General features: G+C 72.8%; 204 protein-coding genes and 3 pseudogenes (1 of these 207 only partly in view). 101 read left to right on the top strand and 106 right to left on the bottom strand.

Annotated features, from left to right (window positions below; translation table 11 throughout):
* Positions 1–710, bottom strand: partial view of a diguanylate cyclase gene (locus ACYQ77_RS17120; protein ID WP_459712373.1) — the start only. 1,390 nt of this gene lie to the left of the window's left edge; 710 of the gene's 2,100 nt are visible here — the first part of the coding sequence; its start codon is at positions 708–710; its stop codon lies beyond the left edge, outside the window.
* 224 nt (positions 711–934) lie between these two features.
* Here ACYQ77_RS17120 and ACYQ77_RS17115 point away from each other — a divergent pair, with 224 nt between their 5' ends.
* Positions 935–1,318: a type II toxin-antitoxin system PemK/MazF family toxin gene (locus tag ACYQ77_RS17115; protein WP_459712370.1), complete on the top strand. Its 384-nt coding sequence runs from the start codon at positions 935–937 to the stop codon at positions 1,316–1,318.
* On the opposite strand, the gene ACYQ77_RS17110 is transcribed toward ACYQ77_RS17115, so the two are convergent.
* Together ACYQ77_RS17110 and ACYQ77_RS17105 are read right to left on the bottom strand one after the other, a co-directional pair.
* On the bottom strand, positions 1,319–1,903 hold the full coding sequence (locus ACYQ77_RS17110; protein ID WP_459712368.1) for a DUF4386 domain-containing protein: 585 nt from the start codon (positions 1,901–1,903) through the stop codon (positions 1,319–1,321).
* Positions 1,900–2,433: a DUF4386 family protein gene (locus tag ACYQ77_RS17105; protein WP_459712366.1), complete on the bottom strand. Its 534-nt coding sequence runs from the start codon at positions 2,431–2,433 to the stop codon at positions 1,900–1,902. The genes ACYQ77_RS17110 and ACYQ77_RS17105 overlap by 4 nt, the downstream gene beginning before the upstream one ends.
* A gap of 86 nt (positions 2,434–2,519) precedes the next feature.
* Here ACYQ77_RS17105 and ACYQ77_RS17100 point away from each other — a divergent pair, with 86 nt between their 5' ends.
* Positions 2,520–3,164, top strand: coding sequence for a TetR/AcrR family transcriptional regulator C-terminal domain-containing protein (locus ACYQ77_RS17100; protein ID WP_459712364.1), 645 nt, complete (start codon positions 2,520–2,522; stop codon positions 3,162–3,164).
* Here ACYQ77_RS17100 and ACYQ77_RS17095 read toward each other — a convergent pair.
* On the bottom strand, positions 3,157–4,062 hold the full coding sequence (locus tag ACYQ77_RS17095) for a MerR family transcriptional regulator (protein ID WP_459712362.1): 906 nt from the start codon (positions 4,060–4,062) through the stop codon (positions 3,157–3,159). The genes ACYQ77_RS17100 and ACYQ77_RS17095 overlap by 8 nt on opposite strands.
* A gap of 44 nt (positions 4,063–4,106) precedes the next feature.
* Between ACYQ77_RS17095 and ACYQ77_RS17090 the strand changes: the two genes are divergently transcribed.
* Genes ACYQ77_RS17090 through ACYQ77_RS17080 form a run of 3 tightly spaced genes read left to right on the top strand, consistent with a single transcriptional unit; the run spans position 4,107 to position 6,426 of the window.
* Positions 4,107–4,844 (top strand): maleylpyruvate isomerase family mycothiol-dependent enzyme, encoded by a 738-nt coding sequence (locus ACYQ77_RS17090; protein WP_459712360.1) that lies wholly within the window; start codon positions 4,107–4,109, stop codon positions 4,842–4,844.
* A gap of 9 nt (positions 4,845–4,853) precedes the next feature.
* Complete coding sequence (locus ACYQ77_RS17085) at positions 4,854–5,444, top strand: phosphatase PAP2 family protein (RefSeq protein ID WP_459712358.1); 591 nt, start codon at positions 4,854–4,856, stop codon at positions 5,442–5,444.
* A complete protein-coding gene (locus ACYQ77_RS17080; protein ID WP_459712356.1) occupies positions 5,437–6,426 on the top strand; it encodes a methyltransferase in 990 nt (329 codons plus the stop codon). Before ACYQ77_RS17085 ends, ACYQ77_RS17080 begins: the two co-directional genes overlap by 8 nt.
* Before the next feature lie 914 nt (positions 6,427–7,340).
* On the opposite strand, the gene ACYQ77_RS17075 is transcribed toward ACYQ77_RS17080, so the two are convergent.
* Complete coding sequence (locus ACYQ77_RS17075; RefSeq protein WP_459712355.1) at positions 7,341–8,216, bottom strand: oxidoreductase; 876 nt, start codon at positions 8,214–8,216, stop codon at positions 7,341–7,343.
* Between the two features lie 103 nt (positions 8,217–8,319).
* Here ACYQ77_RS17075 and ACYQ77_RS17070 point away from each other — a divergent pair, with 103 nt between their 5' ends.
* Entirely contained in the window at positions 8,320–9,174 is an 855-nt protein-coding gene (locus ACYQ77_RS17070) for a helix-turn-helix domain-containing protein (RefSeq protein ID WP_459712353.1), read from the top strand.
* A 181-nt stretch (positions 9,175–9,355) separates the two neighbouring features.
* On the opposite strand, the gene ACYQ77_RS17065 is transcribed toward ACYQ77_RS17070, so the two are convergent.
* Positions 9,356–10,057, bottom strand: a complete 702-nt coding sequence (locus ACYQ77_RS17065; RefSeq protein ID WP_459712351.1) for a DUF6802 family protein — start codon at positions 10,055–10,057, stop codon at positions 9,356–9,358.
* Positions 10,058–10,147: 90 nt separating this feature from the next.
* Positions 10,148–13,387 carry a tetratricopeptide repeat protein gene (locus ACYQ77_RS17060; RefSeq protein ID WP_459712350.1) on the bottom strand — a complete coding sequence of 1,080 codons (3,240 nt, stop codon included), beginning with the start codon at positions 13,385–13,387 and terminating at the stop codon, positions 10,148–10,150.
* A gap of 80 nt (positions 13,388–13,467) precedes the next feature.
* Here ACYQ77_RS17060 and ACYQ77_RS17055 point away from each other — a divergent pair, with 80 nt between their 5' ends.
* Positions 13,468–13,641: a hypothetical protein gene (locus ACYQ77_RS17055; protein ID WP_459712348.1), complete on the top strand. Its 174-nt coding sequence runs from the start codon at positions 13,468–13,470 to the stop codon at positions 13,639–13,641.
* Positions 13,642–13,689: 48 nt separating this feature from the next.
* Here ACYQ77_RS17055 and ACYQ77_RS17050 read toward each other — a convergent pair whose 3' ends face one another.
* Complete coding sequence (locus ACYQ77_RS17050) at positions 13,690–17,967, bottom strand: S8 family serine peptidase (protein ID WP_459712345.1); 4,278 nt, start codon at positions 17,965–17,967, stop codon at positions 13,690–13,692.
* A 429-nt stretch (positions 17,968–18,396) separates the two neighbouring features.
* Positions 18,397–18,987 (bottom strand): hypothetical protein, encoded by a 591-nt coding sequence (locus ACYQ77_RS17045; RefSeq protein WP_459712344.1) that lies wholly within the window; start codon positions 18,985–18,987, stop codon positions 18,397–18,399.
* Positions 18,988–19,149: 162 nt separating this feature from the next.
* Here ACYQ77_RS17045 and ACYQ77_RS17040 point away from each other — a divergent pair, with 162 nt between their 5' ends.
* Positions 19,150–20,220, top strand: coding sequence for a DUF3103 family protein (locus tag ACYQ77_RS17040; RefSeq protein WP_459712342.1), 1,071 nt, complete (start codon positions 19,150–19,152; stop codon positions 20,218–20,220).
* Here ACYQ77_RS17040 and ACYQ77_RS17035 read toward each other — a convergent pair.
* From ACYQ77_RS17035 to ACYQ77_RS17020, 4 genes are all read right to left on the bottom strand, one after another.
* Complete coding sequence (locus ACYQ77_RS17035) at positions 20,217–20,894, bottom strand: DNA alkylation repair protein (protein ID WP_459712340.1); 678 nt, start codon at positions 20,892–20,894, stop codon at positions 20,217–20,219. The two genes, ACYQ77_RS17040 and ACYQ77_RS17035, sit on opposite strands and share 4 nt — an antisense overlap.
* A gap of 35 nt (positions 20,895–20,929) precedes the next feature.
* Positions 20,930–21,421 carry a GNAT family N-acetyltransferase gene (locus tag ACYQ77_RS17030; RefSeq protein WP_459712338.1) on the bottom strand — a complete coding sequence of 164 codons (492 nt, stop codon included), beginning with the start codon at positions 21,419–21,421 and terminating at the stop codon, positions 20,930–20,932.
* A gap of 99 nt (positions 21,422–21,520) precedes the next feature.
* Positions 21,521–22,639: a TIR domain-containing protein gene (locus tag ACYQ77_RS17025; RefSeq protein ID WP_459712336.1), complete on the bottom strand. Its 1,119-nt coding sequence runs from the start codon at positions 22,637–22,639 to the stop codon at positions 21,521–21,523.
* A 652-nt stretch (positions 22,640–23,291) separates the two neighbouring features.
* Positions 23,292–23,660 (bottom strand): hypothetical protein, encoded by a 369-nt coding sequence (locus tag ACYQ77_RS17020; protein WP_459712334.1) that lies wholly within the window; start codon positions 23,658–23,660, stop codon positions 23,292–23,294.
* Positions 23,661–23,816: 156 nt separating this feature from the next.
* Here ACYQ77_RS17020 and ACYQ77_RS17015 point away from each other — a divergent pair, with 156 nt between their 5' ends.
* Both ACYQ77_RS17015 and ACYQ77_RS17010 read left to right on the top strand, forming a co-directional pair.
* Positions 23,817–24,161 (top strand): peptidoglycan-binding domain-containing protein, encoded by a 345-nt coding sequence (locus ACYQ77_RS17015; protein ID WP_459712332.1) that lies wholly within the window; start codon positions 23,817–23,819, stop codon positions 24,159–24,161.
* Positions 24,162–24,170: 9 nt separating this feature from the next.
* On the top strand, positions 24,171–24,584 hold the full coding sequence (locus ACYQ77_RS17010; RefSeq protein ID WP_459712330.1) for a hypothetical protein: 414 nt from the start codon (positions 24,171–24,173) through the stop codon (positions 24,582–24,584).
* A gap of 43 nt (positions 24,585–24,627) precedes the next feature.
* Here ACYQ77_RS17010 and ACYQ77_RS17005 read toward each other — a convergent pair whose 3' ends face one another.
* The 4 genes from ACYQ77_RS17005 to ACYQ77_RS16990 all read right to left on the bottom strand — a co-directional run bounded on the left by ACYQ77_RS17005 (position 24,628) and on the right by ACYQ77_RS16990 (position 29,035).
* Positions 24,628–26,025, bottom strand: coding sequence for an FAD-binding oxidoreductase (locus ACYQ77_RS17005; protein ID WP_459712328.1), 1,398 nt, complete (start codon positions 26,023–26,025; stop codon positions 24,628–24,630).
* Between the two features lie 110 nt (positions 26,026–26,135).
* Positions 26,136–26,882, bottom strand: coding sequence for a class I SAM-dependent methyltransferase (locus ACYQ77_RS17000; RefSeq protein ID WP_459712327.1), 747 nt, complete (start codon positions 26,880–26,882; stop codon positions 26,136–26,138).
* Positions 26,883–26,933: 51 nt separating this feature from the next.
* Entirely contained in the window at positions 26,934–28,112 is a 1,179-nt protein-coding gene (locus tag ACYQ77_RS16995) for an LLM class flavin-dependent oxidoreductase (protein ID WP_459712325.1), read from the bottom strand.
* Positions 28,113–28,393: 281 nt separating this feature from the next.
* A complete protein-coding gene (locus ACYQ77_RS16990; protein ID WP_459712323.1) occupies positions 28,394–29,035 on the bottom strand; it encodes a methyltransferase family protein in 642 nt (213 codons plus the stop codon).
* Between the two features lie 119 nt (positions 29,036–29,154).
* On the opposite strand from ACYQ77_RS16990, the gene ACYQ77_RS16985 reads away from it, so the two are divergent.
* The gene (locus ACYQ77_RS16985; protein WP_459712321.1) at positions 29,155–30,672 is read left to right on the top strand and encodes an amidohydrolase family protein; all 1,518 of its coding nucleotides are present in this window, start codon (positions 29,155–29,157) and stop codon (positions 30,670–30,672) included.
* Positions 30,673–30,717: 45 nt separating this feature from the next.
* Here ACYQ77_RS16985 and ACYQ77_RS16980 read toward each other — a convergent pair whose 3' ends face one another.
* Complete coding sequence (locus ACYQ77_RS16980) at positions 30,718–31,866, bottom strand: epoxide hydrolase family protein (RefSeq protein WP_459712319.1); 1,149 nt, start codon at positions 31,864–31,866, stop codon at positions 30,718–30,720.
* Positions 31,867–32,046: 180 nt separating this feature from the next.
* Positions 32,047–32,466, bottom strand: a complete 420-nt coding sequence (locus ACYQ77_RS16975; protein WP_459712317.1) for a PASTA domain-containing protein — start codon at positions 32,464–32,466, stop codon at positions 32,047–32,049.
* Between the two features lie 744 nt (positions 32,467–33,210).
* Here ACYQ77_RS16975 and ACYQ77_RS16970 point away from each other — a divergent pair.
* From ACYQ77_RS16970 to ACYQ77_RS16930, 9 genes are all read left to right on the top strand, one after another.
* Positions 33,211–34,062 carry a MerR family transcriptional regulator gene (locus ACYQ77_RS16970; protein WP_459712315.1) on the top strand — a complete coding sequence of 284 codons (852 nt, stop codon included), beginning with the start codon at positions 33,211–33,213 and terminating at the stop codon, positions 34,060–34,062.
* A complete protein-coding gene (locus tag ACYQ77_RS16965; RefSeq protein ID WP_459712313.1) occupies positions 34,059–34,826 on the top strand; it encodes a hypothetical protein in 768 nt (255 codons plus the stop codon). Before ACYQ77_RS16970 ends, ACYQ77_RS16965 begins: the two co-directional genes overlap by 4 nt.
* Positions 34,823–35,347: a hypothetical protein gene (locus ACYQ77_RS16960; protein ID WP_459712312.1), complete on the top strand. Its 525-nt coding sequence runs from the start codon at positions 34,823–34,825 to the stop codon at positions 35,345–35,347. The genes ACYQ77_RS16965 and ACYQ77_RS16960 overlap by 4 nt, the downstream gene beginning before the upstream one ends.
* Positions 35,331–36,539 carry a YcaO-like family protein gene (locus ACYQ77_RS16955; protein ID WP_459712310.1) on the top strand — a complete coding sequence of 403 codons (1,209 nt, stop codon included), beginning with the start codon at positions 35,331–35,333 and terminating at the stop codon, positions 36,537–36,539. Before ACYQ77_RS16960 ends, ACYQ77_RS16955 begins: the two co-directional genes overlap by 17 nt.
* Before the next feature lie 3 nt (positions 36,540–36,542).
* On the top strand, positions 36,543–37,253 hold the full coding sequence (locus ACYQ77_RS16950; RefSeq protein WP_459712308.1) for a nitroreductase family protein: 711 nt from the start codon (positions 36,543–36,545) through the stop codon (positions 37,251–37,253).
* A gap of 128 nt (positions 37,254–37,381) precedes the next feature.
* Entirely contained in the window at positions 37,382–37,537 is a 156-nt protein-coding gene (locus ACYQ77_RS16945) for a DUF6131 family protein (protein ID WP_459712306.1), read from the top strand.
* Between the two features lie 72 nt (positions 37,538–37,609).
* Entirely contained in the window at positions 37,610–37,861 is a 252-nt protein-coding gene (locus ACYQ77_RS16940; protein ID WP_396109108.1) for a hypothetical protein, read from the top strand.
* A 39-nt stretch (positions 37,862–37,900) separates the two neighbouring features.
* A complete protein-coding gene (locus tag ACYQ77_RS16935; protein ID WP_459712303.1) occupies positions 37,901–38,737 on the top strand; it encodes a spermidine synthase in 837 nt (278 codons plus the stop codon).
* A 31-nt stretch (positions 38,738–38,768) separates the two neighbouring features.
* Complete coding sequence (locus tag ACYQ77_RS16930; protein WP_459712301.1) at positions 38,769–39,071, top strand: DUF1905 domain-containing protein; 303 nt, start codon at positions 38,769–38,771, stop codon at positions 39,069–39,071.
* Here the strand turns inward: ACYQ77_RS16930 and ACYQ77_RS16925 are convergent.
* Together ACYQ77_RS16925 and ACYQ77_RS16920 are read right to left on the bottom strand one after the other, a co-directional pair.
* Positions 39,058–39,738, bottom strand: a complete 681-nt coding sequence (locus ACYQ77_RS16925) for a response regulator (RefSeq protein WP_459712299.1) — start codon at positions 39,736–39,738, stop codon at positions 39,058–39,060. The two genes, ACYQ77_RS16930 and ACYQ77_RS16925, sit on opposite strands and share 14 nt — an antisense overlap.
* Positions 39,735–40,835, bottom strand: a complete 1,101-nt coding sequence (locus ACYQ77_RS16920; RefSeq protein ID WP_459712298.1) for a sensor histidine kinase — start codon at positions 40,833–40,835, stop codon at positions 39,735–39,737. Before ACYQ77_RS16920 ends, ACYQ77_RS16925 begins: the two co-directional genes overlap by 4 nt.
* Positions 40,836–41,024: 189 nt before the next feature.
* Between ACYQ77_RS16920 and ACYQ77_RS16915 the strand changes: the two genes are divergently transcribed.
* Complete coding sequence (locus ACYQ77_RS16915; protein ID WP_459712295.1) at positions 41,025–41,360, top strand: DUF6223 family protein; 336 nt, start codon at positions 41,025–41,027, stop codon at positions 41,358–41,360.
* Between the two features lie 23 nt (positions 41,361–41,383).
* Here the strand turns inward: ACYQ77_RS16915 and ACYQ77_RS16910 are convergent, their stop codons facing one another.
* Positions 41,384–41,761, bottom strand: coding sequence for a hypothetical protein (locus tag ACYQ77_RS16910; RefSeq protein WP_459712962.1), 378 nt, complete (start codon positions 41,759–41,761; stop codon positions 41,384–41,386).
* Between the two features lie 261 nt (positions 41,762–42,022).
* Entirely contained in the window at positions 42,023–42,565 is a 543-nt protein-coding gene (gene ssuE / locus ACYQ77_RS16905; RefSeq protein ID WP_459712293.1) for an NADPH-dependent FMN reductase, read from the bottom strand.
* A 105-nt stretch (positions 42,566–42,670) separates the two neighbouring features.
* On the opposite strand from ssuE, the gene ACYQ77_RS16900 reads away from it, so the two are divergent.
* The 3 genes from ACYQ77_RS16900 (at position 42,671) to ACYQ77_RS16890 (ending at position 46,386) form a co-directional block, all read left to right on the top strand.
* Entirely contained in the window at positions 42,671–45,259 is a 2,589-nt protein-coding gene (locus tag ACYQ77_RS16900) for a sensor histidine kinase (protein WP_459712291.1), read from the top strand.
* 141 nt (positions 45,260–45,400) lie between these two features.
* Positions 45,401–46,024 (top strand): HNH endonuclease family protein, encoded by a 624-nt coding sequence (locus ACYQ77_RS16895; protein ID WP_459712960.1) that lies wholly within the window; start codon positions 45,401–45,403, stop codon positions 46,022–46,024.
* A 116-nt stretch (positions 46,025–46,140) separates the two neighbouring features.
* Positions 46,141–46,386, top strand: coding sequence for a PNPOx family protein (locus tag ACYQ77_RS16890; protein ID WP_459712290.1), 246 nt, complete (start codon positions 46,141–46,143; stop codon positions 46,384–46,386).
* A 4-nt stretch (positions 46,387–46,390) separates the two neighbouring features.
* Here ACYQ77_RS16890 and ACYQ77_RS16885 read toward each other — a convergent pair whose 3' ends face one another.
* Positions 46,391–47,608: a sulfite oxidase gene (locus tag ACYQ77_RS16885; protein WP_459712287.1), complete on the bottom strand. Its 1,218-nt coding sequence runs from the start codon at positions 47,606–47,608 to the stop codon at positions 46,391–46,393.
* A 230-nt stretch (positions 47,609–47,838) separates the two neighbouring features.
* Here ACYQ77_RS16885 and ACYQ77_RS16880 point away from each other — a divergent pair.
* Positions 47,839–48,716, top strand: a protein-coding gene (locus ACYQ77_RS16880; RefSeq protein ID WP_459712959.1) for an IS5 family transposase whose coding sequence is annotated in 2 segments (ribosomal slippage) — positions 47,839–48,229 and positions 48,229–48,716 — 879 coding nt in all. Because the reading frame shifts where the segments join, the coding sequence is not laid out codon by codon here.
* Between the two features lie 28 nt (positions 48,717–48,744).
* Here ACYQ77_RS16880 and ACYQ77_RS16875 read toward each other — a convergent pair.
* The 5 genes and pseudogenes from ACYQ77_RS16875 to ACYQ77_RS16855 form a co-directional block, all read right to left on the bottom strand.
* Positions 48,745–49,626 (bottom strand): annotated as a pseudogene (locus ACYQ77_RS16875) (IS5 family transposase).
* Positions 49,627–49,673: 47 nt separating this feature from the next.
* Positions 49,674–50,057, bottom strand: a complete 384-nt coding sequence (locus ACYQ77_RS16870; protein WP_459712285.1) for a hypothetical protein — start codon at positions 50,055–50,057, stop codon at positions 49,674–49,676.
* 103 nt (positions 50,058–50,160) lie between these two features.
* The gene (locus tag ACYQ77_RS16865; protein WP_459712283.1) at positions 50,161–50,499 is read right to left on the bottom strand and encodes a hypothetical protein; all 339 of its coding nucleotides are present in this window, start codon (positions 50,497–50,499) and stop codon (positions 50,161–50,163) included.
* Between the two features lie 24 nt (positions 50,500–50,523).
* Positions 50,524–50,982 carry a DinB family protein gene (locus ACYQ77_RS16860; RefSeq protein WP_459712281.1) on the bottom strand — a complete coding sequence of 153 codons (459 nt, stop codon included), beginning with the start codon at positions 50,980–50,982 and terminating at the stop codon, positions 50,524–50,526.
* Positions 50,982–51,578, bottom strand: coding sequence for a class I SAM-dependent methyltransferase (locus ACYQ77_RS16855; protein ID WP_459712279.1), 597 nt, complete (start codon positions 51,576–51,578; stop codon positions 50,982–50,984). Before ACYQ77_RS16855 ends, ACYQ77_RS16860 begins: the two co-directional genes overlap by 1 nt.
* A 69-nt stretch (positions 51,579–51,647) precedes the next feature.
* On the opposite strand from ACYQ77_RS16855, the gene ACYQ77_RS16850 reads away from it, so the two are divergent.
* Positions 51,648–52,226 (top strand): helix-turn-helix domain-containing protein, encoded by a 579-nt coding sequence (locus ACYQ77_RS16850; RefSeq protein ID WP_459712276.1) that lies wholly within the window; start codon positions 51,648–51,650, stop codon positions 52,224–52,226.
* Positions 52,227–52,328: 102 nt separating this feature from the next.
* Here the strand turns inward: ACYQ77_RS16850 and ACYQ77_RS16845 are convergent, their stop codons facing one another.
* Genes ACYQ77_RS16845 through ACYQ77_RS16820 form a run of 6 tightly spaced genes read right to left on the bottom strand, consistent with a single transcriptional unit; the run spans position 52,329 to position 59,764 of the window.
* Positions 52,329–54,479, bottom strand: coding sequence for a glycoside hydrolase family 31 protein (locus ACYQ77_RS16845; protein WP_459712274.1), 2,151 nt, complete (start codon positions 54,477–54,479; stop codon positions 52,329–52,331).
* Positions 54,476–55,582, bottom strand: a complete 1,107-nt coding sequence (locus tag ACYQ77_RS16840; protein WP_459712271.1) for a glycoside hydrolase family 15 protein — start codon at positions 55,580–55,582, stop codon at positions 54,476–54,478. Before ACYQ77_RS16840 ends, ACYQ77_RS16845 begins: the two co-directional genes overlap by 4 nt.
* A gap of 5 nt (positions 55,583–55,587) precedes the next feature.
* Positions 55,588–56,835: an ABC transporter substrate-binding protein gene (locus ACYQ77_RS16835; RefSeq protein WP_459712269.1), complete on the bottom strand. Its 1,248-nt coding sequence runs from the start codon at positions 56,833–56,835 to the stop codon at positions 55,588–55,590.
* 16 nt (positions 56,836–56,851) lie between these two features.
* Positions 56,852–57,655 carry a carbohydrate ABC transporter permease gene (locus ACYQ77_RS16830; RefSeq protein WP_459712266.1) on the bottom strand — a complete coding sequence of 268 codons (804 nt, stop codon included), beginning with the start codon at positions 57,653–57,655 and terminating at the stop codon, positions 56,852–56,854.
* A complete protein-coding gene (locus ACYQ77_RS16825) occupies positions 57,648–58,586 on the bottom strand; it encodes a carbohydrate ABC transporter permease (RefSeq protein WP_459712264.1) in 939 nt (312 codons plus the stop codon). Before ACYQ77_RS16825 ends, ACYQ77_RS16830 begins: the two co-directional genes overlap by 8 nt.
* Entirely contained in the window at positions 58,583–59,764 is a 1,182-nt protein-coding gene (locus ACYQ77_RS16820; RefSeq protein ID WP_459712261.1) for an ROK family protein, read from the bottom strand. Before ACYQ77_RS16820 ends, ACYQ77_RS16825 begins: the two co-directional genes overlap by 4 nt.
* A gap of 133 nt (positions 59,765–59,897) precedes the next feature.
* Here ACYQ77_RS16820 and ACYQ77_RS16815 point away from each other — a divergent pair, with 133 nt between their 5' ends.
* The 3 genes from ACYQ77_RS16815 to ACYQ77_RS16805 are packed head-to-tail and all read left to right on the top strand — an operon-like array spanning position 59,898 to position 67,318.
* Positions 59,898–61,118 (top strand): ROK family protein, encoded by a 1,221-nt coding sequence (locus tag ACYQ77_RS16815; protein ID WP_459712259.1) that lies wholly within the window; start codon positions 59,898–59,900, stop codon positions 61,116–61,118.
* A 39-nt stretch (positions 61,119–61,157) separates the two neighbouring features.
* Positions 61,158–64,460, top strand: coding sequence for a TIM-barrel domain-containing protein (locus tag ACYQ77_RS16810; RefSeq protein ID WP_459712256.1), 3,303 nt, complete (start codon positions 61,158–61,160; stop codon positions 64,458–64,460).
* A gap of 8 nt (positions 64,461–64,468) precedes the next feature.
* Complete coding sequence (locus ACYQ77_RS16805) at positions 64,469–67,318, top strand: TIM-barrel domain-containing protein (RefSeq protein WP_459712254.1); 2,850 nt, start codon at positions 64,469–64,471, stop codon at positions 67,316–67,318.
* Here ACYQ77_RS16805 and ACYQ77_RS16800 read toward each other — a convergent pair whose 3' ends face one another.
* The gene (locus ACYQ77_RS16800) at positions 67,319–67,972 is read right to left on the bottom strand and encodes a GNAT family N-acetyltransferase (protein ID WP_459712252.1); all 654 of its coding nucleotides are present in this window, start codon (positions 67,970–67,972) and stop codon (positions 67,319–67,321) included. It lies immediately after the preceding gene.
* A 13-nt stretch (positions 67,973–67,985) separates the two neighbouring features.
* A complete protein-coding gene (locus ACYQ77_RS16795; protein WP_459712251.1) occupies positions 67,986–70,268 on the bottom strand; it encodes a bactofilin family protein in 2,283 nt (760 codons plus the stop codon).
* A 108-nt stretch (positions 70,269–70,376) separates the two neighbouring features.
* Here ACYQ77_RS16795 and ACYQ77_RS16790 point away from each other — a divergent pair, with 108 nt between their 5' ends.
* The 17 genes from ACYQ77_RS16790 (at position 70,377) to ACYQ77_RS16710 (ending at position 87,399) form a co-directional block, all read left to right on the top strand.
* On the top strand, positions 70,377–72,536 hold the full coding sequence (locus tag ACYQ77_RS16790) for a transglycosylase domain-containing protein (RefSeq protein ID WP_459712249.1): 2,160 nt from the start codon (positions 70,377–70,379) through the stop codon (positions 72,534–72,536).
* Between the two features lie 366 nt (positions 72,537–72,902).
* A complete protein-coding gene (locus tag ACYQ77_RS16785) occupies positions 72,903–73,400 on the top strand; it encodes a pyridoxamine 5'-phosphate oxidase family protein (protein WP_459712246.1) in 498 nt (165 codons plus the stop codon).
* Positions 73,401–73,415: 15 nt separating this feature from the next.
* A complete protein-coding gene (locus ACYQ77_RS16780; RefSeq protein ID WP_459712243.1) occupies positions 73,416–73,820 on the top strand; it encodes a YciI family protein in 405 nt (134 codons plus the stop codon).
* Positions 73,817–74,959: an RNA polymerase sigma factor gene (locus ACYQ77_RS16775; protein ID WP_459712957.1), complete on the top strand. Its 1,143-nt coding sequence runs from the start codon at positions 73,817–73,819 to the stop codon at positions 74,957–74,959. The genes ACYQ77_RS16780 and ACYQ77_RS16775 overlap by 4 nt, the downstream gene beginning before the upstream one ends.
* Before the next feature lie 101 nt (positions 74,960–75,060).
* Positions 75,061–75,630, top strand: a complete 570-nt coding sequence (locus tag ACYQ77_RS16770; protein WP_459712240.1) for a nucleotidyltransferase — start codon at positions 75,061–75,063, stop codon at positions 75,628–75,630.
* Positions 75,627–75,881, top strand: a complete 255-nt coding sequence (locus ACYQ77_RS16765) for a BON domain-containing protein (protein WP_459712238.1) — start codon at positions 75,627–75,629, stop codon at positions 75,879–75,881. The genes ACYQ77_RS16770 and ACYQ77_RS16765 overlap by 4 nt, the downstream gene beginning before the upstream one ends.
* Positions 75,878–76,606, top strand: a complete 729-nt coding sequence (locus ACYQ77_RS16760; protein ID WP_459712235.1) for a metallophosphoesterase family protein — start codon at positions 75,878–75,880, stop codon at positions 76,604–76,606. Before ACYQ77_RS16765 ends, ACYQ77_RS16760 begins: the two co-directional genes overlap by 4 nt.
* Positions 76,607–77,240: 634 nt before the next feature.
* Positions 77,241–78,482, top strand: coding sequence for a helix-turn-helix transcriptional regulator (locus ACYQ77_RS16755; RefSeq protein WP_459712232.1), 1,242 nt, complete (start codon positions 77,241–77,243; stop codon positions 78,480–78,482).
* A 209-nt stretch (positions 78,483–78,691) separates the two neighbouring features.
* Positions 78,692–79,324 carry an ANTAR domain-containing response regulator gene (locus ACYQ77_RS16750; RefSeq protein ID WP_459712229.1) on the top strand — a complete coding sequence of 211 codons (633 nt, stop codon included), beginning with the start codon at positions 78,692–78,694 and terminating at the stop codon, positions 79,322–79,324.
* Positions 79,325–79,335: 11 nt separating this feature from the next.
* Positions 79,336–79,740 carry a hypothetical protein gene (locus ACYQ77_RS16745; RefSeq protein ID WP_459712226.1) on the top strand — a complete coding sequence of 135 codons (405 nt, stop codon included), beginning with the start codon at positions 79,336–79,338 and terminating at the stop codon, positions 79,738–79,740.
* Positions 79,741–79,897: 157 nt separating this feature from the next.
* On the top strand, positions 79,898–81,358 hold the full coding sequence (locus ACYQ77_RS16740) for a right-handed parallel beta-helix repeat-containing protein (RefSeq protein ID WP_459712955.1): 1,461 nt from the start codon (positions 79,898–79,900) through the stop codon (positions 81,356–81,358).
* Positions 81,359–81,475: 117 nt separating this feature from the next.
* Positions 81,476–81,958 carry an ATP-binding protein gene (locus tag ACYQ77_RS16735; protein ID WP_459712223.1) on the top strand — a complete coding sequence of 161 codons (483 nt, stop codon included), beginning with the start codon at positions 81,476–81,478 and terminating at the stop codon, positions 81,956–81,958.
* 1,010 nt (positions 81,959–82,968) lie between these two features.
* The gene (locus ACYQ77_RS16730; RefSeq protein WP_459712220.1) at positions 82,969–83,496 is read left to right on the top strand and encodes a SigE family RNA polymerase sigma factor; all 528 of its coding nucleotides are present in this window, start codon (positions 82,969–82,971) and stop codon (positions 83,494–83,496) included.
* On the top strand, positions 83,493–84,227 hold the full coding sequence (locus tag ACYQ77_RS16725; RefSeq protein WP_459712217.1) for a hypothetical protein: 735 nt from the start codon (positions 83,493–83,495) through the stop codon (positions 84,225–84,227). The genes ACYQ77_RS16730 and ACYQ77_RS16725 overlap by 4 nt, the downstream gene beginning before the upstream one ends.
* Positions 84,228–84,290: 63 nt before the next feature.
* Positions 84,291–85,379, top strand: coding sequence for a GAF and ANTAR domain-containing protein (locus ACYQ77_RS16720; protein ID WP_459712214.1), 1,089 nt, complete (start codon positions 84,291–84,293; stop codon positions 85,377–85,379).
* Positions 85,380–85,744: 365 nt separating this feature from the next.
* The gene (locus tag ACYQ77_RS16715) at positions 85,745–86,548 is read left to right on the top strand and encodes a hypothetical protein (RefSeq protein WP_459712211.1); all 804 of its coding nucleotides are present in this window, start codon (positions 85,745–85,747) and stop codon (positions 86,546–86,548) included.
* On the top strand, positions 86,545–87,399 hold the full coding sequence (locus tag ACYQ77_RS16710) for a transporter substrate-binding domain-containing protein (protein WP_459712208.1): 855 nt from the start codon (positions 86,545–86,547) through the stop codon (positions 87,397–87,399). The genes ACYQ77_RS16715 and ACYQ77_RS16710 overlap by 4 nt, the downstream gene beginning before the upstream one ends.
* Here the strand turns inward: ACYQ77_RS16710 and glpK (ACYQ77_RS16705) are convergent.
* Together glpK (ACYQ77_RS16705) and ACYQ77_RS16700 are read right to left on the bottom strand one after the other, a co-directional pair.
* Positions 87,385–88,905 (bottom strand): glycerol kinase GlpK, encoded by a 1,521-nt coding sequence (glpK, locus tag ACYQ77_RS16705; RefSeq protein ID WP_459712206.1) that lies wholly within the window; start codon positions 88,903–88,905, stop codon positions 87,385–87,387. The two genes, ACYQ77_RS16710 and glpK (ACYQ77_RS16705), sit on opposite strands and share 15 nt — an antisense overlap.
* Positions 88,906–88,928: 23 nt before the next feature.
* Positions 88,929–89,693 carry an IclR family transcriptional regulator gene (locus tag ACYQ77_RS16700; protein WP_459712204.1) on the bottom strand — a complete coding sequence of 255 codons (765 nt, stop codon included), beginning with the start codon at positions 89,691–89,693 and terminating at the stop codon, positions 88,929–88,931.
* A 241-nt stretch (positions 89,694–89,934) separates the two neighbouring features.
* Here ACYQ77_RS16700 and ACYQ77_RS16695 point away from each other — a divergent pair, with 241 nt between their 5' ends.
* From ACYQ77_RS16695 to ACYQ77_RS16680, 4 genes are all read left to right on the top strand, one after another.
* A complete protein-coding gene (locus ACYQ77_RS16695) occupies positions 89,935–90,726 on the top strand; it encodes an MIP/aquaporin family protein (RefSeq protein WP_459712202.1) in 792 nt (263 codons plus the stop codon).
* A gap of 14 nt (positions 90,727–90,740) precedes the next feature.
* The gene (glpK, locus tag ACYQ77_RS16690) at positions 90,741–92,255 is read left to right on the top strand and encodes a glycerol kinase GlpK (protein ID WP_459712200.1); all 1,515 of its coding nucleotides are present in this window, start codon (positions 90,741–90,743) and stop codon (positions 92,253–92,255) included.
* Positions 92,256–92,302: 47 nt separating this feature from the next.
* Positions 92,303–93,982: a glycerol-3-phosphate dehydrogenase/oxidase gene (locus ACYQ77_RS16685; RefSeq protein WP_459712197.1), complete on the top strand. Its 1,680-nt coding sequence runs from the start codon at positions 92,303–92,305 to the stop codon at positions 93,980–93,982.
* A gap of 318 nt (positions 93,983–94,300) precedes the next feature.
* Complete coding sequence (locus ACYQ77_RS16680) at positions 94,301–94,705, top strand: arsenate reductase ArsC (protein WP_459712194.1); 405 nt, start codon at positions 94,301–94,303, stop codon at positions 94,703–94,705.
* Here the strand turns inward: ACYQ77_RS16680 and ACYQ77_RS16675 are convergent, their stop codons facing one another.
* From ACYQ77_RS16675 to ACYQ77_RS16660, 4 genes are read right to left on the bottom strand one after another with little or no spacing between them, the layout of a single operon-like run.
* A complete protein-coding gene (locus ACYQ77_RS16675; RefSeq protein WP_459712192.1) occupies positions 94,706–95,512 on the bottom strand; it encodes an SDR family NAD(P)-dependent oxidoreductase in 807 nt (268 codons plus the stop codon).
* On the bottom strand, positions 95,509–96,351 hold the full coding sequence (locus ACYQ77_RS16670; RefSeq protein WP_459712189.1) for an amidohydrolase family protein: 843 nt from the start codon (positions 96,349–96,351) through the stop codon (positions 95,509–95,511). Before ACYQ77_RS16670 ends, ACYQ77_RS16675 begins: the two co-directional genes overlap by 4 nt.
* Positions 96,348–97,535, bottom strand: a complete 1,188-nt coding sequence (locus ACYQ77_RS16665) for a mandelate racemase/muconate lactonizing enzyme family protein (protein ID WP_459712186.1) — start codon at positions 97,533–97,535, stop codon at positions 96,348–96,350. The genes ACYQ77_RS16670 and ACYQ77_RS16665 overlap by 4 nt, the downstream gene beginning before the upstream one ends.
* On the bottom strand, positions 97,529–98,887 hold the full coding sequence (locus ACYQ77_RS16660) for an aspartate aminotransferase family protein (RefSeq protein WP_459712183.1): 1,359 nt from the start codon (positions 98,885–98,887) through the stop codon (positions 97,529–97,531). The genes ACYQ77_RS16665 and ACYQ77_RS16660 overlap by 7 nt, the downstream gene beginning before the upstream one ends.
* A gap of 188 nt (positions 98,888–99,075) precedes the next feature.
* Here ACYQ77_RS16660 and ACYQ77_RS16655 point away from each other — a divergent pair, with 188 nt between their 5' ends.
* The 16 genes from ACYQ77_RS16655 to ACYQ77_RS16580 all read left to right on the top strand — a co-directional run bounded on the left by ACYQ77_RS16655 (position 99,076) and on the right by ACYQ77_RS16580 (position 115,752).
* Positions 99,076–99,870 (top strand): IclR family transcriptional regulator, encoded by a 795-nt coding sequence (locus tag ACYQ77_RS16655; protein ID WP_459712181.1) that lies wholly within the window; start codon positions 99,076–99,078, stop codon positions 99,868–99,870.
* Between the two features lie 253 nt (positions 99,871–100,123).
* Complete coding sequence (locus ACYQ77_RS16650) at positions 100,124–101,947, top strand: hypothetical protein (protein ID WP_459712178.1); 1,824 nt, start codon at positions 100,124–100,126, stop codon at positions 101,945–101,947.
* A gap of 11 nt (positions 101,948–101,958) precedes the next feature.
* Positions 101,959–104,067, top strand: coding sequence for a hypothetical protein (locus ACYQ77_RS16645; protein WP_459712176.1), 2,109 nt, complete (start codon positions 101,959–101,961; stop codon positions 104,065–104,067).
* The gene (locus tag ACYQ77_RS16640; RefSeq protein ID WP_459712173.1) at positions 104,060–105,319 is read left to right on the top strand and encodes a Gfo/Idh/MocA family protein; all 1,260 of its coding nucleotides are present in this window, start codon (positions 104,060–104,062) and stop codon (positions 105,317–105,319) included. The genes ACYQ77_RS16645 and ACYQ77_RS16640 overlap by 8 nt, the downstream gene beginning before the upstream one ends.
* Positions 105,320–105,346: 27 nt before the next feature.
* The gene (locus tag ACYQ77_RS16635; protein WP_459712170.1) at positions 105,347–106,570 is read left to right on the top strand and encodes an ABC transporter substrate-binding protein; all 1,224 of its coding nucleotides are present in this window, start codon (positions 105,347–105,349) and stop codon (positions 106,568–106,570) included.
* Positions 106,571–106,634: 64 nt separating this feature from the next.
* The gene (locus ACYQ77_RS16630) at positions 106,635–107,540 is read left to right on the top strand and encodes a carbohydrate ABC transporter permease (RefSeq protein WP_459712167.1); all 906 of its coding nucleotides are present in this window, start codon (positions 106,635–106,637) and stop codon (positions 107,538–107,540) included.
* Positions 107,537–108,367 (top strand): carbohydrate ABC transporter permease, encoded by an 831-nt coding sequence (locus ACYQ77_RS16625; RefSeq protein ID WP_459712164.1) that lies wholly within the window; start codon positions 107,537–107,539, stop codon positions 108,365–108,367. The genes ACYQ77_RS16630 and ACYQ77_RS16625 overlap by 4 nt, the downstream gene beginning before the upstream one ends.
* A gap of 2 nt (positions 108,368–108,369) precedes the next feature.
* The gene (locus tag ACYQ77_RS16620) at positions 108,370–109,389 is read left to right on the top strand and encodes an NAD-dependent epimerase/dehydratase family protein (protein ID WP_459712162.1); all 1,020 of its coding nucleotides are present in this window, start codon (positions 108,370–108,372) and stop codon (positions 109,387–109,389) included.
* A complete protein-coding gene (locus ACYQ77_RS16615; RefSeq protein WP_459712159.1) occupies positions 109,389–110,375 on the top strand; it encodes a dihydrodipicolinate synthase family protein in 987 nt (328 codons plus the stop codon). Before ACYQ77_RS16620 ends, ACYQ77_RS16615 begins: the two co-directional genes overlap by 1 nt.
* Entirely contained in the window at positions 110,359–111,312 is a 954-nt protein-coding gene (locus ACYQ77_RS16610) for a hydroxyacid dehydrogenase (protein ID WP_459712156.1), read from the top strand. Before ACYQ77_RS16615 ends, ACYQ77_RS16610 begins: the two co-directional genes overlap by 17 nt.
* Positions 111,309–112,196: a GNAT family N-acetyltransferase gene (locus ACYQ77_RS16605; protein ID WP_459712153.1), complete on the top strand. Its 888-nt coding sequence runs from the start codon at positions 111,309–111,311 to the stop codon at positions 112,194–112,196. Before ACYQ77_RS16610 ends, ACYQ77_RS16605 begins: the two co-directional genes overlap by 4 nt.
* Positions 112,197–112,618: 422 nt before the next feature.
* Positions 112,619–112,867, top strand: a complete 249-nt coding sequence (locus ACYQ77_RS16600; protein ID WP_459712151.1) for a hypothetical protein — start codon at positions 112,619–112,621, stop codon at positions 112,865–112,867.
* A complete protein-coding gene (locus ACYQ77_RS16595) occupies positions 112,854–113,912 on the top strand; it encodes a 3-oxoacyl-[acyl-carrier-protein] synthase III C-terminal domain-containing protein (protein ID WP_459712149.1) in 1,059 nt (352 codons plus the stop codon). The genes ACYQ77_RS16600 and ACYQ77_RS16595 overlap by 14 nt, the downstream gene beginning before the upstream one ends.
* 575 nt (positions 113,913–114,487) lie before the next feature.
* Positions 114,488–115,114, top strand: coding sequence for a DUF1345 domain-containing protein (locus ACYQ77_RS16590; RefSeq protein ID WP_459712146.1), 627 nt, complete (start codon positions 114,488–114,490; stop codon positions 115,112–115,114).
* A gap of 20 nt (positions 115,115–115,134) precedes the next feature.
* Positions 115,135–115,494 carry a hypothetical protein gene (locus tag ACYQ77_RS16585; protein WP_459712144.1) on the top strand — a complete coding sequence of 120 codons (360 nt, stop codon included), beginning with the start codon at positions 115,135–115,137 and terminating at the stop codon, positions 115,492–115,494.
* Positions 115,495–115,581: 87 nt separating this feature from the next.
* Positions 115,582–115,752, top strand: a complete 171-nt coding sequence (locus tag ACYQ77_RS16580; RefSeq protein WP_459712141.1) for a hypothetical protein — start codon at positions 115,582–115,584, stop codon at positions 115,750–115,752.
* Here ACYQ77_RS16580 and ACYQ77_RS16575 read toward each other — a convergent pair.
* Positions 115,728–117,281: a PucR family transcriptional regulator gene (locus ACYQ77_RS16575; protein ID WP_459712138.1), complete on the bottom strand. Its 1,554-nt coding sequence runs from the start codon at positions 117,279–117,281 to the stop codon at positions 115,728–115,730. The two genes, ACYQ77_RS16580 and ACYQ77_RS16575, sit on opposite strands and share 25 nt — an antisense overlap.
* Before the next feature lie 131 nt (positions 117,282–117,412).
* Here ACYQ77_RS16575 and ACYQ77_RS16570 point away from each other — a divergent pair, with 131 nt between their 5' ends.
* Genes ACYQ77_RS16570 through ACYQ77_RS16560 form a run of 3 tightly spaced genes read left to right on the top strand, consistent with a single transcriptional unit; the run spans position 117,413 to position 119,294 of the window.
* Positions 117,413–118,672 (top strand): NAD(P)/FAD-dependent oxidoreductase, encoded by a 1,260-nt coding sequence (locus ACYQ77_RS16570; RefSeq protein WP_459712135.1) that lies wholly within the window; start codon positions 117,413–117,415, stop codon positions 118,670–118,672.
* Between the two features lie 5 nt (positions 118,673–118,677).
* Positions 118,678–118,842 (top strand): hypothetical protein, encoded by a 165-nt coding sequence (locus ACYQ77_RS16565; protein WP_459712133.1) that lies wholly within the window; start codon positions 118,678–118,680, stop codon positions 118,840–118,842.
* On the top strand, positions 118,839–119,294 hold the full coding sequence (locus ACYQ77_RS16560) for a GreA/GreB family elongation factor (RefSeq protein WP_459712130.1): 456 nt from the start codon (positions 118,839–118,841) through the stop codon (positions 119,292–119,294). Before ACYQ77_RS16565 ends, ACYQ77_RS16560 begins: the two co-directional genes overlap by 4 nt.
* Here the strand turns inward: ACYQ77_RS16560 and ACYQ77_RS16555 are convergent.
* On the bottom strand, positions 119,276–120,580 hold the full coding sequence (locus ACYQ77_RS16555) for a family 43 glycosylhydrolase (RefSeq protein ID WP_459712127.1): 1,305 nt from the start codon (positions 120,578–120,580) through the stop codon (positions 119,276–119,278). The two genes, ACYQ77_RS16560 and ACYQ77_RS16555, sit on opposite strands and share 19 nt — an antisense overlap.
* Before the next feature lie 156 nt (positions 120,581–120,736).
* Between ACYQ77_RS16555 and ACYQ77_RS16550 the strand changes: the two genes are divergently transcribed.
* Positions 120,737–121,918, top strand: a complete 1,182-nt coding sequence (locus tag ACYQ77_RS16550) for a TerC family protein (protein ID WP_459712124.1) — start codon at positions 120,737–120,739, stop codon at positions 121,916–121,918.
* Positions 121,919–121,989: 71 nt separating this feature from the next.
* Here ACYQ77_RS16550 and ACYQ77_RS16545 read toward each other — a convergent pair whose 3' ends face one another.
* The 14 genes from ACYQ77_RS16545 to ACYQ77_RS16480 form a co-directional block, all read right to left on the bottom strand.
* On the bottom strand, positions 121,990–123,858 hold the full coding sequence (locus ACYQ77_RS16545) for an SWIM zinc finger family protein (RefSeq protein WP_459712122.1): 1,869 nt from the start codon (positions 123,856–123,858) through the stop codon (positions 121,990–121,992).
* Entirely contained in the window at positions 123,855–124,958 is a 1,104-nt protein-coding gene (locus ACYQ77_RS16540) for a VWA domain-containing protein (protein WP_459712119.1), read from the bottom strand. Before ACYQ77_RS16540 ends, ACYQ77_RS16545 begins: the two co-directional genes overlap by 4 nt.
* 11 nt (positions 124,959–124,969) lie before the next feature.
* Positions 124,970–127,219 (bottom strand): DUF5682 family protein, encoded by a 2,250-nt coding sequence (locus ACYQ77_RS16535; RefSeq protein ID WP_459712117.1) that lies wholly within the window; start codon positions 127,217–127,219, stop codon positions 124,970–124,972.
* Positions 127,219–128,307 carry an ATP-binding protein gene (locus ACYQ77_RS16530; protein ID WP_459712116.1) on the bottom strand — a complete coding sequence of 363 codons (1,089 nt, stop codon included), beginning with the start codon at positions 128,305–128,307 and terminating at the stop codon, positions 127,219–127,221. The genes ACYQ77_RS16535 and ACYQ77_RS16530 overlap by 1 nt, the downstream gene beginning before the upstream one ends.
* Positions 128,304–131,900 (bottom strand): DUF4132 domain-containing protein, encoded by a 3,597-nt coding sequence (locus tag ACYQ77_RS16525; protein ID WP_459712114.1) that lies wholly within the window; start codon positions 131,898–131,900, stop codon positions 128,304–128,306. The genes ACYQ77_RS16530 and ACYQ77_RS16525 overlap by 4 nt, the downstream gene beginning before the upstream one ends.
* Before the next feature lie 78 nt (positions 131,901–131,978).
* Complete coding sequence (locus ACYQ77_RS16520; protein ID WP_459712112.1) at positions 131,979–132,629, bottom strand: response regulator; 651 nt, start codon at positions 132,627–132,629, stop codon at positions 131,979–131,981.
* Positions 132,614–133,711 (bottom strand): hypothetical protein, encoded by a 1,098-nt coding sequence (locus ACYQ77_RS16515; protein ID WP_459712109.1) that lies wholly within the window; start codon positions 133,709–133,711, stop codon positions 132,614–132,616. Before ACYQ77_RS16515 ends, ACYQ77_RS16520 begins: the two co-directional genes overlap by 16 nt.
* Positions 133,704–134,714 (bottom strand): sensor histidine kinase, encoded by a 1,011-nt coding sequence (locus ACYQ77_RS16510; RefSeq protein WP_459712106.1) that lies wholly within the window; start codon positions 134,712–134,714, stop codon positions 133,704–133,706. Before ACYQ77_RS16510 ends, ACYQ77_RS16515 begins: the two co-directional genes overlap by 8 nt.
* A 425-nt stretch (positions 134,715–135,139) precedes the next feature.
* Positions 135,140–137,593, bottom strand: a complete 2,454-nt coding sequence (locus ACYQ77_RS16505; RefSeq protein WP_459712104.1) for an AAA family ATPase — start codon at positions 137,591–137,593, stop codon at positions 135,140–135,142.
* Positions 137,594–137,767: 174 nt separating this feature from the next.
* On the bottom strand, positions 137,768–138,346 hold the full coding sequence (locus ACYQ77_RS16500; RefSeq protein ID WP_459712102.1) for a GTP-binding protein: 579 nt from the start codon (positions 138,344–138,346) through the stop codon (positions 137,768–137,770).
* Complete coding sequence (locus ACYQ77_RS16495; RefSeq protein ID WP_459712100.1) at positions 138,339–138,716, bottom strand: DUF742 domain-containing protein; 378 nt, start codon at positions 138,714–138,716, stop codon at positions 138,339–138,341. Before ACYQ77_RS16495 ends, ACYQ77_RS16500 begins: the two co-directional genes overlap by 8 nt.
* Positions 138,717–138,718: 2 nt before the next feature.
* Positions 138,719–139,156 (bottom strand): roadblock/LC7 domain-containing protein, encoded by a 438-nt coding sequence (locus ACYQ77_RS16490; RefSeq protein ID WP_459712098.1) that lies wholly within the window; start codon positions 139,154–139,156, stop codon positions 138,719–138,721.
* The gene (locus ACYQ77_RS16485) at positions 139,153–141,579 is read right to left on the bottom strand and encodes a sensor histidine kinase (protein WP_459712097.1); all 2,427 of its coding nucleotides are present in this window, start codon (positions 141,577–141,579) and stop codon (positions 139,153–139,155) included. Before ACYQ77_RS16485 ends, ACYQ77_RS16490 begins: the two co-directional genes overlap by 4 nt.
* Positions 141,580–141,675: 96 nt before the next feature.
* Positions 141,676–142,902, bottom strand: a complete 1,227-nt coding sequence (locus ACYQ77_RS16480) for a styrene monooxygenase/indole monooxygenase family protein (RefSeq protein ID WP_459712095.1) — start codon at positions 142,900–142,902, stop codon at positions 141,676–141,678.
* A gap of 452 nt (positions 142,903–143,354) precedes the next feature.
* On the opposite strand from ACYQ77_RS16480, the gene ACYQ77_RS16475 reads away from it, so the two are divergent.
* The 3 genes and pseudogenes from ACYQ77_RS16475 to ACYQ77_RS16465 all read left to right on the top strand — a co-directional run bounded on the left by ACYQ77_RS16475 (position 143,355) and on the right by ACYQ77_RS16465 (position 145,086).
* Positions 143,355–143,723, top strand: coding sequence for a hypothetical protein (locus ACYQ77_RS16475; protein WP_459712093.1), 369 nt, complete (start codon positions 143,355–143,357; stop codon positions 143,721–143,723).
* Positions 143,724–143,794: 71 nt separating this feature from the next.
* A pseudogene (locus ACYQ77_RS16470) lies at positions 143,795–144,286 on the top strand (DUF2243 domain-containing protein).
* Entirely contained in the window at positions 144,283–145,086 is an 804-nt protein-coding gene (locus ACYQ77_RS16465) for a cytochrome c oxidase assembly protein (RefSeq protein WP_459712091.1), read from the top strand. The pseudogene ACYQ77_RS16470 and the gene ACYQ77_RS16465 overlap by 4 nt, the downstream one beginning before the upstream one ends.
* On the opposite strand, the gene ACYQ77_RS16460 is transcribed toward ACYQ77_RS16465, so the two are convergent.
* Positions 145,087–145,800, bottom strand: coding sequence for a helix-turn-helix transcriptional regulator (locus ACYQ77_RS16460; protein ID WP_459712090.1), 714 nt, complete (start codon positions 145,798–145,800; stop codon positions 145,087–145,089).
* 73 nt (positions 145,801–145,873) lie between these two features.
* Here ACYQ77_RS16460 and folE point away from each other — a divergent pair, with 73 nt between their 5' ends.
* Together folE and ACYQ77_RS16450 are read left to right on the top strand one after the other, a co-directional pair.
* On the top strand, positions 145,874–146,473 hold the full coding sequence (folE, locus tag ACYQ77_RS16455) for a GTP cyclohydrolase I FolE (protein WP_459712087.1): 600 nt from the start codon (positions 145,874–145,876) through the stop codon (positions 146,471–146,473).
* A 59-nt stretch (positions 146,474–146,532) separates the two neighbouring features.
* On the top strand, positions 146,533–147,357 hold the full coding sequence (locus ACYQ77_RS16450) for a phytanoyl-CoA dioxygenase family protein (RefSeq protein ID WP_459712085.1): 825 nt from the start codon (positions 146,533–146,535) through the stop codon (positions 147,355–147,357).
* Positions 147,358–147,363: 6 nt separating this feature from the next.
* Here ACYQ77_RS16450 and ACYQ77_RS16445 read toward each other — a convergent pair whose 3' ends face one another.
* Positions 147,364–147,753 (bottom strand): hypothetical protein, encoded by a 390-nt coding sequence (locus ACYQ77_RS16445; protein WP_459712084.1) that lies wholly within the window; start codon positions 147,751–147,753, stop codon positions 147,364–147,366.
* Between the two features lie 443 nt (positions 147,754–148,196).
* On the opposite strand from ACYQ77_RS16445, the gene ACYQ77_RS16440 reads away from it, so the two are divergent.
* The 4 genes from ACYQ77_RS16440 (at position 148,197) to groL (ending at position 154,483) form a co-directional block, all read left to right on the top strand.
* The gene (locus tag ACYQ77_RS16440) at positions 148,197–148,814 is read left to right on the top strand and encodes an RNA polymerase sigma factor (protein ID WP_459712082.1); all 618 of its coding nucleotides are present in this window, start codon (positions 148,197–148,199) and stop codon (positions 148,812–148,814) included.
* Positions 148,811–149,617, top strand: coding sequence for a hypothetical protein (locus ACYQ77_RS16435; RefSeq protein ID WP_459712080.1), 807 nt, complete (start codon positions 148,811–148,813; stop codon positions 149,615–149,617). The genes ACYQ77_RS16440 and ACYQ77_RS16435 overlap by 4 nt, the downstream gene beginning before the upstream one ends.
* 77 nt (positions 149,618–149,694) lie before the next feature.
* Positions 149,695–152,658: an NHL domain-containing protein gene (locus ACYQ77_RS16430; protein WP_459712078.1), complete on the top strand. Its 2,964-nt coding sequence runs from the start codon at positions 149,695–149,697 to the stop codon at positions 152,656–152,658.
* Positions 152,659–152,869: 211 nt separating this feature from the next.
* Complete coding sequence (gene groL, locus ACYQ77_RS16425; protein WP_459712075.1) at positions 152,870–154,483, top strand: chaperonin GroEL; 1,614 nt, start codon at positions 152,870–152,872, stop codon at positions 154,481–154,483.
* Between the two features lie 151 nt (positions 154,484–154,634).
* On the opposite strand, the gene ACYQ77_RS16420 is transcribed toward groL, so the two are convergent.
* Entirely contained in the window at positions 154,635–155,843 is a 1,209-nt protein-coding gene (locus ACYQ77_RS16420) for an MFS transporter (RefSeq protein WP_459712073.1), read from the bottom strand.
* Between the two features lie 348 nt (positions 155,844–156,191).
* Here ACYQ77_RS16420 and ACYQ77_RS16415 point away from each other — a divergent pair, with 348 nt between their 5' ends.
* Positions 156,192–156,794 carry a hypothetical protein gene (locus ACYQ77_RS16415; protein WP_459712072.1) on the top strand — a complete coding sequence of 201 codons (603 nt, stop codon included), beginning with the start codon at positions 156,192–156,194 and terminating at the stop codon, positions 156,792–156,794.
* Here ACYQ77_RS16415 and ACYQ77_RS16410 read toward each other — a convergent pair.
* The 6 genes from ACYQ77_RS16410 to ACYQ77_RS16385 form a co-directional block, all read right to left on the bottom strand.
* Positions 156,751–157,980, bottom strand: coding sequence for an MFS transporter (locus ACYQ77_RS16410; RefSeq protein WP_459712070.1), 1,230 nt, complete (start codon positions 157,978–157,980; stop codon positions 156,751–156,753). The two genes, ACYQ77_RS16415 and ACYQ77_RS16410, sit on opposite strands and share 44 nt — an antisense overlap.
* Before the next feature lie 431 nt (positions 157,981–158,411).
* Positions 158,412–159,473: a DUF917 domain-containing protein gene (locus ACYQ77_RS16405; protein ID WP_459712069.1), complete on the bottom strand. Its 1,062-nt coding sequence runs from the start codon at positions 159,471–159,473 to the stop codon at positions 158,412–158,414.
* Positions 159,466–161,082: a hydantoinase/oxoprolinase N-terminal domain-containing protein gene (locus tag ACYQ77_RS16400; protein WP_459712067.1), complete on the bottom strand. Its 1,617-nt coding sequence runs from the start codon at positions 161,080–161,082 to the stop codon at positions 159,466–159,468. The genes ACYQ77_RS16405 and ACYQ77_RS16400 overlap by 8 nt, the downstream gene beginning before the upstream one ends.
* Positions 161,082–162,395 carry a purine-cytosine permease family protein gene (locus tag ACYQ77_RS16395; RefSeq protein ID WP_459712066.1) on the bottom strand — a complete coding sequence of 438 codons (1,314 nt, stop codon included), beginning with the start codon at positions 162,393–162,395 and terminating at the stop codon, positions 161,082–161,084. The genes ACYQ77_RS16400 and ACYQ77_RS16395 overlap by 1 nt, the downstream gene beginning before the upstream one ends.
* Positions 162,396–162,399: 4 nt before the next feature.
* Positions 162,400–163,890: a hydantoinase/oxoprolinase N-terminal domain-containing protein gene (locus ACYQ77_RS16390; protein WP_459712064.1), complete on the bottom strand. Its 1,491-nt coding sequence runs from the start codon at positions 163,888–163,890 to the stop codon at positions 162,400–162,402.
* Positions 163,883–164,980, bottom strand: coding sequence for a DUF917 domain-containing protein (locus ACYQ77_RS16385; RefSeq protein WP_459712063.1), 1,098 nt, complete (start codon positions 164,978–164,980; stop codon positions 163,883–163,885). The genes ACYQ77_RS16390 and ACYQ77_RS16385 overlap by 8 nt, the downstream gene beginning before the upstream one ends.
* Positions 164,981–165,049: 69 nt before the next feature.
* Here ACYQ77_RS16385 and ACYQ77_RS16380 point away from each other — a divergent pair, with 69 nt between their 5' ends.
* Complete coding sequence (locus ACYQ77_RS16380; RefSeq protein ID WP_459712060.1) at positions 165,050–166,567, top strand: PucR family transcriptional regulator; 1,518 nt, start codon at positions 165,050–165,052, stop codon at positions 166,565–166,567.
* Between the two features lie 4 nt (positions 166,568–166,571).
* Here ACYQ77_RS16380 and ACYQ77_RS16375 read toward each other — a convergent pair whose 3' ends face one another.
* From ACYQ77_RS16375 to ACYQ77_RS16265, 23 genes are all read right to left on the bottom strand, one after another.
* Entirely contained in the window at positions 166,572–167,303 is a 732-nt protein-coding gene (locus ACYQ77_RS16375; protein ID WP_459712058.1) for an ABC transporter permease, read from the bottom strand.
* Positions 167,300–168,223, bottom strand: a complete 924-nt coding sequence (locus tag ACYQ77_RS16370; RefSeq protein WP_459712055.1) for an ABC transporter ATP-binding protein — start codon at positions 168,221–168,223, stop codon at positions 167,300–167,302. Before ACYQ77_RS16370 ends, ACYQ77_RS16375 begins: the two co-directional genes overlap by 4 nt.
* Before the next feature lie 95 nt (positions 168,224–168,318).
* Complete coding sequence (locus tag ACYQ77_RS16365; RefSeq protein WP_459712053.1) at positions 168,319–169,398, bottom strand: FAD-dependent oxidoreductase; 1,080 nt, start codon at positions 169,396–169,398, stop codon at positions 168,319–168,321.
* A 21-nt stretch (positions 169,399–169,419) separates the two neighbouring features.
* Positions 169,420–172,329, bottom strand: coding sequence for a Clp protease N-terminal domain-containing protein (locus ACYQ77_RS16360; protein ID WP_459712052.1), 2,910 nt, complete (start codon positions 172,327–172,329; stop codon positions 169,420–169,422).
* A 50-nt stretch (positions 172,330–172,379) separates the two neighbouring features.
* Complete coding sequence (locus ACYQ77_RS16355; RefSeq protein ID WP_459712050.1) at positions 172,380–172,745, bottom strand: hypothetical protein; 366 nt, start codon at positions 172,743–172,745, stop codon at positions 172,380–172,382.
* Positions 172,746–172,831: 86 nt separating this feature from the next.
* A complete protein-coding gene (locus tag ACYQ77_RS16350) occupies positions 172,832–173,755 on the bottom strand; it encodes a phosphotransferase enzyme family protein (RefSeq protein ID WP_459712048.1) in 924 nt (307 codons plus the stop codon).
* A gap of 84 nt (positions 173,756–173,839) precedes the next feature.
* Positions 173,840–174,796, bottom strand: coding sequence for a tripartite tricarboxylate transporter substrate-binding protein (locus ACYQ77_RS16345; RefSeq protein ID WP_459712046.1), 957 nt, complete (start codon positions 174,794–174,796; stop codon positions 173,840–173,842).
* A gap of 134 nt (positions 174,797–174,930) precedes the next feature.
* Positions 174,931–176,031, bottom strand: a complete 1,101-nt coding sequence (locus ACYQ77_RS16340; protein WP_459712043.1) for a hypothetical protein — start codon at positions 176,029–176,031, stop codon at positions 174,931–174,933.
* 204 nt (positions 176,032–176,235) lie between these two features.
* On the bottom strand, positions 176,236–177,291 hold the full coding sequence (gene alc, locus ACYQ77_RS16335; protein WP_459712041.1) for an allantoicase: 1,056 nt from the start codon (positions 177,289–177,291) through the stop codon (positions 176,236–176,238).
* Positions 177,288–178,583: an allantoinase AllB gene (gene allB / locus ACYQ77_RS16330; RefSeq protein WP_459712038.1), complete on the bottom strand. Its 1,296-nt coding sequence runs from the start codon at positions 178,581–178,583 to the stop codon at positions 177,288–177,290. The genes alc and allB overlap by 4 nt, the downstream gene beginning before the upstream one ends.
* Positions 178,580–179,659, bottom strand: coding sequence for a glycerate kinase (locus ACYQ77_RS16325; protein WP_459712953.1), 1,080 nt, complete (start codon positions 179,657–179,659; stop codon positions 178,580–178,582). Before ACYQ77_RS16325 ends, allB begins: the two co-directional genes overlap by 4 nt.
* 38 nt (positions 179,660–179,697) lie before the next feature.
* Positions 179,698–181,404, bottom strand: coding sequence for a glyoxylate carboligase (gene gcl, locus ACYQ77_RS16320; protein ID WP_459712037.1), 1,707 nt, complete (start codon positions 181,402–181,404; stop codon positions 179,698–179,700).
* Between the two features lies 1 nt (position 181,405).
* Positions 181,406–182,278, bottom strand: a complete 873-nt coding sequence (locus ACYQ77_RS16315; RefSeq protein ID WP_459712034.1) for an NAD(P)-dependent oxidoreductase — start codon at positions 182,276–182,278, stop codon at positions 181,406–181,408.
* The gene (locus tag ACYQ77_RS16310) at positions 182,275–183,063 is read right to left on the bottom strand and encodes a hydroxypyruvate isomerase family protein (protein WP_459712032.1); all 789 of its coding nucleotides are present in this window, start codon (positions 183,061–183,063) and stop codon (positions 182,275–182,277) included. Before ACYQ77_RS16310 ends, ACYQ77_RS16315 begins: the two co-directional genes overlap by 4 nt.
* Positions 183,060–183,437, bottom strand: coding sequence for an allophanate hydrolase-related protein (locus ACYQ77_RS16305; protein WP_459712031.1), 378 nt, complete (start codon positions 183,435–183,437; stop codon positions 183,060–183,062). Before ACYQ77_RS16305 ends, ACYQ77_RS16310 begins: the two co-directional genes overlap by 4 nt.
* Positions 183,438–183,448: 11 nt before the next feature.
* Positions 183,449–184,897: an NCS2 family permease gene (locus ACYQ77_RS16300; protein WP_459712029.1), complete on the bottom strand. Its 1,449-nt coding sequence runs from the start codon at positions 184,895–184,897 to the stop codon at positions 183,449–183,451.
* Positions 184,898–185,003: 106 nt separating this feature from the next.
* A complete protein-coding gene (locus ACYQ77_RS16295; RefSeq protein ID WP_459712026.1) occupies positions 185,004–185,486 on the bottom strand; it encodes a nucleoside deaminase in 483 nt (160 codons plus the stop codon).
* The gene (gene pucD, locus ACYQ77_RS16290) at positions 185,477–187,759 is read right to left on the bottom strand and encodes a xanthine dehydrogenase subunit D (protein WP_459712024.1); all 2,283 of its coding nucleotides are present in this window, start codon (positions 187,757–187,759) and stop codon (positions 185,477–185,479) included. Before pucD ends, ACYQ77_RS16295 begins: the two co-directional genes overlap by 10 nt.
* Entirely contained in the window at positions 187,756–188,229 is a 474-nt protein-coding gene (locus ACYQ77_RS16285) for a (2Fe-2S)-binding protein (protein WP_459712022.1), read from the bottom strand. Before ACYQ77_RS16285 ends, pucD begins: the two co-directional genes overlap by 4 nt.
* The gene (locus ACYQ77_RS16280; RefSeq protein WP_459712019.1) at positions 188,220–189,089 is read right to left on the bottom strand and encodes an FAD binding domain-containing protein; all 870 of its coding nucleotides are present in this window, start codon (positions 189,087–189,089) and stop codon (positions 188,220–188,222) included. The genes ACYQ77_RS16285 and ACYQ77_RS16280 overlap by 10 nt, the downstream gene beginning before the upstream one ends.
* Positions 189,090–189,099: 10 nt before the next feature.
* Positions 189,100–189,954 (bottom strand): factor-independent urate hydroxylase, encoded by an 855-nt coding sequence (gene pucL / locus ACYQ77_RS16275; protein ID WP_459712017.1) that lies wholly within the window; start codon positions 189,952–189,954, stop codon positions 189,100–189,102.
* A gap of 13 nt (positions 189,955–189,967) precedes the next feature.
* Positions 189,968–190,261 (bottom strand): hydroxyisourate hydrolase, encoded by a 294-nt coding sequence (gene uraH / locus ACYQ77_RS16270; protein ID WP_459712015.1) that lies wholly within the window; start codon positions 190,259–190,261, stop codon positions 189,968–189,970.
* Positions 190,258–190,716: a 2-oxo-4-hydroxy-4-carboxy-5-ureidoimidazoline decarboxylase gene (locus ACYQ77_RS16265; protein WP_459712014.1), complete on the bottom strand. Its 459-nt coding sequence runs from the start codon at positions 190,714–190,716 to the stop codon at positions 190,258–190,260. Before ACYQ77_RS16265 ends, uraH begins: the two co-directional genes overlap by 4 nt.
* Before the next feature lie 115 nt (positions 190,717–190,831).
* Here ACYQ77_RS16265 and ACYQ77_RS16260 point away from each other — a divergent pair, with 115 nt between their 5' ends.
* Positions 190,832–192,385 (top strand): helix-turn-helix domain-containing protein, encoded by a 1,554-nt coding sequence (locus tag ACYQ77_RS16260; RefSeq protein WP_459712012.1) that lies wholly within the window; start codon positions 190,832–190,834, stop codon positions 192,383–192,385.
* Between the two features lie 23 nt (positions 192,386–192,408).
* Entirely contained in the window at positions 192,409–194,238 is a 1,830-nt protein-coding gene (locus ACYQ77_RS16255; protein ID WP_459712010.1) for a hypothetical protein, read from the top strand.
* A 6-nt stretch (positions 194,239–194,244) separates the two neighbouring features.
* Here ACYQ77_RS16255 and ACYQ77_RS16250 read toward each other — a convergent pair whose 3' ends face one another.
* Complete coding sequence (locus tag ACYQ77_RS16250; RefSeq protein WP_459712007.1) at positions 194,245–195,990, bottom strand: hypothetical protein; 1,746 nt, start codon at positions 195,988–195,990, stop codon at positions 194,245–194,247.
* 259 nt (positions 195,991–196,249) lie between these two features.
* On the opposite strand from ACYQ77_RS16250, the gene ACYQ77_RS16245 reads away from it, so the two are divergent.
* Genes ACYQ77_RS16245 through ACYQ77_RS16235 form a run of 3 tightly spaced genes read left to right on the top strand, consistent with a single transcriptional unit; the run spans position 196,250 to position 199,507 of the window.
* On the top strand, positions 196,250–197,641 hold the full coding sequence (locus tag ACYQ77_RS16245) for an ABC transporter substrate-binding protein (protein ID WP_459712006.1): 1,392 nt from the start codon (positions 196,250–196,252) through the stop codon (positions 197,639–197,641).
* Between the two features lie 4 nt (positions 197,642–197,645).
* Positions 197,646–198,626, top strand: coding sequence for a carbohydrate ABC transporter permease (locus ACYQ77_RS16240; RefSeq protein WP_459712003.1), 981 nt, complete (start codon positions 197,646–197,648; stop codon positions 198,624–198,626).
* Positions 198,623–199,507: a carbohydrate ABC transporter permease gene (locus ACYQ77_RS16235; RefSeq protein WP_459712001.1), complete on the top strand. Its 885-nt coding sequence runs from the start codon at positions 198,623–198,625 to the stop codon at positions 199,505–199,507. Before ACYQ77_RS16240 ends, ACYQ77_RS16235 begins: the two co-directional genes overlap by 4 nt.
* A 7-nt stretch (positions 199,508–199,514) precedes the next feature.
* On the opposite strand, the gene ACYQ77_RS16230 is transcribed toward ACYQ77_RS16235, so the two are convergent.
* Positions 199,515–200,150: a TetR/AcrR family transcriptional regulator gene (locus ACYQ77_RS16230; RefSeq protein ID WP_459711999.1), complete on the bottom strand. Its 636-nt coding sequence runs from the start codon at positions 200,148–200,150 to the stop codon at positions 199,515–199,517.
* Between the two features lie 23 nt (positions 200,151–200,173).
* Between ACYQ77_RS16230 and ACYQ77_RS16225 the strand changes: the two genes are divergently transcribed.
* Positions 200,174–201,385, top strand: a complete 1,212-nt coding sequence (locus ACYQ77_RS16225; protein WP_459711997.1) for an alpha/beta hydrolase — start codon at positions 200,174–200,176, stop codon at positions 201,383–201,385.
* Between the two features lie 9 nt (positions 201,386–201,394).
* Here ACYQ77_RS16225 and ACYQ77_RS16220 read toward each other — a convergent pair whose 3' ends face one another.
* Positions 201,395–202,078 carry a GntR family transcriptional regulator gene (locus ACYQ77_RS16220; protein ID WP_459711996.1) on the bottom strand — a complete coding sequence of 228 codons (684 nt, stop codon included), beginning with the start codon at positions 202,076–202,078 and terminating at the stop codon, positions 201,395–201,397.
* Positions 202,079–202,229: 151 nt separating this feature from the next.
* Between ACYQ77_RS16220 and ACYQ77_RS16215 the strand changes: the two genes are divergently transcribed.
* From ACYQ77_RS16215 to ACYQ77_RS16195, 5 genes are read left to right on the top strand one after another with little or no spacing between them, the layout of a single operon-like run.
* Positions 202,230–203,429, top strand: coding sequence for a CaiB/BaiF CoA transferase family protein (locus ACYQ77_RS16215; protein WP_459712952.1), 1,200 nt, complete (start codon positions 202,230–202,232; stop codon positions 203,427–203,429).
* Between the two features lie 10 nt (positions 203,430–203,439).
* Positions 203,440–205,521, top strand: a complete 2,082-nt coding sequence (locus ACYQ77_RS16210; protein ID WP_459711994.1) for a hydantoinase/oxoprolinase family protein — start codon at positions 203,440–203,442, stop codon at positions 205,519–205,521.
* Position 205,522: 1 nt separating this feature from the next.
* Entirely contained in the window at positions 205,523–207,397 is a 1,875-nt protein-coding gene (locus tag ACYQ77_RS16205) for a hydantoinase B/oxoprolinase family protein (protein WP_459711992.1), read from the top strand.
* A complete protein-coding gene (locus ACYQ77_RS16200) occupies positions 207,394–208,008 on the top strand; it encodes an isochorismatase family protein (protein ID WP_459711989.1) in 615 nt (204 codons plus the stop codon). Before ACYQ77_RS16205 ends, ACYQ77_RS16200 begins: the two co-directional genes overlap by 4 nt.
* Positions 208,005–208,907: a hydroxymethylglutaryl-CoA lyase gene (locus tag ACYQ77_RS16195; RefSeq protein ID WP_459711987.1), complete on the top strand. Its 903-nt coding sequence runs from the start codon at positions 208,005–208,007 to the stop codon at positions 208,905–208,907. Before ACYQ77_RS16200 ends, ACYQ77_RS16195 begins: the two co-directional genes overlap by 4 nt.
* Position 208,908: 1 nt before the next feature.
* On the opposite strand, the gene ACYQ77_RS16190 is transcribed toward ACYQ77_RS16195, so the two are convergent.
* The 3 genes from ACYQ77_RS16190 to ACYQ77_RS16180 form a co-directional block, all read right to left on the bottom strand.
* Entirely contained in the window at positions 208,909–209,097 is a 189-nt protein-coding gene (locus ACYQ77_RS16190; protein ID WP_459711985.1) for a DUF3072 domain-containing protein, read from the bottom strand.
* 51 nt (positions 209,098–209,148) lie between these two features.
* On the bottom strand, positions 209,149–209,292 hold the full coding sequence (locus ACYQ77_RS16185; RefSeq protein ID WP_459711983.1) for a hypothetical protein: 144 nt from the start codon (positions 209,290–209,292) through the stop codon (positions 209,149–209,151).
* Between the two features lie 223 nt (positions 209,293–209,515).
* Positions 209,516–211,003: an alkaline phosphatase D family protein gene (locus ACYQ77_RS16180; RefSeq protein ID WP_459711981.1), complete on the bottom strand. Its 1,488-nt coding sequence runs from the start codon at positions 211,001–211,003 to the stop codon at positions 209,516–209,518.
* A gap of 166 nt (positions 211,004–211,169) precedes the next feature.
* Here ACYQ77_RS16180 and ACYQ77_RS16175 point away from each other — a divergent pair, with 166 nt between their 5' ends.
* The 3 genes from ACYQ77_RS16175 (at position 211,170) to ACYQ77_RS16165 (ending at position 215,427) form a co-directional block, all read left to right on the top strand.
* The gene (locus ACYQ77_RS16175; RefSeq protein ID WP_459711979.1) at positions 211,170–212,309 is read left to right on the top strand and encodes a chymotrypsin family serine protease; all 1,140 of its coding nucleotides are present in this window, start codon (positions 211,170–211,172) and stop codon (positions 212,307–212,309) included.
* 140 nt (positions 212,310–212,449) lie between these two features.
* Entirely contained in the window at positions 212,450–213,376 is a 927-nt protein-coding gene (locus ACYQ77_RS16170) for a helix-turn-helix domain-containing protein (protein WP_459711977.1), read from the top strand.
* Positions 213,377–213,867: 491 nt separating this feature from the next.
* Positions 213,868–215,427 (top strand): PucR family transcriptional regulator, encoded by a 1,560-nt coding sequence (locus tag ACYQ77_RS16165; RefSeq protein ID WP_459711975.1) that lies wholly within the window; start codon positions 213,868–213,870, stop codon positions 215,425–215,427.
* Here ACYQ77_RS16165 and ACYQ77_RS16160 read toward each other — a convergent pair.
* The 5 genes from ACYQ77_RS16160 to ACYQ77_RS16140 all read right to left on the bottom strand — a co-directional run bounded on the left by ACYQ77_RS16160 (position 215,391) and on the right by ACYQ77_RS16140 (position 219,433).
* Positions 215,391–216,272, bottom strand: a complete 882-nt coding sequence (locus ACYQ77_RS16160; protein ID WP_459711973.1) for a polysaccharide deacetylase family protein — start codon at positions 216,270–216,272, stop codon at positions 215,391–215,393. The two genes, ACYQ77_RS16165 and ACYQ77_RS16160, sit on opposite strands and share 37 nt — an antisense overlap.
* Positions 216,269–217,387 (bottom strand): oxidoreductase, encoded by a 1,119-nt coding sequence (locus tag ACYQ77_RS16155; RefSeq protein ID WP_459711971.1) that lies wholly within the window; start codon positions 217,385–217,387, stop codon positions 216,269–216,271. Before ACYQ77_RS16155 ends, ACYQ77_RS16160 begins: the two co-directional genes overlap by 4 nt.
* Positions 217,384–218,001 (bottom strand): DUF1989 domain-containing protein, encoded by a 618-nt coding sequence (locus tag ACYQ77_RS16150; RefSeq protein WP_459711969.1) that lies wholly within the window; start codon positions 217,999–218,001, stop codon positions 217,384–217,386. Before ACYQ77_RS16150 ends, ACYQ77_RS16155 begins: the two co-directional genes overlap by 4 nt.
* 91 nt (positions 218,002–218,092) lie before the next feature.
* Positions 218,093–218,935, bottom strand: a complete 843-nt coding sequence (locus ACYQ77_RS16145; RefSeq protein WP_459711967.1) for an SDR family NAD(P)-dependent oxidoreductase — start codon at positions 218,933–218,935, stop codon at positions 218,093–218,095.
* 138 nt (positions 218,936–219,073) lie between these two features.
* Positions 219,074–219,433 carry a MerR family transcriptional regulator gene (locus ACYQ77_RS16140; protein ID WP_459711964.1) on the bottom strand — a complete coding sequence of 120 codons (360 nt, stop codon included), beginning with the start codon at positions 219,431–219,433 and terminating at the stop codon, positions 219,074–219,076.
* Positions 219,434–219,491: 58 nt separating this feature from the next.
* Between ACYQ77_RS16140 and ACYQ77_RS16135 the strand changes: the two genes are divergently transcribed.
* The 4 genes from ACYQ77_RS16135 (at position 219,492) to ACYQ77_RS16120 (ending at position 222,079) form a co-directional block, all read left to right on the top strand.
* The gene (locus ACYQ77_RS16135) at positions 219,492–220,340 is read left to right on the top strand and encodes a polysaccharide deacetylase family protein (RefSeq protein WP_459711962.1); all 849 of its coding nucleotides are present in this window, start codon (positions 219,492–219,494) and stop codon (positions 220,338–220,340) included.
* An 89-nt stretch (positions 220,341–220,429) separates the two neighbouring features.
* Positions 220,430–220,876, top strand: coding sequence for a hypothetical protein (locus ACYQ77_RS16130; RefSeq protein WP_459711961.1), 447 nt, complete (start codon positions 220,430–220,432; stop codon positions 220,874–220,876).
* Positions 220,877–221,117: 241 nt separating this feature from the next.
* Positions 221,118–221,789, top strand: a complete 672-nt coding sequence (locus ACYQ77_RS16125) for a response regulator transcription factor (protein WP_459711959.1) — start codon at positions 221,118–221,120, stop codon at positions 221,787–221,789.
* Positions 221,786–222,079 carry a WhiB family transcriptional regulator gene (locus ACYQ77_RS16120; protein WP_459711956.1) on the top strand — a complete coding sequence of 98 codons (294 nt, stop codon included), beginning with the start codon at positions 221,786–221,788 and terminating at the stop codon, positions 222,077–222,079. The genes ACYQ77_RS16125 and ACYQ77_RS16120 overlap by 4 nt, the downstream gene beginning before the upstream one ends.
* On the opposite strand, the gene ACYQ77_RS16115 is transcribed toward ACYQ77_RS16120, so the two are convergent.
* Positions 222,045–222,500 (bottom strand): hypothetical protein, encoded by a 456-nt coding sequence (locus ACYQ77_RS16115; protein ID WP_459711955.1) that lies wholly within the window; start codon positions 222,498–222,500, stop codon positions 222,045–222,047. The genes ACYQ77_RS16120 and ACYQ77_RS16115 overlap by 35 nt on opposite strands.
* Before the next feature lie 58 nt (positions 222,501–222,558).
* Complete coding sequence (locus tag ACYQ77_RS16110; RefSeq protein WP_459711953.1) at positions 222,559–224,946, bottom strand: sigma factor; 2,388 nt, start codon at positions 224,944–224,946, stop codon at positions 222,559–222,561.
* A 195-nt stretch (positions 224,947–225,141) separates the two neighbouring features.
* On the opposite strand from ACYQ77_RS16110, the gene ACYQ77_RS16105 reads away from it, so the two are divergent.
* The gene (locus tag ACYQ77_RS16105; protein WP_459711951.1) at positions 225,142–225,765 is read left to right on the top strand and encodes a hypothetical protein; all 624 of its coding nucleotides are present in this window, start codon (positions 225,142–225,144) and stop codon (positions 225,763–225,765) included.
* A 24-nt stretch (positions 225,766–225,789) separates the two neighbouring features.
* Here the strand turns inward: ACYQ77_RS16105 and ACYQ77_RS16100 are convergent.
* Positions 225,790–225,972: pseudogene (locus ACYQ77_RS16100) on the bottom strand (LuxR C-terminal-related transcriptional regulator); the annotation flags it as partial.
* A gap of 148 nt (positions 225,973–226,120) precedes the next feature.
* Positions 226,121–227,107, bottom strand: coding sequence for a hypothetical protein (locus ACYQ77_RS16095; protein ID WP_459711949.1), 987 nt, complete (start codon positions 227,105–227,107; stop codon positions 226,121–226,123).
* Positions 227,108–227,351: 244 nt separating this feature from the next.
* Between ACYQ77_RS16095 and ACYQ77_RS16090 the strand changes: the two genes are divergently transcribed.
* Positions 227,352–228,740, top strand: a complete 1,389-nt coding sequence (locus tag ACYQ77_RS16090) for an alkaline phosphatase PhoX (protein ID WP_459711947.1) — start codon at positions 227,352–227,354, stop codon at positions 228,738–228,740.
* Positions 228,741–228,864 lie beyond the last annotated feature (124 nt).

The raw sequence follows: 228,864 nt of genomic DNA, 5'->3' as shown, positions 1-228,864 counted from the left end.
GCGTCGATGAAGTTCCCCGCCACGTACGTGCCGGACAGCTGCTGCAGCACGTAGATGGTGTCGGCGGTGAAGAACGCCAGCAGGTTCACGCACAGCAGCAGGAACGCGGCCGGGCGCCTGCCGGAGCCGAGGATGAGCCGCAGCGCCACCGCGAACATCGCGAGGTCCATCATCGGGTAGGCGAGCGACGCCGCCTTGGCGAGCGTCGGCACCTGCGTCTGCGCGGTCGGCGCCAGCACGTACAGCCACGACAGCATGCCGGCGACCACGGCGACCAGCGTCGCATCCAGCAGCGCGGGCAGGTCGCGGCCCGGCGTGCGCAACCGGATCAGCAGCACCAGGCCCGCTACGACCAGGGGGTAGTGCGACAGGTAGAACACGTCGGCGAGTGCCGGGTAGCTGTGGTCGCCGACGATGTAGTGGGAGACGTAGAAACTGGTGTCCGCCGCCGCGTAGATCACCTCGGCGATGCCGAGCAGCAGCCACGGCAGCACCGGTCTCGGCCGGAAGCGGTGGCAGGCGTAGAGCACCGCGATCGCGGACGACGTGCTGACCGCGCTGTACAGCAGCACCCTGGTGAGCGCGGGCGCGCCGGACGACAGGGCCAGGTAGTAGCCGGCCACCACGACCAGCCCGGATGCGAGGTAGATCCACGCCCACCGGCCCGTCCACACGGTAGTCCGCGTCCCTTCGCCCGTGATCCCTGTCACCCATGACAGTAGCGGTGACGCTGCGTGCCCGTACACACCCCCGCACCACTGCTCCGGCCAGGTGCGCTCCATGACGATCCGGCGAAGTCCCCGGTGAGCTCGTCGAGGTCGAGGTCGAGACCGAGGAGGTCGGTCTCCACACCGAGCGTCACCACCGCGACCTCAGGCGCCAGGTGGCGGGCTGACCCCGGCCCGCGCCGCGCGGTTGCGTAGGCTCCGCCGTCATGCAGGTGGTGTACGCGCCGGAACGCGACGGCGACCCCGATCCCGGCGAGGTCGTCTGGGGCTGGGTGCCCTACGAGGACGACCCCACGATGGGCAAGGACCGGCCCGTGCTGGTCATCGGGTACGCGGACGACGCGCGCAAGCGCCTCCTCGCCGTGCCGTTGAGCAGCAAGAACCCGGAGCACAAGCGGGACGCCCACGAGTGGGTGGCCGTGGGTGTCGGCGGCTGGGACCGGGACGCCAGGGAGAGCTTCGCCAACGCCGACCGGCTGCTGCGGTACGACCCGGAGGAGGTCCGCCGGGAAGGCGCCGCGCTGGACCGGCACCGGTTCGACGCGGTCGTCGCCAAGCTGCGGGACCTCGGCAACCTGCCCCACGGCTGATCAGCCCGCGGTGGCCCGCGCCTTGACGAGGAGCCACAGCATCAGCGCCACCTCGCCGACGAACGTGACCGCCGCGAGGTGCACCGCGTGGCCCGGCACGAGCACGGTCGCGACACCGTCCACGACGTACCCGAGCCCGGCGACGGCCACCAGCACGCCCAGCAGCGCGGGCAGGTTCCGCGACCGGTGCGCCAGGTACCCGACGAGCACCAGGTGCACGCCGAACAGCACCAGCCCGAGGTCCCAGACTCCGCGGAACGCCTCGATCCGCGCCATCGCGTGCGGGGACCCGGCCGCCGCGAACAGGTCGGCGATCGCGACGAGGAACACCGCCGCGTACGTGAGCCGGAACCACGCGGCGAGCGTGGCCACGCCGTGGTGCACCGGTGCGAAGAACTCCCGCAGCGCCCACGCCACCAGCACGTCCAGCGCCACCACCAGGACCAGCGCGAGCACGGCCACGCGGAACAGCGCCGTCGTCGTGTCCTGCGGGCCGGTCACGCGCTCGACGACCCCGAAGTTGGCGAACCCGGCGAGCACGGACATGGCCAGCAGCCCGAGCCCGGCGATCAGCCCCGCCTTCACCGGGCACTCCCCGCGACCGGCGTGAACCCCTTGACCAGCAACAGGATCGGCAGCACCAGCTCGAACAGGCCGCCAGGCGCGAGGAACACGATGCCCGCGTCCGTGCCGGACAGTCCCAGTGCCACCCCGGCGAGCAGCGCCGCGTAGCCCACGGTCCCCAGCACCGCCAGCCACCGCGGGACCAGCCCGGAGCGCAGCAGGAGCACGGACAGGACGAGCCCGCCCGCGCCGGTGAACGCGTAGACGAACGGCTCGAAGCCCTCGACCCGGTGCCCGGTGGTCGCGACGTACACCGCGATCCCCAGCAGCACCAGACCTTCCACGGCACGCAGGACGAGGTACCCCGTCGCGAGCCCCGCGCCGTGCGGCCGGAGCACGGGCACCAACGCGATCCCGATGCCCGCGACCGCGAGACCCGTGCAACCCACCAGCAGAGCGCCGGTGAACTGCCCGGGCATCGCGCTGCCCGCCGCGAACGCGGCCGTGGACGTCAGGAACAACAGCGCGACCAGAACAGCGGTCGTTCTCATGCACACCTCTCACTTACATCGTAAGTTTACGTTGTAAGTAGTACACTTACGTTGTAAGTGGCGTCAAGGTGCACGAGGATTGGCGGATGAACGACGCACGGGGCCGGCTGAACCGCGACCAGGTGCTGCGAGCCGCCGTGGCGCTCGCCGACGCCAACGGGATCGAGTCGCTCACCATGCGCAAGCTCGGGGTCGAGCTGGGCGTCGAGGCGATGTCGCTGTACAACCACGTCGCCAACAAGGTCGACCTGCTCGACGGCATGGTCGACCGCGTGTTCGCCGAGATCGAGCTGCCCGACGGCCCCGACTGGCGGACCGCCGCGCGGCGGCGCGCGCTCTCGGCCCGCGCGGTCCTGTCGCGCCACCGGTGGGCGACCGCGCTCATGGAGTCGCGGACCGCGCCGGGCCCGGCGACCCTGAAACACCACGACGCCATGCTCGGGCTGCTGCGTGGCGCGGGCTTCTCGATCGAGATGGCCGCGCACGCCTACTCCGTGATGGACAGCTACATCCACGGCTTCGCGCTCCAGGAGACGAGCCTGCCGTTCGACTCGCCGGAGTCCGCGTCGAAGACCGCGCAGGCGATCATGGCGCGCTTCGCCGCCGGGGAGTACCCGCACCTGACCGAGCTGGCCGTCGAGCACGTGCTGAAACCCGGGTACGACTACGGCGCCGAGTTCGAGTACGGCCTCGACCTGATCCTCGACGGGCTGGCGCGGGCGATCAGCTGACCGCGCGGTGCAACGCGTCGAGCAGCCACGTGTGCGTGACGCCGACCGGCGCGGGCCCGCCGGTGACCTCGCCCGCCAGCCGCCAGTAGCGCCGCAGCGCCGGGTGCCGGTCGGCGGCGGCCCGCCGGTTCAGCGCGCGCCGGAACTCGGGGCTGTCCGCGGTGCCGGCCGCGGCCGCGTGTGCCGCGACGAACCGGTCGAGCGAGCGGCCCGGTCCCGGCGGCGCCCCGGCGACCACCTCGGGGGACGCCAGCGCGCACGCCGCGCCGACCGCCGCGTGCAGCTCCCCGAGGTCGGCGACGCGCTCGTGGTCGACGAGCATGCTGGCCCGCATCCGGTCGGCGAGCACCCGGTCCGCGGCCAGCAGCACCAGCTCCGCGTACGCGACGACCTGCGCCGGGGTCGGCAGTTCCGGCGGCCGGGGCGCGCTGACGTCGAGGAACATCGCGACCGTGGCAGGCGGGAGCGGTGCGGTGGTCATGGGGCGCCACAGCCGGACGAGCGTGTCGTGTGCGGAGCACCCGTCCGCGACGGCGGACAGCAGTGCCAGCCGGTCCGCGCGTGCGGCAGGCGGCGCCTCCTCGACCGCGCGGAGCACGGCACGACGCCACGCCAGCGTCGCCACCTCACGGTCGAGCGCGTGCCGCTCGGCGGCCACGGCGTCGGCGAGGGAGCGGCGGCCGTCGAGGACGTCGGCGATCGCGCGCAGGCCGAGACCGAGCCCGCGCAGCCTGCGGACCGTGCCGAGCCGCTCGACCGCGGTCACGTCGAACCGGCGGTGCCCACCCGTGCTGCGGGCGGGCGTGAGGAGCCCTTCGTCGCAGTAGAAGCGGATCGTGCGCACGGGCAGGCCGGTCCGCCGCGCCAGCTCGCCGATGCCGAGTGTGCCGCCGGTCACGATCGGTGGAACCTCCAGCCGGGTGGAGTTCCTACGGTACGGCCATGGATGTCGCACGCCTTGCCGAGGGACTGCACGAACACACCGCCGGTTTCGCGAAGGCGGTGACCGGCGCCGACCCGGACGCCGTCGTGCCGACGTGCCCGGACTGGCCCCTGCGGGTGCTCGTCGGGCACATCGGCCAGGAACACCGCTGGGCGGCGGGCATCGTCCGGTCCGGCCCCGCCCCGGTGCCCGACCCGTTCGACGCCGACCCCGGCGACCCGGCGGGGTGGGCGGGCTGGCTGCTGGCGGGCGCCGAGGACCTCGCCGCCGCGGTGCTCTCCGCGCCGGATCGTCCGGTGTGGACGTTCGCGGGGACGCGGCCCGCGGCGTTCTGGCTGCGCCGCATGCTCCACGACACCACCGTCCACCACGCGGACGCGGCGCTCGCGACCGGCACCCCGTTCACCGTGGCCCCCGACCACGCCGCGGACGCGATCAGCGAGTGGCTGGAGCTGCTGTCCGATCCGGTGGCGACGACGGTCCGGCCCGGGTTCGGCGCACTGCGCGGCACCGGCCAGACCCTCGGGTTCCGCCCGGACACCGGTCCCGGCTGGCTGGTCACCCGCGCGCCCGACGGCGTGCGCTGGACCCGCGCGGACGGGCAGGCGGACGCGACGCTGAGCGGTCCGGTCGCGGACCTGCTGCTGGTGGTCAGCCGCAGGCGGCCGCCGGACACCGTCACCGTCACGGGTGACCGCGGCCTGGTCGACCACTGGCTGGCGCACTCGGCCGCCTAGTGTTTGCCCATGCGTGTCCGGCAGCCGGTGGTCGTCGCCGTCGGGTGTGCGCTCCTCGCCCTCGTGCTCGGGCTCCTGTTCGCCGGCGACCGCGTGCCCAGCGGGGCCGACGAGGTCGCGCGGTCCGCGGTCGACGGCTGGCCGCACTGGGTGCTGGTGGCGCTGGTGTTCCCGACGGAGCCGTACGTGGTCGGGCCGGTGGTGGTGCTGCTCGCGGCGTGGTGCCTGCGCGCGGGGCGGCCGCGGGACGCGGTGTTCGCCGTCCTCGCCCCGGTCGTCGCCGTCGTCGTGAACACGTGGGTGCTGAAGCCGGCGTTCGACCGGTGGAAGAACGACGTCCTCGTCTACCCGAGCGGTCACACGGTCAGCATGGTCGCGGTGCTCGTCGTGGTGTTCGTGCTGTTCGGGCCGCGGGTGCGGGCGGTCGTCGCGGTCGGGGGCCCGGTGCTCCTGGTGTGCGTCGCGCTGGGGATGGTCGGGCTCGGCTACCACTACGTCACCGACGTGGCGGGCGGCGCCGCGTTCGCCGTGCCCGCCGTGCTCGCGCTCCGGGGCGTGATGTCGCTTGACAGGCATGCCAACGTCGGTGCCCGTGAGTGAGCACGACGACGTGGCCGCGATCCGGGCCATGGCGGGGCTGGCCACCCCGATGGCGCTGCGGGTCGCCGTGACGCTGGGGTTGCCCGACCGGCTGCGGACCGGCCCCGCCACTCCCGAGCAGGTGGCGGCCGAACTGGACGTGCCGCCGACGGCGCTCGGGGTGCTCCTGGGCCACCTCGAAACGCTCGGGGTCGTCGAGCGGACCGAGGCGGGCCACCGGACGACGACGTTCGGCGCCACCCTCTGCCGCGACGCGGACAACGGGCTGACCAACCTCCTGCACCTGGACATGGCGGGCGGCCGCGCCGAGATGGCGTTCGTCGAGCTGCTGCACAGCGTCACCACCGGCGAGGCCGGGTACACGCGCCGCTTCGGGCAGGACTTCTGGGCCGACCGCACCGCGCACCCGCACCTGCGCGCGTCGTTCGACCGGCAGATGACCGACCGGTTGCGCACCGAGGTGCCGCAGCTCGTCGCCGGGTACGACTGGGGCCGGTTCACCACCGTCGTCGACGTCGGTGGCGGCAACGGCACGCTGCTCGCCGCGATCCTGGCCGCGCATCCGGGGCTGCGCGGCCACCTCGTCGAACTCGAGGCCACCGCGGCCGCGGCGAGGGATCTCTTCCTGGCACGCGGCGTGCCCGCCGAGGTGACCGCCGGGAGCTTCTTCGACCCCCTGCCCGCGGGCGCGGACGCCTACCTGCTGTGCGACATCCTCCACGACTGGGACGACGAGCACGCGCACCGCGTCCTGGCCCGCTGCGTCGAGGCCGCGGCCCCGGCGGGCCGGGTGCTCGTGGTCGAGCCGGTCGGGGGACGGCGGGCGGGCACCGAGTTCGACCTCGCGATGCTCGCGATCTTCGGCGGCCGGGAACGGCGGGTCGAGGAGTTCCGCGACCTCGCCGCACCGCACGGACTGGTCCTCGAGCACGTGACCGACATCAGCGACGGCCGCTGCCTGCTGGACTTCCGCCGCGGCTAGCCGCGGATGCGGTCGTCGTGAAGGCGGGTCGGGGTGGTGGTCTCTGTGTGTGGGGTTTGTTCTCGGCGGGGTCGGTTGTGGTGGGGGTGAGTTTCGGGGTGGGAGGGGTTTGTCGGGGTGTTGGTGTTCTGCTGCGGCTGGTTGGGGATGCGGTTGCCGTGAGGGCGGGTCGGGTGGCGGGGTCTGTGTGTGGGGTTTGTTCTCGGCGGGGTCGGTTGTGGTGGGGGTGAGTTTCGGGGTGGGAGGGGTTTGTCGGGGTGTTGGTGTTCTGCTGCGGCTGGTTGGGGATGCGGTCGTCGTGAGGGCGGGTCGGGTGGCGGGGTCTGTGTGTGGGGTTTGTTCTCGGCGGGGTCGGTTGTGGTGGGGGTGAGTTTCGGGGTGGGAGGGGTTTGTCGGGGCGTTGGTGTTCTGCTGCGGCTGGTTGGGGATGCGGTCGCCGTGAGGGCGGGTCGGGTGGCGGGTCTGTGTGTGGCGCTCGTTCTCGGCCAGGTCGGTCGTGGGGAGGGGAGTTCCGCGGCGGGCAGGGCCTCCGCCAGGCGCTCGCCGGGTCCGTCACAGTTTCCTGGGCTGGTCGGGTTGGCCTTGCCTGGGTTTTCCCTCCGGGGGGTCCTCGCCGGACGGGCTGGTCTCCGGGATGGCGGGGGTTGGGCACGGGGTTGGGTTGGCAAGGACTGGTGTCCGTGGTGGTGCCTGCCATCCCATCGACCTCCCGGAGGGCTATCACACCGCGTCAAGGGGGCCCGGGGATTTGGGCATGTGGGCGCGTCGTGCTTCGGGCCCCCTTGACCCGGTGTGATCGGGCTTCGCCAGGTCGACGGGATGGCAGGCACCCCTCAGGGGTGGTGGGGCCTCGCCCGCTTCGCGGGTGCCGGGCGCTGCGCGCCCGGCGTGAGGTTCCCGTCTGCGTGTGGTGATCAGGCGTCCGCGGCGATGCCGTCCAGGACGGCCAGCTCCTCGTCGGGGAGGACGAGTTCTGCGGCGGCGATGTTGTCGCGCAGGTGCCGCAGCGACGACGTGCCGGGGATCAGCAGCACGTTCGGTGACCGCTGCAGCAGCCAGGCCAGTGCCACGGCCATCGGTGTCGTCCCCAGCCGGGTGGCGACCTCGTCCAGCTCGCTCGCCTGCAGTGGGGTGAACCCGCCGAGTGGCCAGTACGGCACGTAGGAGATGCCCTGCTCGTGCAGGTCCGCGACCAGTGCGTCGTCGCGGCGCTTCGCCACGTTGTACCAGTTCTGGACGGTCACGATCGGCGCGATCGCCCGCGCTTCCGCGATCTGCTCCGCGTCCACGGTGCTGACGCCGAGGTGCCGGATCAGCCCTTCCTGCCGCATCTCGGCGAGGGCGCCGAACGACTCGGCGAGCGAGCCGGGCACGGGGGAGTGGCCGTCCGCGCCGCCACCCCACCGCAGGTTCACCACGTCGAGCGCGTCGACGCCGAGGTTGGTGAGGTTGTCGTGCACCTGGGCGCGCAGCTGCTCCGGCTCGCGGGCGTGGACCCAGCCGCCCACGTCGTCGCGGACCGCGCCGACCTTCGTGACGATGACGAGGTCGTCCGGGTAGGGGGCGAGTGCCTCGCGGATCAGCTGGTTGGTGACGTGCGGGCCGTAGAAGTCGGCCGTGTCGATGTGCCGGATGCCCGCGTCGACGGCGGCGCGCAGCACGGCGACGGCCTCGTCGTGGTCACGGGGCGGGCCGAAGACGCCCTTGCCTGCCAGCTGCATCGCGCCGTAGCCGACGCGGGTGAACGTGAGGTCGGCGACCTGGTAGGTGCCGCCGGGCAGAGTTTCCATGCCCCCGATGGTCCACTGTCGCCGCCTGCGGTGGGACCACCCCCTCGAGCATGGGACTCGCGGGACCAGGCAGGCCGTGCCCGCCCGCCCTACCATCGGTGCCGTGGCTGATCCCGGAGCACTGGGCGCGTACCTGCGTGCGCGCCGCGAGCAGGTCGACCCGGCGACCCTCGGGCTGCCGGTCACCGGCACCCGGCGCACGCCGGGACTGCGGCGCGAGGAGGTCGCCGCGCTGGCGGGCGTGAGCGCCGACTACTACCTCCGGCTCGAGCAGGGCCGCGACCGGAACCCGTCGCCCGCGGTGCTGCAGGCGCTGGCCCGCGTCCTCCAGCTCGACGAGACCTCCACCGACCACCTCATGAGCCTCGTGGCCGCCAGGCCCGTGCGCAGGCGTCCCGCCGGGGAACGCGTGCCGGACGGGATCCTGGAACTGCTCCGCGCCCTGTCGCTGCCCGCGTTCGTGGAGAACCGCACGTTCGACGTGCTGGCCGCCAACCCGCTCGCGTCCGCGCTGTTCCCGGCGGTCACCGTCGGCGCCAACCGGCTGCGGGCGGTGTTCCTCGACGACCGGGAACGCGCGCTGCACGCCGACTGGGAACGGGCGGCGACGACCATCGTCGCGTCGTTCCGCGCCTCGGTCGGCGCGCGGATCGACGACCCGAGGGCCGTGCGGCTGGTCGGCGAGCTGTCCCTGGCCAGCGAGGAGTTCCGCAGGCTCTGGGCACGGCACGACGTGCGCCCGCTCGCGGGCGGCGTCACCCGGCTCGAGCACCCGCAGGTCGGTGCGCTGACGTTGCGCCTGCGGAAGCTGCCGCTGGCCGACACGGACGGGCAGCTCCTCGTGATCTACCACGCCGACCCGGAGACCCCGTCCGGCGCCGCGCTGGCGCTGCTCGGCAGCCTCAGCGTCACCCCGGACGACCAGGACACCCCACAGCACGGCGTGCGGAACGGCTGACGCGTCCGGGTGCGCGGGCACGTGATCGTCGTCGGGGCGGCTCGTCCCGGGCACCCGTGACCACCGCGCCCGGGTACACCCGGACCCGGCGGACCTCGCGGTCCGCCGGGACGCCGGGACGCCGGGACGTCTCGACCGCTTCGGGCGCTGACTCGGCAGCAGATCCGCGAGGCCCCGCGGGTCAGCCCTGTGCGACCGGCTGCTGGTCGGACTCGTAGCTGCCGTCTGGGTTGAGGTGGCCCTCGTCGATGACGGTCCACTCGTCCTCGCCCGTGTGGGTGGCGATGGTGACGTCGCCGTCGGGGGTGACGACCGCCGCCTCGTCGGCCTGGCCGTCGCCGTCGGTGTCGGTGAACACGTAGGTGGTGCCGTCGGCGTCGTTGACCACCGCGGTGTCGTTCTCGCCGTCGCCGTCCGTGTCGTAGGTGGCCGGGCCCGCGTTCACGTCCTCGCCGGGCACGTCGACGGTCATGTCGTCCTCGCCCGCCTCGTAGCCGGTGTGCTCCGCGACCGGGGTGCCCTCGTCCTCCGAGCCGGCACCGGAGCCGTCGCCGTCCGCGCCGTCGCCGGCCGGGGTGGGGAGGTACTCGGGGTCCTCCTCGTGCCACTCGCCGCTGGTCTCGTCGTACTCGGCGCCCACCACGATGTCGCCGTTCGCGTCGTACTCCACGGCCACGTCGGCCACGCCGTCGCCGTCGGTGTCGGCGAACGCGATCGCGCCACCGTCCTCGGTGGCGACGACCGCGGTGTCGTTGGCGCCGTCACCGTCGAAGTCGACGTTCTCCTCGACGACGTACTCCTCGCCGTCGATCTCCACCGTCAGCTCGTCGTCCGCGGTCGCGCCGTCGGCGAAGTCCTCGATGTGGTCGTAAGGCACGTCCACGGCCTGCCCCCTCCATGAAAGGTGAATCGGTGCGTGTTGGAGGGGCCCGGCCACCGATCGGTTCCACAGAGGACATCCGGAATGCTCCGGTCACGTCCGCCACACCTTCGCGCACGCGTTCAGCAGCTCCAGCGCGCCGTAGGGGTTGGCGCCGAGGTACCGGCGGACCCGCGCGAACGTCTCGAAGTCGCCGAGGCCCCGCGTCCTGCCGATGGCCATCCGCTCCTCGGTCAGGTCGTTGTCGAAGATCCGCAGCAGCATCGCGAGGAAACGCCCCATGACGGCCACGTCCAGCCGGATCGCCGCGACCAGGGCGGGCTCGTCGTCGGTGCGGCCGGTCTCCTCGACGCGGGTGGCGTACGCGGCCAGCTCGTCGGCGGTGACCGCGCCGCGCGGGTGCTCGTCGAGGACCGGGATGAGCACCGCGCCCGCGTGCCGGTCGTCGGACCGGCTGAGCCGGTCGGCGGCGGCCCTGGTGGTGCGGCTCAGCTGGCGCCGCACCAGGTGCGCGGTCATCGACGCCAGGTCGCGGTCGTCGGTGGAGCGGTCGTCGCCGATCTCCTCCGCCAGCCGCGCGAGTTCCCGCGCCAGCCCGCCGGAGAGCACGTAGGCGAGCGCGGCGAACTGCTCCGGCAGGTCGATGACCCGCCGGTTCAGCAGGATCCTGGCCTGCGCGAACTCCAGGTAGTCGACCCGGACGATCGTGTCGAACGCGCTGTCGAACACGGTCCGCATGCCCATGGCGGCCAGCTCGAAGTCGGCGAGCGCGTCCTCGGACACCGACACGAGGAAGTAGCAGTTCGGCACGTTGAACACGGCCTTCAGCTCGTTGATGAACCGCTGCGCGTCGTCGCCGTTGCTGATCCGGTCCAGCTCGTCGATCCCGATCAGCACCTTCCCGTCGTGGCCGCCGACGTACTCCGCCGCCTCCCGCAGGAAGTCCCGGAACCGGCCGACCAGCTCGGGGTGGTTCAGCGGCACGTCGCTGCGCTGCACCGCCACCTTCCCCTTCGCGCCCACCACCGGCACACCCACGGACATCTCACCCTCGGTGGTCCGGCTGCGGATGTAGCGGATGTTCTCCCGCTCCCGCGCCGCCCGCCGCCGCAGGTGCGCCGCGACCAGCTCGGCCGGGTCGACAGGGGCGTGCGCGCGCCCGCGCACGAACCGGCGGGTCCGCTGGGCGAGTTTCGACGGCGGGCCCAGGTGCCGCTCCACCGCCTCGCACACCTGCCCGAACAGGTGGTGCAGGAACTCCTGCGACTGGTAGCCGACCGGCGCGTCCACCTTCACCGCGAGATTCCGGCGGCCGGGCAGGCGTTCGCTGTCCGCGCGCAGGAAATGCCCGGCGCACCAGCGTTCCATCAGCGTCGACTTGCCCGCGCCGCGCGGGCCGGCGAGCGCGAAACTGCCGCGGCTGCGCTGCCGCAGCAGCCGCCGCAGCTCGCGCGTCGCCGGGGTGTCCAGCGCGGTCACCGTCTCCGACACGATCCGGCAGTGGGCGGGCAGGACCACGCTCGACGCCGAGTCCTGGCTGCTCGCCTCGGCCGCGGCGGGCAGCAGCCCGCGCCCGTACAGGCTTTCGAGCCACCGGTCGAAGGCTTCCTGCGGCCGCCTGGGCAGCGGCTCGCCGAAGACGGACTGCACCTTGAGCCCGAGCAGCTCGACGGCCATGGCCCCCACGAAGGTGGCGAAGCCGGCGGCGATGCCCCAGCCCGCGCCGAGCCACACGACGCCCTGCCAGATCAGGCCCGCCAGGGCGGTGACGTGCACCCCGTCGGAGACGGCCCTGTCGGTGGCGTTCCGCACCCGCCAGCGCAGGCCGAACGAGAAGTAGCCGAGCGCGACGGCCCCGAGGACGGCCGGCACGCCGATGCCCACGAGGGCGGGCAGGTCGGCAAGCGCGAGCAGCAGCCACCAGAACTGCCCGAACGCGATGGCGACGACGGCGCCACCGGCCCACACCAGTGCCTGCCCGGTCACCACGAGAAGGGTGTGCCGGTGCGCACGCGCGACGGCGGCCAGGTAGTCGTCGCGTGCCGCCAGGTAGGCCTGCTCGTCGTCGGCGGCCTGGCGGAACACGTGCCCGCTGTCCACCTCCAGCCGTCCTTCGAGCCTGCCGGCGACCTCCGGGGAGAGCCGCAGGTTCGACACGACCTCGGCGACCAGCTCCGCCAGCACGGTCTTGCGGTCGTCGCGGCGGGTGTCCCACGGCCGCTCGATCCGGGTCGGGCTGACGTCGGGCATGCGCCACGGCGTCTCGAGACCCACCCACGCCTCGACCACCCTCGTGTTGCCGGGCAGCTCGGCGCGGAGCCGGTCGACCACCGCCCTGGCCTCGCCGGTCCGGTCCAGTGCGGCCAGCGCCTCGGCGGTGGCGAGGCGCGCGCCGAGATCCCGCGGGTCGGCGTCGAGGACCGTGCGCCACGCGGCCAGCCGCTGTTCGGGTGTGCTGTCGTCGTCGGTGGTCCGCTGGGCGGCCGCGCGCCGCAGCAGCGGGCTCTCCGGCTCCTCGTACCGGGCTTTGGCGAGCAGGCCGACCGCCGACGGCACCACGGTGACGATCCCGTGGACGGCACTGGGGTGCGGTGCTCGTTGGGTCACGCGGGAGAAAGCGTCGAGTGCGCCACTCCGTCTACCGGCCTTGAGCAGCACCCGGCCGAGCATGATCTGAGTGTCCGGCACCGGGTACCGCTCGGCGAGGCCGGCCGCGTCCTTGACCAGCTCGTCGACGTCCTGCCTGCTCCGCCGCGCCAGCTCCAGCCGGACGAGGTGGGCGTGGACGTGGTCGGGTTCGAGGGCGAGCGCCTGGTCGGCGTGGTCGGCCGCGGTCTCGTCGTCGTCCAGTTCCGCGGCGCACATCGCGAGTTCCACCCGCACCGGGGCGGTGTTCAGCGTCGTGCGGGGCAGCTGTCGCAGGTACTCGTGAGCCTGCGCCGGCTGCCCCGACATGCGCAGCGCGGTGGCGTAGCCCGCGGCCGCTTCGGGGTTGTCCGGCTCGTGCTCGAGCGCCGCCGTGAACGCGGCCAGCGCCGCGTCGTCGTCCCGGAGCGCGGACCCGCGGTCGACGGCCAGCCAGGCCGCGTAGTCGGGCTGCCCCAGCGCGACGACCCCGCGGGCCAGCCACGTGTGGACGCTGTCCGGCAGTGCGGCGAGCAGCTGCCGGGCATCGGTCCAGCGGCGCAGCAGCCACAGTGCGCGGACGCTGCCCGCGCGAGCGCGGCCGTCCGGGTCCGGACCGGCGGTCAGCGCGGCGGCGTAACCCGACAGCGCCGCCGCACCGTCCAGGTGGCGCAGTGCTCGGTCGGCGTCGTCGAGAGCGGACGTCATGTCCTGTAGTAGCACTCCGGAGGTGATCCGTTACCACCTCGGCGCGGTTTGGCCCGGGCCGGCGCGGGTATCGCGGCAGCATGACGACGACACCGTTCGAGCCGCACGAGGACCCGCGCGACGAGGTCGCGGCCGCCGACCCCGGGCGCGGTGCTCCCGACCAGGCCCCCGGCACGGGGGTGGCGGACGAGGAACCCGCCGAGACCCCGGAGCGGGCCGCGCAGGAGGGCGAGGCGGTCGAACCCCCGGACTGACCGCCGCGTGGCGCCCGGTCCCGCGCCGCGGGACCGGGCGCCACGTGCCTACCGGACGCCTGCCGGTTCGGCCACCACCAGCTCGTCCGCGTTGGCGACGGAGATCCCGCCGCCCGCGAACGTGTCGGTGACCGTGTAGGTGCCCGCCGTGCGCAGCAGCAGCGACATCCGCCACGTGCGTGCCGCGCCCGCGGCGACCGACGCGTCGGCCACGACCGTGCCGGTGAGCGCGTCGCCGTCCCGGGTGAGCGTCACGCGTTGCCACGTGTCACCCACCCGCAGCCGCAGGACCACGTCCTTCGGCGCCAGCGCGTGGTCGGCGGCGATCCGCACCGTCCACGCCATCGGCCCGGCGTCCGCCGTGCCGGTGTTGTCCGCGCGCACGTCGAACTGGGTGTGCACACCCGGGACGAACGTGCCGCGCGTGTCCGTCACGGACACCTTCGCCACCGGTTCGGGGCCGACCCGCAGCCCAGCCTCGCCGGTCAGCCTGCCCGAGTAGCCGCCGGTGTCCACGTCCAGCGCCAGCCGGTACGCCCCGTCCGGGGTCTCCGGCGCCAGCGTGAACGTGAACGGACGCGCGTGCCAGCCGACCGACCCCGCCCGCACCGGCGTGCCGTCCGGCGCGAACAGCCGCAGCACCGGCTTCAGCTCGTTCGGCGCCGCCGCGCGCACCAGGCCCTCGACGTCCTCGAGCGGGGTCCGCTCGGGCAGCGTCAGGAACGGCCGCACGTCCGAGGCCATCACGGTCGCGAACGGCAGGCCGTGGGCGTCGGTCACCGACCAGTCCACGGTGGCCGTGCCGTCCTCGCCCGCGACGACGTCGCCGACGGTGACCTTCGCCGGGCCGCCGAAGGAGAACGACACGTCGTACGGGTCGATCCAGTCGAGCCCGCCGACCACGGTGCTCGGCAGGAACCAGTCCTGTTCGAGGTGCCGCACCGAGTGCACGGTGACCGCCTCGTACCGGTCCAGCGTCGCCACCAGCGTGCCCGGTTCGTAGCGGTAGCCGTGCGGCGCCGTGCCCGCCGGGCGCAGGAACACCGAGCCGGTGTGCCGCGCGTCGGCGGCGTCCAGGTCGATGGTGGCCCGCACCGCGAAGTCGTCGCCGACACCAGCCGCCGCGACCGTCCCGCCCGCGAGCACGCGTGGCGCGAAGGCGATGGTCTCGTCGTCGATCACGGTGATCTCGCGGTGCAGCAGGTACGCGTCACCGCCGCCTTCCGGCGTCGGCTTGCGCACCACGAGGGTGTACCGGCCGACCGGGTCCGGGATCTCGAACGACAGCTTGCCCGCCGCGTCCGTGGTCCCGAGTGGACGGACCTGGCCATGCACGATCAGTTCCACCGTGGCGCCCGCGAGCGCACCGACCGCCGCGGCGCCCGGTGCGTCCACTGTGGACGCCACCAGCTCGACGCGTGGTGCGCGCACCCGGAACGAGCCGGTCAGGTACTGCACCTGGACGGCGAACGTGCCGAGCCGGTCGGGATCGACCGTCCACGTGACGGTCTTCGACTGACCGGCCGACAGCTGCACCGGTGTCGTCGCCTCGACCGCGCCACCGACCTTCAGCTCCGCGTTGTAGGTGCCCGCCGACCTGCCGACGTTCTTCACCTGCACCGAGACCGTGACGTTCTCGCTCGCCTTCACCACGCCGGGCGACACGCGCAGGTCGGACAGCGCGTAGTACGGCTGGTCCGGGTCGGGTGCGGGCGAGGCCCACGCGATCGAGTTCATGAACAGCTCGGTCGCCTCCGGCGTCCAGTCGGCCGGACCGCGGGTGGCCGACACGCCGTGCAGCGACAGCAGCACGTGCCGGTTGTTCGCCCGCTGGTCGACGCCGATGCCGCCACCGAGCACGCCGTCCGCCGTGCGGCCGAAGCCCGCGATGGTCTGGCGGCCCTCGCCCTCGTACCCGGTGAACCACGCGGCCCACTTGGCGTTGGTGCTGGTGTCGATCGGGATCCGGTCGCCGACCGCGTACCCCGCGAGCAGCGGGTGCGCCACGGTGACCTCGTAGAACGACTCCGCCGACGTGCTGCCGCCGGTGTTGGAGCCGGTCGCCGCGGGCTGTCCGGTGTGGCGGGACAGCTGCCGGATGCCGTTGCCGGTGGTGTACGCGTGGTCGGTGAAGATCACGCCCGCGCCGGACGCGTCCGTGGCGTCCAGGAAGGCCTGGAACCGCGCCGCGTTGTAGTTCGACGTCAGCGTGCCGTACCCGAGCACCACGGTCGAGTGCCGGGCCGCCTGGTCGAGCTGGTCCCACGTGTAGATGGCGGTGTCGATGCCGCGCGGGGCGAACACGACGTCCCGGTACTCGGCGGCCCGGGACGCGGCGCTGTCCACGATCGCGACCGTGCGCGGCGGCACCCCGAACGTGAAGTCGGCGGTGGCGGACTGTCCGGCCGCGACGGTCACCTCGACCTCGGCGGGCGCCCGGAACGTCGGGTGCGTGGCCGCGACCCGGTAGGTGCCCTCGGGCACGCCGTCGATCGTGTACGTGCCGTCGGCGCCGGTCGTGCCGGTCAGGGCGGCGGGCACGTCGAGCACCTTCACCGTGACCCCGGGCAGCCCGGCGCCGGACGCGTCGAGCACCGCCTTGCCGGTGATCCGCCCGTTCGGCAGCGCGGTGAGCCCGACGGCCACGGTGGCGAAGGAGTCCGGCGCGACCGTGGTGTCCACTGTGGATTCCGCGTAGCCGAACGCCGACGTGGTGACGGTGTAGTCGCCCGGCTCCAGCCTGGTGGTGAACGTGCCGTCCGCGCCGGTGGTCAGCGCGCGGCCGCCCGGCGTGACCGTGACGGTCGCACCGGCGACCGGCGCGCCGGTCGCGGCGTTGGTGACGGTGCCGTCGATGCCGGAGTCGAGCGCGACGAACCGCACCGCCTCGTAGGCGTTGATCCGGCCGCGGCCGAACCGGGTGTCCGGCGGCGCGTCGGAGTAGCGGTCGTCCCAGAACCCGGTGTCGGCGAGCACGTCGAGCACCTCGGACACGGGCAGGCGCCCCGCGGCTGACAGCATCAGCGCGACGGTGCCCGAGGTGTGCGGGGTCGCCATGGACGTGCCGGACAGGGTCCGGTAGCCGCCACCCGGCGACGCCGAGTACACGTCGACACCCGGGGCGGAGATGTCCGGCTTCACCCAGCTGGCCGGCCAGTCGGCGGGCGCGCCGGTCCACTGGTCCTTGCGCACCACGCCGCCGCAGGAGAACGACGCGACGTTGTCGCCGCTGTCGGTGGCGCCGACGGCGACGGACTCGAACACGTTGCCGGGGCTGGCCGTGCCGAGCGTGCCGCAGTTGTTGCCGATCGCGAAGGCGGGGAACGAGCCCAGGGCGCGGATGGCCCGCGTCGGCTGGATCATCTCCTCGTGGAAACCGTTGCCGCCCAACGACATGCTGACCACGTCGGCGGGCCGTCCCGCGGGGTTGCCGTCGGCGTCGGTCGGTGCGACGGCCCACTGCATGCCCGCGGCGACCTGGGCGAAGGAGCCGCTGCCGGCGGGGATCACCAGGCCGTGCATCATCTCCGCGCCCGGGGCGACGCCGATCGCGGTGCCGGAGGTGGCGCCGCCGTGGATCGTGCCGGAGACGTGCGTGCCGTGGTAGGCCGAGTCGTGCGGGTTGGACGCGACGAGGTTGCCCGACGCGTCGAACTCCATCCAGCCGCCGGGGTGGCTGGGGTCGCTCGCGTCGTCGGTGACCATCTTGCCCGCGAGGTCGGGGTGGCTGATGTCCACACCGGTGTCGAGGGTGGCGACGCGGACGCCGCTGCCGTCCACACCCAGCTCCTGCCAGACGCGCGCGGCCTCGATCTTCTGCAGGCCCCAGGTCAGCTCGGCGGCGGGGGAGACGTCGGCCGTGCCGGGGACCGGGTCGGGCGCGGTGACGGCGAAGTTCGGGATGAGCCGGTCCACACCGGGCACGGCGGCCAGTGACGTGAGGGTGGCGGTGTCGGCGGGGAACTCGACCAGCAGCATGTTGGTGAGCCAGAAGCGGTTCACCACGGTGGCCGAGTCCCCGAGCGCGGTCACGACGTCGGCCTGGGTCTCGGCGGCGTGGTCGCGGAGGGTGGCGAGGACCTCGGCCCGGTCGCCGGACAGGTCGGCCGCGTTCGGGAGCACCATGAGCGCCTGGACGGGTGCACCGTCCGGCGCGGCCGCGACCTCGGCGGCGAGTTCGGGGGCGATGGGGGCGGGGATGCGGGGTTCTGCCTGGTGGGCGGGGGCGAGCGCGGCGAACAGGCCGACCGCGGTCGCGATGGCGAGCCACGGTCTGGCCCGGCCTCTCAGCCGGTGCCTGCGTCTCGGGAGGGAGAGTCGGGGCATGTACGCCTCCTAGAGGTGCGAGATTTTCGCTCCTCTGAGAATGGCCGAAATTGACAAACCGTCAATGCACCGCATGGCCTACCCACTACCCCTTTTGCCCGATCCATCCCCCACCCTCGCGAGTCCCCCGTTGAGAACCCGCGAGTCTCCCGTTGGGAACGCGCGAGTCTCCCGTTGGGAACGCGCGAGTCTCCCGTTGAGGACGCGCGAGTCTCCCGTTGAGGACGCGCGAGTCTCCCGTTGGGAACGCGCGAGTCTCCCGTTGGGATCCGCCGAGTTGGCGGTTCGGGCCATCCGATGGGATTCGCGAACGGTCGACTCGCGGGGTCCGAACGGGAGACTCGCGCGTCCTCAACGGGAGACTCGCGGGGGCCGGGCGGGGGACTCGCGTGCTTCGGTGGTCAGATGGTGTCCATAGAGGACTTTGGGTCAGTGGTCGTGCGCGGTCGCCCGGTGCAGCCACGTCTGCCGTTCGGCGCGGTCCGGGTGGTCGGCCGGGGTGGCGGCCAGGGCCGCGCGCCCGAGTGCGACGGCCTCGTCTCGGTCGGCGTGCCGGCCGGTGCGTTCGAACCGGTGCAGCAGTGCCACCGCGAGGTGGAACGCGCTGTCGGCCCGCTGTTCCACCACCTCCTGCCGGAAGAGCGAGATCGCGCGTTCGAGGTGCTCGGGCGCGCCGGTCCGCTCGTACTCGCGCAGCAGCGCCACCCCCTGTTCCGCCGGCGCGGCCAGCCCGAAGAGCTCGCGCACCCCCGGCGGCACCAGCCGAGGGTCGACCCGGTGCAGCGTGGTGTAGATGGCGTGCGCCATCCGCAGGTCCGTGTCGGCGTGCTCGCGCGGCAGCGCCTCGTACCGGCACAGGTGCAGCGCCGCGACCCGGGTGAGGCTGCCCGCGTCCGGTTCGCCCAGTTCGGTGAGTTCCTTGACGATGCCGAGCGCGTGTGCGTCGAGCACACCCGCTGAGTCGCCCCGCACGTGCCGCGCGATGCGGGCGTCGAGCTCCGCGAGGAGCCGCTCCTTCATGGTTCGCCATCGTATGGATCCCCGGCGCCGACGGCGATCGGCCGTACGCACCGCCGCCCAAGGGCGCAATGTGCACGGGTGGTCGCTGTCGGTGATTGACAGACGACGTGACATGCCGCCCTAATGTGTATCGGTTTCGGTGGTCGATCGAGGGAGGGCCCGGTGTACCCACGTGTCTTTCGCGCCGTCGCGGTGACGTTCGCGGCGTCGGCGATCGCCGGTGCGGCGGTGGCCGTCCCGGCACAGGCCGAGCCCGGACGCGCACCGGCCACGGTCGCGGCGATCACCGACCACCTCGCGCAACGGCTCGCCCCCGCGCTGGCGACGGGCGCGCTGGCCGCCGACGCGTCGGACGGCGCGGTCACCCTGGCCGCCGTGCCCCGCGGTTCGTCGCTGGGCGAGGCGATCCGGCAGGCCGACCGTGCCGTGCTGGCGGCGAAGGGCCTGCCCGCCGACGGACCGTCACTGCTGCGGCTGCGCCTCGCCGACCCCGGCATGCGGGCCGCCCTGAGCCGCGGCGAACGCCCACTGGTCGCCGCCGCGTGGACCGACGACCTCGGCACGACGGTCACCGCCTACGACGCGGCGGGGAAGAAGGTCGTCCTCGACGCGCGGCGCGTGCCGAGCCGCCCGGTGTTCGTGGTCGACGTCGACACCGAGAAGGCGCTGCCGCTCGGCCTCGAGGTCATCGAGGAAACCCTGGCGCGGCACGGCATGGCGGCGCCCCAGGTCGCCGCGACGTCCGGCTACTGGGCGACCCAGGTCCGTGCCGTGCGGCTGAGCGACGACAAGGAGCCGTGGATCAAGGGCGGGGCCGAGATCTTCGGCATCACCGGCGGTTTCGGCTTGGACGGCAAGGTCAAGGTCGACACGGTGACCATGCCGTACCTCGACCACGACGGCACCACGTACTACCCGAACCAGCTGATCGTCCACTTCTCGGCGTACAAGTACAACCTGGCCGACTTCGTGATGATGGAGGACGACGGCGACACCAACTACCAGGCGCTGGCGACCGCGCTGGTGAACGCCCTGCTGACCATTGTGGACGGTGGCGCGTACGTGCCGCTGGTGAACGCCATCCTCGAGGCGATCCCGGCGTCGTGGTGGACCGACGACCCGGACTACGTGGACTCCTGGTACACCCTGTCCACCCAGAGCGCGGGCCGGTTCAACGGCGCCGCGGCGAACGGCTGGATGGACCTCGCCCAGTACTGGGTCGCGCCGCTCTAGGAGCTCGGCACGAGCCTGCGGCGGACCATCTCGCCGATCCACGTCGGCGCGAACGGCGACGTGCAGTTCGGCGGCGTCGGGTAGTCCTTGAGGACCTCGAGGCGCTCCCCGATGTCGATGGCGCGGGCGCGGTGCTCGGCGTGGTCGATGCCGATCTGGGCCAGGCAGTGGTTCATCGCCCACTGCAGGCGGTCCGGGGCGTCCTTCATCTCGGCCTCGATGACGTCGAGCAGGCCGGCGAGGTCGAGGCCGTCGGGGTTCTTCGTCACGCGTTCGGTGGTCAGCGCCCAGCCCGCGCTCGCGACCACCGGGTCGGGGTCGGCGAGCCACGCCAGGCGCAGGTCCTCGGCGTGCGGGCTCTTCTTCACGACGTAGTTGACGAGCCAGTCGTGCACCTTCGGGGTGCGGGCCGCGCGCAGCATGGCGTCGAGCTCGTCGCGCGGGAACGCCTTCGGCCGGCAGATCAGGAGCGCGAGCAGGCGTGCCGAGGAGTCACCGGTGTCCCAGAGCTCACGGGCGAGTTCCTGCTGTGTCTTCAGGCGTTTCGCGATGGCACGCAGCTTGCCGAGGTGCACGCCGTGGTCGTCGCCGTGCTTCTCGTTCACCTCGCGGATCCGGGGGTCCTCGAGCGCGGCCAGCTCGGCCACCAGCTCGGCCACCGTCGTCTCGGCCACGTCCGCCTCCCGTCCGTCCCGTGCGGAAAGCCAGCCTAACCGCGGACCAGCCCGAGCACGAACCGATGCCCGGCCCGGCCCGCGAGGACGACCTCCTCACCGGTGGGCACGAACCCGACGCGGCCGAGCACGGCCCGGGAGGCGGCGTTGTCCACCGCCGCGGACGCCCACAGGCTCCGCAACCCGTAGTCCCGCGCCGCGGTCGTGCACAGCTCCCGCACGGCGGCGGTGGCCAGTCCCCGGCCCGCGGCCTTCTCCGCGATCCGGAACCCCAGCTCGGCCGACCCGTCGGCCACGTCGACCAGGTTCACCCGGCCGAGTACCTCGCCGTTGCCGCCGACCACCACGTGGAAGTGGCACACACCGTCGTCCTGCTCGGCCAGCAGACCGCGAAACCGTTGATCGAACTCGGCGAAGTAGTCGTCCCCCCGGTCGGGCACGGAAGCCGCGAAGTAGGCGCGGTTCTCCTGCTCGAACAGGAGCACGGCAGCGGCGTGGTCAGGCCGAAGACGTTCGATCACGGGCACCGGAGCACCGTACACACCGCTCTGCGGTTCAGCGGCACAGCTCCTACTGGGATCTGTTGGTGGGATCGGTGACCTAACCGACCCCACCGTTCGATTCGGCTAACGGAAATTGTTGAAGGCCTCGAGCAGCTTCATCGTGGCATCATGGTCCAGTTGTTCGCCTTCGTACCGAACTTCGCAGAGGCCGTGCAGGTTCGACGGCAGCACCACTCCGCGCTCGACGAGCAGGACGAAGCGGCGGTCGTAGAGCGCCATCGCGGCACCCACCTCGATCAGCACGTTGGGGTTGATCTCGGTGTGCTCATTCCCTTCGGCATCGAGCAGCTTCCGTTCGGCGCCGACGTGGACGATGGCCGCGCTGCAACTGCGCATGTCGTCCATGACCTTGTCGGGGATGGGCTTTGCGAGGGTCTGGTTTTCGACGGAGACGATGGCTTCGAACTTGCCGAAGCGGAGAATCTTCTGGATCTGCTCGACGACCTTGTAGTTCTTGCCGTGCGTGATGAAGACGCGGTTGTTGGGGGCCGGATCGGTGATCTGCCGGGCGGGCAGTTCCGGAACGGCCTCGTCGTCGTACTCGGTTTCAACCGGCGTGGGGTATGGAATCACATTGGTGTCGGGGTCCACTTCGCTCGTGGATTCGCGCTCGCTGCGGGAGAGGGTCCCGACGCTGTCGAGGCGGACGTACTTCTTGCCTTTCAGCTCAAGGAGCAGGCCCAGTTCCTCGGCGTTCCTGATGATCATGTCGTAGGCTCGTTGCAGGGCGTTTTCCGGCACGTTCATCTGCTCGATGACGTTGAGCGCGATGTTCGGCAGGGGAAGCGGCGAGCCGTCGTACTTCTGCAGGAACTCCCGGATCACGCGCGGCTTGAGCACCGCTTCGCGCATCGCGGCTCTGTCGTCACCCTCTTCGACGGGAGCGACGATCCGGCGGCCGAGGTCGGTCAACGCGATCGATGCTGCCTGGGCGGCACCCTCGGTCAGGCCGTACGCGACGGCTGAGCCGGAGAGCATCTTGTAGACGGTGCCGGCCGGCGCGATGTCCAGCGCGACGGCGAGATTGAGCGGCGTGGTCGGCTTCTTGGCGAACTGGTCGCGAATCGCCTCGGCTACGCGCAGTGCCTCCTTCAGCGTGTAGGCGGGGACGTCCGACTGGTTGAGCGTCCGTCGCCCCTTCGGCTTCGGGTCGTCAGCACTAGCCGTGTTAGCTGCAGTCATTGTGTGGCATTCCGATCTTGCCGTTCGGCAGATCGAGCGTGCCGGACCCTCAACGACCACGTCACAAACGACCACCAGATGTGGTAACGCGTGTCGAGATCTTGGTAGGTTGATGCCCTGCCCTAGGAAGCAGGCACCCCGGCGGTCCGGTACACCCAGGACCGTCCGGGGTGTTTCACGCTCGGGCGAAGCTTAACCGGGACCCCCGACAGCCTTGACGACCGAATTACAAGCTTGGCATTCCGAATGTTGATCCTTTTGGGGATAACCTGTGGACAAGCTGCGCACAGGTGACATAGATGTAGCTGAGAGTCATGTAACGGTCGAATCCGACTGCGGCGCGTAAAAATGATCTATGGCGTAAATCACACACGCATTGATACATTTAGCGCCTAGCGATCCATGCTTCTGCTGCTAGAGACCGTGGGTCTCTGCGCAGTCGTGCACAGCCGGTCCCTCGAAGGCCGACGGTTCGCGACCGCTCTCGAGGTCCGCCACATCGATGAGGCGCAGGGCGTGACTCGCAAACACTGCAGTCCCGCGGTTCGCGCTTGGTCGTCGGCCACTTCGGCTCCGCGTTCGCGGCACGACAGCCGTACGAGCGACGGCTGCGCAGAACCTTGATCGCGCATGTGGGCGGCGATGTCGAGTGCTATCGCGCCGGGGCGACCTCGTCCACTCGCAGGGGGATGCCCGCCATGCAGGAGGTCGCCGTGTCCGGTTCGAGCACGCCGGTGACCACGACCCGCCGCCGCGGCGCGAGCTGGTCGCGGTCACCGCCGAGGAGGACGTACTGGGCGTCGCCCGTGTCGAGGACCAGGCAGTTCGCTTCCGCGCCTGCGTCGACCGTGCCGGTGAGGCGGACCGGTTCGCCGCCTGCGGTGGGTGGTGCCGAGGTGGTGCCGCCCGCGGGTGGCTGGGTCTGCGTCGTGTCGAGGCTCGGTGGGGACTCGCCGCACGCCCCGGTGAGGACCAGGACCGCCGCGGACAGGACTAGCACGCTGTGCCGGAATGTGGCCATCGACACCTGATACCCGGTAACCGCCCGCGCACACGCCCGCGACGGTCCGACGTCGTTCCCTGCCCCATCGGCCACCCCTGCGCGCGTCGCGCGGGGGGACCGCCGGGTGCGAGAACTGGCAGGGAAGTGATCAACGACGAACTGCGGAGGCGGCGAATGGCCAACGTGCGGCTGCAACGGGGCGACGAAGGGGAGTGGGTGACCTACCTCCAGCAGGTGCTGGAGAGCAAGGGCGTCGACGCCGGCCGGGTGGACGGGGTGTTCGGCGACGTGCTCGACGCCGCGGTGCGCTCGTACCAGCAGGACCACCAGCTCCCCGCGGACGGCGTCGTCGGGGACGCGACGTGGGACAAGCTCACCGCCGCGGAGTCGCTGACCGTCGACTGGTCGGAGCTCCCGTGGCTGGCGGCGCTGGCCCAGTACGAGATCACCGAGGACGGCATGCGGCAGTTCCTGCGCGACCACGGCATCGACGTCGACGTCCTGACCGGACAGGCCTGAGGAGGACCCATGGGCAAGTGCACCCCGGAGGACCACACGTCGATGGTCACGCCGGTGACCACGATCATCGCCGGCCTGCTGAGCATGGCGGGCGGTGTGGCGGCGATCGTGCTCGGCACGCAGGCCAACGAGGCCGAGGCGGGCAGCGGCAACACGACGATCAACGCGGGCGCGGGGATGGTCACCGCCGGCTTCGTCGGCATGACCGGCGCGATCACCTGGCTCGCGTTCAAGTGCCGCGAGATCGCGGCCCGCGACGACGACAGCGACAGCGACAGTTCCGAGGAGGAGAACGAAGGGGCCGACGCGCAGGAGATGGCGGTGGTGGCCGACAACCTCAACCGGCTGGAACAGGGACTCGGCACCGAAGCGGACAAGGTGGGCGCGCTCGCGGGCCCGTCGAACGACGACGGCGGGCAGTGACGGAGGGGGCGCTCGACCGCACCGGTCGAGCGCCCCGCCCACGTCAGGGCTCGATGTTCTTGTTGAGGTGGAACAGGTTCGCCGGGTCGAACTCGCGTTTGAGGTCGGCCAGGCGAGCCATCTTCCGCGGCCCGTACGAGTCCGCCACCCGTGACGCCGGGTCCGCGCCGTCCAGGAAGTTGGGGTAGGTGCGCCCGTCGGAGAACTCGTTGACCGCCTCCCAGCCCGCCTGTGTCCAGGCCGTGTGCGACTCCGCGTCCGCTGGGTCGGTCCACGTCGACTGCAGCATGCAGAAGAACCGGGCGTCGCGGCCGGGGAACGCGGTGCCGGGCTCCGCGACGTCGCTGATCGCGCCCTCCAGGTGGATCACCTCGACGATGCACTGGTCGGACACCGCGTCGGCGACATGGGCGGTGAGGGCCTCGATCGCGCGGCCGGACAGCTCGGGCAGGTAGCAGCTGCGGATGCTCTGGTGGTAGCCGTAGTCCCCGGCAGGCATGCCGTCGAACATGCTCTGCAGCGTGAGGTACGGCATGGACGCGATCATGTCGGCGGCGGGCGGGCCCCACGCGCGCAGCGGTCCGAGCACGGCGTCGGCGTCCTCCTGCGGACCGCTGTAGCACACGCCGATCGCCACCGCGGGCTTCCCGTGCATCTCCTGCGGCAGCGCGGGCATCGGCGGCGCGGTGAGGGAGAGGACGGTGGACGTGACGGAGTTGGGTTCGTTCCTGGCCCACTCGCCGTAGAACGCGAACACGTCGGCCGTCATCTCGCCCGGGTACACCAGCAGGCCGCCGACCACGTCGGTCACCGGGTGCAGCCGCAGCTCGAACTCGGTGACGATGCCGAAGTTGCCGCCGCCACCGCGCAACCCCCAGAACAGCTCCGGGTTCTCCTCCTCGCTCGCGGTCAGCAGCCGCCCGTCCGCCGTGACCACGTCGACCGACAGCAGGTTGTCGATGGTCAGCCCGTGCGTGCGCATCAACCAGCCGAAGCCGCCGCCCAGCGTCACGCCGGCGACCCCGGTCGACGAGCACTGCCCGCCGGTCGTCGCGAGACCGAACGCCTGCGTCTCCCGGTCCAGCTCGGCCCAGGTGAGCCCGGCCTGCGCGCGCACCACCCGCCTGACCGGGTCGACCCGCACCCCCTTCATCGGCGACAGGTCGATGACGACGCCGCGCTCGCACACGGCGTTGCCCGCCACGTCGTGGCCGCCGCCGCGCACCGCGACGTCGCCGCCGAACTCGCGTGCCGCGGCGAGCGCCGCGAGGACGTCGGCGACGCCCGTGCAGCGGGCGATCAGCGCAGGCCGCCGGTCCACCCTCTTGTTCCACACCACGCGTGCCTCGTCGTACGCGCGGCTCCCGGGCTCGAGCAACTCCCCGCGGAAGTTCGCTCTCAGCCCGTCGAACGCGGTACCCACCAAGTCCTGATCCGTCACCCCGGACGCTCCTTCGTACATCGACGACGTGCGTCGTCCGTTGTACGGAGCGGCCGAGCGCACCCACAACCGCCGACCGAGCGGACCATGGGGCATTCCGCGGCGCAGGCCTACCCCGAGGTGCCGCGCACGGCCCACGCGCGGGCGGTGAGGCGGAGATCGCGGGCGGGCAGGCGGGCGCTCAGCCGTGCCCGCAGCCGTTCCTGTTCCTCCGCCGGACGCGACATGAGGTACGCGGGCGCGGCGCCCTGACCGCCGAGGAACGGCCGCCAGTAGTCGTCGAAGTCGGCGAACACGGTCGGGATCTCGATGCCCTCGACCGCGACGCCGGTCAGCCCGCCTGCCCGCCACAGCTCGGCGAGCGCGTCGGCCCGGCACAGCGGGAACCGCTCGCCCTCGTCCGGGGCGTCGGGGTTCACCTCCCGCGCCACCTCCCAGAAGTGCCGCATCATCGTCATGCCGTCGGCGTAGTCCCAGACGTAGGCGGCGATCGTGCCGCCCGGCACGACCACGCGCGCCATCTCGGCCAGCGCGACGTCCGGCGCGGGCACGAAGTTCAGCGCGAGCCCGCTCACCACGACGTCGAACCAGCCTGTCCGGAACGGCAGTGCCCGCGCGTCCCCGACCACGACGTCCGGCGACCCGGAGAGGAACCCGCGGGACGGGTCCAGCCCGACCACCGTCCCGCCCGCGGCCCGCACGGCCGCGCTCAACGCACCGGTGCCGCAGCCGACGTCCAGCCACCGCCGCCCGGCCGGCACCCCGAGCCACGGCACGAACCGCGCCGCGACCTGCCTGCTCCACCGCCCGACGTACGCCTCGTACGCGTCGCCGGCCTGCCAGACGTCCCGAACCACACGACGACGCTAGCCGCCGCCGGCGCGATCGGACAGGCCGGCCACGCACGGTCAGCGGTCGAACTCCGGGATCAGCTCGCCGATCAGGCGGATGCTGGTCATGACCTCCTCGTCGCCGATGCTGCCGATCTGCTGGAGGCACATGAGCCGGTCGATGCCGAGGTCGGCGTACTTGCGCAGTTTCTTGCGGCAGGTGTCGGGGCTGCCGACGATCAGCGAGTCCTGTGCGCTGAGGACCTCGAAGATCTCCTCGTCGGAGACCTCCTCGCCGGCGACGACCCGGCCGATCAGCAGCTGCCCGTCGGTCGGGCCGGGGGTCGCCGCGACCTCGTCGCGGAAGAACTGCCCCGCCAGGTTGTCCCTGGCCTGGTCGGCCATCAGCCGCTGCTGTTCTTCGAGACCGCGGCTGAACTCCGCGGCGGCCTCGAAGAACGTCAGCGCGGTGACCGTGTACCAGGCGGCCGCCGCGGCCGCGCCGTTGCGCATGGCCTGCTCGTCGGTCTCGGCGCAGTGCACGAAGGTGAAGTACGCGACCTGGTTGTTCACGAACGACCCCACCGGTTCGGTGCACTGCTCGGCCGCGGCCCGGTAGAGCTTGATCATCCGCTCGACGCGCTCGATCGACTCCCAGATGGTGGTGCCGAGCACGCCGACACCGCGCTTGCCCGCGTCCTCGAACGAGCCGGGGCTCGCCGCCGCCTGCCACAGCGGCGGGTGCGGCTTCTGCAGCGGTTTGGGCAGGATCGGCACGTCGTCGATCTCGAAGTCCGGCCCGGAGTAGGAGAACCGGTCCGAGGTCCACATCTTCGGGATCATCTCGAACGCCTGCTGCGTCTGCGGCCGGACGGTCCCGGGGTCGATGCCGAACAGCCGCCACTCCGGGATCGTCGACCGGGTCAGGCCCAGCTCCACCCGGCCGCCGCTGAGGATGTCGAGCGTCGCGGCCCGCTCGGCGACCCGGATCGGGTGGTTGAACCGCGCAGGCGCCAGCACCGCGGAGTGCCCGAGCCGGATCCGGCTGGTGTGCTGGGAGATCGCGGTCAGGAGCAGTTCGGGCGCGGAGGAGAGGCTGAACTCGCCCGCGCCGTGGTGTTCGACCTGCCACCAGCACCCGTAACCCAGCTCGTCGGCGAGCTTGGCCTGCTCGATGGCGTTGCGGAACCGCTGCCGCTCATGCCCTTCCGGCCACGGCCGCGGGTTCTGGATCTCGTTGAACAGGTCGATCTTCATGCGGCCTCCATGACCTCGGGTACCCCGAGGAGATAGTCACCGTGGGAGGCCGGATCGTTACGGAAGGAGGTCTTCCCGTCGACCAACCCGCGCGTTTCAGCGGGCCGCCCGGGAACGCGCATCGTCACGAGGATCGCCGAGTTGGTCCGGCTCGCCGTGTCCCTCGGCCAGCAGCCGCGGCCGCCGAGGCGGCCACGCCCCACGACCAGGGGCGAGCCAGTCGCGTCGGCGAGCCCCGTCAGCGGACCGACGACCGCGGCGGTAACCATTGGCACCCAGGGCTATCCGCCGACTGTGGCACTCGCCGTCCGCAGTCTGCCGACGCCGGGTACGAGCCTGCCGACCCGTCGTGCATACGCCAGGTACGCCTCGCCGTGGACCCTGATCAGGTGTGGCTCCTCGACGACCCGGACCTGCAACTCGACCGCCGCGACCAGTGCCGCCAGCGCGGCGATCGCCACGACGTTGGGTGCGAGCAGCGTCAGCCCGAGCCCGGCGACCGTCATGGTCGTGAAGATCGGGTTGCGCACCACCGCGAACGGGCCGCTCGTGACGAGCCTCGTGGACTCGTGCGGGTCCACGCCCACCCGCCACGAGTCGCCCATCGCGGTCTGTGCCCACAGCGTCGCGACGATCCCCGCGAGCGCCACGACCACGCCCGCCCCTCGGGTGAACCACCCGTCCACCACCGCGAGCGGCCCCACGACGCCGAACGCCTGCAGTGCAGGCGCGACCAGGCCCGCGACCACCGCCACCACGAACAACACCCCGGCGAACCACTCCGCTGAACCCGGCCTGCCCCGCATGCCGTTGAACCCGGCCGACCCGGTTCGCCGCCGGTGCACGACCGCGCGCACCCCGAACGCCAGGACCACGAAGATCACGTAGCCGGCCACGCCGATCCCGCCCGTCAACCGTTCCACCACGTCCTCCAAGCATGCTCATATAGCAATGTATGCATATTACCAGTGGGGTTCTCCCCACCTCGAACTGTCGGGTTCGCCGGATGGGCGGGCATGCGCGGCGCGCCGATGATCAGCGCATGACCGACCACACACGACGTACCGTCCTCGGCGCCGCGGTCGCCGTGGGCGCGGCCGGGCTCCTGACCCGGCCTGCCACCGCCGCGCCCCGCACCCACGACGGCACCGCGTTCGTCCACGCGACCGTGATCGACCCGGGGAGCAGGCAGGTCCGTCCGGACGTGACCGTGCTGGTGCGCGGCGACCGGATCACGGCGGTCGGCCGCTCGGTGCGGGTGCCGGCCGGGACCGCGGTCGTCGACGTGCGTGGCGGGTTCGTCATCCCCGGGCTCGCCGACCTGCACGTGCACAGCAACGGGTTCGCGGCCGTAGAACCGCCGCTCTACGTCGCCAACGGGGTGACGACCGTGCGGGAGATGTCCGGCACGCCGACCGTGCACGACTGGCGGCGGCGGATCGAGGCAGGCGCGCTGCTGGGTCCACGGTGGACGGTCGGCAGCCGGATCGTCGACGGCCGACCGTCCATCTGGAACCCGGAGCACCTGCCGGTGGTGCAGGTCGGCAACGGGGCGGAGGCGCGTGCGGCGGTACGCCTGCAGGTCGCGCAGGGCGCGGACTTCATCAAGGTCTACTCGCGACTGTCCAGGTCCGCGTTCGCCGCGATCGCCGCGGAGGCCGGGCGGCAGGGCGTGCGGTTCGCGGGGCACGTGCCGGACGCCGTCCCGGTCGCGGACGCGGCCGATCTCGGGATGGGCACCATCGAGCACCTGTACGGCCTCTTCTACGCGACGAGCACGCAGGAGGAGCGGCTGCGCGCGGACCTGGCGAGGGTCAGGCTCGAACTCGGCGACTACAACGGGTGGTTCAACCGGACTCACCCGATCGAGTACGCGGCGATGCGGACCCACAGCCCGGTCAAGGCGCGCCGCCTGTACGACAGGCTCGCCCGGCGGCGGGTCAGGATGGTCCCCACGCTCACGATGCACGACAGCCTCGCGCACGCCAGGGCGCTGAGCGAACGCGACGACCCGCGGCGGAAGTACCTGCCCGCGCCCGCGTTGTTCGCCTTGGACTTCGCACTGCGCGAGGTGTACCTGAAAGGCCGGGACCCCGCGCTCGACGCGGGCTGGGCGGAACTGTTCGAGGCACAGCGACGCTTGGTGCTCGACCTGCACCAAGCGGGTGTCACGCTGATGGTGGGCACCGACATCGCGACCCCGGGCATGGTCCCCGGCTTCTCCACCCACGACGAGCTGGCGCTGCTGGTGTCGGCCGGTGTGCCCGCGATGGACGCGCTGCACGCCGCCACCGCCGAACCCGCGCGCTACCTCGGCACCCGCGCGGGCCGCGTCGCCCCCGGCCACGCCGCGGACCTCGTCGTCCTGACCGCCAGCCCGCTGCACGACATCCGCAACACGCGGCGCATCGCGGGCGTGATGGTCCGCGGGCGCTACCTTGACCACCAGGCCCGCGAACAACTCCTGCGCGACGTGGAAACCGCGGCGGCCGGCATACCGGCCGGCGCACCGCTCACCGCCGGGTGCCCGTGCCACGCCCCGGCCGCGCCGGCGTCGTGACGCGGTCCTGAGCCGGGCCGCCACGGCCCGGCTCAGGACGGCCGGTCAGGGTTGCCGGAGCGAGGAGAAGAACGCGGTCATGTCGGCCGCCAGCAGGTCAGGCTCCTCCAGCGGCATGAAGTGGCCGCCCCGTCCCGGGGTGTGCCAGAGCCGGATGTCGGTGCACGCCCGTTCCGCGATCGACCGCGGGAAGCCGGTCATGACGGGTTCGGCGCTGACCGTGAATGCGGCGGGCACGGTGATGCGGGGGCGGGGTGTGTTGTGGTCGAAGTCGGCGTACTGGCGGAACGACGAGCCGATCGACCCGGTCACCCAGTACAGGGTGATCGTCGTCAGGAGGGTGTCCCGGTCGATGTGGCCGTCGAGGTCGCCGTCGCAGTCGGACCAGTCCCGCCACTTGTCGGCGATCCACGCCGCGAGCCCGGCCGGCGAGTCGACCAGCGCGGCGGCGATGGTGTCGGGGCGGGTGCCCATGATGGCGCTGTAGCCGCCGTCGGTCCGGTCGTAGGTCTCCTCCGCGGCGAGGAACGCCTGCTCCGCCGGGGTGAGGGGCGGGTCGTCGAAGTCGGCGGGGAAGGGCGGGTGGATCGTGTGGATGCCCGCGACGTGCTCGGGGTAGCGCGCGCCCAGCCAGCAGGTGGTGGCGGAGCCGATGTCGCCGCCGAACGCGCCGTAACGGCGGTGGCCGAGCACGTCGGTCATCAACGTGTGCAGCGTCTCGGCGAACACGGCGCGGGTGACGGGCCGGTCCGGCAGCTCGGAGTGGAGGAAGCCGGGCAGCGACGGGACCACCACGTCGAAGGCGTGCGCGGGATCGTTGCCGTAGCGGCCGGGGTTGGCGAGCCGGTCGGCCAGCGGCAGCATCTCCACGAAACTGCTCGGCCAGCCGTGGCACAGCAGGAGCGGCAGCGGCGCGGGCGCCCCCACCTGCCGGTCGGCCCGGAGGTGCACGAAGTGCACGGCCCGGCCGGCGATCGTGACGAGGTGGTGGGGGAGCGCGTTGAGTTCGGCTTCCCGTGCGCGCCAGTCGAAGCCGTCGGCCCAGTAGGCGACAAGCTCGCGGAGGTAGGCCGGGTCGGCGCCGCCCTGCCACGGCTGCGCGCCGACGGCGGTGGTGAAGCGGGAGCGGCGTAGCCGTGACCGCAGGTCGTCCAGCTCGGCGTCGGGGACGTGGATGCGGAATGTGGGGGACAAAGGTGGACCTTCCGACGAGGAAGGGCGCTCCCCACGTGAGGGTCAGTGAACGCGGAGGAGCGAGAGGAGCGCCCTGGCACGAGTTGTGTTGATCACCGGGCTCACCTCCTCTCGACACTGACGACGCGACTCTACCCTGCCTCTCGCCGTGCTGCGAACGGGTAATCGCAGGTGTCCACGTCAGGGACACGACTCCCCGAGTTTGACCACGCCGAAGTCCACACGCGACTCGGGGGTCAGGGTGGCGCCGGGCGCGACGTTCTGGGAGCAGACCTGCCAGTTGCTGTCGAGCACCTGGTTCCGGTCCTGACCGCCAAGATCGTGCGAGCCGGTGAAGAACACCGCACCGGCGGTGAGCGACTGGATCCGGTCCTGCGCGTCCTGCAGCGTCGCGCCGACCAGATCCGGCATCACCCAGCGGTCGGCGGCCCGCCGGGGCGCGGATTCCTGTGTGGCCGCGGGAGGAGCCACGGTCCCCGGCGGTTCCTGGACGGTCACGGTGGTGGTCGATCCGTTGCCCGCCGGACCGGCGCCACACCCGCCGGCCGCCAGCAGGACGGCGAACGCCCCGGCCACCACCCGTCCCGTGCACACCCGCATGCGTGCCTCCCTCGATCAACCACGCCATCGTGAGGTCTCGTCTCAACGTTACGAGACAGCGTGGCATTCACCCGATCGAGCGCTGAGGTTCTCCTCAGGGCTGCCTCGCACGGTGGGTTCGGTGTACGGGAAAGCGCTGTTTCACCGGAGAATTCCTTTGCGGGAAGCCCGATCGGCTGGACTTCCGGCTCGGTTCCGCGTCGTCGTTTTCGCCGCGCGGTCCGGGGTGACGAGACTGGGCCGCTCCCCGGTTCTCACCGGAAGGACGGCCAGAAAAGCCGTGCCGTCGGCAGAAAACGCCATGCCGGCAGGGATCGACTCGTGGCCGGTCGCTCGAAGGGAGATCTTCGGCCTGCGCGATGCGAAGAGGTCCACATCGTCAACTGCCCCATGGTGTCGACGGACGCCAGGTCGCACCCGCTGGTTGCCGTTCCGACGGCAGGTCGATGTCACCGATGGCAGCCTCCCTCGACGAGGAGTTCGGCAGCGTTGCCGACAGGCGTGGCCGGGCGATGTCGGTGATGTTCCAGACGCGGGTTGTCGTGTCCTCCCGCCAGCCCTCGGCGTCGCATTGCGCCGGATCCCGCCGGTCCCACGTCACGTCGGTGGTTACGAACAGGGTGCCGTCCGGGCTGAACCGGAGTGCAACGCGCCGCCGGGCTTGTCTGTGTGAGCACCACCAACTCTTCGAGTGATTACTCGAAGAGTCTTGACTCGTAGAGTTTGAGGGCGCACGATGGGCTGGTGTCCGAGGCGGAGTTGACGATCGACGAGCTGGCCGTGCGGTCGGGGCTGCCGAGCAGCACGATCCGCATGTACCAGACCAAAGGGCTGCTGCACGCGCCGCGCCGTGTCGGGCGCGTTGCCCGGTACGACCAGTCCCACCTGCAACGCCTGGCGCTCGTCCAGCGGTTGCAGGACAGGGGGTTCTCGCTGCCCGCGATCGCTGAGCTGATCGACGCCCGTGCTCAGGGTGCGACGGTCGCCGACGTGCTCGGGTTGACCGGGGGGCCCGACGACTGGGTGCCGGTTCACGTGTCGCAGATGCGGTCCCTCGTCTCGGTGCGGGATCTGCGACCCCGGCTGCTGCGACGGGTGACCCAGCTCGGCCTCCTCACCTGGCGCAAGGGCCGCCCCTACACCCGGCGGTGGGCGTTGGAGAGCGGGTTGCGGTTGTGCGCGCTGGCCGTGCCGCCCGCCGAGGTGGTCGACGAGTACGAGCGGTTGCGGAAGGCCACCGACCAGATCGCCGCCAACTTCGTTGCGCTGTTCGAGCGGCGGCTGTGGCCGCGGATCGGTGCGGACGCTGCCGCGCCCGATCAGCTCGGGGTGGTGCGTGCGATGTTGGAGGAACTCGCCGGTGTCGCCGAAGGGGTGGTGGTCGCCGCGTTGCGGGAGTCGATTCGGGACGCCGCCGAGGAGTTCGCGCGGCGGCACGAACTGCTGCCCGCCGACGGCGACGACCCCGGCTGGCTGGACGATCCCGTGCCCGCCCTGTTCGAACGCCCCCAGCCCAGTGAGACACCCGACATCCGCGGGTTCCTCGCCGAGTTGAACGCCGAGGACGGAGACCCGGTGGGGTCGAGCGGGTCATGACGGCGCTGCTCGTGGACCCGGGTTGGCGGGCGTTCGCCGTCGACGGTGGGGTGGAGCTGACCGCGGGAGCCGACCTCGCCTACCTGCTGCCCGATCTGCGGCCCGCCGATGCCGCGTTCCTGGTGGCACTGTTCGGGCCGGGCGGCGACGCGCGGGTGGTCCCGGACCGCATGCCGGACTCGGTACGCCACCTGGTCCCGCGGCTGCGCGGACTGGGTGCGCTTCGCCCCGCCGGACTGCCCGCGCGACCCGATCTTGCGGTGTCCCTGGCAATCCTGGGCACCGAACCGCCGACGCTGCGTGCGGCGGTCGCCGACGCGATGTCCGTTGTGGAGCACGAACCCGATCTGGTTCTCGTGGTGCGCACGACCTCGACGTGGCAGGAGGTGGCCGCCGCCCGGTTCGACCGGCCGCACCTGTTCCTCGACCTCGCCTACCACCACTGCGTCTCGATCGGGCCGCTGGTCGTGCCCGGCGCGAGTGCCTGCCTGGGCTGTCTCGCGCTGCGGGTCACCCGGCGGTGGGGTGACCGGCCGCCGCCGGACCTCCCGCGCGGCCTGACCGATCCGGCGCTGTCGGTGGCGATCGCGGCGCACGCCGTCCGGCGCGCCGGGGCCGGATCGCTGGCACTGCTGGAGCGGGTCGTCACGTGCGACCTCGACGACCTGACCACCACGACCGAACACGTGCTGCCGTCGGCCGGCTGCCGCGGCTGTCCACAGGAGACGGTCGGCCGCGTTGGTCTGCCCTGGGAGGAAACATGACGACGTTGATCCGCGTACCTGACCAGTTCACCCCGGGCGCGGGTGCCACGGCCACCGCCGCGACGCCGACGTGCTGCTGTTGCTGCTGCTGCGTCACCTCCGTCGTGACCACGTCGGCGTGGCTTGCCGAGGGGCTCAACGCCGACCTGCGACGGGCGGGGCGGCGCGCACCCACCGCCGTCGTCCTCGTCATGCTCGGTCCGCTGATCGCCGTCGCTCCACTGCTGGTCGCGCTCCTCGACGACGCCGCGGTCGGCCGCTTCGTCGGCGACCACCTCGTCGGCGTCGAACTGGTCGCCCTGCTGGTGGCCGGACTGTGGACGCTCGCCATCCCCATCGCCTCGGGCGCCGCCAGGCCGTTCGCCGGACTGCTCCGGCTGGCCGCCGGCACCGTCCTGTGGGTCGCCGAGTTCGTCCTCGCGCTCTTCACCGTGATGACGGTCGAAGTGGCCGGCTTGCTGCTCCTGCCGCTGATCCTCATCAGCCTCTCCGGGTGCTACCGCCGTGCGCACCGTGGCTGAGGCGATGCTGGACCGGGCCGTGGGCTGGCGCCAGGGTGTCGTCGCCAGGGTGAGCGCCGTGCCGCTGACCCTGGCCGACGTGCCGGTGCCCGGCTTCGCGGCGGTGCCGGAACCGTTCGTCACCGGCGGCACGTCGGGCGGCGCCGGACCGGGCGCGCGGCAGGCGGCCATCGCCGAAGCACTGGAACGCCACGCGGCCGCCTGCTGCCCGCTGGAGTCGGTCGTCCCGGCCGCCACCGATCTCCGGTGGCCCCTCGGCTCGTTCACCCTGCACAGCGCGCGGCAACGGAGCAGCCCCGGTTTCCGTTACGCCGCCGGATACCGCGACGTCCGCTACGCCCGGGCGTGGACACTGCCGGACAACCAGCCGGTGTGGGTGCCCGCCGGGCTCGTCGGGCTGGCCGCGACGCACGGCCTGCCCGCGACCTCGTCCGGGCTGGCGGCCGGCTCGTCGCCGGCCAGAGCGCTGCTGCGCGCGACGCAGGAACTCGTCGAGCGGGACGCGTTCACCGTCACCTGGCTGCACGGCCTGCCCGCCCGCCAGGTCCCGCTGCCCGCCGAACTGTCCACTCCGGTCGCCGAACTGGGCGGCCGCGTCACGGCGTTCGACCTGACCCCCGCCTACAGCCCGCACCCGGTCGCCGCGGTCGCGGGCACCCTCCCGCTGGCAGGCAGGCAGCGGCCGACGCTCGGGCTCGCCTGCCGCGCGAGCTGGGCGGACGCGGTGCACAAGGCGTGGCTGGAATGGTGCCAGGGCACGGTGTTCGTGTCGGTGTGGCTGGCGAACAACCCGGACCGGAGGCTGACCCCGGCGCAGGTCACCGACTTCGACACGCACGCCGCGTACTACGCCGGGCACCCGGACGACTGGCACCGGTTGCCCCTGTGGTCCGGGCAGATCACCCGGCCGAGCCCGGACTCGCCATCCCAGGGGCCCGCCGCCCAGCTCACCGAACTGGTGTCGACGCTGCACGGCAACGGTGTGCGGCTCGCGTACCGGGAACTGACCACTCCGGAACCACGCGCCGTCGGCCTGCACGTCATGCGGGTCCTCAGCCCGGACCTGACCCCGCTGCACGCCGACCACCGCTGGCCGCACCTGGGCGGGCGGACCGCCGACGTGCGGTGGCGTTACCCGTGGGCGCCGGCGCGTTCCTCCTTTCCCAGCGCACACCCGCATCCCCTGGGCTGACCGGTGGACGACTACGAGCAGTTCTGGACCGCAGGCCGGCTCACCCGGCTCACCCAGCGCCGCATGACCGAACGCCTCGCCGAGCACCGGTCGCCGGCCGGCACGCTCGACCCGTTCACCCTGCCGACCGGGTACCACCCGCTGGCCAGACCGGCCGGCCCGATGCGGCGCTGGTACGTCAACCGCCGCAGTGGCCGGTCCTTCAGCCGGCGCGCGATGACCGCCCGCACCCTGGGCGTCGTGCTCGACACGCTGTCGGCGACACCGGACGGCCGGCGCGCCCACCCGTCGGCAGGCGGGCTCAACCCGCTGCGCTGTTACCCGGTGCTGCTCAACGTGCGGCACCCGCTGAACGGCCACGTCACCCGGTACGACCCGGATCGCCACGCCCTGCAAGCCGTCGGCCCCGCTCCGGGGTGGCCGGAACTCGCGCCACTGCTGGGCGCCGCGCCGGACGGGCCGAGCCCGGCGATCGCCATGGTCTTCGTCCTGGCCGACGAGCCCGTGCTGGCGAAGTACGGCCAGCGCGGTGGGCGGTTCGGCCTGATCGAGGTCGGCGCCGCGACCCAGAACATCGCGCTGTGCCTGGCCCGCCACCGGTTGGCCGGTCACCTGCTCGGCGGCGCCGTCGACGCCGACGTCCTCGCGCTGGCCGGCTTGCGCGGGCAGCCGGTCCGGTTCGCCGTGGCCGCCGTGTGCGGTCACCCGGGTTGAAACGCCCGGTTGCCGAGGGACATTAGGCCGTTCGGCTCGTTTCAGGCCGGTTGTGGCGGGTATCTGCCGTGGCAGCAACTTGAGGCCGCGGCGCGGTACTCGCGCCCCTTGCAGAAAGAAGTACTCCGTTGATCGTCTTGGGTGCCATCCTGCTCGTGATCGGGTTCATCGCGGACATCTCAATCCTGTGGACGATTGGAATCATCCTGCTGGTGGTCGGTGCCATCCTGGCCGTTCTCGGCAGCACCGGGCGCGCGGTGGCCGGCCGCAAACACTGGTTCTGACCTTTCGTGCCGGGGTGCCGTCGGCTCAGGCTGGCGGCACCCCTTCGAACGTTTGTTTGATATACTCGTCCCATGAAGGGTGACCGGGTCGAGATCGTGGTCGACGCCGGGGACACCGTGCGCACCTACGAGGTCGCGGCCACGCGGGCCGGGCGGCGGGTGGAGGTCAGCATCGGCCGCGGGGTGGTGGAGGTCGTGGAGGTGACGCGCACGGGCAGCCCCGTGCGCACGGCGCGTTTCATGGCGGGCAAGGTCCTCGCGCTCGTGGAGCACCCGGTGGCCACGGCGCCGCTCGATGACGAACGGATCCCCGCCCCGCGTTAGGTTGGTGGGGTGGGACGCAGCCGCAGGGGTGACGAGACCGTGACGCAGGAGGTCGACTCCGGCGTCGCCGAGCTCGTGCCCGACCCGGACGTGCCCGACTCGTGGACGCTGCTGCTGAACGGCACGCCCCAGTCGCACGTCGACCTGGACGATCCCACGCGGCTCGAGTTCGAGTACGTGCGCCGCCTCGCGCACGTCGTGGACGTCGTCGCGCCCGCCGGTGCGCCGCTGCGTGCCATGCACCTCGGTGGCGGGGCGCTGACGCTGCCGCGCTACGTCGCCGCCACGCGGCCCCGCTCCAGCCAGCAGGTCGTCGAGATCGACGCGGCGCTCGTCGCGCTGGTGCGCGCCCACCTGCCGCTCGACCGCACGTGGCGGCTGCGGGTCCGGCACGGCGACGCCCGCGCGGTGCTCGCCAAGGCACCCGAGGCGGCCTTCGACCTCGTCGTGGCCGACGTGTTCGCCGGGGCACGCACCCCGGCGCACCTCACGTCGGTGGAGTACGTGTCGCTGACCGCCCGCGCGCTGGCGCCGGACGGGGTGTACGCGGCGAACGTCGCCGACGGCGGGCAGCTCGCGTTCGTGCGGGCGCAGGTCGCGACCGCCATGGCGGTGTTCCCGCACGTGTGCGTCCTCGCCGAGCCCACGGTGCTGCGCGGGCGGCGCTTCGGGAACTTCATCCTCGTCGCGTCCCGGGCCGAGCTGCCCGTGGCCGACCTCGCGCGCATGCTGGCCGGGGACGCGTTCCCCGGCCGGGTCGAGCACGGCGACGCGCTGGCCCGGTTCACCGGCGGCGCCCGGCCCACCACCGACGAGACCGCGACCCGGTCACCGACACCGCCCAAGGGGACGTGGGGCCTCGGCGAGGTCTCCTAGAATTGTCGGTGGCCCGTGCGATGCTGCTGCCGTGGTCATCGATTTCGACGCCGAGCTGTGGGTGTGGGACGCCAGGCGCACCGACACCTGGACGTTCGTGCGATTACCCGAGGACGCGTCCGACGACATCCGGGAGGTGGCCGGGGGCTCCGGCAGGGGCTTCGGGTCCGTGCGGGTGCGGGTGGTGCTGGGCGGCAGCGTCTGGACCACGTCGGTCTTCCCGGACAGCGGCAGCGGTTGTTACGTGCTGCCGGTGAAACGCGCCGTCCGCACGGCGGAGGGGCTGTCGCCCGGCGACGTCGCGAGCGTGTCGGTCGAGCTCATCGATCTGTGACGCGACCGCGGCCGCGCGGGGTCACCAGCCCGGACTCGTAGGCGAGGACGACGAGCTGTGCGCGGTCGCGGGCGTGGAGCTTGGTCATCGCCCGGTTGACGTGCGTCTTCGCGGTCAGCGGGCTGATCACCATGCGGTCGGCGATCTCGTCGTTGGACAGGCCATGCGCGACGAGGGCGACGGCCTCGCGTTCGCGGTTGGTCAGCTCGTCCAGCCCGGCTCCGGTGCCGGTGCCGGGCGGCAGGGTGACGTACCGGTCGATCAGCTTGCGGGTGATCGAGGGGGCGAGCAACGCGTCACCCCGGGCGGCGACGCGCACCGCGTGCAGGAAGTCCACCGGCTCGATGTCCTTCACGAGGAACCCGGCGGCACCGGCACGCAGCGCGTTGAACACGTACTCGTCCAGGCCGTAGTTGGTGAGGATGACGACGTGCACACCGGCCAGCTCGGGGTCGGCCGCGATGCGCCGGGTCGTCTCGATGCCGTCCACCACGGGCATCTGGATGTCGACGAGCGCGATGTCCGGCCGGTGCCTGCGCGCGAGCGCGACACCGTCGGCGCCGTTCGCGGCCTCGGCGACGACCTCGATGTCGTCCTCGACGTCGAGCAGCGCGCGGAACCCGCTGCGGATGAGCGGCTGGTCGTCCACCAGCAGGACCCGGATCACGGCGTTCGCTCCACGGGGAGCTCGGCGTGGACGGTGAAACCGCCGCCGTCGCGGGGTTCGGCACGCAGGCGGCCGCCGAGCGCCGTGACCCGTTCCCGCATCCCGAGCAGCCCGACGCCGGGCTCCGGCGCGTGCCCGGGCGTCGCGGTGCCGTCGTCGTCGACGCGGATGACGACGGCGCCGGGGCGGTGGTCGATCCGCACGGACGCGGTCGCGGCCCCGGCGTGCCGGGTGACGTTGGTGAGCGCCTCCTGCACGATCCGGTAGCCGGTCCGCGCCACCGCGGCGGGCACGTCACCGGGGTCGCCGTCGACGGTCAGGCGCGCGTCGAGCCCGGTCGTGCGCACCCGCCGCACCAGTTCGGGGACGTCGTCGAGCCCGTGCGGCGGGTACCGGTCGTCGCTGCGCAGGGCTTCGAGGGTGGCGCGCAGCTCTCGTGCCGCCTCGCGGCCGGCGTCGCGGATCGCCACCAGCGCCTCGGGTACGTCCGCGCCGCGCTTCCGCGCGAGGTGGACCGCGACCTCGGCCTGCACCTTGATGACGGAGATCTGGTGGGTGAGCGAGTCGTGCAGCTCCCGTGCGATGTGCAGGCGCTCCTCGTCGGCGCGGCGCCGCGCCGTCTCCTCGCGGGTGCGTTCCGCCTCGTCCGCGCGCCGCTCGGCCTGCCGCACCGCCTCACCGGCCGCCGCGGCGGCGACGAGCCAGGCCAGCTGGAGCACGTCCCTGGCGTGGGTGACGGCCTCGCCGACCGGGAAGCCGTGCGGTGACACCAGGAGCGCGACCGGGACGGCGACCAGCATGAGGACCGTGCTCACGAGCGCCGCGACCCGGTGTCCTGCCCGGACGGTGGCGTAGACGCCGAAGAGGAACGCGAGCGCGGGCACGTCGAAGCCGATGGCCTGGTGCGCCAGCGCGCACACCCCGGCGACGGCCAGCACCGCGAGCGGCGCCCGCCGGTGCGCGACGAGCACCAGGCCGCTGACGACGAGCAACGCGTAGCCGGCCAGGCCGTGCTGGTCGCGGGACAGCCCGGTGCCGACCAGCACCGCCGTCGTCCCGGCGGCGATCGCCCAGTCGCCGATCCCTGCCCTGCGCATGCGTCGCACCCTAGCCGCGGTCAGGCCGCGGCGACTCCCGCACGGGGACGATCAGCCGGCTACCGCGTCCGTGGTAGTCCGGCCGTTCCTACGGCGCCCGCGGCAGCGCGAAGTGTCCACGTCGGCACGACGCCGCGGCCCGCCGGTTCCGCGATGCTCGGCGACATCGCAACCGTGGAAGGAGCACTCATGAACACGCAGGAACTGATGGTGGCCGCCGACTACGGGCTCACCTCTGGCCGTCTGGTGGCGACGGTGGCCGCGCTGGTGGGCCTGGCCGGTGTGGTCGTCGGCGTGCTGGCGAGGTCCCGTGCCCGCCGGGGCGGGCACGGACGTGGTGGCGCCCTGTTCGCCGGGACCACCGGGGTGATCGCGACGGTCGGCGGCGCGCTGACCCTGCTGGTCGCGGACGGCGGACCCGGCACCGGCAACGGCGTGGTCGGCGCGGGCGCCGCGGTGGTGCTCGGCCCTGCGGCGATCGTCCTCGGGTGGCTGGTGCCGGCCCGCACCCGCACCACCGCCTGACCTCAGGTGTGCGGGCCCGTGCGTCACAGGGCCGACAACGCCGCCACCCCGGCCACGACCAGCGCCGCGACCTTCACCACCTCGGCCGCGACGTACGCCAGGTGCGCGTGGGACCGGGGCGCGTCCTCGCCCGCGAGCACGCGGTCGGACCGGCGGTTGAGCACCGGGCGGACGGCGGCCAGCTGCACCACGAGCACCGCGACGACGACCGCCCCGGGTACGAGGGCGGCGGCAGGCACGTCGCCGAACACCACCGCCACCGCGAGCACGACGGCGAGCGCCACCTCGACCGCGTTCAACGCCCGGAACACGACGCGGCCGATCCCGAGCCCGATCCGCACGGTCACGTCCGGTGCCCGGAACTTCAGCGGCGCCTCCAGGAACGAGATCGCCAGCACCATCCCCAGCCACGTGAACGCGACCCCCGCGAACACCGCCGTCGCTGCCACCGCACACCACCTCCGGCCCGACGATAACGCCGGAGGCGGTGTGCTCATGTGGCGGGCACGGTGCCGCCGCGTTCCTCGGCACGGGTGGCGCGGCACCGGCGGATCGCGTGGACCCCGCGGACGGCACGACGCGATCTTCGTCGGTGCGCCGGGCTCGGCGTCGCGGCCGCGTCGAGTCCACTGTGGCTGCTCGCCGCCGACCGCGGACGTGCGTCACCGCACCTGACCCGCGACGGGCAGTGCCGCGGTCAGCTCGCCGACGGCGCGGTCGACCGTCGCCCGCGCCTCCGGTGCGAGCACCACCCCGTCCGGCGCGCGCTCGATCTGCTTGTCCACCAGGAAAAGCCCGGAGACCACGTGCCGCGCGCCCAGTGCGGTGAGCACCGGCCGCAGCGCGTAGTCGACCGCGAGCGCGTGCACCGGCGCCGCGCCGGTGAGCACCGGCAGCACCGCCTTGCCCGCCAGCGCGCCCTGCGGCAGCAGGTCGAGGAACGTCTTCAGCACACCCGAGTACGCCGCCTTGTACACGGGCGACCCCACGATCACCCCGTCGGCCGCGGTGACCTCGGCCACCGCCGCCGCGACGGCCGGGTCGGCCGCGTCCGCGCCGAGCAGCGCTCCGGCGGGCAGCGCACGCACCGGCAGCACCCGCACGTCGTGGCCGTCGGCCGTCAACCCGGTGGCGACGTGCGTCAGCAGCGCGACGGTGCGGGACGTGGCCGACGGGCTGCCCGCCAGCGCGACGATCGAGGACACGGAACCTCCACGGGGTCGGCGAACGCCTTCATTCACACACGGAACCCCAGCGCGGGCAACGCGGTCCGCATGCTGGACGCCCACCGCGGGGAGCACACTGTCCGCGTGACCACTCCTGTCCGAAGGGGCGAACTGCGGATCCACCTGGGTGCCGCGCCCGGGGTCGGCAAGACCTACGCCATGCTCGGCGAGGCCCACCGCCGCGCGGAACGCGGCACCGACGTCGTCGTCGGCCTGGTGGAGACGCACGGCCGCGTCAAGACCGCCGCGCTCCTGGCGGGGCTGGAGGAGGTGCCGCGCAGGCACGTCACCCACCGGGGCCACGAGTTCACCGAGATGGACGTCGACGCGATCCTCGCCCGCCGACCGGAGGTCGCGGTCGTCGACGAGCTGGCGCACACCAACGTCCCCGGCTCGCGCAACGAGAAGCGCTGGCAGGACGTCGAGGAACTGCTCGACGCGGGCATCGACGTGCTGTCCACCGTGAACATCCAGCACCTGGAGAGCCTCAACGACGTCGTCGAGCGCATCACCGGCGCGCGCCAGCACGAGACCGTCCCCGACGACGTGGTCCGCCGCGCCGAGCAGCTCGAACTGGTGGACATCACCCCGGAGGCGCTGCGGCGGCGGCTCGCCCACGGCAACGTCTACCCGGCACACCGCGTCGACGCCGCGCTCGCCAACTACTTCCGGCCCGGCAACCTCACCGCGCTGCGCGAGCTGGCGCTGCTGTGGGTGGCCGACCAGGTGGACGTCGCGCTGCGGCGGTACCGCAGCGAGCAGGCGATCACCGACACGTGGGAGGCACGCGAACGCGTCGTCGTCGCCGTCACCGGCGGGCCGGAGAGCGAGACCCTCATCCGGCGCGCCAGCCGGATCGCCACGCGGGCCGGCGCGGAGCTGATGGTGCTGACCGTGCTGCGCGGGGACGGGCTGACGGGTGTCGACCCGGCCACCGTCGGCAAGCTGCGCAAGCTCGCCGAGGACGTCGGGGCCACCTTCCACACCGTCGTCGGCGACGACGTGCCGACCGCGCTGCTCGACTTCGCCCGCGGCGCCAACGCCACCCAGGTGGTCCTCGGCACCTCGCGCCGGTCCCGCCTCGCGCGGCTGTTCGACGAGGGCATCGGCGCCACCGTCGTGCAGGCGTCCGGCCCGATCGACGTGCACATGGTCACCCACGACGAGGCCAACCCCGGCTGGCGGCGCAGGCTCCGCGTCGCCCTGCTCGCGTCCGACCGGGCCCTCGGCGCGCCGCGGCACCTGCTCGGCTGGGCGCTCGCGATCCTGCTGCCCACCGCGATGACCGTCGCCGGCACGCTCCTGCGCGACCACCTCAGCCTGTCCACCGACGTGGTCGGCTACTTCCTCGTCACCGTCCTCATCGGACTGCTCGGGCTCGGGCCCGCACTGCTGACCGCGTTCCTGAGCGCGGGGCTGCTCAACTACTTCTTCACCGAGCCGTACCACACCCTGCTGGTGGCCGACCCCGAGAACCTGATCACCCTGGTGGCCATGGTGATCGTCGCGGTGATCGTCGCCGTCGTGGTCGGCCGCGCCGCCCACCGCGCGGAACAGGCGGCGCACGCGCGCACCGAGGCCGCGCTGCTCGCCTCCTACGCCAGGATCGTCCTCAGCCACGACCAGCCGCTGACCCGGCTGCTGGAGAAGGTCCGCGAGAACTTCAGCCTGACGTCGGTGGCGCTGCTGGAGCGGCAGGACGGGGCCTGGCGGCAGATCGCGTGCGCGGGCCCGGCGGGCTGCACGGATCCGGACGAGGCCGACGTGGACGTGCCGGTGACGGCGGACGTGCACCTGGCGCTGCGTGGCCGCACCCTGCCCGCGGCCGACCGCCGCGTGCTGGAAGCGGCGGCGGGCCAGGCGTTGCTGACCCTGCGCCAGCAACGCGCCGCGGCGGAGGCCGAATCGGCACGGCGGCGCGCCGAGACCACGCAGCTGCGGACCGCGCTGCTGTCGGCCGTCGGCCACGACCTGCGCACCCCGCTCACGTCGATCAAGGCGGCGATCGGCAGCCTGCGCGCGGCCGACATCGAGCTCTCCGACGCCGACGAGCAGGAGCTGCTCGCCACCGTCGAGGAGTCCAGCGACCAGCTCGCCGGCCTGGTCGACAACCTGCTCGACTCGTCCCGCCTGGCGACCGGCGCCGTCCAGCCGCAGCTGCGGCCGGTCACCTACGACGAGGTCGTCGCCCGCGCGCTCGCCAGCCTCGAGACGAGGGCCCGGCCGATCACCGACGTGACCGTCGACGTCGCCGAGCACCTGCCCGCCGTGGTCGCCGACCCCGGCCTGCTGGAGCGGGTGGTCGCGAACGTGGTCGACAACGCGCTGCGGCACGGCGTCCTGCCTGCACCCCGCACGGTCGACGTGAACGGCGACGGCCGCGTCACGCCGGACGAGCCGAGGATCGCCATCCGCGCGAGCACGTACGCCGACCGCGTCGAGCTGCGGGTCGTCGACCACGGCAAGGGCCTGCCGAAACGCGGCGCCGAGGCGGTCTTCACCCCGTTCCAGCGGCTCGGTGACCGGGACACCAGCAACGGCCTCGGGCTCGGCCTGTCGGTGGCCAGGGGTTTCACCGACGCGATGGGCGGCACGATCCGCGCGGAGGACACCCCCGGCGGCGGGCTGACCATCGTGATCTCGCTGCCGACGGCCGCCGTCCGCGCCGACTGACCCTCCACTTCCGCGTATCCGGAGTGTCATGATCGTGGCACGTGCGCGTCACCTCGCTGCACGACGGTGAGATCACCGACAACCGAAAAACGGAGGGCGTCCGTGAAAACCCTGCAACTCACCCGCCCATTACGCGGCCTGATGGTCCTGGTGGTCGCGCTGCTGGTGTTCGCCGTGACGGCGGTGGCCGTCGCGCCGAACGCAGCGGCGTTCCCGCCGGACGTACCGTCGAAATCCCAGGTGCAGTCCGAACTGAACGCACTGCGAGTGGCCTCCGAGGGATCGATGAGCGGCTACTCGCGGGACCTGTTCCCGCACTGGCACACCGTTTCCGGCACCTGCAACACCCGCGAGACGGTGCTCAAACGCGACGGTTCGAACGTGAGCACCGGCTCCGACTGCTACCCGACGTCCGGCAGCTGGTACTCCTACTACGACGGCGTGACCCGGTACTCGGCGTCGCAGATCAGCATCGACCACATCGTGCCGCTGGCGGAGGCGTGGCGGTCCGGCGCGAGCGGCTGGACCACGTCACGCCGCGAGGCGTTCGCCAACGACGTCACCGGGCCCCAGCTGATCGCGGTCACCACCGAGATCAACAGCTCCAAGGGCGACAGTGACCCGTCCGCGTGGAAGCCGCCGCGCACCAGTTCGTACTGCGGCTACGCGAAGTTCTGGATCCACACCAAGTACCGGTGGGGGCTGAGCCTGCAGTCGGCGGAGAAGTCCGCCGTGCAGAGCATGCTCAACACCTGCTCCTACTGACCGGGTAGCTCCGGCAACCGGGCCCCCGGTTGCCGGAGCACCCCGGCGGGACTGGCACGTGCGGCGGGCTTCGAGGGCGTCGAGGCTCCACGCCCAGTTCCTGCGCGACCCGCCGCATGCTGATCGCCTCGACGGCGACGCGGACGGCGGCGGCCGCCGGTAAGCGGCCGGTGCTGACGCACGTGGGGCGCAGGTCCGGCAGGACCTACCGCACACCCCTCGACGCTCATCCGGTCGAGGGTGGCTACGTGTTCGTCCTCGTCTACGGTCCCGGCTCGGACTGGGCGCGGAACGTCGACGTGTCCCGTCCGCCGAAGTTGTTGCGCATCAACGCGTTCCTCCGCATGGACGTGGCGGGCTGAGCGGTCAGACGACCGTGACCGGGTGGTCGACGACGGCGCCGAACAGGTACCCCTGCGTGTTGTACCGCGCGACGGCGGGCTGGGGCACGCCCGTCCGGTCGGTGGCGCGGGCGCGCAGCGTGTACGCGCCGGTGCCGGACGGGCGCCAGGGGAACGACCAGCGGTACCAGCCGGTGCGGTCGTGTCCGCGCGGGATCGCGGGCCGCCAGGTGCGGCCGTCCGTGCTGACCTCGACGCGGCGCACGCCGCCGGTGCCGGACCACGAGCGGCCCGTCAGGTGGTGCGTGCGGCCGGCGGCGAGGGTGGCGTGCCACGGCAGTTCGAAGGCGCTCTTGGTGTTCTGCGGGCCGAGCGGTTCGCCGTCGGCCGGGTAGCCGGGGCCGAAGAACCGGTAGTACTGGGTGTTCCAGGGCGAGGTGAGCGGGGTGTCGGACACCTCGATGCTGCCGAGCCACTTGACGGAGGCGATGCCGATCCAGTCGGGCACGACCAGCCGCACCGGGAAGCCGTGGTCGGGTGGCAGCGGTTCGCCGTTCATCTCGTAGGCGACCAGGACGTCCTTCAGCGCCTTGGCCACCGGCAGCGGACAGCGCACCGGACCCAGGTCGACGCCGCCGGTGACGTAGTGGGGGTCGAGGCCCTGGGGGAGGACGTCGACGGCGGTGCGCCGCAGCCCGGCGCGGTCGAGCACGGCCGCCAGCGGCACGCCGCGCCAGCGTGCGACGCCGACCGCGCCCAGCCCCCACGGGGTGCCGGAAACGGTCTGGTTCTGTTGCGACGTGAAGAAACTCCGGCCGTTGCCCGCGCACTCGATGCGGGCTGTGATCGTCCGCGCCGGCAGGTCGAGCAGGTCCTGGTAGGTGAACTCGACGGGGTTGCCCGCCGTCGGCGTGCCACGCAGGCCGGTGCCGAACAGCCGCAGGCGCCACGTGTCCGCGGACAGCAGCGGGGTGCGCGTGTGGTTGCGCACGAAGAACCGGCCTGCGGGCACGAGGTCGCCGACGTCGGCCAGCGCCTCCCAGCGCGTCTCGGCGTTGGTGCCGTGGACGACGAACGTGTCCGCGGGCAACGGTTTCACGATGGGTCCCGGCTCGGCGCCCGCCGTTCCCGGTGTCCACAGTGGCACCGACGCGGTCGCGACCGCGGCCATCCGCAGCAGTGTCCGCCGGTCCAGCCGCACCCGGTCGTAGGTGGCTTCGTCGGTCAGGTCGCGCTCAGCCATTCCCGTGCCCTCTCGCCGTTTCCGGCACCGATCATGCCGGGGCGAGCGGGCGCACGCGTGCCTTCCCACCCCGTGGGAGCGGGCTAGCGCGTGTTTCAAAGCTGGGAGCTGGGTGTTCGGGTTGGTGGTCAGGGTGTCGGCGTGTCGTTGATCGAATAGGAGAGGTCTCCGGTAGATCGGTCAACGACCAAGAAGACCTGTTTACCGGAGACCTCGTGACCAGCGTAGCGGTGACGGGGCGTGCGGATCTGTCCGACGCGCAGTGGGCTGTGCTGGAGCCGTTGCTGCCTGTCGGGAAGAAGTCGGGACGTCCGCCGAGGTGGAGTAAGCGGCAGCTCATCAATGGGATCCGGTGGCGGGTGCGGGTGGGTGCTCCGTGGCGGGATCTGCCGCCAGGGTATGGGCCGTGGCAGACCGTTTACGGTCTGTTCCGGCGTTGGCAGCGCGACGGGACCTGGAAACGGATCTTGACCGGACTCCAGGCTCGCGCGGACGCGGTGGGGTTGATCAGCTGGGACGTGAGCGTCGATTCGACGATCTCTCGGGCGCATCAGCACGCGGCTGGCGCGAGGAAAAGGGGGATCTACAGGTTGAGCCGCCCGGCGGCATCGACACCGAACCTGACGATCACGCGTTGGGCAGGTCGAGGGGCGGGTTCACCACCAAGACTCATCTGGCCGCTGAGCAGGGACAGAAACCGCTGTCGCTGGTGGTGACCGCGGGCCAGCGCGGCGACAGCCCGCAGTTCCGGGCCGTGCTGGACAAGATCCGGGTGCCCCGCACCCACGGCGGCCGGCCCCGGACAACCCCGGACCGGGTGCTGGCCGACCGCGCCTATTCCTCCCGCGCCAACCGCGCCTACCTGCGTGACCGTGGCATCGCAGCCACCATCCCACAACCCGCTGACCAGATCCGTCACCGCAAGAACCGAGGCAGCCGTGGCGGACGCCCTCCCGCGTTCGACCCCGAGACCTACAAGCAACGCCACGCCGTGGAATGCGGCATCAACCGCCTCAAACGCAACCGCGCCGTCGCCACCCGCTACGACAAACTCGCCGTCCGCTACGAAGCCATCCTCATCATCGCCTCCATCAACGAATGGCTATGACATCCGAAACACGCTCTAGGGCGTGTCCTCAAAGCCAGAGGGTGAGAGTGGCCAGATCGATCATCGCTTGGTAGGACAGGGCCGTCTTGTCGTAGCGGGTAGCGACTGCTCGGAACTGTTTGAGTCGTTGGAAGCAGCGTTCGACGATGTTGCGGCGCCGGTAGGCGACACGGTCGAAGGCTGGCGGCCGGCCACCCTTCGCGCCGCGGCGAGCGCGGTTAGCGCGCTGGTCGCGGCGTTCGGGAATGGTCGCCCGGATACCGCGTTTGCGTAGGTAGGTGCGGATCGCTTTGCTGGGTAGCCCTTGTCCGCGAGCACCCGGTCCGGGCGTGTGCGCGGTCTGCCCGGGCCTGATCGCTGGAACTGGACACCGGCCATAACCTGGACGAAGCGGGTGCAGTCGTTGACGTTCCCGCCGGTCAGCACCACCGACAATGGGCGACCGTGTCCATCGCAGGCCAGGTGGACCTTGGTGGTGGGTCCGCCACGCGACCGACCGATAGCATGATCATCTGGTTCGGTTTGCCCGTACCAGAACCCGTTCGCCCCCTGTGTGAGCCGTGGTAGCACGGCGGGCGCCCGCAGCATGCTGATGCGCACGCACGATCGAGGAATCGACCGACACCTCCCGGTCGAGTTCGTCGATCGCCTCCGCGATCACCCGCACCTTCCGGACCAGCATGGTCAGGGTGCCGTTGCGGGACCAGCGCCAGAACCGGTTGTAGACCGTCTTCCACGACCCATACCGTTCGGGCAGGTCACGCCAGGCGATCCCGGTCTTGCACTTGTAGAGCATCCCGTTGATGACCCGCCGGTCATCCACCCGCGGACGACCCTTCGCACCCGAGACCGGCAACAAGGGCTCAATGACCTGCCACTGCTCGTCAGTCAACTCATGCCTACGCACCACGACACAAGATCAAACCAGGCCCACCTCACCCACTTTGAGGACGCTCCCTAGCGGCGCACGGCGAAGTACGCCTGGGCGTCCCGGTTCCAGGCGAGCAGACCGATCACCAGCAGCGCGAGACCGATGGAGACCACGGAACCGCTGTCGAAACTGATCAGGTTGAGCGCGACGCTGACCGACAGCAGCACGATCGTGGTGACCCTGGCGCCGTTGCTGCCACCCAGGATCATGGTCGCGAGCACCAGGTACGTGATGGCCAGGGCGAGCACGAACAAGGTCAGCGCGGTGCCGAGCCCGGTCGTCACCAGGCCGGAACCGAACAGGATCATCGCGGCGATGATGCTGAACCCGCCGAAGACGTAGAGCAGCACCGCGGCCGCCGTCACCACGCCCGGCCGTCTCGTCGCGGGAGCGCTCTCGTACTCGTTCATCCAACCCCCAGTGTCGTCGTTTCCGCGACCATATCGCCCCGCGGGCGATCTTCCGGTGCCCGCGGGCGAAAAGTGCGGCGCAATTGCCGGTCGCGGCGCCCGGTCAGTCGCCCATGAACCAGAGGTGGCCGTCCGGGGTGGTCGCGCACGTGCGGAGCATGGCGACGAGGTCGTCGACGGCGGCGGTGTCGCGGTCCGTGGCGCACAGGCGGCGGAGGGCGGGCTCGTCGCGCAGCGCGGCGTCGGCTTCCCGCTGGTCGAGGACGGTGTCGCCGTACGGGTCCACCGCCGGCAGCGTCGTCCCGCCGTCCGGTGGCAGCGCCGACAGCAGCCGCGCCAGCGCCTCGCCGTGGTCGTACGACCCGCGCAGCAACGTGCTCCGCGACGCCTTCCGGTTCGGCACCGCCGGCCGCCCGCGGTGCAGCTCGATCTCGATCCCCATGGTGGTGCCATTCTGCGGCACGGTTCAGCGGCCCGTCCTGCCGTCGAGGAGTTCGCGCAGGATGTCCGCGTGGCCCGCGTGGCGGGCGGTCTCCTCGATCATGTGGGTGAGCGTCCACCGCAGCGTCGCGCGCGGGCCCGGCGCCTCGAGGTCGGGGCACGCGGCGATCACCTCGTTCGTCAGCGCGGTGGTCGCGCGGTAGGCGGCGAGGAGCTGCTCGGCGCTCTCGTCGGGCGCGGGGTGGAACGTGGCCTGCCAGTCGGTGACCCGCTCGCCGAGCAGCCAGTGGCGTTCCACGTGCGTGAGGTGCTTGACCAGGCCCAGCAGGTTCGTGCCCGACGGCACCCCGGCCGTGCGGACACCGGGTTCCGGGACCCCCTCCGCCTTGGCGGCGACCGCGGTGCGGAGGTAGTCGAGGAAGCCCACCAGCACGTCCTTCTCCCCGGGGCCCGTCCTCGGCGGGCCGGTGTCGCGGCGGCCCATCACGCCACCGCCCGGCGGACGACCAGCACGTTGTCGACGACCGTCGCGGTCCGGCCGTCCGGCCCCGCCGCCTCCCGGCGGGGCATGTCCGCGTGTTCGACGGACCACCCGGCCGGGTCGAGGGCCAGCGACGCGTACACCTCGTCCGGCGTCGGGTAGTGCACGTCCGGATCCTGCTGCCAGGACCACGGCGCCGTCGAGCCGTGGTCCACGACCACCAGCCGGCCGCCGGGGTTCAGCGCGTGCGCCGCGGTGCGCAGCACCCGGACCCGGGGCAGGTCGAACGGTGTGTGCAGGTACTGCGCGGACACCAGGTCGAAGGTGCCGTCGGGGAAGTCCGCCGCCAGGTCGACGCGGACGGCGGTCACCGGCAGGTCCCGCGCGGCCTCCGCCAGGCGGCGCACGGCGGTGGCCGAGATGTCCACCGCGGTCACCCGCCACCCGTGCTCCGCGAGCCAGAGCGCGTCGCCGCCGCCTCCGCAGCCCAGGTCCAGCGCGGTGCCCGGCGGCAGGTCCGCCACGATCCCGGCCAGCACGACGTTCACCCGGACGGGCCGGGGGAGGCGGTACTGCTCGTCCCAGAAACTGTTCTCCACGCAGGCCACGATGGCCCGGAGCGGTTCCGGGTGGCACGTGAACTTGCCGGATCGGCAAGACTGGACGGCATGCGTGCGGAGATCGATGGCGTGCTGGACGAGGTCGGGCCGAGGCTGCGGGCGGTGCGCAGGCAGCGCGGCGTGACCCTGGCGCAGGTCTCGGCGGAGACGGGGATCTCCGAGAGCACCCTGTCCCGCCTGGAAAGCGGGCAGCGGCGGCCCAACCTGGAGCTGCTGCTGCCGCTGGCCACCGTCTACGACGTGCCGCTCGACGACCTCGTCGGCGCGCCGCGTGTCGGTGACCCCCGCGTCCACCTGCGGCCGGTACACCGGCACGGCATGACGTTCATCCCGCTCTCCCGCAGACCCGGCGGCGTGCAGGCGTACAAGATGCTGATCCCGAGCCGCGACACCCCGGCGGAGCCCACGCCGCAGACCCACAGCGGCCACGAGTGGCTGTACGTCCTGAATGGACGGCTGCGGCTCGTGGTGGGTGACCGGGACCTGGTGGTCCCGGCCGGGGAGGCCGCGGAGTTCGACACCACGCAGCCGCACTGGCTCGGCACCGCCGACGGCCGCGCGGTCGAACTGCTGATCCTCTTCGGCCTGCACGGCGAACGCGTCCACGTCCGCCCGCGCACCGGGTGAGCGACCCCGCCGATCCGGCGGGCAGGGGAAGGGGCGGGCATGTCCGACCACATCGCGTGCACCACCGGGCAGGGAACCAGCTGATCGCCGTGCAGGCCGGCCTCAGCTGAACAACGCGGCGCGCTCGGCCCAGGCCTCGGCACGGCAGTAGACCGGCACCACGTCCAGCGGGACCGGCCTGGTGACCGTGCCCGACACCCGCTCGCCGGTCCACACGTCCACCCACTCGCCGCCCGGCAGGTACGTCGTCCACTCCGTCGCGCCCGGTTCGGTGACGGGGTTGACGAGCAGGTCGTCGCCCAGCTGGTACTGCAGCGGGTGTGCCCAGACAGCGGGATCGGCGTGGTCGAAGAACAGCGGTCGCATCAGCGGGCGGTCCGTCGTCACCGCGATCCTGGCCTGTTCGGCCAGGTACGGCAGCAGCTGCTCGCGCAGCACGGCGTAGCGGCGGAACACCGGCACGACCCGCTCGTCGCCCGTCGTCTCCGCCACGTGCCACGGGGTCCGGTCGCGCAGCGGCGTGCGGTGGTGGTTGAACTCCGAGTGGTACTGCATGATCGGCATGAACGTCGACGCCGCCGTGGCCCGCAGGTACAGCTCCGCGTCCGGCACCGGGCCCGAGAACCCGGCGAGGTCCCAGCCCCAGTACACGATGCCGCACGACGCCGCGGTCAGGCCCGCCGTGACCGACGACCGGAACGCCTCCCACGTCGAGTCCTCGTCACCGGCCCAGAACACGCCGTGTGCCTGCGAACCGGTGAAACCCGCGCGGGAGAACGTGACCGGCGCCTTGCCGTGGGCCCGCAACAGATCGCCGAACGTCTTCGCGTAGTGCACCGGGAACAGGTTGTTGCCCTCGTCGCCGCGCCTGCCGTCGGCGTAGCGCAGGTCGTGGCCCCACGCGTGCTCGCCGCCGTCGGTCTTGAAGCCGTCCACGTCCAGGTCCTCGACCAGGTAACGGCGCTTCGCGGTCCACCACTCGCGGGTCCGCTCGACCGACAGGTCCGGCATGAGCGCCTTCGGGAACCACCAGCCGCGGTTGTGGTACGGCGTCCCGTCGGCCTCCAGCACGGCGTGGCCCTCGCGGACCATGGCCGCCGCGTCCGCCCGCACCTGCGCGCCCAGGCCGGGATCCGTTTTGAGCAACGGGATCTGCCACAGGACCACCTTGATGCCCCGCGAGTGCAGGTCGGCGATCATGGCCTTCGGGTCCGGCCACGCGCCGGTGAACGTGAAGTCGTCCGCGCGGTGCGGGCCGCCGTCCTCGGTGACCGCGTACTCGGCGTCGCGGAAGATCATGATGCCTTCCTCGTCGCTCCACGCCTCGATCACGACCACGCCGACCGGGATGTCCAGGTCCCGGTGGGTGTCCATCCTGGACAGCACCAGCTCCTGGGTGTTCCACTCGTTGCCCGACGCCCACAGCCGCAGCACCCACTCGGGCAGTTCCTCGGCGCGGCCGACCTCGTCCAGGAACGCGGTCAGCACCTGGTTCGGGGTGCCGTGGTAGACGGCCAGGTCCACCTCCGGCTTGTCGCCCAGCGCCACCTCGACCGTCAGCGCGTCCGGTGTGGACACCCCGACGTCGTACCAGGTGCGGCGGGCCGTGCGGACGTGGAAGCCCCAGCCCGCCCCGCCGACCACGTGCGCGAACGGCATCGGCAGGTACGTGCGGCCGTGCTTGCCCTGCGCCTTGTACTGCTCGAACACCACCGCGTCGAGCCGCTTGCCGCGCTGGTCGACCGCGTCGTACCGCTCGCCGAAGCCCACCACGTGCTCGCCGTCGGCGAGCGGCAGCCGGAACCTGGCCCGGTGCACGCCGTCCGCGGACACCAGCCACTCCACATCGGACACCAGCTCGCCGGTGACCGCGCCCACCGGTTCGCTCGTCCACCGCGCGGGCGCGACCTCGAACCAGTCCGTGACCTCGGTGCCGGCGTGGAACCGGTAGCGGTAGTGGCGGTCCTCGGTCAGCGGGGGAGTGTCGACCGCCCAGCCGCCCTCGCCGCCGAGCGCACCCGCCTGCGCGGCGGACAGGTGCCCGTCACCGCCCGCGAGCGCGGCCGCGTCCTCGGCGGGCGCGACCGCCCGCGTCATCGGCAGCGGCACGCCGTCGAACTCGCACGTGACCGCGTCGGCGTCGGACAGCACGCCGATCCGTACCGGCGCGCCGAGCAGCGGCAGCACGGGTACCCGCTGGTCGGGTGAGGTGGCGTACGGGTGCTCGACGCCGTGCGGGCGGTGGGTGATCATGCCGTCCCTTCCAACAGGCCCAGTTCGTCGGCCAGGATCAGGTACATGCCGTGGGACCACAGCAGCGGCGTCGCGACCGGGCCCCAGCGCGCCACCCACTCGTCGCGGGTGGCGGGGTGGCACAGGTGGTGCGGCACCTGCTCGGGCAGCTCACCGTCGGCGGTGGCCTGCGCGGCGATCCACCGCAGGTGCCGCATGGCGCCCTCGCGGTCGCCCCGGGCGGCGAGGTTCCAGCCGAGCAGCGCCGACAGCAGCGGCCACTGGCCACCGCCGTAGAACACGTCCGCGGTGAACCGGTGCACGCCGCCGTCGACGTCCAGGTCGGCGGCCACCGCGGCCAGGGTCGCGTCGGCGAGTTCGCCGTCCACGAGCCCGAACGGCACCACGCACGACGGGAGCGAACCGTCCACAGCGGACGACCCGAACCACTTGGCGAGGTGGCCGTCGGTCACGCCTTCGGCGAGCACGAGGGCCTTGATCTCCGCCGCGGTCCGCAGCGCAGCCGCCTTGCGGTCAGGGTCGAGCGCGTCCGCGACCGCGACGAGCCCGCCGTGGATCGCGCCGAGGGTGGAGGTGTGCCGCTGTTCGACGTGCTCCTCCCACCAGTCGTAGCACGGCCGGTCCCAGCTGGTGAGCAGGTAGTCGACCGCGACCTCGAACCCGGTGCGCCAGTGCGCCGGGTCGATGCCGTGCCGCCGCGCGTGGGTGACCGCGGACCACAGCCACATGCCGTAGCCGTCGGTCTGGAAGTCCCACCACGGGTCGGAGCCGTTCTCGCCGGTGAACGTGAACCGGGTCGGCAGCATCCGCTCGACCGGCGGCAGCGTGCCCGCCGCGCGTTCCGCCACCAGCGCGTCCACTTCGGACCGGCGGCGGGCGAGCACGCCCGCCGCCCAGTCGTGGAACCGGTTCGCCGAGCCGACGTCGCCGTACCGGGAGATGCCCTCCGCGGTGAACGACCCGTCCCGCAGCCACGCGAAGCCGCGGTAGGCCGAGAACGTCGGCGACGCCGGGTAGGCGCCGCCATCGTCCTGGTACCGGGTGATCACCTCGTGACTGCGGCGGGCGAGGTCGGTGAGGGTGACCGGTTCCGAGAGTTCCATCGACATCAGCCGAGCAGCCCGTTGACGGCGGCCTGCGCGTCCTTCAGCGCCTGGGCGACGGGCTTGCGGCCTGCGGCCGCCTCGGTCAGCTCCTTGGTCACCGCGTCCTGCATCTCCTGCTGGCGCTCGATCACCGGCGGCAGCACGCTCGCCTCGAGCGAGTCGAACACGGCCTGCCGGTTCGCGGGCTTCGGCTGGTCGAGGTAGGACGACAGCTTGCTCTGGTCGGCGATCGTCGGCAGCTCCCACGACGTGTCGAGGCGCGTCTTCGTCGTGGTGTCCGACGAGGTGAGGAACGTCAGCCACTTCTGGGCCGCGTCCTTGTTCTTCGTGGCGGCGGAGGCCACGACCCCGTTGACGAACATCGCGGACGCCTTGGTGGTGTCACCCGGCTCGACCACCACGTCCCACTCGAACGTCGCGTCGGCCAGCGCGCCGAACATCCAGATGCCCGAGTGCCACATGGCGAGCTTGCCGTCGGCGAACAGCTTCGAGTCGAAGTCCGGGGTGCCCGCGCCGTCGGCCTCCGTCGGCATGGTGGTGCCACTCTTGCCGATGAGCCAGTTCGCGGCCTTCACGCCCGCCGGCGAGTCGAACGTGGCCTTCTTGCCGTCCGCCGACAGGAACTCGCCGCCGGTCTGCGCGAGCGCCTTGTAGAACTCGTTGTACGTCACCGGCTGGTAGTCGCCCCACACGCCGGCCTTCTTGTCGGTCAGCTTCTGCGCGGCGGCCTGCTCGTCCGCCCACGTCCAGTCCGCGGTCGGCAGGTCGACGCCCTTCTGCTCGAACAACGTCTTGTTGTAGAACAGCACGACGTTGGAGAACGAGGAGGGCAGACCGTACTGCTTGCCGTCCGAGGCGTACGCGTCGACGAGCGCCTTCTGGTACGCGCCCTTGTCCACACCGGACAGCTCGGCGAGCGAGCCGTTCTTGGCGTAGGTCACGAAGTTCTCGTAGTTCAGCTCGAACGTGTCCGGCGCGGTGCCGCCCGCGACCGCCGTCTGCAGCTTGGTGAAGTAGTCCGCGTACGGCACGGTCTCGACCTGCACGTCGATGTCGCCGTTCTCCTTCTCGAACGCGGCGACGATCGCGTCCAGGTCCTTCTCGTGGCCGTCGTTGGCCGAGAAGTTCATGTAGCGCACGACGGTCTTGCCGTCCTCGGAGGTGCCCGGGTTGGTGGCCGAGCCCTGCGAGCACGCGGACAGGGCGAGTGCGAGCACGCCGACGCCGGCGGCGGCGGTCCGAAGTCTCATGAGCGGGTGGATCCTTTCACTTGATGCCGGTGTGTGCGATGCCGGCGATGATGTGGCGTTGGGCGAGGAGGTAGACCACGGCGATCGGGACGATCGACAGGACGGAACCCGCCATGACGACGTCCCACTGCGTGGTGAACTGCCCGTGCAGGGTCGAGAGGCCGAGCGGCAGCGTCATGAACTCCGGCGAGCGGATCACGACCAGCGGCCACAGGAAGCTGTTCCAGCTCGCCATGAACGCGAACACGGCGACGGTGGCGAGCGTGGGCCGGATCAGCGGCAGCACGATCAGCGTGAAGATCCGCAGGTGCCCGGCGCCGTCGAGGGTGGCCGCCTCGTCCAGCTCGGTGGGCACGCCGGCGACGGCCTGGCGCAGCAGGAACACCCCGAACGCGGACGCGATGCCCGGTGCCAGCAGCGCGAAGTACGTGTCCTGCAGGCCGAACGTCTTCATCTCGATGAACAGCGGCACGACCAGCACCTGCAGCGGCACCATGAGCGTCGCGAGGTACAGGCCGAACACGGCGTTCTTGCCGGGGAAGGACAGGCGCGCGAACGCGTAGGCGGCCATGGCGCCGGTGACGAGCTGCAGTGCGGTGGCGGCGATCGCGATGCCGAACGAGTTCAGCATGATCCGCCACATCGGCACGGCGTCGAGCAGCGTCCGGTAGGCGTCCAGCGTCGGGTCGGAGACGAGCAGCGTCGGCCCGTCGGCGAGCGAACCCTCCGGCGTGATCGACGTGATCACCGTCCACAGGAACGGGAACAGCATCACGGCCGCGCCCACGAGGACGCTCAGGTACAGCAACGCTCTACGCATAGTGCACCCACCTGCGCTGGCCGCGGATCTGGACGACGGTGATCACGAGGATGACGGCGAACAGCAGCCACGACAGCGCGGACGCCTCACCCGCGCGGCCGTACCGGAACGTGAGGTCGTAGATCTGGCCGACCACCACCTGGCTCGCACCGCCCGGTCCGCCGCCGGTCATCACGTACACCTGGTCGAACACCTGGAACCCGTTGATCAGCGAGATGACCACCACGAAGAAGGTCGAGGGGGTCAGGAGCGGGAGCGTGATCCGCCAGAACCGCTGCCACGCGGACGCGCCGTCCACGACCGCGGCCTCCAGGAGGTCCTTCGGGATCGCCTGCAGCCCGGCCAGCAGGATCACCATGACGAAGCCGAGGTCCTTCCACGCGGACGCCAGGATCACCGAGACCAGCGCCCAGTCCGGGTCGGTCCACCAGCCCGGCTGCCCGAGGCCGAAGAACCCCAGCACCTTGTTGACCAGGCCGTTCGACGGGTTGAGCAGCCACTTCCACACCAGCGCCACGACCACCCAGGAGGTGACGACCGGCAGGAAGTAGGTGGCACGCAGGAACGCGCGGCCCTTCAGCTTCCGGTTGAGCGCCAGCGCGAGCCCGAGCCCGCCGACGTACACCAGCGGCAGGTAGCCCGCCACGTACAGCAGCGTGTGCAGGAAGACCTTGCCGGTGGCCGGGTCGGACAGCAGCGCCCCGTAGTTGGCGAACCCGACCCAGCGCATCGGGGAGATCAGGTTCCACTCGTGCAGGCTCACCCAGATCGAGGAGACCATCGGCACGATCGTGAACAGCACCAGCGGCACCGCGCTGGGCAGCAGGAAGAACAGCACCCAGCCGTAGTGCCGCCACGGCCTGCGGCGGGGCTTCGCGCGGCGGGCCGCCGGGGGAGTGGCCGTGACGGGTCTGGTCTGCACGACGGTCATCGGGCACCGGTCCCGAGCCGGTCGCGGACCATGCGGCTCTGCTCGCCGCCCGCGGAGTCGAACAGCGACGCCAGCACCAGCGACGCGGCACCGCGCGCCCACTGGTCCTCGGTCCACGGCTCGACCACGACCGGCAGCTCGCGGCGGGCGGGGAGCAGGCAGGCCCGCAGCGCGGGCTCGAACCCGGGCCGCCAGAACTCCCACTCGTCGACGCCTTCTCCCATCAGCACCACCACCTCGGGGTCGACCGTGTGCACGATCCCGGCGAGCGCGCGGCCGAGCAGCCTGCCCGCCTCGGCGTAGACGCTGCGGGCCACCGGGTCGCCGTCGCGGGCCGCCTTCGGCAGCGTCGCCAGCCTGCCGCGCGCCCCGACCACGCCCTGGGCCCTGGCCGCACGCAGCAGCCCGGCCGATCCGATGTAGGCCTCCAGGCAGCCCGTCGCGCCGCAGCCGCAGCGCGGGCCGTCCTCGCTGACCGGGATGTGGCCGATCTCCCCGGCGCCACCGGCGGCGCCCCGGTAGATCGAGCCGTCGATGACGATGCCGCAGCCGACACCCCGGCCGATCGTCACGACCAGGTAGGAGGAGTGCTCGCGGCCCACCCCGTACAGGCGTTCCGCCGCGGCGAGCGTGTTCACGTCGTTGTCCACCAGCACGGGCACACCGAGCCGGGTGCGCAGCGCGTGCCCGAGCTTGACGTCCTGCCAGCCGAGCGTCGGCGCGTCGACCACCCCGGACGCCTGCGCGTCCACCGAGCCCGGCACGCCGACCCCGACGCCGAGTACGGTGTCGTCGAGCGCGGCGGCGAGGATGTCGCCGATCGCGTCCCGGTCGCGCGGGTCGACGGGGTGCGTGGTCGCACTGCGGACCGAGCCGTCCAGCTCCACCGCGACCAGCGCGACGTGGTCGGCGGTCACCTTCGCGCCCAGCGCGACGCCGGTCCGCTCGACCAGGCCGAGCAGCGTCGCGGGGCGGCCGCCGCGGGACGGCACGGACGCCAGCTCCTCGATCAGGCCGCGGGACAGGAGGTCCTTGGTCACCTGGGTGACGGTCGCGGGGGAGAGGCCGAGTGACCGGGCGATCGCCGCGCGTGACGTCGGGCCCTGGGTGCCGAGCAACCCGAGGATCCCGGACGGCACCAGTTCGCCGCGGGGAGTCGGCCCGGACACGTTGACCACGAGGTTCCGCCTTAGTTCAGCACTAAAATTAGTGGCAAACTAAGCCTCCGCCCGACCGATGTCAAGCGCCTCCGTTCGGTCGATTGTCCGGCGCCCACGTGCGGGTTAATCTCGATGCAACGTACTTTCTTCGGTGACCTTAGTAAGGGTGCCCATGGCCGTGGCCCGCGCAGGGAGCAAGGCGTTGATCCGCGAGATCAACGCCGCGCTCGTGCTGGGCGAGCTGCGGACCACGCCCCTGCAGTCCCGTACCGACCTGGCGAAACGCACCGGGCTGTCCCTGCCGACGATCTCCGAGATCGTGGCGGAGCTGCTGTCGAGCGGGGTGGTCGAGGAACGCGCCACGGGCCGTTCCGGCGGCGGGCGGCGCCCGGTCCTGCTGGCGCTGCGGCCCGACGCCGGGTACGCGGTGGGCGTCAAGCTCACCGAGACCCGGGTGGTCGCGGTGCTCACCGACCTCGACGCGACGATCGTGGCGCGGGACGTCACGACGGTCGCCGACACCGCTGTGGACACCGTGGTGGCGGCCGTGCGGGACGCGGTCGGCAGACTGCGGGACGCGGCGGGCGGGCGGCCCGTGCACGGCGCGGGTGTCGGTCTCGCGGGTGTCGTGGACCGGACCAGCGGGGTGGTCCGGCACGCGACCTACGCGGACTGGCACGACGTCGACCTGGCCGGGCTGCTGAGCACGGCCACCGGGCTGCCGGTGGTGGTCGACAACGACGTGAACACCCTGGTGGCCAACGAGAAGTGGTTCGGCGCCGCGCGAGGCGTCGACGACGTCGCGGTGGTCTCGATCGGTCGCGGCGTCGGCCTCGGGCTCGTGCTCGACGGCAGGCTCTACCGCGGCGCGGGCGGCGGCGCGGGCGAGTTCGGCCACACGAAGGTGGCCGACGGACCGGAGTGCGCGTGCGGTGGCCGCGGCTGCCTGGAAGCACTCGTCGGCGAACCGGCGTTGCGTGCGCAAGCCACCGCGGCACTCGGCCGCGACGTCGACCTGGACGAGGCGGCGGACGCGGCACGAGCCGGGAACGCCGCGCTGGCAACGATCTTCGCGACCGCCGGGCGCCTGCTCGGCACGGCGGTCGGCAACCTGGTCAACCTCCTCAACCCCGCGCTGGTCGTCCTGGCCGGCGAGGGAACGCGGCACAGCGACCTCTTCCGGCCGGAGTTCGACCGGGCGTTGTCGCTGGCGGTGTTCGCCGGTCTCCGCCACGACCTGGAGACCGTCGTGGACACCTGGGACGACGAGGCGTGGGCGCAGGGTGCGGCCGGCCTCTTCCTCGGTGAGCTGTTCCAGCCCAACCTGCGGCGCGACGAGGCAGGCCGCCCGTCGCTCGTGACCCGGGGCTGACGCGGACCCCGGCACCGGCCGGGAGAAATGCGGTCAATCATGGTGAAACGCTGGCGGGCCGGGGTGTTCCTGGCCGTCGCGGTCCTCGTACTCGGCGTCGTCACCGCACCGGTGGCGTCGGCCGGGGTGCTCTCTGGCGTGTACCACGCGCCGTACGGGTTCGACGAGCTGTACGGCACGCAGCCGACCGAACGCGCGCCGCGCGACCCGATGGCCGGGCAGAACGTCGTGCTGAAGACGACCACGTGGCCGGTGTCCTCCGGCCAGACCGTGTGGATCACGTGGACGAAGAACGGCGTCAACCAGACCCCGATCGGCGCCGCGTGGGACTACAACAGCGGCAACAACACGTACTGGACGCTCAACATGGGCAGCTTCGTGCGCGGTGACAAGATCACCTACACCGTGCGCGCCAATGTGGACGGTGCGGGCGAGCGGACGATCGGCCCGTTCTCGTTCACCGTCACGTCCTGGAGCGGACCGTCCAACGTGACCGGGTTCGTCAACAACGGCACGTCCGTGGACGTGACCACCGGCGACACCGCGGGCAGCTTCACCCCGAAGATCCGCTTCGCCTTCCCGGCCGCGGACCGGTTCCGCACGCAGATCGCACCCTCCGGCAGCGGCCCGAACATCACCGGCTCGTCGTCCTACACGGTCACCGACAGCACCTCGACGCTGACGCTGGCCACGTCCGGGCTGCAGGTGAAGATCCAGAAGAACCCGTACCGGGTCGCGGTCTACAAGGCCGACGGGACCACGTTGATCGCCCGCCAGTACGACCCGGCGACGTTCCGCAACGTCGGCTGGGCGAGCGACGGCGCCACCACGGTCACCAAGATCGAGGACCACTGGTACACCCCGTCCGGGGAGCGGTTCGAGGGCTTCGGCGAGCGCTACGACGGGCTGAACCAGCGCGGCCGGGACGTGCACAACTACGTCTACAACCAGTACCAGGACCAGGGTTCGACGCACCGCACGTACCTGTCGGTGCCGTTCTTCACCAACTCCGCCGGCTACGGCGTCTACCTGCCGAGCACCCGGTACTCGGTGTTCAACCTCGCGACGCACCTGTCCGACATGGCCGGGTTCACCGTCGACACCTCGGGTGCGCTGAACTCGACCGCCGACTACTACTTCTACACCGGCTCCCGCGCGGAGATCCTCGACGACTACACCGCCACCACCGCGCGGCCCGAGCTGCCGCCGAAGTGGGCGTTCGGGCTGTGGATGTCGGCCAACGAGTGGAACACGCAGGCCGAGGTGATGGCGGAGCTGAACAACGTCACCACCAACAACATCCCGCACTCGGCCATGGTGCTCGAACAGTGGAGCGACGAGGCCACGTTCTACCTGTGGCACGGCGCGACCTACACGCCGAAACCAGGCAGCCAGGCACTGTCCTACGCGGACCTCACGTTCCCGCCGGGCACCGCGTGGACCGACCCGAAGGCCATGGTCACCGCCGCGCACAACCAGAACATCAAGGTGATCCTCTGGCAGATCCCGGTGCTGAAGCAGAACTTCGACACCAACCCGCCAACGGCGCCGCAGCAGCACGTCAACGACCGCGACTACGCCGTCGCGCAGGGCTACGTGCTCGGTGACGGCGCCGGCGGGCCGTACCGCGTGCCGACCGGGCAGTGGTTCGGCGACAGCACGGTGCCGGACTTCACCAGCACCGCCGCGACGAACTGGTGGATGTCGAAGCGCGCGTACCTGTTCGACGACGTGGGCATCGACGGGTTCAAGACCGACGGCAGCGAGGCCGTGTTCGGCCGGGGCGTCACCGCGGCCGACGGCCGCAAGGGCGACGAGCTGCACAACCTCTACCCGAACCTGTACACCGGCGCCTACGACACCTACATCGAGAACAAGACCGGCGGCACGGGTGTGCAGTTCAGCCGGGCAGGTACCTCGGGCGCGCAGGGCAACTCGATCTTCTGGGCGGGTGACCAGGCGTCCACGTTCGGCGCGTTCCAGGAGGCCGTCCGCGCGGGCCTGTCCGCGGGCCAGTCGGGTGTGCCGTTCTGGGCGTGGGACCTCGCCGGGTTCACCGGCAGCTTCCCGAGCAGCGAGCTGTACCTGCGGTCGACCGCGATGGCCACGTTCTCGCCGATCATGCAGTACCACTCGGAGAAGGCGAGCCCGTCGCCGTCCGAGGCCCGCACGCCGTGGAACGTGCAGGCCCGGACCGGGGACACCAGCGTGATCCCGACGTTCCGCAAGTTCGCGAACGTGCGGATGAACCTGATCCCGTACCTGTACACGGAGGCGCGGAACTCGGCGAACACCGGACTGCCGATGATGCAGGCGATGAGCGTCCAGTACGGCTCGGACGCCACCGCCGCCGCGCAGGACCAGCAGTACATGTTCGGCCGCCAGCTGCTGGTCGCGCCGATCACCACGCAGGGCGCGACGTCCAAGAGCGTCTACCTGCCCGCCGGTGAGTGGTACGACTTCTGGAACGGCGGCCGCGCGCAGGGGCCGGGCACGAAGACGTACTTCGCGGGCACCGACTCGATCCCGGTGTACGCCAAGGCGGGCGCGATCGTGCCGCTGAACCTGAACGCGAACTACCAGCTGGGCGGCACCATCGGGAACAGCGTCACCAGCTACCCGAACCTGACGTTCCGGATCTACCCGTCCGGCACGTCGAGCTACGACTACTTCGAGGACTCGGCGAACGCGACCCGCACGATCACCTCGACGGAGTCGTTCGGCACGCACACCGCGACGGTGAGCGTCCCGGCGCTCACGACGACGTCGACGCTGCAGGTCGCGTCGACCAAGCCGACCTCGGTGACCCGGTCCGGCACGACGCTGACGCAGTACGCGTCCGTGGCGGCGCTGACCGCGGCGACCGAGGGCTGGTACTGGGACCCGGTGCAGCAGCTGACGTTCGTGAAGTTGCCGAGCAGCGCGTCGTCCCGGTCGGTCGTGCTGAACGGCGTGGACAAGGCCGCGTACGAGGCCGAGTTCGGCACCAACGTCAACGTCTCCACCAACACCGACCACCCGGGTTACACCGGCACCGGTTTCGTGGACGGGTTCGCGACGTCCAGCGACTCCGTGACGGTCGACGTCAACTCGGTGAGCGGCACGCACAGTCTCAAGTTCCGCTACGCCAACGGTTCCGGGGCCACCGCCACGCGGACGGTCTACGTGGACGGCGTGTCCGTGGGCACGGTCTCCCTGCCCGCGACCGCCAACTGGGACACGTGGGGCACGGCGACGCTGTCGACGTCCCTCACGGCGGGCAAACACGCGATCCGGTTGTCGTACGACGCGAGCAACACCGGCGCGATCAACCTGGACAACATCACGGTGGCCAGACCATGAGACAAGCCATGAGAAGAATCCTGTTGGTTCTCACGCTGGTCGCGGCGGGACTGACCACGTTCGTGCCGCAGGCCTCGGCCGCGGTGCAGCGGGTCCAGTTCACCGCGGGCGGCAACTACCTGGTGGTCGAGTTCCTCGACGACGACCTGGTGCACTTCGAGACGGGCGTGGGCAGCGGCCCCGGCACGGGCACGCCGCTGTTCACGACCCGGCAGGTGTACAAGACCAACTACCCCGGCCCGTCGAGCCTCACGCAGAACGGCGGGATCCTGACCACACCGGGCATCCGGGTCGAGGTGAACACCTCCACCCTGTGCGCGGCCGTGTACGACACGGTGCCCACACCGGACCTGCTGCTCACCACGCAGTGCCCGCGCAACCTCACGCAGGCGTGGAAGGGCCTGTCGTTCACGAAGTCGTCCATGCAGCACGCGTACGGGCTCGGCGAGCAGTTCTTCATGGGCGGCAGCGCGGACGGCGACTGGGTCGGCCGCACCCGCGGCCCGGGCGGCACGTACGGCAACGCGATGATCTACGACACCGACAACGGCCCGGTCGGCAACGCGCAGATCCCGGTCCTGTTCGCGGTCGGCCCCAACAACGCGAACTACGGGCTGTTCGTGGACCAGGTGTACAAGCAGGAGTGGAACCTGACCGGCGACCCGTGGACCATGGACACCTGGGGCGACCAGGTGCGCTGGTACGTGATGTCCGGCCCGAACCTGCCCGACCTGCGCAAGGACTACCTGGAGCTGACCGGGAAGCCGCCCGTGCCGCCGAAGAAGGCGTTCGGGCTGTGGATGTCGGAGTTCGGCTACGACAACTGGGCCGAGGTGGACGCCACGCTGACCTCGTTGCGCACCAACCAGTTCCCGACCGACGGCGTGATGCTGGACGTCGACTGGTTCGGCGGTGTGACCGCCGGGTCCGACAGCACCAGGATGGGCACGCTCGACTGGGACACCGCCGCGTTCCCCAACCCGGCGACCAAGATCGCGTCGCTGGCGTCGTCGAACGGCGTCGGCGTGATCCCGATCGAGGAGTCCTACGTCGGGAAGGCCCTGCCGGAGCACACGAGCATGGCGAACTCCGGGTACCTCGTGCGTGCGGGCTGTTCGACGTGCGCGCCCGTGTACCTCACCGGCAACGACTGGTGGGGCCGCGGCGGCATGATCGACTGGACGCAGCAGGCCGCCGGCACGTACTGGCACAACACCCAGCGCGACCACCTCGTCGACGAGGGCGTCACCGGCCACTGGCTCGACCTCGGCGAGCCGGAGATGTACGACGGCAACGACTGGACCGCGGGCGTGCTGCCCGGCAAACACGCCCACGCCGACTACCACAACGTGTACAACCTGGAGTGGGCGCTGTCGATCCAGAAGGGCTACGCCGACAACGCGGAGACGAGAAGACCCTTCATGCTCGTCCGGTCGGGCGCGGGCGGCATCCAGCGCACCGGTGCCGCGATGTGGTCCGGCGACATCGGATCGAAGCTGACCGCGCTGGCACAGCAGCAGAACGCGCAGCTGCACATGTCGATGTCCGGTGTGGACTACTACGGCTCGGACATCGGCGGGTTCCGGCGCGAGATGCTGAACAGCGACCTGAACGAGTTGTACACGCAGTGGTTCGCGAACTCGACGTGGTTCGACGTGCCGGTGCGGCCGCACACCGAGAACCTGTGCAACTGCCTGGAGACCGCGCCGGACAGCATCGGCGACGTGGCGAGCAACCGGGCGAACATCGCGCGCCGGTACGAGCTGACGCCGTACTACTACTCGCTGGCGCACAACGCGTACACGACCGGTGACCCGCTCGTGCCGCCGCTGGTCTACCACTTCCAGAACGACCAGAACGTGCGCGAGATGGGCCACGAGAAGATGATCGGCAAGGACCTGCTGGTCGGTGTCGTGGCCGGGGCGGGCGAGCGGTCGCGGAACATGTACCTGCCCGCGGGCACGTGGTGGGACTACCACACCGGTCAGAAGATCGTCTCGACCGGACAGTGGGTGAACGACGTCCCCTTGTACCGCAACGGGAAGTTCACGCTGCCCGTCTACGCCAGGGCCGGCGCGATCCTGCCGAAGATGCACGTCGACGGCCAGACCATGAACGTGCTCGGCAAGCGCGCCGACGGGACGACGCGCAACGAGCTGGTGGCACGGGTGTACTCCGACACCACGTCCTCGTCGTTCACGCTGGCCGAGGACGACGGCGCGTCGACCGGCTACCAGACCGGCGCGAAGCGGACGACGCTGCTGAGCCAGTCCCGCAGCGGCTCGACCGCGACGGTCACGGTCGCGGCGTCGTCGGGCACCTACACGGGTGCGCCGTCGTCGCGGCAGAACGTGGTCGAGCTGGTCACGGACTCGCAGGCGTCGGCGGTCACGCTGAACGGCACCGCGCTGACCCAGCACGCGAACAAGGCGGCGTTCGACGCCGCCGCGTCCGGCTGGTACAACGCGGGCGGCAACGTGGTGGTCGCGAAGTCGGCGTCGCTGGCGGTCACGTCGGCGAAGACGTTCCAGTTCACGCTGGGCCAGGCGCCGGTGTCGGCCACGTTCACCTGCACCAACGGCACGACGACGACCGGGCAGTCGGTGTACGCGGTCGGCAGCGCGCCGCAGCTCGGCGAGTGGTCGGTGGCGAGCGCGGTGAAGCTGTCGCCGACGGCCTACCCGACGTGGAGCGGCACCGTGACCGGGCTGCCGCCCAACACGCCGGTCGAGTGGAAGTGCGTCAAGCGGCAGGAGGCGGGCTGGCCGGACACGGCCGACCAGTGGGAACCCGGGGCCAACACGGCGTTCACCACCCCGGCGACCGGCTCGTACGGCACGACGACGGGAGGGTTCTGATCACGGGGTGCGGAAGCCCCGGAAGGTGACGGCCTTCCGGGTGGTGAAGCCCAGCCGTTCGTAGAGGGCGATCGCACCGGTGTTCGCCTCCGCCACGTGCAGGAAGGGGCGTTCGTCGCGGGCCACGATGCGCGCGACGAGCGCCCCGACCAGCTTGGCGGCGAGGCCCCGGCCCCTGGCCCCGGGCGCGGTGCAGACGGCACTGATCTCGGTCCACCCTGGCGGGTGGAGCCGCTCACCGGCCATCACGACCAGGGTGCCGCCGTCGCGGACGCCGAGGTAGGTGCCCATCGCGACGGTCCGCGCCCAGAACGGTCCGGGCTTGGTGCGTCCGGCGAGGTCGAGCATCTCCGGCACGTCGGCCGCGCCCAGCACGACCACGTCGTCCACGTCCTGGGCCCGGCCCGTCCAGATCATCTGGCGGCCTTCCAGGACGAACACCGGTGCCCAGTCCGCGGGCGGTGTGGCGGGGTGGCTGAACATGTCGGCGAACGCGCCGGGCCCGAGCAGCTTCGCGAGGTCGGCCCACGCTTCCGGCCCGGTCAGCGAGGAGAAGGTCGCGACGTCCGGCTCGTAGGTGAGCGCGCCGCCGAGCGTGCGGGCGAGGTGCGCGTGGTGACCACGCAGCGACTCGCCGACGGGATCGTCGAGCACGGCGTACCGCAAACTACACACTCCGGGCGAGACGGGCGAAGGAGAACACGAGCACCGACGACAGTACCCAGCCCAGCAGCGTGGCGATGTTCAGGAACCACATCAGGAACTCGCCGCCCGGGGTGTGGGTGTCGGGGTACCAGGTGGCGCGCTGGCCCGTCGACACCAGCGGCACGACCGTGTCGACGGCGTAGAAGAACGCGTTGAAACACCGCACCTGGCCGTCGCCGCACGGGTCGGGGGACGGGCGGGACCGGGTGTCGGTGCTGTAGTCGCCCACCCGGTCCGGCAGCGCGCCCGGCGCGGCCGGACCCACCGGGCTCACGGTCACGAGCCTGCCCGTCGCGGTGTACACGTTGCCGCGCGGATCGGTCGCGCGCAGGGTCTCCGCGCTGCTCGGCACCAGCATCAGCACGAACACCGCCGCCAGCAGCGCCACCAGCGGCCAGCCCGCGCGGCCCGGCCGGTAGCCGTAGCCGAACAGGCTGTACAGCCGGTCCATCAGCGCCCACAACCGGATCCGCGGGCCCGCGCCCGCCTGCCGGGTCGCCGCGTGGCGGGCGTGCCTGCGCTGGCTGATCAGCACCTCCTCGGCCGCCGCGAGGTGCCCGTGCTCGCGGAACACCCGGGCCGCGTGCTCGTACGGCCCCGCCTCGAACGCGGTCTGCCGCGCCAGCCAGGCGATCCGTGGACCGGCGTCCCAGTTCGGTGGGCTGGTCGAGGTGAGCGGGCCGAACCGCTCGTAGGTGAAGCCCCGGATGAGGAACGTCGGCGGCCACGTGTCCGGGTCGTCGGCGAGCGTGGTGGTCTGGGCGCCGGTCAGGTTGACGCTCGGTGCGCACTCGGTCCACCCGAGGTACATGCCGCCGCGCGACACCAGGCCCTCGGCCTCGATGGCGTGGCCGTCCCGGTCGGTGAAGACGCCGCCACGCAGGTCGAGCCGGCCGCCGATGGTGGTCCTGGACAGCCGCACCTCGCCGTCGGAGGAGAACCCGGCGTCCAGCCGCACCGACCCGTTGATCGTCGCGTTGTGCAGGTACAGGGTGAAGCGTTCCGGGTTGAACAGGGTCGCGGCCTCGAGGTCGAGGTTGTTGCCCACCTCGGCGCCACGCAGGTCCACCGAGCCGCCCTCGGCACGCAGCCGCTGCGCCTCGACGTCACCGAGCACCCGGGCGCTGCGGGCCGACAGCAGCGGCCCCGCACCCGGTTCCGCCAGGTGCACGCCGCGGAGCAGCAGGTTCCCGCCGACCGAGGCGCCGTCGAGGGTGATCGACCCGCGCACGGTCACGCCGTCGGCCAGCTCCACCGACGACCGCAGGTCGGCGTTGCGCAGGTCCAGCGCGACACCGCCCGCCGCGTCGAGCACGCAGTCCCGCGTGACGTGCACGAACCCGAACTCGCCGAGCGAGAAGTCGACGCCGCCGCGGACGCGGCACGCCCCCTCGAAGCTGAGGCTGCCGTTGACGGCGGCCCTCGGCGCGCTGATGGCCGTGCCGCTGCCCCGGTGGCTCGCGTAGGGGCCGACCAGTGGCGCGGTGCCGATGATCTCGGCGTCCCGCACGATCATCTGGCCGCCGATCCGCGTGGCACCCATGTCGATGCGGCCCTCGATCACGGGCTTGCGGTTCGCGGCGTCCCCGATGAGGAAGACGCTGCCGCCCAGCGTCATGTCGGCGAGGTCCAGCGCGACGCCGTCCGGCCGGTGCACGCGCGCACCGGTCATGTCCAGCGAACCGTCGAGCTGCGCGCCGAGCAGCCGGACCTCGCCGTGCGCCTCGAACCCGTTGATCAGCCGGACCGTGCCGGCCACCCGCAGCCGGTCGGCGTGGATCGCGCGGACCCCGCCCGGGCGGATCCGGGTGGCGACGCACAGCAGCCGCCCGCCGATCTCGGCCTCGCACAGCCAGATCGCCGACTGCTTGGACGTGCTGACCGGCGTCCACAACGCACCGCCCACCACCGACCGGGACAGGTCGAGGTCGCGGGTCACGCGCAACCCGTTGGCCAGCAGGCCCTCCGACAGCTCGCAGCGCAGCAGCGCCAGCTCGTGCAGCTGCGCGCCGTCGAACAGCGGCGGCTCGGTGAACGCGCACGCCTCGAACCGCAACGGGAACGGGACGTCCATGCCGCTGAGGTCGAGCCGGCCCGCGATCTTCGCGTTCCGGATCATGAGCCCACGCGGGTCGACGTGTTCCGGTGACCGGCACAGGTCCCGCAGGTGCGTCGCGTCGACCGTCCGGTGCCGGAAGTCGCCCCAGCTGCCCGTTCGCGCCGCTCGCAGCAGCGTCCGCTTCATGACACCCCCTCGGGCCCGGCATGCGCACAGGTTGCCCGACTGTGCGATAACTCTCGTGCAGGGCAGTCGATCACGAGCCTCTCACGTCACCGTGCGTACCCTGGCCGCATGCGCACGAGGGGGAGTCTGCTCAGGATATTCGGTCTCTGCCTGCTCGCCGGGGTGCTCGTCGCCGGTACGTTGCTGCCGGTCGCCGCGGTCGCGGGGATGATGACGAACCAGGCCAGCGAGACGGTGGAGTCGCTCTCCGCCGAGCTGGCCGACGAGCCGCCGCCGCTGGTCACGACGATCACCGACCGCGACGGCAAGCCCATCGCGACGCTGTACGACCAGTACCGCATCCCCACCCGCCCGGAGGAGATCTCCGACGCAATGAAGTGGGCGCTGATCTCGGTCGAGGACCGGCGCTTCTACGAGCACCACGGCGTCGACTGGAAGGGCACCATCCGCGCGGCCCTCAACAACACCTCCGGCGGCGACACGCAGGGCGCGTCGACGCTGACCCAGCAGTACGTCAAGAACTACCTGATCAACGTCGTCTACCGGAACGACAAGGCCGGGCAGCAGCGGGCGCAGGAGGCGAGCATCTCGCGCAAGCTCGCCGAGGCGCGGATCGCGATCCAGCTCGAGACGACGATGAGCAAGGAGGAGATCCTCACCGGGTACCTCAACGTCGTCGAGTTCTCCCGCCAGGTGTACGGCGTCGGCGCCGCGGCCAAGTCGTACTTCGGCACCACGCCGGACAAGCTGACGGTCGCCCAGAGCGCGCTGCTCGCCGGCATGGCGAACAACCCGTCGATCTACGACCCGTGGAGCCACCCGGAGCGGGCGCTCGACCGGCGCAACTTCGTCGTCGACAAGATGGTGGAGAACCGCAAGCTGTCGAAGGAGGACGCGGCGGAGGTCAAGGCCGAGCCGCTGGGTGTCGTCAAGGACGGCCCGGACAAGCCGCCGGCCAACTGCGTCGGCGCGGGCCCCGAGAACGGTTTCTTCTGCCAGTACGTCGAGGACTACCTGATCGAGCACGGCATGTCCAAGGACGACCTCTACACCGGCGGCTACACGATCCACACCACGCTGGACCCCGCGGCCAACCACGCCGCCAAGGAGTCCGCGGAGCGGCAGGTCAGCAAGACGCAGGAGAACGTGGCGAACACGTTGTCGCTGGTCAAGCCCGGTAAGAAGCGGCACGAGGTGGTGGCGCTGGCCGCCAACCGGGACTACGGGCCGGACGCGGCCGCCGGGCAGACCGAGTTCGCGCTGCCGTCGGCCATCTCCAACGTGACCGGCGCCGGGTCCAGCTACAAGGTGTTCACCGCGGCGGCGGCGATGGAACGCCGGGTCGCGGGGATCTACGACACCATCCAGTCGCCCAGTTCGTACGTGTCGGACGTGTTCGTCGGCGGTGGCGAGCAGTGCCCCACCGTCGCGCAGGGCACCCGTGCCTACTGCCTGACGAACGCGAGCGAGGGCGGCAGCGGCGCCATGACGATGCAGACCGCGTTGCAGACGTCGCCGAACACCGCGTTCGTCATCCTGGAGGAGAAGGCCGGGATGGACGCCGTGCTCGACATGGCGAACCGGCTCGGGATGCGGAAGACCATGGCCTCGAACGCGGCGACCGGCGCCAAGCCGGACCCGAAGGGTGACAGCGCGGAGGCGCGGCAGAGCCAGCGGGAGTTCTTCGGCCCCAGCGAGAACTCCCCGGGCAAGGGGTCGTTCACCCTGGGTGTGAGCCCGACCAGCGGCCTCGAGCTGGCGAACGTGGCGGCCACCATCCTCAGCGGCGGCGTGTGGTGCCCGCCGACGCCGCTCGCGTCCGTGACCGACCGGAACGGCAAGCCGTACCCGGTGAAGGAAGAGCAGTGCGAGCAGGCCGTGCCGGAGGGCCTCGCCAACACGCTGGCGGTCGGGATGAGCAAGGACGACCTCCCCGGCGGTACCGCGGCGGCCGCCGCCGCGGAGGTGGGCTGGAACCGGCCGATGATCGGCAAGACGGGAACGACGCAGCACAACGGGTCGGCCGCGTTCGTGGGCGGTACCCCGCAGATGGCGGGCGCCGCCATGGTGTTCCGCCCCGACCGCCCGTTCGGTGGCCTCCACGACGGCGGGCCCGGGAACGTCGCCGCCACCGAGGGCGACTCGGGGAACATGTTCGGCGGGAAGACACCCGCGCGGACGTGGTTCGGCGCGATGAGCAAGATCCTGGAGGGGGAGGTGGCGCTGCCCCTGCCTGCCGCCGATCCACGGTATGAGCGGATGAACTGAGCGTTCTTCCGGGTTGCCGCGGGTTTTCCTGTGGTTTCGCCGCCCGGGGATGACCTCGCCGGACCGTCGACCAGCACGTCCCGTGCGACCACCCGCATGCCGGGGTAGCGGGCGGTGGCCGCCTGCCATGCCGCCTTGCCCGCCGCGAAACCGCCGCCGCCGAGCGGGTGGCTGACGAAGCCGGGGGGCGTGCGCCCCGACGTCACCGCCGACGAGGTGATGGCGCCCACCTCGCGGAGATCATCACCGACGGTCCGCGACCACGATCGTGAAAAAAGTCGTGCCGGGTTGTCGAGAACGCCGGACCGGCTCCGTCCCAGGGGCACGAGCGGCCACGACAGGCCGCGGGACGAGAGAAGGTCTGCCGTGGAGCAGCACGAGATCACCGAGGTCCTGAACCGCCCCCTCAGCCGGGAACTGCTGGCCCGCGACATCACCCGGCTCGCCTACGTCGCCAAGGACGGCACGCCGCGCGCGATCCCCATCGGGTTCACCTGGAACGGCACCGAGATCGTCATGTGCACCTCGACGAACGCGCCGAAGCTCGTGGCCCTGCGCGCCAACCCCGCGGTCGCGCTGACGGTCGACACCGAGGTGCACCCGCCGAAGCTCCTGATGATCCGCGGCACGGCCGAGCTGGACGTCGTCGACGGCATCCCCGACGAGTACCTGCGGATGAACGGGTCGTACCGGATGACGGCCGAGCAGCGGGTCGAGTGGGAGGCTGAGGTCCGCGCGCTCTACGACGGCATGGTCCGGATCGTCGTGACCCCCACGTGGGCCACACTGATCGACTTCGAGACGAACCTCCCGAGCGCGGTCGAGGAGCTGATCCGGCGGCGCGCGGAGCGGCAGCCCGCCTGACACGAGGAGACGACGGTGAAGTACCTGTTGCTCAAGCACTACCGCGGCGCGCCCGCCTCGGTCAACGACGTGCCGATGGACCAGTGGACGCCCGAGGAGTTCGACGCGCACGTCCAGTACATGCGCGACTTCGCCGCCCGCCTGGAGGAGACGGGGGAGTTCGTCGACCACCGGGCGCTCGCGCCCGGCGGCGCGTTCGTCCGGCACGACGGCGAGGGCCGCCCGCCGGTGACCGACGGGCCGTTCGCCGAGACTAAGGACCTCATCGCGGGATGGATGATCATCGACGTGGAGTCGTGGGAGCGCGCCGTCGAGCTGGCCGGCGAGCTGTCGGCCGCGCCGGGGGCCGGGGGCAGGCCGGTCCAGGAGTGGCTCGAGGTGCGGCCGCTGCTGACCGACTCGCCCGCGTGGACGGAGTGAACGCGGCGCTGCTGCGGGAGCTCGTGCCCGCGGTGATCGGGGTCCTCGTCCGGCGCGGCGCCGACTTCGCGTCCGCGGAGGACGCCGTGCAGGAGGCCGTGATCCGCGCGCTGGACACGTGGCCGGACGACCCGCCCCGGGACCGGAAGGGCTGGCTGGTGGCGGTCGCGTGGCGGAAGTTCCTCGACGCGGCCCGCGCCGAGGCGGCCCGGCGCGGCCGGGAGCTCGCCGTGGACGCCGAACCGCCCGCCGGCCCCGCGCCGGCCACGGACGACACGCTGCGGCTGTACTTCCTGTGCGCGCACCCCACCCTGCCGCCCGCCGCGGCCGTCGCGCTCACGCTGCGTGCCGTCGGCGGCCTGACCACCCGCCAGATCGCGGCGGCGTACCTCGTGCCCGAGGCGACCATGGCGCAGCGGATCAGCCGGGCCAAGCGCAAGCTCACCGGGTTGCCGCTCGACCAGCCCGGCGACCTCGCGACGGTGCTGCGCGTGCTGTACCTCGTGTTCAACGAGGGGTACGGCGGGGACGTCGACCTCGCGGCCGAGGCGATCCGGCTGGCCCGCCAGCTCGTCGCGCTCACCGACGAGCCCGAGGTCGCCGGCCTGCTCGCGCTGATGCTGCTGCACCACGCCCGCCGGGCCTCGCGCACCGGCCCGGGCGGCAGGCTGGTGCCGCTCGCCGAGCAGGACCGGTCGCGCTGGGACACCGGCATGATCAGCGAGGGCGTGGCGGTCCTGCAGGCCGCGCTGGCCCGCGACCGGCTCGGCGAGTACCAGGCCCAGGCCGCGATCGCCGCCCTCCACGCCGACGCCCAGCGCGCGGACGAGACGGACTGGGTGCAGATCGTCGAGTGGTACGACGAGCTGCTGCGCCTCACCGGCAGCCCGGTCGTCCGCCTCAACCGCGCGGTGGCCGTCGGCGAGGCCGACGGACCGCGTGCCGGCCTGGCGGCACTGGCCGAGGTGAGCCCCGACCTGCCCCGGTACGCGGCCGCGTCGGCGTACCTGCACGAACGCGCGGGCGACCGCCGACTGGCCGCGGAGCTGTACGCCCAGGCCGCACAGGCCGCGGTGAGCGTGCCGGAACGCGACCACCTCACCCGGGAAGCCGCGCGGGTACGGCAGTCGCTGCGCTGACCGCGACGGACCCCACGGCCTGCGCCTCATGCGGTTGCTCTTCGTCACCGGGTAGCGGACGGGCACGGTTTTGCCGCGACGTCCCCGGGTATCCGGTCCTCGTGGACGAGGCGACCTTGCTGCACACGTTGACAAAGGTGGTCAACACACTCGCTGCCGCCGGCATCGACTTCGCCGTGGCCGGTGGGTGTGCCGTGTACGCGCGCGGTGGCCCACCGTCCGATCACGACATCGACGTGTTCCTGCACGAACACGACGCGCGGGCCGCGCAGCAGGCGCTGGTGGCCGAGGGGATGCGCCCCGAGGACCCGCCGGAGGACTGGCTCCTCAAGGCGTACGACGGGCACGTGCTCGTCGACCTGATCTTCCAGCCCAACCACCGCGACCCCGGTGAGCTCCTCCGCCGCGCCGAGCCCATGCGCATCGGGCCCGCGCACGCGCGCGTCGTCTCCGCGACCGACCTGATGGTCGACAAGCTGCTCGTGCTCGGCCCGCACCGGTGCGACTTCGCGCCGTTGCTGACCGTCGCCAGGGACCTGCGCGAGCAGGTGGACTGGGCGCGGGTGGCCGAGGAGACCGGGGATTCCCCGTACGCGCGCGCGTTCCTCGTGCTCCTGGAGGGACTGTCTGTTGTGGACTCCGTGCCGGCAGGCGAAAGGATCCCGACATGACTGACGAGAGCCCGCAGTACCGGGTGGCGCACATCCGGCGTGCACTCGCCGAGGACCCGCGCACCACCGAGATGGGTGTGCGCGTCAACGTGCGGGGCGACCAGGTCCACCTGTCCGGCGAGGTCGCGACCGAGCAGCGGCGCACCGACCTCGAGCAGGTGCTGGCCGAGGTCGCGCCGGACGTGTCGGTGAGCAACGACGTGCGGGTGGCCGACACCCGCGAACCCGCGCGGCGGGAGGAACTCCGATGATCCGCATCGCCGCGGTCGGGGACGTGCACCTCGGCGAGGACGCGCGCGGGCAGCTGCGGCCCGCGCTGGAGAACCTGCCCGAGCACGCCGACGTGCTGCTGCTCGCAGGCGACCTGACCCGGCACGGCACGCTGGACGAGGCGCAGGTCGTCGCCGACGAGTTCGCCGACCTGCCGGTGCCGGTCGTCGCCGTGCTCGGCAACCACGACCACCACAGCGACCAGGCCGACGACATCGCGAAACTCCTGGAGGACCGTGGGCTGCGCGTGCTCGAGGGCGAGGCGGTGACGCTCGAACTCGACGGCACCCGCGTCGGCGTCGCCGGGGTGAAGGGCTTCGGCGGCGGGTTCGCGGGCAAGTGCGCGAGCAACTTCGGCGAGCCGGAGATGAAGGCGTTCGTCCGCCACACCATCGACCGCGCCGACCGCCTGCGCGGCGCGCTGGCCGGCCTCGACACCGACGTGCGGATCGTGCTCACCCACTACTCGCCGATCCCGGAGACCCTGCGCGGCGAGCCGCCGGAGATCTACCCGTTCCTCGGCTGCTACCAGCTCGGCGAGGTGATCGACGAGTGCGGCGCCGACCTCGCACTGCACGGCCACGCCCACTTCGGCTGCGAACAGGGCGTCACACCGGGCGGGGTCCGCGTTCGCAACGTCGCGCAGCCCGTGATCCGCAGCGCCTACGCGACCTACGGCCTGACGCCCGCCGGAGCCACCGCCTGATCCAGCGTGGGTGACGAAGCTGGCTGGATCGCCCGCTTCGGAACTGCGCCCTGTCCACGGTCGGGACGCGGGGCGAGCTGGTGTGGGTGGTGCCGGAGGGCTTGATCGCGGCCGGGCCGTGGCGTGGTCCGAGGGCCGGAGCAGCAGCGTGGTTTCGGCGCGGTGGCGGAGCTGGTTTGATCGCCGCTGTGTAACTGCGCCTTGATCGTCGCCTGCCTACGCTCGGGACGCGCGAGCTGGTGTGGGTGGTGCTTGAGGGCTTGCTTGCGGCGGGGTTGTGTGTGGTCCGCGGGCCGGAGCCGCCGCCTGGTTTCGGCGTGGGTGGTGGAGCTGGTTTGATCGCCCGCTTCGGAACTGCGCCCTGCGCACGCTCGGGACGCGGGGCGAGCTGGTGTGGGTGGTGCCGGAGCGGCGGGGCCGTGGCGTGGTCCGCGGTCCGGAGCAGCCGCCTGGTCCCGGGCGCCGGAATCGTCCCGTCAGGGTGGACACCCGCACGTAGCCCGCACGGGGACAACCGGTCACCGGCGCACGTCGTGCGGAGCGGGTGCTGGCGCTGAAAAATGGCGCTGTGGTGGAAAGATCGATCGGCGCCAGACGCGTGGGGCGCGTGCTGGTGCTCACACTTCGCGGTTCGATGGTGGCGGTGACGGCGGACGAGCTGGGCCGGGTCACGGCCGATGCGGGGGCGCCGGCCGCGGTCGTGGTGGACGTGCTCGGGCTCGATCTCCTGACCGTGCGGGACGCGCGCGAGCTGGTCGCCTTCGCCGGCGAGTGCGGCGGGCGCGGGGTCGACTGCGTGCTCGTCGCCCCGTCGACGGGTGCCACGACCGTGGTGCTCGACGGCGCCGGTCCCGACGGCTCGCTGCCGCGGTTCGCGACGCTGCGGGACGCGCTCGCCCACCTCGGTGCCGACCCGGACGCGGGGGAGCGCGGGCCGACCCTCGTGTTCGACAGCACCGATCTGGGGCGTACCGAGGAGTTCCTCAGCTCCGCGTACGCGCCGATGCGGATCGCCAGCGACACCGGCCGGGCGGGTGCCCGCATCACCAGGGCCGGCATGGGCACGGTCAGCGTGGACCAGCTCGACCTGTCCTTCGAGATGAGCTACGACGTGCGCCCCCTCGGCAAGGTCTGCCTCTGCGACATCGTCTCCGGGGACATCGTGGACCACCGGGTGGCCGGCTGGCGGGCGGCGGAGGCCTTCGGGCCCGGCGAGCTGTTCTCCTTCTCCCCGCCGGACCGGCCGTACGAAGGTCGCATCCGGGCGGCGAAGTACAGCATCACGATGTTCTCGCCGGCCCTGCTCGACGAGGTCGCCGGCGCGGAGCGACCCGTCCGCCTGCTCGACCACCGCCCCCACGACGACCACGTCGCCCGGCGGCTGCGCGCCGCCATCACCCACCTGCACGACGCCGTGCTGACCGTCCCGGAGGCCAGGGACAACGCGCTGGTCGTCTCGACCGCGTCGCAGTACCTCGCCGCGTGCGTGCTCACCGCCTTCCCCAACACGGCGACCGCGGGCGACGGCCACGCCGACCGCAACGACGCGCACCCGAGGGCGCTGCGCAGGGCGATCGCGTTCATCGACGCCAACGCCGACCGGGACATCACCGCCGCGGACATCGCCAGGGCCGCGGGTGTGTCGGCGCGCGCGGTTCAGCTGGCCTTCCGCAGGCACCTCGGCCTGACGCCCATGGCCTACCTGCGGCGGGCGCGTCTCGACGGCGCCCGCGCCGACCTGCGGGCCGCGTCCCCGCGGGACGTCACCGTCACGCAGGTCGCGGCGCGCTGGGGGTTCGCCCGGCCCAGCGCGTTCGCCGCGCACTACCGCGCGACCTACGGCGAGTCCCCGTCGCGGACCCTCCGCGGCGACTGACTTCGTTTTTCGCGTCGCCGGTTCGTTCTCGCTGCTAGCGGAACCGGCGCGGCGAACGGTGGGCTTGCCGAGCCAGGCAGCCGAGGGAACAGGAGTGCGACATCACGGCGGTGACACCTCCGCGCGAGGGGAATGCACACAGGAACCCGGCGCATGCGGTCTTCCACGCCCTGACGCACACGTTGCTCGACGCGCCGACCGTCGCCTGCGTGGTGCGGGCCGTCGTCGACGCGGCCTGCGACGTGGTGCCCGGCGCCGACCTGGCGGGTGCGACCGTGCGCGGCTCCGACGGCGCGTTCCTCGGCGCCGCGGCGACCGACGAGGCAGGCGCCGAGCTCGACCGCGTCCAGTACGGCGCCTGCGACGGGCCGCTGCTGGAGGCCGACGGCGGGCCGCCCGTGCTGGCCGGCGACCTGCGCACCGAGACGCGCTGGTCCGAGTTCACCTCGGCCGCGGCGCGGCACGGCGTCCGCGCGGTCCTCGCCACGGGCTTCCTCCGCGCGGACCCAGCCGAGCCGGGCGGGGCGCTCGTCCTCTACTCCCGCACCGCGGGCGGCCTGACCGAGGACGACCGGGACGCGGCGCTGCTGCTCGTCACGCACGGCTCGCTCGCACTCGCCCGCTGCCGCGCCGCCGAGCAGGCGGACCTGTTGCGCATCAACATGAAACGTGCCATCGAGAGCCGTGACCTGATCGGGCAGGCGAAGGGCATCCTGATGAAACGCGAGGGCATCTCCGCGGCGGCGGCGTTCGAACTGCTGCGCCGCACGTCGCAGGACCGGAACGTCAAGGTCGCCGACCTGGCCCGCACCATCATCGCCCGGCACGACGACCTCGGCTGACCGGACCTCCCATGTCCCCGGTCCAGACGGTCGACCTGCCCGAGGGGCCGCGCCGCGCGCTCATGGCGGCGGTGTTCGGCTACTACCGGCTGGCGGGCTGCCCGTCGCTGCGGGAGATCGACGAGTGGATCCGGGCACGCCCGGACCTGCCGGCCGCGCCGAGCAAGGAGACCGTCCGCAGGCTGCTGGCGGGGATCAGCGTGCCCCTGCGGTGGGAGAGCGTGGAGACGGTGTTCCTGGCGCTGTGCGACCGTGCCGGGTGCGCGCCGGACGAGCCGGCGGGCGGTGGCCCGGGGCCGACCCGGCGGGCGGCCTTCGCGCTGCTGTGGCAGGCGGCCGTGGCCGCACCGCCGCCGCTGGTGCCGAACCCGCGCAGCAGGCGCGGCCAGGTCGCGGGCAGCGGCGCGGCCGGGTAGCGGTGATCGAAAGTACCGGTACTGCAACGAAACCGGTCGCCGCGGCGACACTCTCCTTGGTGCGGAAGGCAGTTCCCCGCCTGTCGCGGACCCTGACGGGCGTTCGGTGAAACCTGTTGCTCCGGAGGGCGCAGTGAAGAAGACGACCGCCTCGTGCATGCTGACGCTGACGATTTTCCTTGTGGCACTTCCCGTCCCGGTACCCGCGGCAGGGGAGGAGGAGAACGAACGGGCGGTGTGCGACAGCACCATCGGGGTGCCCGAGCCGCCCGAAGGGGCAGTGGTTGTCGCCCCCGGGACCGATCTCTCGGCCGCGACGAGGAACAACCCGGCCGGCACGACGTTCTGGCTCGGTGCGGGCACGCACCTGCTGGCGCCCGACCGCTTCGGGCAGGTGATGCCGAAGGACGGCGACACCTACCTCGGCGCACCCGGTGCGGTGCTGGACGGGCAGCGGATCAACCAGGCGGCCTTCACGCAGACGGCCGCGGACGTGGTGATCCGCGGGCTGACCATCCGCGGGTTCGTCGCGCCGCTCGACCAGGGGGTGGTCAACCACGACTCCGGCCCGCGCTGGGTGATCGAGGGCAACGTCATCGAGGACAACGACGGCGCCGCGATGATGGCGGGCGTCGGCCAGCGGGTGCTCGGGAACTGCCTGCGGGACAACGGCCAGTACGGGATCAACGCCTACCGCGCGGGCGGGCTGTCCGATCTCGTCGTCGAGGGCAACGAGATCGCGGGCAACAACACCGGTGACTGGGAGACCCAGCTGCCGGGCTGCGGCTGCACCGGCGGCATGAAGTTCTGGGCCACGAACGGCGCCGACATCCGCGGCAACTGGGTGCACCACAATCACGGCGTGGGGATCTGGGCGGACACGAACAACAACGACTTCATCGTCGAGGACAACCTGATCGAGGACAACTACGCGGAGGGGTTGTTCTACGAGCTCTCGTACAACATGGTCCTCAGTGGAAACACGTTCCGCCGCAACGCCTTGCCGTACGGTCGAAAGCGCGCGGAGCGGGGCGACAACTTCCCCGTCGCGTCCGTCTACATCAGCGAGTCCGGCGGTGACCCGCGCGTCCCGGCGCGGACCGACCTCATCGACATCCGCGGCAACATGTTCTCGGACAACTGGTCCGGGGTGACCCTGTGGGAGAACGCCGACCGGTTCTGCAACAGCCCGGCCAACACCTCCGGCCTGTCGTGCACCCCGCTCGCGCCGTCGGTCTCCTCGTGTGTCCAGCCGGGCATCGCGTCGGCGCCGCTGTTCGGCGACTGCCGGTGGAAGACGCAGCGGGTCCTGGTGCGGGAGAACACGTTCGAGTTCGACGCGGCAACGCCGGGGTGCGCGGCCATGTGCGGTCGGATGGCGGTCCTGTCGAACTACGGGACCTACCCGGAGTGGTCCCCGTACAAGGGGTGGACGGTCGCGGACGCGATCACGTTCACCCAGGGGAACCAGTGGTCGGAGAACCTCTACTACGGTCCGTGGACGTTCGTGGCGCACGACACCTCGCGTGCGCTGTCGTTCGCGGCGTGGCGGTCCGCACCGTACGGCCAGGACACGTGCAGCGCGTTCAACGACGACGACGCCCCGGCCTGCGCGTAGGGCGAAGGGTCCGATGTTTCGAACGCGCGGCGCGTTGGTACAACAACCGTGGTTCGGCGGCGGCGGCCGGGGGCGTCCACTGAGGACGACGGAGCGCCGGGAGAGGACGGGGCGGGGATGGCGCAGGAGGACGGGCCGGGAAGAGTCATCTGGACGTCGGTGCTGACGTGGGACGACGACCTCACGAGCAGCGGCGTCGCGGCACTCCCGTCGATCCGCGCCTGGGTGCGGAGGACCGCGACCGACATCGGCGCCGACGCGCTCACCGACCTCCTGCTCGTGGTGGTCGAGCTGGTCACCAACGCCATCGAACACGGCGGCGGCCCACGCTGCCTGCGACTGTCGCGCAGGCACGCCGAGGTCGACGTCGAGGTGGAGGACACCAACCTCGACGACCTGACCCCGGGCGTGTCGCGGTTCGGCCCGACCGCCCACCGCGGCGCAGGCCTCGTGCTGGTGCGCCGCATCTGCCGGGACTGGGGAGTGCGCCGCGACCCGGCCGCAGGCGGCAAGACCGTGTGGTCGACGATGCCGTGCGAGGAACACGCCCACCCGGACAAGACCGTCAAGCCGAGCGGAACCACCCCATCGCGACGGTGACGCCCGCCCCGACAGCCGCTGTCGAGGCATGCGGAGCCCGGGCGCGAAGCGCCCTGCCCGCGAAGCGGACCAGCCCCACGCCGCGAAAGGCGCGTTGACGGCACCGGTGATGCCGCGAAAGGCGCGTTACCGGCACTCAACGCCGCGAACGTGCTTTTCGCAGCACAACCGGATGCGTGAACGTGCCTTTCACAGCACCCGCCAACACCGCGAACGCACCTTTCGCGGCACACCCCAATGCCGCGACGCGGCTTCGCTCGCCAAGCTGAGCGCTGTGCGCCTGGCCCGGGAAGCGGGCTTCGCCCGGCCAAGCTGAGCGCTGTGCGCCTGGCCCGGGAAGCGGGCTTCGCCCGGCCAAGCTGAGCGCTGTGCGCCTGGCCCGGGAAGCGGGCTTCGCCCGGCCAAGCTGAGCGCTGTGCGCCTGGCCCGGGAAGCGGGCTTCGCCCGGCCCGCGAAGCCGAGCGCAGCCCACCACACAAGGACTGCCTGCCTGCCATCCCGTCGACCTGGCGAAGCCCGATCACACCGTGTCAAGGGGGCCCGAAACCCAAAGCACCACGCACCCAAGCCGCCGGGCCCCCTTGACGCGGTGTGATAGCCCTCCGGGAGGTCGACGGGATGGCAGGCAGCCACGGACACCAGTCCCTGCCAACCCAGCCCCGTGCAAGACCCGCCACCATCCCAGAGACCAGCCCGTCCGGCGAGGACCCCCCGGAGGGAAAAACCCACAACAAGGCCAACCACAAAGCCCGGGACACAAGCAGCTGACCTGCGAAAACCGAAAGAAACCGCGCCCCCAGTACATACGGGCAGCCCCCACCACTCCCGGGGGCACCCCGCTGTCCAGTCTACCGGTACCCACCGACAACCCCCGGGGAACAAGGCCCACCTGTGGATAACCGAACCACCTGTGGACAAATCAGTGCCGCGATCCGCCGCGAAACCACACGAGCCACGTGCAACCCTTTCCCCACCGCATCCGTAAGCAGTGCGACGGGAAGGGGCAGCGGATGCGCGGGTCCGACGAGGACGAGTTCCGGGAGTTCGCCAGGGGGCACGCGGTGCCGTTGCGGCGCAGCGCGTACCTGCTGTGCGGCGACTGGCACCTGGCCGACGACCTCACCCAGACGACGCTGATCAAACTGCACGGCGCGTGGCCGCGGGTGCTGCGCAGGCACGCGCCGGTGAGCTACGCGCGCAAGATCCTGCTGCGCACGTGGCTCGACGAGCAGCGGCGGCCGTGGCGGCGTGCCGAACGGCGGGACGGGGCGCTGCCCGAGGTCGCCGACCGGGACGCGGGCCCCGCTGCCCACCACGAACTTGCCGGGCTGCGCGCGGAACTGCTCGCGCTGCTGGCTGCCCTGCCGCCCCGGCAACGGGCCGTGCTCGTCCTGCGGTACTTCGAGGCGCTGTCCGTGGCGGAGACCGCGGCGGCGCTCGGTTGCTCGGAGGGCACGGTCAAGAGCCAGACCGCGCGCGGGCTCGCCGTCATGCGTGCCCGGCTCGACCACACGGACCTCACGAGGGAGCGCTCATGATCGAGGACCGGCTGGCGGACCGCATGCGGGCCGCGCTCACCGATGAGCCACCGCTGGGCTTCGACCCGGACGAGCTGGCCGACCGGGCGGGTGCGCTGCGCAGGCGCCGTCGCGCGGCGGTCGCCGTCGCGGGGGTGGCCGCCGCGGTGCTGGCGGTCGCGGTGGCCGCCGTGGTCGCCACCGCCGGTGGCCGGGGCCCCGAGACCGGGTCGCCACCGCCGACGACCGCGCCGGGCACCGTGTGCCGCGGTGTCGAGGAGGGCGCCGTGCCGCCGCTGAACTTCCCCGGCTCGGCGGCGGTCGTCGACCGGCTGGACGCGGCGGCGCCCGCGGCGATCGCCGAGCACCTGCCCGGTGTGACCGTCCGGCCGTCGGAGACCGGCATGATCGCCTACGACTGCCCGCCGAACGTCGGCACCGTCTACCCGGTGAACGGGGCCGACCAGTCGGTCATGGTGTACGTCGTCCACGCCGAGGACACGCTCGACCTGGCGAACGACCGGTACGCCGAGGACCGCGACTACCGGCTGCTCGACGAGGGCACCGCGACCGACGGTGCCCGGATCCGCGCGTACCAGTACCGGGGGCCCGGCAGCGGGGCGGTGCTCGTGGTCGTGCGCTTCGGCCCCGACGGGACGGTCACCGAGGCGTCCGTGTCCGGGCAGGGACCGCTGGTGGCGGACCGCGCCGCGCTCACCGCGCTCGCGAGCGACCCGGAGCTGCGCTTCTGATTGATCAACGCTGTTTCTGGATACTCCTGCCCCGGAGCCGCGCCAGGGAGAGGAGCACCGGCCATGTCCGTTTCCGAAGACGCAGGGGTGCGGTCTCGCGACGAGGACCCCGAGAGACCCGACGAGGGGATGGACGGGAGCGCGGTGCTGCTCCTGCGCGTGGCCGAGGCCGACCTGCGGTGGCGCCCGGAACGTGGTTCCCGGCTGATGGCACGGCTGGACACCGCCGGGCCGCACGTGCCGGACGTGGTCGTGGACCTGGGGGCGGCCACGGCGTTGCCCGCCGCCGCCGTGCGGGGGCTCACCGACCTCGCCGCACGGCACGCCGCGGCGGGCAGGCGGCTGGTGGTCGTCGGCGGGCCCGAGACACGCCGCGTGCTCACGCTCGCCGGCGCCGCCGTCCCCGCGGTGTTCGCCACCGTGGACGCCGCGGTGCACGCGCTGCAGGCCCGCGGCGAGGACCCGGCCGACCCGCTCGCGGACGTCCTCGGCGCCGTGGCGCGGACGCTGGAGGCCGAGCCGGACGTCGAGGGCACGCTCCGGGCGATCGTCACCGCCGCCATGACGCACGTCGCCGGCGCCGAGTACGCGGGGATCTCGTTGGTGGCGGGCGGGAAGGTGCGCACCGTGGCGCCGACCGCGGACATCGTGACCGAGATCGACGCGGTGCAGTTCCGGCTCAAGGAAGGCCCGTGCGTCGACGCCATCGCCGACCACGGCACGTACCGCACCGGCGACCTCACGCAGGAGTCGCGGTGGCCGGTGTTCGGCCCGGCCGCCGCCGAACGCGGCGTCCGCTCGATGCTCTGCTACCGGTTGTTCGTCAGCGACAACACCATGGGGGCGCTGACCCTGTACGCCGGCCGCCGCGACGCGTTCAGCGAACGCACCGAACAGGAGGGGCAGCTGTTCGCGACCCACGCGGCGATCGCGCTGATCGGTGCGCAGAAGGAAGCGAGCCTCACGGCCGCCATCGAGCACCGCGACACCATCGCCACCGCCAAGGGCATCCTCATGGCACGCCACGGTGTCGACGCCGCGCAGGCGTTCCGCATGCTGGTCGAGGCCTCCCAGCACGCGAACATGAAGCTCTACCGCGTCGCGGAGTGGCTCGTCGACAACCGCCACGAGCGGGCAGGCGCCCGGACCTGACGACAGGGTTCCGTCACGGTCGGATGGGTCTCGAGGCTGATGGTGTTTCGGTCCGCCCTGCGCTGGGGGCAGGTGGGCTTGCGCCCGTCTTGGTGCGGCGGTTGCCGGCCCGCTTCGCGGGGGCGTGCGCGACGCGCCCGGCATGCTGGGGTCGGCAACGCGGCCGTCGAGTCGCTGTTACGGAGCGCATCCACATGCCTGTCTTTTCACCCATTCGAGTGTTTTGCGGGTGTAATTCCCTCATTGGCAGACCTCGTCGGCGATATCTTTTGCGCGTGCCTGTCCGGCAGCAGGGTCCGGATCGGACAGGAATCACCTGATTGGCAAAAATGATCACGCGAAAACCACCGGTGTGGTGAGCGGCCGTGTACCACACGATCATCGCGGTCGACGTCGAGAAGTTCAGCCAGCGGGACGCCGCCCACCAGCGCAGGATCCACGAGGCACTGCAACCCCTGGTGCGCGAGGCCGTCGAGCACTGCGGACTGGCGTGGGACGAGTGCCACCACGAGGATCGCGGTGACGGCCTGCTCGTGCTCGCCCCGTCCGCCGCGCGGGGAGAACGGCTCGCCGAGTGCCTGCCGAACGAGCTGGCGGGACGGCTGCGCGAGTACAACCACGGCGCGGCGAGCGGTGCGCGCATCCGCCTGCGGGTCGTCGTGCACGCGGGTGACGTCGCCCGTGACGCGCAGGGCGTCGCCGGTCCCGCGGTGGTGCTGGCGTTCCGGCTGCTCGATTCCGAGGAACTCCGGCAGGCGCTCGCGCGTTCCCACGGGCTCCTCGCGCTGATCACGTCCGCGGAATTCTTCCAGAACGTCATCGCGGGCCACCCCGCCGCGAATCCCGCCGTTTACCGGCCCGTGCACGTCTCCAACCGCGGCACCGAGACGACCGGGTGGATTTCCCTGCCCGACAACCACCCGCACCGGGGGCACGCCCGGTCCGTCGGACCACCGGTCCCGGCCGGCCGGGTGCGCCCCGACCTGTGGTGGGCGGTGCTGGGCGTGGTCGCCGCGGCGGCGAGCGCGGCGGCGCTGTGGGGGTCCGGGTGGTACCTCCCGCACGCGCTGGTCGCGGGCCTGGTCGCGGGTGCGCTCGGCGTGCTCACGGCGACCGCGGTGACGCGCCTGACCACCCGGTCCGGCGCGGAGGAAGAGCGGGCCGGATGAGACGCACCCGCCTTCCCGCCGTCCTCGCCGCGGTCCTGGTCGTCGTCGGCTCGACCGTGTTCGCCGACCGCGTCCTCAACCCGGCCCTGCTCTTCCTGTCCGGCACGGTCAAGATCGGGGTCAACGGCGGGCTGCCGGGCTGGAGCTACCCGCGTGACGAACCCCGCGGGTTCGACGTCGAGCTCGCGCGGTTCCTCGCCGACCGGTACGGGTTCACCCTCGAGCTGGTGGCGCTGCGGCCGGAACAGCGCGAACGCGAGCTGCGCGCGGGCCACGTCGACCTCGTCATCGCGAACTACTCCATCGACGGCAGCAGCTGGGGCGACCGGGACAAGAGCAGGCTGGACGTGATCGACTTCGCGGGCCCGTACTTCCTCGACAACTCCGGCGTCATGTACTCGCGGGACAAGCTCGCCGGGTACGGGATGGAGATCCCGGTCGACAAGGTGTGCGTCAGCAACGGGACCACCGCCCAGGACTACCTGAAGGGCGGCGGTGTCTTCGCCGACCAGGACGAGTGCTTCCGCCGGTTCACCGACGCCGAGGACCACGCGATCGTCGGCGTCGTCACCGACCAGTCGCTGCTGACCACCTACGCCCGCGAGTTCGGGGCCGAGGCGGCGCCCGCGGTCTGGCAGAACGAGCCGTCCCAGTACCCGATCCACGACGAGCGGTACGGCATCGCGATGCCCGACGACAGCCCGGCGCTGTGCCGTGAGCTCACCGACGCGGTCGACGCGTTCCTCGCCGACCGGGACGGCGGCTGGGACCGCGCGTTCGCCGAGCACCTGGACGGGGTCGCCGACCCCGGCAGGCACAAGCCCGAGCACGCCGACTCACGCCTGTGCTGACACCCGCCGCTTCGCCCAGCCGAAGGTGAGTTCCACGGCCCGCTTCCAGTTGGCGTACTCCTCCTCCCGGTGCGCGGCGTCCATCTGCGGGGTCCACCGCGCCGCGAGGTGCCAGTTCCTGCGCAGGCCGGCCAGGTCGGGCCAGTACCCGACCGCGAGCCCGGCCGCGTACGCGGCGCCCAGCGACACCGTCTCGGCCACCATCGGGCGCATCACCGGCATGTCGAGCACGTCGGCGATGGTCTGCATCAGCAGGTGGTCCGCGGTCATCCCGCCGTCCACCTTGAACACCCGGGAGCGCTCGCCGAGGTCGGCGGTCATCGCGTCGACGACCTCCCGGGTCTGCCACGCCGTGGCCTCCAGCACCGCGCGGGCCAGGTGCCCCTTGGTGATGTAGGAGGTCAGGCCGACGATCAGGCCGCGCGCCTCGCTGTGCCAGTGCGGCGCGAACAACCCGGAGAACGCGGGCACGATGTAGCAGCCGCCGTTGTCCTTCACGGTCCTGGCGAGCGTCTCGATCTCGGGGGCGGTGTGGATCAGGCCCAGGTTGTCGCGGAACCACTGCACCAGCGACCCGGTGACCGCGATCGAGCCCTCCAGCGCGTAGGTCACCGGCTCGCCACCGAGCTGGTAGCCGATCGTGGTGAGCAGCCCGTGCCCGGAGCGGATGAGCTTGGTGCCGGTGTTCATCAGCAGGAAGCTGCCCGTGCCGTACGTGCACTTCGTCTCGCCCTCGGCGAAGCACGTCTGCCCGAACAGCGCGGCGTGCTGGTCGCCGAGCGCGGCCGCGATCTCGATGCCCGGCACGACTCGCGTGGTGCGGCCGCGGATCTCCGTCGTGGAGCGGATCTCCGGCAGCATCCGCTGTGGAATGTCGAAGAAGGACAGCAGCTCGGGATCCCACCGCAGCGTGGTGATGTTCATCAGCATGGTGCGCGACGCGTTGGTCACGTCGGTGACGTGCAGCCCGCCGTTGACCCCGCCGGTCAGGTTCCAGATCAGCCAGGTGTCCATGGTGCCGAACAGCACGTCGCCGCGCTCCGCCCGGTCACGCAGGCCGGGCACGTCGTCCAGCAGCCAGCGCAGGCTCGGCGCGGAGAAGTACGTGGCGAGCGGCAGGCCGCACCGTTCGCGCACCTCGTCGGCGCCGGGGCGGGCCGCCAGCTCGGCCACCAGCTCCTCGGTCCGGATGTCCTCCCACACGATCGCCCGCCCGACGGGCACGCCGGTGTGCCGGTCCCACACCACGAACGTCTCGCGCTGGTTGGTGATGCCCAGCGCCACCACCTGGTCGGCGGCGATGCCCGCGTCGCGCAACGCCTGCGGCATGATCCGGTCGACGTTGCGCCAGATCTCCACCGCGTCCTGCTCGACCCACCCCGGCCGGGGGTAGTGCTGGCGGTGCTCGCGCTGGGCCACCGAGACGAGCCGCGCGTTGCTGTCGAAGACGATGCACCGGGTCGACGTGGTGCCCTGGTCGATCGCCATCACGAACCGTTGCGCCATTGCTCTCTCGTCCCTGGTCGGTCTCAGTTGTCCGCGGCGAGCGAACGGGACACGGCCTCCGCGGCGTGGCACACGTGGTCGGCCAGCGCCTGCCTCGGCCGGTTCCCGGTCTGGCAGATCCGGTCCACCGCGCCGGAGATCCCGATCGCGCCGACGACGAGCCCGCCGGGCATCCGGATCGGCGCGGCGATGCTCGCCTCGCCCGGCACGTACTCCTCCGCCTCGCTCGCCCAGCCCGCCGCGCGGACCTCGGCCAGCACGCGTTCCAGCGCCGCGGGCCGGACGATCGTGCGGCGCGTGAGCGAGGTCAGCCCGGCGCCGCGGATCGTCGCGAGGAGGCCCGCGTCGTAGGCGAGCAGCACCTTGCCCAGCGCGGTCGCGTGCAGGGGCAGCATGCCGCCGATGCCGAGCGTCTGCATGGTGTCGTCCGGGCGGAACACGTGGTGCACGACGAGCACGGCCCCGTCGAGGTGCATGCCGATCCGGACCTCGTGGCCACTGCGCGCCGCCAGCGCGTCGGCCCAGTTGATCGACCGCGACCGCAGCTCGTTCGCGTCCAGGTAGCTGGTGCCCAGGTGCAGCAACGCCGCGCCGAGCCGGTAGCGGCCGGTACTCTGGTCCTGCTCGACGAACTCCACCCGCTGCAACGTGCGCAGGATGCCGTGCGCGGTGCCCTTGGGCAGGCCGAGCGCGGCCGCGATCTCGGCCAGCCCGTGGTGACCGGAACCGCGCGCCAGGAGCCGCAGCATGGCGGCGGCACGCTCGATCGACTGAATCGGACCCGGCACGCCGCGGAACCTACCTAAATCGGTCTGCGTCGGCAATGTCGAACGCTCAGCGCGAGCGAGCCCGCCGGTCACCGCGTCTGTATCGCGAAAGTTGATCGCCGGTCCGCTGTGGATCGTGCCGGGCGTTCGACAATGCCGACCGCTCGCCATTGAGCACTCTCACCCCACGCCCATAGCTTCCCGGTACCCACGTGTCGGGGTGACACGCGAGCGTGGCTGTTCAACGGCGAATGGAGGAAACGTGTCTCTGACAGAGGTGTTCGTCAGCGAGACGCTCGGCACCGGCACGCTGATACTGCTCGGTGCCGGTGTGGTGGCGAACGTGCTGCTGGCCAAGTCCAAGGGCAAGGACGGCGGCTGGTTGCTCATCAACTTCGGCTGGGGGCTCGCGGTGTTCGCGGGCGTGTTCGTCGCGTACAAGTCCGGCGCGCACCTCAACCCGGCCGTGACGCTCGGCATCCTCGCGAGCGGCGCCGACACCTACGCCCCGGACGTCTCGATCAGCGTCGGCTCGACGCTGGTCTACTTCGCGGGCGAGTTCCTCGGCGCGTTCCTCGGCGCCTGCGCCGCGTTCCTGACCTACCGCAAGCACTTCGAGGCCGAGGAGGACGAGGGCAAGAAGCTCGCCGTGTTCGCCACCGGCCCGGAGATCCGCAGCCCCGGCTGGAACGTCGTCACCGAGGTCTTCGGCACCTTCGTGCTGGTGTTCGTGGTGCTGGCGTTCGGCAACACCCCGCACCAGCTCGGCCCGCTCGCGGTCGCGCTGCTGGTCGTCGGAATCGGCGCCTCGCTCGGCGGCCCCACCGGGTACGCCATCAACCCCGCCCGTGACCTCGGCCCCCGCATCGCGCACGCGCTGCTGCCCACGCACCACAAGGCGACCGTCGCGGTCGGTGTCGGCGGCCCCGGCACCGCGCGGGAGGCGGGCCCCCGGCCGCGCAAGGACTCCGACTGGGGTTACGCGTGGGTGCCGGTGGCCGGCCCGATCATCGGCGGTGTCATCGCCGGTCTGCTCTCCCAGGTCGTGTTCTGAAAGGACTTGCCGCAATGACCCAGTACGTTCTCGCCGTCGACCAGGGCACGACCAGCACGCGGGCGATCGTCTTCGACCACTCCGGCTCGATCGTCTCCGTGGGGCAGAAGGAACACCAGCAGATCTTCCCGAAAGCCGGGTGGGTCGAGCACGACCCGAAGGAGATCACCGAGAACACCCGGTACGTCATCGGGCAGGCGCTCGCCAAGGCCGACCTGAACATCCGCGACCTCGCCGCGGTCGGCATCACCAACCAGCGCGAGACCGCGGTGGTGTGGGACCGCACCACCGGTGAGCCCGTCTACAACGCGATCGTCTGGCAGGACACCCGCACGCAGGCCATCGTCGAGGAACTCGGCGCGCTCGGCGGCGGCGCCGACCGGTACAAGGCGAAGGTCGGCCTGCCGCTCGCGACCTACTTCTCCGGCCCGAAGATCCGCTGGATCCTGGACAACGTGGACGGTGCGCGCAGGCGTGCCGAGAACGGCGACCTGCTGTTCGGCAACACCGACACGTGGACGCTGTGGAACCTCACCGGCGGCCCGAACGGCGGCGTGCACGCCACGGACGTCACCAACGCGTCGCGGACCATGCTGATGGACCTCGACACCCTGTCGTGGGACGCGGAGATCGCCGCGGAGATGGGTGTCCCGATGTCGATGCTGCCGGAGATCCGGTCGTCGTCGGAGCAGTACGGCGTCGGCGGCCCCGGCGTGCTGCAGGGCGTGCCGATCGCGGGCATCCTCGGCGACCAGCAGGCGGCCACGTTCGGGCAGGTCTGCTACGAGCCCGGCACCGCGAAGAACACCTACGGCACCGGCAACTTCATGCTGCTGAACACCGGCGAGGAGAAGGTCGCGAGCGAGAACGGCCTGCTCACCACCGTGTGCTACAAGATCGGCGAGCAGAAGCCGGTGTACGCGCTGGAGGGGTCGATCGCGATCACCGGCGCGCTGGTGCAGTGGCTGCGGGACAACCTGAAGATCATCGGTTCGGCGGCGGAGATCGAGACGCTCGCCCGGTCCGTCGAGGACAACGGCGGCGCGTACTTCGTGCCGGCGTTCTCCGGGTTGTTCGCGCCGTACTGGCGCGCGGACGCCCGCGGCGCGCTGGTCGGGCTCACCCGGTTCGTCGACCGCGGTCACCTGGCCCGCGCGGTGCTGGAGGCCACGGCGTTCCAGACCCGCGAGGTGCTGGACGCCATGAACGCGGACTCCGGTGTGGCGCTGACCGAGCTGAAGGTGGACGGCGGCATGGTCGCCAACGAGCTGCTGATGCAGTTCCAGGCGGACATCCTCGACGTGCCCGTGGTCCGGCCGAAGGTCGCCGAGACCACCGCGCTGGGCGCCGCGTACGCGGCGGGCCTCGCGGTCGGCTACTGGAAGGACCAGGACGAGCTGCGCGCCAACTGGGCCGAGGACAAGCGCTGGACGCCGAACCTCGACGCGCCAGAGCGGGAGCGGATCTACCGCAACTGGAAGAAGGCCGTCACCAAGTCGTTCGACTGGGTCGACGCCGACGTCGACTGAACCGCGTCAACTGAACCGCGTCACTCAACAAGGGGAGAGGTGCCGGGATGTCGGCGAAGCTGGACCTCGCGTACCGGGACGCCGCACTGCGTGCCCTGTCCGGGACCGAGTTCGACGTGCTCGTCGTCGGCGGTGGTGTGACGGGTGCGGGTGCCGCGCTCGACGCGGCGTCCCGCGGCCTGTCGGTCGCGCTGGTCGAGGCGCGGGACTGGGCGGCGGGCACGTCGAGCCGGTCCAGCAAGCTGGTCCACGGTGGACTGCGGTACCTGGAGCAGCGTGACTTCGGGCTGGTGCGCGAGGCGCTCAAGGAACGCGCCCTGCTGCTGAACCGCCTCGCGCCGCACCTCGTGCGGCCGGTGCCGTTCCTGTACCCGCTGACACACCGGGTCTGGGAACGCGCCTACGTCGGGGCGGGCGTGCTGCTCTACGACAGCATCGGCGGCGCCCGCGCGCTGCCGGTGCACCGGCACCTCTCCCGGCGCGGCGCGCTCGAGCTGGCGCCCGCGCTGCGGCCGGACGCCCTCACCGGCGCCGTCCGCTACTACGACGCACAGGTGGACGACGCGCGGCTCACCATGATGCTCGCGCGCACCGCCGCTCAGCACGGGGCCACCGTGCTGACGCGTGCCGAGGCGGTCGAGGTCCTCCGGGACCGCGGCCGGCTGACCGGGGTCCGCGTGCGCGACCTGCTCTCGGGAGGCGAGCAGGTCGTGCACGCGCGGCGGGTGATCAGCGCCGCCGGTGTGTGGACCGACGAGGTCCGCGCGCTCGATCACGCGAAGGCGCCGTTCCACGTGCGGATGTCCAAGGGCGTGCACGTGCTGGTGCCCCGCGACCGGCTGCGGCTGGACGTCGGGTTGATCACCCGCACCGAGAAGAGCGTCCTGTTCGTCATCCCCTGGGACCGGCACTGGATCATCGGCACCACCGACACGCCGTGGGACCACGACCCGGACCACCCGGTGGCGACCGGCGCGGACGTCGACTACCTGCTGGCCCACGTCAACGCCGTGCTGCGCGAACCGCTGACCGCCGAGGACGTCGTGGGTGTCTACGCCGGGCTGCGGCCGCTGCTGGACGGCGGCGCCGACGACACCACGAAGCTGTCCCGCGAGCACGCCGTCGCCGAACCCGCGCCGGGCTTCTTCGTCGTGGCGGGCGGGAAGTACACCACCTACCGGGTCATGGCCGCCGACGTCGTCGACGCCGCCGCGAAGGGTCTCGGGCGCGCGGTCGCGCCGTCCCTGACCAGGCACCTGCCGATCCACGGCGCGGTGGGCTTCCGCGAGCTGTGGGCCACTCGCGCCGACCTCGCGGCCGGCGCGGGGCTGCCGGTCGCCACCGTCGAGCGCCTGCTCGGCAGGTACGGCTCGGCGGTCACCGACCTGCTGGCCGTGATCGACCGCGATCCCCGCCTCGGGGCACCGCTCACCGGGGCCGGGGAGTACCTGGCGGCCGAGATCGTCTACGCGGTGACCCACGAGGGCGCCCTGGACCTGGACGACGTGCTGTCCCGGCGCACCCGCATCGCCATCGAGTACCCCGACCGCGGCCGTGCCGCCGCCGAACAGGTCGCCGACCTGGTGGGCGAGCACCTCGGCTGGGGGCGGGCCGAGCGGCAGGCGGCCCTCGACGCCTACGACGAGCAGGCGCGGGCGGAACTGGCGGCGCTGACCTCCCGGGACGACGCGTCCGCCGTGAAGCGGCTGGCGGCCGGCGTGGGATGAACGTCGAGTGGCCTTCGTCGATGGTGGCGCGGGCACGGTGGCACGCGGCGCTCGGCGTGCCACAGCCCGGTGCCCGCCGCGTTCGCCGGGACCGCGGCCGCCGAGGGCGTGCACCCGCCGGCGGTCGCGACCGCACGCGGGCACGGCCTGTCGTCGGCCACGGCCAGGACCGCGCACGTGGCCGAGGTGCCGCGACCCGACGGCCTCGTGGTCGCGGTGTGCCGACGGGCATCGGGGAGGCGTTCGACCGCGCGTTCACCGACCTCGCCGACCGGGTCGGCCGGCTGGCACCCGCCGTCCACCTGACCGGAGGAACCGATGGCTGACAGCAGGCCGACCGTGCTGTTCCTGTGCGTGCACAACCGGAGCCGCTCCCAGATGGCGCTCGGCTTCTTCCGCCACTTCGCCGGTGACCGGGCGGTGGCGTGGTCCGGCGGGTCCGAACCCGCGCACGAGGTCAACCCGGCCGCCGTCGCCGCGGTGGCCGGGCGCGGCATCGACATCTCCCGCGAGTTCCCCAAGCCGTGGACCGACGCGACCGTCCGCGCCGCGGACGTGGTGATCACCATGGGCCGCGGCAACACGTGTCCCGTCTTCCCCGGCAAGCGCTACCTCGACTGGCAGCTCGGCGACCCGGCGGGCAAGGGCGTCGCGGACGTCCGCCCCGTCCGCGACGAGATCGAACGGCGCGTCCGTGGCCTGATCGCCGAGCTTCTCCCGTGATCAGCCGTCCAGGGTGTTGCGGTACGGGGGCATGAAGCGGTGGCGGGGCATCTGGTCGGCCAGCACGCCGCCGTCGACCACCAGTGTGGTGCCGGTGACGTACCGCGCGGCGTCGGACGCGAGGTACACCACCGCGCCCGCCACGTCCTCCGGCGTGCCGTAGCCGCCCGCCAGGGGGATCCGTTCCTCCCACGCCGCCTCGAACTCGTCGCGTGCCAGGCGAAAACCGGCGTCGATGGGGGTGGCGATCATGCCCGGGGCGACCGCGTTGACGGTGATCCGGTGGGGACCCAGCTCCGCGGCGAGCGAGCGGGTGACGAGTTCCACGGCGCCCTTCGACGCGTTGTAGTGCGCCAGCCCGGCCTCCGCCATCAGCCCGTTCTTCGACGAGATGTTCACGATCCGGCCGGGCCGCCCGGCCGCGATCATGTGCTCGGCGATCCGCTGCGACAGGAAGAACACGGCGTCCACGTTGACCGCCATGACCTCCCGCCACGCCCGCGGGGTGATCTCGTTGAAGTGCTCCAGCCGCGCGATCCCGGCGTTGTTCACCAGGATGTCGACCGGCCACACGCGGTCCGCCAGGTCCGCCAGCCCGTCGGTGTCGGCGAGGTCGTACGCCACGACCCGGCACGTCCGCCCGTGCGCCTCGACCGCGGCCCGGGTGTCCGCTGTGGACGGACCGCCCGGGCGGTCGACGATCGTGACGTCCACACCCGCTGCCGCCAGGGCCACGGCGATGGCCTGCCCGAGTCCGCGGGCGCCACCGGTCACGACCGCGGAGCGGCCCGTCAGGTCGAAGCTCACGACAACCCCAGCAACGGCAGGGCATCCCGGTGGATGAGCCGCTCGACCTCGTCCCGGTCGAGCGGGTCGAGACCCGGGATGCCCGGCACGGCCGCGACCGCGCGCAGTCCGTCGATCGAGGCGTCGACCGTGGTGAACGGGTAGTCGCTGCCGAACAACAGCTTCTGCCACACGCCGTAGTCCTGCACCAGGCGCAGGCTGTGCCACAGCTGGAACGGCCGGTAGTGCAGCGCCGACACGTCCGCGTACACGTGCCGGTGCTTGCGGATCACCGCGATGCACTCGCCCTCGAACGGGTGCCCCAGGTGGGCCAGCACCATCCGCAGCTCCGGGTGGCGGATGGCGACCTCGTCCAGGTGCACCGGGAACGCGTACTTCAGCGGCGCCTTCGACACGAACGTCGTGCCGGTGTGCACGAGCAGCGGCAGCCCGTGCTGTTCGGCGTACGCGAACAGGTCGTCGTACTCCGGGGCGGCCGGGTCGAACCCGGCGTACATGGGCATCAGCTTGATGCCGCGCAACCCCAGGTCCTGGTGCCCGTGCGCCAGCTCGTCCCGCCACCCCGGCTGCGTGGGGTCCAGTGACAGGTACCCGATCAGCCGCTCCTCGTGTGCGGCCACGTACTCCGCGACGGCCGTGTCGTCCACCCACAACCCCGACCGGCGGGCCTTGCCGCCCACGACGATCGTCCGCGTGCCCTCCGGCGCGCTCGCCGCGTAGTCGGCGTAGCGCACGGTCAGGTCGACGTGCCCGCCGTGCGCGCGGGCCGACTCCTCGGCGAACGGGTCGCCGACGTGGTCCGGGCACGTGAACAGGTGCGCGTGGACGTCTACGATCATGTGCGGTTCCGCTTCTCCCAGCCCTCGGCGAACATGTTCCAGAACCGGTGTGACGGCGGGTGCTCGGCGAACACCTCGTCGGCGAGCTCCACCCCCAGCCCCGGCCGCTCCGGGATCTCGACGTGCCCGTCCACGACCGGGAGCGTGCCGCGCACCGCGTCGAACACGTACGGTTCGAGCAGGCCGTCGAACGTCTCCAGGATCGTGAAGTTCGGGATGCCGAGCACCGCGTGCACCGACGCGGTCGTGCACAGCGGCGAGTTGGAGTTGTGCGGGGCCACGGTCATCCCGTGCACGTCGGCCATCGCCGCGAGCTTGCGCACCTCCGTGAACCCGCCCGCCATCGACAGGTCCGGCTGGATGATGTCGACCGCGTTCGTGTCGAACAGGCGCGCGTACTCGTAGCGGTTGTGGAAGTGCTCGCCACCGGAGATCGGGAACGCGGCGCGGGCACGCAGCTCCGCGTAGCGCTCGATGTGCGTCCACGGCAGCGGTTCCTCGAACCAGCCGATGTCGAACGGCTCCAGCTCCCGCACCAGCCGGGCGGCGGTGTGGAACGCGAACCTGGCGTGGCCCTCGACGAACAGGTCGACATCCGGCCCGACGGCCTCGCGGACCGCGGCCACGATGTCCAGCGACAGCCGGCGCTCCGCCTTGGACAGTTCGCCGAGCCCGGCGCCGAACGGGTCGAACTTCAACGCGGTGTACCCGGCGGCGACGTTCTCCCTGGCGCGCTCGGCGAACGCGGACGGTTCCCGGTCGCCGGTGTACCAGCCGTTCGCGTACACCCGCACGCGGTCGCGGCACGCGCCGCCGGTGAGCCGGTAGGCGGGGACGCCGAGGGCCTTGCCCATGATGTCGTGCAGTGCCTGGTCCACACCGGACACCACGATGCCGCCGATGTCGCCGCCGCGCAGGAAGTCGCCCTGGTAGAGCCGCAGCCACAGCTCCTCGACGTCGAACGGGTCGGCGCCGATCAGGTGCCGTTCGCCCATCGCCTCGGCCAGCAGGCAGGTCTCGCGCACCCGGTAGGGGTGGGTGATCTCGCCGACGCCGGTGAGGCCCTCGTCGGTGTGCACGCGCACGTAGCCGAAGTCGCGCCACGCCGTGCCCAGCGTCAGCGTCTCGACGCGGCTGATCCGCCCGGCCGGCCCGGGCGTGCGGGTCTTGTTCACCGTCAGCACGGCACCGCTCCCGCCATCGTCGACGCGCCCGCCACGTCCGTCGCCGGGCCGGCGAGCTGGGCACGCACCGCGGCCTCGGTCGCCGCCAGCAGCCGGTCGACGTCGTCGTCGGTGTGGGCGTAGGAGATGTGGCTGCGCTTGAGGTTCAGCGGCAGCTCGAAGATGCCGTGGTCCAGCAGCCTGCGGCGGTAGCCGACGAACATCGCGGTGTCGTTGGCGAGCAGGTCGTCGTAGCTCTTCGGCCGGTCCGCCATGAAGTAGGTGACGAACACCGAGCCGTACCCGGCCACCACGGCGGGCACGGCCAGTTCCCGGTAGAGCGCCGTCAACTCGGTGCGGACGCGTTCGCCGAGGCGGAACACGTGCTCGTGCACCGGTTCCCGTCGCAGTTTGTCCAGTGTGGCCAGTGCGGCGGCGACCACGGCCGGGTGCCCGTTGTACGTGCCCGCGAAGAACACCGGCGCGCCGGGCCGCGAGCTGAACAGGTCCATGAGGTCGGCGCGGCCACCCAGCGCACCGATGGGGTAGCCGTTCGCGATCGCCTTGCCCATCGTGGTCAGGTCGGGGGTGATCCCGCTGATCTCCTGCCAGCCGCCGAGGCCGTGCCGGACCCCGGTGATCACCTCGTCGAAGACCAGCACGCTGCCGTGGCTGGTGCACTCCTCGCGCAACGCGGCCAGGAAGGACTGGTCCGGCAGCAGGCAGCCGACGTTGTGCGGCACCGGCTCCACGATCACGGCGGCGATGTCGGCGCCGTGTCGGGCGAAGGTCTCGCGCACGGCGGCGACGTCGTTGAACCGCAGCACGAGCGTGGCGTCGAGCACCTCAGGGAGTATGCCCGTGGAGATCGGGTCGTGCCGCCCGACGCGGTCGGGCGCGGAGATCACGTTGAGGCTGACCGAGTCGTGCCAGCCGTGGTAGCAGCCCTGGAACTTCACCACGAGCCTGCGGCCGGTCGCCGCGCGCGCGACGCGCAGCGCGTGGAAGGTGGCCTCGGAGCCGGTGCTGGTGAGCAGCACGCGCTCGAAGCTGGGGACCAGTTCGGTCAGGGTCTCGGCGAGCGCGACCTCGCCTTCGGTGACCCCGACCCCGCACAGGTCCAGGTCGCGTGCCGTCTCGGCGACGGCGGCGTCCACCTCGGCGTCGGCGTGGCCGAGCAGCGGCGGGCCGAACGCGGCGTGGTAGTCGGTGTACTCCCGCCCGTCCGCGTCCCAGAAGCTGGCGCCCCGCGCCCGGGCGATCACCAGATCGGACAGCCCGGGGACGTTGCGCTGGCCGCTGTTGACGCCGCCGGGGATGACCTGGCGGGCCCGTTCGGGCAGGGGAGTGGACGGGGTGTCAGGGTGGATCACGTGGTCTCCTCGGTGCCACCTCGGAACCAGCCCCGTTCCGGGTGACGCGGATGTCATTCCGCCGCGACATGCGCTTTACGAAACACTATTCGTTCCTGTCGAACAGTACGGCGATCGTAAGCGGCCGGAAGGCACTGGTCAACGAGTCGCTTGAAGATTTGTGCGGCAATGCCGTAGCCTGTTCGGCTATGACGAACAGCGAGGAGTCGCGGTACTGGGTCCGCAGCGTGGCCAGGGCCGTCGACGTGCTGGAGGTGCTGGCCGGGGGCGAGCCGGGCACGGGGCTCAGTGTGACCGAGGTCGCGAGCGCGTGCGGGCTGTCCAAGAGCTCCGCGTTCGCGACCCTGCACACGCTGCAACAGCGGGGGCTCGTCGCCGACGACGGCGAGGGCATGAACCGGCGGTACCGGCTGGGCATGGCACTGGCCCGGTTCGGTGACCGGGCACGCGACCAGCTGTCGCTGCGGGACGTCGCCCGGCCCGTGCTCGTCGAGCTGACCCGCACCACCGGCATGACGTCCCGCCTCGCCGTGTCCGAGAGCGACCACGCGGTGGTCATCGACCAGGTGATGAACGGCGAACGCGTGCAGGTGGACCTGCGCATGGGCATGCGCGAGCTGCCGCACTGCACCGGCCTGGGCAAGGCGCTGCTCGCCGCGCTGGACGACCGGCAGGTGTCGGACCTCATCGCGCGGATCGGGTTGCCCAAGCGCACCGATCGCACGATCACGCAGCTCGACCAGTTGCTGGCGCACCTGAGGGACATCCGCGAGACCGGCTACGCGTTCGACGACGAGGAGGACGCGACCGGCGTGTTCTGCATCGGTTCGGCGCTGCGCGACCACACGGGAGCGTGCGCGGGTGCGATCAGCATCACCGGGCTGAAGATCGGTCTGCCGACGTGGCAGTACCAGGAGCTGGGGCGCCAGGTCCGGGACGCGGCCGCGCGGATCTCGGCGGGGCTGGGGTACGTGCCCGCTTGACGTTCTCGTCGAGTCCTGTTTAGAGTTTCGCCACCAAACGGGCGTACAGCTGGCCCTCCGCGATGTCACAGCCCCGACCGCGGAAGGTTCGGTCAGCAGCTCCGCCGCCTGCACGCCTCGCGTGTTCGCCCGGCCTTCCCCCTCCCGTTGCCGTCGTTCGCGGCCGCGGGCCTGGATCGCGTGAAAGCCGAGGCGTTCCATGACGAGTTCTCTTCGTGCTGTGGCAACGGTTTCCCGTCACAGACCTACCGGTGTGGGTGACTTCCGCACGTTCGGCGTCGTCGACGACTCGCGTCCCGCGGACGACGCGCTGGACGCGCTGGTGAACGACCCGGCGATCCACCGGATCGAGGCGCACTCGAACCTGTGGTTCACGCGCCGCCACACGTTCACCCGGTCCGATGTGGAGTTCGACTTCGGCGGGCACACGATCCGCACGGACGGTATCGAACGCAACACGCACGACAACCCGTTCGGTGCCGTGATGTTCTTCCAGGGCACGGTCACCGCCACCACGGTGACGCACACCCTCACCGCCACGATGCCCGACCAGGCCGACGTGTTCGAGGTCGGCGACGCGTCGGCGTTCCAGGTCGGTCAGTGGTGGACCGCGGTCGTGAACAACCTCGCGGGCCGCGACGAACGCGAGCTGCAGAAGATGGTGCAGGTCACGCAGATCGTCGACGCGGCACACGTCCGGGTCGACTACCGCATCGGCTGGGAACTGGCGGCGGGCCGGACGATCACGTGGACCCGTGTCGAACCCGTCGAACGCGTCCACGTCCGCAACATGGTCTTCGTCGGTGCGCCACCCTACGACGGGCCGCTGCACGGGGAACTGCCCGACGACCGCGAGTACACCGGCTCGCACCCGGTCGCCTACGAGTACGCGGTCCGGTGCGACGTGTCGGACGTCCACGCCACCCGCACGTGGTGGCCGGTGGTCATGCGCCGCTGGTGCACGTTCTTCCGCACCGAGCGGTGCTCGCTGAAGAACCCGCCGACCGTGTTCTACGGCGGCGCCGGCTACCTGACCCAGCAGATCTACTGCCTGTACGGGCACGTCGCCGACTGCCACACCTCGAACGCCCGGCACCTCAACGACTGGACCGCGTCCGCGTACGGGCTCGTCGAGAACTGCCACGGCGACGGCGACGACGCGGGCGGCAACCCGTTCACCACCCACGGCCAGTACGAGCACGACCTCGTGTTCGTCGGCAACTCCGGGCTGATGGACATCGCGAACTCCGGCGCGCAGTGGGGGATCAGCGCCAAGCGGATCACGGTCAAGCGGCACGTCTGCTCGTGGTTCGTCGCCAACACGAAGATCACCGACCTGACGCTCGAGGACGTGCACGTCGTGCCGAGGTCGACGTTCGACCCCGGCGGCACGCTCACGGTCAACGCCGACGGCGTGCACATGCGCGGCTGCTCGGCACGCACGTTCGCGGTCGCCCAGCGCTCGACGCGGTCCGCGCGCCCGAACGTCATCGCGGACTGCGCGTTCGACCTGCCGCCGAACCAGGTGCTCGTGCAGACCCCGGTGAGCACCACCGTCCATTTCGTCCGGTGCACGTTCCGCGGCGCGAACGGCGCCGTGCTGCGCGGCGCGGGCGCGGTCCACTTCACCGACACCGTCATCGACGGCGGTGACGGCGCCGTGCCGATGCTGATCGGCGCCGCCGAGGTCGTGGTGTCCGGGGGAAGGCTGAGCAACACCGGCATCACGCTGTCCGCCGTGCGCGACCAGCGCCTCGTCATCGGCGGCGGCGCGGTCGTCGAGGGCACCAACACCGCACGCGCGCTGCTGTCCCGCGCCGAAGGCCCCGGGAAGGTCGTCTGGCAGCTCGGCGACTACCTGAGCACGACCGACGACGCACACGTGTCGATCACCACCGGCACCAACCGCTACAGCGCGGTCGGCACCCACTTCCGCGGCGGCGCGCTCACCCTCGCCGGCGCCGCCTTCACGGGCGAATCCTGCCTGCTGCACACGCGGTGCGTCGAAGAGAACGTCACGCGCGCCGTGCCCGCCGACGGGCCGCGCGTCCACACCACCCCGAACCTGACCGTGTGAGGAGTCGCACGATGAACCCATCCCTGACCTCCCGCCGTGCCGTGCTCGCCGCGGGCGGCGCGGGCGGCCTCGCCCTCCTCGCCCCCGGCGTCGCGAACGCCGGTGGCCGGGCGGAAGCCAAGGACGTACGCGCCGTCGACACCGTCGCCGACCTGCTCGCTCTCCGCGGGACCCCCGACGGGACCCTCGTCCAGGTCGCCGGGTACCACAAACCCGGCGACGGCGGCGGCATGCTCGTCCGGTGGGCCGCGAACGACACGGCGAAACCCAACGGCGGCACCGTGATCGGCAGCGGCGGCAAGGGCCGCTGGCGCCAGCTCCACGACGGCACCGGCGACTTCCGCACGTTCGGCCTGTTCGACGCGGAGCAGCCCGCCGACGACGCGCTCGACGCGCTCGTGCGCGACCCGGCGATCAGCCGCGTCGAGGCGCACACCGACCTGCTGTTCACCCGCCGCCACACGTTCACCCGGTCCGACCTCGAACTGGACTTCGGCGGCAACACCGTCCGCACCGACGGCATCGAACCCAACTCCCACGACAACCCGTTCGGCGCGGTGATGTTCTTCCGCGGCACGGTCACCGACACCGTCGTGACCGCCACGCTGAGCGCGGACATGCCCGAGCTGTCCGACGTCTTCCAGGTCCCGGACGCGAGCGCGTTCGCGGTCGGCCAGTGGTGGGCCGCCGAGGTCAACAGGACCAACGGCACGTGGGAGCGCGAACTGCAGAAGCTGTTGCAGGTCACGCAGATCGTCGACGGCACGCACATCCGCGTCAACTACCTCAACGGCTGGCCGCTCAAGGCGGGCCGGACGATCACGTGGACCCGTGTCGAACCCGTCGAGCGCGTCCACGTCCGGAACATGGTCTTCGTCGGCACCGGCACCGACCAGTACAGCGGCGCGCACCCGGTGGCCTACGAGTACGCCACGTGGTGCGACGTGTCCGGCCTCGACGCCACCGGCACGTTCTGGCCGGTCGTGATGCGCCGCTGGTGCACGCACTTCCAGACCCGCGCCTGCTCGCTCGCCAACCCCAAGTCGGTCACCTACGGCGGCGCGGGCTACCTGACCCAGCAGATCTACTGCCTGTACGGGCACGTCGCCGACTGCCACACGTCGAACGCCCGGCACCTCAACGACTGGACCGCGTCCGCGTACGGGCTCGTCGAGAACTGCCACGGCGACGGCGACGACCAGGGCCCGTTCGTCACGCACGGCCAGTACGAGCACGACCTCGTCTACATCGGCAACTCCGGCCTGATGACGTTCGCGAACTCCGGCGCGGCCTGGGGTTCGGCCGCGAAACGGATCACCGTCAAGCGGCACGTCTGCTCCTGGTTCGTCGCCCGGGTCAAGGTCACCGACCTGACGCTGGAGGACATGCGGGTCATCAGGAAGGAAGGGCTCGCGGGCTCCGGGATGATCTGGGTCAACGCCGACGGCGTCCAGCTGCGCGGCTGCTCGGCCGACGACCGGCTGATCATCTCCCAGGCATCGGCGCTGTCCGCGCGGCCGAACATCATCGAGGGCTGCGACTTCTCCATCGCCACCGGCACGGAGATCGTGCAGGCGTCGGTGACCAAGCCGGTCCACCTCGTGCGCACCACACTGTCCAACCTGGACGGCAACGCGTTCAACGGCACCGGTGAGCTGCACCTGACCGGCAGCACGCTCACCGGCCGGGAGGGTGGCGCGCCGGTCACGGTCGCCGCGTCGGCCGTCACGGTGGCGGGCAGCACCCTGTCCGGCACCGGCATCCGGCTCGCGGGCAAGGCAGACCAGCGCCTGCACGTCGGCGGTGGGACCGTCGTGAGCGGCACCAACAGCGCCACGGCGTTCCTGTCGCGTGCCGACGCCACCGGCACGGTCCGGTGGGAGCTGCGGGACTACCGCAGCGTCGCGTCCGACGGCACCGCGCACGTGGAGATCACCGCCGGGAAGAACGCCTACTCGGCCGTCGGCGCGCAGTTCTCCGGAGGCAAGCTCACGCTCGCCGACGGCGGGTTCGGCGACGGGTCGTTCCTCCAGCACACCGCGTGCGTCGAGGAGGGGGTCACCCGCGCGGTGCCCGCCGACGGCGACCGCGTCCAGACCTCGGGGAACCTCCGTGTCTGAGCGGCCACCGGTCACGCTGGCGCTCGTCGGTGCGGGCAACCGAGGGCAGACCTACGCCTCCTGGGTCGCCCGCCACCCCGACCGGGCGCGCCTGGTCGCGGTCGCCGAACCCGACGCGGTCCGCCGCGCGGCGGTCGCCACCCAGCACCCCGGCGCGGCGGAGTACGAGTCGTGGCAGGACCTGCTCGTGGCGGGCACCGGTGTGGACGCGGTGATCATCGCGACCCAGGACCGGGAGCACGTCGCCCCGGCGATCGCGTTCGCCCGGGCCGGCAGGCACCTGCTGCTGGAGAAGCCGATCGCGCCGACCGAGCAGGAGTGCCGGGAGGTCGTCGACGCGGTCACCGCGTTCGGGGTGCGGCTCGCCGTCTGCCACGTGCTGCGCTACACCCCGTACACGAACCTCCTGGTCGACGTGCTCGCGACCGGGGTGGTCGGCGAGATCATGAGCGTCGAGCACCTCGAACCGGTCGGGTGGTGGCACGCCGCCCACTCCTACGTCCGCGGCCCGTGGCGCAGCGAGAAGCTCGCCAGCCCCATGCTGCTCGCCAAGTCGTGCCACGACCTGGACTGGCTGTCCTACGTGACCGGTCGACGCGTGGCGCGGGTCGCGAGCTTCGGCGACCTCGGGCACTTCCGGCCGGAGAAGCGGCCCGAGGGCGCGGCCGACCGGTGCCTGGACTGCGCGATCGAACCGGACTGCCCCTACTCCGCACCGAAGCTGTACTACCCGGTGCTGCGGGAGAAGGGCGCGGTCTGGCCGGTCTCGGCGATCACCGACGCCACCGACGAGGCGGGGCTCACCGAGGCGCTGCGGACCGGTCCGTACGGCCGGTGCGTGTACGCCTGCGACAACGACGTGGTCGACCACCAGGTGCTGGCCATCGAGTTCGAGGGCGGCGCGACCGGCACGTTCACCATGACCGCCTTCACCGAGCAGACCCACCGGCAGACGCGGATCTTCGGCACCCACGGCCGGATCATCGGCGACGGCGAACGACTGTCCGTCCTGGACTTCCGCACCGGGAGGACCGAGGTCCACGATGCGGGCACCACCGGTGCCACCAACGCGGGCGACGGGCACGGCGGCGGTGACGACGGCGTGATGGCCGCGTTCGTCGAGTCCCTCGCCACCGGCGACGAGGCCCTCATCCGCTCCGGCCCTGCCGACTCCCTCGCCGGCCACCTCGCCGTGTTCGCCGCCGAGCACGCGCGACACACCGGCACGGTCGTCACCGTGCCCGCCACCTGACACGTCCACACCCCGAGAGGAACGACCATGAAACTCCGCGCGATCGCGACCGCCCTGGTGGCCGCACTCGCCGCCACGACGACGGCGTGCGGCTCCGCAGGTGACTCCGAACAGGACGTCACCATGTGGGTGTACCCGGTCATCCCGGACGAGGCGCAGCACCGTGACTTCTGGGACAAGCAGATCGACGCCTTCACCAAGGACCACCCGAACATCGACGTGAAGGTCGAGATCTACCCGTGGGCCAAGCGGGAGGAGTCGCTGACCACGGCCATCGCCGGGAACAAGGCGCCCGACCTGGTGTACCTGATCCCGGACCAGATCCCCAAGTTCGCCAAGCTCGTCCAGCCGGTCGACCAGTACCTGCCGGACGAGACCAAGAACGACTACCGGGACAACGTCAAGGAAGCCGTCACCATCGACGGCAAGCTGATGGGCGCGCCGATCCTCATGGGCGCCAACCCGTTGATGTGCAACCAGAAGGTGCTCGACGCCGCCGGTGTGGAAGCACCCGAGACGTGGGACGACATGCTGGCGATCGCTCCGAAGCTCAAGGCGAAGGGCTTCGACGTCACCAACTACTACGCCGACCCGTCCGCCACGCTCAACCAGTCGTTCTACCCGCTGCTGTGGGAGGCGGGCGGTGACGTCTTCAGCGAGGACGGCAGCAAGACCGCGTTCGACGGCGACGCCGGGGTCAAGGCGCTGACGTTCCTCAAGGAGCTGGTCGACAAGGGCTACACCGAGAAGGAGCTCATCACCGGCATCCCGGCGTTCGAGCAGACCCGGCTCGCGCAGGGCAAGGTCGCGTGCACGTGGCAGCAGCTGCCCGCGGACGTCGAGTCGTTCTGGGGCGCGGACGCCATCACGATCCACCCGCCGCTGAAGGACGAGGAGCGGGTCGGCTACGGCTCGATCGGCGCGCTGTCCATGCTGAAGCAGTCCGACGCCAAGGAGGCGGCTGCCGAGTGGCTGGCGTACGTGAGCAGCCCCGAGGTGACGAAGGCCTACGACACGGCGGGCAACTACTTCTCGCCGTTCGCCTCCACCGGCGCGCTGTACACCGACGGCCCGCAGGCCGAGGTCGAGAAGACGCTCGACCTGATGGTCGGCGCCCCGCTGCACGACAAGGCCCGGGACGTGATGGGCGTGCTCGCACCGGAGATCCAGGCCGCGCTCATCGGGCAGAAGAGCCCGGAGCAGGCACTGTCCGACGCGGCCGAGGCGGCGAACAGCCTGATCGGCCAGTAGTACGTGGCGGCCGGGCCGGTCCGGTCGGCCCGGCCGCCATGCCCAACCACCTGTGAGGACCACGATGACGGTCACCGCTCCCGCGCCACCGCGGGCCCCCGCGTCGCGACCACCACGGCGCACGCCGAGGCGCATGCGGCCGGAAGCCTTCTGGGGTCTGGCTTTCGTGCTGCCGTGCTTCCTGCTGTTCCTGGTGTTCCGGTTCGGGCCCGCCATCGTCGGCGTCCTGCTCGCGTTCTTCGAGTACACCCTCGGGGACGCGCCGCGGTTCACCGGGTTCGACAACTTCGTCCGCATGGTCGACGACCCGCTGTTCTGGCAGGCGCTGAAGGTGACCGTGGTCTTCACGGTGCTGTACCTGCCGCTGTCGATCGCCACGTCGCTCGGGCTCGCCTTGCTGGTGCGGCGGTCGTTCCGCGGCTCGAAGCTGTTCCGCTCGGTGTTCTTCCTGCCGGTGATCACCAGCCTCGTGCTCGCGGCCACGATCTTCACGTGGCTGTTCTCGTCGTCCGGCCCGCTCGGCAAGCTGATCGGCGACTCGTGGCTCGCGTCGACCGTGCTGGTGATCCCGGCGCTGGTCGTCGTGTCCGTGTGGTCCCGCTGCGGGTACGGGATGCTGATCATCCTGGCCAGGTTGCAGGACGTGCCGCGCGAGCTGGAGGAGGCGGCGCTCGTCGACGGCGCCGGCACGTGGGCGCGGTTCCGGCACGTGGTCCTGCCGCAGCTGCGGCCGGCGCTGTTCTTCCTCGCCGTGATCGAGACGACCACCTCGTTCCAGGTGTTCGACCTGGTGTACGTGATGACCGGCGGCGGCCCGGCCCGGTCGAGCTACACGCTCGTCATGGCGTTGTACGACCAGGGTTTCCAGTACTTCGACCTCGGGTACGCGAGCGCGCTCGGCGTCGCGCTGTTCGTGCTCACGCTGTTCGTCGCGCTGCTGCAGCGCGTCCTGATCGGGAGGTCGAAGTGAGCACCGCACTCGAACCCCGCCGCGGCGGGAAGCTCCTGCGCGGGGTGTTCCTCGCCGTCGCGTCGGTGGTGACGATCTTCCCGTTCTACGCCATGGTGGTGCTGAGCCTGAAGCCGGTCGCCGCCGTGGAGTTCCCGAAGAGCCTGCTGCCGTGGCCGGTCGACACCTCGGCGTACGACCGCGTGATCGGCGGCGGCGACATCCCGCTGTGGACGCTGAACACGCTGGTGTACTCGCTCGTCAGCGTCGTGCTGGTGCTGCTGCTGTCGGCGCTCGCCGGGTACGCGTTCGCCAAGAAGCGGTTCCCCGGCAAGGAGACGATGTTCTGGTCGTTCCTCGCCATGGTGATGGTGCCCTACCACGTCACGCTGATCCCGCTGTTCGTGCTGATCGCCGAAGCGGGCGGGGTCGACACGTACTGGGGCCTGATCGTGCCCACGCTCGCCAACGCCCAGGCCGTGTTCCTGATGCGGCAGTTCATCGGCACGCTGCCCGACGAGCTGTTCGAGGCGGCGAAGCTTGACGGCGCGTCGGAGTGGCGGATCTTCACCACGATCGTGCTGCCGCTGTGCAAGCCGATCCTGGCGACGCTGGGCCTGTTCGTGTTCCTGTGGCACTGGAACGACTTCCTGTGGCCGCTGCTGGTCGGCAAGAGCACCGACATGCGCACGCTCACCGTCGGCATCGCGGCGCTGCAGGAGGAGAACGTGCCGCTCAACGTGGTGCTCGCCGGCGCGACCATCGCGTTCATACCGATCTTCGCCGCCTACCTGGTCGGCCAGCGCTACCTCACCGAGGGCGTGACCATGTCCGGAATCAAGGGATGAGGATGTTCGACTCCGAAGAAGCACTGGAAGACGCGCTCACGGCCCCGTCAGGCGCACTCGTCGACTCCCTGCGCGCGGGAGCCGGTGACCTCGTCGTGCTCGGCGCGGGCGGGAAGATGGGCCCGACGCTGTGCCGCCTCGCCCGGCGCGGGCTCGACGCCGCGGGCCGTGGGCAGGACACGGTGTGGGCGGTGTCGCGGTGGTCCGACCCGGCCGCGGCCAGGTCCCTGGCGGCGCACGGCGTCCGCACGGTGAGCTTCGACCTGCTCGGCAACCCGGACCTGACCACGCTCCCGGACGGCAGCGACGTCGTGTTCATGGTGGGCGCCAAGTTCGGCACCGCCGCAGCGCCCCACCTCGCGTGGGCGGTCAACGCGGCGCTCCCGGCACGGGTGGCCGAGCGCTACCGGGACGCGCGGATCGCCGCGTTCTCCACCGGCAACGTGTACCCGCTCGTCGACCTCGCGACGGGTGGCTGTCAGGAGACCGACCCGGTCGGGCCGGTCGGGGAGTACGCGATGAGCTGCCTCGGGCGGGAACGCGTGTTCCAGCACGCGGCCGCCCAGGGTGTGCCGGTGAGCATCCTGCGGCTCAACTACGCGGTCGACCTGCGGTACGGGGTGCTGGCGGACGTCGGGCAGACCGTGCTCGCGGGCGAGCCCGTCGACGTCACGACCGGGCACGTCAACGTGGTGTGGCAGCGCTACGCCAACGAGGTCGCGCTGCGGTCCCTCGACCACGCCGCCACGGACGCGTTCGTGCTGAACCTCACCGGGCCGGAGACCGTGCCGGTCCGCCGGGTCGCGGCCGCGTTCGCGGAGCGGTTCGGCACCGAGGCGTCGTTCACCGGCACCGAGGCGCCGACCGCGCTGCTCAACGACGCGACCGCGTGCCACCGGCTGTTCGGCTACCCGGACGTGCCGCTCGGTGTGCTGGTCGACTGGCAGGCGGACTGGCTGTCGCGGGGGATGCCGATGGCGGGGAAGCCGACGAAGTTCGCCGTGCGGGACGGGAGGTTCTGATGCCGCTCGCACCGCTGCTCGACGGCACGGTCATCCCGGCCCACCCGCTCGCGCTCACCGCGGACCGCACCCTCGACGAGCGCCACCAGCGGGCGCTCACCCGGTACTACCTGGCGGCCGGCGCGGGCGGGCTCGCCGTCGGCGTCCACACGACACAGTTCGCGATCCGCGAGGCCGGGCTGTTCCGGCCGGTGCTGGAGCTGGCCGCCGAGACGATGAAGGAGCAGGATCGCGCGGTCGTCGCCGTCGCAGGCGCCTGCGGTCCGGTGGAGCAGGCGGTCGCGGAGGCGTCGCTCGCCGCCGACCTCGGCTACGACGCGGTCCTGTTGTCACCCGTCGTGCCCGGCGCCACCGAGGCGGACCTGCTCGACCGCGCGAAGGCCGTGGGGGAGGTGCTGCCCGTGATCGGGTTCTACCTCCAGTCGGCGATCGGCGGACCGGTGCTGTCCCGCGGGTTCTGGCGTGCGCTCGCCGACCAGCCGACCACGGCGGCGATCAAGGTGGCCCCGTTCGACCGGTACCGCACCCTCGACGTCGCGCACGGCGTCGCCGCCGCCGACCGGCGTGCCGAGGTCGCGCTGTACACCGGCAACGACGACCACATCATCGGCGACCTGCTCGCGACACTCCCCGGCGGTCTGCGGTTCCGCGGCGGCCTGCTGGGACAGTGGGCGGTGTGGACACGTGCCGCGGTGACGATGGTCGAGCAGGTGCGCACCGACCCGGGCGCGTTGGTCGCGAAGGCGCAGGAGCTGACCGACGCGAACGCGGCCGTGTTCGACGCGGCCAACGGGTTCGCGGGCTGCATCGCCGGCGTGCACGAGGTGCTGCGCCGTCAGGGGCTGCTCGAGGGGATCTGGTGCCTGGACCCGGACGAGACGCTCTCGCCTGGGCAAGCCGACGAGCTGACCCGCGTCAGCGCCGCGTACCCGTGGCTCGTCGACGACGAGTTCGTCGCGGAGCACCGTGATGCCTGGCTCTCCTGACGCGACCACGCTGGTCTGCGTGCCCCCGGACGTGCGTGCCGCCGTCTTCCCGTCCGGCGTCGGCGCCGCGCGGCTGCTCGACGACGTGACCGGGCTGGCCGCCGCGCTGCCCGGCACGGAGGTGCTGGTGACGGGCTGGGGCGTGCCCGTGCTCGACGCGGAACTGCTCGACCGGGCGCCGGACCTGCGGCTGGTCGCGCACATCGGCGCGTCGGTGAAGTTCTTCGTCACCGACGCGCTGTTCGCGCGCGGCGTCCGGGTGACGCAGGCCGGGCAGGCGATGGCACGGCCGGTCGCGGAGGTGGCGCTCGCGTTCACGCTGTCGCTGCTGCACCGGCTGCCGCGGTTCGACCACGCGCTGCACGCCGGTGCCGAGTGGGCGGTGGCGTCGCGGGCGCCGGCCCGGCACGAGGTCCTCGGCTGCCCGATCGGTGTCGTCGGCGCGTCCCGCACCGGACGGGCGTACATGGAGCTGGCGATGGCGTTGGGTGCGCGGGTGTCGGTGAGCGACCCGTACTTCCCCGGTGGCGTGCCGCTCGACGAACTCCTGGCGACGAGCCGGATCGTGGCCCTCCACGCGCCGGTGCTGCCGGAGACCCGGCACCTGCTCGGCGCCCGCGAACTGGCGCTCATGCCGGACGGCGCCGGCCTGGTCAACACCGCCCGCTCCTGGCTGGTCGACGAGGACGCGCTGCTGGCGGAACTGCGCACCGGCCGCCTCGACGCGGCCATCGACGTGTTCGACAGCGAGCCGCTCCCGGTCGGCCACGAGCTGCGCACCCTGCCCAACGTCCTGCTCACCCCGCACCAGGCGGCGGGCACGGTCGAGGGCCGGGTCCGGCAGGGCACGATCGTGCTCGACGAGATCGAGCGGTACCGGTCCGGGCAGCCGCTGCGGCACGAGGTGACATCCGAGATGCTGGCGAGGACCGGGTGATCGAGTTCCGCACCGGGGACGGCGGGCCCGCGCTCCACGCGTTGTGGCGGCAGGTGTTCCCGGACGCCGGGCACGTCGCGCCGCTCTACGGGCAGGACCCGGGCCGCGCCGACCGCACGTTCCTCGCGTACGACGGTGACGGGCCCGTGGCGGTGGTGTACTGGCTGCCGCGGCAGGTGCGTGGCCTCGGCGGGGCGGTGCACCTGGTCGGCTGCGTGTCGAGCGTCGCGACGCTGCCGCGCGCCAGGGGACAGGGCCTCGTCCGGCGCCTGCTGGCGATGGCCGTGGAGTCGATGACGGCGCACGGGTGCGCGTGGTCGCTGCTGTTCACGGGCACGCCGGGGGTCTACGCCGGGTGGACGGTCTTCGACCGCGTGCACGTGCGTGGCACGTTCGCCGCCGGGGCGCCGGAACGTCCCGGGTGGACGGCCGGGTCGGCGCGCCTGGACGCGTGGCCGGTGCTGGCGGACCTCCACGCGCGTTCACCCCGGCCGCTCACCACGGTGCGTTCACCCGAGGACTGGGTGGCCCGCGTGCCGGTCTGGTACGGGCGCGGGCACGAGATCCTGCTGGTCCGCGAGCACGGCACGCCGGTGGCGTACGCCGTGGCCGACTGGCGTACCGGTGACGTCGTCGAGTTCGCGGCGCGGCCGGACGCGACGCGGCCGTTGTTCGAAGCGGTTGCCCGCGCCGCCGGCCGGCGTGGGGTGGCGGCGGGCCGGTTGCTGGCGCCGCCGGAAGCGGCACTGCCCGCGCTGTTCGCCACGTGGTCCCCCGAAGTGGATCGGACGGGGATGGTCCGCCCGCTCCACAGTGGAGCCGAGGAGGTCATGGCCGTCGTGACGGCACCGGCGGCGGTCCACTGGACGGCGGACTACTTCTGATCAGCCGCTGAGCGCGCGACGACCCCTTGGCTGAGGTGAGCCGGTGGTGGCCGGGCCGCGTGCGGTCCCCCGCAGGGGGGACCCGGGGAGTGTTGTCACCCGGACGATGATCATCCCGTGGACTGGGGCCGTGACCGCGCACCGGATGATCACTGCGGGTGAGGGTGCGCACTAACGTGTGCCGCCGGTCGGTGGGGGCGGGACATGCCATAGCAGCCACGCCGGCCAGGTCCGGCGGCCGGGGGGTGGTCGCGGGTTTCCGCCTGGCCACCGGGTTAGGTTCGGCCCCGTCCGGCGGGCTCCGACGACGCGGCCCGCCATCACCGGCGGAGCAGGACCAGCGGGGGTCCTGCTCCGTCCACATCGTTCGATCAGCACGCCCGGGAGGGGCGTGCTGATCGCTGTGCGGAAAGGGAGTTCCGTTGACCGACACGTTCGCGCTGGTCGTCCGCTGGGACCGCGAGACGGGCTGGGCGCACCTGGCCGTCGCGGCACCGGGCGCCGAACGACCCCGTTTCACGGGTTTCCACCGGTTCGCCGACGGCGACCCGGTCGCCGTGGTCGCGGCGCTCGTCGCGTCGGGTTTCGCCGCGACCACGGCGCCCCGTGCCGACGGTGACGTCGTGGAAGTGGTCGTGCGCCCGGAGGTGCCCGCGCATGCTGTTCGATGACGTCCACCTCGCCGGGATCGGGTGCGACGTCGGCGATCCGGTCGCGGTGAGCGTGCCGCTGGGGACGGGTGAGTTCACCGTGGACGACGCGGCCCGCACCGGCCAGCTGTCCACGGCGGTGGCGCGGCGGTCCGGACCAGAGCTGGCCGTGCGGGCGGGCAGGGAGGCCCTGCGGCAGGCCCGTGCCATCACGGGGGAACCGTTGTGGCCGGCGCTGTGCCTGCACGCCGGGATCTACCACTCCGGCATCGACTTCTGGCACGCCGCCTCGTACGTCCGCAACGAACTCGGCATCACCGCGGGCCCCGGCCTGACCCTCGAGATCAACGCGATGAGCAACAGCGTGGTCGCGAGCATGGACCTGGCTGCCAGTGTCCTGTGTGGTCGACTCGACCGCGACACCGCGCTCATCACCGCAGGCGACCGGTTCGGCGCACCCGGTTTCCCGCACTGGAGCACGGACATCGGCATCGTCTACGGCGACGCGGGCAGCGCCGTCGTGCTGTCCCGCAGACCCGGGCTCGCGCGGGTGGTGTCGATCGCGTCGTTCACCGACCCGGCACTGGAGGGCCTCCAACGCGGCGACGAACCGTTTCGGCCCGCGAGCGTGGCGGCCACCCGCCCGATCGACATCCGGCGGCGCAAGCGGCAGTGGCTCGCCGCCCGCGGCGCGAGCGAGGTGAACGCCCGCAACGGGGAGGCCGTGTCCGCGGTGGTCAAGACCGCGCTGTCGGAGGCCGGTCTCGACCTGCCGGACATGGCACGGATCTGCGCGCCCCACTACGGCCGCCACCTGGTCGAGACGCAGGTCCTGCGCCCCCTGGGCATCACACCGGACCGGACGATGACCGAGCTGGGTCTGCGGGTCGGACACATGGCGGCGAGCGATCAGGTCGTGGCGCTGGACCACCTGTTGCGCAGTGGTGGCGTCGGGGTCGGGGATCACGTGCTGCTGCTGGGCATCGGCGTCGGCATGACGTGGACCGCGGTGGTGCTGGAGGTGGGGCCTCATCGGGTCTCGGTCGGTGACGGGGCCGGGTGTTGAGGCTGGTTTCGTCGGGGTGCCGGTGGCCTTCCGGCGTTGTGCCCGGCCCGGGGCGGGTTCATGGGATGTGTCGGTCGGGGTGGCTGTCGCGGGATGGGCCTGGGACTCGCCGGGTGGGTGGCGTGTCGGTTTGGTGGCGTCGGTGGGCGGGCCCGCGAAGCGGGCGCTTCGCGGGCCCGCTTCGCGGGCCGGGCGCGTAGCGGCTGGCGGCGGTGTTGGGGTTCGGGTTCCTGTCGGGTGTGTGGGTCGGTGTGGCTGCTCTGCGTTGGGCCTGGTTCTCGCCGGATGGGTGGGGGCCCGGGGTTTGGTGGTGTGCCGCGAGGCGGGCGCTGCGCGCCCGCCTCGCGGGCCCAGTGGCTCCATCGGGTGTCGGTGTCTGGAGTCGGCGGGGGCGGCCGAGGGTTGGGTTCGGAGCTTGCCGGTAGGCAGGCCGCCGGGTGCCGTGCACCCGCTTCGCGGGCCGGGCGCGCAGCGCCCGCCTCGCAGCGCCCCGCCCACGCAAACCCGCAACCGCCGACCCCACCCATGCCGAACCGCAGGGCGAATCGAGGGCAGGGGCGCTAGTGTGCTCACCGGTGAGGACGTGGCTCTCGATGTCCGCGGTCGGGCGGCTCGCCGTCGCGCTCGTTGTCGGGGCGGTGGCGGGAACGCTCACCGTCGCGTTGGCTGATGTGCCGCTCGGCGTGCTGGTGGGCATCACCGTGACCGAGACGGTCTTCGTCGTGGCGGGGTGGGCCGTGTTGTGGCCGATGGACGCCGCCGCTACCCGGCGCAACTCGCGGCGCGAGGATCTGCGGCCCGCTGTCGAGGAGGGCGCCGTCGTGGTGGTCGCCTGCTGTGGGCTCGCGGGGATCGTCGTGCTGCTCGTGCTCGGCAACTCCCAGGCCGCGGCGGCGGTGGCGCTGGCCGGGGTGTTCGTGTCCTGGGCGGCGCTGCACCTGATGTACGCCACGCGGTACGCGCACCTCTACTACCTCGCCCCGGAAGGCGGGGTCGACTTCAACTCCGGGGCGCCGCCGTCCTATCGGGACTTCCTCTACTTCAGCTACAACCTCGGCATGACCTACCAGGTCTCCGACACCGCCGTGTCGAGCACGACCATCCGTGCCGTCGTGCTGCGGCACGCGCTGCTGTCCTACGTCTTCGGCGCGAGCGTGCTCGCCACCACCATCAACCTGGTCGTGGGCGCCGTCACCGCCTGACCGGCCCGTAAGCTGTCCGGGTGCGAGCAGAGGTGAGGTCGAGCCGGCTGGGGCTCCTGCTCGCCCTGCTGCTGGTGCTGGTCGCCGGGACCGCGCCCGCCGCGCCCACCGCCGCCGCGGTCGGGGCCGCACCCGGCTCGGCGCACGGCGGGACCGTCTCGGCGGCGTCGTCGAGCTACGACGAACAGCACGACCGGCCGCGCGGGTCGGTGACGACGGGACACGCGCCGACCACGCCGGACACCTGGTGGGTCGTCTGGCCGCCCGCTGACCCCGGGCACACGCCACAGCCGCGGTCGTCGGTCGCCGGGATCGACAGCTGCGGCACGCCGGCCGCGGTGGTGATCCCGCGGTCGAGCCGGGCGCCGCCGCGCGCGTGAACTGACTCCTCCGCACCGTTCACCGCGCATGCCAAGGCCGCGCGGCTTCCGCCGTGCCCTGGCGCGCCCACTCCCTTGAGGACCCCCATGTCTGTTGTCGTGCTCGTGTTGTTCTTCGCCGTGGTCGCCGCCGCGATCGGGCTGCTGGTTGCCATGTACGCCAAGGACAAGCCGTTCTACGGCGCCGTCGCGGTCGGCCTGCTGACCGGGCCGTGTGCCGTGCTGGCCTTCCTTCACCTGGCGGTCGCCCAGGGCTGACCCTCCTGCGCCGACTCGTCGAGCGCCGCCAGCTCGATGGTCATCGCGATCCGTTTGCCGCCGTCGTCGAGGTCGAGGGCGGTGAGCTCGCGCATCTTGCGCAGGCGGTAGCGGACGGTGTTCTCGTGGACGCCGAGCAGGCGGCCCGCCCCGGCCGGGTCGCCCTGCGCCCGCAGCCACGCGCGCAGCGTGGCGACGTACTGCGTGCCGTTCTCCGTGTCGTGCCTGCGCAGCTCGGTGACGGGGCCGCGTGCCGGGGCGCGGCCCGACCGCGCCGCGGTGCGCAGGCGCTGGAGGAGGATGTCGTCCCACGCCTCCTCGTACGCGGGCGGCCTGCTCGCGGGGTCGCGGGTTTCGTGCAGGGCGAGGCACTCGTCCGCCTCCTGCCGTGCCGCGGGGAGGTCCTCGGACGCCGCCGTGGCGCTGATGCCCGCCGACAGCAGCAGGTGCGCGGGCAGGGCGGCACGCAGCGCGGTGATCCACGCGTGTGCCGCGGTCACGTCGTCCGCGGGCAGGAGCGTGTAGACGGTGTTGCCCGCCAGCGCGCTGCGGCCCGGGCGGGACCAGCCGAAGCCCGTGGTCGCGCGGTCGAACGTCAGCAGCAGCGCCGCGTGCCGCTCCTGGTCCGCGGTGTGGGCGCGCACCGCGATGACCCGCATCCGGCCCTGCGGCAGCCCCAGCCTGCTGACGACGGTGGCGGCGTCGGCCGTGCCGTCGAGCAGCCGCATCACCAGGTCGGTCTCGACCTGCCGTTCGAGGTCCGCGCTGGCGCGGGAGCGCAGCAGGTGCAGCGCGACCGTGCGGGCGCCGTCGGTCAGCGCCTGGCGCCGCGGGCCGTGCAGCGGTTCCGGGCAGGTCACCCACACCGACCCGAGCAGCTCCCGCCCCGCGCGCACGGCGACGACCATGCGGCCGGTGAGCCCGTGGTCCGCGTCCGCGGGCACGAACAGCGGCTCGTCCGACGACGCGAGGTGCGCGCTCACCCCGCGGGCGGCGAACAGCGCCCGCAACTCCTCCGGCGCCTGGCGGCCCAGGATCGTGTCCGCCCGCGCCCGGTCGGCGTGCTGCTGGAGGCTCGAGTACGCCAGCACCCGCGACAGCCGGTCCTCGATGGTCACCGCGCCCTGCAGCGCGTCGGCGAGGCTGTCGGCCAGCGCGAACAGGTCGGTCGGGCCCCGGCCGGACTCGGTCTCGCGGCCTTCGAGCACGAGCCCGTACACGAGGGCGGCCAGCTCGCTCCACGACACCGCGGGGTCGACCAGTAGCACCGCGACCGCACCCTCCGGTTCCCCGGCGGGCAGGTCGTCGCGCACCAGCACCACGGTCGCGCGGGCCGCTGTCGCCCACCGCACCGCCTCCTCGACCGAGCCCGCGCCGACGGCGAGCAGCACGTCACCCACCACGGTCCGCCCGTTCGCCTGCTCGGGCAGCACGACGCTGCGCAGCTCGGTCGAGCGGGGGACGGGGCAGCGGGACAGCCGCAGCCCGTAGCCGCCGAGCACGTTGACCAGCCGGTCCAACCTGACCATGCAGCCAGCTTAACCGTGTCTTTGTCGCGATTCGACATCGGCTGAGCAGGGGTTTGTTCGATCTCGACAAGAAGCGGCGGTCGCAACGGGGTCATCCTGGGCTCGAGTCCCAGTACGTGTAGGAGGTCGTCATGTCCGGCAGCGGGCGCCTGGATTCCGGGCCACGGTCGGCGGTCGTCGTCGGCGCCGGGATCGTCGGGTTGTCGACCGCGTGGTTCCTGCAGGAGCGCGGCGTGTCGGTCACGGTCGTCGACCGCACCGGCGTGGCCGCGGGCGCCTCGTGGGGCAACGCGGGCTGGATCGCCCCCGGTCTCGCGATCCCGCTCAACGAGCCCGCCGTCCTGCGCTACGGGCTGCGGTCGCTGCTCAGCCCGTCCGCGCCGCTGCACGTGCCCGCGTCGGCCGACCCGAGGCTGTGGTCGTTCCTCGCCCGGTTCGCCGCCAACTGCCGGTGGTCGAGCTGGACCCGCGCGGTGCACGCCGGGCTGCCGCTCAACGACGAGTCCGTCGACGCGTACGACGCGCTCACCCGCGGCGGGGTCGCCGCGCCCACGATCGACGCACCCATCACCGCGGGTTTCGAATCCCCACGCCAGGCCCAGGTCCTCATCCGTGAACTGGGCCGGCTCGCCGAGGCCGGACAGCAGGTGCGGCACGCCCTGCTGTCCGGTGACGAGCTGCGGGAACTGGTCCCGCTCGCGTCCCCCGCGCTCACCGCCGGCGTGCGGATCGACGGGCAGCGCTACGTCGACCCGGGCGCCTTCGTCCAGGCGCTGGGCCGCGCCGTCGTCGCCCGCGGCGCCACGATCCACACCTTCGACGTCGTCGACGTCCGCACCGACGCGAGCGGCGTCCGGGTGCACCGCGCGGCGGGCAAGGCGCTCCGTGCCGACGTCGCGGTCCTCGCCACCGGGGCGTGGCTGCCCGCGCTCGCCAGGAAGTGGGGGGTGCGCACGCCGGTGCGCGCAGGACGCGGCTACTCGTTCACCGTGCCCGTCGACGAACCCGTGCCCGGGCCGGTCTACCTGCCGGGCATCCGGGTCGCCTGCACCCCGTACCGGGGCGCCCTGCGCGTCGCCGGGACCATGGAGTTCCGCGACCCCGACGCCCCCGGTGTGCCCGCCCGGCTGGCCGCGATCATCGAGTCCACCCGCCCGTTCCTGCGCGGTGTGCGCTGGGACGAACGCAGGGACGTCTGGGTCGGCCCTCGTCCCGTGACCCCGGACGGGCGGCCGCTCGTCGGCGCGGTGCGTGCCCCGAACGTGTTCGTCGCGGGCGGGCACGGCATGTGGGGCCTCGCTCAGGGCCCGGTCACCGGGCGGCTGCTCGCCGAGCTGATCACCACCGGCAAGGAGCCGCCCGCCCTGCGCGCGCTGGACCCGCTGCGGTGACCGCGATGCCCGACCACCCACCGCCGCTGTCCGAGGACGAGCGGTCCGAACTCCTGTGGCTGCGCAAGGAGAACACGTTGCTCCGCGTCGAACGCGACATCCTGCTGCGTGTCGCCACGGGCTACGCCACCGACGCGGCCAACGACGTGAAGACGGAGACACCCCGATGACCTGGCTCACCCCGGAAGCACACACGCGGCTGCGCGCCGAACTCGCCGCGCTCCTCGTGCCCGCCCCGCCCAGCGCCGACGACACGGCCGCCGAGACCGCGCACCGGCGCGCCACCCGGATCCGGGAGCTCCGGGAACTGCTGGCGAACGCGGTCGTCGGCGAGGACCCACCCGACGACGGCGTCGCCGAACCGGGCATGGTCCTCACCGTCCGCTACGACGACACCGGCGAGGAGGAGACGTTCCTGCTCGGCCTGCGCGACGCGGAGACCGGCGACGACCTCGAGGTCTACTCGCCGCTCTCGCCGCTGGGCACGGCGCTGACCGGCGCGCGCCCCGGCGAGCAGCGCTCCTACCGGGTGCCCAACGGCGCCACGGTGCGCGTCACGCTGGTCGCCGCCGTGCCGTACGGCCACCACCGGACCACGGCCCGTCAGGCGACCTCGAGGTAGTCCAGTTCCGCCCACCGGCCGCGGAACTGGAGCCGGATCGTGTTGAAGCCCGCCGCCAGGGTCACGTCGACCGGCACCTGCGTCCAGTTGTCCCAGCCGCGGTCGGGGTAGGTGACGACCTGCGCCGCGCCGCCGTTGACGGTGAGGGTGTGCTGGGCGTCGCCGTACCCGGCCGCGTATCCGATGTGGACGGTGTAGTTCCCGGCGACGGGCGCGAACACCGTCGTGTCGGCCCAGCTGTCGGCGTAGTCGATGCCCGCGGCGACCGCGCCCTGCGACGCGCCCGCCGCGCCGGTGCGGACGTACGCGTGGTTCAGCGTGCCGCGCTCCACCTCGTAGCGGACGCGGCTGCCGCGCACCACCGGGTAGTCGTTGGCCCAGCCGAGCGCCGCGGTGTACATGCCGCGGCCGCCCGCGGACAGGTGGCCGTGGAAGAAGATCCGGTTGCCCACGACGTCTGCGCCGCCCGGTCCGTTGACCGCCCCGTCCAGTGACGCGGTGGTGAGCAGCGGCCGGTACGCGCGGCTGTACGGGCCGGTCAGCGAGCCGGACACCGCGTAGCTCGTGTGGTAGCCGCCGTTCGTGTAGACACCCGCGGAGAAGAACAGCACGTAGTGCGACGGCCGCCGCACCAGCACCGGCGCCTCGATCACGCCCTGGTCCTCCGGGCGGTTGTTGCGCAGCAGCTCGACGCGGGCGCCGGTGAACGTCACGCCGTCCGCCGCGGTGGGCTGCAGCCAGATGATCGCGGGCTGGCCGATCGCGTTCCCGTCGTTCTTGTACAGCAGGTACCGCGCGCCGTTGCTGTCGACGAAGCTCGACGGGTCGATGTCGCCGCCCTCCCAGGCGTTGCACACGAGCGGCTGGGTGGACGTCGGCACGAACGGCCCGGCCGGGGTGTCGGCGAGCGCGGCGCCGACGCACATCCGGCCCGTGGCGACGCTCGGCCCGGTGAAGTACATGAGGAACCGGCCGTCCGCGCGCCGCGACACGTCCGGCGCCCAGAATCCGCCATTGCCCGCCCACGACGGCTTCTGCGGCAGGGCGTCGCCGCGGACGGTCCACGGCCCGGTCGGCGCGGACGCGGTCGCGTACGGCACGCGGCCGGGGGAGGAGCTGGTCGAGTAGGCGTAGTAGGTCGCGCCGGCCTGGAGCACCTCGGGGTCGGGGAAGTCCCGGTTGATCACCACCGCGGGCGGCACCGTCTGGGCGGCGGCGACGGGCGCGGTGAGCCCGCCCGCGAGCGCGAGCGCCGCGGTCAGGAGAACGACTCGTGACAGGTTCACAACAACTCCCGCCAGTCAGCCAACCCCTCCCATCGAGAACTACCGGACCGGATCGCCGAGCACCAGCCCTGTCCCGCGAATGGCCCAGCAGGTTGCGGCGGTGCCGTGGACGTGGTGGTCTGCTGTGGACCACGACCCCGAGAGGACGGACGCCGCGTGGACGTGCCGCTGATCGTGTGGCTCCTGACGATCGCCGGGATCGCGGGACTGCTGGTGTTCGACTTCGTCGCGCACGTGCGCAAGGCGCACTGCCCCACGCTGCGCGAGGCGGCGGTGTGGTCGGCGCTCTACGTCGGGATCGCGCTCGCGTTCGGCGCCGGGGTGCTGGTGTTCGGCGGCACCGCCATGGGCACCGAGTACTTCGCCGGGTACGTGACCGAGAAGGCGTTGTCGGTGGACAACCTCTTCGTGTTCCTGGTCGTGATGTCGAGCTTCCGGGTGCCGAGGGCGAACCAGCAGAAGGTGCTGCTGTTCGGCATCGTGTTCTCGCTGGTCGCCCGCACCGGGTTCATCCTGCTCGGCGCGGCCCTGCTCGAACTGTTCTCCTGGGTGTTCTACGTCTTCGGGCTGGTGCTGCTCGTCACCGCGGGCAACCTGATCAAGCCGTCGTCGGAGGAGGACCGCGACGCGGACAACGTCATGGTGCGCCTCGCCCGGAAGCTGTTCCGCACCTCGGACGACTACGACGGCGACCGGCTGTTCACCGTGGTGGGCGGCAGGCGGGTCATGACGCCGATGTTGCTGGTGATGGTGGCGATCGGCGGCACGGACCTGCTGTTCGCACTCGACTCCATCCCGGCCATCTTCGGGCTGACGCAGCACGTGTTCATCGTGTTCACGGCCACCGCGTTCTCCCTGCTCGGGCTGCGGCAGCTGTTCTTCCTCATCGACGGGATGCTGAACCGGCTCGTGTACCTGTCGTACGGGCTGGCGGTGATCCTCGGGTTCATCGGCGTGAAGCTGGTCCTGCACGCACTGCACGAGAACAACCTGCCGTTCATCAACAACGGCGAACCGGTCGCCGTGGCGGAGATCGGCACCGGGCTGTCCCTGCTGGTCATCTTCGGGGTCCTCGTGGTCACCGTGGTCGTCTCGCTGACCAGCCGGTGGGGTCGCGCCCAGAACGTGATCGCGTCCGCGCGCAGGCACGCGATCGAGTTCCTCGAGATCGAGGAGGACGATCCCGCCCGGCGCGCCGAGGTCTTCGCCATGCTGTGCACCGAGGAGATGACGCTCAAGCGGCTCCCGGAGAAGTACCGCGCCCGCATCCGCGAGGAGGAGAAGCTGATGGACCTCCTGTACCGCGCCCACGCGGAACACGCGCGGACCACGGTCTGACGGCGGTCGCGTCCTGAAAGGCGGGTCAGGACATGGGCCGCGCGCGTCGGCCCGCGGCGCGGCGGGTCCGCCTAGTGCAGTTCGTCCGCGGTGAGCAGGCGGATCTCGGCGCGTAACCACGTCCCCGGGTCGGCAGGGGCCGTCGCCCACGCCGACACGGCTTCGCCGCAGCGGGTCAGGCCCACCCGGGTCAGTGCGGCGGCGACCGGCGCGGCTCGGGTGGTGATCGTCGGGGGCAGGCGGGTCAGGCCGCGGTGGGCCGCCTCGGCGAGCAGTGCCAGCGCGTCCGCGATCGCGGCGGCCAGTGGGTCGCGTTCCGCCTGCTGGGTGGCGGGTGGGACGGCGCCGGACGCCGCCGCCAGGTCGGGGACGACGACTCCGGCCTCGGTGCGCACGGCGTACGGCTCGACGACGAGACCGCCGCGTGCCCGGCGGATCGTGCCGCTCACCTCCAGCGGCCCGGCCGACAGTGCGTTCGCCAGCGCGTCGAGTGCGCCGGGGGCGGCCGGGCGGTGGGCCAGGCTCACCGTCGCCACGGCGCCGTCGTGGTCCGCGACCACCGCGTCCAGTCGTTGCGCGCCAGCGTGGTAGCGGACCTGCCGCACCGCCGCGACCGGCAGCACGCGGACCAGCTCGGCCGCGACCCTCGGGCGCACCACCCTCGGTGGCAGGCCCGTCAGCTGCGCCAGCGCCTCCGTGACCGACGGGCGCAGCGCCGCAGGCAGCTCGGTCCACGACTCGCCGAGCGGGCTGACCGTCGTGCGCGCCAGCCTGCCCGCGCCGAACCGCACCACCCGGCCCGCGCTGCGCACCGCGGCCTCGCTGACCACGTTGCCCGCGGCGAGCGACGCGAGCGTCGTGCCCGCCAGCCTCCGGGACGCCATCGCACCCGCGTGCCCCGCCCAGCGGTGCCGCACCGCGAGCACCGTCTCCGTGCCCGGGTGGGCGAGGAACACCTCCGCGGTGGCCGCGTCCTCGGCGTCGTCGCGGCCCACCCGGCAGCCCAGCGCCACCAGGCGCACCTGCCGCAGCGGTGTCTCCGCGGGCTCGTCGGCGCCCAGCACCCGCGACGGCGCCCGCGCCGCCGCGTGGTGGCGGGCGTGCAGCTCCGCGATCAGCTCCGCGACCCGCACCGGGTCGTGCTGCGCGGACCGCGTGCCGTACGCCGACAGCTGGTCGACCAGCTCCGCCAGGGCCGCCGCGGGCCAGCGCAGGTTCGCCCGCTCGCACGCGGCGAGTTCCCGGCGCAGCGCCGCGACCAGCACCTCGTCGGCCGCCACGACGCCGGTGCGCAGCAGCTCACCGGCCGTGGTCGCCACCCCGGCCATCGCCGCGGGGACCGGCCGGTCCGGGTGCCCGCTCAGGTCCACGGTCACGTCCGGCTGCGTCGCGTCCGCGTGGCGGAACGCCCACACGGCGACGACGACCAGCGCGTCCCTGGCCTCGGCGCGGGCGTCGCAGTCGACGAACCCCAGCTCGCCGGGCACCAGGAACCGCACGGTCGCCGACGGGGTCTCCACGGTCATGGCGTGCCTGCGCACCCGTGCGGTGAGCCCCGCGCTGATCATCCGGCGGGCCGCGGTGACCGTGCGGGCGCCGAACTGCGCGGTCAGCTCCTCGTCGGTGACCGAACCCGGCCAGCCGGCCGGGACGGTCGCGACCGGCGGCGCTGACGAATGGTCGCGCTGGTAGGCGAGCACCGCGCCGATGCGGTGCCTGCAGATCCCGGGCGCGCCGCACGTGCAGTTCGCCGTGTCCAGGCCGTGGCCCGGGGGCAGCGTCACCGTCGCGCCGTCGGCGAAGGTCGCCTCGACGGTGCCGTCCGCGGCGGCGACGACCGGCGGGACGGTGTCCAGCTCCTTGGTCGCGCGCTTGACCAGGCCCCGGTTCGCCAGGCCGGCGAGCGCGTCGGCCGTCAGCGCCAGCAGGTCCGCTCTCACCGGCCGATCCTCTCCGCCACGAACTCCGCCAGGTGACCCGGCGTCATCGCGCCGACGTGCGCGCCGACGTCCGCGAGCCGTTGCCCGAGCGCGCGGTCGTACCGGGGGTTCGCGGTCTCGTCCAGCGCCGCGAGGCACAGCACGTGCGTGCCCTGCCCGACCAGCCCCGCCACCGTGCGCACCAGTGCGCCGTCGTCACCGCCCTCGAAGAAGTCGGAGACGATCGCGACGATCGCCCGCCTCGGCGCGTCCACCAGGTCGGCGCCGTAGCGGACGGCCTTCGCGATGTCGGTGCCGCCACCGAGCTGCACCCGCATCAGCAGCTCGACCGGGTCGGTCACGTCCGACGTCAGGTCGACGACGTCGGTGTCGAACGCGACCAGGTGCGTGCGCAGGCCCGGCACGCCCCACAGGCAGGCGGCGGTCACCGCCGAGTGGATCACCGAGTCCACCATGGACCCGGACTGGTCGACCAGCAGCACCAGCTGCCACGGCTGCGTGTGCCGCCTGCCGCGGGAGGTGAACCGGGGCCGTTCGATCAGCAGCCGCTTCTGGTCCGGTTGGTAGTGCGCGAGGTTGGCGCGCACGGTGCCGCGGAAGTCGAAGTCGCGTGCCTGCCGGAAGTTGCTCGGCCTGCGCAGCCGGGTGCCGGTCAGGCCGCGCCGCACCTCGGTCCGCAGCCGCGCCAGCAGCTCCCGCACCACCTCCGCGACGATCCGCCGCGCCAGCGCGAGCACCTCGGGGTTCATCAGGTGCTTGGTGCGCAGCACCGCCCGCAGCAGCGCCGGGTTCGGCTCGACCCGCGCCAGCACCTCCGGGTCGGTGACGATCTCGTGGACGTCGTAGCGCTCCACCGCGTCGCGTTCCAGCCGCTCCACGGTTTCCCTCGGGAACAGGCGGTGCACGTCGTCGAGCCAGTCGACGGGCGTGATCCGCGAGTCCTCGTTGCCGCCCGCACGCACCCCGCGCTCGGCGAGCCCGGGGTCGCGGCCGTACAACCAGGACAGTGCGGCGTCCATGGCCTCGGCGTCGCCGCCGAGCGGGGCCATGCCGGCCGCGGGTGCGCCGAGCACCAGCCGCCAGCGCTCCAGGTCCGTCATCGGTGCGTCGTTCACAGGTCCGCCAACCCCGCCCGCGTGAGCATCTCGTCGATCGCCTCCTCGACGGCCGCGCCGCCGGCCACCAGCACCGGGTCGGCCCGCACCCGCAGCAGTGCGCGCGCGGACCCCGCGCCGCGGCGGGCCACGAGCGCGGTCGCGAACCGTTCCCGTTCCGCGGGCGGGAAGAACTCGAACGCCTGCCGCAGCGCGGGCAGCGCGATCAGGAAGTCGTGCGCCGACAACGCGCTCACCAGCCCGTCGAGCACGGCGGTGAGGCCGTCGTCGTCGAGCACCTCCTCCCGGGCCACCGCGAACAGCCCGGCGAGCCAGTCGCCGAGCACCGACGGCGTGCGCGGCACGGCGTCGGCCGCGGTCACCGGCTCGCCGAGCGCCCAGCACAGCCCCAGCCCCGCGCCACGCAGGTCCGGTGGTACGTCGCGGTTCGCGAACAGCCTGCGGCCGACGCTCACGGCCGGTTCCGTGCCGAGGTCGAGCGCGGCGCCGCCGTCGCGGACGGCGTCCCGGACCGCGGCGAGCGCGCGCAGCCGCGCCGGTTCCGCCGGCGCGTCCCCGCCGCGCACGCCTTCCGCAAGCCACAGCGCCCGCGTGACCGCGGTGGTGACGACCGTGCCCAGCAGCGGGCTGCCCGCGGTGCCGAGCAGCCGGTCGTGCCGCCACAACCCGAGCGCGACCCGCAGCGCCGCGCCGAGCGGGCCCAGGTCGCGCGCGGACCGCACCCCGGCGGCGACGCGGGTGGTCAGGTCACCCGCCAGGTCCGCGAGCCCGCACAGCGCCGCGTCGTACAGCAGCCCGGCCAACGCGCCCACCTCGTCCCGGTCCCCGGCCAGGGCGGCGAGCGTGGCGGCGGCCGCGTCCGGCAGGGTGCCGCCGCGGGCGGCCGCCTCGATCAGCGCGGACTCGCGGCGGTCGGAGGTGGTGAGCTGCCAGCGTTCGGCCGCGGTCGCGTCCTTCCCCGCCGACGGCCCGGACGTGCGCGCCACGCCGGGGATGCCGAGCACCCGCAGCCGGTGCAGGACGCGGCTGCGCCGCAGGTCGGTCGGGTCGGTGAGGTCGAGCCGGACCTCCCGGTCGCCGTCGAGGTCCAGCGCGGCCAGCTCCGCCGCGACCGCGCCGACCAGCGGTGGCGCCGGGGTGTCCGGGTGCAGGCGGCCGGTGCGGTCACCGGTGAGCGCGGCGACCATCTCCACCACGACCGGGTGCGCGCCCGCCGCCAGCGGACCGCGTGCCGACCACGGCAGCGGCTGCTCCAGCGCGTCCGACACGAGCGCGCTGACGAGGCCGTCCAGTACGTCCGTGCGGGCCGGGTGCGGGTGCCCGCGCAACGCGGCGAGCCCCTCGGCGAGCGCCGTCGCCGAGATCAGGTCCGCGGTGGACACGGGCTGGCGGCGGGCCCGCAGGCGCGTCACCACGTCGGCCACCAGCCCGGTCGCCGCCGCCTTCGGCCCGGCCTCCCAGAGCCGCTGGTAGTAGCCGGGGGAGGGCATGCCGGAGGCGTAGCCGGTGAACGCGTCGAGCCTGCGGTGCGAGTACGGCACCAGGTAGCTGCCGACCTCGGTGTCCGCGGGGACCGCCGGCACCGCGGGCCATTCCGGGTCCGCGCAGGCGGACGCGAGGCGGGCCAGCAGCGCCGGGCGGTGGAAGCCGCCGACGACCGCGACGACCGGGCCGTCGCCCCGGGCGGCCGCCGCCGCGATCCACCGCGCCATGTACTCCTCACGCGCGGTGTCCTCGGCCCCGGCGTCCGCCTCGCCACGCACCAGGTCGAAGTACGTGGTGAGCCGCTCCGCGAGCCCCTCGTGCGGGTGCGCCTCGACGAGGTGGTCCCACAGCACGTCGGTGTTGTCCACCGCGAACGCCGCGCACAACCGCTCGGACGCCTCGGCGTAGCGGCGTTCCGCGTCCGCGTAGACGTTCTCGGTCTCGGCCGCCCGCCAGCCGGGCAGGTCGATGAACCGCACCTCGGCGCCCGCCGCGTGCCCGTCGGTCAGCGCGATCCACTCCGGGGAGTAGTCGCAGAACGGCGCCCACGACAGCCGGGTGCGGACCGCGTCGTGCACGTAGCCGAAGATCGCCACCGGCGGGGTGTGCCCGAGCAGCAGCTCGCCGATCCGGCCGGAGAAGTCGGCCGGGCCTTCGATCAGCACGTGCGCGGGCCGGTGCGCGGCGATCGTCTCACGCACCAGCCGCGCGCACGCCGGGCTGTGGTGCCGGACCCCGACGACGTGTACGGGTGCGGTCATCAGCCGGGCAGCCGCAGCCGGGCGGCGTGCAGCTCGCCCCACGCCTGCGAGTGCTTGCGCCGGGCCGCGTCGTGCTCCAGGTAGCGGCGCAGCTTCGCGAGGTCGTCCGGGCTGTCCTTGGCGGCCGTCCCGGCGAGGCACTCGACGACGTCCTCCGCCGACCCCGCCTCGCGGCGCAGGTACCAGCCGCGCAACCCGACGGCGTGCGCGACCGACACCGCCTCGGCCGTGCTGAGCACCGTGGACAGCCGGTCGCCGCCACCGCGCCCGGTGCCCGCCCGCAGCTCGCGGAACGTGGTGACCAGCACCTCCAGCACGTCGCGGCGCTGTGCCACCGGCACCCCGGAGCGGCGCAGCAGCTCCGCCGACTCCGTCTCCACGAGCGCCAGCTCGGTGTCCAGGTCGGGGATCGGGAACACGGTCTCGAAGTTGAACCGGCGTTTGAGCGCCGCGCTCATCTCGTTGACGCCCCGGTCGCGGGTGTTGGCGGTGGCGATGACGTTGAACCCGTCCTTGGCGAACACCATCGCGTCCTGGCCGGTCAGCTCGGGGATCGCCAGCACCCGGTCGGACAGCGGGGACAGCAGCGAGTCCTGCACCTCGAGCGGGCAGCGGGTGATCTCCTCGAACCGCACCACCTTGCCCTCCGCCATGCCGCGCAGCAGCGGTGCGGGCACCAGCGACCGCGTCGACGGGCCTTCCGCGACGAGCATCGCGTAGTTCCACGAGTAGCGGATCTGGTCCTCGGTGGTGGCCGCGCCGCCCTGGATGGTGAGCGTCGACTCGCCGCTCACGGCGGTCGCGATCAGCTCGGAGAGCAGCGACTTCGCCGTGCCCGGCTCACCGACGAGCAGCAGCCCGCGGCTGGTGGCGAGCGTGACCAGCGCACGGTCCACAAGGGACGGATCGCCGACGAACTTGTTGCGCACGCCCAGCTTGGCGTCGCCGACCACGAACCGGCGGGCCGCGTCGAGGCTCAGCGCCCAGCCGGGCGGGCGGGGCGCGGTGTCCTGGTCGCGCAGGCGGGCCAGCTCGTCGGCGAACCGGACCTCCGCGGGCGGGCGCTGCAGGTCTGCCACGGTGGTCATGTGGCGCTCACCAGCTCGGTCAGGTCGGACAGCAGTTCGCTCGCCGACACCGGGTCGAGCGTGCCGAACGGCGTGTCCTCCCTGCCCCACCAGCCGTCGTGGTCGGTCGAGAGGAAGACGCGGCGGATCTTCTGGTGCTCGCCGAGCATCGTCGGCTCGCCCGCGACGATGCCGTCCTCCAGCTCGAGCACCCCGAACCAGCCGCCCGGCAGGGGTTTGACCACGCCGGCCTCGACGCCGCCGTCCTGCGGCGCGGTCCGTTCCCAGCCGCGTTTGGTGAGCCCGAGGACCTTGCCGACGCTGACGGTCGTCCCGTCGAACCTGGTGAGCGTCAGCGCGGCGCGCTCCTCGTCGGTCAGCGCCATGATCGGGCGGCCGAGCTGCGGGAACGGTTGCAGGATCTCGTAGTCGGCGAACACCTCGGCCCAGCCCGCGAGCGCCTCGCCGAGGTGGAGCGGGTGCGCGACGCCGACGACCGTGCCCTCGGGCGGGGTGCAGGTCTCGTCGTCGACGTCGGCGAGCGTGCGGTCCTCGGCCAGCCGGAACGCGCCGACCGGCTTGCCGTCGGTGTCGTAGACACCCCACACGAGCCTGCGCACGACGTGCCACAGCAGCGGGTGCCCGGAGAAGTAGGTGGCGAAGTCGTCGTGGCTCCACCGCCGCCCGGACACCATGGCCCGCTCCAGGCGCAGGATCTGGTCGGCCGCGAGGGTGCGGACGTCCTTCTTCAGCCCGGCGAACCGCTGGTAGGCGGCCGTCGCGAGCTCCTCGTCGTCCTTGGCACCCGGCTTGGGCAGCGCCTTGCGGCGGGTGCCGTCCTCGTCCGACACGGTCGGCCGCAGCGCCTCGTCGAAGCCGACGACGAACTTCCTCGGGCCGTAGTCGAGGACGAGCGTGCCGTCCTCGGCGAGCCCGAGGTCGGGCACGAGCCGGTCGGCGAGCTGCTCCGCCGTCAGCCCGAGCTTGGCCGCGACCAGCTCGATCTTCTCCTTGGCGCGTGCCTTGAGCCCGGAGAACTTGACCTTCTGCGCGATGCCGTTGAGGTGCATGAGCGCCACGTCGGTGCCGATCTCGGCGAGCACGTCCAGGCCGGTGACCGCGCGGGCGTGCCCGCCTTCGCCCGGCCAGGCGCGGATGATCGGCGAGAGCCGCCGCACGGTCTCGTCGTCGCCGACCGCGGCCAGCGCGGTGAGCGCCCAGCCGTCCTTCGACGGCATGCCCGCCTTGCGCCACGCCTCGAACACCGCCCACCCGAACTCGGCGAGCGAGGCCGGGTCGCACGCCTCGGCGACCTGCGCGACGCCACCGTAGGGCTCGTCGGGCGTGCCGAGCGCGAACATCGTCACCACGTCCGCGGTCGACGCCGTGGGGAGGGCGAACTCCTTGTCCCGCATGCGGATCTGCGGCAGCGCGGCCGGGTCGGCCCACGCGCCGGGCACCGGCAGCTTCCTCGGCAGCAGCTCGAGCGGGTCGGTGGCGAGAACGCGGGAGACCCCCTCGGCGGCCTCCGCACCCGCGAGCCGTTCGGTCTCGGCCACCACGGCGTCGGCGCCCTCGGTGGCGGCCAGCGCCCGCAGCGCCGCCTCGGCCGCGTCGCGGACCTTGCCCGCCGTGCCGAGCGCGGTGGGCAGCAGGTAGGGGAGCACCGCGAGGCGGTGCCGCAGCAGCCAGGACTTCACGACCGGCCGGGCCGTGCGGCGCTTCGCCAGCGCCGTCGCCATGGTGGTCGCGACGTCCGTGTCCAGCACGGGCAGCAGCGCCCTGAGGTCGTCCTGGCCGCTGCTCGCCGCCGCCACCGCGGTCACGACGGGCACGGCGTCGACGTCGAACCGGGCCAGCAGCGCGGGGCCCCAGATGTCGACGTTGTGGACCCGCTCGGGCCGCCACGCCTTGAGCGTCGCCAGCGCCACGTCGTCCGGCGCGTGCAGCAGGATCGACGGCAGCGCCCAGTCGTTCCCGCCGTACCGCGCCAGCTCCGCCGTCCAGTCGATGCCGCCGCTCCGGTGGCGGCCGTAGGAGATCCGCGCCCGCTGGGCGAACGCCTGGTCGCGTTCCCCGTCGGCCCACACGACACGGGTCGGCGCGGTCACGGCCAGGTCCGGCAGCACCACCCGTGCCGCGGTCGTGCGCTTGCGGGTCCACGGTGGACTGGCCAGCACCGGCGGCAGCAGGTCGGCAGGCGCGTCGGGCAGCCGGACGACGCCCTCCTGGGTGGCGAGCGCGGCCTCCCGCGCCGCGCCGGGCAGGGTCGGCACGACGTCGGTGAGCAGCTCCTGGCGGGTGAGCAGGTGGGCGCGCAGCAGCTCGACGGCCACCTGGTTGCCCGCCGCGGCGGCCTCGGCCAGCACGCGCGTGGCCCGCACCGGGTAGCGTGGCGCGGCCTCCTGCAGGGCGGCCCGGTACGGCGCCTGGTCGGCCTTGGCGACCAGCGACCGGAACGCGTCGTCGGTCGGCATCGCGACGATCGCCGCGAGCAGGCGCTTGCGCACGTCGTTGTCGGCCTTCTCGCACCACCGCGCGAGGACCGGTGCGACGGCGGGACCGAGCGTGCGCACGAGGGTCGGCAGCGTCCTGGCGTTGCGGTCGAGCGCGTACTCGGCGAACGTGACGTCGGCGAGCTGGTCCACGCTGCGCACGGCACACAGGTACAGCCAGACCGTCAGGTGGTCGGTGTGGTCGACGTCGGCGGTCAGCTCGTCCGCCCACGCCGTCTCGGTCGGGGCCAGGAACGCGGCGACGAGCCGGGTGTTGGCGTCCGTGCGCAGCGCGCCGATGGTGGCGACGGCCTTCGCGTACTCGTCGTCGTCGGCCGCCGCGAGCGCGGTGCGGACGTCGCCGAGCACGTCCGCGCCGGGCCAGCGCCACGGCAGGCGCTCACCCGCGGTGGTGCGGCGCAGGTTGTTGCCCCGTGACCCGCCGCTCGTGGCCCCGGCGGCGAGCGTGGCCAGCCGCATCGACGCCTCGACGGCGAACAGCACGCCGTGCTCGGCCACCAGGTACTGCCCGAACCGGCTGGTCTGGTCCCGGTCGTGGTAGGAGGCGTGCAGGGCGACGAGGAACAGCACCGCGGCGGCGCCCAGCGGGTCCGGCGTGCCGCCGAGGTGGCGGCGCGCGGCGGCGGCGATCTCCTGGTCGGTGCCGTCCGCGTCGAGCACGGCGTCGATCCGGCTCCGGTACTTCGCGACGAGCTTCTCGACCGCCGCCCGCGCGTCGGCGGACGGCCGGTGGCGAGGCGTGCCCTGGTCACGTCGTGCGTACGCCATCCGGACCAGCCCCGGTGGCGGGTCGAACGTGTCCTCGTCGGGCCCGGCCGCCGGTGTCGCGACCGGTGCCGCCGCCGGTGTGCCCGCCGCCGGTTCCTTGGCCGGTGCGGCCGGTGCCGCGGCGGTGCCCGCGTCGGTGTAGCCCTTCTTGATCTTCTCGTCGGCCTGCTTCGCGAGGAACGCCCCGGCCGCCTCGGCGGAGGCGAACTCCTTGCGCTTCGACTGCCCGTCGGTGCCTATCCGCCCCCAGGACACGACCACGTCGCTGCCCTGCACCACCCCCTCCCAGAACTTCGCCGAGCCGCCACCGATGTACTCCAGACGCCGCACGTTCCACTCTCTCCTGCCGTACTTCCTCCGACCGCGCGCTCACGCTAGCCGGACGCACCGACATTCCGGAGTGGATCGTCACAGATCGTCGAGCCGCACCAGCCCGTCCTGGATCGCGCGGGCGACCAGAGCGGCCTTGGTCGGCGCCTCGCGGCCGATCATCGCGTACTTGACCCGGATGTGTTCCAGGTGGGAGTTGACCGTGTTCACCGAGATCCCCAGCCGCCGCGCCACGAACTCCTTGGACTCCGACTGGAACCACTCCACCAGCACCTCGGTCTCCCTGGCCGACAACGCCGGCCGGGTGGGGGAGCGGTCACCCGCGAGCGCGCCAGCCAGCGCGGGCGGCGTGTAGGCCCGGCCCGCCGCCGCGGCACGCGCCGCCCGCACGAGGTGGTCCCCGCCCTCCGCCTTCGTCAGGTAGCTCAACGCGCCCAGTTCCAGGCACCGCAACGCGATCCCGTCGTCCGCGCGCATCGAGTAGACGACGACGTGCCTGCCCGCCTCGGCCAGCCTGCGCAGGTCCCCGAACACCGGCGCCGGCTTGTTCAGGTGCAGGTCGAGGATGATCACGTCGGCGTCGGCGCCGTCCCCGAGCCACGCGCCGCCGACGTCGTCGCAGGCCGCCACGACCCGGATCGGCGGCGTGCCGGCCGACAACCACTGGGTGACGCCCGCGCGCACGGCGGGGTGGTCGTCCACGACCACCGCGGTCAGCTCGTCCGCCATCGTGCCTCCACCATCGTGTGCTCCCCGCAGACGTCGCTGTCCACGGCGACCCCGGTCGACGCGGCCGATGGGGCGGCCAGGCCGCCCGCGTCCGTGATCACGGCGACCCGCACCTCGTCCGCGGTGCGCAGCACGCTCACCCTGGCCCGCTCCCGCGTCGCGGCCAGCGCCGCCACCACCGGTCCGGTCAGGTCGCGCCGCACGTCCCTCGGCACCGGCACCGCCGTGCCGCTGACCGCGAGCGACACCAGCACACCGCGGCGCTGGGCGACGTCGACGCACGCCGACACCTCGTGCACGAGCGGGTCCGGGACCGCGTCGTGCTCGGCGTCGTGCTCGGCGAAGAGCCTGCGCAGCTGGGTGGCGGCGAGCGCGCAGCGGCGCCGGACGTCCTCGTCGCCGGGGTCGGCCTCGCCGTCGGCGAGCCCGGCGAGCAGCGGCAGCGCCAGCCCCAGCTGCTCGGCGAACCCGGCGCGCTGGTCCTGTTCCCACTGCTCGGCGAGCGCCGCGCGGACCTCCACCCGGTCCCGCGCGGCCGCCAGCGCGGCCACGTGCCGGGCGCGGTGGTGCAGCATGTACGTCGCGAGCACGACGGTCACCTGCACGGTCGTCCCGCTGAGCACGAAGACCCCGGCGGCGCCCACGTCGGCGGGCGCGGACAGGCCCGCGTGGACGGACTGGGCCACGCTCACGGCGATGTGCCCGCCGAACACCGCGCCCAGCAGGGCTTTCCGGTCCAGCAGGAGCAGCACGAGCTGCCAGCCGGCGAGCCCGAACGACCAGTGCGGGGCGTGGAAGACCCCGCCCGGCGGCAGCGCGGCCGTCGCCACCGCCGACGCGGCGGCCACCACCGCGGTGCAGGCGGCCACCACCGCGGCCGGCAGCGGCCTGCGGCGCAGCACCCACACCGCGGCGGTGGCGGTGACCACCGCGAACGCGGCGCACGCCGAGACGGCCGCCCACATCGGCTCGTGCCGGAAGGTCAGCAGCGGGGTGAAGCCGATGCCCGCCTGCAGCACGACGACCACGGCGAGGAGCGCGATCCGCACCGTCGCGTACACGTGGTCCGGCCGGTCAGCCATCGGGCCACACCAGCCGCACGGTCGTGCCGGCGCCCGGCCGCGACGCGATCTCCGCGCGGCCGCCGACCGCCGCCATGCGTTCCACGACCGAGCCGCGCAGACCGCGCCGGTGCGGCGGCACCGCGCCGGGGTCGAACCCCGTGCCCGTGTCGCTGATCTCCACGGTCACGCCGTCGCCCGTGCCGCGGACCGCCAGCACCGCGGTGCCGACGCCCGCGTGCCGCGCCACGTTGGTCAGCGCCTCCCGCACCGCGCGCACGATCGCGAGCACCACCGACGCGGGCACCAGGGGCACGTCCCGCCACCGCGTGCCGACGGCCAGCGGCGCCCGGTCCACCACCGCGCGCAACGAGACCGCGATGTCCACCGCACTGTCCTGTGTGGACTTCGCGGTGAGCGCGGAGAGGTCGTGCCGCGCGTACTCCGCGACCGCGGCCCGCGCCGCGCCCCGGGCCGCGACGAGCTGGAACGTCACCGCCGCCGTGTCGTGCAACAGCGCCAGGTACTCGCGTTCCCGCCTGCGCCGCGCCAGCGCGAGGACCGCCGCTCGCTCCAGCGCCGCCCGGCGGGTCCGCAGGTCGTCGACGCGCCTGCCCTCCCGCCGCACCACCACGAACATCAACCGGGCGAGCGCGCACTCCAGCGCCACGCGCAGCACCGTGCCACCGCTGCCGGCCAGCCCGGTCACGGCGACGTGGACGGCCAGCACCCCGGCGGTGACCGGCACCGCGACACGCCACGACCACTCCCACTGGACGGTGATCGCGGTCGTGGTCAGCGCGGTGACCGCCCACAGGTTCGGCTGCGGGCCCCAGTTCTGGGTGAGCAGCGAGATCGCGCAGACACGGGCGACGGCCAGCACGAGCGCGAGCACGGCACCGCGCCCGGTGGCGGCGGGCAGGCAGTCCGCCACGCCACCGGCGACCACGAGCACGAGCACCGCCCATCCCCACGGCACCAGCGCCGGTGGCGTGGCGACCAGGCCGAAGAGGCTGATGAGCACCAAGCCCGCCCCGCGCGCTGGACCGGCGAACCGGCGCCCGACGGCGAGCGACTCGGCCTCGACGCGCCCGCTCGGAGACCCCGGCCGCACCACGGTCCTCCCCTCAGCCGCCGTCGCCACAGAGGACACACTTGTAGACCGAAAGCGACGGCGCCGCAACGCATTGCACTCGCACACGGCGTGGTCGCCGGAATTGAGGGGCGTTCACCCGACACCACCGCGGGACCGGGGCGCCTAGCATGGCGCGGCAGTCCGCGGCCCACCACGAGCACGCCGGCCTGCCGGACGGACCCGGCAGGAATGTCGTGTGCACAGCCGCGCAACCGCCGCGGCGCGCCACGGGGGAGGTGCCGCAGCGTCAGCCACGCCACGGCGGCCAGGTCGTCGAGCGGCCGTGGCCGCCTCCCTGGCTTCGCGCAGCCGGGCTACTCGGCGAGGTTCTCGATCGTCGGCCGCAGGTCTGCCAGTTCTTTTCGGTTGCGCAGCCCCAGAAGGCGCAGTGCGGCGGACATCTTGTCCTCGATGGTGCGCGGGGAGAGGTGCACCTCGGTGCCGATCTCCTTGTTGGTCCGGTTCTGCGACGCCAGGGTGGCCACGCGCTTCAGCTCGGGCGGCAGGCCCTGCCAGCGGACGGCGAAACCCTCCGGCTCCTGCGGGATCCCCAGCATGATCGCCTGCCGGTGGTCCAGCTCGCGCCCGGCGGCGACCGCGCTGTCGACCTCGGGGCCCGCCGCCGCGCGGACGATCGCCTCCGCGCGCTGCTGTGCGCGCAGGAACGGGCCGAGGCCCTCCAGCCGGACGTTCACCCGCGTCCGCAACGACTCGGCGGCGCCCCACGCGCGGCCCAGCTCCGCCGCCTTGAGCTTGAGCGGCTGGACGCCCCGGACGCCGTCGCGGTGTCGCTGCAGCAGTTCCGCCCCGACCCAGAACCGCACGTGGGCGAGCCACGCGATGCCCCATGAGTCGTCCACGTCGCGCTGGGACAGCACGGTGTCCTGCACGAGCGCCTCGGCCCGCAACGGATCCGCGTGCCACGCCAGCGACATGCCGTGCGCGATACGGGCCCACGTGATGGCCCAGTGCCCGCCGGCCTCCTCGCACGCCTCGAGGTACTCGCCGGTCATCGCCACGGCCCGGTCCGGTTCGTCGCTCAGGTGGAACGCGGCCGCCAGGCCGGCGAACAGCATGCACATCGCCCAGCCGCCCTGGTCGCCGATCGCGGCGGAGTCCTTCGCCGCCTGCGCCAGCGCGTCGATGGACGTGAGGTCGTAGGTGCCGTCGTCGCGGGGGACGAGCATCCGGTGCGCGCCGTCGACGAACCGCACCGCCGGGTTCACCACGGCGGCGAACGGGTTGTCCTCGCCACCGTCGGGCCCCTGCTCCGCCATCCGGCGCCGCGCCTCGAGGTACAGCTCGCGCAGCGCCCGCGCTTCGTCCACCCGGCCCTGGCACAGTGCGATCCACGACGCCATCGCCCGCGCCACGATCCGCATCGGGTGCGCCGCGCCCAGGTGCGCGGTGGCCTCGACCCCCTTGAGCAGCCAGTCCTTGCCCTCGCCGAGCTTGCCCCAGTAGAACCACCCGCGCAGCCGCGAGATGTGGATGGCGATGGCGAGCGCGTCGGCGGCCAGGTCCGGTTCGCCGTACCCGTACAGCATGGCGGCCTCGAAGTTGCCGAGCTGCCAGCGCGCGTCCTCGAGGATGGTGGTCTCCTCCGGGCTGAACCACGTGCTGCCGTACTGGGCCGCCAGGCCGACGAAGTAGGCGAGGTGCCGCCTGCGGAGCGCGCGCTCCTCCTTGCTCTCGTTGATCTTCTCCAGCGCGAACATCCGCACCGGCTGCAGCAGCCGGTAGCGGTGCACGCCGCCGCGGGTGTCCGCCATGACCAGCGACCGGTCGACGAGCGCCTTCACGGCCTGGATCACCTGTTCCGGGTCCAGCTCCCCGTCGCCGCACACCTGGCCCGCGGTCGGCAGGTCGAACCCGCCGGAGAACACGCCGAGCCGGTCCAGCACCCGCCGCTCGACCGGGTCGAGCCGCCGGTACGAGCCGTTGTACGACTGCCGCAGGCCGTCCGGGACGAGGAACCGGTTCGCCCGGCCGCCCACGTCGTCCAGCCCGGGGTAGCGGCGCCGCACGGGCTGCCGGGAGTCGATCACGCGGCTGTCGCGGATCTCCGCGAGCGACTCGTAGCGCAACCGCGCCGCGTCGATGGCGATCGCCAGCGGCAGGCCGTCCACGCTGCGCACCAGCTCGGCCGCGAGCACCCGCTCGGCGGCGGAGAGCGGGTGGCCGAGCGCGTCGGCGCGGGCCGCGAACATCTCCAGCGCGGGCCACAGGCCGTCCAGCGAGTCCTGTTCGCGGGGGAAGGGCAGCGGCCGCACGTACTCGACGTGCTCACCGACGCAGCCAAGCGGTTCCCGCGACGTCGCGAGGACGGTGACCTGCCTGGGCACGGTGGCCAGCAGGCTCGCGACGAACTCGCTGGCCTGCAGCACGATGTGCTCGCAGTTGTCGAGCACCAGCAGCGTCCGCCGCTCCGGCGCGGACAGGTGGTCGGTGATCGCGTCCCACGGCGGGCGGCCGCCGTAGTCGGGCGAGTCGAGCGCGTCCTGGACCGCGCGGTCGACCTGGTCGGGTTCGGCGTCGGGGGACAGGGACGTCATCCGCACCCAGCGGACCACCAGGTCCGGGTGGTTGCGCCGCATCCACCACGCGGTGTGCAGCGCCAGGGTGGTCTTGCCGACCCCGGCCGCGCCGGTCAGCGTGACCACGCGCGCGCCGCGCCGCAGGTGGTCCCTGATGCGGAACGCGAGTTCGTCCCGGCCGATCAACAGGTCCGGCTCGGCCGGCAGAGCCCCCGAGAGGTCTCTGGGCATCCCGCAGCACTCCTCGACGTGGTGTTGGGGGCGAACACACGCGTGCCCGCGAACGGGGTGCCACCGTAGCGACTCCCGTCGGTCGCCCTCACGAACGGGCAACGCTTTCACGCCTCGAGTGGTACCGACAAGCACCCGGCCGGGTGGTGGTGTCGTGGTTGTGACGACGGAACGTCACCACGTGCCGAGCGCCGCCCGCTCCGCCTGGATGGCGTGGTCGACGAGCGTCAGCAGCGCCTGGCGGCACGCCTCCTCGCTGCGCGCGTCGATCCGGATGATCGGCGTCCCCGGGTCGACGTCGAGCGCGTCGCGGACGGCCTCGGTGTCGTAAAGCGCGACCCCGTCGAAGTCGTTGATGGCGACGAGGAACGGCACCGACCGGCTCTCGAAGAAGTCGATGGCCGCGAAGCAGTCCGTCGGCCGCCGGGTGTCGATGAGCACGATCGCGCCGACGGCGCCGATCACGATGTGGTTCCACGAGTTCCAGAACCGGTGCTGGCCCGGGGTGCCGAACAGGTAGAGCGTCAGGGAGTCGTCGAGGGTGAGCCTGCCGAAGTCGAGCGCGACCGTGGTGGTGGTCTTGCCGCCGACTCCGGTGAGGTCGTCGACGGCGGCGCTGTTCTGCGTCAGCGGCGCCTCCGTCGTGAGCGGCTCGATCTCGCTGATCGAGCTGACCATGGTCGTCTTGCCGACCCCGAAACCGCCGGCCACCACGATCTTCGCGGTGCGCGGGAACCCGTTGCCGTCACGCATTGATGAGTCCGTCCCTGACGCGTTGGAGGAAGTCGAGCCGCGTCCGGCCGTGGACGTCGGCGTCCGACAGGGCCGCGCTGATCGTGAGGAGCCCGTCGTCGACGAGGTCGCTGACGAGGATCTGGACGGTGGTCAGCGGCAGCGCCATCCGGGCGGCGAGCTCGGCGATGGCGATGGGCCGCGGCGCGAGGTCCAGGATCGTCTGCGTCTCCGGCGACCGCGCGCCGGGCAGCCGCCGCGCGGCCAGCTCGGCGCCCGCGGCCACCATGACCTGCGTCGTCAGGTCCAGGTCGGAGCGGCTGGGTACGGTGCGGCCGCGGGTGAGCCCGAAGGGCCGCACGAACGGCTCGTCGTCGCCGTGCCGGGCCATGGTCAGCGCTCGGTGGTACCAGACGGCACCCAGGCGGCCGGTGCGGGCTCGCGCACCGCGGCGGCCAGTTCCTGGCCCACCGAGCCGACGATCCGGTGCAGTGCGTAGAACACGTCGTCCAGGACCGCGTCGTGGTCGGCCCGTGCCGCCAGGTAGGCGTGCGGTCCCGCCGCGATGACCACGTACCAGGACCGGCGCCCCTCGATCGGCAGCTGCCGCAGCACGTCGCCCTGCTCGGCGAGGACGGACCCGGCGAGCGCCACGAGCGAGGCGGTGCCCGCCGCGAGGCGTTCCGCCGCGTCGCGGTCGGCGGCGTCGTGGTCCCGGTACGCGTGCGCCCGCAGCATCCCGTCGGCGGTCACCGCCATCACCATCTGCAGGCCGGGGACACCGTCCGCGGCGAGCAGGTTCTGCAGCAGGTACTGGACTCGTTCGGTCATCGCTGTCGGCTTTCTTCGTCGTCGCGCGGCCAGGCCGGCGGGTGAGCTGGTCCGGACTCGGCGGCAGCGGCCTGGCGACCGCGTTCCGTGCCGCGCTGCAGCTGGCTCAGCTGGGTCCGCGTGGTCGCGACGTCGATGTCGTCCGCGAGGAGGTCGGGGGGATCACCGGCGATGCCGCGCGTGACGGGTGGGTCGAGCGTGGCGCCGCGCCTGCGCCTCGGCAGCGGCGGCAGCGCACCGGGCGACAGGACACCCGGTGACGGCGCGGCGGGCGCGTCCGCCACCGGCGCGCGGGCGTGCCGGGGACCCGGGTCGTGCGTGGCGCCCTCGGCCCACGCGGGCGCCGCCGCGGCCGCCACCAGGGCGAGGTCGTGCCCTGCGGTCGCGGCCTCCGCCGGGCCGAACCACGTCGACGCGGCGGGGCCGGCGTCGTGGTCGTCCGCCGGGAACGCGGCCAGCAGCTCCGTCGGCAGCGTCACGACCGCCGACAGGCCCTGGAAGGCGGAGGTCTGGAAGGCCACGACCATGCCGAGCGCGCGGGACAGGTGCGCCACCACGAAGAACCCGAGGTGGCCGATCGCGTCCTCGCGCACCATCACGTCGAACTCCGGCGGGTTGCGCATCAGCTCGTTGACCGCCGCGAGCGCCTCGCGGGACAGGCCCATGCCCGCGTCCGCGATCTCGATCGCGACGCCGTGCGCGGTCAGCTCGCCGGACACCCGGATCTGGCTGCCCGGCGGGGAATACCGGACGGCGTTGTCCATCAGCTCCGACAGCACGTGCGCGACCTGGTGCGCCAGCAGCGGTTTCACCGACACCTCGGGGATGTGCTGCAGCGAGAACCGCTGCAGCTGCCCGGCCGGGTCGGCGCTCTCCGGCGGCGAGGTCTCCGTGGCCGCGCCCTGCACGATGTGGAACAGCGGCACGGGGTTGCGCCGCTGGCGGCGCGGCTGGTCCCCGGCCAGCACGATCATGTGGTCGGCGATGCGCCGGGCACGCACGACCTCGTGGTCGATCGTGTAGAGGAGCCGCAGGGTGTCCGGGTTCTGTTCCTTCTCCTGCGCCGCGAGGACGGTCGACAGCAGCCGTGCCACCGGGAGCTGGATGCGGTGCGCCAGCTCCTTGAGCACCCGCGTGGTGCCCTTCCGCAGCAGGATCTCCCGCCGCCGTGCCTCGAGGTCGGCGACGACCGCGTCGCGGAAGCGGGCGGCGACGCCACCGATCTCGTCGGCGCCCTCGTCGAGGAGCTGCACCTCGTTGCGGACGTCGGTGTCCGCGTCCTCCTGGATCCGGCCGACCAGGTACGGCACCTCCTCGGTGGCCACCTGGTGCACGCCGTTGGCGAGGCTGCCCAGCCTGCGCGACACCCGCCGCGCCAGCCGCACACCGATCACCGCCGCGACCGCCGCCGCCGCGGCGAGGGCGCCCAGCACCAGCGCGGTCGTCCAGAACTGCCGGGCGCCGGTGTCGTCGGCCTTCGCGGCGATCACGGTGGCCTGCCGGATCGTGAGGTCGACCAGCTGCCGGGACACCGCACCGGTCAGCTCCGCCCACTCGCCCGCGCCGACCGGGAACGGCACGTCCACCTCGTCGCCGTCGGCGCGGTGCGGGTCCGGCCCGCGTGCGATCAGCGCGTTCTCGACCGCGCCGAGCCGCTGGAACGCCGACCCCTCGACGACGTTCCGGTAGCGGTCCTGGACCTCGGGCTCGAGGTACTGCGCGGTCGTGTCCAGCTCGCTGCGGTAGGCCCCGACGAGCCGCTGGAACTGCTGGTACTCACCGGCCGCGAAGCTCCGGTCGGCGAGTGCGCCCGCGGCGAGCGAGCCCGCGCGCGACATGCCGTCGGCGACCCGGAACAACCCGACCGCGGCGATCGCGGACTGCGTGATCCCCGCGTCTGGCACGACCCTGGCCTGCGCGTCGAACAGGCGCGTCGCCGCGTCGAGGACCTCGTTGTAGTACGCGAAGACCTCGGCCGCGTCCGCGGACCGCGACTCGACGGCGCTGCGCCGCGCCGGCAGCTGGTCGAGCAGCTCGGTGAACGCGGTCAGCCGGTCGGTGATCGCCGCGGGCGCGCCCGCCAGCGCCCCGGACGCCTCCTGCATGGCCCGCAAGCCTTGGGACGTGCGGGTTTCCTGCCTGCGCAGCGCGTCGACGTCGGCGTCCGGCGCCGCCAGGTAGGCCAGCGCGTGCTGCCGCTCGGCCTGCAGCTCGGCCAGCGCGGGCACGGCGGGCACGGAGACCTCCTGCACGCCGGCGCCGATGATCTTCAGCTTGAGCGCGGGCAGGCCGGCCTGGACCACGCCCAGGAGGACCATCACACCCAGGAGCGCGACGAGCGTCAGGGTCGCCAGCCTGAGCCGGGTGCCGAGCGAGGGGAGGCGACGATGCTGCTCGGGCGGCGCCGAGCGTCGGTCGTACACCTGACTTGTCTCCTCAGGGATGTCGGTGCGCGGTGGGGACGTGCGGCACCGGCCGTCCGGCGGTCGGCCGGACGGGTGCGCGCGGGGAGGGGTTTGCTAGCGGACCGTCGCGTCGGGCGCCGCGCTGAGCAGCTGCCCGGCCATCCACGGCGCCTCGAACAGGCGCACGACCGTGTCCGCGAGTTCGGGCCGCCCGGCGGCCTCGGCCAGGAGCCGGCGCACCGGCGGCGGGGGCTCCAGCAGCAGGGACGTCAGCTGGGCCGCCGGGTACGCGCGCTGCTGCCGCCACTCGTCGGAGCAGGACGTCAGGAACGCCTCGTCGAACGGCCCGGCGTGCGCGAGCGCGCGGCGGGCGAAGATCGCGGCGCCGTCGGAGGCGCTGTTCGCGCCCTGCGCGGCGAGCGGGTCCATGCTGACGGCCAGGTCGCCGAGCGACGCCACCGGCCGCCCCGAGCCCGGCAGGCGGCCCACCGGCGCGCGCACGGCGGTCCGGACCGCGCCTGCGAGCGTGCCGCGCTCGTCGACCAGCGTCGCCCGGCGGCACCGGGCGGCGACGCTCGGCGCGAACTCACGCAGCAGGCGCAGGAGCAGCTCGGTGCGCGCGGCGGGGTCCCGGACGTCGCCGAACGCGTCCAGCGGCCCGCCGGGCCGGGCCTCCAGCAGGACGATGTGGCAGGTGCGCCCCTCGCTCGTGGTGCGGTCGCCGAAGTACGCCGGGATCAGCAGGATCTCGCCGTCGGGCAGCAGCGCGAGCTGCACGTCGTTGTCCGGGGTCGGCTCGACACCGTCGAGGTAGACCGCGACGAGGCGGCGCGCGGGCGGCGCCGACGGGAACGCGGGGTCGACCGGGAAGAGGTCGGCGAGGTCGCTGCCCTTCGGCGACGCCGTGACGACCACCATGTCGTGCTCCTGCGCCAGCCGGTCGACGTACGCCGCGGTGATCGGCTGCCCCGGCTGGCTGTGGATGGCGACGCCCCGCTCGCCGAGGAGGCCGAGCCACGCGGCGAACCGGTCGGGCTGGTTGACGGACACGGCGGGGTTGGTCAGCGTGCCGCGCCACTCGAACAGGACCTGGCCCTGCTCGACGGCCTGGAACCACATGCCCCGGATCTGCGGCGCCTCCGGCCACAGGTCCAGGCCCAGCGCCCGCTCGTGTTCGCGGGTGCGCCACACCTTCACCTGGGTGGAGCGGACCGGCCCGGCGGCGACCTCCTCGGGCGGGGTCGGGGTGAGCACGGTCGCGTGCCCGCCGCCGTCGCGGACGTGAGCCGCCATCTGCAGCGCCGTCTCACCGGCGCCGACCACCAGCAGCCGCATTCCCATTCACCACTCCAAGAGCCGTCGGTCGATTCCGGGCGCGAAGCCCAACCCGTGCTGTGTGTGCGCCCACCGTGCCAGCCCGGGCCGCCCGGGGGAATGCCGTCCCCTCCCTTGATCATCGGGAGCTGTCTGTGTCAACCGGACCACGCCGTTCGACCATGTGGGTGACATCCCGGTGCTCTCCCGGGGACGTACCGGTAATCACCGGGTCCGCACCGGGACCCGCGCGGGCCACAACGGACAACGGCGCTGACCCGTCGCGAATCCGGGGGCGCGGCGGGCGCGCGTGGCGCTGCGTGCCGCCGCACCGCGATGTCATGCTCCAAACGGAACGCGTCTGTCCGGATACTCGCTCGTCGAACAACTCGGGAATCGCCAGTGACCACTTCGATCTCACCCGTCCGCCGGCGCGCCGCGCAAGTCGCTTCTTTCCCGATCGGCACGGCGGGCCGGTCATGAACGAGCTGGTGCCCGCGGAGGACCACGCGGCGACGTACGCCGCCCCGCTGGGCGGCCTCGTGCTCGCGGACCTGGGTGTCACGGTCACGGCGGCGTTCGTGGTCCGCTTCCCGCGCGGCAGCACGATCCCCGGCACCGGCTACCGCGTCGGCCGCTGGGGCGAGGTCAGCCACTTCGCGCCGATCAGCCGCGACGATGCCGAACGCCTCGCGGCCGGCGCACTCGACGGCCTCACCACGATGTGCCGCATCGCGTTCGCGTTCGCCGACGTGGAACGGGTTCCGGGGGAGCAGGTCTTCCGGAAGGTCGTCTGCGACCGCTGCCTCCTCGCGGCGCACGACATGCCCGAGCTGCTCCTGCTCTGAGCCGCCGTTTCGGCGTTCTTCCCCTGGGTACGTGTACCGGCTCCAGCGCCGCGTGCCCCGGGAGGCCGACCATGGCAACGAGCACCACGGACCGCGTGAGGACCGGGATCGGCCTGCCGGGGACGATCCTGGGCATCGGGCTCGGCGGTTTCGTCGACGGCATCCTGCTGCACCAGCTCCTCCAGTGGCACCACGTGCTGTCCAGCGTCGACGGGTACTCGCCGGACACCCTGCCGGGGCTGCGCATGAACACCGTGGGGGACGGCCTGTTCCACACGGTCACGTGGCTGGCCGTCCTGGTGGGGCTGGGTTTGCTGTACGCCAGGGTCACGCGCGCCCGGTAGGCGTGGCGGTCGCGGGCGCTGTGGGGCTGGGTCCTCGTCGGCTGGGGGCTGTTCAACCTCGTGGAGGGTCTGGTCGACCACCACCTCCTCGGCATCCACCACGTGCGGGCCGATGCCTACCAGCTGTGGTGGGACCTCGGGTTCCTCGCGCTCGGCGCCGTGCTCGTGGCGGCGGGGTGGCTCCTCCAGCGCGGCGCGGCGCCGGTCGGTGAGCGGTGATCGCGCACGAGGCGCACACCGGGTCCGGTCCCGCGCCGTTGCTCGCCGGCATCGCGTTGCTCGCCACCGGGTACGCGGTGCTCGCGGCACGCGCACACGCCGACCCGCGGGGCTGGAACCGTTGGCGCACCGCGAGTTTCCTGCTCGGGACCGCGCTGCTCGCCGTCGCCGTCGTGCCCGCCGCGCTGCCCTACCCGCACGGCGACTTCCGCGGGCACATGGTGCGGCACCTGCTGATCGGGATGCTCACACCCATGGCGCTCGCGCTCGGCGCGCCGGTCACCCTGCTCCTGCGGAGCGTCCCGGCGCGCTGGGGGCGCGTGGTCGGCCGGGTGCTGCGCAGCCCGTTCGCACACCTCGTCACCCACCCCGTCACGGTGCTGCTGCTGAACGTCGGCGGGCTCGTCGCGCTGTACACCACGCCCCTGTACCGCCTGACCACCGGCGACGAGACCCTGCACCACCTGGTGCACCTGCACTTCCTCGTCGCGGGGTACCTGTTCGCCTGGGTCGTCGCGGGCGCGGATCCCGCACCACGGCGCCCGTCCGTCCCGGCCCGGCTGGTGCTGCTCGGCGTCGCCATCGCCGTGCACGCCACGTTGTCGCAGCTGATGTACGCGGGCATCGCGGTCACCGTCCCGGTGCCGGTCGCGGAACGCCAGGGCGGCGCGCAGCTCATGTACTACGGCGGCGACATCGCCGAACTCCTGCTCGCGTTCGCCCTCGTCACGACGTGGCGGCCACGCGCTCGCACCGTTCCTGACGGGGTCCTGTCCGGCACGGCGGGCCGTGCCTGCTGATCACGTCTCCTTCGCGGCCCGCCCGTGGAGTTCGACGCAGCACTCGCCGCTGCGCGGGGCGAGTTCGGCGGTCAGCGTCCGCGCTTCGAGGCCGTCGAGCAGGCCGGTCAGGAAGGCGTGGTTGATGCCGCACACCAGCTCGGGCGACGTCGCCGCCATCGGGTGGAACGGGCACGAGCGCAGCCGGACCGAGGTGCCCGGCTCGTGCACGGGCTCGAACCCGTGCTCCCGCATGGTGGCGGTGGCCAGGGTGAGCGCGCGTTCGGTGCCGAGGCGCCCGGGGCGCGTGCGCGCGCGTTCGTCGGCGCCGGTGCGGCGGCCGCGTTCGTACGCGGCCTTGCGGACGGCGTCGCGGGAGGCGGCGTCGAGGAGGATCTCCGCCAGCAGGTCGTGCTTGCGCGGCGGGATGCTGACGCTGATGTCGGTGTCGGCAGGCCGGTAGACCTTGGGGGCGCGGCCCACCTTGCGCAGGCCCGCCACCTGCCGGTAGTCGGCCTGGAGGACACCCGCGTCGACGAGCTTGTCGAGGTGGAACGCGGCCAGCTTGCGGGAGATCCCCACCGCCGCGGCCGCCTCGTCGCGGGTGACGGGGCCGCGGGCAGCGCGGATGAACGCGTACATGCCGCGCCGCAGGTCGTCGTCGAGCGCGGCGACGGCCCTGATCGCCGGGTCGCCCGTCACCCCGCCAGGATAACACCAATGATTGTGTCCCATGTCGCGTGCTCTTGACGACAAGGACCGTAAAAGACCAAGCTTTGTTGGCGTAATCGGACGGGGAGGACCGCTCATGAGCTCTGCACCTGCGTTGCGGGTCGTCCACGAACCCGGTGCCGGCGTCGACCTGGCGGAGGCCGAGCAGGCCGCGGCCACGTTCCTCCGCGCGCTGGGCATCGACCCGGTGACGGAGAGCCTGCGCGGCACGCCGGGCCGGATGGCGCGCGCCTACGCCGAGCTGTTCAGCCCCCGGCCGTTCGACCTGACGACGTTCCCCAACGACGAGGGCTACGACGAGCTCGTCCTCGCGCGCGGCATCCCGGTCCGCTCCGTGTGCGAGCACCACCTGCTGCCGTTCGTCGGCGTCGCGCACGTCGGGTACCTGCCGGGCGAGCGCATCCTCGGGCTGTCGAAGCTGGCGCGGATCGTCGAGCACTTCGCGCGCCGCCCCCAGGTGCAGGAACGCCTCACCAAGCAGGTCGCCGACTGGCTCGCCGAGCAGCTGCGCCCGCAGGGCGTCGGCGTGGTGATCGAGGCCGAGCACACGTGCATGACGTTGCGCGGCGTGCAGGCCGTCGGCTCGACCACGGTCACGTCGACCCTGCTGGGCACACTGCGCGAGGACGCCCGGTCCCGGCAGGAGTTCTTCGCGCTCGCGGGCTTGCGCGCCTGACCGTCGCGGCACCTATCGTGGATCACGACGACGCAGTCGAGATCCCCCGGGGAGGACCGTTGACGGGCAATGTCGCCGCGCCCAGCGCACAGGAGGTCGAGCAACTCCGCACCGACGGCATCGTCGGCAGGCAGGGCGCGTTCACGCCGGAGTGGGCCGACCGGCTCGGCGAGGACATCATGACCCTGTTCCACGAGGCGCTCGAGTCGCCGGGCACCGCGGTCGGGCGCGGCCCCAACCGGTACTACGTGGAGATCCACCCCGAGCGGCTGCGCGGGTTCGTCGACCTGGTCACGCACCCGTGGGTCACGGGCATGTGCGCGGCGGTCCTCGGCCCCGGGTACCAGATCGTCGAGGTCGGGTTCGACGTGCCGCTGCCCGGCGCGGTGAACCAGCCGTGGCACCGCGACTTCCCGTCCCCGCCGGAAACCACGCGGGACGGCAGGCTCACGTCGCTCGCGTTCAACCTCACCACGGTCGACGTCACGCCCGAGATGGGCCCGTTCGAGATCGCGCCGGGCACGCAGTGGGACGACAGCCCCGAGTTCGAGCACGGCATGTTCCCGCCGAAGAGCCACTGGCCGCGCTACGAGGCGCTCGGCCGCCGCAGGCTCACGCGCCGCGGCGACATCTCCGCCCGCAGCGCGCTCACCATCCACCGCGGCACCGCGAACCGGTCGACGACCCCGCGGCCGACGCTCGTGCTCGGCGTCGACGCCCCCGGCGCGGGCAACGACGAGCGCCACGACCTCATGGTCACCCGCGCCTACCACGCGCGGCTGCCGGAGTCACTGCTCGCGCACCTGCCGTGCCGCGTCGTCGACGAGCTGGAGCCGATCGAGCAGAAGCACACCATCGAAGGGCTCGTGATGGGCGCGCCGTGACCGCGGTCAGCTCCTCGCGCCAGGCAGGTCCAGTTCGACGCCGTTGAGCAGGTCGCGCACCTCGGAGAGGCGGGTGGGCCAGCGCCGCACGACCGTCCGCCACGCGGTCCACAGCGACACGCCCTGTGCCAGCACGACCACCGGCCCCTCGCGCCACGGGCTCGCCACGACCGTGCCGACGCGGTCCGGGGTGCCCGGCTTGGGTGGCCCGCCCGGGAGGAAGTCGACGATCATCGCGCCCGTGCCGCCGGTCAGGTCGTCCACCAGGCCGCGCATGGCGAGGTGGTACCCCCGCAGCCGGGACCGTTCCGCGGGATCGGTCGGCATCGGGCTGGCCGGGTACGCGGCGTTGTAGGCGGCGACCGAGGCGTACTGGCGGAGTTCGGGGAGGACCACGGCTGGACAATACCTCCCGCCGCGTGCCCGGCCACCGGGTCTGCCGGTACCCGTTCACCGGCTGCGCCGGGAATGCGAAATCCGGCACCGGGGAATGTCAAAGTAATTGATGCCGCAATAGTCGCGTCGCCTCGAGTGTCCCGCTGTCATTCCGGCAGGTATCGTCCGGGCGAGAACGACGTTTTCGTGAAGTCGGGGAGGTGGCGATGACGGATTCACCGGTGACGGTCACACCGATATTCGACCAGCTTGTCGCTGAGTTCGGCCGGCGCGACCGGACGGTGCCGGAGAGACCGCAACAGGCACCCGCCGCAGGCCCCGGCACGCCCGCCGACGAGACTGCCGCGGAGGCGCACCCCGGCACGGCGGTGTGACGCGCGTGGCGGGCGGGGCACACCTAAGCTGTGGTCGAGGTGTGCCGAGCAGGAAGACGAGGTCTCCGGATGGCACCTGGTCAGGCGGCGGCTGACCTGACGGCGGCGGTACGGGCCGCCCGCGACGGCAGCGAGGCGGCGTTCCGGCAGCTGTACCGCGAGGTGCAGCCCGGTCTGCTGCGGTACCTGCGCGGGCTCGTCGGCACGCAGGACGCCGAGGACGTCGCGGCCGAGGCCTGGTTGCAGATCGCGCGGGACATCCGCACGTTCCGGGACGAGGGCGCCGGGTTCCGCGGCTGGGCGGCGTCCATCGCCCGCCACCGCGCCATGGACCACCTCCGCTACACCCAGCGCAGGCCTGCCGCGCACCAGACCGCCGACGTGCTGGCCGACCTGCCCGCCGGGGACGACACCGCCGCCGCGGCCGTCACCGCGGTGGCCACCGACGCGGCCGTCGCTTTCATCGCCACCCTGCCCCGTGACCAGGCGGAAGCCGTGTTGCTGCGGGTCGTGCTCGGCCTCGACGCCGGTGCCGCCGCGCGGGTGATGGGCAAGCGGCCGGGCGCCGTGCGCACCGCCACCTGGCGCGGGTTGCGCACCCTGAGCAGCAGGCTCGAACAGGCGGGCGCGCCGGACGTCACCAGCGCGATGCGGCCGGGCGACCTGACGCCGAGGACGGCAGGATGAGCACGCACCGACCGCGCCCCGACGGTGACGACGACCTGCTCATGAGCGTGCTCCGCGCCGCCGCCGCACCCGCCCACCCCGGTGAGCTGGCAGGCGAGGAGGCCGCGGTGGCCGCGTTCCGCCAGGCCGCCATGACCGAGACCGCGCCCGCCCGCCCGTCGGCGTTCCGGCGGGTGCTCACGAAGGTGCTGACCGTCAAGGCCGCGGTGGCCATCGCCGTCACCGGGTCAGCCGGCGTCGTGCTGGCGGCGAGCGGTGGCGTGCTGCCGACGCCGTGGTCGGCGGTCCCGCCCGCCGAGCAGAGCCCGGCGTCGACGACGGCGTCCGCCACCCCCACCCCGACCGGCGACCGGGCCGGACCGGACCCGTCCGCGCGCTCCGGCCCGCGCACCACCCCGGCCGCACCCGAGATCGTGGACCTGTGCCGCACCTACCCGGCGGCCAAGGCCGAGCACCGGGACGACCCGAGGTTCCGTCCGCTGATCGAGGCCGCGGGCGGTCCCCACGAGGTCGCGGAATATTGTGCCGCACACGCCCCGGCTTCGACGGGAAAACCGTCGAAGAACGAGCCGGGGAACAGCGCTCCCGCGAACTCCCCGAACACGGGTGAATCCGGCAAGAACAAGCCGGAGAACACGCCGGGGAACACGCCGAAGAACACACCGAAGAACACGCCGAAGAACACCGGCGGCGCCCCGCCGCCCGCGCCGCCCGGTGAATCCGTGAAGACGGGGAAGAACCCGCCGGCCGAGGCGACCACGCCACCGCACCCTGGGAAAATGGCGCAGCGACCGTCGCGCTGACCGCCGGAGGGCGGGAACCAGGCTCGTGACGGGTGCGTCGGTACCGGCACACCGGTCGCGAGCAGGGGAGTCCGTCGTTGCACAGCCGATCACGCGCCGCGGCGCTCCTCGCGGTCGCCGCCGCCCTGCTCGCCGTGTCCGCGCCCGCGCAGGCCGCGCCGCCGCGTCCCGGGCAGGTCGCGCTCGTGGCCGGGCTCGGCCCGACGGGCTTCTCCGGCGACGGCGGGCCCGCGAAGGACGCCAGGATCGAGGTCTCGTCGATCGCAGTCGGCGCCGACGGCTCGGTCTACCTGACCGACACCGAGCGCGTGCGGCGGGTGACACCCGACGGCGTGATCGACACCGTGTACGCCCCGGCCACCCGCGACGGCCGGGTGATCACCGGGATGGCGGCACTCCCCGGCGGCGGCCTGTACCTGACCCTCGACGACCGCGACGAGCGCGTGCTCGGCCGGATGGACCCGCGCGGCGTGGTCACGGTGGTGGCCCGCGAGGCCGCGCTCGGCGCCGCCACCTCCGGTCCCGGCACCGGTGACGACGTCGCGGTCGACGCCGACGGCAACGCCTACCTCTACGACGCCACGCGCAAGCGGGTCGTGCGGGTCGACGCCGCCGGCCGCGTCACCCGGGTCGGGCAGGCGGCGATCGACGTCCCCGGCGCGCGGCTCGCGGTCACCCGGGACAGGACCGTGCTCCTGACCGCCGTGCAGAACCCGGCGCACGCGGGCGGCAGCGTCCAGGCACTCGGCCCCGCCGGCCCGCCGCGCACGCTCGCCACCACGGCGACGCGGCCGCCGAGCGAGCCTGCCGTCGCCGCCGACGGGCGGGTGTACTACGTGGACCTCGGCCGCGAACAGGTCGTGCGGCTCGGCGAGGACGGCCGCACCGAACCGGTCGGCCCGGCGCTGGACGGCATCGGCGACCTCGCCGTCGGCCCGGACGGCGACCTGTACGTCAGCCGGGTCGAGTCGCTCACCCACACCAGCCAGATCCTGCGGCTCGTGCGGCACGGCGAGGCGACCGCCGCCGGCCCGGCGACCGCGGCGCGGTCGGTGTGGGCGGACGACGCGCCGGGCACCGTGCACACCGTGGCGGGCAGCGGGAAGCGCCCGCCGCCACCCCGCGAACCGCGGCGGGTCCCCGAGGACGAACGCGTGCCCGGCGGGCTCGCGGTCGGCCGGGACGGCACGGTCTACGTCGCGGAGCCCTACCGCCACCAGGTGCGGGCGATCGCGCCGGACGGCACCGTGCGGCGGTTCGCGGGCACCGGCGCGAGCGGGGAGACCGACGGCGTCCACCACGGCGACGTGGCGACCGAGGTCGTGCTGAACGGGCCGGCCGGGGTCGCGGCGGCGCAGGACGGCGTCTACGTCACCGCCAACGGCCGCCTCTACCGGGTGACCCCGGACGGGAAGATCGACACGGTCGCCACCGCGGCGGAGACCGGGCGGGAGAGCCTCGACGCGGTCCGGCTCGTGGCCACCGGACCCGACGGCGCCGTCCACTACGCCGACTACACGTCCATCCACCGGCTCACCCCGGAGGGTCAGGAGCTGGTCGTCGGTTACGCCCGCCGCCAGGAGCCGGGCACGCCGCAGGCGCTGCGGACGATCCTGCGCGGCGTCCGGTGGTTCGCCGTCGGCGCAGACGGCTCCGTCCGCTTCGTCCAGGAGGGTGGCGACGAGGTCGAGGTGGCCCGCCCGGACGGCACGGTCGGCACGCTCGCCGGCACGGGGACGGCGGGCTACTCGGGCGACGGCGGACCGGCCGGAAAGGCGGCGGTCAACAACGTGTCCGGCGTCGCCGTGGGCGCGGACGGGGTGACGTACTTCGCCGACACCGGCAACGACCGCGTCCGCCGCGTCGACCGCGACGGCGTCGTCACGACGGTCGCCGGCACGGGGAAGCGGGGCGGGAACAGCGCGGACGTGCCCGACCCGACGGGTGTCGCGGTGGGCCAGGACGGCACGCTCCACGTCCTCAGCGCCGACGGCCGGGTCCGCGCGGTCGGTGCGGACGGCGCCGTCCGCACCGTCGCCGACCTCGACCCGGACCCGGTGCGCAGGGCGGCGGACGTGCCGTTCAGCGCCGTCGAGTCGTTCGCCGTCGGCCGGGACGGCACGGTCTACGTGGCCAGTGCGACCGGTGTGCACGCGACCCGGCCCGGCGGCGAGCTGCGGCCGGTCGAGCTGTCGCCGCCGCTGGTGACGTTCGCCAAGTACGGCCCGACCGGCCCGGTCGAGGCCGGGCCGCTGGCCACCGGCCCGGACGGGTCGCTGTACCTGGTGCCGGACGCGGCGCTGCGCCGCCACCCGGACGGCGTGGTGGTGGCGCTGCTCGGCGGCGGCATGGACAACCGGATGGCCCGCCGGGCGCTGCGGGAGTGGGCGTCGCCGACGGACTACACGTTCCGCGAGGGCGATCCCCGCGACATCGCCGTCGGCGCGGACGGCACGCTGTACCTGAGCACCGGCGACGGCGTCTACTCGGTCGGCCCGGACGGCGCGCTGGACGTGGTGCTCGAGGCGGGCGAGCACGACCTGTTCGGTGGCATCGCGCTGGCCCCGGACGGCACCCCGCACCTCATCACCTACCTGAGCCGCGTGGACCGGGTGGTGGACGGCAAGGCCGAGCCCGTCGTCGGCCGCGCGCACGACGCGACCCCGGCCTTCGACGTGACCCTCACGGACCCGGAGGACGTCGCGTTCACCCCCGACGGCGTGATGTTCGTCAGCGCCGGGCCGGAGATCCACCGCTTCTCGCCGGACGGCACGGCCGAGGTGGTCCACCGCGGCGAGCACGGCCCGGTGACCCAGCTCGACGTCGGCCCCGGCGGTGACCTGTACTTCCTGCAACCGGACACCGCGCAGGTGCTCGTGCTGGTCAAGGCCGCCGACGCGCCCGCGGTCGCGGGCTCGGCGTCCACGGCCGTCGAGGTCGGCGCGGTCGTCGCCGTGGCGTTGTTCGTCCTCGTCGGCGGCGGCATCGCCGTCGCCCGGGTACGGGCCCGCCGCCGGTCCGCTCAGGAGGGCACCGGCTGACCCCGGGCGGGTGCCGGGTTGCAGACCGGGCCGCGGTCGTGGTAGCTAATCTTGTGTTAGCACTCGGTGGTGTCGAGTGCCAAAACTACTCGGATTTTGCGACGACCGGGCCTGGTGGGGCTTGCTCGGTGGTGGGTTGCCGAGCGGGCTCTTCCGTCGCGGGCGCCGGGCCCGGCCGTCGCGCGTTCGCACAGCAGGAGGACTGGACGCGATGGCGAAGATGCTGGCGTTCGACGAAGACGCGCGCCGGGGTCTGGAGCGGGGCCTGAACACCCTCGCGGACGCCGTGAAGGTGACGCTGGGACCGCGTGGCCGCAACGTCGTGCTGGAGAAGAAGTGGGGCGCGCCCACCATCACCAACGACGGTGTCTCGATCGCCAAGGAGATCGAGCTCGAGGACCCGTGGGAGCGGATCGGCGCGGAGCTGGTCAAGGAGGTCGCGAAGAAGACCGACGACGTCGCGGGTGACGGCACCACGACCGCGACCGTGCTGGCGCAGGCGCTGGTGCGCGAGGGCCTGCGCAACGTGGCCGCCGGCGCCGACCCGCTGTCGCTGAAGCGGGGCATCGAGCAGGCGGTCGAGGCGGTCACCGAGCAGCTGCACAAGAACGCGGTCGACGTGCAGACGCGGCAGCAGATCGCCGCGACGGCCGCGATCTCGGCGGGGGACAAGGGCATCGGCGACATGATCGCGGAGGCCATGGACAAGGTCGGCCGCGACGGTGTGATCACGGTCGAGGAGAGCAACGCGCTCGGCATGGAGCTGGAGCTCACCGAGGGCATGCGCTTCGACAAGGGCTACCTGTCGGCCTACTTCGTCACCGACCCCGAGCGGCAGGAGGCCGTCCTGGAGGACGCCTACGTGCTGCTGCACCAGGGCAAGATCAGCGCGGTGAAGGACCTGCTCCCGGTGCTGGAGAAGGTCATGCAGGCCGGCAAGCCGCTGCTGGTCGTCGCCGAGGACGTCGAGGGCGAGGCGCTGGCGACCCTGGTGGTCAACAAGATCCGCGGCACGTTCAAGTCCGTCGCGGTCAAGGCCCCGGGCTTCGGCGACCGCCGCAAGGCCATGCTGCAGGACATGGCGATCCTGACCGGTGGCCAGGTCGTCTCCGAGGACGTGGGCCTCAAGCTGGAGAACGCCGACATCTCGCTGCTGGGCCGTGCCCGCAAGGTCGTCGTGACCAAGGACGAGACCACGATCGTCGAGGGTGCCGGCGACGCGGAGCAGATCCAGGGGCGGGTCAACCAGATCCGCGCGGAGATCGAGGCGTCCGACTCCGACTACGACCGCGAGAAGCTCCAGGAGCGCCTGGCCAAGCTCGCCGGTGGCGTGGCCGTCATCAAGGCGGGTGCGGCGACCGAGGTGGAGCTCAAGGAGCGCAAGCACCGCATCGAGGACGCGGTGCGCAACGCCAAGGCCGCCGTCGAGGAGGGCATCGTCGCCGGTGGTGGCGTCGCGCTGCTGCAGGCCGCGGAGGTGGCGTTCGAGGGCCTGAAGCTGACCGGCGACGAGGCGACGGGCGCGAACATCGTGCGGGTCGCGATCGAGGCGCCGCTCAAGCAGATCGCCGTCAACGCGGGGCTGGAGGGCGGCGTGGTGGCCGACAAGGTCCGGAGCCTGCCGCAGGGCCAGGGCCTCAACGCGCTCACCGGCGAGTACGAGGACCTCGTGGCCGCGGGCGTCATCGACCCCGCGAAGGTGACCCGCTCGGCGCTGCAGAACGCCGCGTCGATCGCCGCGCTGTTCCTCACCACCGAGGCGGTCGTGGCCGAGAAGCCGGAGAAGGAGGAGAAGGCCCCGGCGGGCGCCGGCATGGACTTCTGATCGGGAAAGGGGGTCCCGGGACGGCCCGGGACCCCTTTCCGCCGCACGGAAAGGAGCGAAGGAACAGCACGATGACCGCGGTGATCTTCTTCTGCTGCGTCCTCGTCGCGGCCGTGGCCTACGTCGTGCGCACGGCCTGGCAGGAGCACGGCTACGACGACACCACCAGCTGACCGGTCCTGGCCCGCGCCCCGTACGAGGTGACCGCGAGCACGGTGGCGCCGAGCGCGCACACGCCGGCCACCGTCAGCGCGGGCGCGGGGCCGACGTGCTCGCAGAGCCACCCCAGCAGCGGGGCGCCGACGGCACCGGCGGCCGCGGCGACGGAGGCCTGCACCGCGAGCACCCGGCCGCGCATGTCCTCCGCCGAGTCGAGCTGCAGGCGGGTGCTCATCACCGTGTCGATCAGCACGGCACCCGCCGCGATCGGCAGGATCACCACCGCGAAGCCGAGCAGTCCCGGCGCCATGCCGCTGACCGCCTGCAACGCGCTCGTGACCGCCGCCGCGGCGAACAGCAGCTGCACGGACAGCTCCCGCAGCCGGGCCGCGAGCAGGCCGCCGAGCACGGTGCCGACGGCGAACACGGCGGAGAGCGTGCCGTACCCGGCCGCACCGGCCTGGAGCGGGCCGTCGGCCATCGCCGCCATCGTGACCTGGTAGTTGCGGCCGAGGCCGGACAGCACGAACCCGAGCGCGAACAGCGTCAGCAGGGTCCGGTCGGCCCGGACGTGGCGCAGGCCGGCCATGACACCGGCCCGTTCCGGCGTGCTGACGGCCAGCGGGTACAGCTCGGCGGGCCGCACCGCGTGGAGGGTCACGATCACCGCGACGAAACTGGCCGCGTTGACCAGGAACAACGCCGGTTCGCCCACGGCGGCGGCGATGACCCCGGCCGACGTCATGCCGAGCACGCGGCCGGTCGAGTTGATCAGCGACCCGATCGCGAGCGCGTTGCCGAGGTCCGCGCGGGGGACGGCCTGGCTGCCGAACCGCCCCAGTGCCGGTCCCTCGACGACACCGATCAGGCCGGACAGCGCGGTCAGCACGTAGAGCGTGCCGATCGGGGCCGTGGTCCAGACCAGCAGCGCGAGCACGACCGCGAGCACGGCGTGCGCGGACTGGCCGGCGACGATGACGCGCCGCGGGTCGAGCCGGTCGGCGAGCGCGCCCGCCCACGGGCCCAGCACGAGCGCAGGCAGCGCGCTGACGAGCACGGACACCCCGACGGCGGTGGCCGAGCCGGTGCGCGCCATCACCACCCAGTTCAGGCCGAACACCTGCATCCAGGTGCCGGTGACGGAGACGAGGTCGGCTCCCGCCCAGAGCCGGAAGTTGCGGTTGGCGAGCGCGCGCGCCATCGGCGGCATGTTTCGCCGCAAGACGTTTTCCCTTCGCGAGACCGGGCGAGCTACCCGAGAGGACACAGTGGAACGCTCCGGCAGCGCCGCCGAGCGCGGCCACGCTACGTTCTGCTTCTCGGGCGGACCAAACCGCCGCGGCGTGCGCAAGACGACATGCCCGGCTGTAACGCTTCTCCGTTCTTCCCGCTGTGGAGCCACATCCGCGCGATCGGGCCCGCGGACGGTCCAGTTGGGACGCGGCGCAGATCACGTGTGCACCCGCGGGATGCGCGGTGCGTGCAGCTGTGTTGACCGGTTGTGCACGGCACGTGCCCGCCCGGCCCGCGCGTCCGGGATCATGGCGGCATGGCTGTGGTGTGGTTGCCGGTGGACGAGAAGCTGCTCGGTGCGGCGCGGGGTTTCGCCGCCGCGTCGTGGCGGCGCGCGGACCTCGACGCGGCGTGGGTGAACGCGGGCTGGTACGTGCCGCCGTCGGGTTCGGTGGCCGCGGACGTGTTCGACGGGCTGGAACAGCGGCAGTGGACGGGTGACCGGCTCGTGTCGATCGGCCTGAACGCGGACGCCACGTCGATCGTGGCGGTGACGGTCGAGTTCGCCTACTTCGCCGAGGACGAGGAGGAGGAACCCGTGATCACCGAGGAACGCCTGTCCGCGGGGTGGTCCGCCCTGCCCCACGGCACCCGCGCCGACTTCGACGCCGTGTGGCGCACCGCGGCGGGCACGGTGGCCGAGGCCCTCGGCCCGCCCGAGGTGTCCGGCACGCACCACGACGAGTGGCACCACGCCATCTGGCGCGCGGGCGACACCCTGATCGCGGTGGTGCAGGGCGAGAACATCGACACGTACGGCTGCTGGGACGAGGCCGCGCTGTGGCTCGTGCCCCACCCGGCGAGCGAACCCGTCCTCAGCGGCCCGGCACTGTACGACGTGATGTGGGGGCGGCCGTAGGCGGGCACGACCGGCCGAAGTTCCGCGTCGTCGGCGTGAGCATCATCGCGACCGGGACCGCGAAGCAGACCGCCGCGCACGCGCCGAGCACGGCCGTGACGCCGAAGGCCTCGATGGCGGGCGCGATGAGCGCGAGCCCGGCGGGCGCGAGCCCGTACGACAGCAGGAAGTCCAAAGAGGACACACGGGCGAGCTTGTCCGGCGCGACCTCCCGTTGCGTCGCGGTGAACCACGGCACGTTGAACAGCTCGATGCCGAGCCCGGCGACGACGTACGCGGCCACGACCGCCAGCCAGTGCACGGGGAACAGCAGCGCGAGCGGCGCGAACCCGTAGCAGGCGAGGGCGGCGAGCGCGGTCCAGCCCTGCGCCCTGGGCCGCCAGCGGGTCACCACCAGCGCGCCGAGCAGCCCGCCGACCGTGTAGGCGGTCAGCGCGGCGGCGAGCACGGCCTCGGTGCCGAAGGCGTCCCGGCTGACGAGCGGCAGCACGACGCCGGTGGCCGAGTAGCCGGTGGCGATCACGGCGGTGAGCGCGCACAGCCCGGCGAGGAACCACGGGTGCCGCCGCGCCTCCCGCACCCCGTCGGTGAACTCGCGGAGGAACGAGACCCGTCGCGTGGCCGTCGCGTCCGCGGTGTGGCGGCCCGCGGGCGGGACGAGCGCCGCGCACAGCCAGACCAGGCCGGTGCCGACGAGGAGCGCGGACGTGCTGAGCACGGTCGCGAGCAGCGTCGTCACCGCGGGCGCGCTGAGCGTGACGACCCGGACGGACAGCGCCATCGCCGCGTTGGCGGTCTGCCTGAGCCCCGGTTCGACGATCTCCGCGACGAGCGCCTGGAACGCGGGCCGGCACGCACCCTGCCCGGCGCCGACCACGACGGCGGCGGCCGCCATGAGCGGCACCGACCGGCCGAGCCCGAGCGCGATCACGGGCGCACCCGCGGCCGCGGCGAGCCCCGCCCACAGCACCACCCGGCGTCGCGAGTGCCGGTCGGCGAGCACCCCGCTCACCGGCACCGCCAGCAGGAACCCGACGGTCCGGGCCGCGAGCACGAACCCGAGACCCGCAGCGCTCAGCTCACGGGTGAGCACCCCGAGCCCGAGCACGAACGGCAACGCCCAGGTCGCGAGCCCCGAAGCGGTGGCACCCACCCAAAGCCGCGCGAACGCCGCCTCCAGCAACACAGACCGCCCACCCCCGGCCGCCAACGCACCCACCCAACCCCCACCCCTAATCGAAAGTGATTGTCATTCTACATAAGCCCCCAGAACCCCCGCGAGTCTCCCTCCCAGCCCCCGCGAGTCGCCCTCTCAGACCCCGCGAGTCTCCCGTTGAGGACCCGCGAGTCTCCCGTTGAGGACCCGCGAGTCTCCCGTTGAGGACCCGCGAGTCTCCGGTTCGGGACCGCTGAGTTGGCGTTTCGCGCACGGGACGTCGGGCACGGAACGCCAACTCGGGCGTCCGGAACGAAAGACTCGCGGGTCTGGAGTGGGCGACTCGCGAGTCTTGAACGGGAGACTCGCGGGTCTCGGGAGGGGGACTCGCGGGTCCGGAACGGGAGACTCGCGAGTCTTGAACGGGGGACTCGCGGGGTCTGGGCGGGGGACTCGCGGGGTTATCTGGTGGGGAGGGGGTGGTGGTCGTGGGGGTAGCCGAAGTAGCGGGGGCCTACCAGGGACAGGCCTGCCGGGGTGGTCCACCGGGGGTCGCACGGGATGCCCAGGGCCGTCACGCGGTGGCCGTAGCGCAGGGACTCGGTGGTGATGGGTTCGCCGGTGTCCGTTTCGAGGACGCAGATCAGGTCCGGGGTCGTCGCCAGGACCTCGTCCGCGCTGGTCGCCAGCAGGTACTCGTTCTGGAACGACAGGTGCAGGTCCGCGTCCGGGCAGGCGATCGTGGCCTCGCCGCGGGCGAAGCCGCCCGTGGTGGTGCGGTGCACGTCGGTCACCTTGCCGGTGCCCAGGTGGACGCCGCCCGCCAGGGCGGTGACCGCCGCGACCGGGTCCTCGTGCGCCGCGCGTGCGGTGCGGGCCGCGGCGCCGAGGCGTTCCGCGAGGGTCACCGTGCCCGCGACCAGGCCGTCGGACAGCTGGGCGCCGGTCATGACCGTGTCCGCGGTGAACACCGAGCACCCGGTGGCGACGCACGCCGCGCGGGCGATGCGTTCCGCCCACACGTTGGACACCGCGTCGACCAGCAGCGTGTTGCCCTTGTCGTCGGCCACCGCCATGGGGCTCGCCGGGATGCCCGCGAGGGTGGGCAGCACCATCTGCGCCTCGGGGAACGCCCTGCCCATCGCGTCGCCGTCGACCACCGGCAGCCCGGTCGCCGCGGCCAGCGCGAGCGGGACCAGCGAGTTCATGCCGCCGATCTCGATCGGCACCAGGTGGGTCGCCGCGCTGCCCCGCGCCGCCTCCAGCGCACGCAGCGCCCGGAGCGTCTCGGTGCCGTTCGGCAGCTTCTCCGTGCTGACCGTCGGCGCGCCGAGCATCGAGACGGGGACGACCACCGCGTCGGGCGGGACCTCGTCGACGTCCACCAGCGTGACGGGGCCGTGCCGGGTGATGGCCGCCTCGGCGAGGAGCTTGCCGAGCCACGGGTCGCCGCCGCCACCGGTGCCGAGGATCCCGGCGCCGCGGGCGATGTCGTCGAGGTGGCCGAGCCCGATCTCACGCATGGGTCGCCCAGGCTCGCCGCGGTGCGCGGACGCGGTCGAGGTCGAGGTCCCCGACGGCTTTGACCCGGACCCGGGTGGCGCCGCCGGGCAGGTAGGCGAGCGGCACCTCGTCGACCTCGACGATCGCGACGCTGCCCGGCCGGGCGCCCGCGGCCTCGGCCCGGGCGACCGCCTCGGCCTTGAGGTCGCCGAGCACCCGCGCCCGGGTGCCGTCGGCGATCGGGACGACCCGGTCGAGCTCGCCGCCGACCTTGGCGATGGCCGCGCCGATCGCGTTGGCCACGTCGGCGTGCTCCGGCCGCCGCACGTCGGGCAGGCCGGGGAGCGCGCCGGGCAGCACGACGCTGCCACCGCCGACGAGGATGGCCGGCAGCGGCGCGGGCGAGGTGCGCATGCGGTCGACGGCGTCGGCGATCCGCGCGGCCGCGGCCGCCAGCACGGCCACCGCCCGGTCGTGGTCGAAGCGGCGGACCAGCGCGGTGGTCGTGCCGATCCTGGTCCGCCCGGCGGCGACGGCCACGTCGGTCAGCGTCAGCGTGTCCCCGCCGAACACCAGCCCCCTGCTGGTCAGCGCGAAGCCGACGCTCTCCGGCCCGACGGTGCACCGCGCCGCGTCGGAGAAGTTCTTCACGAGGCTGCCGCCGCCGATGCCGAGCGACAGCACGTCGGGCATCCGCCAGTTCGTGCGGACGCCCGCGACCTCGGTGGCCGACGTGGTCTCCCGGGGGAAGCCGCCGGCGAGCACGCCGATGTCGGTGGTGGTGCCGCCGACGTCGATCACCGCGCAGTCCGCGACACCGGCGAGGAAACCCGCGCCACGCATGGAGTTCGTCGGCCCGGACGCGAACGTGGCCGCGGGGAACCGCCTGCCGTACTCGACGTCCATGAGCGTGCCGTCGTTCTGGCTGAGCAACAGCGGCGCGGTGACGCCGGCGTCGGCGAGCGCACCGGTCAGCGCGTCCGCCAGCTCGTCGGCCAGGTCGGCGAGCGCGGCGTTGAGCACGGTCGCGTTCTCCCGCTCCAGCAACCCGATCCGGCCGAACTCGTGGGAGCAGGACACCCGCAGCCCCGGCACCTCGGTGCGCAGCAGCTCCGCCGCCTCGTCCTCCATGGCGCCGTTCACCGGCGCGAACACCGACGACACGGCGACCGACCGCACCCCGGCCGCCGCGATGTCCGCCGCCACCCGGCGCAGCTCGTCGGTGTCCAAACCGGACAGTTCGGCGCCGTCGTACTCGTAGCCGCCGTGGCACAGGTAGGCGCGGTCGCCGACGGCCGTGCGCAACCGGGCGGGCCAGCCGGTCAGCGGGGGCAGCGCGGCGGTCGCGGGCAGGCCGAGGCGGATCACGGCGGTCGGCGTGAGGCGGCGGCCTTCCACGACCGCGTTGGTGAAGTGCGTCGTGCCGATCATCACCGCGGTGATCGCGCCGCGCTCGAACCCGGCGGGCGCCTTCGCGAGCAGGTCGCCGATCGCGGTGACCACGCCGGTCGTGACGTCCTCGGTGGTCGGGGTCTTCACCGCGGCCACGACCTGGACGTCCTCGGCCTGACGGCCCGCGACCAGGACGGCATCGGTGTTGGTGCCGCCCACGTCGATGCCGATGCGCACTAGGCCGCGCCTTCCTCGACGGCGAGCTCCCCGGTGCCGCGCACCAGCCCCGCCTTGCCCACGACCAGGTACACCACGCCCGCCACCACGAGGGAGTTGAGCGCGGGGATGCCGAACTGCACCTGCTCGGTCCAGTAGCCCAGCACCGCCGCGCCCACCCAGATCACCAGCGTGACCGGCACCCAGCCGGGTTCGGTGCCGGGTAGCGCGCCCTGCCCGCGGGACGCGTCGAGCGCGGGCCGCCAGCGGCGCACCAGGAAGTACTCGGCCACCATGACGCCCGCGATCGGCGGCAGCGCGACGCCGAGCACGGTGAGGAAGTCGGCGAACCGGTCCAGGATCCCGAGCGCCGACAGCACGGTGCCGAGCACGCCGATCGCGATCGTCGCCACCACCCGGTTCACCCGCAGACCGAACACAGTGGACAGTGTGTTGACGAACCCGAGCGAGGAGCTGTACAGGTTCCAGTCGTTGATCTTCACGGTCGCCGAGACGAGGATGATGATCCCGACGGTGCCGGAGGTCGCCGCGAAGATCGTGACCACGTCGGCGGAGCGGATCGCGTACGCCAGGACGACACCGACCAGGCCGAGCACGTACTGGCCGAGGGTGATCGAGACGACGGTCTGCTTCACCACGTCCCCGCTGGTGCGGTTGAACCGGGTCATGTCCGGGGTGAGCACCGCGCCCGCGATGTAGGAGCCCGCCACGATCGTCGCGCCGGTCGCGACGGACATCGGCGCACCGAACCCGGCCGTGGCGAGCAGGTCGCCGAGGCTGTGCTCGGACAGCTCGCCGACGACGGACCACCCGGCCAGCACCAGGAACGCGGGCACGGTGACGTAGGCGATCCATGCCATCCACCGGAACCCGAACACGACGAGCGCGGTCACCGCGAGCCCGGTCACGATCGACCACAGCCACACCGGCACGCCGTCGACCAGCGCGTGCAAACCCTCGGCGAAGATCGCGTTCTGGATGCCGAACCAGCCGATCAGGCTCGTCGCGACGACCAGCCCGATCAACGCCGAGCCGGACCGGCCGAACCCGGTCCAGCGCGCGAGGACCGAAGTGGACAGTCCTTCCCGGACACCGGCGATGCCGGCGAGGATCGCGACCAGCTCGAGGATCACCGAGCCGAGTGTGAGCGACCAGAACGCGCCCCAGAACGACATCCCGGCGCCGAGCGTGGCGCCGAGGAGGAACACGGTCAGGTCGGAGAGCTGCCCGAACCGTTGCACGGCAACGGTCCACCACGGGTAGCGCGCGTGCTCCGGCACGCGTTCGAGCGCGTAGTCGTCGGCACCCAACATCGCGTCAGATCCCGTTCCTTTCCCCCAGTAGCGGTGCGGTGGCACCGCCTCTGCCTGCCATGCCCGATCTGGGCGGACCTTCCGCGCGTGCGAGGAGCGCGACGGCGGGTTCGGCGAGGTAGCTCAGCGGCGTCTCCTCGACGAGCTTCGCCCTGGCGTAGCGGGGATCCGCGCCCGCGTGCACCGCCGCGGTGCGGGCCGCCTCGTGCACGGCCTCCCGCGTGACGTCGTTGTCGCCGTGCACCGCCATCACCCGGCTCGCCTCGCCGCCGACGGGCGCGGTCGCGACCCCGACCGCCGCGGCCGCGTGCGCCCACGGCGGGCACCGGACGCTGACGGTGCCGGGCAGGTGCGGCGGCAGCGTCGCGGCCAGCGCGTCCGCGCCGGGGCCGCCGAGCAGCAGCGGCAGGTCACCCGGGGCGGTCTTCGCGCGGTCGATGGCCTCGGTCAGCGTCCACGAGTCGAACGGCGCCTGCTCGCGCGGCCGGACCGGCACCCTGGCGACCAGGCGCAGGCTCGTCGGCACGCCCGCGATCGTCGTGTGCCCCGAGGTCAGCCTCGGCAGGCCCGCCATCACCGCGCAGATCGCCGGTGCGGTGCCGTCCGCGCGGGTCAGCGCCACCAGCGCGTCCTGCTCACCGGCGAGCAGCGCCGCGCCGCGGACCGTCGCGGCGGCGGCCCCGCCGTAGAGCGCGAGCGGATGGGTGGCCGCGTAGTCGACGGCCATGATCGTGCCGTCGTTGCGGGCGAAGAAGACCTCCGCGTGCCCGAGGCCGTGTGCCGTCAGGACCTCCTGCAGCCGGGCCGCGTCGCGACCGGCGGGTGGCGTCATCACCGCCTGCAGCACGGTCGCGTTCTCCCGTTCGAGCAGGCCGTTGCCGCCGATCTCGTGCGACAGCACGATCCGCACCGCGTCGCCGAGCTCCCGCTCCAGCACCGCGGCGGCCGCCAGCTCGTGGTCGGGGGTGAGCGTCGCGAACACGCCGGTGATCGCGACGGCGGCGACCTCGCCGCGGACCGACCGCGCGAAGGCGACGAGACCGGCCTCGTCCAGCGGTTCCAGCTCGACGCCCTCCAGCCGCGCGCCGCCGGCCACCGTCGTGCTCGCGAACACGGCGCGGTCCCGGAACTCCGGCGGCCACAGGGCGAGCGGCGGCACGGCGGTCGTGGCGGCGCCGAGCCGGACCACGGCGACGGGCCCGTGCCCGCCGGTCCACGCCGCCGCCGGGTCGGGGTGGGCGTCCGGGACCACCACGAGGTCGTCCAGCTCGGTGATCGCGAACAGCACCCGGTCGATGTCGGCGACCGTGCCGCGGCCGTCGAGCTGCGCCAGCAACGGGTCCAGCACGGCGGCCAGCGCCCCGTCGGGGGTGCGGCTCCCGGACAGCCGGCGGGTGGTGACGGCGTCGATGTTGCCCTGGCCGTCCACGAGCGCGCCCGCGACCTCGTCGGCGTCGACGGCGATCCCGAGCCGGTAACCGGCGTGGTCAGCCATGGTCGGCCGCCACGGGGGAGTAGTCGATGGCGAGGCCGAACGCGCGGGGGCCGACGAGCCGGAGCCCTTCCGGCCGCTGCCACAGCGGCGGGCTCGGCAGCGCGAGCACCACGACCCGCAGCCCGTACCGCAGCTCGGGCACCGGCACCGGCTCGCCGGTGTGGACGTCGAACAGCGTGATGACGTCCGGCGTCGCCGCCAGCAGCTCGCCGTCCTCGAGCACCGCGTGGTACTCGTGCCCTGCCTCGAGCCGCAGCCAGCGGCCGTCGTCGCGGTTGACGCCTTCGAGGAGGATCGTCCTGCGGGTGTTGGTGGCGAGCGTGGCGCTGGCCTTGTTCTTGATCGGGTGCACGCCGGTCACCCGGCACTCGCCGAGCCGGGCGCCGCCGAACTCCTCGGCGAGCCTGCCCACCGCGTCCCTCGTCGACGCGCCCGCGGCCTCCTCGAGGACGGTGCCGATGCGCAGCGCCCTGGTGATCGACCCGTCGACGACCGCGCCGTCGGCCTGCGCCGCGGTCATCACGTACTCGCTGCTCACCGCGCGGTTGCCGAACGCCGTCGCGACGTTGCGCGCCAGCCGTTCCAGCCACTCGCCGGACTCCGCCTGCACCAGCACCACGCGGTCGTGCTCGTCCGCGAGCACCGACGGGCTCGCGGTGATCCCGGCGACCTGCATGGCCACCTGCTCGACCCCGGGGAACGCGCGGCCCATGCCGTCGGCGTCCAGCAGCGGCAGGCCGGCGTGCGCGGCGAACGTGACCGACATGGGGCCGTTGCTGCCACCGACCTCGGTGCACATCAGCGCCGCGACCGGGCGCCGGAAGTGGGCCTCGACCTGGCGGCGGATGGCGACCGACTCGCGGCCGGTGCCGATCCGCTCCACGAACACGTCGGGCGCGCCGAGCAGCGCGCACGGCATCACCAGCTCGTCGGGGGGCAGCTCGGACAGCTCCACCACCCGCACCGGACCGTGTTCGGCGACCGCGTGCAACGCGGTGGGCAGCGTCTGCCCGGCAGGCCCGCCGCCACCGGCGCCGAGGACGTCGCAGCCCCGGGCGAACGCGGCCAGGTTGGCCTTGTCGAAGTGCACCCAGCCATGTTAGTAGCGTGTCACGCAGCGTATTTAGCTCGACGCGACAGGAAAAGGACCGTGTTTGTCGTGGGACCACAAATCGAGGGTGACGCCGGTGCGGCGAGCGTCGGTGCACTCCTGTCCGCACCCGGCCTCTCGGCGCTGTCGCTGCTCGCGGGGGACGCGGCCGGTGTCGTGCGCGCGGTGCGCGTGGTCGCCGAGCTGCCCGGGCTGCGCGCGCTCGGCCCCGGTGACCTGGCCGTCGTCGTGCCCTCGGTGTCGGCCCAGGCCCAGGGGCACCAGTTCGACGTGGCGCTCCGGGACACCGCGGCCACCGGCGCCGCGGCCGTGGTCCTCACCGGGGTCGGCGCCGACGCCGTCGAACCGACCGCGCGGCGCATCGCCGACCGGTGCGGGCTCGCCCTCCTCGCGGCGCCGCCGGACGCCGACCCGACCTCGCTCGTGCTCGCGGTGGCGCGGGAACTCGGCGGGGACACCGAGAGCGCGCTGGCACGGGTCGACACCGCCCGTCGGCTGATCGCCACCGCGGACACGGCGGACGCGGTCCTGGCCGCCGCCGCCGAGGCCCTCGCGACCGCCGTCGCGGTCCGCGAGCCCGGCCGCGCGGAGCCCGCCGCGGTCGTGGAGGTCGACGGGGTCGCCGACGGCTACGTGGTCGCGGAGGTGCCCGACGGGGCGCGGGGCGCGTGGGTCGTCGCGGCCAGGATCGTGGTGCGGCTCGCCGCCGACGCGTACGCGCGTGCCGTCGCGGGCAGCAGGCGGACGGCGCTCGCCCCGATCCACGACCGCGGCAGGCTGCTCGGCGAGCTGCTCCTCGCGCCGGAGCCGGAACGCGCTCCGCTCGTGGCCCGCGCCAGGGCGCTCGGGCTCGCGGTGGACGGCTGGCACCAGGTGCTGCGGTTCGAGCTGTCGTCGTCGCTGCACAGCGAGATGGCGGACGCGGGCCGGATCGAGGCGGTCGGCAGCACCACGCTCGACGCGGTCCTCGCCGACGGCGGCCCCGAGGCCGTCGACAGCTGGCACGGCACCAGGATCGGCGGTGACGTGCTCCTCGTGCGCACCACCGGGACCAAGCCGGGCGCGTCCGCCGCCCGCACCGCGCACCGCGCCGCCATGACCGCGCTGGCCGCCGCCCGGGACCGGTTCCCCGGTCTGGCGATCCGGTGCGGGATCGGCGGGGTGTACCGGCGTGCGGAGGGCCTGCGCTCGTCCGCGACCGACGCCAGGGCGGCGCTCGCGGCCACCCGCCAGTCCACGCCCGCCCGGGACGTCGTCGCGATCGACGCGCTCGGGCTGAACCGCATGCTGGTCGAGTGGTACGCCTCCGACACGACCCGCGCGTCGGTGGACGACATGCTCGCCCCGCTGGCGGAACTGGGCAGCCCGGCCGACGCCATCCGCACCCTGCAGTCCTACCTGGACCACCAGGGTTCGCCGGCCAAGGCCGCGAAGGACCTCAACGTGCACCCGCAGACCATCGCCTACCGGTTGCGCCGGATCACCGCGCTGCTGCACGTCGACCTCGACGACGCCGAGCAGCGGCTCGCGCTGCAGCTCGCCTGCCGGGCGTGGCTGATGCGCTGACCGGTCAGCTCCTGGCGAGCTTCCTGTTCGCCAGCACGAACCCGGCGGCGGCGATGACGAGCAGCGTCACCATGGCCGGCACGTCCACGCCGGTGCCCGCCCACGGGGAGCGGATGGCCTCGAGGAGCAGCCCGGTCGGGGTCCACTGCGTGACGGCGTTCATCGCAGGCGGGAACACCCCGGGCGGCGGGCCGCCGCCGACGAGCAGGAACGTGCCGAAGAACAGCAGCAGCCCGAGCCCCTGCGCGGAGCGGGTGCCCGGCATGATCGCGCCGAGCAGGGTGCCGATGCCCGCGAAGGCGAGGATGCCGACGACGAACCCGGCGGCCACCCCGAGCGGCGAGGCCGGGCCGGGGATGTCGAACATGACGGCGGCCAGCGCCAGCATCACGACGGCGCCGATCACCGCGAGCAGCGCCAGCACCGCGGCCTGCGAGACGACCACCGCGCGGGACGGGATCGCGGCCGCGCGGAAGCGGCGCAGCACGCCGCCCTCGCGGTAACCGGCGATGTGGGTGGGCGTGCCCATGAAGCCCATCATCGCGATCCCGGCGCCCAGGTAGGCGGTGACGTAGAACTGGGTGCCGTCGAGGTTCGCGAACACCGGGCCGCCGTGTTCGGCGAACGCGGAGGCCAGCAGGACCATCAGCAGGACCGGGAACATCAGCGTCAGCACCAGCACCAGTGGTTCGCGGGCCAGCAGCTTGACCTCGGTCCAGGTCAGGTATCTCGTCATGAAGGGACCTTCTCGCTCAGCCGGTGGCCGGTCATGGACAGGAAGACGTCCTCGAGCGACGGGTAGTGGGTGCGGTAGTCGTCCGGGGTGAGGCCGTGCTCGGCCAGCGCGGCGGCGACGCGGACCGCCGACGGGGCCTCCCCGGTGACCGTGACCTTCCCGTCGCCGAGGTCGGCGGACGCGACGCCGGGGACCGACAGCAGGTGGTCGGGGCGGTAGCCGTTGGTGGTGCTGAACGTGATCGTCACCGGACCGCCGTGGTGCGCGGTCAGCGCCGATGGCGTGTCGCAGGCGACCACCTTGCCGCGGTCCATGATCGCCACGCGGTCGCACAGCATCTCGGCCTCGTCCATGAAGTGCGTGACGAGCACGACGGTGGTGCCGCGGTCCCGCACCTGGCGGATCAGGTCCCACGTCGCGTGGCGGGCACTGGGGTCGAGCCCGGTGGTCAGCTCGTCGAGCAGCACCAGTTCGGGGTCGCCCAGCAGCGCCAGCGCGACGAACAACCGCTGCTGCTCACCACCGGACAAGGCGCCGAACGGCCGGTTCCGCAGGTGCTCCAGATGCCACGCGGCGATGGTGGCCTCGACGTCGACGGGCACGTTGCGCGCGTGCGCGAACAGCTTGATCGCCTCGACGATCCGCAGCCGCTCCGGCAGCGCCGACGACTGCAGCTGGGAGCCGATCTTGCGGCGCAGCTGGTTCTTCTCCCGGCCGGGATCGAGGCCCAGCACGCTGACCCGCCCGCCGGTCCGGTCCCGGAGCCCTTGCAGGATCTCCACGACGGTGGTCTTGCCTGCGCCGTTGGAGCCCAGGATGCCGAAGATCTCCCGCCGCCGGACCTCGAACGAGACGTCGCGCACGGCGTCTGTCTGTCCGTAGGACTTGCGGAGATCCTCCACGGTTACGACGGTGTCCATGCCGGGCGGTCCTCGGTTTCGGGGAGTCGGGTCGTCGACGAGCACCCTCACCCTGCCGTGAGCACCGTGAATTTCACTCGCACCGGACTTGCGCGCTACCGGACCGCCGCGAGGAGGGGTGTGTCGGGGAACGACCCGTCGGCGAAGAGCAGCCGCGCGGCGGCGGCCCGGCCGGGCGGGGTGCGCAGCAGCCGGAACGCCGCCGTCACGGTGGCCGGGCGCCCCACCCGGTCGAGGAGGTCGCGCATCAGGAGCCTGCCGCGGAACCGGGCCCGCAGCGCGGCGCCGTCGTAGTGGCGCAGCACGGTCGGGTCGCCGGTGCGCAGGTAGTCGCCGGTGACGGCCGCGGCCAGCTGCGAGAGGCGCAGGCACGGGTCGAGACCGCCCGCCGTCAACGGCGACACCGCGCCCGCGGCGTCACCGACGAGGAGGCCGCCGGGGCACGCGATCCGGCGCAGCACACCACCGACGGGGATCGGCCCGCCGCGGCGGCGCACCGGCCCGGCGGGGTCGGGGGTGGCGGGGAAGCCGTCGCGGAAGGACCGCAGCAGGCGGGGGAGCGGCGCGGCGAGCCGGTCCGGCCGCCCGGCCAGGCCGACGTGGGCGTGCGCCCCGTCGTCGACGAGCCAGGCGAGGTAGCCGGGGGCGAGCCGGGGGTCGAGCACGCAGTGGAACGTGGGCGCGGTGCTCGTGCGGACCGGGAACACCTCCTCCACACCGATGATCAACCGCCGGTTGACGTCGAGCCCGAGCCTGCGCGCGACGGTCGACCGGGCGCCGTCCGCCCCGATCGTGAAGCGGGCGGTGACGCCGGGCACCGGGTACCGGACGCCGAGGCGGACCTGGGCGCCCGCCTGCCTGGCCGCGGCCATCGCGTGTGCGTAGACGCCCGCCATGTCGGCGACCCGGAACTCGTCGCGGGCGCTGGTCAGCTCGACGGGGTCCCGTCGTGCGGGCGGGTAGAGCAGGACGCGGCGCACCGCGGGCCCGAGGTGGTGCTCCGGCAGCGCGAAGTCCTCGAGCGTGCGCCGCACGAAGATCCCCGTCGTCCGGATGCCGGTGTCGAGGCTGGTCCGCCGCTCGCACACGAGCACGTCGAACCCCTGCACGGCCAGCAACCGCGCCGTGTGCAACCCGGCAAGCCCGGCACCGACGACGAGCACGTCCACCATCATGTATCGAGTATCACTCGATATCTATCGAATTTCAATATGTGCCTGCGAGGTGGGACTCTCGGACGCCAGGGATTCGTCGAGCGGGCTGTCCGGGAACGAGCCGGTGCTCAGCGGGCGGCTGATCAGCTGGGCGCGCACCGCGAGCCGGGTCTGCACGTCGCCCAGTTCGCGCAGCAGCGTGAGCAGCGCTTCGTTGGTGGCGAGCGCCGCGAAGTGACCGGGCAGCACGCGTTCCAGGCGGTCGAGGTCGGCGACGAGCTCGTCGCGCAGTGCCGGCGTGCGGCCGGGCAGCATCATCCCGTGCCGCCGGAAGACGCGGCTCGCCGTGGACCACCACGTGTCGCTCGCGCCCGGCGGGTCGGTCACGCGTGCGCGCACCGCGGCGTAGTCCAGGAACTCCCCGATGGGGTCGGTGCCGGTCTGGGGGCTGACGAGCGCGTCGTAGATCGCGGGGTAGAGGTGCTGGAGGACGATGACGACGACGAGCCTGCCGCTGCCCAGCGGCGGTCGGCGCCACGCCGGGCTGAGTTTCTGTTGCAGGACGAAGCTGTTGATGATCCGCTTGATCCGCCTCGGGTTGCCCTCCGTGCGTTCCACCAGGATCTTGGTGACGGTCTCGTCCACGAAGGCCTCGACACCCGCCTGCCTGGCGTAGCTGTGCACGAGGTGCGTGGTGCTCGCCCGGTCCGGCACGGGGATCCGGTAGACGACCTGCACGATCTTCTCCAGGTAGGTCCGGCCCTCGCCCTCGCCGCCGCGGGCCGACGTCGACACGCCGCGGGCCAGCACGGACAGGTCGCAGCCGAGCACGAAGATCACCCCGGTGGTGGCGAGGTAGAGCTTCACGGCCTCGCAGATCTGGACCACGACCGCGTCCGAGCAGCGGTCGAGGTCGTCGACGAACACCACCAGGTTGCGACCGCCGCGCAGCTGCGCCTTCGTGGTCCAGTCCTCGAGGATCTCCTGGATCCAGGTCCGCAGTTCGTTGCGTGACTTGGCGTTCACCTCGAGCCTGGTCCACAGTTCGTCCGCGAGCCGGGAGATGCCGAAGAACCGCGCGCCGACGGCGACGCCGACGCGGAGGAAACCCATGGTGTGCCTGCTCTTCGACAGTCTGCGCAGCCACCGCCGCAGCAGCCGCGCGTCGAGTTTCGCGATCACCGACCGGATGAGCGCGTCCAGCGCGTTCTCGCCCTGCGCCGTCCACGCGTTGAACGACACCTTCACCAGGTCGGGGCTCGCCGGCAGCGCGGCCTCGATCTGGCGCAGCAACGTGCTCTTGTCCGTGCCCCACCCGCCGTCCACCGCCATGACGAACGGCGACGGGGTGCGGGTGAGGACGGCCGCGATGCCCGCCGCGGTGCCGACCGTGCCGAGGAGGTCGTCGGCCGCGTCGGCGACGGGCTGGTCGTTCAGCAGGTGGTAGGCGTTCTCGTCGCCGGGGGTGTCCGCGTAGGTCTCGTCCTGCGGTGACCAGGTGTCCCGGATCGTGCCGGCGGGGATCCCCGTGTCCTCCGCCACGATCTGGACGATCTCGTCGCCGTCGATCTCCGCGACGACGCCGACGTCGCCGTCCTTCCACTCCGCCTCCCGCTCCACCCGCCTGCGGATCAGCTGCTTCTCGACCTCGCGCAGGCGGTTCGCCGCCTCGAAGTCCTCCGCGTCGATCGCGGACTCCTTCTCCCGGCGCGCCACGGCGATCTGCTCGTCGATCTCACGCAGGTCCGTCGGCGCCCCGAGGCGGCGGATGCGCATCCGGGCGCCCGCCTTGTCGAGGAGGTCGAGCGCGCTCTCCGGCAGCGGCCGGTCCGAGACGTACCGGCCGGCGAGCGTGACGGCCGTGACGAGCGCCGTGTCGGTGATCGTCACGCGGTGGTGCGCCTCGTAGATGTCGCGCACCCCCTTGAGGATCTCGACGGTGTGCTCCATGGTCGGCTCGCCGACCTGGATCGGCTGGCACACGCGGTCCAGCGCGGGGTCCTTCTCGACGTACCGGTGGTACTCGTCGGCCGTGGTGGCGCCGATGACCTGCAGTTCGCCGCGGGTCAGCAGCGGCTTGACCGCCGCCCGCGCCGCCGCCAGCTGCTCGTCGGCGTCCGCGCCGACCAGCGTGTGGAGCTCGTCGACGAACAGGAGCACGTCACCGCGGTCGCGGACCTCGGCGATCGCCTTCGTGACGTCGTCGGGCGCCCCGGCGGCCAGCGCGCCGAGGTCGAGCGTGCACAGCTGCTTGTTCTTCAGCGTGTCCGGCACCTCGCCGCCCGCGATGCCCTGCGCGAGCCCCTCGACGACGCTCGTGGCGCCCACCCCGGGCTCGCCGACCAGCACGGGGTTGTTCTTGGTGCGCCGGGACAGCACCTGCATGACCCGCTCGATCTCCTCGACCCGCCCGACGACCGGGTTGAGCTTGCCCTCGTGCGCGAGCGCGGTGAGGTTGCGCCCGAAGCGGGCGACCGCGAGCGGCGGCGCGGGTTCCGCGCCGGTCATCGCCTTCGCCTGGCCCATCACGAGCGTGAGCACCAGCACGCGCACGCGCTGCAGGTCGGCGCCGAGCTTCACGAGCACCTGCGCGGCGACGCCCTCGTTCTCGCGGAGCAGGCCAAGGAGGATGTGCTCGGTGCCGACGTGGTTGTGGCCGAGCTCGAGCGCTTCCTTCAACGACAGCTCGAGCGCCTTCCTGGCCCGCGGGGTGAACGGGACGTGCCCGCTGGGCGCGCCGCCGCCGGGACCGACGATCTCCTCGACCTGCGCCCGCACGTCCGCGGGCGCGATCCCCAGCGAGTCGAGCGCCTTGGCCGCGACGCCCTCGCCCTCGTCCACCAGTCCGAGGAGGAGGTGCTCGGTGCCGATGTGGTCGTGGTCGAACTGCCTCGCCAGCTCCTGGGCCAGGACGAGCACCCGCCGCGCACGGTCGGTGAACCTCTCGAACATCCGCCACCCGATTCCCGTTTGTGGATGAGTCGCGGTGCTGCCGACGTCCGTTACGGCGGCGGCGGGTCTGGCGGCCGCCGCGCCGCCGACTGCCAGGTGGTGCCCTGGTGGAGTGCGGCGTGGACGCGGTCCCGCGGCAGGTTGGCGTCCTGATTGGACAGTGTGCCGTGGCGGCGCGGGACGATCCGGACGAGCACGTTCTTCTGGCCAGCGTGGGCGCCGAGGCGGGCGCGGGCCCGGTCGGGGAGTTCGGCGCACGGGGTCTCGCCGAGGATGGTCACCGGCGCCACGGCGTCGACGCAGCGGGTGTAACGCGCGTCCCGGGTGACGGCCTCGGTGGCGTAACCGAGGTTGTCGTGGTTGTCCTCGACGGTGCTGGATCGCGTGGTCGCCGCGGGCGGGATCGGTGAGGGCACGGAGCGCGAGGTCGGTGGCCAGCTGTTCGGGCGTGAGTGCGCGGGCATGGCGGGGCTCCGGGACCCGGCCGGCACTTGCTCAACGGTCACGCGTTCGCTCTGCGGAGCCGTTCCGCCGCCTGCGCGCGGACCGCGTCGCCGCACACCGGGGGATCGCCGTGCAGTGCTTCCCAGCGGGCGTTGTGCACCGCGGGCCACAGGCCGGCCGCCCACGCGATCTCCTGTTCCTCCTCGGTGAAGCGGCGCCCGCGCGCGTCCTGGTAGGCCGCGAGGAACGCGGCGGAGCTCTCGACCGGGGCCAGGGTCGGCGGGCCCGCGGTGTTGGCGAACTCCCCGCTCGCCGCGCCCGCCAGCGCCGCCTCTGGTTGCCACGCCAGGCTGTCCCAGTCGTGCACGGCCGACACCTCCCCGTCGCGCCAGCGGAGGTTCTGCCCCTCGAAGTCGGCGTGGCCCAGCACGCACGGCAGGTCAGCGGCCAGCAACCGCTTGCGTGCCCGCTCGGCGGCGTCGACGACGTGCGCGGGCACCGCGGACTGGTCCCGCTCGTCGAGGAACCCGATCGCGGGCCACAACCCGGGATCGCCGTGGTCCCACCGCACCCAGCGCGGGTTCGGCAACGGCGGGGCGACGACCACGTCGGTCAGCGCCGCCATCAACCGGGCGAACACCGCCGCGTAGCGCTCGGCGATCGCCGGTGTGTCGCCGTGCAGCGGTGCGCCGCCGGGCAGGTACTCCTCGGCGTGCACGACCAGCGCACCGACGACGACCGCGGGCGTGACCGGCCGGGCGCACGGGAACCCCCGCTCCGCCAACCGCGCCTGTGCCGCGACGCACGACGCCGCGCGGCCCTCGTCCTCCCGGACCTTCACCACGACGTCGCGGCCACCGGCCAACCGCAGCCCGAACACCGCCGAGATCGACCGCGCCTCGAACAGCACCCGGACCGGTGCGTCCCCCAGGCGGTCGGCGCACCAGCCCGGCAGCCAGTCGGGCAGGTCATCCAGCGGCACGGTCACGACTGTGCCACACCCCCCGGACCGGGCGGAAGCGGTCGCCTGTCGTGTCCACAGTGGAGGCCCGGCGTGCGCCACCGGTCATTCGTCGCGGTCCCGTGCGTACCGGACCGAGCTGTCGAGCCGGACGTACCGCGTCCGCAGGTTGCCGTGCCCGATCGGGTCGTCCGGCACGAAGTCGGCGCCCACGGCGTCCCGGACGGTGTCCAGGCACGCGTCCAGCGCCGCGGACAGCGACAGGTAAAGCCGGTCGGAGACGGTGTCCGGGGCGATCAACGCCGTGTCGACGGGGTGCTCCAGCAGCGTGACGTCCTCGGTGACCCGGTGGATCGGCGGCGCGTCCGGCAGGTAGCCGGGCGGGTCCTCGCCGCCGACCGCGAGCACCGTGATCTCCCCGGCCTCGATCCGGTCCACGAGGTCAGCGGAGAGGGTGGCCAGGCCTGCCGCGGAGGTGCCCGCGGTGACCTCGCGCAGGACGTCGGCGTCCGAGCCGGCCAGCCGGTGCTCGAGCCGCGTGTCCCGCAGGACGTTGAGCTCCCGCACCACGAACGGCTCGGTCATCACGGAACCGGTGCTGGCGACCTCGACCGGCCCGTCCCCGGCCCGCGCCGCCGCGAACAGCGCCTCGGCCGTGTCGTGGGGCCCGTTCCCGGCGGTGAACAGGACCATGGGCGCGGAGTGCACGAGGCCGACGAACAGGAAGTCGTCGGTCCGGTACCCCGGATCGGGCACCACCGTCGGCGCCACCACGGTGGGCCCCATGGAGGCGATCAGGAGCCGGGGGCCATCCGCCGCCAGGAACTCACGGGTGCCGGTCATCCCCTTCTCCCCGGGCCGGCTCGCCACGGTCACGCCGGTGTCGAGCCGCTCGCTCAGACAGGGCGCGATGGCACGCGCGACCAGGTCCGCGTTCGTACCGACCTCGGCAGCCACGACGAGGCGGATGTCGTCGTCCGCTCGCGCGCCCGTGGACGTGCACCCGCACAACGCCACGACCAACCCACACCCGACCGCGAGAACGGTCCACCGCTGCCTCATCCAGGCCCCCCAGCCGAAGTCGATGGTGACCACACTGTACGTGAACCCGGCGGCAACGGGCGGGAGATCACCGGCCGGCGCATCGAGCCGAAGGCAAACAAACCCCGGGGCGCTGATGGCGCGATAGTTGTCCGTCAGTCAACGATTGACGGGTTCATGCCGAGGTCGGGTGCTGCTTTCAGAGCGAGATCGAAGGCTTCGTACAGGGCGGTGGTGGCGTGTGGGTCGCGGATGAGGGACGCGATGCTGACCTCGGGATACTTCCCGATCACCGTGTCGTGACCGGCGAGCCGGTCGGCGAACACCGGTGCTGTCCGCAGCGTGTCGGCCATGGCCTGAGCGAGAGCGGGAGAGGTGTTCGCGATCGAGCCGAGGTTGATGGCGATGGTCGCGCCTTGTGGTTTGAGGTACAGCGACCACATCGATCGACGGGCACCGGCGACCAGGTAGTAGTAGCCGGCGGAGGGGTTGGCGCCGGTACCGCCCTTGAACTTGGCGGCGTTGTCGTCGGCGTGTTTCAGCAGGTGTGCCAACGCGACCCGTTGATCCTGCTCGGGGATCAGTGCGATGGCAGTGGCGATGTCGTCGGTGGTCCACCGCCGCTTCGGCGCGGTCGGGCTGTGGCGTTTGAGCGATTCCAGTTCGGCCCCGTAGGTTTGCGGGACGAGTACCTCCACACCGTTGTGCTTGAGGTAGCCCATTTCGAGAGCCATCACCAGAACGGAGTCCGAAAGGTGCTGGTTGAGGTACTCCACGGACTGACGTAGTTCGTCGGTGATCTGGTCGACGGCCACGACCAGCCGGAACGCTCCCGTCGACAGCCGTGTGGCCACCGCGGCGCGGAACGACTCGGCGTCGATCTCCGCGCCTGTGGCCGCCTCGACCGACTCCAGCAGTGGCGTACCGGACCTGTTGGTGAACGCGATGTCGAACTGTCGATAGCTGGTGCCCGCGAGTCCGCTGGCATACGCGATGATCTGGCCGATGATCTCTCGGCGGATCTGGGGGTTCGCCTTCAGCTTGCATTCCACGAGGGTCACCACGCCCTCGCTGTCCACGGACACCAGGTCCGCGGATCCGACGCCAGGAATGGAAAGCTCCCGCACCATCGCGGCGCCTTCACAACCCGGGATGAGTGACGGGTCCTGGTGAAGTAGTTCCTGGAGCGCGGATTCTGACTCAAACGACGTCAGGACGGCTGGTACCCACCCGCGGTCACTCTTGATCAGTACCATCGCAAGCTCCCTCGCGCCAGGCCGATCGCGGAAGCGATGGTGAGTCACGGTTCACGACGAGCGGCAAGTGTACTTGGGCCCGGACAACCTACGCGCTCGGACAGCAGCGCGGGTGGCATGGCAACCGCGAGCTTCGGCACGCCGATCGATCGCACGGCCGGAAGCCCGGCCGACGAGGTGGCGTCGTGGGTGCGTGCCCGGGTCTCACCGTACCGATCCGGGTAGCAGCCGGGACATGTCCGGCCCCTCTGCGGTCACCTCGGCTGCCGGTGGTTCCGGCAGGCTGTCGAGCCACCGGGCGGTGAGGTCGTGCACGGCCTGCTCCGTGGGCTCGCCGTACAGGCGGAACCGGCCGATGCCGCCGTCCGGGTGCATCGCCAGGCGGACCTGGGTGACGGGGCGGTCGGTGGCCAGCCGGAAGCGGTGGGTCGTGTCCGGCTGCAGGTGGGTCTCGCCGAGAAGGGGGAACCAGGTCTGTCCGTCGTCGGTGCCGGTGAGGGTGACGCGGTCGGGGAAGTTGCCGCGGTAGTGGGTCGTCGCGATTTCCGCTACCCGGGGCACCGCCTGGCACGCCAGCGCCACCTCCACCCAGTCGTGGCCGCCGTCGCGGCGGCGGGCGGTTTCCCAGCCGTCGGCCATGACGCGGGACTCGCCCGGCTGGAGCATGTTGGCGGGCGGGGAGAAGAAGCTGTCGCTGCACCGCAGCACGCGGCCGCCGTTCGCGGTGGCCACGAGGTCGAACGGGACGTCGAACAGGTCGCGGGGGTCGGGCACCGCCTCGCCGTGCACCCGCAGCCGCGCGACCCCGCCGTCGGGCAGGATGTGCAGGCGGACGTGCGTCACGCGCAGCTTGCTGTCCACTGTGAACACGTTCGGACCGCCGCCGGTCAGCGGGCTTTCCGGCACCAGCTCGAACCAGTCCGCGCGGGCCAGTTCCTCGACGCTCGGGTAGCCGGACACGCCCGTGCCCTCGACCCGGCAGCGTTCCGGGTAGTTGCCGAGGAAGAACGACGTGTCCACGTCGACCGACCGCACGATCCCCGGCACGCCGAGCCGGATCAGCGCCCAGTCGTGCCCCGCGCCCCGGCGGCGCCGCGTCTCCCACCCGTCGTACTGCTGGCCCTTCGGCGTGAACGTGTGCGGCCGGAACGTCGGCGGCTCGGCGCGGACGAGGTTCTCCTTGTCGGCGAAGAACTCGTCGCTCGCGGCCATCACGGAGCCGCCCAGCGGGGCGGCGGCCAGGTCTGGGTGGTCGGTCATGCGTTCCTCTCCCTGCTCACCAGGTTTCCGTTCGGTTGCCCGCCACGCAGCCACGTCCGGTGGACGACCCCGGACAGCCGCGCGCCGTCGTACGGCGTGACGGGGTGGCGGTGGCGCAGGTCCGCCGCGTCGACGACGAACTCCTCGTCGGGTGCGAACGCCACCAGGTCGGCGTCGCACCCCGGTGCGATCCGGCCCTTGCCGGTCAGGCCGGCGAGGGCCGCGGGCGCGGCCGCCATCCACCGCACCACGTCCGACAGCGCGTGCCCACGCCGCCGGGCCTCGGTCCACACCGCGGGCAGGCCGAGCTGCAGCGACGAGATCCCGCCCCACGCCGTGTCGAACCCGCCCTGCTTCATCGACAGCGGCGAGGGGGAGTGGTCGCTCACCACGCAGCCGATCACGCCGGCCGCGAGCCCCCGCCACAACCCGTCCCGGTTCGCCTCGTCGCGGATGGGCGGGCAGCACTTGAACTCCGTGCCACCGGCGGGGATGCGCTCCGCCGCGAACGTCAGGTAGTGCGGGCACGTCTCGGCCGTGATCGCCACCCCGGCCGCCCGCGCCCCGGCGATCGTCCCCAGCGCGGCCGCGGACGACAGGTGCAGCACGTGTGCCCGCGCGGACCGCGCCGCCACCCGCTCGACCAGCCCGGCCACCGCCCGCTGCTCGGCCGACGCGGGCCGGGACGCCACGAACTCCGGATAGGACGGACCGGACTCGTGCAGCTCGCCGGGGTCCTCCGCGTGCACGATGAGCAACGCGTCCAGAGCGGCCACCACGTCCAGCACGGCGTCCAGCTCCGCCCACGACAGCGGCGGGAACTCGTCCACCCCGGACGGCGACAGGAAGCACTTGAACCCGAACACCCCGGCCTCGTGCAGGCGCGGCAGGTCGTTGAGGTTGCCCGGCACCGCGCCACCCCAGAACCCGACGTCCACCACGCACTGCCCGGCCGCCGCCGCCTTCTTCGCCGCCAGCGCGTCGACCGTGGTGGTGGGCGGCAGGCTGTTCAACGGCATGTCGACGATCGTGGTGACGCCACCGGCCGCCGCGGCCGCGGTCGCCGACGCGAAGCCCTCCCACGCGGTGCGGCCCGGCTCGTTGACGTGCACGTGCGTGTCCACCAGACCGGGCAGCAGCGCGAGACCACCGAGGTCCACGTCCTCCGCCGCGTCCACAGTGGCCGATCGGGCGAGGACGGCCTCGATCCGGCCGTCCCGCACGCACACCGCGGCGGGCCGGGGCCCGTCCGGGGTGTACACCGCGTCGGCGCGCAGCACGAGGTCGGTCACGGCAGCCACTCCTCGGCGAGCGTCGCGGACACCTTCGTCAGCAACGGCCCGGCGTCCGCGACACACCGCGCCGGGTCCGGCTCCACGTCGGTCAGCGCGTACACGGCCGCGATGCCCGCCGCCCGCGACTCGGCCGCGGTCAGCGTGCACTGGCCCGCGACCGCCACCACCGGCACGGTCACCCGCGCGGCCACGCCCGCGGGTGCCTTGCCCCGCAACGTCTGCGCGTCCACCCGTCCCTCTCCCGTGACCACGAGCCGCGCGCCGCGGGCGGCGTCGTCGAACCCCAGCAGCTCGGCGAGCACCTCGGCCCCCGGCCGCATCGACGCGCCCAGCACGGTCAGCGCGGCGAACCCGACCCCGCCCGCCGCGCCGGCGCCCGGGGCGGCCGGGTCGCCCCCGACGACCTCCGCCCACCGCCGCAGCCCGTCGTCCAGGATCCGCACGGCCGACGGCCGGGCACCCTTCTGCGGTCCGTACACCGCGGCCGCGCCCCGCGGCCCGAGCAGCGGATTGTCCACATCGGACGCCAGCACGACGTCCACACCGGACAGGTCGAGCCCGGACAGGTCCAGCCGCGCCAGGTCTCGCAGTGCCGCACCACCCGGCGGCAGCTCCGCGCCCGACGCGTCGAGCAGCCGCGCGCCGAGCGCCGACAGCAGGCCGGCGCCGCCATCGGTGCAGGCGCTGCCGCCGAGCCCGAGCACGACCCGCCGGGCACCGGCTCGCACGGCGGCGGCGAGGACGTCGCCGGTGCCCGCGCTGGACGCGGTCAACGGCGCGGGCACGCCGTCGGGCAGGCGGTGCGCGCCGGACGCCTCGGCCAGCTCCACGACCGCGGTCGTCCCGGACAGCGCGAACGAGGCGGTGACGCGCTGTCCGGTCGGCCCGCGCGCCGGGACGTCGACCCGGCTGAACCCGGCCGCCACCGCCGCGGCCACGGTCCCGTCACCGCCGTCGGCCATCGGCAGCACCCGCACCGGCACGTCCGGCCGGGCGGCGCCGATGCCCGCCGCGACGGCGTCCGCGACCTCGGCGGCGGACAGCGAGCCCTTGAACTTGTCCGGCGCCACCAGGACATGACGCGGTGCCACTGGTGCGCCCGCGTGCTCGCTCACGGGAGCGGCTCGAATTCCCGCACCGCGTCGATCGACGGCCCGTGCGGCGTGTTCGCCTCCCGCTCGATCATGATCTCCACCAGCACGGGCCGTGACGTGGCCACGGCCTCCTTGCGGGCCCACTCGAGCGCGTCGCGGATGTCACCCGGCTCGTGCACGCGCCTGCCCGCGCAGCCGTAGGCCTCCATGATCTTGACGTTGTCCGTGCCGTACTCGTCGTAGTGGATGTCGACCTGGTAGTTCATGTCGTAGGGGAGCGAGGCCTGCCGGATCAGGCCGAGGTACTCGTTGTTGATCATGATCAGGACGAGCGGCACGTGGTACTGCGCGCCGACGGCCAGCTCCTCCACCATGTACTGGAAGCCGTAGTCGCCGACGATGCCGACGACTTCCGCGTCCGGCTCGGTGGCCTTGAGCGCCTTCTTCACCCCGATCGCCGCCGGGATCTCCCAGCCGAGCGGGCCTGCCTGGCCGCACACCTGGTAGTGCCGCGGCCGGTAGGCCTTCTGGTGCTGCCCGCCCCAGATCTGGTACAGGCCGATCGCGGTGACGAAGTACGTCTCCGGGCCGAAGACCTCGTTGATCTCCTTGTAGATCCGGGGCGCCTTGATCGGCACGGTGTCGAAGTCCTCGCGCCGCCCCAGCGTCCGCTTCAGCTCCGCCACCCGGTCGGCCCACGCCGCCGGGCCGCGGCCGCCTCGGCGGCGGGCCGTGTCGAGCAGCGCGCGCAGGAACAGCTTCGCGTCCGACACGATGCCGAGGTCGGGCGGGAACACCTTGCCCAGCTGGGTCGGCTCGATGTCGACGTGGATGAACGTCCGGTCCCCCCGGTACACGTCCAGGGTGCCGGTGTGCCGGTCGCCGAACCGCGCGCCGACCGCGAGCACCACGTCCGACTCCAGGAACGACGCGTTGCCGTACCGCTGCGAGGTCTGCACCCCGGTCATCCCGGCGTAGAGCGGGCTGTCCTCGTCGACCGCCCCCTTGCCCATCAGCGTGACCTGCACGGGGATGTGCAGCAGCGCCGACAGTTCCCGCAGCTCGTCGGCCGCGTCCGCGATGATCACCCCGCCACCGGCGAGGATGAGCGGCCGCTGCCCGGCGAGCAGCAGGTCCAGCGCGCGCTCGACGCGCGGCTGGTGCGGGCGCACGGCCTCGACCGGCAGCGGCGCGTCGATGTCGGGGTCGTACTCGATGACCTCCTTCGCGACGTCCACGGGGATGTCGACGAGCACCGGACCCGGCCTGCCGGACCGCGCGACGCGGAACGCCTCGCGGAACACCCACGGCGCCGTCGCGGCCTCCTTGATCTGCACGGCCCACTTCGTGACCGGCTTGGCGATCTCGACGATGTCGACCGCCTGGAACGCCTCCTTGTGCAGTGCCGTCGAGACCGCCTGGCCGGTGACGCACACGATCGGGATCGAGTCGGCCAGCGCCGTGTACAGGCCGGTGATCATGTTCGTCCCGGCCGGGCCGGACGTGCCGATCGCGACGCCGACCTTGCCGCTGGTGCGGGACCAGCCGTCGGCCATGTGCGTCGCGCCCTCCTCGTGCCGCACGGTCAGGTGCTCGATGCCGCCGACGACCGCCATCGCCTTGTACAGCGGGAGGATCGCCGCGCCGGGACAGCCGAACGCGGTGTCGACGCCCTCGGACTTGAGCACCTGGACGACCGCCTCCATCGCGGGCATGCGTGCCATGTCAGCGCTCCTCCCGGCCGGCGAACCGCTCGGCGACCGCCAGCAGCCCGGAGTGGTCGCGGTCGCCGAGGCCCTGGGCCCGCGCCGCCTGCACGTGTGCCGCCACCTGGAACCCGAACGGCAGCGCCACCTCGGCCTGCCGCGCCGCGTCGAGCACGATGCCCATGTCCTTGTGGTGCAGGTCGATCCGGAAGCCGGGCGTGAAGTCGCGCGCCAGCATGGACGCCCGCTTCAGCTCCAGGATCCGGCTGCCCGCGAGCCCGCCCGCCAGCACGTCGAGCCCGGCGCGCGCGTCCACCCCGGACGCCTCCATGAGCAGGATGGCCTCCGCGACGAGCGCGTACGTGCCGCCGACCACGAGCTGGTTGGCGGCCTTCACGAACTGCCCGGCGCCTGCGGGGCCGACGAGCGCGGCGATCTTGCCGACCGCGTCGAACACCGGCTTCGCGGCGTCGAAGTCGGCCTGCTCGCCACCGACCATGATGGACAGCACGCCGTCGATCGCGCCCTGCTGGCCGCCCGACACCGGCGCGTCCAGGACGCGGCCGCCCGCCTTGGCGATCTTCTGCGAGGTCGCCGGCCGGATGGTGCTGAAGTCGATCAGCAGCGCACCCGGTTCGCGGTGCGCGAGCACGCCGTCCGCGCCGAGCACGACCGCCTCGACGTGCTGGTCGGCGGGCAGCATCGTCACCACGACGTCGGCGCCGCGCACGGCGTCGGCAATGGACGAGGCGGGTTTGCCGCCGTCGGCCGCGAGTGCCGCGACCGCGTCGGTGTTCAGGTCGAACCCGGTGACCGCGAACCCGGCCCGGACGAGGTTGCGGGCCATGGGCGCGCCCATGATGCCCAGGCCGATGAAACCGATGGAACTCACGAGGTCTCCGTTCCCTTGCGCAGCCAGCCGAAGCTGTCCGCGCTCGCGCCGGACGGCACGTACTCCAGGCCGACGTGGCCCGGGTAGCCGTTCGCGGCGAGCTTCTGCAGGTGTGCGTCGAGGTCGAGCGACCCGGTGCCAGGTTCGTGGCGGCCGGGCGCGTCGGCGATCTGCACGTGGCCGATCCGGCCGGTGTGCTCCGCGATCACGGCGTCGAGGTCGTCGCCGTTCACGGTCAGGTGGTACAGGTCGGCGAGGAGTTTCACGTTGTCGGCGCCCACGCGGTCGATGACCGCGAGCGCGTCGGCGGCGGTGCGCAGCGGGTAGCGCGGGGCGCCGCTGAGCGGTTCGACGAGGACCACCCCGTCGAACGCCGCGGCCGCCCGTGCCAGGTTCGCCACCGCCAGTGCGTCCTGTTCGGCCGGGTCGGCGCCGTCGACCCGGTTGCCGTACAAGGCGTTCAGCGCCCGGCAGCCCAGCCGCTCGGCGATGTCCACGGCCACCGGGACGTTCGCCACGAACTCCGCCGACCGCGCGGGCAGGGACAGGACCCCGCGGTCACCGCCGGGCATGTCGCCCGCGAAGAAGTTCAGGCCCACCAGCCGAACCCCGGCGTCGTGCACCGCGCCGACGAACCGGTCGACGTCGGCGGCGGCCGGGGTCGGGGTGTCGAACGGCCACCAGAACTCCACCGCGTCGAACCCCGCCCCGGCGGCGGCCGAGGGCCGGTCCAGGAGCGGCAGCTCGGTGAACAGGATGGACAGGTTGACGTCGAACCGGGTCACGACTTCTCCTTGTAGGCACGCCAGTCGCCGATCGCGGTGATGTCGGTCAACCGGGTGTGCGAGGTGTACGGGCGGCGCAGCAGCATCGCGAACGACGAGCTGCCGTCGGCCAGTTCGATCACGCCCAGCTCCAGCTCGTGCGGTTCGCTCGGCAGGAGCCGGTCCCGCAGGACGTCCATCGGCAGGTCGTACAGCTCGCCTGCGACCGCGGCGCCGCCGTGCGCCACCGGGTGCAGTGCCGGGCACGCGTCGCCGACCGAGTAGAAGCGGTACTTGGGCGCGGTGGTGGTCTCGGCGACCGGCTCCGCGCCGTCCAGCAGGTGGTGGAGCGGTTCGCCGCGCATGGCGCCACCGTTGAGGAACATCAGTGCCACAGCGGGTCCTTTCACATCAGCAGGTGCTCGAGACCGGTCACGCCGAAGTAGCAGGCGAAGATCGCGGCGAGCGAGGTGAGCAGCCAGCCCGGCCAGCTGCCCTTGCCGATCCTGATGAGCACGTACGAGACGAGCCCGGCGCCGATCCCGTTGGTGATCGAGTAGGTGAACGGGATGACCGCGATGGTCAGGAACACCGGGATGACGAAGTCGCTGTCCTGCCACGGCACCTTGCGGCACTGCGCCATCATCATGCCGCCGATCACCACCAGCGCGGGTGCCGCGGCCTGGGCCGGGACGACCGCCGCGAGCGGCGTGAACAGCAGGGTCGCCGCGAACAACGCACCGGTCACCACGCTCGCGAGCCCGGTCCGCGCGCCCTCGCCGACCCCGGCGGCCGACTCGAGGAACACGGTGTTGGGGGCGGAGCCGCTGACGCCGCCCATGACCGCGCCCGCACCGTCGACGACCAGGATGCGGCCCATGCCCGGCACCTTCCCGTTCCGCGACAGGCCCGCCTCGTCGGAAACGCTCGTGATCGTGCCCATCGCGTCGAAGAACCCGGACAGCACCAGCGTGAACAGGAAGACCGTCGCCGCGATCGGGCCCGCCGACACGAACCCGCCGAACAGGTCCACGTCGCCGAACAACGAGAAGTCGGGCGCGGCCACCAGGTGGTCGGGCACGGCCGGCTCGACGAGCCCCCAGGCGGGCACCTCGAACACCGCGTTGACCACGATCGCCAGTACCGTCGCCGCGCCGATGCTGATCAGCACCGCGCCCGGCACCTTCCGCGCGGTCAGCACGGTCATCAGCAGCAGCCCGGCGCAGAAGACCACGACCGGCCAGCCGGACAGGTGCCCGTCGGCGCCGAGCCGCACCGGGACGGTCGTGTTCGCCGCGTCCGGCATCCGGGTCACGAACCCGGTGCTGACCAGGCCGACCAGCGCGATGTAGAGGCCGATGCCGACGGTGATCGCGGTCTTGAGCGCCATGGGGATCGCGTTCATGATCCGCTCACGGACGCCGCTGACCGCCATCAGCACGATGCACACGCCCTCGATGACGACGAGGCCGAACGCCTGCGCCCACGTCATCGTCGGCGCCATCTGGAACGCCACGATGCCGTTGATGCCCAGGCCGGCGGCGAGCGCGAGCGGCACGTTGCCGACCAGTCCCATGAGGACGGTCATGACCGCCGCGGCCAGCGCCGTCGCGGTGGTGATGGCCGCCGTGGACAGCCGAGCGCCGGTGATGTCCGCGGACGCGCCGAGGATCAGCGGGTTGAGCAGCACGATGTAGGCCATCGCGACGAACGTGGTCACGCCGCCGCGGACCTCGCGGCCCACGGTGGAACCGCGGCGGCGGATCGAGAAGAACCGGTCCAGGGCGGAGGTGCGGACCTCGGGGACGGGTGGGAGCGGGGCTTCCGGTGGGGCTTCGGGTCGGGTCTGCGTCATTGCGTACTCCCTTGCCGGTGGGCGTGCGGCACCCGGCCCGCGACCTGGGCGGGCCCCTCGGGTGGCACGTTTGGTGCTTGTCAGGTGCTCCGGTCAGCACCGGGGGTCAGTACTCGACGCGGGTGGTGTTCGCCAGCCACGCCGTGAACGGGGCGAACCCGTCTACTGTGGACAGCTGGGTCACGGGTACGTGCCAGCTGTCCCTCGGCTTGTCGAAGAGCTCGTAGAAGGCGCGGTCGTCGAACCCCGCCTTGGCGGCGTCGTCGCGGTCGCTCGCGTACACCACCCGGTCGACCCGCGCCCACAGCGCCGACGACAGGCACATCGGGCACGGCTCGCACGACGACACCAGCACGCACCCCTCCAGGGAGAACGTGCCCAGCGCCCGGCAGGCCGCGCGGATCGCGGTCACCTCGGCGTGCGCGGTCGGGTCGAGGGTCGCCGTCACCCGGTTGATGCCCGTCGCCACGACGGCGTCGCCGCGGGCGACCAGCGCGCCGAACGGGCCACCGCCGTTCGCGACGTTCTCGGTGGCGAGCCGGATGGTCTCGGCCAGCCACTGGGACTCGACGTCGGTGTTCACGAGCACGGGTGTTCTCCTCCAGTGATGTGTTCCGGTTTCACCGGTACGCGGGGCAGTTCGAGGCCGGTCGCGGCGCGGATCGCGTTGGCGATCGCGGGCGTGGCCGAGATGGTGGGTGGTTCGCCGACGCCGCGGACGCCGTACGGGGCGTGCGGGTCGGGGCGTTCGAGCACCTCGACGGTCATCGGCGGCACGTCGAGGACCGTCGGGATGAGGTAGTCGGTGAACGACGGGTTGCGCACCTTCCCGTCCGCCACCTGGATCTCCTCCATCACCGCGAGGCCGAGGCCCTGCGCCGACCCGCCGTGGATCTGGCCGACGACCGCGTCCGGGTTGACCGCCTTGCCGACGTCCTGCGCGCAGTCCAGCGCCACCACCCGGACCAGGCCCAGCTCGACGTCCACGTCCACCACGGCCCGGTGCGCCGAGAACCCGTACTGCACGTGTGCGTTGCCCTGTCCCGTTTCCGGGTCCAGCGGGTAGGTCTTGCGGTGGTGGTACTCGCGGGTCTCCTCTAGCACGTCGTCGCCGAGCACCTCCGCCAGGTCCGCGAGCACGACCCCGTCCGCGGAGACGACTTTGCCGCCCGACAGGGACAGCCCGGTGCCGCCGACGCGCGCGAACACCCGCTCCGCGACCGCGCGGCACGCGTTGCGCACCGCGCCGCCGGTCACGTACGTCTGGCGGGACGCCGAACTCGACCCGGCGTCGCCGACGCTCGTGTCGTTCGGGTGCAGCACGACCCGCTCGACCCCCAGTTCCGTGCGGGCGATCTGCTGCTGCACCGTCACCAGGCCCTGGCCGACCTCCGCCGCCGCGGTGTGCACCATCGCGACCGGCGCACCGCCGATCACCGCCAGGCGCACCCGCGCGGTCGAGTAGTCGTCGAGGCCCTCGGCGTAGGAGATGTTCTTGATCGTCACGCCGTAGCCGACGCCGCGGACGACGCCCTCGCCGTGCGTGGTGTTCCCGGCCCCGCCGGGCAGCCCCAGGATGTCGCCGGTCGCCGCCGCGGGGAGCGGCAGGTCCCGGACCCGGGCGACCAACTCGGCCACCGGGGCGGGGAAGTCGACGACCTGCCCGGTGACCGTGGTCGAGCCCTCGCTCATCGCGTTGCGGATCCGCAGCTCCGCCGGGTCCATGCCCAGCGCGGCGGCGAGCTTGTCCATCTGGGACTCGTAGGCGTAGGTCGGCTGCACCGCGCCCAGCCCGCGCATCGCGCCGCACGGCGGGTTGTTGCTGTACACGCCCCAGCCCTCGATGTGCGCGTTCGGCACGTCGTACGGCCCGACCGACAGCGTGGTGCCGTTGCCGACCACGACGGGGGTCTTGGAGGCGTAGGCGCCGCCGTCGAAGTACAGCCGCGCCTTCACGTACACGAGGTCGCCGTCCTTCGTGGCGCCGTGCTCGTAGTACATGCGGGCGGGGTGGCGGTGCACGTGCCCGAAGAACGACTCCTCGCGGTGGTAGGACATCTTGACCGGACGGCCCGTGCGCAGCGCCAGCATGCACGCGTGCACCTGCATCGACAGGTCCTCGCGGCCGCCGAACGCGCCGCCGACACCGGACATGGTCAGCCGGACCTTCTCCAGCGGCAGCCCCAGCGCGTGCGCGGTCTGGCGCTGGTCGACGTGCAGCCACTGCGTGGCCAGGTACAGGTCGACGCCACCGTCGCCGTCGGGCACCGCGAGCCCGGCCTCGGGGCCGAGGAACGCCTGGTCCTGCATGCCGATCTCGTACACGCCCGACACCACGACGTCGGCCGTCGCCGCGGGGTCGCCCTTGACGATCCGCTGGTGGCGCACCACGTTCCCGCCGGGGTGCAGCGCGGGCAGCGTGTCGTCGTGCGCGATCTCCTCCACGTCGAGGAGCGGGTCCAGCACCTCGTACCCGACGTGGATGGCCTTGCACGCGCGGCGGGCGGTCTCCGGGTGGTCGGCCGCGACCAGCGCCACCGGTTCACCCTGGTACCGCACCACGTCCTCGGCCAGCACGGGCGTGTCCCGGTGCTTGAGCCCGTAGGCGTTCTCGCCGGGCACGTCCTCGTGGGTCAGCACCGCGTACACGCCGGGCAGCGCCAGCGCGGGTCCGATGTCGACGGATGTGATGCGGGCGTACGGGTGCGGGCTGCGCAGCGTGGCGCCCCACAACATGTCCTCGTGCCACAGGTCCGACGCGTACGCGTACTCGCCACGCACCTTCAGGGTGCCGTCCGGCCGGAGTGGACTGTCGCCGATGCCGCCGGAGATCGTGTCGTCGAGCCGCTGTGCGAGCGTCATCGCGCGGCCCTCCTGCGTGCCGCGGCCAGCCGCACCGCGTCCAGGATCTTCTCGTACCCCGTGCAGCGGCACAGGTTGCCGGCGAGCGCCTCCCGGATCTCCGGGTCGGTCGGCTCGTCGTGGCGGCTGATCAGGTCGTGTGCCTGGACGATGAGCCCGGGCGTGCAGAACCCGCACTGCACGGCGCCGGTCTCGACGAACGCCTGCTGCACCGGGTCGAGCCGGTCGCCGTCGGCGAGGCCCTCGACCGTGCGCACGTCCCGGTCCTGCGCCTGCCCGGCCGCGACCAGGCACGAGCACACCGGCGTGCCGTCCAGGTAGACCGTGCACGACCCGCATTCGCCCTGTTCGCAGGCGTTCTTCGCGCCGGGCAGGCCGAGCCGCTCCCGCAGCACGTACAGCAGGCTCTCACCCGGCCACACGTCGTCCGCGATGCGCTGCTCGCCGTTGACGGTGCACGTCACGCGCATGCCCTGCCTCCGTTCAGGTAGTCGGACCACGCCCAGCCCAGCGTGCGGCGGGCCAGCACGGACAGCGCGTGCCTGCGGTAGGCGGCGGTGCCCCGGACGTCGTCGATGGGGGACGCGGCCTCGGCGACCAGCGCACCGAACCGGCGCAGCACGGAGTCGGCGATCGGCCGCGGTGAGTCCCAGTTCAGCTCGCCCGCGATGAACTCCTCGGCCGCGGTCGCCCGGCGTGGTGTGGGTGCGGCCGAACCGAGACCCGTGCCGACGCGGCGTGCCGCGGGGTGCAGGGCCAGACCGAACGCGCACACCGCGATCACCATCGCGTTGCGGGTGCCGATCTTGCTGAACTGCTGCGGCCCCTCGGCCGGGGCCAGGTGGACGGCGGTGATCAGCTCGTCCGGTTCGAGGACGTTGCGCTTCACACCGGTGTAGAAGTCCTGCGCGGCGACGAACCGCGTGCCCCTGGTGGAGGCGATCTCCACGTCCGCGCCCGCCGCCAGCAGCGCCGGGTGCGCGTCGCCCGCGGGGGAGGCAGCGCCCAGGTTGCCGCCGACGCTGCCGCGGTTGCGGATCTGCGGCGAGCCGACGGTCCTGGCGGCCATCGCCAGGCCGGGCAGCTCGGTGCCCAGCTCGGCGATGATCCGCGCGTACGGCACCGCCGCGCCGAGCCGGACCCGTCCGTCGGCGCGGCCGTGCTCGTGCAGCTCGGGGACCCGGTTCAGGTCGAGCAGCGCGGACGGCCTGCGGTGGTCGAAGTTCAGCTCCACCATCACGTCCGTGCCACCCGCGATCGGCACCGCGTCCGGGTGGGCGGCCTTGGCCTCGAGGGCCTCGGCGAGGGTTCGGGGGCGGATGAAGTCCACTGCGTCCTCCTCAGTCCCACGCAGGCCCGGCGGGCGGGGCGTCGTCGCGCAGCACGGTGCCCTCGATGAGGCCGTACGGGCGGTCCGCCGCGTAGAACACCTCGCCGGGGTTGTCGAGCCCGAACGGGGTCAGGTCGGACAGGAAGTGGTGCTTGTTCGGCAGGCTCAGCCGGACCTCGGCGATCCCGGGGCCGGTGGTCAGCACCCGCTCGCCCATGGCGTACAGGGTCTGCTGGAGCGAGTAGCTGTAGGTGCCGGCGAACGCGTCGAGCAGGCTCTGCTTGGCGGTGGCGAAGCTCGCGTCCCAGTCCACGTCGGTGGCCGCGTGCCGCCAGGTCGCGTTCACCGCGGTGGCGAGGATGCGGTCCTTGGTCTCCTGCAGCGTCGTGTACTCGTCGCGCGGGAAGCCCCAGAACTCGGAGCCGGTCGAGTTCAGCACCGTCAGGTCGGTGAGCCCGGACAGCACCCACGACCGCTCGCCGTCGCACGTGACGACCGCGGTGCGCGTACCGCCGCCCGCACCCGCGAACGAATGCGGGCCCAGCCGCGCCCACGTGGACTGCTCCAGCCGCACGCGGGCCCGGTGGATGCTGGGCTGCGAGTCCACGAAGTGCCGGGCCAGCCGCAGACCGAAGGCCTCGGGCGACCCGATGCCGTCGCGGGCGAACGCGAACACCGTGTTCTTCTGGGTGTCGGTGGCGAGGACTTTGTCGTTCGCGCCGGTCAGGTGGGTGTCGGCCATGTCGCCGGACAGGGACACGCTCACGGTCAGGTCGGTGATGCCGTGCTCGGCGGCACCCCGGTCGATGCGCACGAGCCGCACCTCGGCCTTGCCGTACCGGTTGTCGCCCAGGACGATCGCCATCTCGGTTCCTTTCTCAGCTGCCGCGGTAGGTCGTGTACGCGAAGGGGCTCAGCAGCAGCGGGACGTGGTGGTGGGCGGCGGGGTCGGTGATCCGGAACGTCACCGCGACCTCGGGGAAGAACGCGTGGTCCGCCGTGTCGAAGACCAGCCGGTGCACGCCGGCGCCGGGTGCCCAGCCGGTGACGCGGCCGTCGGCGTCGGTCCGGCCGTCCGCGAGCCGGGTGCCGTCCGCGCGTTCGAGGCGGACCGGGACACCGGTGGCGGGGCGGCCGGTGGCCGCGTCCAGCACGTGGGTGGAGAGGCTCACGAGAACGCCCTCCCCAGCCGCCGCCGGACGATGCCGCGCAGCTCCCGCCGGACCACCGCGCGCTCGGTCTCCTCGTCGTTGCCGAGCCGGGCCCGCAGGTCCGCCAGGATCTCGGCGGCGGACCGGCCGGTCGCGTCGACCAGGAACACCCGGTCGAACACGCGCTCGTACTCGGCGTTGGCGCGGGTCAGCTCGGCCCGGTCACCGTCCGCCGCGGCGGCCTGCTCCTGCCGTGACCACTCCGCCTCGCGGCCGGCCGCGGTCGCGCGGTCGCCGATGCGGGGGTGCGCGGCCAGGGCCTTCTCGACCTCGGACCAGTCGAGCCCGTCGAGTGCGGCGTCCGCCGCCACCAGCACCGCGGCGACGTCCGGGTACGGCCCGCCGCAGGCGACCGCCGCCGCCCACGTGGGCGACGCGCAGCAGGCGAGCAGGTCGGAGACGGTCGGTTCGTGCATGTGAGCCAGTACACAGCCCAGGTCGGGGCACCCGACAGCGGCGGAACCACCGAAAGTCCAAGCCCACGGCACACCCGTTTTTGTGCTTTCCTACAAAACCGGGAAGGGAGGGCTCATGCGACTGAGCGCACTGCTGGCGGCCGAGGGGCTCGGGCTGACCGTGCTCGTCGGCGAGGACCAGCTGGACCGGACCTTCGAACGGGTCTTCACCGCGACGCTCCGCGACCCCCGGCGGTACCTGACCGGCGGTGAGCTGGTGCTGAGCGGCATGGAGTGGTGGCCGACGCCCGCCGACTCCGAGGCGTTCGTGGCCGCGCTGGCGGAGGCCGACGTCGCGGCGCTGTGCGCGGGCACCGCCGAGCGCGGCGGCGGGCCCGTGCCCCAGCACGTCGTCGACGCGTGCCGCAGGCACGGCGTGCCGCTGCTGGAGGTGCCGGTGAACGTGTCGTTCGCGACCGTCAGCGAGCAGGCGGTGCTGTGGCTGGCGGCCGAACGCGCGCAGCGCACCCCCGGTTCCGGGCAGTTCCTCGACCGCTACCGCAGGCTCGTGACCGCGGTCGCCGAGGGCGGCGGCGTCACGTCGCTCGTCGCCGCGGGTGCCCGTGAACTCGGCGCGGACTGCTGGGTGCTGGGCGCCACCGGCAGGCTGGTCGCCGGGCCGGGCGAGCCCGAGCGGACCCGGCTGGCGGGGGAGTTCCTCAAGGCGGACCGGCTGCCGAAGGTCGTCGGCACTGATCGAGGCCCGGTGACCCTGCTGTCCGCGGCGGCACGGGCGAGCCACCGCATGGTCAGCTGGTTCCTCGCCGTGGCGGGCGACCACGAGGACTGGGACTCCGTGCGCCGCGAACTCGCCGCGGAGCTGGCGACGCTCGTCGGCCTCGAACGCGCCCGCCTGGACGAGGCACACCGGATCGCGGGCCGCGCCGCGGCACCCGTGCTGCGGCTGGCGATGGCGGAACACTCGACGTCCGCCGAGGTCACCGCCCGCCTGTCCGAAGTGGACCTCGCGGCGGCGGACGCGGTCTGCGCGGTGTCGTTGAGCCTGGGGGGCGGCAGCCCGGGCCTGGCACCCGCGCTGCTGACCGAACTCCTCGCCCCGCTCGGCGACCACACGGTCGTGACGGAGATCGACGGCGAGACGGTCGGCGTGGCGCGGATCTCGCCGGGGAGCGGGCTGGGCGCGGTGTCCATCGCGGACCTGCGCGCCGCCGTGGCGACCGTGGCACCGGCACTGGGTTCGGCGCGGCTGTCGGTGGGCGCGAGCCGCCCCGCCGACGCGGCCGCGCTGCGGTCCGGCCTGCACGAGGCCCGGCACGCACGCAAGCTGGCCGAACTGTCCACGGGCCGGGCCACGGTCGTCGCGGGCGACGACGTCGCCTCCCACCCACTCCTCCTCGCCGCCGTCCCCGAGGAGCTCCGCCGGTCGTTCCGCTCCCGCGTGCTGGGCCCGGTGCTCGACTACGACACCGTGCACCGCTCGGAGCTCGTGCACAGCCTGCGGGTCTTCCTGCGCCACTCGGGCTCGTGGGCGTCGGCCGCCGCCGAGCTGCACGTCCACGTCAACACCCTGCGGTACCGCATCGGCCGCGTCGCCGAACTCACCGGCCGCGACCTGTCGTCCTTCCCCGACCGCGTCGACCTCCACCTCGCGCTGACCCTCCTGCCCTGACCAGGCGCGGCAGAATGGCCCGCATGGCCGCCAGTGATCCCGACTCCCTGCTCGATTCCCTGCGCGACGGCGACTTCACCGCCCTGCTGGGTTTGCCGGAGTGCCAGTGGATGGACGTCAAGGACGGCATCTACCCGCTGGACTCACCCACGGGCAAGGAGGAGCTGGCCAAGGACGTGGCCGCGTTCGCCAACGGTGCGACCGGCGGGCTCCTCGTCGTCGGGTACTCGACCGAGCCGCGGCTCGGGGAGGAGTTCGTCACCGCCCTGCGGCCGGTCCCGCGTGCCCAGGTGGACCGCAAGCGGTACGGCGACGTGCTCGCCGAGCGGGTGATCCCGCAGCCGCACGGACTGACCATCGAGTGGTTCCCGGTCGACGACGAGAAGGGCGTGCTGGCGATCCACGTCCCGCCGCAGCCCGTGCAGCGGACGCCGTTCGTCATACCGGGGCCGACCGGGAAGTCGCAGGCCAGCCCGATGTCGGTGGCGGTCCCGGTGCGCCGGAACGACCAGACGATCTGGTTGAGACCGCACGAGATCCAGCGCCTGCTCGCCGCCGGTCTCCGGCACGAACGCGACAACCGGGGCGGCGAACTCGCTTCGCTCATCACCAGAGCCGCGGCCGTCGTGTCGTCGTACGAGGTCGGTGACGGAGAGGCGGGTTGGAAGGGGCCGTTCCGGACCGCGTACGACGAGCTCCGCGGGCGGGTGCCCGTGGGTGGTGCCGTCAGCGAGGTACACCGCGCGGGACCCGGTGTCGTGCAACGCCTTGGCGGGACTGGCGCCGGCAGCGGGTGGGTCTTGTGCGGCCTGCCCCGGCGGCCGGTGGTCGCGGTCGCCGAGGAGATCTGGGACGGCCTGCACGTGGCGGGCAGCGGGATCCGCCACGCGGACGTCGTCACCGCGCTCGGGCTGCCCGTTGCCGATCAGGGGCGCGGGGCCGTGATCGGCGCCGACGAGATCGCTGTGCACCTCCGGGGCGGACAGTGGGGACCCGGCCGGTTGATCCGCCCCGACGGGGACGGCTGGGCGTGGGAACCCGTGCCGAGCAGCGACTTCGAGGTCACCCGAAACGCACTGAACTGGACGGGCGGCCCCAAACCACCGCAACTGCGTGCTCGCGTCGTCGCCACGCTCCCGTGGGCCTGGCCGGAGGACTGCGTGATCTCCGGCGAGAAGCGGCGGCAACTGGCCGAATGGCTACCGGCCGGCGACCTGGCCGCTGCGGTGACCGCGCTGTCCCGGCACCGGGGGGCCGAGCTGCGCCTGGACGGCTGGCGCGACGGACCGAACCGCAACGGCCCGCACTCCGTGAGCCGCTCCGGCGGCATCGCGTCCCTCGACGGCCGGACCGCGTTGTCGTGCGAGGTGATGCTCGCCCTGCCCGGTGTCATGTCCGACGCGGTCGTCACCTGCGCGGAACTCCGGGTGGAGGACATCGCCGCCTGGGCCGACGCCCTCGACGACACCCGCCGGACCGCTGCGCCGCTGACCGTGGGGGAGCTGATCGAGTTCTTCGTCGCCGCGTGGCACACGGCCACCGACGTCCTGCCCACGGTCCTCGACCCGAGTCCGTGGGGCAACCACTGGACACAGCCCCCGAAGGTCGAACTGCGCCTGAGCGCCGAGCGGTCGCGCCAGTTCGGCAGGCTTCTGCTACCGGACCTGATCGACTTCACCCCATTCGGAACGGCCCCGGACCAGGACGTCCAGACCATGTCGTGCACGATCACCGCCGCTCCTCGCCGCTCGCCTGAAGACCGACGGGCGCAGACGAGCCGGGCGCTGATGAACATGGGCCTCGCCGCCGGATACCTGGACGCGTTCTCCAGCGCCCTCGACAGCACCGGATGATCGGCCTCACTCTCGCCGAAGGATTCGAGTGAGCCCGGCGACGACGCATGTCGTCAGGAACCACCCTGCGGCGGTGAGGCCCCAGGACCATGCCGCTGCACGTCCCTCTGGCTGCCACGTGGACTGTTGGCTGAGATCCAAGAACGGCACGAGAATGTCGGCTGTGTAAGCGATGGGATGGAATGACGTTTCGCCGGCAACGGTGGGAATGATCTCCGCCGGATAAGCGGCAGCGAAGACGTACGTGCCGGCCATGAGCAGTCCGATGAGCCACACACCGGCCTGCCACGGCCGGTAGCCGTATCCGACGGTGGCATACAGAACCCAGTTCCACATCTTTCCCGCATAGCCGGTCGCCGATCGTTCATGAGAGTGCTTGGCGATCGCCGTTCTTCGTGCTGCCTTCTCCAGACCGGCTCGCCGGTAGGCGGCTCGTAGCTGCTCATATGGTTGGGGCTTGTAGCCGGTGGGGTCACGTCTCAGCCACTTGAGGCGGTCCTGTGCAGGCAGGTCGACGAGATTCTCGAGGTGGCCGTAGGTGAAGTTCATCAAGAGCAGTTCGGTCGGCCAGCCTTGCGGGTCGTCCTCGAACACGTCGACGACCGCATGGCGAACGTCAACTGATCTCGATGAGTTTCGCGGACGGAGGACAAGGGACTGTGCGCGGACGTAATTGAGCGCAAGGTTCGGGCATGAATCAAGCCGAGCATCCGTGAAGTCCGCCGATCCGCCCACGTACAAGCCGGAAAGATCAACCGGTGCGTTCGCGGAAAATCCGTCGCGACAGAACAGTGACTTCTCTATTCGTGCGTGCCGTGCGGTGAGAACGGGGGAGCGGTGTCCGCGCAACGTGGCGCCATCCAGATGCAGGCTGCCTCCGATGGAGGAAGAGTCCAAGAAGATGTCGCCGGCGGCCGTGAACCCTCTGTCCAGGTACAGATCCGTGCTCACTTGGATGCCCAGCGCGGACAGCGCGAACCCCTCGGGGTTGTGCAGTCGAGCGCCCCAGCAGCACACGAAGGCGGCGACCCGGCTGCCGGTCAACCGGACCTCTCCGCTGGCGGTGAAGCCGGAGGAGTCCGAGAGAGTGCTTCCGAGAAACAGGGCCCGGCCGATGGTGAGACTCTGTCCGTTCAAGGCATGGCCTTCAGAGGAGTGCAGGTGCGCGCCGGTGAAGGACAGCGTGCCTCCGATGCTCGCGTTGACGAGTACGAAGTCGCCGTTGACCGTCAGTCCTGACCCACACCACATGGATCGATCCACGGTCAACCCGTACGCGGCGACTGGCCATTGGTCAGAGCCGCCGAGCTTCGCGCCGTTGAGGGACATCGAACCGCCGACGTGAGCTTCCACGATTCGGATGTGCGCGGCTGTGAAGCCTTGGTCGAGTTCAAGGTCGCGCTCGACGGTCAGGCGGTCGGCGTGCAAGCTGGGCACGTGGCATCCGCTCAGCCTTATGGCCGGTGCACGTGCCGCGGTAAGGGTGACCGGCGAGTCGAACGTACAGTTGTAGAGTTCCAGCGTGCGGGTGAGATGAGCGTTTTCGAGGTCGAGCACGCCCGTTATCCGGGCGCCCCTCATCTTCAGCGGCTGGTTCGCCATCTCACCGTCGGTCAGGAGCCGTTCGACCAACGCGGCCGGGACTTCCCGGTCGCGCTGGCCGCTGTCGCTCAGATCGAGCAGGTGACCTTGGGCCGTGGCGTCACGTACTCGCCGTTCCCGGGCAGTGAACTTGCCGCGCCTCTCACCCATGGGACAAGCTCGCTTCCGATCGAGGACGTTGGACGAGTAGCACGTCGTTGGAGCTGTTGTGGCGTTACAGCGACTGTTCGAGACGGCGACCTGCACAGCGTCGTCCACATCGAGTCGAGCCGGCGGCGCGTCCGCGTCATCGCCGGCTCCCGGCGGGCTCGCAATCCACTGGAGATCGACTTTCGTTACCGGATCGGCGGTTGCCCGCGGGTTTTTCTTTCTGCTTCCCTGACCGCTGGCTCACCGGCAGGAGGTGCACATGATTCGTCGGGGCATCAGGGCACTGGTCGTGGCTTTACCGGTCGCGTTGGCGGCGGCCGCGTGCGGGAGTGACGACTCCGGCGGCGGCGGGGACGGGACGCTGCTGGTCTGGACGGTGGAGGACACCGCAGACCGGGTGCAGGCGCAGGAGCGGCTGCTCGCGAAGTTCACCGAGGAGACGGGCATCGAGACGAAGCTGGTCGCCGTCGCGGAGGGGCAGTTGACCACCGTGTTGTCGTCGGCCGCCTCGTCCGGGGAGCTGCCGGACGTCATCGGGGCGTTGTCGTTGCCGATCGTGAACCAGTTGCGCACCGACGAGCTGCTGGACACCGACGCCGCCGCCGAGGTGGTCGACGAGCTGGGCGCCGGCACGTTCGCCGAGCGGGCGCTCGAGCTCACCCGTGACGGTGACACGCAGCTGGTCGTGCCGAGCGACGGCTGGGCGCAGCTCCTGTTCTACCGCAAGGACCTCTTCGCGAAGGCCGGGCTGGCACCGCCGACCAGCTACGACGCCATCCAGGCCGCCGCCGAGCGGCTGGACCGGGGGAACGTGGCCGGGATCGCCGCCAGCACGACACCCGCCGACGCGTTCACCCACCAGACCTTCGAGCACCTCGCCCTCGCCAACGACTGCCAGCTGGTCGACGACGGTGGCACGCCGACGCTGGACAGCGACCAGTGCGTCGAGGCGTTCCGCTTCTACGGCGACCTGATCCGCGACCACTCGGTCGCGGGCAACCAGGACGTCGACACCACCCGCGCCACCTACTTCTCCGGCCAGGCGGCCATGGTGATCTGGTCGTCCTTCCTGCTCGACGAGCTCGCCGGGCTGCGCAACGACGCGTTGCCGACCTGCCCGGAATGCCAGGCGGACAAGGCGTTCCTGGCGAAGAACACCGGTGTGGTCGCCGGGCTGACGGGTCCGGACGGGTCGGCGCCGACGACGTTCGGCGAGGTCGTCTCGTTCGCGATCCTGCAGGAGGCCGCGACCGACGAGGCGAAGCAGCTCGTCGCCTACCTGATGGGTGACGGCTACGCGGACTGGCTCGCCGTCGCGCCGGAGGGCAAGGTGCCGGTGCGCACCCGCACGGCCGACGACCCGCAGGCCTACGTCAAGCAGTGGCGTGAGCTCGAGGCGGGTGTGGACACCAAGGCGCCGCTGAGCCGGTTCTACGACGCGGAGACGCTCAAGGCGGTGGAGGAGAGCCCCGAGACGTTCAGCCGGTGGGGTTTCACCCAGGGCAAGGGCGAGCTGGCGGGCGCGGTCGCCGGGCAGCTGGTCGTGCCGAAGGCGCTGGCGGAGCTGATCAGCGGTGGCGGCGACGCCCGCGCGGCGGCGGAGGAGGCGAACGAGCAGACCGCGACGATCGCCGAAGAGCTCGGCTCGTAGCGCCATGACGCGCACGGAGCGGCCCCGGACGGCACGTCCGGGGCGCGGGCGCACGACGCTCGCGATGCGGAACGCGCGCAGCGGGCTGCTGCTGATGGCACCGACGCTGGTGATCGTGGCCGCGGTCGTGCTGGTGCCGCTGGTGTGGTCGGTGCTGATCGCGTTCCAGCGGGTGCGGCTGATCGGCATCGGCCGCACCGGGTTGTTCGAGAACCTGACGGTCGCGAACTTCGCGCGGGTGTTCGGCTCGGACACGTTGTGGGACACGCTGCTCACCACGGTCGTCTACACGGCGGGGTCCACGTTCCTCGCGCTGGTGCTCGGGGTGAGCGTCGCGCTCGCGTTGCGGAAACCGTTCGCGGGCCGGGGTTTCGTGCGCGCCGCGATGCTCATCCCGTACGTCGCGCCGGTCGTGGCCGTCACGTTCGTGTGGAAGGTGCTGCTCAACCCCGAGTTCGGGATCGTGAACAGCTGGGGGCGGCGGCTGTTCGGCTGGGACGACCCGGTCGCGTTCCTCTCCCAGGCACGCGGCGAGATCTCCCTGTTCGGACTGGACGTCCCGGTGCCGACCGCGCTGCTGACGGTCATCGTGTTCGAGGGCTGGCGGTACTTCCCGTTCGTGTTCCTGTTCGTCCTCGCGCGGCTGCAGGCGATCCCCGGCGAGCTGGAGGAAGCGGCCACCATCGACGGCGCCACCCCGTCGCAGCGGTTCCGGCACGTCGTGCTGCCCCAGCTGATGCCGGTCCTCGCGGTGCTCGTCGTGCTGCGGACCATCTGGACCTTCAACGAGTTCGACGACATCTTCCTGCTCACCGGCGGCGCCGCGGGCACCGAGGTGGTGAGCATCCGGGTGTACGAGCTGCTGACCGTGCAGCGGAACGTCGGTGCGGCCGCGGCGCAGTCCGTGTTCCTCGCCGGCGTCCTCGTGGTCCTGCTCGGCATCTACCTGTGGCTGCTGCGGCGGCGGGACGGGGGACGGGCATGAGCGCGGCGAGGCCGTGGTCGAGGGACCGGGTCGAGCGGGCGGTCTTCGGCGTGTTGCGCTGGGTCGTGATCGTGGGGGCGCTGCTCGCCACCCTGGTGCCGTTCTACTACATGCTGATGCTGTCGGTCCGCCCCATCGAGGACCTCCTCATGCGGCCGGACTCGCTGCTGCCGGACCTGGGTTCGCTGACCTGGGCCACGTACGAGGAGGTGCTGAGCCCGGTCACCGACGGCGGGCAGGGGTTCCTCACGCTGCTGGGCAACAGCGGGATCGTCGCGACCGCGTCGGTGCTCGTCGCGCTGGTGGTCGCGATCCCCGGCGCGTACGCCGTGAGCCGCCTGGAGTTCTTCGGGCGCAGGCAGGTCAGCGCGCTGTTCCTGATGGTGTACCTGTTCCCGGCGATCGTGACCGCGATCCCGCTGTTCGTGCTGCTGACCAAGCTGCAGCTGCGCGGATCCCTGGCGGGCCTGGTGCTGGTGTACATCGCGCAGACCGTGCCGGTCGCGATCTACATGCTGCGCAACTACTTCGACACGATCCCGGAGAGCGTCGAGGAGGCCGGCCTGGTCGACGGGCTCACCCGCCTCGGCGTCATCCGGCGCATCAGCCTGCCGCTGGCCGTGCCGTCGGTCGTGGCCACCGGCATCTTCGTGTTCATGATCGCGTGGAACGAGTTCCTGTTCGCGCTGCTGTTCCTCGTCGAACGCCGGGACCGCTGGACGGTGTCCCTCGGCCTCGCGCAGCTGTCCGGCACCGTCGAGATCCCGACCACCGTCCTGATGGCCGGGTCGGTGGTCATCACCGTGCCGATCGTCGTGCTGTTCTTCCTCACCGAACGCCTGCTCTCCGAAGGGCTCACCAGCGGCGCCGACAAGGGCTGACCCGTGCTCAGGACAGGACCCGCGCGAGCCGGGCCCTGGTCTGCTGCCACAGGCGGTCCATCGCGCGCCCGCTGCCGCCGTTGCTGATCCGCAGCAGTGCGAGCCCCCGGACGGTCGCGAGCGCGAAGACCAGGTCGTCGGCGAAGCCCGGGCGCTGCGCGACGGCGCCGAGCGCCGCCTCGGCCTCCCGCGCGATGGTCCGTGCCACGTCGCGTTCGAGGCGGTGCAGGTGCGTGCGCAGCTCCGGGTCGGTGCGGGACGCGACCCAGAGTTCGAGGGACGCGGCGAACAGGACGCCCTGGCACTCCTCCCACAGCACGTCGAGCGCGTCCTCGACCGACACCGGGCCCTGGGCGAACCGGACGCGCGCGGCGGCCGCCCGCTGCTCGGCGAGGTGCGCGACCGCGGCGGCGACGAGTTCGGCCCTGGTGCGGAAGTACAGGGTCTGCGCGCCGCGCGAGACGTTGGCGAGCTCGGCGATCCGGCCGGTCGTCGTCTTGGCGTACCCGTGGGCGACGAGGCACTGGACGGTCGCCGCCAGCAGCGCGGCGCGGGTCTCCGCCCGGCGCTGGGCCTGGGTGCGGTGCCCGGTGCGGGGTGCGCCATCCGGGGCATTTGTCTGCAGGTCTGCACTTAACTGCACATCTGCATGTTACCGTCCTGCGCATGGCACGCACCCAGGCGCCCCGCGGGGTCGCCGCCCTCGCCCGTGTGTTGTGCGCGGTCGCGATGGCACTCGCCACCACCGGTACCGCCGTCGCCGAGGAGCCGAACTCGCCCCAGCGCCTGGAGACGTTCGAGCTGCCGAGCCCACTGGTCGACACGTCGGCGCCGGGCGCGCTCCTGCCCGGCGGCCGCACGGTCCCCAAGGTCAACGTGCTGCTCCCGGCGGGCTACGACGAGAACCCCGATCGCGCCTACCCGGTGCTGTGGCTGCTCCACGGCGCGAACGGCGGCGCGGACACCTGGGCCTCGGACATCGAGACGCTCGCGGCGGGCCTGCCCGCGGTCGTCGTGATGCCCGACGGCGGCACGTTCGGCATGTACATGGACTGGTGGCACGACGGCGCCAGGGGCAACCCCGCCTGGGCGACCTACCACCTGCGGCTGCTCAAGGACACCATCGAGAGCCGCTACCGGATCCTGCCGGAGCGCCGGTGGCACGCGATCGGCGGCATCTCGATGGGCGGCCAGGGCGCACTGCGCTACGCCGGTCTGCTGCCGGGCTACTTCGGCTCCGTCATGGGGTTCTCGGCCGCGCTGCCGAACATGCAGGCACCCGAGGTCCAGTTCGGCCTCGCGGTGCTGGGGCTGGTCAACGGCGCCGGGTACCAGCAGATCTTCGGGCCCGCCACCGGCCCCTACGCCGCGGGCAACAACTCCAGGGCGATCGTGCGGAACTACGCGCACACGCGGATGTACCTCACGTCGGGCAACGGCATCAACTGCCCGCAGGACCCGGTCCTGCCCAGCTTCGCGGGGGACGTGGCGATCGAGGTGGTCATCAACGTCCAGCAGGGCCTGTTCGCGCACGCCGCGAGCGGCGCGGGCGCGGACGTGACCGCCAGGACCACGTGCGGGGTGCACACCTTCGGCGTGTGGGACCGCGCGTTCGCCGCGGCCAGGACGTGGGGCTTCTTCGAGCCGGTCGAGGAACACCCGGACCACTGGGTCTACGGCACGGTCGCCGCCGAGGGAGAGATGTGGTCGCTGGACTACGCGTTCGCGGCGCCGCCGACGACCGTGGTGACGTTCACCCGGTCCGGTGACACGCTCAGCGCCACCGGCAGCGGCGCGGTCGAGATCACCGGCCCGGGCGACTGCCGCATCACCGCGACGGTCCCGTTCTCGCGCCCCCTCCCGGCGGACTGTCCCTGACCGGGCGGCTCAGGTCCGGTCGCCGGGGGCGGTCGCGCTCGAGCGGAGCGTGTGCCAGGCCGCGCGGACGTGGCTGCACATGACCGACTCCGCCCAGTCGGGGTCCCGCGCGGTGAGCGCGGACACCAGCTCGTGGTGGTGGGCGAGGCTGCGCCGCAGCGCCTCCGGCGTGTAGCGGGAGAAGGTGCGCCAGACGAGCGGGAGCTGGATCACCGACGAGATGACCGTGGTGAGCCGGGTGTTGTCGGCGCCCGCCAGCACGGCGCGGTGGAACGCGTTGTTCAGCTCGGTCAGCTTGTCCACGTCCGCGGGCCTGCCGTCCGGGGCCAGCTCGTCCATCCGGTGCGCGAGGTCGTCCAGCTCGGCGACGTCGACGGTGCCCGCGACCGCGGCGAGCCTGCTGCCCCACGGTTCCAGGACCGACCGGAGGCTGAAGATCTCGTCGACGTCCCGGACGCTCCAGTTCTGGACCTGCACACCGCGGTGCCGTTCGTACCGGACCAGCCCCTCGGCGGTGAGCCTGCGCAGCGCCTCACGGACGGGGGTGCGGCTCACGCCGGTCCACTCCGCCATCTCGCTCTCGCGCAGCCACTCGCCGCTGGCCCGCCTGCCGGTGAGGATCTCGTCGCGGATCAGCCGGTAGGCGTGGTCGGCGGCGTGGCCCGCATCGGACTCACCGGTCACCTCGCTCATCGCGGGGAACTGTACTGCTCGGCAAAATTGTATGCAACTATCTCGTAGACCGTTGACACCTCGTCGGAGCGAGCCTAGTTTTTCCCGCAACGAGTCCGACCTGGGGTCACGATCAGCAATCGTTGTATGCAACCTCGGATTGGTGAACTACATGAGCGACCCGTTGCCGCTGGACGACATCCGAGTGGTCGAGCTCGGCCAGCTCCTGGCGGGCCCCTTCTGCGGCCAGCTCCTCGGCGACTTCGGCGCCGAGGTGGTCAAGGTCGAGGACCCGAAGCGCGGCGACCCGATGCGGCAGTGGGGCCGCGAACGCCCCTACGGCCTGTCCCTGTGGTGGCCGGTCGTGGCGAGGAACAAGAAGTCGGTCACCGCCGACCTGCGCACCGAACGCGGGCAGGACCTGGTGCGGGCGCTGGTGGCCCGCGCCGACGTGCTCCTCGAGAACTTCCGGCCGGGCACCCTGGAACGCTGGGGGCTCGCACCGGAGCAGCTGTGGGAGATCAACCCGCGGCTGGTGATCACCCGGGTGAGCGGGTACGGCCAGAGCGGGCCGTACGCGAGCCGCGCCGGGTTCGGCTCGATCGGCGAGGCCATGGGCGGCATCCGGTACGTCACCGGCGACCCCGACCGGCCACCCGCCCGCACCGGCATCTCGCTCGGCGACTCGCTCGCCGCGACGTTCGCGTGCCTCGGCACGCTGGTGGCGCTGCACCAGCGCACCCGCTCCGGCCGCGGCCAGGTCGTCGACTCCGCCATCTACGAGGCAGTGCTCGCCATGATGGAGTCGCTCATCCCCGAGTACCAGGTCGCCGGCTACCAGCGCGAACGCACCGGCACCACGCTGCCGAACGTGGCGCCGAGCAACGTCTACCCGGTCGCCGACGGCGGGATGGTCCTGATCGCCGCCAACCAGGACACCGTGTTCCGCAGGCTGGCGGCGGCCATGGGCCGTCCCGAGCTCGCCACCGACGAGCGGTTCGCCACGCACGGCGCCCGCGGGTCGGCGATGGCGGAACTGGACGAGCTGATCGCGGCGTGGAGCGTCACCCACACGGCAGCCGACCTGCTCGCGCTGCTCAACGACCACGGCGTGCCCGCGGGCCGCATCTACACGGCACGCGACATGCTCACCGACCCGCACTTCGCCGCGCGCGAGGCGATCGTGCGCCTCGCCCACCCCGACCTCGGCGACTTCGCCATGCACAACGTGGTGCCGAAGCTCTCGGACAGCCCCGGCCGCGTGCGGCGCCTTGGCCCGGAGCTCGGGGAGCACAACGACGAGATCTACCGGGACTTGCTCGGCCTGCCCGACGACGAGCTGGCGTCGTTGCGCTCGGCCGGTGTCATCTGAGGAGGAGACCATGACCTACCGGCTCGGCGTGGACGTCGGCGGGACGTTCACCGACATCCTGCTGATCGACGAGGACACCGGCACCACCTACCGCGCCAAGACCGCGTCCACGCCGGAGGACCAGTCCGTCGGCGTGCTGCGCGGCATCGAACGCGCCTGCGCCGAGGCGGGCGTGCCGATGGCGGAGATCACCGAGGTGTTCCACGGGACCACGGTGGCCACCAACGCGATCCTGGAGGGCAAGGGCGCGCGGGTCGGGCTGGTCACGACCGAGGGCTTCCGGCAGGTGCTGCAGATCGCGCGGTCGTTCGTGCCGGGCGGGCTCGCGGGCTGGATCATCTGGCCCAAGCCGGAGCCGCTCGCCGCGCTCGAGGACACCGTCGAGGTCCGGGGCCGGATCGCGGCCGACGGTGCGGTCGTGACCGAGCTGGACGAGGCCGACGTGCGTGCCAAGCTCGCCCTGCTGAAGGACGCGGGCATCGAGGCGCTGAGCGTCTCGCTCATCAACTCCTACGCCAACCCCGCGCACGAGCGCCGCGTCGGCGAGATCGCGGCGGAGGAACTGCCCGGGGTGCCGGTGTCGCTGTCCTCCTCGGTGCTGCCGGAGCTGCGCGAGTACGAGCGCACGGTCACCACGGTCGCCAACGCCGCCGTGCAGCCCCAGGTGGCCCGCTACGTCGCCAACCTGGCGGGCCAGCTCGCCGAGTCCGGTGTGGACGGACGGCTCTGCATCCTGCGCAGCGACGGCGGCCTGGTCTCCGCCGGCTCCGCCGCGGACAACCCGGTGAACCTGCTGCTGTCCGGCCCGGCGGGCGGCGTCACCGGGGCCACCTGGGTGGCCGAGCAGGCGGGCTTCCCGGACTTCCTCACGTTCGACATGGGCGGCACCTCCACCGACGTGGCCCTCGTGCAGGGGCTGACGCCCCGGGTGGGCCGGGAGACCAACGTCGGCGACCTGACCGTCCGCGCCACCTCGGTCGACGTGCGGACCGTCGGCGCGGGCGGCGGGTCGATCGCGCACGTGCCGCCGCTGACACAGGCGCTGCGGGTCGGGCCGCAGTCCGCCGGGGCGTCGCCGGGCCCCGCCGCGTACGCCGCGGGCGGTGCCGAGCCGACGGTCACCGACGCCAACGTGGTGCTCGGCTACCTGCCCACCGACCTGGCGGGCGGGGAGATCGCGCTCGACCGGGACGCCGCCCGCGCCGCCGTGAAGTCGATCGCCGACGCCACCGGGCTCGACTCCGTCGAGGCGGCCGCCGCGGGCATCGTCGACATCGTCAACGAGAACATGTTCGGCGCGCTGCGGTTGGTGTCGGTGCAACAGGGCTTCGACCCGCGCGACTTCGCGCTGGTCGCGTTCGGCGGCGCGGGTCCCTTGCACGCCAACGCGCTCGGCAGGCTGACCGGTTCCTGGCCGGTGATCATCCCGCCGTCGCCCGGGGTGCTGTGCGCCTACGGTGACGCCACGACCAACCTGCGCGACGAGGCGGTGCGGACGCTGGTCCGCCGGTTCGGGGAGCTGTCCGACGCGAGCATGAAGGCGCTGCTCACCGAGCTGGCGGACAAGGTCCGGGCCACGCTGTCCGAGCAGGGGGTCGCGGCGGCGGACCAGCGGGTCGTCTACTCCGCCGACCTGCGCTACCACGGGCAGGGCTTCGAGATCCCGGTGCCGCTGGACATCGACACGTTCGGTGACGACGGTTCCGCCGGGCTCGGCGCGCTGCGTGCCGCGTTCGACGCCGAGCACCAGCGGCTGTTCTCGTTCGTGCTGGACGCCGAGCACGAACTGGTGACGGTCCGGGCCACCGCGCACGGACCGCGCCCGAAGGTCGCGGCCGCGCGGCTCGCGGCGGGCGACGCCGACCCGAGTGCCGCCAGGACCGCCGCGACCACCATCTGGGTCGACGGCGCCGAGGTCGACGCGGCCGTCTACGACCGGTCCCTGTTGCTGGCGGGCAACGTCGTCGCCGGTCCCGCGATCGTCACCGAGATGGACTCGACCACCCTCGTGCTGCCCGGCCACGCGGCGACCGTGCACCCCAGTGGCAGCCTGCTGATCCGCCCCGCGGCCGACACCGGCGAGGAGAACTGACATGGCCCGGCTCATCGAGACCGCGACCGAACCGCTGCGGGCGGTGGACGTGGACGTGATCACCCTCGACCTCATCGAGAACGGGCTGCGCAACGCCCGCCACGAGATGGACGAGGTGCTGTTCCGCACCGCGCTGTCCCCGGGCATCCGCGAGCAGCACGACGAGTTCCCGCTGATCGCCAACCGCGACGGCAAGATGGTCGTCGGCCAGTTCGGACTGTCCATCCCGGACTTCCTCGCGAACTTCGACCAGGACGTCGAGGAGGGCGACGTTCTGCTGACGTCCGACCCGTACTCGTGCGGCGCCGCGATCAGCCACGCCAACGACTGGCTCGTGGTCCTGCCGATCTTCTTCGCGGGCCGGATCGTGGGCTGGGCGTCGATGTTCGGGCACATGTCGGACGTGGGCGGCAAGACGCCCGCGTCCATGCCGACCGACGCGCGCACGATCTACGAGGAGGGCGTGGTGATCCCGCCCTTCAAGCTCTACAAGAAGGGCGTGCTCGACGACGACGCGCTGCGGATCATCCTCAACCAGGTCCGCAAGCCGGACTGGAACCGCGCCGACCTCAACGGCATCGTCGCCGCCTGCCGGACCGCGGCGCGCCGCGTGCAGGAGATGTGCGCCCGGTTCGGCGCCGACACCTACAACTCGGCGCTCGACGCGTTGCTGGACCGCAACCACCGCGCCATGAAGGTGCTGCTGCAGGCGGTCTTCAAGGAGGGGGAGACCCTCTCGTTCACGGACTACATCTGCGACGACGGCCTCGGCTACGGCCCCTACGAGCTGACGATGAGCCTCACGCGGACGGGCGAGAAGGTGCTGCTCGACCTGTCCGGCAGCAGCCCGCAGGCACAGGGCCCGATCAACTACTTCATCAACGAGAACCTGATCCGCATGTTCTTCGGGATCTACATGATCACCGTCGCGGACCCGCAGATCCTCTGGAACGACGGGTTCTACCCGCTGGTGGACGTGAAGATCCCGGAGAACTCGTTCTGGAAGCCGAAGTTCCCGGCCGCGCTCAACGCCCGCAACCACGGCATCGGCCGCGTGTTCGACCTGTTCGGCGGGCTGCTCGGGCAGACGAACCCGGACCTGCTGAACGCGGCGGGCTTCTCGTCGTCGCCGCACTTCATGTACTCCGGCACCTACACCCGCGGCGAGCGGAAGGGCGAGTGGTTCCAGCTCTACTCGATCGGGTTCGGCGGCATCCCGGGCCGCCCGCTCGGCGACGGCCCGGACGGCCATTCGCTGTGGCCGTCGTTCGTCAACATCCCGTGCGAGTACCTGGAGTCCTACTACCCGCTGCGGATCGAACGCTGGGAGACCGTCACCGACACCGGCGGCGCGGGCCTGCACCGCGGCGGCAACGGCGTCGACGTCGCCTACCGGTTCCTGGAGCCCGGCACCATCGCGATCCACGACGACCGGTGGCTCACCTACCCGTGGGGCGTCAACGGCGGCGACCCCGGCGCGCGCGGCCGCAAGTGGCTGGAACGGGCCGACGGCACCACCGAGGTCCTCGGCAGCAAGGTGCACGACGTGCCGGTGGCGGCAGGCGACCTGCTGCACTTCGTGACCTGGGGCGGCGGTGGCTGGGGCGACCCGCTCCTGCGCGACCCCGAACTTGTTGGCCTCGAGGTGCGCCGCGGGCTCGTGGGGGTCGAGGGCGCGCGGCGCTACGGCGTGGTGTGCGACGCGGCCGGTGTGGTCGACGTGGCCGCGACCGAGGACCTGCGTGCGGAGCTGCGCGCGACCCGGCCCGATCCGCTGCCCACGTTCAACCGGGGCCCGGACATCGGGACGATCCTCGACCGCGCGCTCGAGGAGACGGGACTGCCCGCGCCGCGACCGCCGGTCGTCGCGCCGTGACCGGCATCGACGAGGGGTTCGACGGCAGGCTCACCCCCGGCCGCAGGCCCGCGGTGATCGCGGTCGACCTGATGCGCGCCTACTTCGAGGAGGGCAGCCCGCTGTGCCTGCCCTCCCGCGACTGCCTCGACGCCGCGAGCCGGGTGCTGGCCGCGGCCAGGGCGCACGGCGTGCCCGTGCTGCACACCCGCGTCGCGTTCGGCCCGGGCGGTGTCGACGGCGGCGTGTTCGTCCGCAAGGTGCCCGCGCTGCGGCACCTGTTCGACGGCGGCGGCCCGCTCGGCGAGCTGATGCCCGAGGTCGCGCCCGCCGCCGGGGAACTGGTGCTGGTCAAGCAGTACGCGAGCGCGTTCTTCGGCACCACGCTGGCCTCGACGCTGCTCGCGCAGGGCGTGGACACGGTCGTGCTCGTCGGCGTCAGCACCAGCGGCTGCGTCCGGGCGAGCGCGGTGGACGCGATCCAGCACGGCTTCGTGCCGCTCGTCGTGCGTGACGCCGTCGGCGACCGCACCGAGCGGACGCAGGCGGCCAACCTGTACGACCTGCAGGCCAAGTACGCCGAGGTGGTCGGCGAGGCGGACGTGACGGCATACCTGGGGGAGCCGCGGTGAGCGGGGTCGAGATCGTCGAGATGGCGCCGCGCGACGGCCTGCAGAACGAGCGGACCATCCTGTCCACGGCGGACAAGGTGGAGCTGGTCGAGCGGGCCGTGCGCGCGGGCGCCCGGCGCGTCGAGGTGACGAGCTTCGTCAACCCGAAGCGCGTCCCGCAGATGGCGGACGCGGACGAGGTCATGGCGGCGCTGCCCCGGCACGACGGCGTCCGGTACGCGGGGCTCGTGATGAACGGCAGGGGACTGGACCGCGCCCTGGCCCGCGGCGTCGACGAGATCGACGTGGTGGTGGTCGCCACGGACACCTTCTGCGGCCGCAACCAGGGCATGACCACGGAACAGGCGTGCGCGACGGCCGCCGGGCTGGTGCGGGAGGCCCGCGCCGCGGGGGTCTTCACCACCGTCACCGTCGGAGCGTCGTTCGGCTGCCCGTTCGAGGGCGAGGTGCCGCCGGCGCGACTGCGGGAGGTGCTCGGCCGCGTGGCCGACGCGGGCCCGGACGAACTGGCGCTGGCCGACACGATCGGCGTCGCGGTGCCCGCGGACGTGACCGCCCGCCTCGCCCTCGCCCGCGAGGTCGCGGGCCCGGACCTGCCGCTGCGGCTGCACCTGCACGACACCCGGCACACCGGCGTCGCGAACGCGGTCGCCGCGGTCGCCGCCGGTGTGTCCACACTGGACGCGAGCATCGGCGGCGCCGGTGGCTGCCCGTTCGCACCCGCCGCCACCGGCAACGTCGCCACCGAGGACCTCGTGTACCTGTTCACCCGCAGCGGCCACCCGACCGGCCACGACCTGACGGCGACGATCGACGCCGCCAGGTGGCTGGAGGAACGCCTCGGCACGAGGCTGCCGAGCGCACTGCTGCGCGCGGGCGGGTTCCCGCCGGATCCGTAGCTCAGCCGCGGCCGGTGCGCTCCTGCAGTTCGTCGATCAGCTCGGACGCCCGCGCCTTGGTCAGGTCGTCGGGCACCTCGACGCCGGCCTCGTGGGCGAGCGTGTTCAGGTACGACTGCTGGGGACCGGTCATCGGCTCGTCCCCCGTCACCCACTCCTCGGGATCCTTGTCCGGCACAGGCGTGACCATGTTGCCTCCTCTTCTCGAACGCCCGTTCGAGGTACCCAGGCTCCCGTCGATCTACACATCCGCCCACGCGGCGGCCGGCGTGACGGCGCGGATCGCCGCCGGCTCGGCCGCGGTGGCCGTGTAGAACGGCCGGGCCGTGGGGGCACGCCAGTCGACCACGAGCGGTTCGTCGTCGCCGCCGCGGAACAGGCCCACCCGGCCAGAGCCCGCCCTCGACGGCGTCGAGCCTGCGCAGCTCCGCCCGCCAGACCGGTTCCTGGTCGCCGCCCGCGCACTCCACGGCCCCAGCCCTCGCGAGTCGCGCTCTCGCGCACATCGAGTTGTCGGTTTCGTGCATGCCCGTGACCCGGGGATGTGCACGAAACGCGCAACTCGGTATGCGTGAGAGCGTGACTCGCGGGGTTCGGGGCCGGGGCTGTCAGAGTTCGTGTACCGAGCCGACCCGGGCGCCCGCGTCGAGCTGCCACGCCGGTCTGCCGGTGACGGTGCCGCCGGGCAGCGCGGTCTCGTCGCCGACGAAGTACCTCGTGGTCCACGCGGTCGGTGACGCCGTGCAGACCATGTACCCGTTGAGGTGGTTGTAGGCCCTGCGGATCTCGCCGTCCGCGCCGTACTCCCCGCTGGTCTGGCTCGTCATCGGCGCGTTCACGAACTCGGTCGCCACGAACGCGCTGCTGTGGTCGGTGAACCGGCGGACGTGGGTGACGATCCCGCAGTGGATGTCGCCGGACAGCACGACCGGGTTGAACCGCGCTGGGGTGTCCTGTTTGCGGGCGGCCAGGACCGCGGTCACGTCCCGGCGGACACCCTCGTAGGCGTTCCATCCGCTGCCCGGGCCGAACCACATCGGGGTGGGGGTCGCGATCGTCGTCCACGTCGTGGTCGTGTTCCGCAGCCACTCGAGCAGCGCGTTCTGTTGCGTGGCACCGAGGAGGCTCGGGCCGCGGTACTGGCGGACGTCGGTGAGGAACATGTCGAGCACCGACCCCCACCGGATCCTGCGGTACAGCGTCAGGTGGTTCTGCGTGTCCGGCTGCACGGCGCCGGGCCTGCCGCCGCGGAGCGGCATGTGTTCCCACAGCGCCTCGAGCGCCCGGTTGAACCGGCCGTACTGCGCCGACGTCAGGTCCCCGCCGCGCACGTCGTTCCAGAACTCGTGGTCGTCGGGCATGACGTACACCGGGAACCTGCGGTGCAGTTCGCGCAGGCTCGCGCGGGTCTTGTACTGGCCGTACCGGGTGCGGTAGTCGTCGAGCGAGGTGATCTCCCTCGGCGGCACGTGCGCCGCGCGCCCGAACTCGTAGATGTAGTCGCCGAGGAACACGACGAAGTCGATGTCGTCGCGGTCGGCGAGGTGCCGCGCGCCGTTGAAGTACATCTCGCCGTCGCCGCCCGCGACGTTCTGGCAGTTCACGACGGCGAAGCGGACCGCGCCGGTGTCCGACGCCGCGTTCGCCGTCCTGGTCCGCCCCACCGGGCTCGCGTGCGTGGTCCCGTCGGGGTCGGTGGTGAAGAACCGGTAGTGGTACTGGCGGCCCGCCGCCAGGCCGGTGACGTCGACGTGCACCGCGAAGCCCTGGCCCGCGACGGCCGTGACCTGGCCGTGCGCCACCGACGTGCCGTCCGCGCCGAGCCCGGCCTCGGTCGTCGCCACCCGCCACCGCACCACGGCCTCGGTCCGGCCGCCCATCCCGAAGCCGCTGCCGGGATCGAGCGGCGCGGGCGCGAGACGGGTCCACAGCACGACCGCGGTGGAGGTGGCGTCGCCGGACGCGACGCCGAGCGTGAACGGGTCGGCCGCGGCGGCGCCTGCCACGCCTGCCGTCAGCCCGCCGAGCGCGACCGCGCCTGCGGCGCCGAGGAAGGTGCGCCGTGCGATCGGCTGGGACTCGCTGTGGTTGCTCACACCGGGAGGCTACGACAGATTTCCGAGATGCGGCGCTGGTTCGTCAAGAATTCACCCTCGGACGGCGCACCGAAATTTCGGAGCACCGGCCGGTATTGCTGCCCGCTCGCCGGGTCCGGTGTCATCGAGTCGAGTCTCCTTCCCCTGCTGACAAAGGAGTTCGACCGTGAGTGCACGTCGGAGAAGAGCCGCTCTGCCCGCCGCGGTGCTCGCCGCGGGACTGCTGATCGCCGCGCCGGGCGCACACGCCGACGGCGTGGCCCCGGCGGTGACGGCCGCTGATCTGTCCCTCCAGCAACGGCCGCTCGTCGAGGCCGCCGAACGCCTCCAGGCCGTGGTCGACCGCGGCGAGCACCCGGGCTTCGCCGGGATCGTCTTGGCGGACAAGGAGGTCACCGTCTGGTGGAAGGGACCGGTGCCGCGGCCCGTCGCGTCGGCGGTGGCGCGGGTGTCCCGTGACGTTCCCGTCCGGGTGGCCCGCGCCGCGTACTCGCGGACCGAGATCGCGGCGGCGGCGGCCGACGCGAGGGCCTGGATGGACGCGCACCCCGGGGCGGGCGTCTACGGGGTGAAGAGCCCCGGCGACGGCAGCGGGCTCGTGCTGGCCGCGTACCCGGGCGCCGCCACGCGGGCGGCCGACGTCGCGGCCCTGCGCGCGGTGACGGGCGTGCCGGTGACGGTCCGGGCGGAGGCGCCGATGACCGACGTGTCGCGGCAGGACGACGCACCGCCGTGGTGGGGTGGCGCGCGGACCTGGAACCAGACGGAGAGCACGCTGTGCACGTCCGGGTTCGGCGTGCGGGACGGCGCGAACCGGCGGTACCTGCTGACCGCGGAGCACTGCGGTCAGGTCGGGAGCCGGATCGCCGACGGCAAGGGCGAGTACATCGGCACCACCAGCCGCGGGCACGACGACCACGACATCGGCCTCATCCCGGCGAACAGCGACAACTACATGTACGTCGGCGGCGGCGACAGCAACACCGGCGCCCGGGTGACCGGGTGGGGGCACGTGTTCGTCGGCCAGTACCTGTGCCAGTCCGGGGTCACCAGCGCGGAGGCGACCGGCGGGCCCGTGTGCAACCTGAAGGTCATCTTCTTCTGGCAGGACGCCGAGGACCTCGTCGAGGCCGAGCACACCCAGGGGCAGCAGGCCGCGCGCGGCGGGGACAGCGGCGGTTCGGTGTACTCGACCGCGTCCGGCGGGGTCGTCGCCAACGGCACGGTGACCCGCGCGGCCGGGGCACGGCTGGGCTTCCAGGACTTCGCCACGGCGAACCGGGACTTCGGCGTCACCATCCCCTGACCCGTGCGCCGTCGGCGGGCCTTCCACGCGCGGGCGGCCCGCCGACGGTCGTGATCGACCGGCACCCGTTGCGGCAGAAGGTAAAATTCACCGCACCGCCAGCGAGGGCGGCTGGACGCACGCGGGACACAGGTACCGGCATGATCCGATCCGGGAACGCGGTGGGACGGGGAGGCCTCGGGGCCCAGCTCTACACGGAACCGTTCCACGTGGCGCTCCGGGCCGCGATCCGCGCACGGGGCCTGACCCTCGAACGGCTGCGCGCGCACCTCGCCCGCCGCGGCATCTCGGTGGGACTGTCCAGCCTGAGCAACTGGCAGACCGGCCGCACCCGCCCGGAGACGGCAGGATCGCTGCGGGCGGTGCGGGCACTGGAGGACATCCTCGGCCTGCCACCACGTTCGCTCGTCGCACTGCTCCCCACGGCGGGCCCCGACACCAGACCGGACCGGGCGCGCCGCACGGGGGTCGAGGACATCGCACCCGTCACCGAACTGCTGGACCGGCTGCCCACCGCGCTGGACCGGGACGTCGAGCTGGTCAGCGTCCAGCACAAGATCGTCGTCGACGCGCAGCGGTGCGGCACGTCGATGTGGTCGCGCACCGCGGTCCGCGCCCTGCGCGACGGCGTGGACCGGTACGTCGCGCGCTACTACGGGAACCCGGGGTGCGAGCCCGCGCGGGTGCGGCCGCGCCCGCTGGGGAACTGCGGTCTCGGCAGGTTCGTGCCGCACCCGACCGCCCCCGCGGCGGCGTTCGAGCTGGTGTTCGGCCACGTGCTGCGCGCGGGCGAGACGTGGGTGTTCGAGTGCGAGGTGGTCGACCCGACCGCGGGCGTGTCCAGCGAGTTCGCCTACGGCTTCCGGTATCCGGCGGAGCAGTACGTGCTGGAGGTGCGCTTCGACCCGCGCGCGCGGCCCGCCGCCTGCTACTCCTTCGCCCAGCGCGACCTGAGCGACGAGCGGCACACCATCGAACGCCTCGACCTCACCGCGCACGACACGGTGCACCTGGTCGCGTCGGCGGTCAGCTCGGGCGTACTCGGCATCCAGTGGGAGTGGGCATAACCCCGCGAAGCGGGCGGAGCCCCCCATCACCCCGGAGGGGTGCCTGCCATCCCGTCGACCTGGCGAAGCCCGATCACACCGTGTCAAGGGGGCCCGAAGCCTGACGCACCCACATGCCCAAAGCCGCCGGGCCCCCTTGACGCGGTGTGATAGCCCTCCGGGAGGTCGACGGGATGGCAGGCAGACAACGGACACCAGTCCCTGCCAACCCAACCCCGTGCAAGACCCCCGCCATCCCGGAGACCAGCCCCTCCGGCGAGGAGGCCCGTCCGGCAGGACGCCCTCCGGCGAGGACGCCCGTCCGGCGAGGACACCACCCAGGACGGCGAAACCCAGGACGGCGAAACCCCGGACGGGGACAACCCAGGACGGCGAAACCCCGCGCAAGGCAAACCGACAAGCCGAACCGCGCGCAGACCCAGTGGTCCGGCCCGCTCAGCCAATGGAGGAAGCTCTAACCCCTGGCCGGATCGCTGTACTAAGTTCACAGCGTGTTCACGATCCGCTCGTTGCTCGACAATCCCGACCTGGGGCTGCGCCTGCTGGTCGAAGGCCGGGCCGGGGCGCTCGACGAGCGCGTCGTGTGGGTGCACAACACCGAGCTGCCCGATCCGTCGCCGTACCTGGGTGAGCGGGAGCTGGTGCTCACCAACGGGATGTGGCTCGACCGGGCCGGGGCGGCGGAGTTCGTCGGCAACGTGGTGCGTGCCGGTGCCGCCGGGATCGTGTTCGGTCTGCGCGCGGAGCGGCCGAGCACGCCGGGGGCGATGGCCGACGCGTGCGCCGCGGCCGGGCTGCCGCTCCTGGAGATCGCGGTCGGGGTGCCGTTCACGGCGGTCACGCGCGCCGCGGCGGGGCACTACGCCGAGATGCGCCAGGCCGGCCTGCTCGGCATGGTGCGGCGCGGCGACGCCCTGGCGACCGCGCTGTCGCGGGGCGCGGGCGCCTCCGGGGTGCTGGAGGTGCTGCGCCGCGACTACGACGTGCCGCTGGCCGTGGTCGACCGGGCCGGGCGGCTGCTGGCCGCGGCCGGGGCGGAGGTGACGGTGGCGCAGCGCAGCGCCGCGGCCGAACGCCTCGGCGACCACCCGCCGCCGTTGGAGATCGAGTTCGCGGACGGGGGAGTGGCGAGCGTCTTCCTCGTCGGCGCGATCGGTGACCTCGACGCGGCCCTGCTGTGCCTGCGCCCGCTGCGCGACCTCGGCGACGGTGAGCGTGCCGCGCTGGAACAGGCGGCCCGGTTCCTCAGCCTGGAGGTGGCCAAGCAGCAGGCGGTGCACGCGATCGAGCTGCGCTTCGCCAGCGAACTGCTCGACATGATCCTCTCCGGCCCGCAGCGCAGCGCCGAGGTGCCCGGCAGGCTCCGGGCGTTCGGGGTCGACCCCGGCGGTTCGCTCGCGGTGGTGGCGCTGGCCTTCACGGGCACCGGCGCGCCGACCCTGCCGGGGCTCGCCGAGGCGGTCATGGAGTTCTTCCTCGCCGAGAACTCCCCGGCCGCGGTGGCGGGCGGCACCGGGGACGTCGTCGCGGTGGTGCCGTGGCGGCGGCCCGACGCCGACCTCCGCGACCTCGCCACCCGCCTGGCGGACGCCGTCGACGAACGGTTCCCCGGCCGCCGCACGGTGGTCGGCATCGGCGGCAGCGCCGAGCACGCCGCCGGGCTCAAGCAGCCGCTCGTGCGTTCCCGGGAGGCGTGCCACGTCCTGCGGCGCCGCGGTGGGCCCTCGGTCGCGACGTTCGCCGAGCTGGGCACGCACCGCCTGCTGCTCGGCCTGCACGACGCCGACACATTGCGGGACTTCGCCGACGTGGTGCTGGGACCGCTGCGCGAGCACGACGCGCGGCGCGGCAGCGAACTGGTCCGCACCGTCCGGACGTTCCTCGAGCACGGCGGGCAGTGGACGGCGACGGCGGAGGCGTTGTTCGTCCACGTCAACACGTTGCGCAACCGGCTCGCCAGGATCACCGAACTGACCGGGCGCGACGTCGCCCGCACCGAGGACCGGGTCGACCTCTACCTCGCGCTGGAAGCCGCCGAGTTCTCCGGGTAGACCGGCGGATCGGGCAGCGGCCGGGCCGTGAGCGCCGGGTCGGCGAGCACGGCGGCCGCGAGGTCGCGGCAGCGCACGAACGTGACGTCACCGCACTCCAGCGCGTACTCCACCAGCCTGCGCAGCGCCATGATCCGGCCGGGCCGACCGGACAGGAACGGGTGGCAGCACAGGTTGAACAGGCAGCCGTAGTGCCGCATCCCGTCCAGCTCGGCCCGCCACAGCTCCAGTGCCTTCACCGGCGACTCGATCACCGCGCCGATGTGCGGCTCGGGCAGGAAGGCGTACTGCTCCCAGTCGTCCAGCGACCAGTGCACGGGCAGCTCGGCGACCTCGCCCCGCGCGGTGGCGATCCGGTAGGGACGGTCGTCGGCCATCAGCGACGAGTCGTAGCGCAGGCCGTGCTCGGCGACCAGCTCCGGGGTCTGCCACCGCGCACCCCACAGCGCCGCGCGGTGGCCGTGGATCTCGATGCCCTGCTCGGCGAAGACGTCCATGGCGCGCGCGAAGTCGTCGCGTTCCTCCTGCGCGCTCATGGACGTGGGGGCGTGGTGGGCGTAGGAGTGGTGCGCCACCTCGTGCCCGCGGTCCACGATGGACGCGGCGAGCCCGGGGCGGTGCCGCGCCACCCAGCCGGGGACGAAGAACGTCGCCGGTACGGCCAGCTCGTCGAGCATGTCCAGGATCCGCGGCACGCCGACGTCGGGGCCGTAGGACTGGTGCGACATCGTCGTCAGGTGGTCCGCGTAGTGCCCGCCCGCGGCCAGCACCGGGGTCTCCGCGTCCACGTCGAACGTGAGGGTGGCGACCGCGGCGGCGCCACCCAGCCACGAACCAGTGGTCATCCTCGCTCGCCCTCCCGCCAGCGGCGCACGTTCTCCAGCGTCACCGTCGGGTCGAGCATGCCGTGGTCGAACCGGTCCAGGTCGACGTCCTTGGCGACCCGGCGCGGCAGGTCCGGGTTGGCGAGCGCGGCCCTGGCGACGGACAGCAGGTCCGCGTGCCCCTCGGCGAGCACCCGCTCGGCGAGCACGGTGTCGTGCATGCCGCCGTTGGCGATCACGGGCAGGCCGGTGACCTCGCGCGCGACGCTGGTGAGCGTGCGCCCGCCGGCCAGCCGCGCCGTGTCGAGCCAGTTGCGGCCCTCGCTCGCGACGTGCAGGTAGTCCGTGCCCGCCGCGGCCAGCGCCGTGTACGCGGTCTCGGCGTCGCGTTCCCCGGCCGGCCAGCGGTAGGTGAAGTCGTTGACCTTGGTCTGCGACAGCCGGACCCCGACCACGAAGTCCGGCGGCACGGCCGCCTTGATCGCGCGCGTGACGTCGGCGGCCAGCCGGACGCGGTTGGCCATCGGGCCGCCGTAGGCGTCCGTGCGCCGGTTGGTGTAGTCGGTGATGAACTGGTCCAGCAGGTAGCCGTTCGCGGCGTGCACCTCGACCCCGTCGAAGCCCGCGGCGACCGCGTTGCGCGCCGCGGCGGCGAACCCGGCGACGACGTCGGCGATGTCCTGCTCGGACATCTCGGCAGGCACCGGCCACGGACCGCGGCCGCCGTACTCGGGCATCATCTCGCCCAGCGGCCGGACCGCGGACGGCGCGATCCGCTCGGCCGTGTACCGGTTGCCCTGCGACAGCGCGCCCGCGTGCATGAGCTGGGCGATCACCACCGCGCCCGCGGCGTGCACGGCGCCGGTGACCGTGCGCCACCCCGCGACGTGCTCGGCGGTGACCAGCCCGGGCTGGTTGAGGTAGCCCTGGCTGTGCGCGGCGTCGGGGTGGATGCCCTCGGTGATCACCAGCGGGAAGCCGCCCGCGGCGAACTCCGCGTAGTAGCGGGCCATGGCCGCGGTCGGGACGCCCTCCGGTGTCGCCGAGACACGGGTCATCGGGGCGACGGCGTACCGCGCGGACAGCTCGTGCCTGCCGAGGCGGAACGGGGTGAGTGCGGGGTGGGACGTGCTCATCGAGCTGCCTTTCGTGGGTTCGGGACGACCTCGACGGCCAGCGGGCCGGGTCCGTGGCCGTTGATGCCGACGAGGTCCTGCGGGCACGCGGACATGACCACCACGCAGTCGAGTTCCGCGCGGAAGGCCACGGCGGCGCCGGGCGGGGCGGGTGAGGACCGCCACTCGAGGTCGCCGGTGGCGGTCACGGCGATGTCCATGAACACGTTCACCGGCTGCGGCACCGCTGTGATCTCGATGCCCGTGCCGCGCAGCGCGGTCGTCAGGTTCTCCGCGCACGACGCGTGCCCGCCTGGGTGGCCGAGGTCCCGGTAGCGGGCGGGGTCGCAGGCGGGGATCAGCATGTCGTGGCGGCCGGGTGAGGTGTCCTCGACGAGGGTCAGGACCGGCCGCCTGCAGGTGGTGACGAACTGCTCGCCCACGCGCGGGAACAGGCGGTCGACGTGGCCCCGGGTGTGGGCGGCGCTCAGGTGCTCGGCGGGGTCGGCGGCGACGAACGCGAACAGGTCGCCGACCTGCGCGCCCTCCGGTGTGCTCACCCGCACGAGGTCCCCGGCGCCGACCCGCACGGCCCGGCCCTGCCGGGCGGGCACGTCCATCCGTGTCATCGACATGCGCCTACTTCAGCACCGGGGCGGACCCCACGGCCATGGAGGATCATCCAGCGAACACCCGCGACGATGGATGATCCTCCTCGCCGCCCGGTCAGTTCGCCGTGCCACCCTGGGCCTCGGCCGACAGGTCCTGCCAGTCGGCCCAGGTCTTGAGCCGGTCGGCGTAGGTCTGCTGGAGGAGGGGGTGGAAGCCGAGGCCGAAGAGGATCCGCAGGGGCGGCTCGTCCGCGTCGACCACCTTGAGCAGCGCCTGGGCGGCCGCTGCCGGGTCGCCCGCCGGCTGCTTGCCCGTGAACGCGGCCAGGCGCGCGCGAAGACCGTCGTAGGCCGGGTCGGGGGTGGCCATGTGCCCGTTGGCGAGGGGATCGGGGTTCTTGCCGTTCCTGGTGGCGAACCCGCCGGGCTCGACCACGGTCACCTTGATCCCGAACTCGGCGACCTCACCGGCGAGCGCCTCGTTCAGCCCCTCGAGCGCCCACTTGGAGGCGTGGTAGGCGCCGCCGAGCGGCATCGCGATGAGCCCGGCGGCGGACGACAGCTGGACGATGTGCCCCGAACGCTGCGCGCGGAGGTGCGGCAGCACGGCCTGGATCACCCACACCGCACCGAACAGGTTGGTCTCCATCTGCGCCCGCAGGTCCTGCTCGGTCAGCTCCTCGACCGCGCCGACCTGGGCGTAGCCCGCGTTGTTCACGACGACGTCGAGGCGACCGAAGTGTGCGAGCGCCCGGTCGACGGCGTCGAACACGGCCGCTCTGCCGGTCACGTCCACCTCGAGCGGGAGCACCGCGTCGCCGTGCCTGGCGACCAGGTCGCGGAGACTCTCCGTGTTCCGGGCGGTCGCGGCCACCTTGTCGCCGCGGGAGAGGGCGGCCTCGACGAAGTGGCGGCCGAGGCCACGGGACGAGCCGGTGACGAACCAGACCTTGCTCATGACGTCCTTGCCTTTCTGCGCGGGTGGCCGGGTCACGAGCCGACGGGGCCGAGGCGGTCGACGAAGATCCCGGTTGGTCATGCCCCCATGACGGGACCGTTCGCGCAGGGGTAACCGCGTGTGAGCGCCCTCACGGGCTCACTCCTGGCCTGCCGCCTTGATCACGTCGTTGAGCACCTCGCGCGCGCTCGCCAGCTCGGTCATCGTGCGTTCGATGCGGGTGCGCTCGGCGACCAGGTCGTCGATCAGCCGGGGGGTCGCGATCGCCGACGGGCCGCCGTCCGCGTCCCGCATGCACGGCAGCAGGCGCGCGATCGTCTTGCTGGTGAGGCCGGCCGCGAACAGCTCCTGGATCCGGATGACCCGGTCGACGGCCTGCTCGGGGTACTCGCGCTGACCGCCGGGGGTGCGGTCGGCCGTGAGAAGACCCTGCTGCTCGTAGTACCGCAGCGACCGTTCGCTCACCCCGGTCCGCTCCGCCAGCCGCCCGATCCGCACGAGACCCCCCGGGGAAGAACTTGAACCTGACACCGATGTTAACTCTTACCGTGCGGACATGGAGAACACGCTGTTCGAGTACAGCCCCATCACCGAACGTCCCGCCATCGAGTGGCCCGGCGGCGCGCGCGTGGCCGTCTACATCGGACTGAACGTCGAGCACTTCCGGCTCGGCAGGCCGTCCACCAGCATCTGGCAGGGCACCGCGGACCTCGTGCCCGACCCGCTCAACCACGGCTGGCGCGACTACGGCGCCCGCGTCGGCGTCTGGCGGACCGCGCGGAGCCTGGACCGGCACGGGTGCCGCGCCAGCGTGCTGCTCAATTCCGACGTCGTCCACCACCACCCGCAGATCATCGAGGCGGGCGTGGCGCGGAACTGGGCGTGGCTCGCCCACGGCCGCACGAACTCGGTCCTGCACACCGGCCTCGCCGAGGACGAGGAACGCGCCGAGCTGACCGGGATCGTCGACACCATCGCGGCCGCGACCGGCACGCGGCCCCGCGGCTGGATGGGACCCGGCCTCACCGAGACGCCGAACACCCCGCGCCTGCTCGCCGAGCTGGGCCTGGACTACGTCCTGGACTGGACGAACGACGACCAGCCGTACCCGCTGACCGTGCCCGGCATGATCAGCGTGCCGTACACGGTGGAGCTGAACGACCTGAGCCTGTTCGTCGGCAAGAGCACGACCGGGCCTGAGTTCGTCCGGATCGTGCGGGACCAGTACGACCAACTGCGCGCCGACGGCGGTGGCCGGGTGATGGCGCTGGCCCTGCACCCGTTCGTCATCGGCCAGGCGTTCCGGGCCAGGTACCTCGACGAGGCGCTCGAGTTCCTTGCGGCACAACCGGACGCGTGGCTCACCACGAGCGACGACATCGCCGCGCATTACCTGTCCACTTGAGATAAACCACCTCGTCGGGTGACTGTGCATCCGGTGCCGAAGTGGTGTGGTGAAGGGGTGACGACACGTCCGGCACGAGGAGGAATGTCATGACGTCCACGCCATACGGATCCGAGGAGAGCACCGAGCGCGAGGACACGACGAACGGGGGTCAGGGCGAGTACGGCGGCGGCCAGTCGGAGAACGGCGGCTACGGCGGCGGCCGGTCGGAGAACGAGGGCTACGGCGGGCAGGCCGAGAGCGGTGGCTACGGCGGCGGCCGGTCCGAGGGCGGCGAGTACGGCGGCCGGTCCGAGGGTGGCGGCTACGAGCGCGGTCAGTCCGAGGGTGGCGGCTACGGCGGCCGGTCCGAGGACGACGGCTACGGCGGCCGGTCCGAGAACGGTGGCCTCGGCGGTGCCGAGGACGGCGGCTCGGACCGCGGTGACAGTTTCGGTGGCGCGTCGGACCGCGAGTCGGAGGGCGGTCTCGGCGGCGGTGCCGACCGGAGCGAGAGCTACGGGAGCGGCGCCGAGGAGACCGAATCGAACTACTGAACGGCACGGTGCCCACGTCGGCGCCGGCCAGGTCCGCGGCGACCTGACCTGGCCGGCGCCGGCGTGCCGTGTCCCCGCCGCGGGTTACCCCTCGGCACCCGGGCGGTCCACATCGGACCGCGCGGAGGCCCAGCGTGCGGCGCACAAAAGCTCGCTGTGACCGGCGTCACATCGCCGCGTGCGTCAGGTTCCCCCGCGACCGCCGTGTCGTGAACATCAGCGACAAGCGAGGGGACTTTCGATGACCACCGCACAGATGCTCGACCAGCGGCCCCGTCGTCCCGGGGCGGAGCAGGCGCCGGTGCACGTGTTCGCGCTGGCGGCGCACGCGCTCACCGGCTTCCGGCTCCGCCGCGCCGTCGAGGCGGGCGAGGGACTCGGCTGGCTCGGCACGACCGGCTCCGCACGCACGGCGGAAACGGTGATCCGCACGGTCCGGCCGGACGTGCTCGTCCTGCACAACACGCTCGACCCGGACGCGAGCCTCGCGGAACACCTGACCGCGACCTTCCCCTGGCTCGCCGTGGTCGTGCTCGTCGAGGACCGGAGCCCGGCGGACCGGCACGCGAACGCGGGCGTGCACGCGGTCCTGCCCGTCAACGCGCCACCCGCCGTCGTGGCCGCGAGCATCCGCCTCGCGCACTCGGCGCGGGAGAGTCACGCGCTGCCGCCCACCGCGGGCGCACAGCCGGTGTCCGGCCTGCTTTCCGGGCGCCAGCAGCAGATCCTCTCGCTCATCGCCGACGGCAACAGTTACGCCGAGGTCGGCAGGCAGCTGTACATCTCGACGGAAACCGTGCGCACGCACGTGAAACAGCTCCTGCGGCGGCTCAACGCACGCGACCGCGCGCACGCCGTTTCCCTGGCGTACCAGGCAGGTCTGCTCGGCGGCCACGAGGGCGGCCGCCGATGACGAACACGCGCAACCTGCCGCGGCCGCACGCGGACGTCTGGGACTGGCAGCTGGAAGGCTCGTGCCGCGGCGTGAGCAGCGCGGTCTTCTTCCACCCCGAGCGGGAACGCGGCCCGGCCCGTGCCCGGCGGGAAGCCAGGGCCAAGGCCATCTGCGAGCAGTGCCCGGTCGTGGACAAGTGCCGCGAGCACGCGCTCGCGACGCGGGAACCGTACGGCGTCTGGGGTGGACTGTCCGAATCGGAACGCGAGACCATCATCCGGACGGCGCGGCGCAGGATCGGCGTCTGACCCGGTAGGACCACACCGTCGCGACGACCAGCGCGAGCACCACGAGGCCCGCGACGCCGTGGTACCAGCGCCAGCCGACGCCGACCCCGGCGAACCCGTCGACGACCATCACCCCGGCGCCGTAGCCGATGGTCACGACCAGCCCGGCCAGCACGACCAGCACGGGCGTTCGCGGCGCCCGCAGGCCGAGCGGCGTGAGGGTGAGCAGGACGACGCACGCGCCCAGCACGCCGGACGCGGCAGCGAACCACTGCGCGGGAGCGGGATCGAGGAAGTAGTCCGCGGTCGCCGCGGCGGAAACCGGTGGCCCGCCGGGAAAACCGAGCCTGCCCTGCACGGCGAACGCGGCCTTGCCCGCGGCGTACCCGAGGAACAGGACCGCCAGCGTCACGGCGGGCCACCGCCGGTGTTTCGGGATCACGACCGCGACCGTAACCGCCGGACACCCGGCCGGCCGTCCCCACCGAGAGGGAATCGCCTCACCCCGGAGAGGGAGCCGGGCAGCGGTGCGCGCGCAGCAGGGGCCGTTGACCACCGTCGGTTCCGGTGCGCACGCCGACCGCCCAGACGGCGTCCGGGCCCGTCGCGTGGACCGCGCTCAGCCACCCGGGGCCTGGCGGCTCCGCAGGCGCCGACCACCGGCCCCCTTCGCGGCGCACCAGCAACGGCCGCGTCGTCCCGCCGTCCTCGGCGCCGACGAACCACGCCTCGCCCGAGCGCACCGGGGCCACGTCGGTGAAGGTGCCCGCCAGCCCGGGCGGCGGTGCGGAGTCGGACCACGCCGTGCCGTCCCAGTGCAGGGCCAGCGGCCGTCGGCCGGTCGTGGTCGCGACGGTGCCGACCGCCCACGCGTCGTCCGGTGCGAGCGCCCGCACGTGGCTCAGGTCGGGGCGCGGCAGCCCGTCGGCGGCCGCGGGGCGCCATGCGGTGCCGTCCCAGTGGAGCAGCAACGCGCCGGTCGCGGTCCGGCCGACCGCCCAGACGTCGCGGTCGCCGGTGCCGCCCACGGCGGTCAGCACCGCACCGGGGCCGTTGTCGGCGTCGGCGAGGTGCCACCGGCCGCCGGTCCACCGCAGGACCAGCGCCCGCGTGCTGCCCGCGACCGACGCCCAGCCGACCGCCCACGCCTCGTCCGGGTTCGGCGCCCAGACGCCGAGCAGGGTGGTCGACGCCGCGCCGGGCACGGCGGGGAGCGGCGACTCGCGCCACGCGGACCCGTCCCAGCGCAGGACGAACCCGGTCCTCACCGGGCCGCTGTTCCCGACCGCCCAGGCCAGGTCGGCGGCCGGCGCGGTGACCGACTGCAGTTGGTGCCAGTCGCCGGGGCCGTCGACGGGGGTCGCGGTCCAGGAGCGCCCGTCCCAGTGGGCGACCAGCGACCCGCGGTCGGTGGCGTCGCCGGTCCAGCCGACCAGCCACGCGTCGGCCGCCGTCCGGGCGGTGACGTCGAGGTAGCCGGAGTGGTCCGGGCCGGGCGCGGCGACGGTGTGCCAGGCCGGCACGCACGGCGGAGGCGGCGGCGGTTTCGGCGAGGTGGGGTTGTCGCGCTGCTCGGGCGGTGCGCTCGTGGTCGGCGCGGTCGGCGGCGGAGCCGTCCCGGTCCCGGCCTCGGCCTCGGCCTCGGGCCGCGGCGAGGTGGTGTGGACCGCCGAGGAGGGGGCCTGGTCGACCACGGGTGTCACGCCGGGCCGGGTGGGGGCGGGCTGGGCCTGCGCCTCGGCCCGTGGTGCGCCGCGGTCCGGCGCGGCCTCCGCGTGGTCGTCCGGGGGCTGGGCGGAGGTCAGCACCGCCAGCCCGGCCGCGACGAGGACGACGACGCCGGCCACCGCGGTCACCGCCCTGCGCACCAGCTCGGGGTCGAGGCGGCCGAGCTGGACGATGGTGCCCGAGCCCGGCACCCGGCCCAGTGCGGCGGTGACCGCCGCCCGCACCCGGTCGACCGCCGACACCGACCCGCCCGCCGCGCCGCCGGACGTCCCGGCGACCGCCCCGCCCGTCACAGCGCCCGGCACCGGCAGGTCCGCCCGGCCCTCCCCGCCGCGGGTGACCATCGCCGCGATGGCCCGGCGTCGTTCCTCCTCGTCGTCCGCCAGCCCGTAGAGGGCGGGCCCGAGGGCCCAGCGGCTGTAGGTGCCCGCGTTCTCCGCGCGGGGCGCGCACCGCGGGCAGTCGGCGGCGTGGGCGAGCACGGTCCTCGTCCTGGCCGGGTCCAGCCCGTCGCCCGGCGCGGCGGCCGCCAGCCGGGGGCACGCGTCCTGCACGACGACCCACGCGACGATCGCCTTGCGGGTCGCCTCGCGGGCCCGGTTGAGCTGCCGGTCGACCCGGTCGCCGGGCAGCCCGACGGCCGCGCCGAGCGCCCGCCCGACGACCGGCTTGCCCTGCTCGACGCTCAGCCGCAGGTGTGCGCGCATGAGGTCGCGCATCCCGGGCGTGAGGCTGGCGACCGCGACCCCCACGGTCTGCCACAGCTCCCGCTTGCCGAGCAGGTACAGCATGTCCTCGGGCACCTCCGGCGGCCCGGCGTCGCGGGCCAGCTCCAGCGCGGGCTCCGCGCCCTGCCGCGAACGGTCGCGGCCCGACTCGGCGAGCCTGCGCCTGCGCGTGCCCTCGCTGTACTGCTCCGCCAGCACGTTCCGCGCGATGCCGGTGAGCCACGCGTCGAGCACGTCGACGCGGGCGGACCTGCCGATGCCCTCGAGCGCGCGGGTGACCACCTCGCTGACGCAGTCGTCGACGTCCTCCTGCGCGGACAGCCGCGTGCGGAAGAAGGGGCGCAGCCTCGTGCGGCACCGCTCGAACAGTTCCCGGCGCGCGGCGGGCTCACCCGCGCGGAGCCGGTCGAGCAGGTCGTCGTCGGTGTTCACGCGTTGCCTCCGAAAGTCGACCGAACACACTCCCGAGAGACCAGTGGGCGCCGCGGTCGAAACCTCCCCGGTGCCGACCAGAATTCCGCGCTTTCTGTTGCGAATGCAATCGACCATCCCGGTGACCGCCGCCCGCCGGGGAGAAACACCGGGCCGCCGCCACTACCCCGGTGCACGTCCGAAGGGAGGACCGCGATGAACAGGACACCGTGGTGGCGCTGGAAGTCCGCCGACCCCCGCGTCCCCGAGCACCGCACGATCGTCGTCGTCGACATGGCCGGTTCCGGGAGCTGGCACAACCAGGTACAGCTGCGGGCGCGTGCCGCGTTGACCGATGCGGTCCGGGCCGCGTTGCGCGGCGCCGGAATTCCCCGCCATTCGGTGGCCGTGGAGGACCGCGGCGACGGGATGATTCTGCTTTTCCCCGCGACGGTCCCGAAGGTCGTGATCCTCGACCCGGCGATCCGCCTGCTCGCCGAGGGCGTGCACGCCCACAACACGACCTCGGGAGATCCGCGCATCCGCCTGCGGCTGTCGGTCCACGCCGGCGAGGTGCACCGGCACGGACGCGGCTGGGCGGGCACCGACCTGAACACCGCGTGCCGCCTGGTCAACGCGGCCCCGCTGTACGACCTGCTGAGCGAGCACCCCGGCACGGACCTGGCACTGGTCCTGTCCGACGTCATCTACCAGGGCACCGCACGCCACCGCTACCGCGACATCGACCCCGCCACCTACCGCCCGGTTTCCGTGCAGGCCAAGGAACTGCGCACCACGGCATGGCTCACCGCCATGCGATCCGCGGCCGCGTGGTCGTGACCACACCGGGGTCAGCGGCCGAGCCCCCGCGTCCCGCGCGCGGACGATCGCGGCCGCGCGGTCGGCGACCCGCAGCTTGGCGAAGATCGCGGACACGTGGTTCGCCACGGTCTTCTGCGCCAGGCCGAGGCGGCGGCCGATGGCGCCGTTCGGCACGCCCGTGGCGAGGAGGTCCAGGATCTCCCGCTCGCGCCGGGTCAGCTCGGGGAGCCTCGCGCTTGTCGTCGCGGCCTGGCGCGGCTCCCGGCGCGCGGTGCCCGGGCTGCTCGTGCTGCGTGCGCTGTCCGCGCTCGCCGCCGTGCCCGCGGTGATCACCCCTGGCGTGCCCGGCGCGGTCGCCGCCGTGGCGGTCGCGCTACCGCGTGCGCCCGCCGACGTCGAGGGGGCTGCCGAGGTCGTCCACGCGTGACGACGCTGCCGGGTACCCGCCGCGCCGGCCGTCCACCGCGGGCGCGGCGGACCGGCACGCCCAGGCCGTCCCGGCCACGACGCCCACGACCAGGAGAGCGAACCCGGCCGACGTCCAGCCGTCCGGGTGGATCAGCGGCTGGCCGCGGAACGCCTGCCACGACACCAGCGCGAGCAGGCCCGTGAAGCCCGCGGCGCCGACGAGCACCAGCCGCACCCGCACCAGCTCCGCGCGCAGCAGCGGCACCCGGGCGGCCAGCAGTGTGAGCACCAGCGCCAGCAGCGGCAGCGCCTGCAGGGCGTGGAGCCCGAGGAAGTGCGGGATGCGCAGGTCACCACCGGTGGTGCTCCACCCGAGCAGGGGCAGCCCCGGGCCGCCGTCGGGCACGCCGACACTGTGCGCCCCGAGCGCGGCGGGTTGCAGACCGGCGCGTGTCTCGGCGGCCTGCGCGGGGGTCGGGACGGCCATCACCGGGCCGAAACCGGCGCCGACCAGGGAGAGGGTGGCCCCGAGCCGGATGGCCCACCGCTGTGCCCGGTCCTGGATGTCGCTGCGCGCCACGATGACCGTGAGGACCAGGGTGAGCAGCCAGACCCCGGTGATCGAGACGCCCATCAGGTGGTAGATCCGGTGGTCGAACTCCGTCTCGCTGTTGAAGTGGCTGTGGCGGCCGCGGATCACCTGGCCGGTGATCAGCACCAGCTCCACCACCAGCAGCCACACGATGGCGACGGAGGTGCGGCGCACCAGCTTCGGCGCCCTCGTGGCCAGGGTGGCGAGCCACGCCCACGTGATCGCGTAGACGCCGATCGACAGCGTGAACTTGAGCGGCTTGGCCCAGATCGGCATGCCGCCGAGCACGCGGTCGTCGAGGACGAGCCCGGCGAGCGCGACCAGCGTCGCGGGCACCATCGCACAGGCCAGCAACACCATCGGCCGGTTCCACGTGCGAGTCCTGTCCGCAGGCACCGTCACCACGCCCATGTGTTCCGCTCCCGCCTGTCGCCGACAACGTCCGTCCATCGTCAGCGGGTGCGGTCGCAACGGCATGGATTCCGGCACGCCGCTCGTTCGACCCGGCGTCGCCGGTTGATCACGTACTGGTGCTCGCGGGTCACGATGCTGTTAACTCGGGTTCACCCTGCGTTCATCTTCGTCGATCGCCCGAGGAGATGTCATGACATCATCCCGCCGCCAGTTCCTCACCCGCGCCGCCGGTGCGGGAGTCGGCGTCGTCGTCGCCGGCTCCGTCGAGGCGTTGTTCGCCGCGCAGCCCGCGGCGGGGACCTCCGGCCCCTCGGCCGGCTACGGCCCCCTCGTGCCCGACCCGGACGGCATCCTGGACCTGCCGCGCGGCTTCCGCTACACGATCCTGTCCCGCGAGGGGACCGTGCGGCCCGACGGCCTGCCGGTGCCGAGCCGGTTCGACGGCATGGGGGCGTTCCCCGGCCGTGGCCGGGGCGCCCGGCTGGTCCGCAACCACGAGTGCTCGCCAACGGCGCGGATCACGGTGAAGGCGCCACCGGAGCGCACGTACGACCCCGCGGGCGGCGGTGGCACCAGCACGCTCGTGGTCGGCGGGCACGGCCAGGCCGAGTCCGAGCACATCAGCCTCGGCGGCACCGCGATCAACTGCTCCGGCGGCCCCACCCCGTGGCAGACCTGGCTGACCTGCGAGGAGACCGAGGACAAGGCCGGCACGAAGGGCTACGAGAAGGACCACGGCTTCATCTTCGAGGTCGACCCGTACGACGACCGGCGCAACGAGAACCCGACGCCGCTGACCGCGATGGGCCGGTTCCAGCACGAGGCCGTCGCGGTCGACCCGCACACCGGCATCGTCTACGAGACCGAGGACGCGTTCGTCGCCCCGCTGGGCGGCTTCTACCGCTTCCTGCCGAGGCGCCCCCGCGGCGGCTGGGGCAGCCTGCGCGCGGGTGGCGAGCTGCAGGCGTTGCACGTGCCGGGCCTGCCCGACCTGTCGGTGGTGCAGGAGGCGGGCGCGGTGTTCGGCGGCGCCGAGTGGCTGACCGTGCCCGACCCGCTGGCCACCACCGAGTCCGTGCGCGCGCAGGACTACCCGAAACCCATCACCGGCGGCTACAAGCTCGAAGGCGCGTGGTGGGGCGCGCGGGACCGGTGCGTGTACTTCGTCTCGTCGTTCGCCCGCACCGAGCTCGGCCCCGCGCGGGACCACGACGGCCAGGTCTGGAAGTACGACCCCCGGCGCCGCACCCTGCGGCTCGAGGTGATCTTCACCCGCCCCACCCCCGGCCCGGACAACCCGGAGTTCGACGCGCCCGACAACATCTGCATGTCCCCGTACGGCGGCCTGATGATGTGCGAGGACGGCATCGGCGACGCGTACATGCTGGGCACCACCCGCGACGGTGAGGTCTTCCACTTCGCCCGCAACCGGGTGAACAACGGCACCCCGGAGGAGCCGTCCTACGGTGAGCTGGCGGGCGTCGGGTTCTCCGCCGACGGGAAGACGATGTTCTTCAACATCTACGACCCCGGCATCACCTTCGCCGTCACCGGCCCGTGGAACCGCAGGCACGACTGAGCACCGGTCGGCACTCCTGGGCCACCTCCTCGACCCCGGTGACGACTGAGCGAGGCAGGTCTCGTTGTGTATCCGGCAGGAGTTCCGTAACGTTGGCAATGTCTCGTGGCCACACACACGAGCT

Source organism: Actinophytocola sp. KF-1 (genome assembly GCF_054661535.1).
Note: the sequence above shows the minus strand (reverse complement) of the source record. Positions and strands in the feature narration are given on the sequence as shown.

Excerpts from the sequence above, each read along its gene's own strand:
- ACYQ77_RS16560 (WP_459712130.1), top strand. The coding sequence starts at position 118,839 with ATGACCTGGCTCACCCCGGAAGCACACACGCGGCTGCGCGCCGAACTC.
- ACYQ77_RS16260 (WP_459712012.1), top strand. The coding sequence starts at position 190,832 with ATGCGACTGAGCGCACTGCTGGCGGCCGAGGGGCTCGGGCTGACCGTG.
- ACYQ77_RS16995 (WP_459712325.1), bottom strand. The coding sequence starts at position 28,112 with ATGAAGATCGACCTGTTCAACGAGATCCAGAACCCGCGGCCGTGGCCG.
- alc (WP_459712041.1), bottom strand. The coding sequence starts at position 177,291 with ATGACCGACCACCCAGACCTGGCCGCCGCCCCGCTGGGCGGCTCCGTG.
- ACYQ77_RS16570 (WP_459712135.1), top strand. The coding sequence starts at position 117,413 with ATGTCCGGCAGCGGGCGCCTGGATTCCGGGCCACGGTCGGCGGTCGTC.
- ACYQ77_RS16720 (WP_459712214.1), top strand. The coding sequence starts at position 84,291 with ATGTCCGTTTCCGAAGACGCAGGGGTGCGGTCTCGCGACGAGGACCCC.
- ACYQ77_RS16870 (WP_459712285.1), bottom strand. The coding sequence starts at position 50,057 with ATGAACGAGTACGAGAGCGCTCCCGCGACGAGACGGCCGGGCGTGGTG.
- ACYQ77_RS16500 (WP_459712102.1), bottom strand. The coding sequence starts at position 138,346 with ATGCGTGACGGCAACGGGTTCCCGCGCACCGCGAAGATCGTGGTGGCC.
- ACYQ77_RS16170 (WP_459711977.1), top strand. The coding sequence starts at position 212,450 with ATGATCCGATCCGGGAACGCGGTGGGACGGGGAGGCCTCGGGGCCCAG.
- ACYQ77_RS16840 (WP_459712271.1), bottom strand. The coding sequence starts at position 55,582 with ATGGAACTCTCGGAACCGGTCACCCTCACCGACCTCGCCCGCCGCAGT.
- ACYQ77_RS16255 (WP_459712010.1), top strand. The coding sequence starts at position 192,409 with ATGGCCGCCAGTGATCCCGACTCCCTGCTCGATTCCCTGCGCGACGGC.
- ACYQ77_RS16890 (WP_459712290.1), top strand. The coding sequence starts at position 46,141 with ATGCTGATCGCCTCGACGGCGACGCGGACGGCGGCGGCCGCCGGTAAG.
- ACYQ77_RS17045 (WP_459712344.1), bottom strand. The coding sequence starts at position 18,987 with ATGAAGGAGCGGCTCCTCGCGGAGCTCGACGCCCGCATCGCGCGGCAC.
- ACYQ77_RS16725 (WP_459712217.1), top strand. The coding sequence starts at position 83,493 with ATGATCGAGGACCGGCTGGCGGACCGCATGCGGGCCGCGCTCACCGAT.
- ACYQ77_RS16460 (WP_459712090.1), bottom strand. The coding sequence starts at position 145,800 with ATGGGACACAATCATTGGTGTTATCCTGGCGGGGTGACGGGCGACCCG.
- ACYQ77_RS16415 (WP_459712072.1), top strand. The coding sequence starts at position 156,192 with ATGGCTGTGGTGTGGTTGCCGGTGGACGAGAAGCTGCTCGGTGCGGCG.
- ACYQ77_RS17025 (WP_459712336.1), bottom strand. The coding sequence starts at position 22,639 with ATGACTGCAGCTAACACGGCTAGTGCTGACGACCCGAAGCCGAAGGGG.
- ACYQ77_RS16150 (WP_459711969.1), bottom strand. The coding sequence starts at position 218,001 with ATGTCGATGACACGGATGGACGTGCCCGCCCGGCAGGGCCGGGCCGTG.
- ACYQ77_RS16155 (WP_459711971.1), bottom strand. The coding sequence starts at position 217,387 with ATGAGCACGTCCCACCCCGCACTCACCCCGTTCCGCCTCGGCAGGCAC.
- ACYQ77_RS16845 (WP_459712274.1), bottom strand. The coding sequence starts at position 54,479 with ATGATCACCCACCGCCCGCACGGCGTCGAGCACCCGTACGCCACCTCA.
- ACYQ77_RS16390 (WP_459712064.1), bottom strand. The coding sequence starts at position 163,890 with ATGGCTGACCACGCCGGTTACCGGCTCGGGATCGCCGTCGACGCCGAC.
- groL (WP_459712075.1), top strand. The coding sequence starts at position 152,870 with ATGGCGAAGATGCTGGCGTTCGACGAAGACGCGCGCCGGGGTCTGGAG.
- ACYQ77_RS16215 (WP_459712952.1), top strand. The coding sequence starts at position 202,230 with ATGAGCGACCCGTTGCCGCTGGACGACATCCGAGTGGTCGAGCTCGGC.
- ACYQ77_RS16145 (WP_459711967.1), bottom strand. The coding sequence starts at position 218,935 with ATGAGCAAGGTCTGGTTCGTCACCGGCTCGTCCCGTGGCCTCGGCCGC.
- ACYQ77_RS16205 (WP_459711992.1), top strand. The coding sequence starts at position 205,523 with ATGGCCCGGCTCATCGAGACCGCGACCGAACCGCTGCGGGCGGTGGAC.
- ACYQ77_RS16135 (WP_459711962.1), top strand. The coding sequence starts at position 219,492 with ATGGAGAACACGCTGTTCGAGTACAGCCCCATCACCGAACGTCCCGCC.
- ACYQ77_RS17020 (WP_459712334.1), bottom strand. The coding sequence starts at position 23,660 with ATGGCCACATTCCGGCACAGCGTGCTAGTCCTGTCCGCGGCGGTCCTG.
- pucD (WP_459712024.1), bottom strand. The coding sequence starts at position 187,759 with ATGACGCTCGCACAGCGGCTCGACGACACGATCTCCGGCGGCATCGGC.
- pucL (WP_459712017.1), bottom strand. The coding sequence starts at position 189,954 with ATGGCGATCGTCCTGGGCGACAACCGGTACGGCAAGGCCGAGGTGCGG.
- ACYQ77_RS16975 (WP_459712317.1), bottom strand. The coding sequence starts at position 32,466 with ATGCGGGTGTGCACGGGACGGGTGGTGGCCGGGGCGTTCGCCGTCCTG.
- ACYQ77_RS17090 (WP_459712360.1), top strand. The coding sequence starts at position 4,107 with ATGGATGTCGCACGCCTTGCCGAGGGACTGCACGAACACACCGCCGGT.
- ACYQ77_RS16235 (WP_459712001.1), top strand. The coding sequence starts at position 198,623 with ATGAGCGCGGCGAGGCCGTGGTCGAGGGACCGGGTCGAGCGGGCGGTC.
- ACYQ77_RS16985 (WP_459712321.1), top strand. The coding sequence starts at position 29,155 with ATGACCGACCACACACGACGTACCGTCCTCGGCGCCGCGGTCGCCGTG.
- ACYQ77_RS17060 (WP_459712350.1), bottom strand. The coding sequence starts at position 13,387 with ATGACGTCCGCTCTCGACGACGCCGACCGAGCACTGCGCCACCTGGAC.
- ACYQ77_RS16495 (WP_459712100.1), bottom strand. The coding sequence starts at position 138,716 with ATGGCCCGGCACGGCGACGACGAGCCGTTCGTGCGGCCCTTCGGGCTC.
- gcl (WP_459712037.1), bottom strand. The coding sequence starts at position 181,404 with ATGGCACGCATGCCCGCGATGGAGGCGGTCGTCCAGGTGCTCAAGTCC.
- ACYQ77_RS16825 (WP_459712264.1), bottom strand. The coding sequence starts at position 58,586 with ATGACCGTCGTGCAGACCAGACCCGTCACGGCCACTCCCCCGGCGGCC.
- ACYQ77_RS16300 (WP_459712029.1), bottom strand. The coding sequence starts at position 184,897 with ATGACGCAGACCCGACCCGAAGCCCCACCGGAAGCCCCGCTCCCACCC.
- ACYQ77_RS17105 (WP_459712366.1), bottom strand. The coding sequence starts at position 2,433 with ATGAGAACGACCGCTGTTCTGGTCGCGCTGTTGTTCCTGACGTCCACG.
- ACYQ77_RS16735 (WP_459712223.1), top strand. The coding sequence starts at position 81,476 with ATGGCGCAGGAGGACGGGCCGGGAAGAGTCATCTGGACGTCGGTGCTG.
- ACYQ77_RS16940 (WP_396109108.1), top strand. The coding sequence starts at position 37,610 with ATGAAGGGTGACCGGGTCGAGATCGTGGTCGACGCCGGGGACACCGTG.
- ACYQ77_RS16965 (WP_459712313.1), top strand. The coding sequence starts at position 34,059 with ATGACGGCGCTGCTCGTGGACCCGGGTTGGCGGGCGTTCGCCGTCGAC.
- ACYQ77_RS16370 (WP_459712055.1), bottom strand. The coding sequence starts at position 168,223 with ATGGACACCGTCGTAACCGTGGAGGATCTCCGCAAGTCCTACGGACAG.
- ACYQ77_RS16245 (WP_459712006.1), top strand. The coding sequence starts at position 196,250 with ATGATTCGTCGGGGCATCAGGGCACTGGTCGTGGCTTTACCGGTCGCG.
- ACYQ77_RS16745 (WP_459712226.1), top strand. The coding sequence starts at position 79,336 with ATGTCCCCGGTCCAGACGGTCGACCTGCCCGAGGGGCCGCGCCGCGCG.
- ACYQ77_RS16680 (WP_459712194.1), top strand. The coding sequence starts at position 94,301 with ATGGCTGACAGCAGGCCGACCGTGCTGTTCCTGTGCGTGCACAACCGG.
- ACYQ77_RS16420 (WP_459712073.1), bottom strand. The coding sequence starts at position 155,843 with ATGGCGCGCGCGCTCGCCAACCGCAACTTCCGGCTCTGGGCGGGAGCC.
- ACYQ77_RS17010 (WP_459712330.1), top strand. The coding sequence starts at position 24,171 with ATGGGCAAGTGCACCCCGGAGGACCACACGTCGATGGTCACGCCGGTG.
- ACYQ77_RS17085 (WP_459712358.1), top strand. The coding sequence starts at position 4,854 with ATGCGTGTCCGGCAGCCGGTGGTCGTCGCCGTCGGGTGTGCGCTCCTC.
- ACYQ77_RS16540 (WP_459712119.1), bottom strand. The coding sequence starts at position 124,958 with ATGACGGACCTGGAGCGCTGGCGGCTGGTGCTCGGCGCACCCGCGGCC.
- ACYQ77_RS16125 (WP_459711959.1), top strand. The coding sequence starts at position 221,118 with ATGACCACCGCACAGATGCTCGACCAGCGGCCCCGTCGTCCCGGGGCG.
- ACYQ77_RS16760 (WP_459712235.1), top strand. The coding sequence starts at position 75,878 with ATGATCCGCATCGCCGCGGTCGGGGACGTGCACCTCGGCGAGGACGCG.
- ACYQ77_RS16730 (WP_459712220.1), top strand. The coding sequence starts at position 82,969 with ATGCGCGGGTCCGACGAGGACGAGTTCCGGGAGTTCGCCAGGGGGCAC.
- ACYQ77_RS16805 (WP_459712254.1), top strand. The coding sequence starts at position 64,469 with ATGAGAAGAATCCTGTTGGTTCTCACGCTGGTCGCGGCGGGACTGACC.
- ACYQ77_RS16475 (WP_459712093.1), top strand. The coding sequence starts at position 143,355 with ATGAACGAGCTGGTGCCCGCGGAGGACCACGCGGCGACGTACGCCGCC.
- ACYQ77_RS16285 (WP_459712022.1), bottom strand. The coding sequence starts at position 188,229 with ATGCGCGTGACGTGCACCGTCAACGGCGAGCAGCGCATCGCGGACGAC.
- ACYQ77_RS16655 (WP_459712181.1), top strand. The coding sequence starts at position 99,076 with ATGACGAACAGCGAGGAGTCGCGGTACTGGGTCCGCAGCGTGGCCAGG.
- ACYQ77_RS16860 (WP_459712281.1), bottom strand. The coding sequence starts at position 50,982 with ATGGGCCGCCGCGACACCGGCCCGCCGAGGACGGGCCCCGGGGAGAAG.
- ACYQ77_RS16685 (WP_459712197.1), top strand. The coding sequence starts at position 92,303 with ATGTCGGCGAAGCTGGACCTCGCGTACCGGGACGCCGCACTGCGTGCC.
- ACYQ77_RS16670 (WP_459712189.1), bottom strand. The coding sequence starts at position 96,351 with ATGATCGTAGACGTCCACGCGCACCTGTTCACGTGCCCGGACCACGTC.
- ACYQ77_RS16190 (WP_459711985.1), bottom strand. The coding sequence starts at position 209,097 with ATGGTCACGCCTGTGCCGGACAAGGATCCCGAGGAGTGGGTGACGGGG.
- ACYQ77_RS16520 (WP_459712112.1), bottom strand. The coding sequence starts at position 132,629 with ATGGCGGACGAGCTGACCGCGGTGGTCGTGGACGACCACCCCGCCGTG.
- ACYQ77_RS16225 (WP_459711997.1), top strand. The coding sequence starts at position 200,174 with ATGGCACGCACCCAGGCGCCCCGCGGGGTCGCCGCCCTCGCCCGTGTG.
- ACYQ77_RS16105 (WP_459711951.1), top strand. The coding sequence starts at position 225,142 with ATGAACAGGACACCGTGGTGGCGCTGGAAGTCCGCCGACCCCCGCGTC.
- ACYQ77_RS16365 (WP_459712053.1), bottom strand. The coding sequence starts at position 169,398 with ATGATGGTGGACGTGCTCGTCGTCGGTGCCGGGCTTGCCGGGTTGCAC.
- ACYQ77_RS16830 (WP_459712266.1), bottom strand. The coding sequence starts at position 57,655 with ATGCGTAGAGCGTTGCTGTACCTGAGCGTCCTCGTGGGCGCGGCCGTG.
- ACYQ77_RS16610 (WP_459712156.1), top strand. The coding sequence starts at position 110,359 with ATGCCTGGCTCTCCTGACGCGACCACGCTGGTCTGCGTGCCCCCGGAC.
- ACYQ77_RS16580 (WP_459712141.1), top strand. The coding sequence starts at position 115,582 with ATGTCTGTTGTCGTGCTCGTGTTGTTCTTCGCCGTGGTCGCCGCCGCG.
- ACYQ77_RS16490 (WP_459712098.1), bottom strand. The coding sequence starts at position 139,156 with ATGACCGAACGAGTCCAGTACCTGCTGCAGAACCTGCTCGCCGCGGAC.
- ACYQ77_RS16340 (WP_459712043.1), bottom strand. The coding sequence starts at position 176,031 with ATGGTACTGATCAAGAGTGACCGCGGGTGGGTACCAGCCGTCCTGACG.
- ACYQ77_RS16920 (WP_459712298.1), bottom strand. The coding sequence starts at position 40,835 with ATGCGCAGGGCAGGGATCGGCGACTGGGCGATCGCCGCCGGGACGACG.
- ACYQ77_RS16645 (WP_459712176.1), top strand. The coding sequence starts at position 101,959 with ATGAACCCATCCCTGACCTCCCGCCGTGCCGTGCTCGCCGCGGGCGGC.
- ACYQ77_RS16755 (WP_459712232.1), top strand. The coding sequence starts at position 77,241 with ATGGTGGCGGTGACGGCGGACGAGCTGGGCCGGGTCACGGCCGATGCG.
- ACYQ77_RS16440 (WP_459712082.1), top strand. The coding sequence starts at position 148,197 with ATGGCACCTGGTCAGGCGGCGGCTGACCTGACGGCGGCGGTACGGGCC.
- ACYQ77_RS17055 (WP_459712348.1), top strand. The coding sequence starts at position 13,468 with ATGACGACGACACCGTTCGAGCCGCACGAGGACCCGCGCGACGAGGTC.
- ACYQ77_RS16435 (WP_459712080.1), top strand. The coding sequence starts at position 148,811 with ATGAGCACGCACCGACCGCGCCCCGACGGTGACGACGACCTGCTCATG.
- ACYQ77_RS16635 (WP_459712170.1), top strand. The coding sequence starts at position 105,347 with ATGAAACTCCGCGCGATCGCGACCGCCCTGGTGGCCGCACTCGCCGCC.
- ACYQ77_RS16375 (WP_459712058.1), bottom strand. The coding sequence starts at position 167,303 with ATGACGAGATACCTGACCTGGACCGAGGTCAAGCTGCTGGCCCGCGAA.
- ACYQ77_RS16210 (WP_459711994.1), top strand. The coding sequence starts at position 203,440 with ATGACCTACCGGCTCGGCGTGGACGTCGGCGGGACGTTCACCGACATC.
- ACYQ77_RS16095 (WP_459711949.1), bottom strand. The coding sequence starts at position 227,107 with ATGGTGTTGCTGGCCTGTGCGATGGTGCCCGCGACGCTGGTCGCGCTC.
- ACYQ77_RS16630 (WP_459712167.1), top strand. The coding sequence starts at position 106,635 with ATGACGGTCACCGCTCCCGCGCCACCGCGGGCCCCCGCGTCGCGACCA.
- ACYQ77_RS16885 (WP_459712287.1), bottom strand. The coding sequence starts at position 47,608 with ATGGCTGAGCGCGACCTGACCGACGAAGCCACCTACGACCGGGTGCGG.
- ACYQ77_RS17015 (WP_459712332.1), top strand. The coding sequence starts at position 23,817 with ATGGCCAACGTGCGGCTGCAACGGGGCGACGAAGGGGAGTGGGTGACC.
- ACYQ77_RS16575 (WP_459712138.1), bottom strand. The coding sequence starts at position 117,281 with ATGGTCAGGTTGGACCGGCTGGTCAACGTGCTCGGCGGCTACGGGCTG.
- ACYQ77_RS16910 (WP_459712962.1), bottom strand. The coding sequence starts at position 41,761 with ATGGTGCTGGCGATCTCGTTCCTGGAGGCGCCGCTGAAGTTCCGGGCA.
- ACYQ77_RS16240 (WP_459712003.1), top strand. The coding sequence starts at position 197,646 with ATGACGCGCACGGAGCGGCCCCGGACGGCACGTCCGGGGCGCGGGCGC.
- ACYQ77_RS16405 (WP_459712069.1), bottom strand. The coding sequence starts at position 159,473 with ATGCGTGAGATCGGGCTCGGCCACCTCGACGACATCGCCCGCGGCGCC.
- ACYQ77_RS16515 (WP_459712109.1), bottom strand. The coding sequence starts at position 133,711 with ATGGCTGACCGGCCGGACCACGTGTACGCGACGGTGCGGATCGCGCTC.
- ACYQ77_RS16835 (WP_459712269.1), bottom strand. The coding sequence starts at position 56,835 with ATGAGACTTCGGACCGCCGCCGCCGGCGTCGGCGTGCTCGCACTCGCC.
- glpK (WP_459712200.1), top strand. The coding sequence starts at position 90,741 with ATGACCCAGTACGTTCTCGCCGTCGACCAGGGCACGACCAGCACGCGG.
- ACYQ77_RS16895 (WP_459712960.1), top strand. The coding sequence starts at position 45,401 with ATGGTCCTGGTGGTCGCGCTGCTGGTGTTCGCCGTGACGGCGGTGGCC.
- ACYQ77_RS16220 (WP_459711996.1), bottom strand. The coding sequence starts at position 202,078 with ATGAGCGAGGTGACCGGTGAGTCCGATGCGGGCCACGCCGCCGACCAC.
- ACYQ77_RS16620 (WP_459712162.1), top strand. The coding sequence starts at position 108,370 with ATGTTCGACTCCGAAGAAGCACTGGAAGACGCGCTCACGGCCCCGTCA.
- ACYQ77_RS16865 (WP_459712283.1), bottom strand. The coding sequence starts at position 50,499 with ATGGGGATCGAGATCGAGCTGCACCGCGGGCGGCCGGCGGTGCCGAAC.
- ACYQ77_RS16565 (WP_459712133.1), top strand. The coding sequence starts at position 118,678 with ATGCCCGACCACCCACCGCCGCTGTCCGAGGACGAGCGGTCCGAACTC.
- ACYQ77_RS16250 (WP_459712007.1), bottom strand. The coding sequence starts at position 195,990 with ATGGGTGAGAGGCGCGGCAAGTTCACTGCCCGGGAACGGCGAGTACGT.
- ACYQ77_RS16740 (WP_459712955.1), top strand. The coding sequence starts at position 79,898 with ATGCTGACGCTGACGATTTTCCTTGTGGCACTTCCCGTCCCGGTACCC.
- ACYQ77_RS16480 (WP_459712095.1), bottom strand. The coding sequence starts at position 142,902 with ATGGGAATGCGGCTGCTGGTGGTCGGCGCCGGTGAGACGGCGCTGCAG.
- ACYQ77_RS16850 (WP_459712276.1), top strand. The coding sequence starts at position 51,648 with ATGCGTGCGGAGATCGATGGCGTGCTGGACGAGGTCGGGCCGAGGCTG.
- ACYQ77_RS16790 (WP_459712249.1), top strand. The coding sequence starts at position 70,377 with ATGCGCACGAGGGGGAGTCTGCTCAGGATATTCGGTCTCTGCCTGCTC.
- ACYQ77_RS16160 (WP_459711973.1), bottom strand. The coding sequence starts at position 216,272 with ATGACCACTGGTTCGTGGCTGGGTGGCGCCGCCGCGGTCGCCACCCTC.
- ACYQ77_RS16915 (WP_459712295.1), top strand. The coding sequence starts at position 41,025 with ATGAACACGCAGGAACTGATGGTGGCCGCCGACTACGGGCTCACCTCT.
- ACYQ77_RS16595 (WP_459712149.1), top strand. The coding sequence starts at position 112,854 with ATGCTGTTCGATGACGTCCACCTCGCCGGGATCGGGTGCGACGTCGGC.
- ACYQ77_RS17050 (WP_459712345.1), bottom strand. The coding sequence starts at position 17,967 with ATGCCCCGACTCTCCCTCCCGAGACGCAGGCACCGGCTGAGAGGCCGG.
- ACYQ77_RS16130 (WP_459711961.1), top strand. The coding sequence starts at position 220,430 with ATGACGTCCACGCCATACGGATCCGAGGAGAGCACCGAGCGCGAGGAC.
- ACYQ77_RS16395 (WP_459712066.1), bottom strand. The coding sequence starts at position 162,395 with ATGTTGGGTGCCGACGACTACGCGCTCGAACGCGTGCCGGAGCACGCG.
- ACYQ77_RS16530 (WP_459712116.1), bottom strand. The coding sequence starts at position 128,307 with ATGACCACCGTGGCAGACCTGCAGCGCCCGCCCGCGGAGGTCCGGTTC.
- glpK (WP_459712206.1), bottom strand. The coding sequence starts at position 88,905 with ATGGCGCAACGGTTCGTGATGGCGATCGACCAGGGCACCACGTCGACC.
- ACYQ77_RS17115 (WP_459712370.1), top strand. The coding sequence starts at position 935 with ATGCAGGTGGTGTACGCGCCGGAACGCGACGGCGACCCCGATCCCGGC.
- ACYQ77_RS16615 (WP_459712159.1), top strand. The coding sequence starts at position 109,389 with ATGCCGCTCGCACCGCTGCTCGACGGCACGGTCATCCCGGCCCACCCG.
- ACYQ77_RS16265 (WP_459712014.1), bottom strand. The coding sequence starts at position 190,716 with ATGCACGAACCGACCGTCTCCGACCTGCTCGCCTGCTGCGCGTCGCCC.
- ACYQ77_RS16535 (WP_459712117.1), bottom strand. The coding sequence starts at position 127,219 with ATGACCGCACCCGTACACGTCGTCGGGGTCCGGCACCACAGCCCGGCG.
- ACYQ77_RS16810 (WP_459712256.1), top strand. The coding sequence starts at position 61,158 with ATGGTGAAACGCTGGCGGGCCGGGGTGTTCCTGGCCGTCGCGGTCCTC.
- ACYQ77_RS17075 (WP_459712355.1), bottom strand. The coding sequence starts at position 8,216 with ATGGAAACTCTGCCCGGCGGCACCTACCAGGTCGCCGACCTCACGTTC.
- ACYQ77_RS16360 (WP_459712052.1), bottom strand. The coding sequence starts at position 172,329 with ATGTTCGAGAGGTTCACCGACCGTGCGCGGCGGGTGCTCGTCCTGGCC.
- ACYQ77_RS16710 (WP_459712208.1), top strand. The coding sequence starts at position 86,545 with ATGAGACGCACCCGCCTTCCCGCCGTCCTCGCCGCGGTCCTGGTCGTC.
- ACYQ77_RS16120 (WP_459711956.1), top strand. The coding sequence starts at position 221,786 with ATGACGAACACGCGCAACCTGCCGCGGCCGCACGCGGACGTCTGGGAC.
- ACYQ77_RS16765 (WP_459712238.1), top strand. The coding sequence starts at position 75,627 with ATGACTGACGAGAGCCCGCAGTACCGGGTGGCGCACATCCGGCGTGCA.
- folE (WP_459712087.1), top strand. The coding sequence starts at position 145,874 with ATGAGCTCTGCACCTGCGTTGCGGGTCGTCCACGAACCCGGTGCCGGC.
- ACYQ77_RS16795 (WP_459712251.1), bottom strand. The coding sequence starts at position 70,268 with ATGAAGCGGACGCTGCTGCGAGCGGCGCGAACGGGCAGCTGGGGCGAC.
- ACYQ77_RS16345 (WP_459712046.1), bottom strand. The coding sequence starts at position 174,796 with ATGAGGCAGCGGTGGACCGTTCTCGCGGTCGGGTGTGGGTTGGTCGTG.
- ACYQ77_RS16960 (WP_459712312.1), top strand. The coding sequence starts at position 34,823 with ATGACGACGTTGATCCGCGTACCTGACCAGTTCACCCCGGGCGCGGGT.
- ACYQ77_RS17100 (WP_459712364.1), top strand. The coding sequence starts at position 2,520 with ATGAACGACGCACGGGGCCGGCTGAACCGCGACCAGGTGCTGCGAGCC.
- ACYQ77_RS16505 (WP_459712104.1), bottom strand. The coding sequence starts at position 137,593 with ATGCCCAGAGACCTCTCGGGGGCTCTGCCGGCCGAGCCGGACCTGTTG.
- ACYQ77_RS16090 (WP_459711947.1), top strand. The coding sequence starts at position 227,352 with ATGACATCATCCCGCCGCCAGTTCCTCACCCGCGCCGCCGGTGCGGGA.